The 225,440-nt window shown below is 73.2% G+C and carries 208 protein-coding genes, 3 tRNA genes and 1 pseudogene (1 of these 212 running past the window's edge); 79 read left to right on the top strand and 133 right to left on the bottom strand.

Annotated features, from left to right (window positions below; all coding sequences use genetic code 11):
- Together ACGFXC_RS23500 and ACGFXC_RS23495 are read right to left on the bottom strand one after the other, a co-directional pair.
- On the bottom strand, positions 1-346 hold the 5' end (the start) of the coding sequence (locus ACGFXC_RS23500) for an ABC transporter permease (RefSeq protein WP_393715734.1). The gene continues 2,240 nt to the left of window position 1, outside the view; 346 of the gene's 2,586 nt are visible here — the first part of the coding sequence; the start codon lies at positions 344-346; its stop codon lies off the left edge, out of view.
- Positions 343-1,119 (bottom strand): ABC transporter ATP-binding protein, encoded by a 777-nt coding sequence (locus ACGFXC_RS23495; RefSeq protein ID WP_393715732.1) that lies wholly within the window; start codon positions 1,117-1,119, stop codon positions 343-345. Before ACGFXC_RS23495 ends, ACGFXC_RS23500 begins: the two co-directional genes overlap by 4 nt.
- A gap of 336 nt (positions 1,120-1,455) precedes the next feature.
- Between ACGFXC_RS23495 and ACGFXC_RS23490 the strand changes: the two genes are divergently transcribed.
- On the top strand, positions 1,456-3,063 hold the full coding sequence (locus tag ACGFXC_RS23490; protein WP_393715730.1) for an MFS transporter: 1,608 nt from the start codon (positions 1,456-1,458) through the stop codon (positions 3,061-3,063).
- A gap of 81 nt (positions 3,064-3,144) precedes the next feature.
- On the top strand, positions 3,145-4,089 hold the full coding sequence (locus ACGFXC_RS23485; RefSeq protein ID WP_393715728.1) for a hypothetical protein: 945 nt from the start codon (positions 3,145-3,147) through the stop codon (positions 4,087-4,089).
- Here the strand turns inward: ACGFXC_RS23485 and ACGFXC_RS23480 are convergent.
- Positions 4,086-4,640, bottom strand: coding sequence for a CGNR zinc finger domain-containing protein (locus tag ACGFXC_RS23480; RefSeq protein ID WP_393715726.1), 555 nt, complete (start codon positions 4,638-4,640; stop codon positions 4,086-4,088). The genes ACGFXC_RS23485 and ACGFXC_RS23480 overlap by 4 nt on opposite strands.
- An 82-nt stretch (positions 4,641-4,722) precedes the next feature.
- On the opposite strand from ACGFXC_RS23480, the gene ACGFXC_RS23475 reads away from it, so the two are divergent.
- Positions 4,723-5,577 (top strand): alpha/beta fold hydrolase, encoded by an 855-nt coding sequence (locus tag ACGFXC_RS23475; RefSeq protein ID WP_393715724.1) that lies wholly within the window; start codon positions 4,723-4,725, stop codon positions 5,575-5,577.
- A 49-nt stretch (positions 5,578-5,626) separates the two neighbouring features.
- Here ACGFXC_RS23475 and ACGFXC_RS23470 read toward each other — a convergent pair whose 3' ends face one another.
- The 3 genes from ACGFXC_RS23470 to ACGFXC_RS23460 form a co-directional block, all read right to left on the bottom strand.
- Positions 5,627-6,511: a cellulose-binding protein gene (locus ACGFXC_RS23470; RefSeq protein WP_393715722.1), complete on the bottom strand. Its 885-nt coding sequence runs from the start codon at positions 6,509-6,511 to the stop codon at positions 5,627-5,629.
- Positions 6,512-6,646: 135 nt separating this feature from the next.
- Positions 6,647-8,941, bottom strand: a complete 2,295-nt coding sequence (locus ACGFXC_RS23465; protein WP_393715720.1) for an SUKH-4 family immunity protein — start codon at positions 8,939-8,941, stop codon at positions 6,647-6,649.
- 7 nt (positions 8,942-8,948) lie between these two features.
- Entirely contained in the window at positions 8,949-9,944 is a 996-nt protein-coding gene (locus ACGFXC_RS23460) for an SMI1/KNR4 family protein (protein WP_393715718.1), read from the bottom strand.
- 230 nt (positions 9,945-10,174) lie between these two features.
- On the opposite strand from ACGFXC_RS23460, the gene ACGFXC_RS23455 reads away from it, so the two are divergent.
- Both ACGFXC_RS23455 and ACGFXC_RS23450 read left to right on the top strand, forming a co-directional pair.
- Positions 10,175-10,732, top strand: a complete 558-nt coding sequence (locus tag ACGFXC_RS23455) for a YwqJ-related putative deaminase (protein ID WP_393715716.1) — start codon at positions 10,175-10,177, stop codon at positions 10,730-10,732.
- 5 nt (positions 10,733-10,737) lie between these two features.
- The gene (locus ACGFXC_RS23450; RefSeq protein ID WP_393715714.1) at positions 10,738-11,250 is read left to right on the top strand and encodes an SUKH-3 domain-containing protein; all 513 of its coding nucleotides are present in this window, start codon (positions 10,738-10,740) and stop codon (positions 11,248-11,250) included.
- A 17-nt stretch (positions 11,251-11,267) separates the two neighbouring features.
- Here the strand turns inward: ACGFXC_RS23450 and ACGFXC_RS23445 are convergent, their stop codons facing one another.
- A complete protein-coding gene (locus ACGFXC_RS23445; RefSeq protein WP_393715712.1) occupies positions 11,268-12,530 on the bottom strand; it encodes a histidine kinase in 1,263 nt (420 codons plus the stop codon).
- Between the two features lie 177 nt (positions 12,531-12,707).
- On the opposite strand from ACGFXC_RS23445, the gene ACGFXC_RS23440 reads away from it, so the two are divergent.
- The 5 genes from ACGFXC_RS23440 (at position 12,708) to pth (ending at position 16,907) form a co-directional block, all read left to right on the top strand.
- Positions 12,708-12,779, top strand: a tRNA-Gln gene (locus ACGFXC_RS23440).
- A 109-nt stretch (positions 12,780-12,888) separates the two neighbouring features.
- The gene (gene glmU / locus ACGFXC_RS23435; protein WP_393715710.1) at positions 12,889-14,337 is read left to right on the top strand and encodes a bifunctional UDP-N-acetylglucosamine diphosphorylase/glucosamine-1-phosphate N-acetyltransferase GlmU; all 1,449 of its coding nucleotides are present in this window, start codon (positions 12,889-12,891) and stop codon (positions 14,335-14,337) included.
- A 134-nt stretch (positions 14,338-14,471) separates the two neighbouring features.
- Positions 14,472-15,449, top strand: a complete 978-nt coding sequence (locus ACGFXC_RS23430) for a ribose-phosphate diphosphokinase (protein WP_351826252.1) — start codon at positions 14,472-14,474, stop codon at positions 15,447-15,449.
- A 185-nt stretch (positions 15,450-15,634) separates the two neighbouring features.
- Positions 15,635-16,216: a 50S ribosomal protein L25/general stress protein Ctc gene (locus ACGFXC_RS23425; protein ID WP_393715708.1), complete on the top strand. Its 582-nt coding sequence runs from the start codon at positions 15,635-15,637 to the stop codon at positions 16,214-16,216.
- Positions 16,217-16,316: 100 nt separating this feature from the next.
- On the top strand, positions 16,317-16,907 hold the full coding sequence (gene pth / locus ACGFXC_RS23420; protein WP_393715706.1) for an aminoacyl-tRNA hydrolase: 591 nt from the start codon (positions 16,317-16,319) through the stop codon (positions 16,905-16,907).
- A gap of 67 nt (positions 16,908-16,974) precedes the next feature.
- On the opposite strand, the gene ppc is transcribed toward pth, so the two are convergent.
- Positions 16,975-19,668 carry a phosphoenolpyruvate carboxylase gene (ppc, locus tag ACGFXC_RS23415; RefSeq protein ID WP_393715891.1) on the bottom strand — a complete coding sequence of 898 codons (2,694 nt, stop codon included), beginning with the start codon at positions 19,666-19,668 and terminating at the stop codon, positions 16,975-16,977.
- 395 nt (positions 19,669-20,063) lie between these two features.
- Here ppc and ACGFXC_RS23410 point away from each other — a divergent pair, with 395 nt between their 5' ends.
- Together ACGFXC_RS23410 and ACGFXC_RS23405 are read left to right on the top strand one after the other, a co-directional pair.
- Positions 20,064-21,053, top strand: coding sequence for an acyl-CoA desaturase (locus tag ACGFXC_RS23410; RefSeq protein ID WP_393715704.1), 990 nt, complete (start codon positions 20,064-20,066; stop codon positions 21,051-21,053).
- On the top strand, positions 21,050-21,724 hold the full coding sequence (locus ACGFXC_RS23405; protein WP_393715702.1) for a TetR family transcriptional regulator: 675 nt from the start codon (positions 21,050-21,052) through the stop codon (positions 21,722-21,724). The genes ACGFXC_RS23410 and ACGFXC_RS23405 overlap by 4 nt, the downstream gene beginning before the upstream one ends.
- An 87-nt stretch (positions 21,725-21,811) precedes the next feature.
- Here the strand turns inward: ACGFXC_RS23405 and ACGFXC_RS23400 are convergent, their stop codons facing one another.
- A complete protein-coding gene (locus ACGFXC_RS23400) occupies positions 21,812-22,183 on the bottom strand; it encodes a VOC family protein (protein ID WP_393715700.1) in 372 nt (123 codons plus the stop codon).
- Positions 22,177-23,019 carry a trans-aconitate 2-methyltransferase gene (locus ACGFXC_RS23395; protein ID WP_393715698.1) on the bottom strand — a complete coding sequence of 281 codons (843 nt, stop codon included), beginning with the start codon at positions 23,017-23,019 and terminating at the stop codon, positions 22,177-22,179. The genes ACGFXC_RS23400 and ACGFXC_RS23395 overlap by 7 nt, the downstream gene beginning before the upstream one ends.
- A 147-nt stretch (positions 23,020-23,166) precedes the next feature.
- Here ACGFXC_RS23395 and tamR point away from each other — a divergent pair, with 147 nt between their 5' ends.
- Positions 23,167-23,664: a MarR family transcriptional regulator TamR gene (gene tamR / locus ACGFXC_RS23390; protein WP_351826259.1), complete on the top strand. Its 498-nt coding sequence runs from the start codon at positions 23,167-23,169 to the stop codon at positions 23,662-23,664.
- Here tamR and ACGFXC_RS23385 read toward each other — a convergent pair.
- From ACGFXC_RS23385 to rsmI, 13 genes are all read right to left on the bottom strand, one after another.
- Positions 23,623-24,390, bottom strand: a complete 768-nt coding sequence (locus ACGFXC_RS23385; RefSeq protein ID WP_393715696.1) for a LuxR C-terminal-related transcriptional regulator — start codon at positions 24,388-24,390, stop codon at positions 23,623-23,625. The two genes, tamR and ACGFXC_RS23385, sit on opposite strands and share 42 nt — an antisense overlap.
- 494 nt (positions 24,391-24,884) lie before the next feature.
- A complete protein-coding gene (gene galE / locus ACGFXC_RS23380) occupies positions 24,885-25,844 on the bottom strand; it encodes a UDP-glucose 4-epimerase GalE (protein WP_393715694.1) in 960 nt (319 codons plus the stop codon).
- Positions 25,845-25,939: 95 nt separating this feature from the next.
- Positions 25,940-26,632, bottom strand: coding sequence for a response regulator transcription factor (locus ACGFXC_RS23375; protein WP_393715890.1), 693 nt, complete (start codon positions 26,630-26,632; stop codon positions 25,940-25,942).
- 131 nt (positions 26,633-26,763) lie between these two features.
- Positions 26,764-28,536 carry a PQQ-binding-like beta-propeller repeat protein gene (locus ACGFXC_RS23370; RefSeq protein ID WP_393715692.1) on the bottom strand — a complete coding sequence of 591 codons (1,773 nt, stop codon included), beginning with the start codon at positions 28,534-28,536 and terminating at the stop codon, positions 26,764-26,766.
- Positions 28,537-28,579: 43 nt separating this feature from the next.
- Positions 28,580-30,262 (bottom strand): PQQ-binding-like beta-propeller repeat protein, encoded by a 1,683-nt coding sequence (locus tag ACGFXC_RS23365; protein ID WP_393715690.1) that lies wholly within the window; start codon positions 30,260-30,262, stop codon positions 28,580-28,582.
- A 173-nt stretch (positions 30,263-30,435) separates the two neighbouring features.
- The gene (locus ACGFXC_RS23360; RefSeq protein WP_393715688.1) at positions 30,436-32,232 is read right to left on the bottom strand and encodes an ABC-F family ATP-binding cassette domain-containing protein; all 1,797 of its coding nucleotides are present in this window, start codon (positions 32,230-32,232) and stop codon (positions 30,436-30,438) included.
- A 28-nt stretch (positions 32,233-32,260) separates the two neighbouring features.
- Positions 32,261-33,604, bottom strand: a complete 1,344-nt coding sequence (locus ACGFXC_RS23355) for an acyltransferase family protein (RefSeq protein WP_393715686.1) — start codon at positions 33,602-33,604, stop codon at positions 32,261-32,263.
- A gap of 76 nt (positions 33,605-33,680) precedes the next feature.
- Complete coding sequence (locus tag ACGFXC_RS23350) at positions 33,681-34,598, bottom strand: 4-(cytidine 5'-diphospho)-2-C-methyl-D-erythritol kinase (RefSeq protein WP_393715684.1); 918 nt, start codon at positions 34,596-34,598, stop codon at positions 33,681-33,683.
- Entirely contained in the window at positions 34,595-35,497 is a 903-nt protein-coding gene (gene rsmA / locus ACGFXC_RS23345) for a 16S rRNA (adenine(1518)-N(6)/adenine(1519)-N(6))-dimethyltransferase RsmA (RefSeq protein ID WP_393715682.1), read from the bottom strand. The genes ACGFXC_RS23350 and rsmA overlap by 4 nt, the downstream gene beginning before the upstream one ends.
- Positions 35,494-37,212, bottom strand: coding sequence for a ubiquitin-like domain-containing protein (locus ACGFXC_RS23340; protein ID WP_393715680.1), 1,719 nt, complete (start codon positions 37,210-37,212; stop codon positions 35,494-35,496). The genes rsmA and ACGFXC_RS23340 overlap by 4 nt, the downstream gene beginning before the upstream one ends.
- A 122-nt stretch (positions 37,213-37,334) precedes the next feature.
- Positions 37,335-38,222: a TatD family hydrolase gene (locus ACGFXC_RS23335; RefSeq protein WP_393715678.1), complete on the bottom strand. Its 888-nt coding sequence runs from the start codon at positions 38,220-38,222 to the stop codon at positions 37,335-37,337.
- A 10-nt stretch (positions 38,223-38,232) separates the two neighbouring features.
- Entirely contained in the window at positions 38,233-38,724 is a 492-nt protein-coding gene (locus ACGFXC_RS23330) for a hypothetical protein (protein WP_393715676.1), read from the bottom strand.
- A 160-nt stretch (positions 38,725-38,884) separates the two neighbouring features.
- Positions 38,885-39,784, bottom strand: a complete 900-nt coding sequence (gene rsmI / locus ACGFXC_RS23325; RefSeq protein WP_393715674.1) for a 16S rRNA (cytidine(1402)-2'-O)-methyltransferase — start codon at positions 39,782-39,784, stop codon at positions 38,885-38,887.
- Between the two features lie 144 nt (positions 39,785-39,928).
- On the opposite strand from rsmI, the gene ACGFXC_RS23320 reads away from it, so the two are divergent.
- The 3 genes from ACGFXC_RS23320 to ACGFXC_RS23310 all read left to right on the top strand — a co-directional run bounded on the left by ACGFXC_RS23320 (position 39,929) and on the right by ACGFXC_RS23310 (position 44,105).
- A complete protein-coding gene (locus ACGFXC_RS23320; RefSeq protein ID WP_393715672.1) occupies positions 39,929-41,695 on the top strand; it encodes a dolichyl-phosphate-mannose--protein mannosyltransferase in 1,767 nt (588 codons plus the stop codon).
- Positions 41,696-41,830: 135 nt separating this feature from the next.
- Complete coding sequence (locus ACGFXC_RS23315; RefSeq protein WP_393715670.1) at positions 41,831-43,462, top strand: penicillin-binding transpeptidase domain-containing protein; 1,632 nt, start codon at positions 41,831-41,833, stop codon at positions 43,460-43,462.
- 175 nt (positions 43,463-43,637) lie between these two features.
- A complete protein-coding gene (locus ACGFXC_RS23310) occupies positions 43,638-44,105 on the top strand; it encodes a YbaK/EbsC family protein (RefSeq protein WP_393715668.1) in 468 nt (155 codons plus the stop codon).
- Between the two features lie 174 nt (positions 44,106-44,279).
- On the opposite strand, the gene ACGFXC_RS23305 is transcribed toward ACGFXC_RS23310, so the two are convergent.
- From ACGFXC_RS23305 to ACGFXC_RS23290, 4 genes are all read right to left on the bottom strand, one after another.
- Positions 44,280-45,449 carry a serine hydrolase domain-containing protein gene (locus ACGFXC_RS23305; protein WP_393715888.1) on the bottom strand — a complete coding sequence of 390 codons (1,170 nt, stop codon included), beginning with the start codon at positions 45,447-45,449 and terminating at the stop codon, positions 44,280-44,282.
- Positions 45,450-45,530: 81 nt separating this feature from the next.
- Entirely contained in the window at positions 45,531-46,334 is an 804-nt protein-coding gene (locus tag ACGFXC_RS23300; protein WP_393715666.1) for an energy-coupling factor ABC transporter ATP-binding protein, read from the bottom strand.
- The gene (cbiQ, locus tag ACGFXC_RS23295) at positions 46,322-47,083 is read right to left on the bottom strand and encodes a cobalt ECF transporter T component CbiQ (protein WP_393715664.1); all 762 of its coding nucleotides are present in this window, start codon (positions 47,081-47,083) and stop codon (positions 46,322-46,324) included. The genes ACGFXC_RS23300 and cbiQ overlap by 13 nt, the downstream gene beginning before the upstream one ends.
- A gap of 1 nt (position 47,084) precedes the next feature.
- On the bottom strand, positions 47,085-48,146 hold the full coding sequence (locus tag ACGFXC_RS23290; RefSeq protein ID WP_393715662.1) for an energy-coupling factor ABC transporter permease: 1,062 nt from the start codon (positions 48,144-48,146) through the stop codon (positions 47,085-47,087).
- Between the two features lie 176 nt (positions 48,147-48,322).
- Between ACGFXC_RS23290 and ACGFXC_RS23285 the strand changes: the two genes are divergently transcribed.
- Complete coding sequence (locus tag ACGFXC_RS23285) at positions 48,323-48,748, top strand: SsgA family sporulation/cell division regulator (RefSeq protein WP_393715660.1); 426 nt, start codon at positions 48,323-48,325, stop codon at positions 48,746-48,748.
- Positions 48,749-48,864: 116 nt separating this feature from the next.
- Here the strand turns inward: ACGFXC_RS23285 and ACGFXC_RS23280 are convergent, their stop codons facing one another.
- Together ACGFXC_RS23280 and ACGFXC_RS23275 are read right to left on the bottom strand one after the other, a co-directional pair.
- Complete coding sequence (locus tag ACGFXC_RS23280; protein ID WP_393715658.1) at positions 48,865-51,063, bottom strand: MMPL family transporter; 2,199 nt, start codon at positions 51,061-51,063, stop codon at positions 48,865-48,867.
- Positions 51,064-51,234: 171 nt separating this feature from the next.
- Positions 51,235-51,813: a TetR/AcrR family transcriptional regulator gene (locus ACGFXC_RS23275; protein WP_393715886.1), complete on the bottom strand. Its 579-nt coding sequence runs from the start codon at positions 51,811-51,813 to the stop codon at positions 51,235-51,237.
- A gap of 182 nt (positions 51,814-51,995) precedes the next feature.
- Between ACGFXC_RS23275 and ACGFXC_RS23270 the strand changes: the two genes are divergently transcribed.
- Positions 51,996-55,280 (top strand): S41 family peptidase, encoded by a 3,285-nt coding sequence (locus tag ACGFXC_RS23270; protein WP_393715656.1) that lies wholly within the window; start codon positions 51,996-51,998, stop codon positions 55,278-55,280.
- 99 nt (positions 55,281-55,379) lie between these two features.
- Here ACGFXC_RS23270 and ACGFXC_RS23265 read toward each other — a convergent pair whose 3' ends face one another.
- The 4 genes from ACGFXC_RS23265 to ACGFXC_RS23250 all read right to left on the bottom strand — a co-directional run bounded on the left by ACGFXC_RS23265 (position 55,380) and on the right by ACGFXC_RS23250 (position 59,162).
- Positions 55,380-55,559 (bottom strand): hypothetical protein, encoded by a 180-nt coding sequence (locus ACGFXC_RS23265; protein ID WP_393715654.1) that lies wholly within the window; start codon positions 55,557-55,559, stop codon positions 55,380-55,382.
- Positions 55,560-55,633: 74 nt separating this feature from the next.
- The gene (locus tag ACGFXC_RS23260) at positions 55,634-56,518 is read right to left on the bottom strand and encodes an SDR family oxidoreductase (protein ID WP_393715652.1); all 885 of its coding nucleotides are present in this window, start codon (positions 56,516-56,518) and stop codon (positions 55,634-55,636) included.
- Entirely contained in the window at positions 56,515-57,471 is a 957-nt protein-coding gene (locus tag ACGFXC_RS23255; protein WP_393715650.1) for an alpha/beta fold hydrolase, read from the bottom strand. Before ACGFXC_RS23255 ends, ACGFXC_RS23260 begins: the two co-directional genes overlap by 4 nt.
- Positions 57,468-59,162 (bottom strand): flavin-containing monooxygenase, encoded by a 1,695-nt coding sequence (locus ACGFXC_RS23250; RefSeq protein ID WP_393715884.1) that lies wholly within the window; start codon positions 59,160-59,162, stop codon positions 57,468-57,470. Before ACGFXC_RS23250 ends, ACGFXC_RS23255 begins: the two co-directional genes overlap by 4 nt.
- Before the next feature lie 191 nt (positions 59,163-59,353).
- On the opposite strand from ACGFXC_RS23250, the gene ACGFXC_RS23245 reads away from it, so the two are divergent.
- Positions 59,354-60,031 carry a MerR family transcriptional regulator gene (locus ACGFXC_RS23245; RefSeq protein WP_393715648.1) on the top strand — a complete coding sequence of 226 codons (678 nt, stop codon included), beginning with the start codon at positions 59,354-59,356 and terminating at the stop codon, positions 60,029-60,031.
- Here the strand turns inward: ACGFXC_RS23245 and ACGFXC_RS23240 are convergent.
- On the bottom strand, positions 60,013-60,816 hold the full coding sequence (locus ACGFXC_RS23240) for an exodeoxyribonuclease III (RefSeq protein ID WP_393715646.1): 804 nt from the start codon (positions 60,814-60,816) through the stop codon (positions 60,013-60,015). The genes ACGFXC_RS23245 and ACGFXC_RS23240 overlap by 19 nt on opposite strands.
- 38 nt (positions 60,817-60,854) lie before the next feature.
- Between ACGFXC_RS23240 and ACGFXC_RS23235 the strand changes: the two genes are divergently transcribed.
- Positions 60,855-61,349 carry a GNAT family N-acetyltransferase gene (locus ACGFXC_RS23235; RefSeq protein ID WP_393715644.1) on the top strand — a complete coding sequence of 165 codons (495 nt, stop codon included), beginning with the start codon at positions 60,855-60,857 and terminating at the stop codon, positions 61,347-61,349.
- A 26-nt stretch (positions 61,350-61,375) separates the two neighbouring features.
- On the opposite strand, the gene ACGFXC_RS23230 is transcribed toward ACGFXC_RS23235, so the two are convergent.
- Entirely contained in the window at positions 61,376-62,692 is a 1,317-nt protein-coding gene (locus ACGFXC_RS23230) for a CoA transferase (protein WP_393715642.1), read from the bottom strand.
- Positions 62,693-62,847: 155 nt separating this feature from the next.
- Here ACGFXC_RS23230 and ACGFXC_RS23225 point away from each other — a divergent pair.
- Positions 62,848-63,084, top strand: a pseudogene (locus tag ACGFXC_RS23225) (DUF4265 domain-containing protein); the annotation flags it as partial.
- Positions 63,085-63,226: 142 nt separating this feature from the next.
- Here the strand turns inward: ACGFXC_RS23225 and ACGFXC_RS23220 are convergent.
- From ACGFXC_RS23220 to galU, 7 genes are all read right to left on the bottom strand, one after another.
- A tRNA-Ala gene (locus ACGFXC_RS23220) sits at positions 63,227-63,300 on the bottom strand.
- Positions 63,301-63,386: 86 nt separating this feature from the next.
- Positions 63,387-64,439 carry a hypothetical protein gene (locus ACGFXC_RS23215; protein ID WP_393715640.1) on the bottom strand — a complete coding sequence of 351 codons (1,053 nt, stop codon included), beginning with the start codon at positions 64,437-64,439 and terminating at the stop codon, positions 63,387-63,389.
- Between the two features lie 156 nt (positions 64,440-64,595).
- The gene (locus ACGFXC_RS23210; RefSeq protein ID WP_393715638.1) at positions 64,596-65,192 is read right to left on the bottom strand and encodes a GNAT family N-acetyltransferase; all 597 of its coding nucleotides are present in this window, start codon (positions 65,190-65,192) and stop codon (positions 64,596-64,598) included.
- A 17-nt stretch (positions 65,193-65,209) separates the two neighbouring features.
- The gene (locus tag ACGFXC_RS23205) at positions 65,210-65,716 is read right to left on the bottom strand and encodes a molybdenum cofactor biosynthesis protein B (RefSeq protein ID WP_393715882.1); all 507 of its coding nucleotides are present in this window, start codon (positions 65,714-65,716) and stop codon (positions 65,210-65,212) included.
- Between the two features lie 110 nt (positions 65,717-65,826).
- Positions 65,827-66,309: a cyclic pyranopterin monophosphate synthase MoaC gene (gene moaC, locus ACGFXC_RS23200; RefSeq protein WP_351823824.1), complete on the bottom strand. Its 483-nt coding sequence runs from the start codon at positions 66,307-66,309 to the stop codon at positions 65,827-65,829.
- An 85-nt stretch (positions 66,310-66,394) separates the two neighbouring features.
- Entirely contained in the window at positions 66,395-67,735 is a 1,341-nt protein-coding gene (glp, locus tag ACGFXC_RS23195; protein WP_393715636.1) for a gephyrin-like molybdotransferase Glp, read from the bottom strand.
- 4 nt (positions 67,736-67,739) lie between these two features.
- Complete coding sequence (gene galU / locus ACGFXC_RS23190; protein WP_393715634.1) at positions 67,740-68,642, bottom strand: UTP--glucose-1-phosphate uridylyltransferase GalU; 903 nt, start codon at positions 68,640-68,642, stop codon at positions 67,740-67,742.
- A gap of 93 nt (positions 68,643-68,735) precedes the next feature.
- Here galU and ACGFXC_RS23185 point away from each other — a divergent pair, with 93 nt between their 5' ends.
- Positions 68,736-69,356 (top strand): 5-formyltetrahydrofolate cyclo-ligase, encoded by a 621-nt coding sequence (locus tag ACGFXC_RS23185; RefSeq protein ID WP_393715632.1) that lies wholly within the window; start codon positions 68,736-68,738, stop codon positions 69,354-69,356.
- A gap of 99 nt (positions 69,357-69,455) precedes the next feature.
- Here the strand turns inward: ACGFXC_RS23185 and ACGFXC_RS23180 are convergent, their stop codons facing one another.
- A complete protein-coding gene (locus ACGFXC_RS23180) occupies positions 69,456-72,413 on the bottom strand; it encodes a penicillin acylase family protein (RefSeq protein ID WP_393715630.1) in 2,958 nt (985 codons plus the stop codon).
- A gap of 289 nt (positions 72,414-72,702) precedes the next feature.
- Here ACGFXC_RS23180 and ACGFXC_RS23175 point away from each other — a divergent pair, with 289 nt between their 5' ends.
- The 6 genes from ACGFXC_RS23175 (at position 72,703) to mscL (ending at position 78,833) form a co-directional block, all read left to right on the top strand.
- Positions 72,703-74,163, top strand: a complete 1,461-nt coding sequence (locus ACGFXC_RS23175; RefSeq protein ID WP_393715628.1) for a potassium/proton antiporter — start codon at positions 72,703-72,705, stop codon at positions 74,161-74,163.
- A 639-nt stretch (positions 74,164-74,802) separates the two neighbouring features.
- Positions 74,803-76,146 carry an MFS transporter gene (locus ACGFXC_RS23170; RefSeq protein WP_393715626.1) on the top strand — a complete coding sequence of 448 codons (1,344 nt, stop codon included), beginning with the start codon at positions 74,803-74,805 and terminating at the stop codon, positions 76,144-76,146.
- 67 nt (positions 76,147-76,213) lie between these two features.
- The gene (locus ACGFXC_RS23165; protein ID WP_393715624.1) at positions 76,214-76,540 is read left to right on the top strand and encodes an FmdB family zinc ribbon protein; all 327 of its coding nucleotides are present in this window, start codon (positions 76,214-76,216) and stop codon (positions 76,538-76,540) included.
- A gap of 83 nt (positions 76,541-76,623) precedes the next feature.
- Entirely contained in the window at positions 76,624-77,457 is an 834-nt protein-coding gene (locus ACGFXC_RS23160; RefSeq protein WP_393715622.1) for an S-methyl-5'-thioadenosine phosphorylase, read from the top strand.
- A gap of 317 nt (positions 77,458-77,774) precedes the next feature.
- On the top strand, positions 77,775-78,209 hold the full coding sequence (locus tag ACGFXC_RS23155) for a hypothetical protein (RefSeq protein WP_393715621.1): 435 nt from the start codon (positions 77,775-77,777) through the stop codon (positions 78,207-78,209).
- Positions 78,210-78,332: 123 nt separating this feature from the next.
- Positions 78,333-78,833: a large conductance mechanosensitive channel protein MscL gene (gene mscL / locus ACGFXC_RS23150; protein WP_393715619.1), complete on the top strand. Its 501-nt coding sequence runs from the start codon at positions 78,333-78,335 to the stop codon at positions 78,831-78,833.
- A gap of 13 nt (positions 78,834-78,846) precedes the next feature.
- Here the strand turns inward: mscL and ACGFXC_RS23145 are convergent, their stop codons facing one another.
- The 12 genes from ACGFXC_RS23145 to nirB form a co-directional block, all read right to left on the bottom strand.
- A complete protein-coding gene (locus ACGFXC_RS23145; RefSeq protein WP_393715617.1) occupies positions 78,847-79,071 on the bottom strand; it encodes a hypothetical protein in 225 nt (74 codons plus the stop codon).
- A gap of 37 nt (positions 79,072-79,108) precedes the next feature.
- Positions 79,109-80,542 carry a NarK family nitrate/nitrite MFS transporter gene (locus tag ACGFXC_RS23140; protein ID WP_393715615.1) on the bottom strand — a complete coding sequence of 478 codons (1,434 nt, stop codon included), beginning with the start codon at positions 80,540-80,542 and terminating at the stop codon, positions 79,109-79,111.
- Positions 80,539-80,907, bottom strand: coding sequence for a DUF6755 family protein (locus ACGFXC_RS23135; RefSeq protein WP_393715613.1), 369 nt, complete (start codon positions 80,905-80,907; stop codon positions 80,539-80,541). Before ACGFXC_RS23135 ends, ACGFXC_RS23140 begins: the two co-directional genes overlap by 4 nt.
- Positions 80,904-81,602, bottom strand: a complete 699-nt coding sequence (locus ACGFXC_RS23130) for a ubiquinol-cytochrome c reductase iron-sulfur subunit (protein WP_393715612.1) — start codon at positions 81,600-81,602, stop codon at positions 80,904-80,906. The genes ACGFXC_RS23135 and ACGFXC_RS23130 overlap by 4 nt, the downstream gene beginning before the upstream one ends.
- Positions 81,599-82,198 carry a 4Fe-4S dicluster domain-containing protein gene (locus ACGFXC_RS23125; protein WP_393715610.1) on the bottom strand — a complete coding sequence of 200 codons (600 nt, stop codon included), beginning with the start codon at positions 82,196-82,198 and terminating at the stop codon, positions 81,599-81,601. Before ACGFXC_RS23125 ends, ACGFXC_RS23130 begins: the two co-directional genes overlap by 4 nt.
- A gap of 6 nt (positions 82,199-82,204) precedes the next feature.
- A complete protein-coding gene (locus ACGFXC_RS23120; protein ID WP_393715881.1) occupies positions 82,205-84,538 on the bottom strand; it encodes a molybdopterin oxidoreductase family protein in 2,334 nt (777 codons plus the stop codon).
- A 29-nt stretch (positions 84,539-84,567) separates the two neighbouring features.
- On the bottom strand, positions 84,568-85,665 hold the full coding sequence (locus ACGFXC_RS23115; protein ID WP_393715608.1) for an MFS transporter: 1,098 nt from the start codon (positions 85,663-85,665) through the stop codon (positions 84,568-84,570).
- A gap of 68 nt (positions 85,666-85,733) precedes the next feature.
- Positions 85,734-86,603, bottom strand: a complete 870-nt coding sequence (pflA, locus tag ACGFXC_RS23110; protein ID WP_393715607.1) for a pyruvate formate-lyase-activating protein — start codon at positions 86,601-86,603, stop codon at positions 85,734-85,736.
- Positions 86,604-86,801: 198 nt separating this feature from the next.
- Complete coding sequence (pflB, locus tag ACGFXC_RS23105) at positions 86,802-89,072, bottom strand: formate C-acetyltransferase (protein WP_393715605.1); 2,271 nt, start codon at positions 89,070-89,072, stop codon at positions 86,802-86,804.
- A gap of 216 nt (positions 89,073-89,288) precedes the next feature.
- Positions 89,289-90,599, bottom strand: coding sequence for an anaerobic C4-dicarboxylate transporter family protein (locus ACGFXC_RS23100; RefSeq protein ID WP_393715879.1), 1,311 nt, complete (start codon positions 90,597-90,599; stop codon positions 89,289-89,291).
- Positions 90,600-90,866: 267 nt separating this feature from the next.
- Positions 90,867-92,273, bottom strand: coding sequence for an MFS transporter (locus ACGFXC_RS23095; RefSeq protein ID WP_393715603.1), 1,407 nt, complete (start codon positions 92,271-92,273; stop codon positions 90,867-90,869).
- A 132-nt stretch (positions 92,274-92,405) separates the two neighbouring features.
- Positions 92,406-95,330, bottom strand: a complete 2,925-nt coding sequence (gene nirB / locus ACGFXC_RS23090; RefSeq protein WP_393715601.1) for a nitrite reductase large subunit NirB — start codon at positions 95,328-95,330, stop codon at positions 92,406-92,408.
- A 237-nt stretch (positions 95,331-95,567) separates the two neighbouring features.
- Between nirB and ACGFXC_RS23085 the strand changes: the two genes are divergently transcribed.
- The 3 genes from ACGFXC_RS23085 (at position 95,568) to ACGFXC_RS23075 (ending at position 98,836) form a co-directional block, all read left to right on the top strand.
- The gene (locus tag ACGFXC_RS23085) at positions 95,568-96,290 is read left to right on the top strand and encodes a sirohydrochlorin chelatase (protein WP_393715599.1); all 723 of its coding nucleotides are present in this window, start codon (positions 95,568-95,570) and stop codon (positions 96,288-96,290) included.
- Between the two features lie 28 nt (positions 96,291-96,318).
- Positions 96,319-97,485, top strand: a complete 1,167-nt coding sequence (locus ACGFXC_RS23080) for a low temperature requirement protein A (protein ID WP_393715597.1) — start codon at positions 96,319-96,321, stop codon at positions 97,483-97,485.
- Positions 97,486-97,576: 91 nt separating this feature from the next.
- On the top strand, positions 97,577-98,836 hold the full coding sequence (locus ACGFXC_RS23075; RefSeq protein WP_393715595.1) for a cytochrome P450: 1,260 nt from the start codon (positions 97,577-97,579) through the stop codon (positions 98,834-98,836).
- Between the two features lie 142 nt (positions 98,837-98,978).
- Here the strand turns inward: ACGFXC_RS23075 and ACGFXC_RS23070 are convergent, their stop codons facing one another.
- Positions 98,979-99,473: a DUF5949 family protein gene (locus ACGFXC_RS23070; protein WP_393715593.1), complete on the bottom strand. Its 495-nt coding sequence runs from the start codon at positions 99,471-99,473 to the stop codon at positions 98,979-98,981.
- 57 nt (positions 99,474-99,530) lie between these two features.
- The gene (locus ACGFXC_RS23065; RefSeq protein ID WP_393715591.1) at positions 99,531-100,142 is read right to left on the bottom strand and encodes a hypothetical protein; all 612 of its coding nucleotides are present in this window, start codon (positions 100,140-100,142) and stop codon (positions 99,531-99,533) included.
- A 169-nt stretch (positions 100,143-100,311) separates the two neighbouring features.
- Between ACGFXC_RS23065 and ACGFXC_RS23060 the strand changes: the two genes are divergently transcribed.
- Entirely contained in the window at positions 100,312-100,761 is a 450-nt protein-coding gene (locus ACGFXC_RS23060) for a DUF6299 family protein (RefSeq protein WP_393715589.1), read from the top strand.
- A 286-nt stretch (positions 100,762-101,047) separates the two neighbouring features.
- Here ACGFXC_RS23060 and ACGFXC_RS23055 read toward each other — a convergent pair whose 3' ends face one another.
- The 5 genes from ACGFXC_RS23055 to ACGFXC_RS23035 all read right to left on the bottom strand — a co-directional run bounded on the left by ACGFXC_RS23055 (position 101,048) and on the right by ACGFXC_RS23035 (position 107,025).
- Entirely contained in the window at positions 101,048-101,215 is a 168-nt protein-coding gene (locus ACGFXC_RS23055; protein ID WP_351831325.1) for a hypothetical protein, read from the bottom strand.
- Positions 101,216-101,345: 130 nt separating this feature from the next.
- Positions 101,346-103,349, bottom strand: coding sequence for a SpoIIE family protein phosphatase (locus ACGFXC_RS23050; RefSeq protein ID WP_393715877.1), 2,004 nt, complete (start codon positions 103,347-103,349; stop codon positions 101,346-101,348).
- 96 nt (positions 103,350-103,445) lie between these two features.
- A complete protein-coding gene (locus tag ACGFXC_RS23045; RefSeq protein ID WP_393715587.1) occupies positions 103,446-103,772 on the bottom strand; it encodes a hypothetical protein in 327 nt (108 codons plus the stop codon).
- A gap of 12 nt (positions 103,773-103,784) precedes the next feature.
- Positions 103,785-105,083 (bottom strand): NAD(P)-binding domain-containing protein, encoded by a 1,299-nt coding sequence (locus ACGFXC_RS23040; RefSeq protein WP_393715585.1) that lies wholly within the window; start codon positions 105,081-105,083, stop codon positions 103,785-103,787.
- 22 nt (positions 105,084-105,105) lie between these two features.
- On the bottom strand, positions 105,106-107,025 hold the full coding sequence (locus ACGFXC_RS23035; RefSeq protein ID WP_393715584.1) for a hypothetical protein: 1,920 nt from the start codon (positions 107,023-107,025) through the stop codon (positions 105,106-105,108).
- A 294-nt stretch (positions 107,026-107,319) separates the two neighbouring features.
- On the opposite strand from ACGFXC_RS23035, the gene ACGFXC_RS23030 reads away from it, so the two are divergent.
- Positions 107,320-108,918 carry a glycoside hydrolase family 26 protein gene (locus ACGFXC_RS23030; RefSeq protein WP_393715582.1) on the top strand — a complete coding sequence of 533 codons (1,599 nt, stop codon included), beginning with the start codon at positions 107,320-107,322 and terminating at the stop codon, positions 108,916-108,918.
- A gap of 5 nt (positions 108,919-108,923) precedes the next feature.
- Here the strand turns inward: ACGFXC_RS23030 and ACGFXC_RS23025 are convergent, their stop codons facing one another.
- The 9 genes from ACGFXC_RS23025 to ACGFXC_RS22985 form a co-directional block, all read right to left on the bottom strand.
- Entirely contained in the window at positions 108,924-110,066 is a 1,143-nt protein-coding gene (locus ACGFXC_RS23025; protein WP_393715581.1) for a GNAT family N-acetyltransferase, read from the bottom strand.
- Positions 110,063-110,785, bottom strand: a complete 723-nt coding sequence (locus ACGFXC_RS23020; protein WP_393715580.1) for a lipopolysaccharide biosynthesis protein — start codon at positions 110,783-110,785, stop codon at positions 110,063-110,065. Before ACGFXC_RS23020 ends, ACGFXC_RS23025 begins: the two co-directional genes overlap by 4 nt.
- Positions 110,786-110,895: 110 nt before the next feature.
- Positions 110,896-112,110, bottom strand: coding sequence for a glycosyltransferase (locus ACGFXC_RS23015; RefSeq protein ID WP_393715578.1), 1,215 nt, complete (start codon positions 112,108-112,110; stop codon positions 110,896-110,898).
- Positions 112,107-112,883 (bottom strand): polysaccharide deacetylase family protein, encoded by a 777-nt coding sequence (locus ACGFXC_RS23010; protein ID WP_393715577.1) that lies wholly within the window; start codon positions 112,881-112,883, stop codon positions 112,107-112,109. Before ACGFXC_RS23010 ends, ACGFXC_RS23015 begins: the two co-directional genes overlap by 4 nt.
- Complete coding sequence (murJ, locus tag ACGFXC_RS23005) at positions 112,873-114,930, bottom strand: murein biosynthesis integral membrane protein MurJ (RefSeq protein ID WP_393715575.1); 2,058 nt, start codon at positions 114,928-114,930, stop codon at positions 112,873-112,875. Before murJ ends, ACGFXC_RS23010 begins: the two co-directional genes overlap by 11 nt.
- The gene (locus tag ACGFXC_RS23000) at positions 114,927-116,306 is read right to left on the bottom strand and encodes an O-antigen ligase family protein (RefSeq protein ID WP_393715573.1); all 1,380 of its coding nucleotides are present in this window, start codon (positions 116,304-116,306) and stop codon (positions 114,927-114,929) included. The genes murJ and ACGFXC_RS23000 overlap by 4 nt, the downstream gene beginning before the upstream one ends.
- Positions 116,307-116,309: 3 nt before the next feature.
- Complete coding sequence (locus ACGFXC_RS22995; RefSeq protein ID WP_393715572.1) at positions 116,310-117,848, bottom strand: exopolysaccharide biosynthesis polyprenyl glycosylphosphotransferase; 1,539 nt, start codon at positions 117,846-117,848, stop codon at positions 116,310-116,312.
- Complete coding sequence (locus ACGFXC_RS22990; protein WP_393715570.1) at positions 117,845-118,990, bottom strand: glycosyltransferase family 4 protein; 1,146 nt, start codon at positions 118,988-118,990, stop codon at positions 117,845-117,847. The genes ACGFXC_RS22995 and ACGFXC_RS22990 overlap by 4 nt, the downstream gene beginning before the upstream one ends.
- A 121-nt stretch (positions 118,991-119,111) precedes the next feature.
- Positions 119,112-120,224, bottom strand: a complete 1,113-nt coding sequence (locus ACGFXC_RS22985) for a DUF3344 domain-containing protein (protein ID WP_393715568.1) — start codon at positions 120,222-120,224, stop codon at positions 119,112-119,114.
- A gap of 382 nt (positions 120,225-120,606) precedes the next feature.
- Here ACGFXC_RS22985 and ACGFXC_RS22980 point away from each other — a divergent pair, with 382 nt between their 5' ends.
- The 4 genes from ACGFXC_RS22980 to ACGFXC_RS22965 all read left to right on the top strand — a co-directional run bounded on the left by ACGFXC_RS22980 (position 120,607) and on the right by ACGFXC_RS22965 (position 123,330).
- Positions 120,607-121,017, top strand: coding sequence for a rodlin (locus ACGFXC_RS22980; protein WP_393715566.1), 411 nt, complete (start codon positions 120,607-120,609; stop codon positions 121,015-121,017).
- Between the two features lie 230 nt (positions 121,018-121,247).
- Positions 121,248-121,481 carry a chaplin gene (locus ACGFXC_RS22975; protein WP_393715564.1) on the top strand — a complete coding sequence of 78 codons (234 nt, stop codon included), beginning with the start codon at positions 121,248-121,250 and terminating at the stop codon, positions 121,479-121,481.
- 121 nt (positions 121,482-121,602) lie between these two features.
- The gene (locus ACGFXC_RS22970) at positions 121,603-122,805 is read left to right on the top strand and encodes a chaplin (protein WP_393715563.1); all 1,203 of its coding nucleotides are present in this window, start codon (positions 121,603-121,605) and stop codon (positions 122,803-122,805) included.
- A 180-nt stretch (positions 122,806-122,985) separates the two neighbouring features.
- The gene (locus ACGFXC_RS22965; RefSeq protein WP_393715561.1) at positions 122,986-123,330 is read left to right on the top strand and encodes a hypothetical protein; all 345 of its coding nucleotides are present in this window, start codon (positions 122,986-122,988) and stop codon (positions 123,328-123,330) included.
- 79 nt (positions 123,331-123,409) lie between these two features.
- Here ACGFXC_RS22965 and ACGFXC_RS22960 read toward each other — a convergent pair whose 3' ends face one another.
- A complete protein-coding gene (locus ACGFXC_RS22960) occupies positions 123,410-123,652 on the bottom strand; it encodes a chaplin (RefSeq protein ID WP_393715559.1) in 243 nt (80 codons plus the stop codon).
- A 156-nt stretch (positions 123,653-123,808) separates the two neighbouring features.
- Positions 123,809-124,333, bottom strand: coding sequence for a hypothetical protein (locus ACGFXC_RS22955; RefSeq protein WP_393715557.1), 525 nt, complete (start codon positions 124,331-124,333; stop codon positions 123,809-123,811).
- 280 nt (positions 124,334-124,613) lie between these two features.
- Between ACGFXC_RS22955 and ACGFXC_RS22950 the strand changes: the two genes are divergently transcribed.
- The gene (locus ACGFXC_RS22950) at positions 124,614-125,027 is read left to right on the top strand and encodes a rodlin (protein WP_393715556.1); all 414 of its coding nucleotides are present in this window, start codon (positions 124,614-124,616) and stop codon (positions 125,025-125,027) included.
- Positions 125,028-125,126: 99 nt separating this feature from the next.
- Here the strand turns inward: ACGFXC_RS22950 and ACGFXC_RS22945 are convergent, their stop codons facing one another.
- A complete protein-coding gene (locus ACGFXC_RS22945; RefSeq protein ID WP_393715554.1) occupies positions 125,127-125,768 on the bottom strand; it encodes a vitamin K epoxide reductase family protein in 642 nt (213 codons plus the stop codon).
- Between the two features lie 192 nt (positions 125,769-125,960).
- Here ACGFXC_RS22945 and ACGFXC_RS22940 point away from each other — a divergent pair, with 192 nt between their 5' ends.
- A complete protein-coding gene (locus ACGFXC_RS22940; RefSeq protein ID WP_393715552.1) occupies positions 125,961-126,743 on the top strand; it encodes a DUF6227 family protein in 783 nt (260 codons plus the stop codon).
- Between the two features lie 60 nt (positions 126,744-126,803).
- On the opposite strand, the gene pfkB is transcribed toward ACGFXC_RS22940, so the two are convergent.
- The 3 genes from pfkB to ACGFXC_RS22925 form a co-directional block, all read right to left on the bottom strand.
- Positions 126,804-127,742: a 1-phosphofructokinase gene (gene pfkB / locus ACGFXC_RS22935; RefSeq protein ID WP_393715550.1), complete on the bottom strand. Its 939-nt coding sequence runs from the start codon at positions 127,740-127,742 to the stop codon at positions 126,804-126,806.
- The gene (locus ACGFXC_RS22930) at positions 127,739-128,506 is read right to left on the bottom strand and encodes a DeoR/GlpR family DNA-binding transcription regulator (RefSeq protein ID WP_393715548.1); all 768 of its coding nucleotides are present in this window, start codon (positions 128,504-128,506) and stop codon (positions 127,739-127,741) included. Before ACGFXC_RS22930 ends, pfkB begins: the two co-directional genes overlap by 4 nt.
- A 151-nt stretch (positions 128,507-128,657) precedes the next feature.
- Positions 128,658-130,232, bottom strand: a complete 1,575-nt coding sequence (locus ACGFXC_RS22925) for an MFS transporter (RefSeq protein WP_393715547.1) — start codon at positions 130,230-130,232, stop codon at positions 128,658-128,660.
- Between the two features lie 62 nt (positions 130,233-130,294).
- Here ACGFXC_RS22925 and ACGFXC_RS22920 point away from each other — a divergent pair, with 62 nt between their 5' ends.
- Positions 130,295-131,245: a helix-turn-helix transcriptional regulator gene (locus ACGFXC_RS22920; RefSeq protein WP_393715545.1), complete on the top strand. Its 951-nt coding sequence runs from the start codon at positions 130,295-130,297 to the stop codon at positions 131,243-131,245.
- Between the two features lie 84 nt (positions 131,246-131,329).
- Here ACGFXC_RS22920 and ACGFXC_RS22915 read toward each other — a convergent pair whose 3' ends face one another.
- The 4 genes from ACGFXC_RS22915 to ACGFXC_RS22900 form a co-directional block, all read right to left on the bottom strand.
- Positions 131,330-132,307, bottom strand: coding sequence for an RNA polymerase sigma factor RpoD/SigA (locus ACGFXC_RS22915; protein ID WP_393715543.1), 978 nt, complete (start codon positions 132,305-132,307; stop codon positions 131,330-131,332).
- A gap of 424 nt (positions 132,308-132,731) precedes the next feature.
- Positions 132,732-133,514, bottom strand: coding sequence for a dioxygenase (locus ACGFXC_RS22910; RefSeq protein WP_393715541.1), 783 nt, complete (start codon positions 133,512-133,514; stop codon positions 132,732-132,734).
- 117 nt (positions 133,515-133,631) lie between these two features.
- Positions 133,632-135,176 (bottom strand): MFS transporter, encoded by a 1,545-nt coding sequence (locus ACGFXC_RS22905; RefSeq protein ID WP_393715539.1) that lies wholly within the window; start codon positions 135,174-135,176, stop codon positions 133,632-133,634.
- 98 nt (positions 135,177-135,274) lie between these two features.
- On the bottom strand, positions 135,275-136,000 hold the full coding sequence (locus ACGFXC_RS22900; protein WP_393715537.1) for a TetR/AcrR family transcriptional regulator: 726 nt from the start codon (positions 135,998-136,000) through the stop codon (positions 135,275-135,277).
- Positions 136,001-136,268: 268 nt separating this feature from the next.
- On the opposite strand from ACGFXC_RS22900, the gene ACGFXC_RS22895 reads away from it, so the two are divergent.
- The 4 genes from ACGFXC_RS22895 (at position 136,269) to ACGFXC_RS22880 (ending at position 140,137) form a co-directional block, all read left to right on the top strand.
- Complete coding sequence (locus ACGFXC_RS22895) at positions 136,269-137,546, top strand: M6 family metalloprotease domain-containing protein (RefSeq protein WP_393715535.1); 1,278 nt, start codon at positions 136,269-136,271, stop codon at positions 137,544-137,546.
- A gap of 139 nt (positions 137,547-137,685) precedes the next feature.
- Positions 137,686-138,558 carry a zinc-binding dehydrogenase gene (locus tag ACGFXC_RS22890; protein ID WP_393715533.1) on the top strand — a complete coding sequence of 291 codons (873 nt, stop codon included), beginning with the start codon at positions 137,686-137,688 and terminating at the stop codon, positions 138,556-138,558.
- Between the two features lie 28 nt (positions 138,559-138,586).
- Positions 138,587-139,075 (top strand): RidA family protein, encoded by a 489-nt coding sequence (locus tag ACGFXC_RS22885; RefSeq protein WP_393715531.1) that lies wholly within the window; start codon positions 138,587-138,589, stop codon positions 139,073-139,075.
- An 81-nt stretch (positions 139,076-139,156) separates the two neighbouring features.
- The gene (locus tag ACGFXC_RS22880) at positions 139,157-140,137 is read left to right on the top strand and encodes an endonuclease/exonuclease/phosphatase family protein (protein WP_393715529.1); all 981 of its coding nucleotides are present in this window, start codon (positions 139,157-139,159) and stop codon (positions 140,135-140,137) included.
- Positions 140,138-140,150: 13 nt separating this feature from the next.
- Here the strand turns inward: ACGFXC_RS22880 and ACGFXC_RS22875 are convergent, their stop codons facing one another.
- Both ACGFXC_RS22875 and ACGFXC_RS22870 read right to left on the bottom strand, forming a co-directional pair.
- Positions 140,151-140,426 (bottom strand): hypothetical protein, encoded by a 276-nt coding sequence (locus tag ACGFXC_RS22875; protein WP_393715527.1) that lies wholly within the window; start codon positions 140,424-140,426, stop codon positions 140,151-140,153.
- 216 nt (positions 140,427-140,642) lie between these two features.
- Positions 140,643-141,851, bottom strand: coding sequence for a cytochrome P450 (locus tag ACGFXC_RS22870; RefSeq protein ID WP_393715525.1), 1,209 nt, complete (start codon positions 141,849-141,851; stop codon positions 140,643-140,645).
- 249 nt (positions 141,852-142,100) lie between these two features.
- Here ACGFXC_RS22870 and ACGFXC_RS22865 point away from each other — a divergent pair.
- Positions 142,101-142,173, top strand: a tRNA-Arg gene (locus tag ACGFXC_RS22865).
- A gap of 16 nt (positions 142,174-142,189) precedes the next feature.
- Here the strand turns inward: ACGFXC_RS22865 and ACGFXC_RS22860 are convergent.
- The 3 genes from ACGFXC_RS22860 to ACGFXC_RS22850 form a co-directional block, all read right to left on the bottom strand.
- On the bottom strand, positions 142,190-142,468 hold the full coding sequence (locus ACGFXC_RS22860; protein WP_393715523.1) for a hypothetical protein: 279 nt from the start codon (positions 142,466-142,468) through the stop codon (positions 142,190-142,192).
- 99 nt (positions 142,469-142,567) lie between these two features.
- Complete coding sequence (locus ACGFXC_RS22855) at positions 142,568-144,406, bottom strand: MFS transporter (RefSeq protein ID WP_393715521.1); 1,839 nt, start codon at positions 144,404-144,406, stop codon at positions 142,568-142,570.
- 104 nt (positions 144,407-144,510) lie between these two features.
- The gene (locus ACGFXC_RS22850; RefSeq protein WP_393715519.1) at positions 144,511-147,204 is read right to left on the bottom strand and encodes a hypothetical protein; all 2,694 of its coding nucleotides are present in this window, start codon (positions 147,202-147,204) and stop codon (positions 144,511-144,513) included.
- A gap of 272 nt (positions 147,205-147,476) precedes the next feature.
- Between ACGFXC_RS22850 and ACGFXC_RS22845 the strand changes: the two genes are divergently transcribed.
- From ACGFXC_RS22845 to ACGFXC_RS22835, 3 genes are all read left to right on the top strand, one after another.
- Positions 147,477-148,217 carry a GPP34 family phosphoprotein gene (locus ACGFXC_RS22845; protein WP_393715517.1) on the top strand — a complete coding sequence of 247 codons (741 nt, stop codon included), beginning with the start codon at positions 147,477-147,479 and terminating at the stop codon, positions 148,215-148,217.
- Between the two features lie 277 nt (positions 148,218-148,494).
- A complete protein-coding gene (locus ACGFXC_RS22840) occupies positions 148,495-149,382 on the top strand; it encodes a helix-turn-helix domain-containing protein (protein ID WP_393715515.1) in 888 nt (295 codons plus the stop codon).
- A 214-nt stretch (positions 149,383-149,596) separates the two neighbouring features.
- Positions 149,597-149,809 carry a DUF397 domain-containing protein gene (locus ACGFXC_RS22835; protein ID WP_351817959.1) on the top strand — a complete coding sequence of 71 codons (213 nt, stop codon included), beginning with the start codon at positions 149,597-149,599 and terminating at the stop codon, positions 149,807-149,809.
- A 144-nt stretch (positions 149,810-149,953) separates the two neighbouring features.
- On the opposite strand, the gene ACGFXC_RS22830 is transcribed toward ACGFXC_RS22835, so the two are convergent.
- Complete coding sequence (locus tag ACGFXC_RS22830) at positions 149,954-150,814, bottom strand: hypothetical protein (RefSeq protein WP_393715513.1); 861 nt, start codon at positions 150,812-150,814, stop codon at positions 149,954-149,956.
- Positions 150,815-150,941: 127 nt separating this feature from the next.
- Between ACGFXC_RS22830 and ACGFXC_RS22825 the strand changes: the two genes are divergently transcribed.
- Positions 150,942-152,135 carry a PLP-dependent aminotransferase family protein gene (locus ACGFXC_RS22825; RefSeq protein WP_393715511.1) on the top strand — a complete coding sequence of 398 codons (1,194 nt, stop codon included), beginning with the start codon at positions 150,942-150,944 and terminating at the stop codon, positions 152,133-152,135.
- Between the two features lie 171 nt (positions 152,136-152,306).
- Here the strand turns inward: ACGFXC_RS22825 and ACGFXC_RS22820 are convergent, their stop codons facing one another.
- Positions 152,307-154,076: an AMP-dependent synthetase/ligase gene (locus ACGFXC_RS22820; protein ID WP_393715509.1), complete on the bottom strand. Its 1,770-nt coding sequence runs from the start codon at positions 154,074-154,076 to the stop codon at positions 152,307-152,309.
- 124 nt (positions 154,077-154,200) lie between these two features.
- Between ACGFXC_RS22820 and ACGFXC_RS22815 the strand changes: the two genes are divergently transcribed.
- Entirely contained in the window at positions 154,201-155,211 is a 1,011-nt protein-coding gene (locus ACGFXC_RS22815) for an AraC family transcriptional regulator (protein ID WP_393715507.1), read from the top strand.
- Positions 155,212-155,242: 31 nt separating this feature from the next.
- Here the strand turns inward: ACGFXC_RS22815 and ACGFXC_RS22810 are convergent, their stop codons facing one another.
- Positions 155,243-156,274 carry a saccharopine dehydrogenase NADP-binding domain-containing protein gene (locus ACGFXC_RS22810; protein ID WP_393715505.1) on the bottom strand — a complete coding sequence of 344 codons (1,032 nt, stop codon included), beginning with the start codon at positions 156,272-156,274 and terminating at the stop codon, positions 155,243-155,245.
- Positions 156,275-156,381: 107 nt separating this feature from the next.
- Between ACGFXC_RS22810 and ACGFXC_RS22805 the strand changes: the two genes are divergently transcribed.
- Positions 156,382-157,329: a GlxA family transcriptional regulator gene (locus ACGFXC_RS22805; protein WP_393715503.1), complete on the top strand. Its 948-nt coding sequence runs from the start codon at positions 156,382-156,384 to the stop codon at positions 157,327-157,329.
- A 169-nt stretch (positions 157,330-157,498) separates the two neighbouring features.
- Positions 157,499-158,662 (top strand): lipase family protein, encoded by a 1,164-nt coding sequence (locus tag ACGFXC_RS22800; RefSeq protein WP_393715501.1) that lies wholly within the window; start codon positions 157,499-157,501, stop codon positions 158,660-158,662.
- Between the two features lie 36 nt (positions 158,663-158,698).
- Here ACGFXC_RS22800 and ACGFXC_RS22795 read toward each other — a convergent pair whose 3' ends face one another.
- Both ACGFXC_RS22795 and ACGFXC_RS22790 read right to left on the bottom strand, forming a co-directional pair.
- Positions 158,699-160,309, bottom strand: a complete 1,611-nt coding sequence (locus tag ACGFXC_RS22795; RefSeq protein ID WP_393715499.1) for an alpha/beta hydrolase — start codon at positions 160,307-160,309, stop codon at positions 158,699-158,701.
- Positions 160,310-160,425: 116 nt separating this feature from the next.
- Entirely contained in the window at positions 160,426-162,288 is a 1,863-nt protein-coding gene (locus tag ACGFXC_RS22790; RefSeq protein ID WP_393715497.1) for an AMP-dependent synthetase/ligase, read from the bottom strand.
- A 267-nt stretch (positions 162,289-162,555) separates the two neighbouring features.
- Here ACGFXC_RS22790 and ACGFXC_RS22785 point away from each other — a divergent pair, with 267 nt between their 5' ends.
- On the top strand, positions 162,556-163,323 hold the full coding sequence (locus ACGFXC_RS22785) for a hypothetical protein (protein ID WP_393715495.1): 768 nt from the start codon (positions 162,556-162,558) through the stop codon (positions 163,321-163,323).
- Here the strand turns inward: ACGFXC_RS22785 and ACGFXC_RS22780 are convergent.
- Both ACGFXC_RS22780 and ACGFXC_RS22775 read right to left on the bottom strand, forming a co-directional pair.
- Positions 163,308-164,264: a DUF1648 domain-containing protein gene (locus ACGFXC_RS22780; RefSeq protein ID WP_393715493.1), complete on the bottom strand. Its 957-nt coding sequence runs from the start codon at positions 164,262-164,264 to the stop codon at positions 163,308-163,310. The genes ACGFXC_RS22785 and ACGFXC_RS22780 overlap by 16 nt on opposite strands.
- Positions 164,261-164,608, bottom strand: a complete 348-nt coding sequence (locus ACGFXC_RS22775; protein WP_393715491.1) for a GntR family transcriptional regulator — start codon at positions 164,606-164,608, stop codon at positions 164,261-164,263. Before ACGFXC_RS22775 ends, ACGFXC_RS22780 begins: the two co-directional genes overlap by 4 nt.
- Before the next feature lie 97 nt (positions 164,609-164,705).
- Between ACGFXC_RS22775 and ACGFXC_RS22770 the strand changes: the two genes are divergently transcribed.
- Positions 164,706-165,080: a VOC family protein gene (locus tag ACGFXC_RS22770; protein WP_393715489.1), complete on the top strand. Its 375-nt coding sequence runs from the start codon at positions 164,706-164,708 to the stop codon at positions 165,078-165,080.
- A gap of 33 nt (positions 165,081-165,113) precedes the next feature.
- Here the strand turns inward: ACGFXC_RS22770 and ACGFXC_RS22765 are convergent, their stop codons facing one another.
- Both ACGFXC_RS22765 and ACGFXC_RS22760 read right to left on the bottom strand, forming a co-directional pair.
- A complete protein-coding gene (locus ACGFXC_RS22765; protein ID WP_393715487.1) occupies positions 165,114-165,923 on the bottom strand; it encodes a helix-turn-helix domain-containing protein in 810 nt (269 codons plus the stop codon).
- Positions 165,924-166,250: 327 nt separating this feature from the next.
- Positions 166,251-166,673, bottom strand: a complete 423-nt coding sequence (locus ACGFXC_RS22760; protein WP_393715485.1) for an ATP-binding protein — start codon at positions 166,671-166,673, stop codon at positions 166,251-166,253.
- Positions 166,674-166,827: 154 nt separating this feature from the next.
- Here ACGFXC_RS22760 and ACGFXC_RS22755 point away from each other — a divergent pair, with 154 nt between their 5' ends.
- Both ACGFXC_RS22755 and ACGFXC_RS22750 read left to right on the top strand, forming a co-directional pair.
- A complete protein-coding gene (locus tag ACGFXC_RS22755) occupies positions 166,828-167,685 on the top strand; it encodes a helix-turn-helix domain-containing protein (RefSeq protein WP_393715483.1) in 858 nt (285 codons plus the stop codon).
- Positions 167,682-167,873: a DUF397 domain-containing protein gene (locus ACGFXC_RS22750; RefSeq protein WP_393715481.1), complete on the top strand. Its 192-nt coding sequence runs from the start codon at positions 167,682-167,684 to the stop codon at positions 167,871-167,873. Before ACGFXC_RS22755 ends, ACGFXC_RS22750 begins: the two co-directional genes overlap by 4 nt.
- Positions 167,874-167,972: 99 nt before the next feature.
- Here ACGFXC_RS22750 and ACGFXC_RS22745 read toward each other — a convergent pair whose 3' ends face one another.
- The 5 genes from ACGFXC_RS22745 to ACGFXC_RS22725 all read right to left on the bottom strand — a co-directional run bounded on the left by ACGFXC_RS22745 (position 167,973) and on the right by ACGFXC_RS22725 (position 172,455).
- Positions 167,973-169,313 (bottom strand): dicarboxylate/amino acid:cation symporter, encoded by a 1,341-nt coding sequence (locus ACGFXC_RS22745; protein WP_393715479.1) that lies wholly within the window; start codon positions 169,311-169,313, stop codon positions 167,973-167,975.
- 443 nt (positions 169,314-169,756) lie between these two features.
- The gene (locus tag ACGFXC_RS22740) at positions 169,757-170,065 is read right to left on the bottom strand and encodes a DUF4229 domain-containing protein (RefSeq protein ID WP_393715478.1); all 309 of its coding nucleotides are present in this window, start codon (positions 170,063-170,065) and stop codon (positions 169,757-169,759) included.
- Between the two features lie 83 nt (positions 170,066-170,148).
- On the bottom strand, positions 170,149-170,673 hold the full coding sequence (locus tag ACGFXC_RS22735) for a GNAT family N-acetyltransferase (protein WP_393715476.1): 525 nt from the start codon (positions 170,671-170,673) through the stop codon (positions 170,149-170,151).
- 107 nt (positions 170,674-170,780) lie between these two features.
- On the bottom strand, positions 170,781-171,944 hold the full coding sequence (mqnE, locus tag ACGFXC_RS22730) for an aminofutalosine synthase MqnE (RefSeq protein WP_393715474.1): 1,164 nt from the start codon (positions 171,942-171,944) through the stop codon (positions 170,781-170,783).
- Positions 171,945-171,999: 55 nt separating this feature from the next.
- Entirely contained in the window at positions 172,000-172,455 is a 456-nt protein-coding gene (locus ACGFXC_RS22725; RefSeq protein ID WP_351818016.1) for an Lrp/AsnC family transcriptional regulator, read from the bottom strand.
- Positions 172,456-172,576: 121 nt separating this feature from the next.
- Between ACGFXC_RS22725 and ACGFXC_RS22720 the strand changes: the two genes are divergently transcribed.
- On the top strand, positions 172,577-172,711 hold the full coding sequence (locus tag ACGFXC_RS22720; protein WP_351818019.1) for a hypothetical protein: 135 nt from the start codon (positions 172,577-172,579) through the stop codon (positions 172,709-172,711).
- On the opposite strand, the gene ACGFXC_RS22715 is transcribed toward ACGFXC_RS22720, so the two are convergent.
- Positions 172,708-173,391 (bottom strand): UbiX family flavin prenyltransferase, encoded by a 684-nt coding sequence (locus ACGFXC_RS22715; RefSeq protein ID WP_393715472.1) that lies wholly within the window; start codon positions 173,389-173,391, stop codon positions 172,708-172,710. The genes ACGFXC_RS22720 and ACGFXC_RS22715 overlap by 4 nt on opposite strands.
- 87 nt (positions 173,392-173,478) lie before the next feature.
- Here ACGFXC_RS22715 and ACGFXC_RS22710 point away from each other — a divergent pair, with 87 nt between their 5' ends.
- Positions 173,479-174,087, top strand: a complete 609-nt coding sequence (locus tag ACGFXC_RS22710; RefSeq protein ID WP_393715470.1) for a rhomboid family intramembrane serine protease — start codon at positions 173,479-173,481, stop codon at positions 174,085-174,087.
- 41 nt (positions 174,088-174,128) lie between these two features.
- Here the strand turns inward: ACGFXC_RS22710 and mqnP are convergent, their stop codons facing one another.
- The 3 genes from mqnP to ACGFXC_RS22695 are packed head-to-tail and all read right to left on the bottom strand — an operon-like array spanning position 174,129 to position 176,988.
- Entirely contained in the window at positions 174,129-175,052 is a 924-nt protein-coding gene (mqnP, locus tag ACGFXC_RS22705) for a menaquinone biosynthesis prenyltransferase MqnP (protein WP_393715468.1), read from the bottom strand.
- On the bottom strand, positions 175,049-175,534 hold the full coding sequence (locus ACGFXC_RS22700; RefSeq protein WP_393715466.1) for a hypothetical protein: 486 nt from the start codon (positions 175,532-175,534) through the stop codon (positions 175,049-175,051). Before ACGFXC_RS22700 ends, mqnP begins: the two co-directional genes overlap by 4 nt.
- The gene (locus tag ACGFXC_RS22695) at positions 175,531-176,988 is read right to left on the bottom strand and encodes a menaquinone biosynthesis decarboxylase (RefSeq protein WP_351818031.1); all 1,458 of its coding nucleotides are present in this window, start codon (positions 176,986-176,988) and stop codon (positions 175,531-175,533) included. Before ACGFXC_RS22695 ends, ACGFXC_RS22700 begins: the two co-directional genes overlap by 4 nt.
- Before the next feature lie 90 nt (positions 176,989-177,078).
- Between ACGFXC_RS22695 and ACGFXC_RS22690 the strand changes: the two genes are divergently transcribed.
- Together ACGFXC_RS22690 and ACGFXC_RS22685 are read left to right on the top strand one after the other, a co-directional pair.
- Entirely contained in the window at positions 177,079-177,414 is a 336-nt protein-coding gene (locus ACGFXC_RS22690; RefSeq protein ID WP_393715464.1) for a PLD nuclease N-terminal domain-containing protein, read from the top strand.
- Between the two features lie 105 nt (positions 177,415-177,519).
- Positions 177,520-178,077 (top strand): hypothetical protein, encoded by a 558-nt coding sequence (locus ACGFXC_RS22685; RefSeq protein ID WP_393715462.1) that lies wholly within the window; start codon positions 177,520-177,522, stop codon positions 178,075-178,077.
- Between the two features lie 40 nt (positions 178,078-178,117).
- Here the strand turns inward: ACGFXC_RS22685 and ccsB are convergent, their stop codons facing one another.
- The 7 genes from ccsB to hemL all read right to left on the bottom strand — a co-directional run bounded on the left by ccsB (position 178,118) and on the right by hemL (position 185,885).
- Positions 178,118-179,200 carry a c-type cytochrome biogenesis protein CcsB gene (gene ccsB / locus ACGFXC_RS22680; RefSeq protein WP_393715460.1) on the bottom strand — a complete coding sequence of 361 codons (1,083 nt, stop codon included), beginning with the start codon at positions 179,198-179,200 and terminating at the stop codon, positions 178,118-178,120.
- Entirely contained in the window at positions 179,197-180,927 is a 1,731-nt protein-coding gene (locus tag ACGFXC_RS22675) for a cytochrome c biogenesis protein ResB (protein ID WP_393715458.1), read from the bottom strand. The genes ccsB and ACGFXC_RS22675 overlap by 4 nt, the downstream gene beginning before the upstream one ends.
- A 14-nt stretch (positions 180,928-180,941) precedes the next feature.
- Positions 180,942-181,640 (bottom strand): cytochrome c biogenesis CcdA family protein, encoded by a 699-nt coding sequence (locus tag ACGFXC_RS22670; RefSeq protein ID WP_393715876.1) that lies wholly within the window; start codon positions 181,638-181,640, stop codon positions 180,942-180,944.
- 82 nt (positions 181,641-181,722) lie between these two features.
- Positions 181,723-182,355 (bottom strand): TlpA family protein disulfide reductase, encoded by a 633-nt coding sequence (locus ACGFXC_RS22665; RefSeq protein ID WP_393715456.1) that lies wholly within the window; start codon positions 182,353-182,355, stop codon positions 181,723-181,725.
- Between the two features lie 86 nt (positions 182,356-182,441).
- Positions 182,442-183,665 (bottom strand): hypothetical protein, encoded by a 1,224-nt coding sequence (locus tag ACGFXC_RS22660; RefSeq protein ID WP_393715874.1) that lies wholly within the window; start codon positions 183,663-183,665, stop codon positions 182,442-182,444.
- Positions 183,666-183,891: 226 nt separating this feature from the next.
- Complete coding sequence (locus ACGFXC_RS22655) at positions 183,892-184,566, bottom strand: histidine phosphatase family protein (protein WP_393715455.1); 675 nt, start codon at positions 184,564-184,566, stop codon at positions 183,892-183,894.
- A complete protein-coding gene (gene hemL / locus ACGFXC_RS22650; protein WP_393715453.1) occupies positions 184,563-185,885 on the bottom strand; it encodes a glutamate-1-semialdehyde 2,1-aminomutase in 1,323 nt (440 codons plus the stop codon). The genes ACGFXC_RS22655 and hemL overlap by 4 nt, the downstream gene beginning before the upstream one ends.
- A gap of 133 nt (positions 185,886-186,018) precedes the next feature.
- Here hemL and ACGFXC_RS22645 point away from each other — a divergent pair, with 133 nt between their 5' ends.
- The 4 genes from ACGFXC_RS22645 (at position 186,019) to ACGFXC_RS22630 (ending at position 189,615) form a co-directional block, all read left to right on the top strand.
- On the top strand, positions 186,019-186,639 hold the full coding sequence (locus tag ACGFXC_RS22645) for a hypothetical protein (protein ID WP_393715451.1): 621 nt from the start codon (positions 186,019-186,021) through the stop codon (positions 186,637-186,639).
- Entirely contained in the window at positions 186,630-187,139 is a 510-nt protein-coding gene (locus ACGFXC_RS22640) for a GNAT family N-acetyltransferase (protein ID WP_393715872.1), read from the top strand. The genes ACGFXC_RS22645 and ACGFXC_RS22640 overlap by 10 nt, the downstream gene beginning before the upstream one ends.
- Positions 187,140-187,227: 88 nt before the next feature.
- Positions 187,228-187,965, top strand: coding sequence for a Mut7-C RNAse domain-containing protein (locus ACGFXC_RS22635; RefSeq protein ID WP_393715449.1), 738 nt, complete (start codon positions 187,228-187,230; stop codon positions 187,963-187,965).
- Between the two features lie 39 nt (positions 187,966-188,004).
- Positions 188,005-189,615, top strand: coding sequence for an FAD-dependent monooxygenase (locus ACGFXC_RS22630; protein ID WP_393715447.1), 1,611 nt, complete (start codon positions 188,005-188,007; stop codon positions 189,613-189,615).
- Here the strand turns inward: ACGFXC_RS22630 and ACGFXC_RS22625 are convergent.
- On the bottom strand, positions 189,603-190,070 hold the full coding sequence (locus ACGFXC_RS22625) for a hypothetical protein (protein ID WP_393715445.1): 468 nt from the start codon (positions 190,068-190,070) through the stop codon (positions 189,603-189,605). The genes ACGFXC_RS22630 and ACGFXC_RS22625 overlap by 13 nt on opposite strands.
- A 108-nt stretch (positions 190,071-190,178) precedes the next feature.
- Between ACGFXC_RS22625 and ACGFXC_RS22620 the strand changes: the two genes are divergently transcribed.
- Both ACGFXC_RS22620 and ACGFXC_RS22615 read left to right on the top strand, forming a co-directional pair.
- On the top strand, positions 190,179-190,511 hold the full coding sequence (locus ACGFXC_RS22620) for a YnfA family protein (RefSeq protein WP_393715443.1): 333 nt from the start codon (positions 190,179-190,181) through the stop codon (positions 190,509-190,511).
- Between the two features lie 71 nt (positions 190,512-190,582).
- Positions 190,583-191,350 carry an SDR family NAD(P)-dependent oxidoreductase gene (locus ACGFXC_RS22615; protein ID WP_393715441.1) on the top strand — a complete coding sequence of 256 codons (768 nt, stop codon included), beginning with the start codon at positions 190,583-190,585 and terminating at the stop codon, positions 191,348-191,350.
- 27 nt (positions 191,351-191,377) lie between these two features.
- On the opposite strand, the gene ACGFXC_RS22610 is transcribed toward ACGFXC_RS22615, so the two are convergent.
- Positions 191,378-192,052 (bottom strand): polysaccharide deacetylase family protein, encoded by a 675-nt coding sequence (locus ACGFXC_RS22610; RefSeq protein ID WP_393715439.1) that lies wholly within the window; start codon positions 192,050-192,052, stop codon positions 191,378-191,380.
- 121 nt (positions 192,053-192,173) lie between these two features.
- On the bottom strand, positions 192,174-193,367 hold the full coding sequence (locus ACGFXC_RS22605; RefSeq protein WP_393715437.1) for an RtcB family protein: 1,194 nt from the start codon (positions 193,365-193,367) through the stop codon (positions 192,174-192,176).
- A gap of 187 nt (positions 193,368-193,554) precedes the next feature.
- Here ACGFXC_RS22605 and ACGFXC_RS22600 point away from each other — a divergent pair, with 187 nt between their 5' ends.
- From ACGFXC_RS22600 to ACGFXC_RS22590, 3 genes are all read left to right on the top strand, one after another.
- Positions 193,555-194,478: a DUF3558 domain-containing protein gene (locus tag ACGFXC_RS22600; protein ID WP_393715436.1), complete on the top strand. Its 924-nt coding sequence runs from the start codon at positions 193,555-193,557 to the stop codon at positions 194,476-194,478.
- A 124-nt stretch (positions 194,479-194,602) separates the two neighbouring features.
- The gene (locus ACGFXC_RS22595) at positions 194,603-195,418 is read left to right on the top strand and encodes a DUF3558 domain-containing protein (RefSeq protein WP_393715434.1); all 816 of its coding nucleotides are present in this window, start codon (positions 194,603-194,605) and stop codon (positions 195,416-195,418) included.
- A gap of 92 nt (positions 195,419-195,510) precedes the next feature.
- On the top strand, positions 195,511-196,875 hold the full coding sequence (locus ACGFXC_RS22590; RefSeq protein ID WP_393715432.1) for a DUF2637 domain-containing protein: 1,365 nt from the start codon (positions 195,511-195,513) through the stop codon (positions 196,873-196,875).
- Positions 196,876-196,963: 88 nt separating this feature from the next.
- Here the strand turns inward: ACGFXC_RS22590 and lysS are convergent, their stop codons facing one another.
- Both lysS and ACGFXC_RS22580 read right to left on the bottom strand, forming a co-directional pair.
- Positions 196,964-198,700: a lysine--tRNA ligase gene (gene lysS / locus ACGFXC_RS22585; RefSeq protein WP_393715430.1), complete on the bottom strand. Its 1,737-nt coding sequence runs from the start codon at positions 198,698-198,700 to the stop codon at positions 196,964-196,966.
- Between the two features lie 87 nt (positions 198,701-198,787).
- Positions 198,788-199,672: a hypothetical protein gene (locus ACGFXC_RS22580; RefSeq protein ID WP_393715429.1), complete on the bottom strand. Its 885-nt coding sequence runs from the start codon at positions 199,670-199,672 to the stop codon at positions 198,788-198,790.
- A gap of 199 nt (positions 199,673-199,871) precedes the next feature.
- Between ACGFXC_RS22580 and argS the strand changes: the two genes are divergently transcribed.
- The 5 genes from argS (at position 199,872) to ACGFXC_RS22555 (ending at position 204,141) form a co-directional block, all read left to right on the top strand.
- A complete protein-coding gene (gene argS, locus ACGFXC_RS22575) occupies positions 199,872-201,641 on the top strand; it encodes an arginine--tRNA ligase (protein ID WP_393715427.1) in 1,770 nt (589 codons plus the stop codon).
- A gap of 168 nt (positions 201,642-201,809) precedes the next feature.
- Positions 201,810-202,598 (top strand): VOC family protein, encoded by a 789-nt coding sequence (locus ACGFXC_RS22570; RefSeq protein ID WP_393715870.1) that lies wholly within the window; start codon positions 201,810-201,812, stop codon positions 202,596-202,598.
- 111 nt (positions 202,599-202,709) lie between these two features.
- Positions 202,710-203,168, top strand: coding sequence for a DUF3995 domain-containing protein (locus tag ACGFXC_RS22565; RefSeq protein WP_393715425.1), 459 nt, complete (start codon positions 202,710-202,712; stop codon positions 203,166-203,168).
- Complete coding sequence (locus tag ACGFXC_RS22560; protein ID WP_393715423.1) at positions 203,165-203,677, top strand: RNA polymerase sigma factor; 513 nt, start codon at positions 203,165-203,167, stop codon at positions 203,675-203,677. Before ACGFXC_RS22565 ends, ACGFXC_RS22560 begins: the two co-directional genes overlap by 4 nt.
- Positions 203,674-204,141: a hypothetical protein gene (locus ACGFXC_RS22555; protein ID WP_393715421.1), complete on the top strand. Its 468-nt coding sequence runs from the start codon at positions 203,674-203,676 to the stop codon at positions 204,139-204,141. The genes ACGFXC_RS22560 and ACGFXC_RS22555 overlap by 4 nt, the downstream gene beginning before the upstream one ends.
- Positions 204,142-204,200: 59 nt before the next feature.
- Here the strand turns inward: ACGFXC_RS22555 and ACGFXC_RS22550 are convergent, their stop codons facing one another.
- The 3 genes from ACGFXC_RS22550 to ACGFXC_RS22540 all read right to left on the bottom strand — a co-directional run bounded on the left by ACGFXC_RS22550 (position 204,201) and on the right by ACGFXC_RS22540 (position 206,114).
- On the bottom strand, positions 204,201-204,473 hold the full coding sequence (locus tag ACGFXC_RS22550) for a DUF1876 domain-containing protein (protein ID WP_393715419.1): 273 nt from the start codon (positions 204,471-204,473) through the stop codon (positions 204,201-204,203).
- 69 nt (positions 204,474-204,542) lie between these two features.
- Positions 204,543-205,544, bottom strand: a complete 1,002-nt coding sequence (gene hemB / locus ACGFXC_RS22545; RefSeq protein WP_393715417.1) for a porphobilinogen synthase — start codon at positions 205,542-205,544, stop codon at positions 204,543-204,545.
- A gap of 42 nt (positions 205,545-205,586) precedes the next feature.
- Positions 205,587-206,114, bottom strand: a complete 528-nt coding sequence (locus tag ACGFXC_RS22540) for an ATP-binding protein (protein WP_393715416.1) — start codon at positions 206,112-206,114, stop codon at positions 205,587-205,589.
- Between ACGFXC_RS22540 and ACGFXC_RS22535 the strand changes: the two genes are divergently transcribed.
- On the top strand, positions 206,113-206,937 hold the full coding sequence (locus ACGFXC_RS22535) for a Scr1 family TA system antitoxin-like transcriptional regulator (RefSeq protein WP_393715414.1): 825 nt from the start codon (positions 206,113-206,115) through the stop codon (positions 206,935-206,937). The genes ACGFXC_RS22540 and ACGFXC_RS22535 overlap by 2 nt on opposite strands.
- Positions 206,934-207,119, top strand: coding sequence for a DUF397 domain-containing protein (locus ACGFXC_RS22530; protein ID WP_393715412.1), 186 nt, complete (start codon positions 206,934-206,936; stop codon positions 207,117-207,119). The genes ACGFXC_RS22535 and ACGFXC_RS22530 overlap by 4 nt, the downstream gene beginning before the upstream one ends.
- Before the next feature lie 24 nt (positions 207,120-207,143).
- Here the strand turns inward: ACGFXC_RS22530 and proP are convergent, their stop codons facing one another.
- The 6 genes from proP to ACGFXC_RS22500 form a co-directional block, all read right to left on the bottom strand.
- Positions 207,144-208,640 carry a glycine betaine/L-proline transporter ProP gene (gene proP, locus ACGFXC_RS22525; RefSeq protein WP_393715410.1) on the bottom strand — a complete coding sequence of 499 codons (1,497 nt, stop codon included), beginning with the start codon at positions 208,638-208,640 and terminating at the stop codon, positions 207,144-207,146.
- Positions 208,641-208,870: 230 nt separating this feature from the next.
- Positions 208,871-210,538 carry a uroporphyrinogen-III synthase gene (locus ACGFXC_RS22520; RefSeq protein WP_393715408.1) on the bottom strand — a complete coding sequence of 556 codons (1,668 nt, stop codon included), beginning with the start codon at positions 210,536-210,538 and terminating at the stop codon, positions 208,871-208,873.
- On the bottom strand, positions 210,535-211,503 hold the full coding sequence (hemC, locus tag ACGFXC_RS22515) for a hydroxymethylbilane synthase (protein WP_393715406.1): 969 nt from the start codon (positions 211,501-211,503) through the stop codon (positions 210,535-210,537). Before hemC ends, ACGFXC_RS22520 begins: the two co-directional genes overlap by 4 nt.
- Positions 211,500-213,269: a glutamyl-tRNA reductase gene (locus ACGFXC_RS22510; RefSeq protein WP_393715404.1), complete on the bottom strand. Its 1,770-nt coding sequence runs from the start codon at positions 213,267-213,269 to the stop codon at positions 211,500-211,502. The genes hemC and ACGFXC_RS22510 overlap by 4 nt, the downstream gene beginning before the upstream one ends.
- Entirely contained in the window at positions 213,266-214,108 is an 843-nt protein-coding gene (locus ACGFXC_RS22505) for a redox-sensing transcriptional repressor Rex (protein ID WP_393715403.1), read from the bottom strand. Before ACGFXC_RS22505 ends, ACGFXC_RS22510 begins: the two co-directional genes overlap by 4 nt.
- Positions 214,109-214,381: 273 nt before the next feature.
- The gene (locus tag ACGFXC_RS22500; RefSeq protein WP_393715401.1) at positions 214,382-214,660 is read right to left on the bottom strand and encodes a glutaredoxin family protein; all 279 of its coding nucleotides are present in this window, start codon (positions 214,658-214,660) and stop codon (positions 214,382-214,384) included.
- Between the two features lie 99 nt (positions 214,661-214,759).
- Between ACGFXC_RS22500 and ACGFXC_RS22495 the strand changes: the two genes are divergently transcribed.
- The 3 genes from ACGFXC_RS22495 (at position 214,760) to ACGFXC_RS22485 (ending at position 218,425) form a co-directional block, all read left to right on the top strand.
- Positions 214,760-215,797: an HAD-IB family hydrolase gene (locus ACGFXC_RS22495; RefSeq protein ID WP_393715399.1), complete on the top strand. Its 1,038-nt coding sequence runs from the start codon at positions 214,760-214,762 to the stop codon at positions 215,795-215,797.
- Between the two features lie 340 nt (positions 215,798-216,137).
- A complete protein-coding gene (locus ACGFXC_RS22490; RefSeq protein ID WP_351818143.1) occupies positions 216,138-216,950 on the top strand; it encodes an ECF subfamily RNA polymerase sigma factor, BldN family in 813 nt (270 codons plus the stop codon).
- Between the two features lie 257 nt (positions 216,951-217,207).
- Positions 217,208-218,425, top strand: coding sequence for a DUF5667 domain-containing protein (locus tag ACGFXC_RS22485; protein ID WP_393715397.1), 1,218 nt, complete (start codon positions 217,208-217,210; stop codon positions 218,423-218,425).
- Between the two features lie 97 nt (positions 218,426-218,522).
- On the opposite strand, the gene ACGFXC_RS22480 is transcribed toward ACGFXC_RS22485, so the two are convergent.
- From ACGFXC_RS22480 to ACGFXC_RS22445, 8 genes are all read right to left on the bottom strand, one after another.
- Positions 218,523-219,524, bottom strand: a complete 1,002-nt coding sequence (locus ACGFXC_RS22480) for a lysophospholipid acyltransferase family protein (protein ID WP_393715395.1) — start codon at positions 219,522-219,524, stop codon at positions 218,523-218,525.
- Positions 219,524-220,621, bottom strand: coding sequence for an NAD-dependent epimerase/dehydratase family protein (locus ACGFXC_RS22475; RefSeq protein ID WP_393715393.1), 1,098 nt, complete (start codon positions 220,619-220,621; stop codon positions 219,524-219,526). Before ACGFXC_RS22475 ends, ACGFXC_RS22480 begins: the two co-directional genes overlap by 1 nt.
- A 95-nt stretch (positions 220,622-220,716) precedes the next feature.
- The gene (locus ACGFXC_RS22470) at positions 220,717-220,815 is read right to left on the bottom strand and encodes a 30S ribosomal protein bS22 (RefSeq protein ID WP_003948845.1); all 99 of its coding nucleotides are present in this window, start codon (positions 220,813-220,815) and stop codon (positions 220,717-220,719) included.
- 120 nt (positions 220,816-220,935) lie between these two features.
- Entirely contained in the window at positions 220,936-221,145 is a 210-nt protein-coding gene (locus ACGFXC_RS22465; RefSeq protein ID WP_008738568.1) for a helix-turn-helix domain-containing protein, read from the bottom strand.
- A gap of 115 nt (positions 221,146-221,260) precedes the next feature.
- Positions 221,261-222,091 carry a phosphatase gene (locus ACGFXC_RS22460; protein WP_393715391.1) on the bottom strand — a complete coding sequence of 277 codons (831 nt, stop codon included), beginning with the start codon at positions 222,089-222,091 and terminating at the stop codon, positions 221,261-221,263.
- Positions 222,092-222,169: 78 nt separating this feature from the next.
- A complete protein-coding gene (locus tag ACGFXC_RS22455) occupies positions 222,170-223,318 on the bottom strand; it encodes an acetoin utilization protein AcuC (protein WP_393715868.1) in 1,149 nt (382 codons plus the stop codon).
- On the bottom strand, positions 223,290-224,516 hold the full coding sequence (locus tag ACGFXC_RS22450; RefSeq protein WP_393715390.1) for an MFS transporter: 1,227 nt from the start codon (positions 224,514-224,516) through the stop codon (positions 223,290-223,292). Before ACGFXC_RS22450 ends, ACGFXC_RS22455 begins: the two co-directional genes overlap by 29 nt.
- Positions 224,517-224,559: 43 nt before the next feature.
- Positions 224,560-225,213 (bottom strand): HAD family hydrolase, encoded by a 654-nt coding sequence (locus ACGFXC_RS22445; protein WP_393715388.1) that lies wholly within the window; start codon positions 225,211-225,213, stop codon positions 224,560-224,562.
- Positions 225,214-225,440 lie beyond the last annotated feature (227 nt).

Here is a 225,440-nt window from a genome sequence, read left to right as displayed (position 1 = left end):
TCTCGGCGTTGACGACGGTGACGGCGGTCGAGAAGACGCCGCCCTCGGCGGCCTTGACGCCGTCGGCCCTGCGGACGCTTTCGAGGGCGGCGGCGGGCAGCACCCGCGGCTTGCCCCGCATCGCCTCGTCGCCGCCCTCGCCCTCGCCCCCGGCGGGCGCCTTCGGGCTGACGGTGACATCGGAGCTGGTGACCGCGAACAGCTTGTCGAAGGTCGTGTTCATCGTGTCCGTGAAGACGAGCGTCCCGCAGACGAAGGCGACGGAGAGCAGTACGGCGATGGCGGAGAGCGCCATCCGCCCCTTGTGCGCGAAGAAGTTGCGTCGCGCGGTCTTCATGACGGTCACGAGGTCCGCCCGCGCGCGTCGAAGTCCTTCATGCGGTCGAGGACCTGGTCCGCGGTCGGCGCGTGCATCTCGTCGACGATGCGTCCGTCGGCGAGGAAGACGACGCGGTCCGCGTAGGAGGCGGCGACCGGGTCGTGGGTGACCATGACGATGGTCTGGCCCAGTTCGTCCACCGAGCGGCGCAGGAATCCGAGGACCTCGGCGCCGGCCCTGGAGTCCAGGTTTCCGGTCGGCTCGTCGCCGAAGATGATCGCCGGGCGGGCGGCCAGGGCGCGGGCGACGGCCACGCGCTGCTGCTGGCCGCCGGAGAGTTCGGTCGGACGGTGCTTCAGGCGGCCGGCGAGGCCCACCGTCTCGACGACCCGCTCCAGCCACTGGGGCTCGGGCTTGCGGCCCGCGATGTCCATGGGGAGGGTGATGTTCTCCAGGGCGTTGAGCGTCGGCAGCAGGTTGAAGGCCTGGAAGATGAAGCCGATCTTGTCGCGGCGCAGCCGGGTGAGCTTCTTGTCCTTCAGACCGGTGATCTCGGTCTCGTCCAGGTGGATCGTGCCGCTGGTGACGGTGTCCAGTCCGGCCAGGCAGTGCATCAGGGTGGACTTGCCGGAACCGGAGGGGCCCATGATCGCGGTGAACTGGCCGCGCAGGATGTCCACGTCCACCTCGTCGAGGGCGACGACGCGGGTCTCGCCGGAGCCGTAGGCCTTGACGACCTTGCGCGCCCGGGCCGCGACGGCGCCCCGGCCGCCGGTCCCTTCGTGCCTGGTTTCGGTCATCGCCGTTGTCACGGTGTCCCCCATGTGGTTCGTCTGCCGGTGCGGCCGCCGCTGCGGCGTCCCGTCCGCCCGGCGCCCCGCGGGTGCGCGGCGCCGACGTGAAGTCTGTGGTGCGGGGGGTGTCCGGCGCCCTGGTGCCCTTCGCCGTATCCGCCGGGGGGTTAACCCCACCCCCCGGCGCCCTCCCGTAGGAACCAGTTAAGGACGCCCCGGGACTTCCGGCCTCCTCCGGCGGGACGAAAGACCCCTGGCCCCTTGTGCTGAGGAACCCCTAGGGGACGTGCGCCCTTCGGCGGACCCGGTGTAGGGGATACCGACGGCCGCACCCCCGGTGAGATGGTGTTCTCCGCAGACGAGGGGGACGTGGTGGGGTCAGGGGAGAACAGGACGGACGCGTCCGGGGGGCGGGCGGCCGCCGGGGACGCCGCGCACCGGGGGGCCGCCGGGCAGGTGCCGCGCGGGCGGCCGCCCGCCGCCGTGGTGCTCTCGCTGATGCTCGGCATGGCCCTGGTCGCCCTGGACAGCACCATCGTCTCCACCGCCGTCCCCCAGGTCGTCGGGGACCTCGGCGGCTTCTCCGTCTTCACCTGGCTCTTCTCCGGATACCTGCTCGCCGTCACCGTGACCCTGCCCGTGTACGGCAAGCTGAACGACACCCTCGGCCGCAAGCCCGTCCTCCTCTTCGGCACGGCCCTCTTCCTGCTCGGCTCCGTACTGTGCGCGTCCGCCTGGAACATGGCCGCCCTGATCGCGTTCCGGATCGTGCAGGGGCTGGGCGGCGGCGCCCTGCAGAGCACCGTTCAGACCCTGGCCGCCGACCTCTACCCGCTGCGCGACCGCCCGCGCATACAGGCCCGGATGACCACCGTGTGGGCGAGCTCCTCGCTGCTGGGCCCGGCCCTCGGCGGTCTGCTGACCACGTACGCGGGCTGGCGCTGGACGTTCCTGATCAACGTGCCGCTCGCCGGCCTCGCCCTGTGGCTGACCGCCCGTCACCTCGTGGAACCCGTCCGCTCCCCGGGCCGCCGGGGCCCGGTGGACTGGGCCGGAGCGCTCGGCGTGTTCGCCTGCGGCGGGCTGCTGCTGTGCGCGCTGGTGCAGGGCGGGGTGGCCTGGCCGTGGGTGTCGGCGCCCTCGCTCGCGCTGTTCGGCGCGAGCGCGGTGCTGGCCGCCGTGGTGGTGCGGGTGGAGCGCCGGGCGGCGCAGCCGATCCTGCCGGGCTGGGTGTGGCGCCGGCGCACCATCGCCGCCGTGAACCTGGCGCTGGGGGCCCTGGGGCTGCTGATGGTCGCCCCCATGGTGTTCATGCCGACCTACGCCCAGTCCGTACTCGGCCTCGGGCCCGTCGGAGCCGGGTTCGTGATGGCCCTGATGACCCTGAGCTGGCCGCTGTCGGCCGCCCTGTGCCAGCACGTGTACCGGCGCATCGGCTTCCGCGACACCGCCGTCCTCGGGATGTCCCTGGCCGCGGTGATCCTGTTCTCCTTCACCCTGCTCCCGCACCCCGCCCGGCCGTGGCAGCCCGCCCTGGTCATGCTGCTGCTGGGCGCCGCCCTCGGGCTGTTCCAGCTGCCGCTGATCGTCGGGGTGCAGTCCACGGTGGGCTGGGCCGAGCGGGGCACCACGACGGCCTCCGTGCTGTTCTGCCGCACCGTCGGGCAGAGCGTGGGGGCCGCGCTGCTGGGGGCGGTGGCCAACGCGACCGTCGCCGCCCGGCTGGCGGACGCACCGGTCGCGGGGCTCCCGGAGCGGCTCGACGACGTGTCGCGGGCCCTGGCCGAGCCCGCCGCCCTCTCGCCGGCCGCCGCCGCGCACCTGCGGGACGCGGTGGCGGCGGCCGTGGACCACATCTTCCTGGGCGCGACCGCCGCGGCGGTCGCGGCCCTGCTGGTCCTGCTGCTGGTCGCGCCCCGGCGGTTCCCGGTCCTGCCCGAGGCGGAGTAGCCGCCACGCCGCCGGAGCTGCTTGTCATGCTCGGGATCAGTGAGTGACCCTCTTCACCGGACACCGCACCCGGGGGGACCCATGGCTTCCGCACTCTGCGCACTGGCGTTGCTGGCCGCCCTGGCCGGTCCCGTCGCCCTGCGCCTGTACCGCAGTCCCGGCACGGTCACCGGCCGCGACGGCCGGCTCTCCACCTCGACCACCCTCGCCCTGGCCTGGACGGTGATCCTGGTCTGGCTGCTGCTCGCGATCCTCGCGTACGGGCTCACGGCGGGCGGCGGCATCGGCTACTTCCAGCGCCCCGACGGCCCCCTGTCCACCCTGACCACGGTGTACCTGCCGCTGCTCGGCGGCCCGTACGCGGCCCTGATCGCCGCGAAGACGGTCGTCGGCAAGCGCGTGGAGAGCGGCACCCTGGCCAAGCCGGCCCCGCGGCCCACCGCCACCGGCCGCCGCCCGCTGCGCGAACTGATCGCGAACGACAGCGGCCGCACCGACCTCGTCGACCTCCAGTACGTGGCCCTGAGCGCGGTCACGATGCTCTACGTCGTCCTCTTCTTCCTCTGCGACGTCGGCGCGGGGCTCCCCCGGCTGCCCGCCGAGATCTGGGCCCTGACCGGCGCTCCGGCGGGCGCCTACCTGCTCAACAAGCTGGCCACCCGCGCCAACCCGGTCATCACCGGCGTCCACGTCGCGGACGGGCTGCTCACGGTGGCGGGCGGCGGCTTCGCCGAACCCCGCCTCACGGTGGACGACACCGCCCTGGCGGCCGCCCCGGACCCGGTGACGGGAGACCTGACGGCCCTGCTGCCGGCCGCCGCGCGTCCCCCGTTCACCGTGGTGGTCACCTCCCGCGGACTGCGCAGCGACCCGTACCACTACGCGCCGGCCACCGCGCCCGCCACCGCAGCCGCGCCCACCGCGACCACCGCGACCGTGCCGATCGCGCCCATCGTCCCGGCCGCATCCGACGCCCCCGCCGCCCCCGACCGCGGGCCCGACGCGCCCGCGCCCCGGCCCGCCTAGGGGGTGTCCTCCCGCTCCTCCTTGTGCCGGGCGTAGTAGCGGGCCACCCGCGCCCGGTTGCCGCAGACCGCCGCCACGCACCAGCGGCGGCGCGGGTGCGCCGGGAGGAACAGCAGCACGCAGCCCTCCCCCTCGCAGCGGCGCACCTCGCCCACCCGGGGGTCCGTCAGCAGCTGCGCCACGGCCTCTGCCAGCTCCGCCGCCAGCCGCCGGGGCGGGTCGGCCGTCCGGTGCGGGGCCGCAGTCAGCCCGGCCCCCGCCGTCCAGGACAGCTCGTGGTGGGCCGGGGCGCCCGCGAGCGCGGCGTTCAGCGCGGCCAGCGGCCGCGCTGGGGGCCGGTCCCCGTGCCGGGCGGCCTCCAGCAGCGGCCCGGCGGCTTCCCGCACGGCCCGTACGGCGGCCACCTCGGCCGGCCCCACCGGTCCGGCCGGCGCCAGCCGTCCGTCCTGCGCCGCCAGCCAGGCACCGAGGCCGCCGGGGTCCGCGACACGGTCCCCCGCGTTGATCAGGTCCAGGGCGAGCGGCTCGCCGAGAAGAGGGAACGACGTCATATGACTAACTCTACAGAACCCCCTTGACCCATTAGCAGCAGCTCGGCAAGACTAATGCCAACAAACCCCAAGGAGGCATGTGATGGCGATTCACCACCGCACCGTCGACGTGGCCGGAGTGTCCGTGGCCTACCGCGAGAGCGGCCCCGCGGACGCGCCCGTGCTGCTGCTCCTGCACGGCTTCCCCACCGCCTCCCACCAGTTCACCCGCCTGATGGACGCGCTCGCGGGCACCCCGTACCGGCTGATCGCCCCCGACTACCCCGGCTTCGGGCGCACCACGGCCCCCGCCGGGTTCACGTACTCCTTCGACCGGCTCGCCGACATCGTGGAGGGCTTCACCGACGCCCTCGGCCTGGAGCGGTTCGCGCTGTACGCGTTCGACTTCGGCGCACCCGTCGGACTGCGGCTGGCCACCCGGCGGCCGGAGCGGATCACGGGCCTGGTCGTCCAGAACGGAAACGCCTACGACGAGGGACTCTCCGACGCGGCCCGGGAGTTCGCCGCCCTCGCCCGGGACGTCCCCGGTGACGAGGAGCGCGTGCGGGGGCTGTTCAGCGAAGAGGGCACCCGCTTCCAGTACGAGACCGGCGTCGCGGACACCTCTCTCCTCTCCCCCGACCACCAGATCCTGGACGTCCACTACCTCGGCCTGCCGGGCCGCGCCGACGCCCAGGCCGACCTGGCCTTCGACTACGCCTCCAACTTCGCCCACTACCCGCACTGGCAGACCTGGCTGCGCACGGCCCGCCCGCCCGTGCTGGTCGTCTGGGGCGCGGGCGACCCCTTCTTCACCCCGGCGGGCGCCAAGGCCTACCTCCGCGACGTCCCGGACGCCGAGGTCCACGTCTTCGACGGCGCGGGCCACTTCGCCCTGGAGACCCACCTCGACGCCATCGCCCCGCTGATCGCCGGCTTCCTGACGAAGCTCCCCTGACCGGCGGGCCCCCGGCCCCGGCCCCGCCCCCGCCCGGCTCCGGGGGCCGCTACCCCTCCGCCGGGGCCCGGCCCGTCAGCGCCGCCAGACTGGAGCGGACGTGGTCCATGTGCGCCCGCATCTCCTCCTGCGCCTCCGTGTGCTCGCGCAGGATCCGCTCCGTCTCCCGGCCGACCCGCTCCTCGCGCACCCGGGCCTCCGCCAGCACCTCCGACGCCCGCGCCTCCGCGTCCTCCTGGCCGTGCCGCGCCGACTCCTGCGCCTGCGCGAGCCCCCGGCGCGCCTCGGACAGCCGGGCCTCGGCGTACCGCTCCTGCTCCGCGTACCGGGCCTCCTGCTCGGCCTCCCGGGCCGCCTGCTCCCGCCCGGCCGCGTCCCAGCGCTCCGCGTGCTCCTTCTCCTGCTCGGCCAGCAGCGCCTCCCCCCGGCGCCGCGTCTCGGCGGCGGCCGCGACCGCCTCCGCCCGCCAGCCCTGCGCGTCCTCCCGCGCCTCCTCGCGGGCGCCGTCGGCCTCCCGCTGCGCCCGCATCAGCCCCTGGCGCGCCCGCACCTCGGTCTGCTCGCGCACCGCCTCCGCGTCGTGCCGGGCCAGCTCCTCGACCCGGGCGGCGTGCGCGTCGGCCGCGCCCATCGCCTCCGCCGCGTCGGCCCGCGCGTCGCCGCGCAGGACCTGCGCCTCCTCCTCGGCCAGCGCCAGGATCCGCCGGGCCCGCTCGCTCAGGTCGTCGTACGTCTGCGGGGCCAGCGAGGACACGGCCTCGCGCAGCCGCTCCGCCTCCGTCTCCATCCGGTTGGCCAGGACGGTCAGCCGCGCCACGCGTTCCCACGCCTCGTCCCGGCTCCCGGACAGCCGGCTCAGGTAGCGGTCGACCTCCTCGGTCCGGTAGCCGCGGCCCCGCACGGTCGAGAAACCCTGGGGTCCGTGAGGTGACATGGGTGCACTCATCCTGGAAGCGCCTCTCTCGCGGGGATTGCTGTCAAGGATGCGTCATTTGGTGACAGAAGCCGCAATGGCCGGGCCGGGACCCCCGTCGGGGACCCCGGCCCGGCCACACATCCGATCATCCGATCAGAGCAGGCCGTCCCACATCTGCTCCAGCAGCACCGACCACCAGCTCTCCGGAGAGGCCAGTGCCGCGCTGTCGAGACCGGCCAGATTCGCCTGGAAATCGACGGTCCAGCGGCCCGCCTGTTCCGGCGTCAGATGCTGGCGCAGGCGCCACATGTGCCCCAGCATCGCCAGTGACCGGGCGAACTGCGGCAGGCTGGAGTTGACGAACTGCGGGGGCACCGGCGCCCCGCCCGGTCCGGCCTCCACCGGCACCGCCACGATGTGCGCGGTGCCGTACTGCACGCAGAGCGCCTTGCCGAAGTCACTGCCGACGACCAGGTACGAGCCCGCGTCGGACGCCGGCTGCACCTGCCGCTGGGCCGCCAGTTCCGCCAGCGTCGGCACCGGCTGGCCGGGCACCGCCTGCGCCCAGAAGAAGGGCCCGAAGTCCACGGGCAGGCCCGCCCACATCAGGGTCTGCGCCACGATCTCCGGGACGCCCTGGCGGGACACTGCCCGCTGGTCGAACCGGAACACCCCCTGCGGCCCGAACGCCCCCATCAGCTCCTGCGCGATGGCGTCCATCGGGATGGCCGGCTGGAGCGGAACCTGCGGCAGCGGCGCGCGTACGGGCGCCGGGCGGGCCGGACCGTCCGCCACCTGGTGCAGCTCACCCTGATGGGTGAGCAGGTGCCGCATGCCCTGCTGACGTCCCGCGTGGTCGGTCCCGTACGGGGCCACGCTCGTGATCCGCACCTGCGGCCAGGTCTCCCGGATCATCCGGGCGCAGTAGCCGCCCGGCAGTTCGCACGAGGCCAGCTCCGTGTGCAGCTCCAGCACCTGCTGCGGCGGCACGTTCATCGCGCGGAGCTCGTAGAGGATCTGCCACTCGGGGTGCGGGGTGCCGGGCGCCGAGCGGCGGATGAGCTGCTGCTCGGAACCGTCGGGCGCGCGGTAGCGCAGTACGGCCTGGTAGCCGGGGCCGACCGTGGGCGCGCCGGAGGGCGCCGGGGGCTGCGGCGCGGGCGGCCGCCCGCCACCGGGGGCGCCGGGAGCGCCGGGCGGCGGCACGGCGGCGGGACCGGCGAGCATCGTCGCGGCATGGTCGATCCCCCCGCCGGGAGCCCCGGGCGGCCCCGGAGGCGTCGGCGCACCGGGAGCACCCGGCGGCCGCGGTGGCTGCACCACGGCGGGACCGGCCAGCATCGTCGCGGCATGGTCGATCCCCCCACCGGGAGCACCAGGAGCCCCGGGCGGACCGGGAGGCGTCGGCGCACCGGGAGCACCCGGCGGCCGCGGCGGCTGCACCACGGCAGGACCGGCCAGCATCGTCGCGGCATGGTCGATCCCCCCACCGGGAGCCCCGGGAGCACCAGGAGCCCCGGGCGGACCGGGAGGCGTCGGCGCGCCGGGCACACCCGGCGGCGGCGTCGGCGGACCGGGCGGCCGCGGCGGCTGCACCGCGCCGGGAGCGGCCAGCATCGTCGCGGCGTACTGCGGCGCACCCCCGGGCGCACCCGGAGCACCGGGCGGCGCGGGCGGCTGCGGAGCACCCTGCGCACCCGGCCGCGGGACGTGCGCCCTGCTCGTCGGCGCGTCGGCGATGTCGGCCGCCTCGGCCCCGAGCCCCAGCGCCGGCGCCACGGCCGTGTTCGGCAGCCGGCTGCCGCCCGCCATCAGCGTCGTCTTCGCCTCCGGGGCCACCCCCGGTCCCGCCGGGCGCTCCTCCAGGTCCGAACCGGACAGGGGCGGCGCGAACACCGTCGCGGGCAGCGGTACGGAGGCCTCGTCGGCACCGGAGTTCACATCGGTGCCGGCCCACGGCGTGGCCCCCGAGGGCACCCCGTCGTTGGCGGTCGGCTCGTGGGGGACCTCGGCGCCCCGGCGGGCCGGTACCGGCTCCGCCGCGGCCGGCCCGGCGGCGGACGGCACCGCCGGCGGGATCCCCGCCCGGTCCGCCGCCTCCTGGAGCCACTCCGGCGGGCTCAGCATGAAGGAGGTCTGCTCCGAGTCGATCCGCGGCTGCGGCACCGAGGCCTGCGCGGCCGTCGCGGCCGCCCCGTACTCCTCCTCGTAGCGCCGGATCACCTCACCGACCGGCAGCCCCGGCCACAGGGTCACCTCGCCGCTGTCCCGGGCGATGACCAGCCGCTGCCGGCCGCCGCCCGACACCGGCCCGGCGGACCGGTCCTCGGCCCACACCACGAAGCCCAGCCCGAACTCCCGTACCCGCACCTCACGGTGCTGGTACGCGGGCACGTCCCCGTTGATCCACTCCTCGGCGCGCTCCTGCGCCTGCGCGAACGTCACCATGGCGCGATCACCCCTCACCCAACGCGGCGTCGGTCACCGGAACCGAGCGTGCGAATCCGCCGTCCACCATCAGACCGGCCACCGTCTCCAGCTCCGGCGGGTTGCCCGCCAGCCCCTCCAGGAAGGCATCGAAATCGGCACCGCACGGCAGCAGCAGCCGCTCCACCCGCTCCTGGACCGACCAGCCGTCCCGGTCGCGGGCGTCGTCGTACGGGGAGAACCAGACGGACCCGACGCCCTCGCCCCGCACCTTGACCGCGAGCAGCCCGCCCTGCACGAAGGCCACGCACAGGTAGTCCTTCGTCAGGTGGTCCCGCAGGCACTTGTTGACGTAGACGAGGTCGTTGACCGCCGCCTCCTCGCGCACCGTCAGGAACGGCTGGTCCACCAGCATCCCCAGCTCCACGAAGAGCCCGGCACCGGACGGCGCGCAGCCGCCCGCCGCCTTCAGGAAGGAGCGGTACGCCTCCGGCAGCCGGTAGCCGAGGTCCTCCTCGACGCCCTGGACCTGCTGCTCGGACACCGACACCAGGGTCTTGGGCAGTCCCAGGTGCGCCGGACGGGACTCCTGGAGCGGCCGGGTGCCGCGCTTGCCGTGGTCCACCGGGGCCGTCGCCAGACCGGCGTGGTGCCGCAGCAGCGCCTTCACCTCGACCGGTACCAGCTCCATGCGGCGGGACCCCGCCACGTGGTGCCAGGTCCAGCCGTGCGGGGTCGCCACCGGGCCGACCGTGTCCCACAGGGCGTGCCCGGCCTCCCGCATCGCCGCGTTGGCGGACACGATGTCCGTCAGGCGCAGCTCGTCCACGCCGAAGCCCTCCGGCGGCTCGGCGATCTCCACCGCCGCGCGCGCGTACCGCGAGAAGTCGGGATGACCGTCCCCGTCCATCCGCACTCCGTGGGGATGGCGGGCGGCCCGGACCGGGTCCGGGAAGTGCACGACCTGCCCCGAGTAAGCGGCGTTGGGTGGCGCGGCCTGCTGCCCGAGCCGACCTGTCGTCATGGCGGTAGCCCCCTGCTGGATCTGGCTGGTTCACCACAGCCTATGTGGTCGGGCAAGGGCCCCGGCCGTCCGCGAGCCACCCGTGCGCGCACGGGGCGGGAACATCCGAATTGATACGAATATTCGACCCCGCTTCCACACCACAGGGGACATTTGACAGGCTGTCCCCGCGACACGGGGGCGTGCGCGACAGCGGCCACCACCGCGGCCACGGGAGGGAAGAAGCGACCATGCAGACGGCGACCACGCACAATCCGGCGAGCCGGGCGGACGGCACGGACCACGCCGAAGCGGCGGAGGCCGGCCCCGCCGGCGATCCCCGGCTGCGCTGGAGCAGCACCGACGGACCCACACCGGCGCCCGTCCTGCGCTTCCGCCGCGACGGGATCCTGCCGACCGTCGCCGCCGCCCTCTCCGTCCGCGGCGAGACCCTCACCGGCACCGCGGGCAAGGGCGACCGGCCGCCCGTCCTGCACCCGCTCGTCCAGGACTTCCTCGACACCCTGACCAGCGGCCAGCGGGAACGCTTCACCGGACGGTGTCCCGAGGCGCTCCTGCTCTCCCGCCACCTCGCCGCCGTCGAGGGCGCCCGCAGCCGGCGCGCCTCCCGCAAACCGCTGACGGCGAGCGAGGCCCGCCGTTCCCTGAAGCACTCCCGCATCACCGCCCGCCGCATCCGCGAGGACGGCGACCCGCTGCACGGCAGCTACGCCCCGCCCTGCCGCTCCTGCGACGCGCTCCTCACCCACTTCGGCGTACGCCCCGTCGACCTCACCCACCCCGAGTAGCAGCCATGACCGCCTCCTCCGCCTCCTACGACCGCTCCTCCGCGACCCGCTTCCCGGGCCCGGTGGACTCGGCCCTGCGCACCGCCGGCTGGGAGCCCGGCCGCTGGGACATCAAGCAGGCCGAATACTGGGCCGGCGCCCTGCGCGACCACACCACCCCCGCCGGGCACCGGCACGCCGTCTTCCCGGCGGCCGTCGAGGCCTGGGCCGAGTTCGGCGGGCTGACGGTGACCGGCCCCGGTCCGGGCCGCCAGACAGCGCCCGCCACCCTCCGCTTCGACCCGCTGTCCGGCCTGCACCTCGCCCGCACCTTCGCCGACCTGGGGCGGGCCCTGTCCACCCAGCTCTGCCCGCTCGGCACCGACGCCGACGGCGGCTCCCACCTCGCCATCGACCGCGAGGGCCGGGTCTACGGGATCGACCACACCGGCGACTGGTACCTGGGCTCCGGCCTCGACGAAGCCCTCACCCTCCTGCTCACCGGCCTCCAGCCGGCCCGCCTCACCACCGAACCCTGACCGCCGCCGCCGACGGCCTAGCGGGCCGCCGGCAGCACCGCCGACACCTTGAAGCCGCCCTCGTCCGTCGGCCCGGACACGAACACGCCCCCCAGCGCCAGCACCCGCTCGCGCATCCCGAGCAGGCCGTTCCCGCCGCTGGGCAGCCCGGGCTGCTCCACGTCCGCCCCGCAGGGCCCGTTCTGCACCTGCATGGCGACCTCCCCGTCCCGGTGCGCGAGCCGTACGACGACCCGCGCGCCCGGGGCGTGCTTGTGGCAGTTGGTCAGCGCCTCCTGCACCACCCGGTACGCCGTCTGCTCGACCTCCGCCGGATAGTGCGGCCGCTCGCCGTCCACGCACACCTCGACGGCCATCCCGGCCGCCCGCGACTGCCCGACCAGCGCCTCCAGCCCGTCCAGCGAGGGCCCGTCGTCGAAACTCCCCGCCAGCGCCACCGGCGCGGCCACCGCCGCCGCCGGCCTGGGCCTGGGCGCTCCGGCGCGCAGCACGCCGAGCATCTCCCGCAGCTCCGTCAGGGCCTGCCGGCCCATGTCGCCGACCAGCGCGGCGTTGCGCGCCGCCTTGACGGGGTCCTTCGCCGCCACCGCCTGGAGCGCGGCCGCGTGCACCACCATCAGGGACACCCGGTGCGCCACCACGTCGTGCATCTCGCGCGCGATCCGCGTGCGCTCCTCCGTACGGGCCCACTCGGCCCGCTCCTCCGCCCGGTCCGCGAGCAGCGACAGCTCCCGCTCCAGCGAGTCCGCCCGTTCCTGGAGGCTCTCCATCAGCCGCCGCCGCGCCCCTATGTACAGGCCGAGCAGGACGGGCGGCACGGTCAGCGCCACCGCCATGAACGCGGAGAGCACCAGCACCAGGGTGGTGTCCCCCTCCAGGTCCCCGCGGGTGCGCAGGTACATCACCACGAAGGTGCCGGCCAGCGACATCGAGGCCAGGGTGGCGGTGATCCGGCGGGGCACCTCGCAGGTGGCGAGGGTGTAGAGGCCGACCACCCCGAGCAGGAAGCCCATCGCGGCGGGCGCGACCGCGATGGAGACCAGCACCACGGCGATCGGCCACCGTCGCCGCAGCAGCAGCACGGACCCCACGGCGATCCCGAACAGCACCCCGAGCGGCACCGGGACGCCCGCCTCGCGGGCGAAGGCCACCCCTTCCACGCCGCACTCGACGGCGGACACCGCGGCGAGCCCCGCGTCCAGGAGCGCGGCCCGCCGCCGCTCCCACCACCAGGGCCCGTCCCGTCCCGCCCCATCACGCTCTTCCCCCGTACCGGTCATGCCGTCCAGCGTACGGGCGGCCCCCGCGGCGGCCCGGGGACGACCCGGGGGGCACCCGGGGTCACCGGGGGCACGACCGGCCGCGAGTACCGTCGCGGGGAAGGCGGGTGGTACGGCATAGTAGGGACGGCCTGCTTGATCGGTACCGCGCAACGCCCGATCCGGCTTGACCCACCATCCCCTGTGGTGTAATTGGCAGCACTGAGGCTTTTGGTGCCTTATGTCCGGGTTCGAGTCCTGGCGGGGGAGCCCTGCACGTACGGGTCCTGACCTTCACGGTCGGGACCCGCCTTCGTTTGCGGGTGCGGGCCCCCCGCTATCCTTCCTGGGTCCACCCCCGAAGCCGAAGGGCACACCCGTGAGCGCAACCCGCCCGGCAGCCGTCGTCGTACTCGCAGCGGGTGAAGGCACCCGCATGAAGTCGGCCACTCCCAAGGTCCTGCACGAGATCAGCGGGCGCTCGCTCGTCGGTCACGTCGTCGCCGCGTCCCGCGAGCTCGACCCCGCGCACCTGGTGGTCGTCGTCGGCCACGCGCGCGAGCAGGTCACCGCGCACCTCGCCGACGCGGACGCCGGTGTCCGCACCGCCGTGCAGCACGAGCAGAACGGCACCGGGCACGCCGTCCGGATGGCCCTCGAAGAGCTCGGCGGCCCGGTCGACGGCACCGTGATCGTGGTCTGCGGCGACACCCCGCTGCTCACCGGGCAGACGCTGCACGCCCTCGCGGCCACCCACGGGGCCGACGGCAACGCCGTCACCGTGCTCACCGCCGAGGTGCCCGACTCGACCGGCTACGGCCGCATCGTGCGCGACGGCGCGACCGGCGCCGTGACGGCCATCGTCGAGCACAAGGACGCCACCGAAGCCCAGCGCGCCATCCGCGAGATCAACTCCGGCGTCTTCGCCTTCGACGGCAGGCTCCTCGCGGACGCCCTCGGCAAGGTCCGCACCGACAACAGCCAGGGCGAGGAGTACCTCACCGACGTGCTCGGCATCCTGCGCGAGGCGGGCCACCGCGTCGGCGCCGCGGTCGGGCCGGACCACCGCGAGATCCTCGGGATCAACAACCGGGTGCAGCTGGCCGAGGCCCGCGCCCTGCTGAACGCGCGCCTGCTGGAGCGGGCGATGCTCGCGGGCGTGACGGTCGTGGACCCGGCGAGCACGTTCGTGGACGTGACGGTGACCTTCGGCCAGGACGCCCTGATCCACCCGGGCACCCAGCTGCTGGGCGCCACGCACGTCGCCGAGGGGGCCGAAGTCGGCCCGAACACCCGGCTGAAGGACACCCGGGTGGGCGCGGGCGCCCGCGTGGACAACACCGTGGCGGACGGCGCCGTGATCGGGGACCGGGCGAGCGTCGGCCCGTTCGCGTACCTGCGGCCCGGTACGAACCTCGGCCCGAAGGCGAAGGCCGGCACGTACGTCGAGATGAAGAACGCGACGATCGGCGAGGGCACCAAGGTGCCGCACCTGTCGTACGTGGGCGACGCGACGATCGGCGAGTACACGAACATCGGCGCGGCCAGCGTGTTCGTGAACTACGACGGCGAACACAAGCACCACACGACCGTCGGCTCACACTGCAAGACGGGTTCGGACAACATGTTTGTGGCGCCCGTCACCATCGGGGACGGGGCCTACACGGCCGCCGGGTCGGTCATCACGAAGGACGTGCCGGCCGGCGCCCTGGCCGTGGCCCGGGGCCAGCAGCGGAATATCGAGGGCTGGGTGGCCCGCAAGCGTCCCGGCAGCGCCGCCGCGACGGCGGCGCAGTCCGCGCCGGAGGGGGACTCCGGCCGCCCTTGAGGTGAACTGGCCGGAAACGGGTACGCCCGGGACGGCGTACCGTGATAGGTGCACGCAATTCGGCTGGCTCACCGTGTGCGGGACGGACGCACACGGGGGCGAGCAGCTTTCAACACGTCTGAGGAGACTGTGCTGTGACCGGGATCAAGACGACCGGCGAGAAGAAGCTCATGCTCTTCTCCGGCCGCGCCCACCCCGAGCTGGCCGAGGAGGTCGCACACCAGCTGGGGGTCAGCATCGTGCCGACCAAGGCTTTCGACTTCGCGAACGGCGAGATCTACGTCCGCTTCCAGGAGTCGGCCCGTGGCGCGGACTGCTTCCTGATCCAGAGCCACACGGCTCCGATCAACAAGTGGATCATGGAGCAGCTGATCATGATCGACGCGCTGAAGCGCGCGTCGGCCCGCTCCATCACCGTGATCATCCCCTCCTACGGCTACGCCCGTCAGGACAAGAAGCACAAGGGCCGCGAGCCGATCTCGGCCCGCCTGGTCGCGGACCTGCTGAAGACCTCGGGTGCGGACCGCATCCTCACGGTCGACCTGCACACCGACCAGATCCAGGGCTTCTTCGACGGCCCGGTCGACCACCTCTCCGCCCTGTCGGTCCTCGCGGACTACGTCGGCGCCAAGGTGGACCGCAGCAAGCTGACGATCGTCTCCCCGGACGCCGGCCGCGTGCGCGTCGCCGACCGCTGGTGCGACCGCCTGGACGCGCCGCTGGCCATCGTCCACAAGCGCCGCGACAAGGACGTCGCCAACCAGGTGACCGTCCACGAGGTCGTCGGTGAGGTCAAGGGCCGCGTCTGCGTCCTGGTCGACGACATGATCGACACCGGCGGCACCATCTGCGCCGCGGCCGACGCGCTCTTCGCGCACGGCGCCGAGGACGTCATCGTGACGGCCACGCACGGCATCCTGTCGGGCCCGGCCGCCGACCGCCTGAAGAACTCCAAGGTCAGCGAGTTCGTCTTCACGAACACCCTCCCGGACCCCTCGGACCTGGAGCTCGACAAGATCACAGTCCTGTCGATCGCCCCGATGGTCGCCCGCGCGGTGCGCGAGGTCTTCGAGGACGGCTCGGTCACCAGCCTCTTCGAGGAACAGCAGTAACCACTGCGCGGTAGATCCTTTTTGGTACGGCCTCCCTCCCCGGGTACACTCCACGAGTTGCTCGGCGAGGGAGGCCGTACCCGTATCGCGGGTCCGGACGCTCCGTTATCGACGCGCTCTTCGTAGCAGGCCGTTCCGGCCGGGTGACCGTCGTCCCAATTTCCGTCACCCCACGAGGAGTGAGCATGTCCGAGGTCAAGCTTTCCGCCAAGATCCGTGACACCTTCGGCAAGGGCTCCGCCCGCCAGGCCCGTCGCGACGCCCTGACCCCCGGTGTCATCTACGGCCACGGCACCGAGCCGAAGCACGTGAACGTCGACGCCCACGCCCTCCAGCTGGCGCTGCGCACCCCGAACGTCCTGCTCTCCCTGGACCTCGGCGACGCCGGCACCGAGCTGGTCATCCCGAAGGCCGTGCAGAAGCACCCGCTGAAGCGCTCGATCTCCCACGTCGACTTCCTGATCGTCAAGAAGGGCGAGAAGGTCACCGTCGACGTCGCGATCGTCACCGAGGGCGACCTGGCCGCCGGCGGCAACATGCTGGAGACCCTCCAGAACACCATCTCCGTCGAGGCCGAGGCCACCCACATCCCGACCGAGGTCACCGTCTCCATCGCGGGCCTGGAGGCCGGCGCCACCATCCACGCCAAGGACCTGGTCCTCCCGAAGGGCACCACCCTGGCCGTCGACGGTGACATCGCCGTCCTCCAGGTCGTCGCCCCGCAGGCCGAGGAGCCGGCCGCCGACGCCGAGGGCACCGAGGCCTGAGCCTCGCCCCACCCCCTCAGCAGTTGCTGACCGACCGCCGTCCGGCTCCACTGGAGCGGGACGGCGGTCGTCTTCGTTCCAGGCACGTAAGGAGCTATTGATGTCGGACGACGCGGCGCCCTGGCTGATCGTCGGTCTCGGGAACCCCGGACCGGAGTACGCCGGCAACCGCCACAACATCGGCTTCATGGTGGCCGACCTGCTGGCCGAACGGATCGGCGGCAAGTTCAAGGCGCACAAGGCCCGCGCCCAGGTCGTCGAGGGCCGCATCGGCCCGCCCGGCCCGGCGAACCGGCGCGTCGTCCTGGCCAAGCCCATGTCGTTCATGAACCTGTCGGGCGGTCCCGTCACGGCGCTGCGCGACTTCTACAAGGTGCCGCTGGAGCGGATCGTCGCCGTACACGACGAGCTGGACATCGACTACCCGACGCTGCGCCTGAAGCTGGGCGGCGGGGACAACGGGCACAACGGCCTGAAGTCGATGACCAAGGCGATGGGCCCGGACTACCACCGGGTGCGCTGCGGCATCGGGCGCCCGCCGGGCCGCATGCAGGTCGCCGACTTCGTCCTGAAGGACTTCTCGTCCACCGAGCGCAAGGAGCTGGACTGGTTCGTGGACCGGTCCGCCGACGCCGTGGAGTGCCTGGTCCAGGAGGGCCTGGAGCGGGCGCAGTCGACGTACAACTCGTAGGCCGTACGGGAAGGCCCCCGCCGCCGGAGGGATCCGGTGGCGGGGGCCTTCGCGCGTGCGGGACGGGTCAGCCGGTGTTGCGCAGGCCGGCGGCGACGCCGTTGACGGTGAGCAGCAGGGCGCGGGCCAGCAGCGGGTCCGCTTCCTCGCCGCGGGCGGCGGCGGCGCGCTGGCGGGCCAGCAGGGAGACCTGGAGGTAGGAGATCGGGTCCAGGTAGGCGTCGCGGACGCCGAAGGTCTGCTGGAGGACCGGGTTGGAGTCCAGCAGCTTCTCGCCGCCGGTGATGCGCAGCACCTCGCGGACGGTGAGCTCGTGTTCGGCCTCGATGCGGGCGAACACGTGCTTGAGCTCCCCGGGCACGAGGGTGTCGACGTAGTGGCGGGCGATCCGCAGGTCGGTCTTGGCCAGCGTCATCTCGACGTTGGACAGGAAGTTGCGGAAGAAGTGCCAGCGCTCGCCCATCTCGGCGAGGGAGGCGTCCTGGCCGGCCTCGCGCAGGGCCTTGAGGCCGGAACCGACGCCGTACCAGCCCGGGACGATCTGGCGGGACTGGGTCCAGCCGAACACCCACGGGATGGCCCGCAGCCCGTCGAGACCGGCACCGGAGTCGGGGCGGCGCGAGGGCCGCGAGCCCAGGTGCAGGTCGGCGAGCTGGTCGACGGGGGTGGCCGCGAAGAAGTACGCGGGCAGGTCCGGGTCCTCGACCAGCGCGCGGTAGGCGCCGTGCGCGGCGTCCGAGACGATGTCCATCGCCGCGTCCCAGCGGGCCAGGTCGTCGTCGGACTGGCGGGGGGCGGTGTGCAGGGCGGAGGCCTGGAGGGTGGCCGCGACGGTCAGCTCCAGGTTCTCGCGGGCCAGGGAGGGGACGAGGTACTTGTCGGAGATGACCTCGCCCTGCTCGGTGACCTTGATCTCGCCCTCCAGGGTGCCCCAGGGCTGCGCGAGGATCGCGTCGTGCGAGGGGCCGCCACCGCGGCCGACGGTGCCGCCGCGGCCGTGGAAGAGGCGCAGGCGCACCCCGTAGCGGTGGGCGACGTCGCGCAGCCGGCGCTGGGCGCGGTGGATCTCCCACTGGCTGGTGGTGATGCCGCCGAACTTGGAGGAGTCCGAGTAGCCCAGCATGACCTCCTGCACGTCGCCGCGCAGCGAGACCAGGCGCCGGTAGGAGGGGTCGGCGAGCATCTCGTCGAGGATGACGTCGGCGGCGCGCAGCTCGTCGGTGGTCTCCAGGAGCGGCACGATGCCGATCTTGGCCCAGCCGGCGTGCAGGTCGATCAGTCCGGCCTCGCGGGCGAGGACGGCGGCGGCGAAGACGTCGTCGGCGCCCTGGCACATCGAGATGATGTACGACTCGATGACCTCGGGGCCGAACTTCTCGAAGGCGTCCTTCACGGCCCGGAAGACGCCGAGCGTCTTGTGGCCCGCCGCGTCGAGGGGGGCGGGGGTGGGCGCGAGGGGGCGGCGCGAGCGCAGCTCCTTGGCGAGGAGCTTCTGCCGGTAGTCGCGCGGCATGTCGGCGTAGCGCCAGGACTCCTCGCCGAGCCGGTCGAAGAGCTGGCCCAGCGCGTGGTGGTGGGCGTCCGCGTGCTCGCGCACGTCCATGGTGGCGAGCTGGAGGCCGAAGGCGGCCAGGGTGCGGATGGTGCGGTCCATGCGGCCGTCGGCGAAGAGCGCGCCGCGGTGTTCGCGCAGGGAGGTCTGGATGAGGGTGAGGTCGGTGAGCAGCTCGGCGGTGCCGAGGTAGTCGCGGCCCTCTTCGTGGGCGGTGCCCTTGGCGAGGCGCGCGCGGGTGTTGACGAGCTTCTGGCGCACGCAGGTGGCCTTGAGCCGGTAGGGCTCCTCGGCGTTGAGGCGCTTGTAGCGGGGGCTGATCTCCGGGAGGCGCTCCAGGTCGGCCTGGAGGGAGGTCAGGAGCTCCTCGGTGGCACCGGTGTAGCGGATCGAGTTGGAGAGCAGTCCGCGCAGGAAGTCGACGAGTTCGAGGGCGTCGGTGATGCCGTGCTCGTGCTGGAGGATCAGCACGTCGCGGGTGACCTCGGGGGTGACGTTGGGGTTGCCGTCGCGGTCACCGCCGATCCAGGTGCCGAAGGTGAGCGGCCGGGTGCCGGCGGGCAGCTCGACGCCGACGCGCTGGAGCTCGGCGGCGAGGTCCTCCAGGACGTCGCCGACGGCTCCGGCGTGCAGCTCGTCGAGGTAGTAGATGGCGTTGCGGGCCTCGTCGGCGGGCTCCGGGCGCACGACGCGCAGTTCGTCGGTCTGCCAGACGAGGTCGATGTTCTCGGCCAGGCGCAGGTCGTGGCGGCGGCGCTCGCCGGCGCCGGAGACCGGCTCCTCCAGGAGGGCGGCGATGCGGCGCAGCTTGTTCAGGACGCTGCGGCGGGCCGCCTCGGTGGGGTGCGCGGTGAAGACGGGCCGCACGTTGAGGTTCTCGACCGTCGCGCGCAGGTGCTCGGGGTCGGCGTCCTTGAGCATGTCGGCGGTGCGGGCGAGGAGCCCGCCCTCGGCGGCACGGTGGGCGCGCAGCTCCTTGCCGCGGTGCACCTGCTCGGTGACGTTGGCGAGGTGGAAGTAGGTGGAGAAGGCGCGCACCAGCTTGGCGGCGGTCTCCAGGTCGGTGTCGCCGAGGAGGGCGGCGGCGGCTTCGCCGTCGGTCCGGGTCAGGGCGCGCACGCGTTCGACGAGGTCGAGGAGGTCCTGGCCCTCCTGTCGTACGAGGGTCTCCCCCAGGAGGTCGCCGAGGCGTCGGATGTCGGCGCGCAGCTCCGCGTTCGCCGTTTCGGCCGAGGTCGCGGAGGTGGGGGTGACGGGGGCCTGGGCGGCCTGGTCAGCACTGCTCACAGGTGCGGCTCCTTGCAGTGTTCGAGCGCTACTGGGCTGTGGGCTCCCGGGACGCGTGCGGCGGCGGTGCCTCCTGGTGCGCAGCCCGGGCTGCCCGTGCGGACCGCGCTGTCCGACGACACCAGGATAGGTGGCCCGTACTCGTGTCCCGGCAGCGCGGCCGACAGGTGGACAGCGGGCCCCCGCGGGCGGGGCGCCGCGGGCGTGCTCCTCTTGCCCCGCCGTTCACCTTTGCCATACTTACGATGCCGTAGGTTACGGATCCGTAGGGTCCGCTGCTGCGGTCCCCCCGACTCCTCACCCCCCAGGGGAAACCCATGACCATCGGTCCCGATCTGATCGAGGACGCCGCGGCGTCCTCCCCACGTCCGAGTGAGGCCGCGTCGTCCGCGACGCGCGGCGGTGAGCAGAAGCGGTCGGTGGAGCAGATCGCGCTGCTGCTCTTCATCACGGTGCCCTTCGTGGCCCTGCTGGCGGCGGTGCCGCTGGCCTGGGGCTGGGGAGTGAGCTGGCTGGACCTCGGCCTGATGGTGTTCATGTACTTCCTGGCCTGCCACGGCATCACCATCGGTTTCCACCGCTACTTCACGCACGGCTCCTTCAAGGCGAAGCGGCCGCTGCGGATCGTGCTGGCGGTCATGGGGTCGATGGCGGTGGAGGGGCCGCTGGTGCGCTGGGTGGCTGATCACCGCAAGCACCACAAGTACTCGGACCACGAGGGCGACCCGCATTCGCCGTGGCGGTTCGGCGAGACGGTGCCGGCGCTGATGAAGGGCCTGTGGTGGGCGCACATCGGCTGGCTCTTCGACGAGGAGCAGACCGACCAGCAGAAGTACGCCCCGGACCTGATCAAGGACCCGGCGATCCGGCGGATCTCCCGGGACTTCGTGCTGTGGACGATCGTCTCGCTGGCCATCCCGCCGCTGGTGGGCGGCCTGGTGACGATGTCCTGGTGGGGGGCGTTCACGGCGTTCTTCTGGGGTTCGCTGGTGCGCGTGGCGCTGCTGCACCACGTGACGTGGTCGATCAACTCGATCTGTCACGCGGTGGGCAAGCGGCCGTTCCGGTCCCGGGACCGCAGCGGCAACGTGTGGTGGCTGGCGGTGCTGTCGTGCGGGGAGTCCTGGCACAACCTGCACCACGCCGACCCGACGTCGGCGCGGCACGGCGTCCTGCGCGGCCAGGTGGACTCCAGCGCGCGCCTGATCCGCTGGTTCGAGCAGCTCGGCTGGGCCTCGGACGTGCGCTGGCCGTCCGCGGACCGCATCGACGCCCGGCGCAAGGAAAAGACGTCGAACGCGGCATGATGGGGGACGTGGCGATCGACGGCAGCAGTTCCAGCAGCGACAAGCCCCGGCGCGGTCGCCGGGTCCGGATGACGGGCGCCGAACGGCGTCAGCAACTGCTGGACATCGGCCGCACGCTCTTCGCGGCAAAGGGTTTCGAGGGCACGTCGGTGGAGGAGATCGCGGCCAAGGCCGGGGTGTCCAAGCCGGTGGTCTACGAGCACTTCGGCGGCAAGGAGGGCCTGTACGCGGTGGTCGTCGACCGCGAGATGCGCCAGCTGCTGGACGGGGTGACCGGGGCGCTGACGGCCGGGCACCCGCGCGAGCTCCTGGAGCAGGCGGCGTTCGCGCTCCTGGACTACATCGAGAACTACACGGACGGCTTCCGGATCCTGGTGCGGGACTCCCCGGTGGCCCAGTCGACGGGTACGTTCGCCTCGCTGATCAGCGACATCGCCACGCAGGTGGAGGACATCCTCGGCCTGGAGTTCAAGGCCCGGGGCTTCGATCCGAAGCTGGCGCCGCTGTACGCGCAGGCGCTGGTCGGCATGGTGGCGCTGACGGGCCAGTGGTGGCTGGAGACCCGCCGGCCGAAGAAGGCGGAGGTCGCGGCGCACCTGGTGAACCTGGCCTGGCACGGGCTGGAGAACCTGGAGGCCAGACCGCGCCTGGTGGGCCACCGCAAGAGCTGAGGGCCTGCGCGCCCGCGAGGACGGCGCCCCGTCCCGGGATTCCCGGGACGGGGCGCCGTCGTCCGTGCGGGGCGCGCCCGGGGCCGCTCAGGGCGTCGGGGCGTGCGGCTCCAGGAACTCCAGCCGGTTGCCGACGGGGTCCTCGGAGTAGAACCGGCGGTGGCCCGGGAGGTTCTCGTCCCAGACCACCTCGGCCCCGCCCGCGCGGAGCCGGCGGGCGTACTCCGCGATGCCGGTGACCCGCAGTCCGGGGTGCGCCTTGCGGGCGGGCCTGAAGTCCGCTTCCGTCCCGAGGTGCAGCCGGACGGTGCCGGCGGCGAACCAGCAGCCGCCCCGCGCGGCGAGGACGGCGGGCTTGGGGACCTCCGTCATGCCGAGGACGTCGACGTAGTAGGCGCGCAGGGCCGGCTCGGAGCCGGGGGGCGCGGCGAGCTGGACGTGGTCGAGGGAGATCAGCACGCGGGGGCCTCCTTGCGGGCGACGGCGAAGATGCGGCGGAAGGGGAAGACGGTGCCGCGGGGACCGGCCGGGTAGGCCTCGCGCAGCACCTCGCGGTAGGCGGCGAGGAACTCCTCGACGGCGGCCCGGTCGTCGCCCAGCGCCGTGAGGACGGGCCGCAGGGCGGTCCCCTTGACCCAGTCGAGTACGGGGTCGGGGCCCTGGAGGAGCTGGTGGTAGGTGGTCTCCCACACGTCCGCGGCGCAGCCGAGTCCGCTGAGGCGGTCCAGGTACGCGCCGGGGTCCAGGACGGGGGCGTGGCGGACGGCCCCGTGGCCGCCGAGGCGTTCGCGCCACCGGGCGCTCCCGCAGAGCTCGGCGAGCAGCCGGTGGCTGGGGGCGTCGAAGTTGCCGGGGACCTGGAAGGCGAAGGTGCCGCCGGGGCGCAGGCCGCCGATCCAGCGCGCGAAGGAGTCGGGGTGGCCGGGCACCCACTGGAGGGCGGCGTTGGAGACGATCAGGTCGTAGGTCTCCCCGGGCGTCCAGTCGGCCAGGTCGCCGTGGCGGAAGCCGAGGCTGCCGCCGCCGGGGGTGGGTCCGGCGTACTCGTCCTCGGCGCGCCGGAGCATCTCCGGGGACAGGTCGTAGCCGGTCACGCGGGCGTCGGGCCAGCGCTCGGCGAGCAGCGCGGTGACGTTGCCGGGGCCGCAGCCGAGGTCCGCGATGCGGGCGGGGGCGGAGGGCGGCTCGGGCAGGCGGGCCAGCAGGTCGAGGAAGGGGCGCGCGCGGTGCCCGGCGTGGCGGAGGTACTGCTGTGGGTCCCAGGTGGGCACCGGAGCCGCGGTGTCGGAATGCATGGTCGAGCCTCCCTGCTCGGGGGACGGTTGGAAGCGGAAGCCGCTGTGACGGCCCCTCCGCGCCCATGCTCCACCCCATTATCTCTCGATGTCAAGATTCTTGATTTGAAGAGACTTCATGTCGACAGACCCCTTACACTGATCCGCATGGAGGACGAGGTCGACCGACTGGTCGCGGCATGGCGGCGAGAGCGCCCTGACCTCGACGTGGAACCGCTCGAGGTGCTCAGCCGGGTCAGCCGGCTCGCGCGCCACCTCGACCGCGCCCGCAGGCTGGCCTTCTCCGAGCACGGCCTGGAGCCGTGGGAGTTCGACGTCCTCACCTCGCTGCGGCGCGCGGGCGCGCCCTACCAGCTCTCCCCCGGCCAGCTCCTGACGCAGACGCTCGTCACCTCGGGCACCATGACGAACCGCATCGACCGGCTCGCCAAGAAGGGCCTGGTCGAGCGGCTTCCGGACCCCAGCGACCGGCGCGGGGTGCTGGTGCGGCTCACCCCCGAGGGGCGCGACCGCGCCGACCAGTCGCTCGCCGGGCTGCTGGCCCAGGAACGCGCGATCCTGGCCCAGCTCTCCACGGCCCAGCGCGGCGACCTCGCGGCGCTGCTACGCCAGCTGACCGCTCCGTTCGACAACATCCCCGGCTAGTTCCGCGGGACGTACGCCGGCCCGCCGGGCCAGTGCCACGGCGGCCAGGGTGGAGTGCACGCCGAGCTTGCCCAGCACGTTCTGCATGTGGGTGCGGACGGTGTGCGGGGACAGGAACAGCCGTGCGGCCACGTCCTTGCGGCCCAGTCCCGCCACCATGCAGCGCAGCACCTCGTGCTCGCGCGGGGTCAGGGACTCCACGAGCCGTTCGCTGTCGCTGCGGTGCTTGCGCGCGGCCGTCAGCTCCCGCAGTACGCCGGTGAGCAGCGCGGGCGGCAGGTGGGTCTCCTCGCGCAGCACGCCCCGTACGACGGCCAGCAGGCGCGAGAGGGAGCAGTCCTTCGCCACCCAGCCGGAGGCCCCGGCCTGGAGGGCGAGCGCCGCGCGGCGGGGGTCGTCGCGCTCGGCGAGGACCACGGTGCGCACCCCGGGGTGGGCGACGCGCACCCCGGCGACCAGCGCAATCCCGTCCGACACGGGGGGCGGCGGCCCGGCGCCCGGCGCCCGCGGGGCGGGCACGGCACCGGTCGCGCCGCCGAGGTCGGCGTCGACGAGCAGCACGTCGAAGCGGCGGCCCTCGGCCGCCGCGCGGTCGAGGCAGCGCGTGGCGGCGGGGCCGCTGCCGGCCGCGGACACGTCCACGTCCGGCTCGGCCGCGAGCGCGGCTGCCAGAGACTCGGCGAAGATGCGGTGGTCGTCGACCACCAGAACCCGGATACGGACCACAAAACCCCCAAGGGTCGGGGAACGGACGACTACGGGTACGACGCCCGAGCCGGGTGGCCCACGGCCGCCACGGCCGCCGCCGCGACATCTGTGCACTACCCCGGACCGGACGCCGCACCCGGCGTGTCTCGACCCCTGAATCAACACCGGCCCCCACCGGTGTCACGCATCAGCGTAGAGCGGGTGGGGTCTCGCGGTTGGCCGAATAGCAGAAGTTTTTCCAGGGATTTTCCCGTGGGAGGGTCCGCAACGGGCGATCAGGTGGCTTGATTTCACCTGTCCTGAAGACCGGTGGGGCCGATTCCGGACGGGCCCGTGCCACGGGCAGTTGCACGGGGGGCATGTCACCCGGTGCACGCGCGCCGGGCGCCCGCGCGCAGGGCCCGTGGACCGCGCCCGCACGGCGCACGCGCGCCCCCCGCCGGACGTCGGTCCGTACGGGGGGCGCGGGGTGCGACGGGCTGCGCGGGGCGCGACGGGCCGTGCCGCCCGGGTCAGGAGCGCTGCGCGCGGGCGAAGTTCCAGGCGTCGGTCACGATGCGGGTGAGGTCCGAGCGGGTCGGGACCCAGCCCAGGCGCTCCCGCGCGGTCTGCGCCGAGGCGACCAGCACGGCGGGGTCGCCGGCCCGGCGCGGGGCGACCGTCTCGGGGATCTCCCGGCCGGTGACCTTGCGGACCGTCTCGATCACCTCGCGGACGGAGAAGCCGCTGCCGTTGCCGAGGTTGCAGATCAGGTGCTCGCCCGGGGCCGCGACGCGCAGCGCCGAGAGGTGGGCCTCCGCGAGGTCGGCCACGTGGATGTAGTCGCGCACGCAGGTCCCGTCCGGGGTCGGGTAGTCCTCGCCGAACACCGAGATGGACTCCCGCTCGCCGAGGGCCACCTGGAGGACCAGCGGGATCAGGTGCGTCTCGGGGTCGTGCCGCTCGCCGAACTCGCCGTGGGCGCCGGCCACGTTGAAGTAGCGCAGCGAGACGGCGGCCAGGCCGTGCGCCGCGCACTCCCCCGCGATCATGTGGTCGACGGCCAGCTTCGAGGCCCCGTACGGGTTGGTGGGGGCGGTCGCGGATTCCTCCGTCAGCAGCCCGCCCGCGGGCTCCCCGTAGGTGGCCGCGGTGGAGGAGAAGATCAGCGTGCGCACGCCCGCCTCCCGCATCGCGGTGAGCAGGGCGAGGGTGCCGCCGACGTTGTTGTCCCAGTACTTGCCCGGGTCGGCCACGGACTCGCCGACCTGCGAGGAGGCCGCGAAGTGCAGCACCGCGTCGAAGGAGGGGTCGAGGTGTTCGGCGGCGTCCTGGATGCGGCCCCGCACCAGGGTCGCACCGGCCGGGACGCCCTCGGCGTAGCCGGTGGTGAGGTTGTCGAGGACGCTCACCTCGTGGCCCTCCGCCAGGAGATGGGCCGTCACGACGCTGCCCACATATCCGGCACCGCCGGTGACCAGGTACTTGCTCACTCGCACTCCAACCTCTCGCGGACGCGCACGGGCGCGCGTGCACTGACCGGCATACCGGATTACGCGCTTCCGGGGAAATCGCCGGCCGCCCCGTCTCATCCCGCCGGCGGCCGCGCCGCCGCGGGCGGTGCCGCGCGGTCCAGGAGCCCGGTACGGGCGGCCAGCGCGGCCGCCTCCAGCCGGGAGCCGACGCCCAGCTTCATCAGCACCCGCTGCACGTGCGTACGGGCGGTGCTCGGCGCGATGTCCATCCCGGCGGCGATCAGCCGGGTGTCCTCGCCCTCCGCGACCCGTACGAGCACCTCCACCTCCCTCGGGGTCAGCAGCCGCAGCAGCCGGCCGCCCTCGTCGTCGGGCTGCGCGGCGGGGTTGAGCAGTTCCGCGAAGGCCGCCTGCAGCAGCTGCGGGGAGACGGCCGCCTCCCCCGCCCGCGCCTTGGCCAGGGCCCGCTCGACGCCCTCGATGCGCTCGTCGTGGCGGACGTAACCCCCGGCGCCCGCGGCGAACGCGGCCGCGATGCCCCGCGGGTTGGGCACGGGCCCGAGCACCACGACGGCGATCTGCGGGCGTTCCCGCCGGATCCGGGCGACGGGTTCGAAGACCCCCGGCTCGGCGGGGGTGGCGGTGCCGAACAGGCACACCTCCGGCGCCCGGCCGATCACCAGCTCGGCGGCACCGGCCGTGGGCGCGGCGGCCGCGAGCACCCGGTGCCCCCGCAGTTTCAGGGCAGAGGCGAGCGCCTCGGCCAGCAGCCGGTGCTCGTCGACCACCACGACCCGTACGCCCATCAAGGCTCCCACCCCAGATCCATCTGACCCGGCAAGCTACACGCTTGTTCGACGGAGCGCGGCGGTTACCGCGAGAAGCCCCCGGAAGGGCTGACCTTCCGGGGGCTTCGGTACGGATCGCGGCGTCTGCGTCAGTTCGCGATGAAGGAGGCGAAGAGGTACTCCGGGTCGCCCTTGTCGGAGTACGGCTTGCGCACCATCGTGCGGGAGATGAAGAGGCGGCCGTTGTGGTAGCGGAACTCCGAGTAGTCGCGCGAGAAGCCCGTCTCGGTGCGCTGGCTGGTCTTCTCCGCCGGGTTCTGCATCAGCAGGGTCTCCTTCATCGTCTTGCCGTCGATGCTGACGACCTGACCGCCCCCGTCGTACGGGGGGACCTTGTAGGCGATGATGTTCGACCCGTCCATGCGCAGCGGGTACATGGTGTACCGCTCGCCGGCGTCGGCGCGGTCCGAGGTGGCCTTGCCGGTCTCCAGGTCGAAGGAGACGATCTCGTTGGTGCGGCCGACGGAGGCCGAGCCCTGGTGCTCGTAGGAGGGCAGGTAGACCTTGCCGTTGCCCACGACCATGTTCGAGCACTGCTCGACCTCGGTGGCCGGGCACTTGGGCGCGTAGTTGCCGCCCGAGAGCGCGATGTGGGACTTGAGCTGGCCCGCGTCGTCGACCACGAACAGGTCGCTGACGTTGGTGGCGTTCTTCGCCGTGTTGCCGACGTTGGCGGCGACGATGAGCGGCTTCGTGGAGATGATGCCGGCCCACTCGATGCCGGGCGAGAGCTTGTACGAGGCCTTCGGCGCGCCGGTCACGGGGTCGAGGGACTGCGCGAGCAGGGTCTGGTTCGGGATCCGGCCGCACTTGCGCAGGACGGCGAGGGCCTCGCCGCCGGCGTAGCCGAGGTCGTAGCAGCCTTCGCCGTCGGTCTTCGGCGTCCACAGGGGCTTGCCGTCGGCGAGGTTCCAGGCGGCGCCGCCGCTGAGGCCGCCCGCGGCGACGGTCTGGCCGCTGATGGTGACCTCGGTGAAGGCCACGGGCTTGTCGCCGCCGGTGGAGGACTTGGCGGTGGCGGACCACAGGAGCTTTCCGGTGTTCAGGTCGATGACGCCGACCTGGGTGCACTGGGGGTACTTGTTGGCGTCGCTCGCCATGGCCTCCTGGAAGAGGACGGCCGACTTGTCGGCGCTGACGTGCTTGGTCGCGCCGCAGACGTTGCCGGGGAGCGGGAGCTCCCACTTCTTGCCTCCGTCGACCACGTTGTAGCCGACGACCTTGCCGACGTCGGACTTGACGTACGTGCTGTCGGTGAGCCAGGAACCGTCCACGGAGACCACGTCCGCCGGGGCCGGGCTCGCGACGTTGACCAGCGTCCGCGACTTGGGGTTGGCCGGGGGCTTCTCCGTGCCGCCCGGCGCGGCCGGCTTGTCGCCGTCGGGGGAGCCGCTGGCGCCGCCGCCGTCGGCGGCGGGGCGGGGGGTTCCGGTGCTGTTGCCGTCGTCGGAGACGTACCAGAAGCCGCCGCCGATGATGAGGACCATCGCCAGCAGCGCCGCGCCGACGATCATCAGCTGGGTGCGCTTGTCACCGCCGCCGCCGTCACCGCCCGCCGGGCTCTGGGCCGGAGCCTGGACCGTGGCCGGCTGCTGCTGGGGGTAGCCGTAGCCGGGCTGGGCCGGCGGGAAGCCGTAGCCCTGCGGGGCCTGCTGGGCCTGCGGGTAGCCGTAGCCGGGCTGCTGCGGAGCGGCGGCCGGGGGCCGGCCGGACGGCTGGGACGGCTGCTGCGACGGCGGCTGCCCCGGGGGCTGCGCGGGCGGCTGGGGGGCGCCCGGCGGGACCGGGGGGAGCGGCGGGGGCGCGCCGAAACCGCCGGAGGGCGGCTGCTGGGGCGGCGGCGGGGTGCTCGGGGTGCTCATCGGGGGTACTACTGCCTCTCGGTGGGCGGCTCGGTGGACTCGTTCACTTGCCGAAGACCATCAGGAGCTTCTCGTCCTTGCCGTCCCCGCTCAGCGAGGTCACGGACAGGAAGAAACGACCGCCCTCGTAGGACCTCTTCGCGAACATGAAGGAGTTCTCGATCTCCGCGGCGGGGCCCGAGGGCAGCCGCAGGAGCACCTTGGGTTCGCCGCCGCCGGCCGCCAGCGAGACGATCTCGCCGGGCGCGTCCCCGGCGCCGGTCCGGTAGGCCGTCAGCTGCCCGCCCGCCGCCTTGACGGGGGTGTAGGTCCGCTTGTCCCCGGCCGCGGCGCGCCACTTGGCCTTGCCGCTGGCGAGGTCGAAGGCGACGATCTCGTTGCCGGTGCCCGCGTCGGTGCCCGTGCTCAGGTACAGGGTGTCGCCGTCGACGGCCCGGCCCGCGCAGTTCTGCAGTCCCTCGGTGCCGCTGCTGCCGCCGCAGTTGACCGCGAAGCTGCCCTCGGCGGTCATGGTGGCGCGCTTTTGCCCGTCGGGGCCCAGCGAGATGATGGCGCGCTGCTTGGTGTCGCGGTTCGAGGCGTCGATGACGGTCGGGTTGACCGAGTAGACGGCGCTCACCTGGTAGCCCTTGGGCAGCCGGTAGGACCAGGTCTTCTTGCCGGTCAGCGGGTCGGCGTCCTGGACTTCGACGGTGTGGTCGTCGTCCAGGCAGGTGGCGATGCCGATCAGCTTGCCGTTGCCCGCGGCGTACGCGCCGGGCTGGCAGCCCTCGGGGCCGGTCCCGGAGAAGATCCGCTCACCGGTGGCGAGCCGGTAGGCGCCGGTGCCGCCCGTCCGGTTGACGATGACGGTCTCGCCGGTGAAGGCGACGGAGGCGTCGATGGCGCTGGCGAAGAGACCCTCCTTCGGGACCTCCTTCGACCAGACCTCCTTGCCCGCCGACAGGTCGACCAGCTTCATCTGGTTGCAGTTCGCGCCGGAGCCGTCGCCGTCCTTGACGAGGACGACGGTCTTGCCGTCGGGGGTGGTCTGGTCGGTGAATCCGCAGATCTCGGTGCGGACGTCGAGCTTCCACTTCTCTTTGCCGTCGGCCACCGCGTAGCCGACGAAGCCCTTGTCGAGGGTCTTGACGACGGTGTCGGCGACCACCCACTGGCCCTTGGCGGGAATTCCCGCGCCCGGCCCCTGGAGCTTGGCGGTCTTGAACCACTGGACCTTGTCCTCGCCCGGCTTGCGGCCCGCGTTGAGGTCGCCCTGGTCGGGGCCGCCGTTGCCGGAGCCGTCGCCGTCGTCCACCGACGGGGAGCCGGAGGGCTTGGGGTCGGCGGCCGTGGAGCCCTGCGCGACCGGGGGCTTCGGGTCGGAGCCGCCGTCCGTGCCGAAGGCGAACCAGGCGCCCGTACCGAGGACGAGCACGCCCGCGACGGCGGCGGCGATCACGACGGCCGTCCTGCGGCGGCCCCCCGCCGGGCCCCCGGGGACGGGCGGGACGGGCACGGTCGGCGGCATGCCGGGCGGCGGAAAACCGTAGCCGCCCTGCTGGGGGTACGGGGGCTGCTGCGGCGGCTGCTGCTGGTGCGGCGGCTGCTGGTGCTGCTGCGGCGGCTGCTGCGCGTACGGGTTGGCGCCCTGCGGCGGGTACCCGTACCCCTGCGGCGGCGGCCCCGGCAGGTGGCCGTAACCGGACGGCGGCGGCTGGTTCGGCGGCTGGGGCGGCTCGGTCATCAGCGCATACCTTCGGCGTCGGGCGGTGGGGGGTCGGGGAGGTCGGGAAGAACCGACCCTTTCTATCACCCGTGGCCGACAAGCGACGGGCCGGTCCGACCCCTGTTCCCAAGGGAGGACCGGCCCGTGACACCGCCGTTATCCGGCCAGTTGGCGCCGTTGCGGCGCCCCGCTCACGCGTCCTCGGCCAGTTCCAGCCAGCGCATCTCCAAGTCGTCGCGCTCGGAGATGAGTTCCCTCAGCTCCGCGTCGAGCTTGGCGACCTTGTCGTAGTCGGTGGAGTGCTCGGCGATCTGCGCGTGCAGGTTCGACTCGCGGTCCGACATCTTGTTGAGCTGCCGCTCGATCTTCTGCAGCTCCTTCTTCGCGGCGCGCGAGTCCCCCGAGGCGGAGGACTTCGCGGCGGCGGCGGGCGCCGCCGGGGCGGCCGCCTCGATCATCCGCTGCCGGCGCTCCAGGTACTCGTCGAGGCCGCGCGGCAGCATCCGCAGACTGGCGTCGCCGAGCAGCGCCATCACCGTGTCGGTGGTGCGCTCGATGAAGAACCGGTCGTGGGAGATCACGATCATCGAGCCGGGCCAGCCGTCGAGGAGGTCCTCCAGCTGGGTCAGGGTCTCGATGTCGAGGTCGTTGGTGGGCTCGTCGAGGAAGAGGACGTTGGGCTCGTCCATCAGCAGCCGCAGGATCTGCAGCCGGCGGCGCTCGCCACCGGAGAGGTCGCCGACCGGCGTCCACTGCTTCTCCTTGGTGAAGCCGAACTGCTCGCACAGCTGGCCCGCCGTCATCTCGCGGCCCTTGCCGAGGTCGACGCGGTCACGGACGCGCTGGACGGCCTCCAGGACGCGCAGCGACGGGTCGAGCTCGCCGACCTCCTGGGACAGGTAGGCCAGCTTCACGGTCTTGCCGACGGTGACCGTGCCCGCCGCGGGCTGGACGTCGCCCTGGGTGCGGGCGGCCTCGGCGAGGGCGCGCAGCAGGGAGGTCTTGCCGGCGCCGTTCACGCCGACGAGGCCGACGCGGTCACCGGGGCCCAGGTGCCAGGTGAGGTGCTTGAGCAGGGTCTTGGGACCGGCCTGGACGGTCACGTCCTCCAGGTCGAAGACGGTCTTGCCGAGCCGGGCGTTGGCGAACTTCATCAGCTCGGAGGTGTCGCGCGGCGGCGGCACGTCGGCGATCAGCTCGTTGGCGGCCTCGATGCGGTAGCGGGGCTTCGAGGTGCGCGCGGGGGCGCCGCGGCGCAGCCAGGCCAGCTCCTTGCGCATCAGGTTCTGCCGCTTGGACTCCTCGGTGGCGGCGATGCGGTCGCGCTCGGCGCGGGCGAAGACGTAGTCGCTGTAACCGCCCTCGTACTCGTGGACGTCACCGCGCTGCACGTCCCACATGCGGGTGCAGACCTGGTCCAGGAACCAGCGGTCGTGGGTGACGCAGACGAGCGCCGAGCGGCGCGCCTGCAGGTGTGCGGCCAGCCAGGAGATGCCCTCGACGTCGAGGTGGTTGGTGGGCTCGTCGAGGACGAGGAGGTCCTGGTCGGCGATGAGCAGCTGGGCCAGCGCGATGCGCCGGCGCTCGCCGCCGGAGAGCGGGCCGATGACGGTGTCGAGGCCCTGCCCGAAGCCGGGCAGGTCGAGGCCGCCGAAGAGTCCGGTCAGCACGTCACGGATCTTGGCGTTGCCGGCCCACTCGTGGTCGGCCATGTCCCCGATGATCTCGCGGCGGATGGTGGCCGAGGGGTCGAGGGAGTCGTGCTGGGTGAGCACGCCCATCTGGAGGCTGCTGTTCTGGGTGACCCGGCCGGTGTCGGGTTCCTCCAGTTTGGCGAGCATCCTGATGAGGGTGGTCTTGCCGTCGCCGTTGCGGCCGACGACACCGATCCGGTCCCCCTCGGATACGCCGAGGGAGATGCCGTCGAGCAGGGTACGGGTGCCGTACACCTTGCTGACTGCCTCGACATTGACCAGATTGACGGCCATCAGACGCGCTCCAGGGAAGGGGTGTGGATCAGCCCCTCAGCCTAACCCTCCGGGCCGACCCCGACCGTTCCACCAGGAACGCACCCGCCAGCACCATGCCGATGGCGGCGGGAGCGGTGACCGGAAGGGCGATCAGGACGGCGCTGTGGCCCTCCAGGAGACCGCCGAGGCCGGTCGTGGACAGGCCGAGGATCCCCAGCAGGCACAGCGTGATCCCGGCGGCGGCGGGCGGCCCGCCGCCGCGACGAGCCACGACGGCAGCGCCGGAGGCGGCCCGCGCGGCGGGGGCCTCGAAGCGGCGCAAGCACCGCACCAGCAGGGCGGTCAGGGCGGCCGCGAGCAGGATCCGCACGGGCACCTGCGCCCACCAGCCGGCCGTGGCGGGCTCGGGCAGGGCGATGCCGAGGGCGAGCTGGGCCGCGTACACGCCGAACATGGCCGTCAGGTGCCACAGGAAGGCGGTCATGGCGATGCCGTTGGCGGCGACGACCCCCTGCCAGACGCGGGGCCGCGCGAGCAGGCCGGCGGCCGGACGGGCGAGCAGCTGGACCGCGCCGACCAGCCACGCGCCGTGGCAGAGCAGGGCCAGGGTGGGCGGGGCCATGTTGGACACCTTCTCGCCGGGCATCCCGACCATCGACAGCGGGTACGGGCCGCACGCCACGAGCAGCACGGCCCCGGCCGCTCCGGCGGCCGCGAGGACGGCGGGCCGGGTGATGCGGCCGTCGGCGCGCAGGAAGCCCAGCTGGTGCACGGCGAGCCAGACGAACGCGAAGTTCAGGAACTGCGCGTACGGGACCCCGAGCGCGAAGCGCAGGACGTCGACCAGCGCGGCGGCCCCCGCCAGCGCGGCGAAGACGGCCCAGCCGTGGCGGCCGTGCAGCTTCAGCAGGGGCGGGGTGAGGGCCACCATGGCGAGGTAGATCCCGATGAACCACAGCGGCTGCGTCACCATCCGCAGCGCGGCGCCGGTCAGCCGGCCGCCGCCGTGCCCGGTGAGCTGCACGGCCAGCGCGAGGGCGGCCCAGAGCAGGACGAACACCAGGGTGGGGCGCAGCAGTCGGCGCAGGCGGGCGCGCAGGAAGTCCGCGTAGACGGGCCGCCCCCCGGCCCGGCGTTCGAGCGAGCGGTACGACAGGGCGTGCGAGAAACCGCCGACGAAGAAGAAGACCGGCATGACCTGGAGGAGCCAGGTCAGCCCCTGGAGCGGGGGGACCAGGGCGAGCAGGTTGCCCATGCCGTCCCCGCTGACCGCGGCCATCAGCCAGTGGCCGAGCACGACCGTGGCGAGGGACGCGACCCGGAGCAGGTCGACGTAGCGGTCCCGGTCGGCGGGGGTGGCTGCGGCCGCATCGCGCGCGCTGACTGTCATGCCCACACGGTCCCGCGGCCGGGCGGTCCCCCGACAGGGCGCGGATACTCATCCGCGCCCTGGGTACGCCGACGCGTCAGGCGGCGCTGACCACCGTCGCGCCGGGGGCCGGGGAGGTGGTGACGCGGGTCGCCCGGCAGGTGCCCGACGCCTCCAGGGCGGCGGCCACCTTCTCGGCGGATTCGGGATCGCGGACCAGGAAGGCCGTGGTGGGGCCGGAGCCGGAGACCAGCGCGGCCAGCGCGCCCGCGTCGGTGCCCGCCGCGAGCGTGGCCGCCAACTGCGGCCGCAGGGACAGCGCGGACGGCTGGAGGTCGTTCGCCAGGGTGTCGGCCAGCGCCTGCGGATCGCCGGAGGCCAGCGCGGCGAGCAGCGCCGGGGAGGCCTGCGGCGCCGGTACGTCGACGCCCTCGGTCAGCCGGTCGAACTCGCGGAACACCGCCGGGGTGGACAGTCCCCCGTCGGCGACGGCGAACACCCAGTGGAAGGCGCCCGCCGCGACGGGGGTCAGCAGCTCGCCCCGCCCGGTGCCGAGCGCCGCGCCGCCGGTGAGGCTGAAGGGGACGTCGCTGCCCAGCTCCGCGCACAGGCCGAGGAGTTCCGCGCGCGGGGTGTGCAGTCCCCACAGCGCGTCGCAGGCCAGCAGGGCCGCCGCGCCGTCCGCGCTGCCGCCCGCCATGCCGCCCGCGACGGGGATGTTCTTCGCGATGTGCAGGTGGACGGCGGGCTCTACGCCTGCCCGGGCGGCGAGCAGCTCGGCGGCCCGCGCGGCGAGGTTCGTACGGTCCAGGGGCACCTGGCCGGCGTCGGGGCCCGCGCAGGTGACGGTCAGCGCGCCGGCGGGGGTCGCCGTCACCTCGTCGAACAGGGACACGGCCAGGAAGACGGTGGCCAGGTCGTGGAAGCCGTCGGGGCGCGCCGCGCCCACCGCGAGCTGGACGTTGACCTTCGCGGGGACCCGTACGGTCACGCCCGCGGCCGGGGCGGCGCTCACAGGGCGGGCCGCTCGGCGGCGGGCTTGTGCTCGGCGATGGCCGCGAACTCCTCCACCGTCAGCGACTCCCCGCGCGCCAGCGGCGCGACCCCGGCGGCCACCAGCGCCGCCTCGGCGGCGGCCGCGGAACCCGCCCAGCCGGCGAGCGCCGCGCGCAGGCCCTTGCGGCGCTGCGCGAAGGCCGCGTCGACGACCGCGAAGACCTCCGCCTTGGTGGCCGTGGTCTTGACCGGCTCACTGCGGCGCACCAGGGAGACGAGTCCGGAGTCGACGTTCGGGGCGGGCCAGAAGACGTTGCGGCCGATGGACCCGGCGCGCTTGACGTCCGCGTACCAGTTGGCCTTGACGGAGGGGACCCCGTACACCTTGTTGCCGGGGCGGGCGGCGAGCCGGTCGGCGACCTCGGCCTGGACCATGACGAGGGTCCGCTCGATGGTGGGGAAACGGTCGAGCATGGTGAGCAGCACCGGCACGGCCACGTTGTAGGGCAGGTTCGCGACGAGCGCGGTCGGCGCCGGGCCGGGCAGTTCGCTGACGAGCATCGCGTCGGAGTGGACCAGCGCGAAGCGGTCCTTCCTGGCGGGCATCCGCGCCTCGATGGTGGCGGGCAGCGCGGCGGCGAGGACGTCGTCGATCTCGACGGCGACCACCCGGTCCGCGGCCTCCAGCAGGGCCAGCGTCAGCGAGCCGAGCCCCGGGCCGACCTCGACGACCACGTCGTCCGGCCGCACCTCGGCGGTCCGCACGATCCGGCGCACCGTGTTGGCGTCGATGACGAAGTTCTGGCCCTTCTGCTTCGTCGGGCGCACGCCGAGTACCTCGGCCAGTTCTCGGATGTCGGCCGGGCCGAGGAGGGCGTCGGAAGGGGTCGCGGGGGGCTGCTGCTCTGCGGTGCTCACCGGTAAAGCCTACGGCCGCAGTGGGGCCAGGGGCTCGCCCCCCGTTGCACGTAGAGCTTCTTCGCCCGGAAGGTCTGCTCCGCGCCCGTGGCGTCCTGCGCGCGGCCGCTGCCGCCGAGGGCCTGCCAGGTCTGGACGTCGAACTGGTAGAGGCCGCCGTAGGTGCCCGAGGCGTCGGTGGCGGCGGCGCGGCCGCCGGACTCGCAGTGGGCGAGGGCGGCCCAGTCGAGGCCGTCGGCGCCCGCGACGGAGCTCGGCAGGGGCTTCGTGCCGACCTTGACGAGCTGGCCGACGGGCTCCCGCACCACTTCTTCGGCGATCTTGCGCGGCTCCTGGCGGACCCCGTTGACGGTACGGAGCCCGTACGTGACCCGGCGCGCTCCGGGCCGCCCGACGCGTTCGACGACCTCGGTGCCGGCGAAGAGGGTGGCGTCCTCGACCCGCTCGGTCACGTACGGGATCCGCTCCTCGCGGACCTCGCGGGTGCCGGTGATGCGCAGCACGGTGACGGTCTGGCCGTCGCGGGGGAAGGAGCCGGGGGGCACGGAGGTGGTGTCCTCGCCCCGCAGGGTGATGCCGGCCTGGTCCAGGGCCTCCTGGACGGTGGCGGCGTTGGTGCGGATGGTGCGCTCGCGGCCGTCGGCCATGAAGGTGATCCCGCGTTCGGTGCGCACCCCGAGGGTGAGGCCGGAGCGGGGGACGGGGGCGGTGCGGGGGGCGGAGAGGTGGGCGCCCTCGACGCGGACGCCGAGCTGGCGCAGGGCGCCCTCGACGGTGCGGGAGGTGGTCCACACCTCGCGGCTGTGGCCGTCGAGGGTGAGGTGCAGGGGTCTGCCGTAGCGGACGACGACCTCCTCGCCGTCGTCGAGGGCGGACGCCCGGGCGGGGGCGACGAGGTCGTGGGGGCCGACGCCGAGGCCTTCGGCGGCGAGGAGGTCGTCGACGCTCCCGGCGAAGGTGTGCAGGGTGCGGGGAACTCCGTCGACGGTGATGCGGACGGCCTTGTCGGCGGCGACGAAGGCGGTGGTCCCGCCCGCGAGGAAGGCCACGACCAGGGCCTGGGGCACGATGCGCCGCCAGCTGTCGCGGGGGGCGGGGCCGCCCGCCGTCCCGCGCCGGCGCCGGCCGGGGGCGGCGGCCTCCCCGGCGGCGGCGGGTACGGGGGCGGCGCGGCGGCGGCCGGTCCCGCCGGGGGCGGGGACGGCGGGAGCGGGGGCGGGGGCGGCGGGGCCGGGGACGGCGGCGCGGCGGCGGCCGGAGCCGGCGCCCCCGCCGTCGGTGTCCGGGGTCCGCGGCGCGGGGGCGGCGGCCCGGCGCCGTCCCGCGGGCGGGGCCGCGGGGGCGGGGGCCGGGGCGGCGGCCCGCGCGGGTTCGCGGTCGGCGCCCTTGCGGCGGCGGCCGGGGCGCCGGCCCTCGCCCCGGGGCGAGGGAACTCCGGGGCCGGGAGCGACGGCGGGCTCCGGGGCGGGGGCCGCGGCGGGAGCGGGAGCGGGCCCCGCACCCGGCGCGGGCCCGAACGCGGCTTCGAGGTCGGCCGCGAGGCCGGTCCCGAAGCGCCCGGAGCCGGAGTCGGCGGAGAAGCCGGCCACCGCCCCGGAGCCCGGACCGGGGTCCGCCCCGGGGTCCGGCCCGCCGCCCGCGCCGGGGTCCGCGCCGGGCTCCGGGGCCGGGTCCGGCCAGGGGGCACGGCGGTGACTGCCCTGGGTATCGCTCACGTCGCTCGCTCCACTGGTCCGGCCCCGGCTGGTTCGGGCACGGCACCCTAGCGGGAGCGGCCGTCACGCACCAAAGCCGTTCGACTACCCAGCGTGTCGGGCGAACGGGTGTGCCAGGGACGTCAGTAGCCGAAGGCGCGCGCCGTGTTGGCGGCCAGCGCCGTGGCCATGGCGTCCTCGTCGATGCCGCGGACAGCCGCCATCGCCCGCACGGTCAGCGGAATGAGGTACGGCGCGTTGGGCCGTCCGCGGTACGGCGCGGGAGTGAGGTACGGGGCGTCCGTCTCGACCAGCACCAGCTCCAGCGGGGCCACGGCCAGGGCCTCCCGCAGCGGGGCGGCGTTCTTGAAGGTGACGGTCCCCGCGAACGACATGTAGTACCCGGCGGCCGCGCACGCGCGGGCCATCTCGGCGTCGCCCGAGTAGCAGTGGAAGACGGTCCGCTCGGGCGCCCCCTCCTCCCGCAGTACGCGCAGCACGTCCGCGTGGGCGTCGCGGTCGTGGATGACCAGCGCCTTGCCCCGCCGCTTCGCGATCTCGATGTGGGCCCGGAAGGAACGCTCCTGCGCGGCCATGCCCTCCGGTCCGGTGCGGAAGTGGTCGAGCCCCGTTTCGCCGACCGCCTTGACGTGGTCCAGCGCGGCCAGCGCCTCGATCTCGGCCAGGGCCTCGTCGAGCGCCGCGTCGCCGCCGCCGGCCCGCGCGCCCTGCCGGGACCAGCCGTCGGGGTCGCCGTGCACGATCCGGGGGGCTTCGTTCGGGTGCAGGGCCACCGCCGCGTGGACGTTGTCGTACGCGGCGGCCGTCTCGGCCGCCCACCGGGAGCCCTTCACGTCACAGCCGACCTGGACGACCGTGGTCACGCCCACCGACGCGGCCTTGGCGAGGCTCTCCGCCACGGTGGCGGACTGCATGTCGAGGTGGGTGTGCGAATCCGCCACCGCCACCCGCAGGGCTTCGGGCAGCGGCGGCGGAGCGTCCTTCGCCCCCGGCTTGTCTTCGCGTGTCATACGGCCGATCTTATGACCGGCCGCGCCGCCCCAGCAGACGGGCGAACCAGCCCCGGCGCTGCTGGGACGCGTCGACCGCGACCGGCCCGGGGGAGTCGTGCGAGGCGGCGCCCCGGCGCGGCTTCGGGGTGCGCGGGGCGTTCACGCCGGCCGGCGGCGGACCGGCGATGCCGGGGACGACCGGGTGGTAGAGCTGGTCGAGCATGTCGAGCGCCGAGGACACCTGGCCGGCCCGCATGATCCGTACGACGTGGCCGCCGCAGTTCAGGCAGGTCGGGTTGGACAGCGGGGAGGGCACCCGCTCGCCCTTCACCGTGTACATGATGAACGGCTGACCCTGACCGTCGACGTGGTGTTCTATCGCGTAGGCCTGCTCCCACCCGTAGCCGCACTTCATGCACGCGAAGGAGTACGCCTCGTGCACGGTCCGTACGGCAGGTGTGGATACGGCGTCCGATACGGCGACGGGTGCGGGTACCGGGGTGTCTGCGATCTCACTCATGCCAGCTCCTCTTGTTCCACTGGTGCCATTGCCAGTGGACGCCTCTTCGGGCGGGAGCGCATCAGGTCCTGTCCAGTGTTGGACGGCCTTTGGCCCAGTCATGCCCAAAGGGGCCGGTGCGCGGTCTGAGCTTTGCTTTTCAGGTTAGCTCTTTACCGATTTACGGCACCTTTTGTGCCGCGTTCTTTGCCGCCACGACCGCGTCGAACACCTCGCGCTTGGGTAGGCCTGCCTCTGCCGCGACCGCCGCGATGGCCTCCTTGCGGCGCTCCCCCGCCTCCTCGCGCACCCGCACCCGGCGCACCAGCTCCTCGGCGTCGACGTCGCCGGGCGCCGCGGCCGGGGCGCCCTCGACGACGATGGTGATCTCGCCGCGCACTCCGTCGGCGGCCCACAGCGCGAGGGCGCCGAGGCCGCCGCGCTTGACCTCCTCGTACGTCTTGGTCAGTTCCCGGCACACGGCGGCCCGCCGGTCCGCGCCGAACACCTCGGCCATCGCGGCGAGGGTGTCGTCCAGCCGGTGCGGCGCCTCGAAGTAGACGAGCGTGCGCCGCTCGCCCTCGACGTCGCGCAGCCGGCCCAGGCGCTCGCCCGCCTTGCGGGGCAGGAACCCCTCGAAGCAGAAGCGGTCCACCGGGAGCCCCGACAGCGCGAGCGCGGTGAGCACGGCGGAGGGCCCGGGCACGGCGGTGACCTTGATGTCCTTCTCCACCGCCGCGGCGACCAGCCGGTAGCCCGGGTCGGACACCGACGGCATGCCCGCGTCCGTCACCAGCAGCACCCGCTTGCCGGCCTCCAGGGCCTCGACCAGCTCCGGGGTGCGGGCGGACTCGTTGCCCTCGAAGTACGAGAGCACCCGGCCGGTGGTGTGCACGCCCAGCCCCTGCGTCAGACGGCGCAGCCGCCGGGTGTCCTCGGCGGCGATCACGTCGGCCCGCTCCAGTTCGGCGCCGAGCCGGGGCGGGGCGTCGGCGAGGTCCCCGATGGGGGTTCCGGCCAGGACGAGCACGCCGTCGGTCGGGGAGGTGGCTTCGGTACCGCGGGGCTGTTCGGCTGTCACCCGGACATCCTCTCATCGGCGGCGGCCCGCGCCCCTGCCGCGGGCTCCCGGCTCCGTCCCCGGGGGCCGCGCGCGGGCGGCGGGAAAGGAGACGACTCACGTGGGGACTGGGGCTCCCGCAGACGCGTTCCCTACGATGACCCGGTGACCAGTACCGCGACGCCGCCGCCCAGCCCCGCGGGGGCCCCGCCCGTTCCGACGGGCGCGGGCGACTCCGAGCCCGAGCCGTCCGCCTGGCTGCGCCGCCTGCGGGGCTTCGGCTACGCGCCGGCCGGGCCGGCGGGCGATGTCCGCACCCGCCTCGTACCCCCGTACGCACGGCCGTCCGAGCAGCTCTGGACGGCGCTGGGGGTGCCGCTTGCGAGCCGGGCGGCCTGGCAGCGCGTCCTGGCGTGGGCGGGTCCGCTGCTGGTCACACTGGTCGCGGGGGTGCTGCGGTTCACGCACCTCGGCAGCCCCAAGGCGGTGATATTCGACGAGACGTACTACGCCAAGGACGCCTGGGCCACGATCCGGCAGGGCTACGAAGCCAGCTGGCCCAAAGATATCGACAAGTCGATCCTCTCGAATCCCGACGGCGTACCGCTCCCCCTGGACCCCGGCTACGTCGTCCACCCGCCGGTCGGCAAATGGGTGATCGGGCTCGGCGAGTGGATGTTCGGCTTCGACCCCTTCGGCTGGCGGTTCATGACCGCTCTGCTCGGCACCCTGTCCGTACTGATGCTGTGCCGGATCGGCCGGCGGCTCTTCCGGTCCACCTTCCTGGGCTGCCTGGCGGGCGCGCTGCTGGCGGTGGACGGCCTGCACCTGGTGATGAGCCGCACCGCCCTGCTCGACCTCGTCCTCATGTTCTTCGTCCTGGCGGCCTTCGGGGCGCTGCTCATCGACCGCGACCGGGCCAGAGCCCGGCTCGCCGCCGCACTGCCGGTCGACGAGGACGGCCGCACCCGCCCCGACCTGCGCGTCGCCGAGACCCTGCGGCTGGGCTGGCGCCCGTACCGGCTGCTGGCCGGCGTCTGCCTCGGGCTGGCCTTCGGCACCAAGTGGAACGGCCTCGTGGTGCTGGCCTTCTTCGGCGTGCTGACCGTGCTGTGGGACGCGGCCGCCCGCCGCACCGCCGGCGCGGGCGCCCCGTACGCGGCGATGCTGCGCCGCGACGCCCTGCCGGCGTTCCTCTCGACGGTCCCGGTCGCCCTCGGGGTGTACCTCGCGTCCTGGCTGGGCTGGATCCTGAGCCCGGACAACGGCAAGGGCGGCTACTTCCGCGACTGGGCCGCCAAGAACGACCAGCACAGCTCGCTGTCCTTCCTCCCCGAGTGGCTGCGCAGCCTGTGGCACTACGAGACGACGGTCTACGACTTCCACGTCGGCCTGACCTCCGGCCACACCTACCAGTCCAACCCGTGGAGCTGGCTGGTCCTCGGCCGCCCCGTCTCCTACTTCTACGAGTCCCCCGCGCCCGGCACCGACGGCTGCCCGGCGACCGAGGCCGGCAAGTGCGCCCGCGAGGTCCTGGCCCTGGGCACCCCGCTGCTGTGGTGGGCGGGCTGCTTCGCACTGCTCTACGTACTGTGGCGGTGGATCTTCCGCCGCGACTGGCGGGCGGGCGCCATCGCGTGCGCGCTGGGCGCCGGGCTGCTGCCCTGGTTCAACTACCAGGAGCGCACCATCTTCTACTTCTACGCGGTGGTTTTCGTCCCGTACCTGTGCCTGGCGGTGGCGATGATGATCGGCGCCCTGCTGGGCCCGGCCGGCTCCACGGAGCGCCGGCGCGCGGTGGGCGCGATCACGGCGGGGGTCCTGGTCCTGCTCATCATCTGGAACTTCATCTACTTCTGGCCGATCTACACGGGCGGCACCCTCCCGATGGACTCCTGGCGCGGCCGCATGTGGCTGGACACCTGGATCTAGCGCTGTTCGGTGTGTGACGCGTGCGACATCCCGTTCCGGTAACAACAGCGTGGTGCCGTGCTCGCGCAGCGTAAGGTCCGCACCAGGAGTTCTTTGAACATGTTCAGAGAGCGGGGGTCCCTGGGGAGGGAACGCATGAACGGGGCGGCGAAGGGTGCCATCGTCGGCGGGGTGTTTCTCGCGATGGTCGGCGGGGCCGGATACGGGGTCTACAGCCTCGTCGGGGACGACGGCGGCGGGGCGGGCGAACCGGCCGGCAGCGCCCGGCCGGCCCGCCAGACGAGCGGGCCCGTCACCGACGGGGAGACCGCCGACACCGCGCGGGCCTTCCTGGCCGCGTGGGCATCCGGCGACGCGGGCGCGGCGGCGGAGCTGACGAACAACGAGCAGGCCGCCCGGACGGCGGTGGCGGACTACACGAGCGCGGCGTACGTGTCGAAGGCCGTCATCACCCCCGGCACGCCGGAGGGCACCACCGTCCCCTTCAAGGTCGAGGCCGAGATCTCCTACCAGGGAACGGTCAAGCCCCTCGTCTACGACTCCCGGCTGACCGTCGTACGCGGCGTCAGCACCGGCAAGGCCCTCGTCGACTGGCAGCCCTCGGTGATCCACCCGCAGCTCCAGCAGGGCGACCGGCTGCGCGCGGGCACCCCGGCGAGCCCGCCGGTGAAGGCCGTCGACCGGCACGGCAAGGAGCTGACCGCCGAGCTGTACCCCTCGCTGGGGCCGGTGCTGGAGGCGCTGCGCAAGACGTACGGGGAGAAGACCGGCGGCACGCCGGGCGTCGAGCTGTGGGTCGAACCCGCCACCGCCGACGCCCCCAAGCGGACGCTGATGACCCTGGTCGAGGGCAAGGCGGGCCAACTGGAGACCGTCCTCGACGCCGACGTGCAGGCGGCCGCCGAGAAGGCGGTGGCCGGGCGCGCCGAAGCCTCCGTCGTCGCCGTCCAGCCGAGCACCGGCAACATCCTCGCGGTGGCCAACCACCGCCGCGACGGCTTCAACGCGGCGATGCAGGGCGGCCGGGCGCCCGGCTCGACGATGAAGATCGTGACGGCGGCGATGCTGCTGGAGAAGGGCCTCGTCGCGGCGGACCGCCCGGCGCAGTGTCCGGCGAGCGCCACCTGGGAGGGCAAGGCCTTCCGCAACCAGGACGGTTTCTCCTCGCAGGGACAGCCCTTCTCGAACAGCTTCGCCAAGTCCTGCAACACCGCCTTCATCAGCCTCATCGACGACGTGAAGGACAACGGCGCGCTGCCGGCGACGGCGAAGGACGCCTTCGGCATCGGGCTGGACTGGAAGACCGGCATCCCCTCGCAGGACGGCTCGGTGCCGGTGACCTCGGGCCCGGCGGCGGCCGCGGAGTACATCGGGCAGGGCGCGATCCGGATGAACCCGCTGAACATCGCCTCCATCACGGCGACGGCCCGCTCGGGGGTGTTCCGCCAGCCGGTGCTGGTGAAGGCCTCCCTGGACGGACGTCCGCTGGCCACGGCCGCCCGCTCACTGGCGCCGGGGGTGTCGGCGCAGCTGGTCAAGATGATGCGGCAGACCGCCACGAGCGGTACGGCGGCTTCGGCGATGGCCTCGGTGGGCGGCTCCGACAAGGGCGCGAAGACCGGCTCGGCGGAGGTCGACGGCGCGGCCAGCCCGGACAGCTGGTTCACCGGCTTCAGCGGCGACGTCGCGGCCGCCGCGATGGTCGAGGGCGGCGGGCACGGCGCGGACGCGGCGGGCCCGATCGTCGCCCAGGTCCTGAACTCCTGACGCGCCCGGCGCACGCCGGGCCGACGGTCCGGGCGCACGCCGCGGGCGCCGCGGCCCGGGCACCGGAATCGGGGCACCGGAATCGGGGCACCGGAGTCCCGGCCCCGGAATCGGGCGCCCCGGCTCCGGGCAATCCGCTCGCCCCCCGCAGCACCCCGGCGCTAGCGTCGACCGTATGACGACCAGCACCCTCTTCACCCGGGCCACCGCCGAACTCGGCATCGAGGTCACCGTCCGCACCTTCCCCGAAGGGACCCGCACCGCCGCCGACGCTGCCGCCGCGATCGGCTGCGAGCTCGGCCAGATAGTCAAGTCGCTGGTCTTCGCCGCCGACGGCGTCCCGGTCCTGGTGCTCATGGACGGCGCCTCCCGCGTCGACGTCGAGGCCGTCCGCCGTCAACTCGGCGCCGCGGAAGTCACCCGCGCCGACGCCGCGCTGGTCCGGGAGACCACCGGCTACGCCATCGGCGGCGTCCCGCCGTTCGGCCACCGCACCCGGACCCGGGTGCTGGCCGACCGGGGCCTGCTGGAGCACGAGGTCGTGTGGGCCGCGGCCGGCACCCCCCACACGGTGTTCCCGATGCCCCCGCGCGAGCTGATCGGATACGCCGCCGCCGCACTGGCCGACGTACGGGAGTCCTAGGGTCCGGGCCCTAGGCCGTCTCTTACGGATCTTGCCTGACCCGCGCCGCCCGGCACCGCACCTCGCCGCGTTGTCGAGGCACCCGAGTACGTCCAGTACGCGGGAGCCTCTCCGCCTTGCGATGCACGGCACCGGACGACGCGGGCTTGACCGGCAAGATCCGAAAGAGACGGCCTAGCCCGCCAGGCAGCCGCGCAGGGCGCGGACCAGGGACTGGGCGCGGGGGTCGGCGGTGACCGACTTGGCGTGGGCGTTGGTGACGTAGCCGAAGCCGACGCCGGCCTCCGGGTCCGCGAAGGCCAGCGAGCCGCCGCGCCCCGGATGCCCGAAGGAGGCCGGGGAGAGCAGCGGGGAGGCGGGGCCGTGCAGCATGTAGCCGGGGCCGAAGCGGGTGCCCACCACCAGCACCCGGTCGGGGCCGGCCGCGAACTCCGTGCCCGCCAGCGCGGTCGTCGCCGGGGTGAAGATCCGGGCCCCGTCCTCGACCACCCCGATCGTGGCCGCGTAGAAGCGGGCCAGCGCCCGGGCGGTGCCGATGCCCGCGGAGGCGGGCAGCTCGGCGGCCCGGTAGGCGGGGTCGTTCTCGTCGGGCAGCGGATCGATGGCGGCGAACGCGCGGCGGGTGAGGGACTCCGGGTCGGCGTAGGCCTCCGAAACGTTTCTCCTGGGCCGGGTCTTCAGCACTCCCGCCCCCGCCGGCGGCTCGACCGGCGCCACCCGGCCGACCCGGTGCTCCTCGCCCTCCGGGAGGCCGATCCAGAAGTCCAGCCCCAGCGGCTCGGCGATCTCCTCGGCCAGGATCCCGCCGACGGTGCGGCCGGTCGCCCGCAGGACCAGCTCGGACAGCAGCCAGCTGAAGGTCTGGGCGTGATAGCCGTGGGCGGTGCCGGGCTCCCAGAAGGCCCGCTGCGCGGCCACCGCGCGGGCCCCGGAGACTCCGTCGGCGGCCTGCGCCACGGTCAGGCCCCGGTCCAGGGCGGGCACGCCCGCCTGGTGGGCGAGCAGGTGCCGGACCAGGGTCCGGTCCTTGCCGCCCGCCTTGAACTCCGGCCAGTACGAGGCCACGGGCGCGTCCAGGTCCAGCAGCCCCCGCTGCTGCAGCAGCAGCGCCACGGCGGCGGCCACGCCCTTGGTGGCGGAGCGCACGATCTGCGCGGTGTCCGCGGTCCAGGGCTCGGAGCCGTTCGCGTCCTTCGTGCCGGCCCACAGGTCGACGACCTTGCGGCCGTCCCGGTACACGGCCACGGCCGCTCCCCGGTCGCCGAGCACCTCGAAGTTCCGCGCGAAGGCGTCCCTGACGGGCTCGTAGCCCTCGTTCACCGCACCCTGGATGTCCACGACCAGGCCAACAACCCCTGACCGGCGCTTATGCCGCCCGCCCGCCCGGCCCGCACCGGTGCGCCCCGCGGCCCCGCGGCCCCGCCGCTACGCCGGGTGCCGCTGCGCGACCGAGCGCGGGTCGAAGCCGTAGGGCAGTTCCAGGCGGTGGGCGCCCATCAGGGCCTCGTCGCACAGCAGGTCGCGGGTGGGCCCGTCGGCGGCGATGACGCCCTCGCTGAGGATGACCGCGCGCGGGCAGAGCTCCAGCGCGTACGGCAGGTCGTGGGTGACCATCAGCACGGTGACCTCCAGCGAGCGCAGGATGTCGGCGAGCTCGCGCCGGGAGGCGGGGTCCAGGTTGGAGGAGGGCTCGTCGAGGACGAGGATCTCGGGCCGCATCGCGAGGACGGTGGCCACCGCGACCCGGCGCCGCTGCCCGAACGACAGGTGGTGCGGCGGCCGGTCGGCGAAGGCTTCCATGCCGACCTGTTCGAGGGCTTCGCGGACCCGCGCCTCCAGTTCGGCGCCGCGCAGCCCGGCGGCGGCCGGGCCGAAGGCGACGTCCTCGCGGACGGTGGGCATGAAGAGCTGGTCGTCGGGGTCCTGGAAGACGATGCCGACGCGGCGGCGGATCTCGGCGAGGTTCCGCTTCGCCACGGGCAGTCCGGCGACGGTCACGGTGCCGACGCCGCCGCCGAGGATGCCGTTGAGGTGGAGGACGAGGGTGGTCTTGCCGGCGCCGTTGGGGCCGAGCAGGGCGACCCGTTCGCCCGCACCGACGGTGAGGTCGACGCCGAAGAGCGCCTGGTGCCCGTCGGGGTAGGCGTAGGCGACGCCGGACACCTCCAGGGAGGGGACGGCGGAGCGGTCGCGGGGGGCGGGGGCGGAGGGAGCGGTCACAGCGTCCATCCCATCAGACAGACGGCGAGGGCCGTCACCGGGAGCACGGCCGCGTACGCCCACTGGGCGCGGCTGGCCGTGACGTGGTCGATCACCGGCATGGAGCCGGCGTAGCCGCGGCTGACCATCGCGAGGTAGACGCGTTCGCCGCGCTCGTAGGAGCGGATGAAGAGGGCTCCGGCGGTTTTGGCGAGGACGCCCCAGTGGCGCACGCCCCGGGCCTCGAACCCGCGCGAGCGGCGGGCGATGGACATCCGGCGCAGCTCGTCGGTGATCACGTCCCCGTAGCGGATCATGAAGGAGGCGATCTGGACCAGCAGCGGCGGGAGCCGCAGCCGCTGGAGTCCCAGGAGCAGGGCGCGCAGTTCGGTGGTGGAGGCGAGCAGGACGGAGGCGGCCACGCCGAGGGTGCCCTTGGCCAGCACGTTCCAGGCGCCCCACAGGCCCGGGACGCTCAGGGACAGCCCGAGGACCTGTACGTGCTCGCCCTCGGCCACGAAGGGCATGAGGACGGCGAAGGCGACGAACGGGACCTCGATCAGCAGCCGGCGCAGCAGGAAGGCGGCCGGGACGCGGGCGGCGAAGGCGACGGCCCCGATGAGGACGGCGTACAGGCCGAAGGCCCACATCGCCTCGCGCGGGGTGGAGACGACGACGACCACGAACGCGAACGTCGCGGCGATCTTGCAGTGCGGCGGCAGCTCGTGGACGGGCGAGTGCCCGTGCCGGTAGAGCTTGTGCGCGTGGCCGGCTCCCATGTCAGCGGGCCGTGGGGGCGGCCGTCGAGGTGGCGGTCAGGTCCTGCGCGCGGCGACGGCGCACGGTCCAGAAGATCCCGGTGCCGACGAGGACGGTCGCGCCGACGCCGATGACGCCGGCGAGGCCGCCGGAGAGGCGGGCGTCGGAGACGTCCTTGACGCTGTAGTCGGCGAGCGGGGAGTCGGCGGCGGCGTGCTCCTCGGCCTTGGAGTCGATGCCCTTGTCGGCGGCGACCTTCTCCAGGCCGTCGGGGCTGGAGGAGGCGTAGTAGGAGACGAAGCCGGCCAGGACGAGGGCGGTGACCAGGCCGGTCACCCACACGGGGCGGGTGGAGCGGGCGGCGGCGGGCACGGCGGCCGGGGCGGCGGCGGGGGCGTCGACGAGCTCGCCGTCCACGCGCAGCTTCAGCGGGACGGCGAGGCCGCGCGCGCCGTGCACCAGGTCGGGCCGGACGGCGATGACGGCGCCGACGGTCGCGGCGGTGATGACGGCCTCGCCGATGCCGATGAGGACGTGGACGCCGACCATCGCCGTGAACACCTTGCCGAGGGAGACGTCGGTGGTCCCGCCGAGGGCGTAGAAGAGGGTGAACATGACGGCCGCGCCGGGCACCGAGAGCAGGGCTCCGGCGAAGGCGGCGACGGTCACCGAGCGGCGGCCGGCGGGCAGCAGCCGCAGGAGCCCGCGGAAGACGGCGTAGGCGACGACGACCGTGACGACGGCCATGTTGGTGATGTTGACGCCGAGGGCGGTCAGGCCGCCGTCGGCGAAGAGGATGCCCTGCATGAGCAGGACGACCGAGACGCAGAGCACGCCGGTGTAGGGGCCGACGAGTATGGCGGCGAGCGCGCCGCCGAGGAGGTGGCCGCTGGTACCGGCGGCCACCGGGAAGTTCAGCATCTGCACCGCGAAGATGAAGGCGGCGACGAGGCCGGCCAGCGGGGCGGTGCGTTCGTCGAGCTCGCGGCGGGCGCCGCGCAGGCTGACGGCGACGGCGGTGGCGGCCACTGCTCCGGCGGCCACCGAGACGGGTGCGTTGATGAATCCGTCGGGCACATGCATGGAGCGGCTCCGCTTCCTCTTCCTCACTAAGTCTTTAACCGTTCAAGAATAGTGCCCAGCTGCAAACGGTTGGCAAGAGCGGTCGCGTCACAAATAGTGCCTCGCGCTTTCGTCGGAATGTGCGAGGCTGGACGGACAAACGGACTCATATATTCCGAATTCGAGGAGTCTGGTCGATGTCAGCCACCGCCGAGAATCCCCCAGCGACCGTGACCGCGACCGCCGTCGAGGAGCGCGTGCGCGCCCGCGTGATCAGCGACGATCCTCTCTACCGGGCCATCCCGGTCGCGCTGCGCTTCACTCCCGAGGAGCCGCTCGCCGTCCGCGTCGTCTTCCCGGCGGAGCTCTCGCCCGAGGACACCGACAACGAGTGGGTCTTCCCCCGCGCCCTCCTCGAGGCCGGGCTGTCGGCGCCGACGGGGACCGGGGACGTACGCGTCTGGCCGTGCGGCCGGGTGCAGGCGGTCGTCGAGTTCCACTCCCCCGACGGCGTCGCCGTCATCCAGTTCGACATCGCCGCGCTGCGCCGCTTCCTGCGCCGTACGTACGCCACGGCCACGGCCACCGCCACCACCGCGGCCGCCGCCACCCGTTCGGCCTAGCGACGCCCGGCCCGGTCGCCGGACGGCCCCCGGCCCCGCACCTGGGGTTCCAGGTGCGGGGCCGGGGGCCGTACCGTGCCCCGGATCCCCCCGCGGGGGGATCCGGGGCTCCGGGGTCAGGCGTTGACCAGCTCGCGGTCCTTGTCCGGGCCCTCGGCGGAGCCGGAGTCGCCGAGGTGCTTGCGCAGGCTCTCGCCCTCCACGTCCACGTTCGGCAGGATCCGGTCGAGCCACTTCGGCAGCCACCAGGCCTTGTGCCCGAGCAGCGCCAGCACCGCCGGAACGATGGCCATGCGGACCACGAAGGCGTCGAAGAGGACGGCGACGGCCAGGCCGAAGCCGATCATCTTCACCATCGCGTCGCTGGCCCCGAGGAAGCCGGAGAAGACGGCGATCATGATCACGGCGGCGGCCACGACCACGCGGGCGCTGTACTGGAAGCCGGTCACCACGGCCTGGCCCGGGCGCTCACCGTGTACGTACGCCTCGCGCATCCGGGTGACCAGGAAGACCTCGTAGTCCATGGCCAGGCCGAAGACCACGCCGACCATGAAGATCGGCATCATCGACATGATCGGACCGGTCTGCTCCACACCGAAGAGCGAGCCGAGCCAGCCCCACTGGAAGACCGCGACGACCGCGCCGAGGGCGGCGACCACGGAGAGCAGGAAGCCGAGCGCCGCCTTGAGCGGGACCAGGATCGAGCGGAAGACCAGCATCAGCAGCAGGAAGGCGAGGCCGACCACGAGCGCCAGGTAGGGCAGCAGCGCGTCGTTCATCTTCTGCGAGAAGTCGATGTTCATCGCGGTCTGGCCGCTGACGTACACGCCGTCGGGGTTGCCCGCGCGGATCGAGTGGACGAGGTCCTCGGTCTTCACGGAGGACGGACGGTCCTTCGGGATGACGCTGACGATCGCGGCGTCCTTGGCCTGGTTCTGGGCCGGCGGCATCACCATCGCCACCCCGTCCAGGCCCTTGATCCGCTCGGCGGTCTTGTCGGCCAGCGCCTTGTCGCCGTCGACGACCACCATCAGCGGGCCGTTGAAGCCGGGGCCGAAGCCGTCGGACAGCAGGTCGTACGCCTTGCGCTGGCTGGTGGAGACGGGCTTGGAGCCGTCGTCCGGCAGGCCCATCTCCAGCTTGCTCGCCGGGATCGCGATGGCGCCGAGGCCGATGACGCCGGCCAGCAGGACCGTGACGGGACGGCGCAGCACGAAGCGGGCCCAGCGGGTGCCGCCGTTGGCCTTGGGCTCGGCGCCGGCCGGCTTGCCCTTGCCGAACAGCTTGCTCTTCGTACCGGCGGGCAGCACCTTCTTGCCCGCGAAGCCGAGGATGGCCGGGACCAGGGTGAGGGCGACGAGTACCGCGATGACCACCGTTCCGGCGGCCGCGACACCCATCTTGGTCAGCATCGGGATGTTGACGACGGCCAGGCCCACCAGGGCGATGACCACGGTCAGACCGGCGAAGACCACGGCGGAACCAGCGGTTCCGGCAGCCCGGCCGGCGGCCTCGTCCCGTTCGCGGCCCTCGGCGAGCTCCGCGCGGTAGCGGGAGACGATGAAGAGCGCGTAGTCGATGCCGACCGCGAGGCCGATCATCATCGCGAGGGTGGAGGTGGTGGAGCCGAGGTCCAGCACGTTGGCGAGCGCGGTGATGGAGGAGACTCCGATGCCCACGCCGATCAGCGCGGTCAGCAGCGGCAGCCCGGCCGCGATCAGCGAACCGAAGGTGATGACGAGGACGATCGCCGCGATCAGGATGCCGATGACCTCGCCGGAGCCGGTCTCGGGGGCCTCCATCAGCGCGTCGCCGCCGATCTCGACCTGGAGTCCGGCGCGCTGCGCGTCGTGGCCGGATTCCTTCAGCGCCTCGCGGGTGTCGTCCTTCAGCTCCATCCCGCTGACGTTGTACTTCACGCTGACGTAGGTGATGGAGCCGTCCTGGCTCACCGCCTTCGTCTCGTACGGGTCGTCGACGCTGGCGATCTGGGCCGCGCCCGCGCCGCCCTTCAGGCCGGATATGAGCTTCTCGACCTCGGCCTTGGGCGCCGGGTCGGTGACCTTGGCGCCCGCCGGGGCCTTGACGACGATGCGGGCGGTCGCGCCGTCGGCGGCCATGCCCGGGAACTTCTTGTCCAGCAGGTCGAAGGCCTTCTGGGCCTCCGTGCCGGGTATCGAGAACGAGCCGGAGGTGGGCGCCGAGGCGGTCGCGGCGCCGAAGCCCGCGGCGAACAGCAGCGCCACCCAGACGAGGGCGACGAGGCCTCGGCGCCTGAAGGCACCTCGGCCGAGCCGGTAGAGGAAGGTGGCCACGTCGTGGTTCTCCCGTTTCAGGTCGTGGGATGGATCCGGGACGGATCAGGGCGTCAAAAGCCGGCCCGACGACGAGAGCGGCGTGTCAGGAACAGCGGGAAGGCAACTGCGGGAAGGCAACTGCGGGGAGAGGTGGTGCGGGCAGAGCTGGTGCGTGCGGTACGGAACGGATCAGACGCCGAGGGCGGGGAACACCACGGCATCGACGAACTGGCCGAGGAAGGCCTGGTCCACTGACCTGTCCTCGATCAGCGGGAGCGCGATGAACGCCCCGATGAGCATGTGCGGCACGAACTCCAGCGCCGGGCAGTCCGGCCGGATCTCGCCCCGCTCCACCGCTCGCCCGAGCATCTCCTGGAGACCGTTGAGCTCGGGGTCCACCAGCAGGTCGCGCAGTGCCCGGTGCAGTTCCGGGCTCTCGTGGACGGCATGGGCCAGACCCCGCATCAGCGCGGTGTCCTTGGCCATCTGCGCGTCGTCGGAACGCTCGACCATGAGGGCGAAGTCCCCGCGCAGGGTGCCCGTGTCGATCTCCCTCAGGGAGACCGGCTGGGTACATCGCAGGGCCTGGGCGACCAGCTCCGGCTTGCTCCCCCACTGGCGGTAGAGGGTGGCCTTGCTGGACTTCGTCCGGGCGGCGACCGCGTCCATGGTCAGCGCCTCGTAGCCGACCTCGCGCAGGAGGTCGAGGACCGCCCCGTGCAGTTCGGCCTCGCGTTCGGGGGTGATCCGGCTGCGCCGGGCCGACATCGCGTCGGTCACCCGGCAGCTTCCCTTCATCACGAGCACCCCCATCGGAACGAAACCGTTTCGTACTCCTCAGACCATACCGTGCCCGACTAGCGAAACGAAACCGTTCCGTTTCGATGGGGCAGTGGCATGGATCACGTGTACGAGTTGCCGCGCCCCTCCGCCGCGGAAAGCATTGGGGGGTGAGTCACGACGTCGCGTACCTCCGTTTCCCGCACCTGCACGACGACCTGCTGTGTTTCGCCACCGAGGACGACCTCTGGGTCGCCCCGCTGGTCCCCGACGGCCGCGACCCCGGCCGCGCCTGGCGGATCACCGTCGACCGGACCAGGGTCGGCCACCCCCGCTTCTCGCCCGACGGGCGGCACATCGCCTTCACCACCTGGCGCAGCCTCGACCCCGAGATCCACCTCGCCCCCGTCGACGGCGGCCCCGCCCGCCGCCTCACCTACTGGGGCGCCACCGACACCCGCGTCTGCGGCTGGACCCCGCCCGACGAGGAGGGCCGCAGCGACATCCTGGCCGTGTCCTCGCACGGCCAGCCCTTCTCCTACTTCGCCTGGGCCTACAGCCTGCCCACCGACGGCAGCCCCGGCGGCCGGCTCCCCTGGGGCCCGGTCTCCGACATCGCCGTCCACTCCCCCGAAGGCCCCGGCGGCGAACGCCGCAGCCTGCTGCTCACCGGCAAGCCCCCGCACGAACCCGCCGCCTGGAAGCGCTACCGCGGCGGCGCCACCGGCCGCCTCTGGCTGCACGGGCAGCGGCTGCTGGAGCACCTGGAGGGCCACCTCGACTCACCCATGTTCGTGGACGGCCGGATCGCCTTCCTCTCCGACCACGAGGGCACCGGCAACCTCTACTCCTGCCTCCCCGACGGCTCCGACCTGCGCCGGCACACCGACCACGACGAGTTCTACGCCCGGCACGCCTCCAGCGACGGCGCCCGCGTCGTCTACCAGTGCGCCGGCGACCTCTGGCTGGTGGACTCCCTCGCCCCGGACGCCGCCCCCCGCAAGCTGGAGGTCCGCCTCGGCGGCCCCCGCGCGGGACGGCGTACGTACCAGGTGCCGGCCGCCAGCAACGTCGACTCCCTCTCCGTCGACTCCACCGGACGCGCCAGCGCCGTCGTCGTGCGCGGAAGCCTGTACTGGCTCACCCACCGCGACGGCCCGGCCCGCACCATCGCCGACACCCCCGGCGTACGGGTGCGGCTGCCCGAGATGCTCGGCAGCGGCGGCCAGGTCGCCTACGTCACCGACGCCGAGGGCGAGGACGCGATCGAGATCGCCTACCTGCCCCGGGCCTCCGGCGACCGCGAGCCGCGCCGGCTGGCCTCCGGCGAGCTGGGCCGCGTACTGGAACTGCTGTCCGACCCGGACGGCGAACGCCTCGCCGTCGCCTCCAACGACGGGCGGCTGCTCCTCCTCGACGCGACGGAGGAGTCCAACGGGGAGGTCAGCGAGCTGATCCGGTCCGTCAACGGGCCCGTCACCGACCTCGCGTTCTCCCCCGACGGCTGCTGGCTGACCTGGTCGCACCCCGGCATCGGACGCTCCCTGCGGCAGATCAAGATGGCCCGCATCTCCGGCCCCGGCGCCCGCGTCGTCGTCGACGTCACCAACGGCCGCTTCGAGGACGAGAACCCCGTCTTCACCCGCGACGGCCGCTACCTCGCCTTCCTGTCCTGGCGCGGTTTCGACCCCGTCTACGACGTCCACACCGGCGACCTGTCCTTCCCCCTCGGCTGCCGCCCCTACCTGGTGCCGCTCTCCTCGGCCACCCCCTCCCCCTTCGCCCTCTCCCCCGACGGCCGGCCGGCGGCGGGCGGACTCGACCCCGTCGAGGGGGAATCCGGCGAGGGCGACGGATCGGTCACCGTCGAGGTCGAGGGCCTGGAGAGCCGGGTCACCCCCTTCCCCGTCTCCGCCTCCAAGTACTCCGCCCTCCACCCGGTGCACGGCGGCGGCCTGGTCTGGCTGCGCTGGCCCATCTCCGGCGCCCTCGGCGAGACGTTCGCCAACCCCGCCGACACCAGCGGCAAGCCCACGCTGGAACACTTCGACATCACCAAGGCCCGCAAGAGCGAACTGGCCTCCGGCCTCGACTGGTTCGCGGCCAGCGGCGACGGCACCCGGCTCGTCCTCAACGACGACGGCGACCTGCGCGCGGTCCCCGCCACCGAATCCGGCGACAGCGACTCCACCGTCTACCTCGACCTGCGGCGCATCCTGCACGAGGTCGATCCGGCCGCCGAATGGCGCCAGGCCTTCGAGGAGGCCGGACGCATCATCCGCGCCTACTTCTGGGAACCGGACATGTGCGGCATCGACTGGGACGGCGTACTGCGCCAGTACCGCTCCCTCGTCGAACGCGTCGCCTCCCCCGACGAGTTCGCCGACCTGCTGCGCGAGGTCCTCGGCGAGCTCGGCACCTCCCACGCCTACGTCTCCCCCGCCCGCCGCAACGAGGGCCCGCCCCACTACCAGCGGGCCATCGGCCTCCTCGGCGCCAACCTCGTCCACCGCGACGGCGACTGGGCCCTCTCGCGGATCCTGCCCGGCGAGTCCTCCGACTCCAAGGCCCGCTCCCCGCTCGCCGGCACCGGCATCCGCGAGGGCGCCGTCCTCACCCACGTCGACGGCCGGCCCGTCGACCCGGTCACCGGCCCCTACCCCCTGCTCGCGGCGGCCGGGGGCACGACCGTCGAGCTGACCTTCCGGCCCGCCGAGGGCGAGGGCCGGGCCCGGCGCGTCGCCGTCGTCCCCCTCGTCGACGAACGGCCGCTGCGCTACCAGGACTGGGTCTCCAAGCGCCGCGCGGTGGTCCGCGAGATCAGCGGCGGCCGCTGCGGCTACCTGCACATCCCCGACATGGGCGGCTCCGGCTGGGCCCAGTTCAACCGCGACCTGCGCCTGGAGGTCTCCCGGCCCGCCCTGATCGTCGACGTACGCGGCAACGCCGGCGGGCACATCAGCGAACTGGTCATCGAGAAGCTCACCCGCTCGATCCTCGGCTGGGACCTGACCCGCAACGCCCAGCCCGTCTCCTACGCCTCCAACGCCCCGCGCGGTCCGATCGTCGCACTGGCCGACGAGGCGACCTCCTCCGACGGCGACATGATCACCGCCGCGTTCAAGCTGCTCGGCCTGGGGCCGGTGGTGGGCCAGCGCACCTGGGGCGGGGTGGTCGGGATGACCGGCCGCCACACCCTCGGCGACGGCACCGTCATCACCGTGCCGATGAACGCCGCCTGGTTCCCCGAGTACGGCTGGTCGGTGGAGAACCACGGCGTGGAACCGGACCTGGCGATCCTGCGCACCCCGCTCGACTGGGCGGAGGGCCGGCACGCCCAGCTGGACGACGCCGTGCACCTGGCGCTGGAGCTGCTGGAGCAGGACCCGGCCGCCGTGCCGCCCGGCTATACGGATGTGCCGGACCGCCGCCGCCCGAAACTGCCGCCGCGCTAGCGCGGGCGGAACGCGTGAGGGGCCCGGTCCACCGACCGGGCCCCTCACATCGATATGTCGATCCGCACGCGTCACACCACGTGCGTCACACCACGTGCGTCACTTCTCGAAACCGTCGTCGAACACCTCGCGGACCGGCTGCGGGGGCTGCGGGCGCGCGCCGGCCGGCTCGGCCTGCGCCGTCCGCCCGGACACCTCGTCCCGCTCGCCCCGCGCGGCGGTCTCGGCCCGCTCCGCCAGCTGTTTCGCCTTCGCCTGGAACTGATCCTTCAGACCCATGCTGTGCCTCCTGGAAAGGGGTGTGGGGCTTGGCCCGATCAGCCTGGCACGCATGGACATTCCTCGCATTCCGACTAGACGCGCCGGGACCGCTCCTGCTCGTCCGCCGCCCCGCCCGCGCCCACGAGTCCCGTGGAGACGCTCCCCAGTCGCGGCTCGAAGCGCTTCATCTCCCGCTGCCCGACGGTCGCGATGATCCCGGGCAGGTAGCCCCGCATGCCCTGCATCCCGCGCAGCCACCACTGCGCGTACACGTGCGGCGAGCGGCGTTCGACGCCGGCCACGATCCGGTCGACGGCGGGCCCGAGCGGGTAGGTCCGGTTCGAGGGCCACGGCAGCCTCCGGCGCAGTTCCCGCATGACCTCGTTCTCGTCGGCGCCGCGCACCATGTCGGTGTCCGTCCAGGACAGGTAGCCGACGCCCACCTTGACGCCCTTGTAACCGACCTCGGCGCGCAGGCAGTGCGCGAACGCCTCGACGCCCGACTTCGAGGCGCAGTACGCCGTCATCATCGGCGCGGGGGTGATCGCGGCGAGCGAGGCGATCTGGAGGAAGTAGCCCCGGCTCTCGGTCAGGACGGGCAGGAAGGCGCGGGCGGTGACCGCCCCGCCGATCAGGTTGACCTCGATCACCCGGCGCCAGGCCTCGGGGTCGGAGTCGGCGAACGGCCCGCCGGCGGCGACGCCCGCGTTGGCGACGACGACGTCGACCTTCCCGAAGCGCTCCTTGACCTCCCGGGCGACCCGGGCCATCGCCTCGTGGTCGGTGACGTCGGCGTACCAGTGGGCGCTGTCGGTGTGCAGCCGCTCGGAGACCTCCTTGAGGGCTTCGGGCTCCAGGCCCACGAGCGCCACCTTCGCGCCGCGCGCGGAGAGCTTGCGGGCGAGCAGTTCGCCGACCCCGCGGGCGGCGCCGGTGACGACGGCGACCTGGCCGTCCAGATTCCTGTGAGCACTCACGCGGTCTTCTCCTTCTCGTTCCCGGTCCCGGACTGCCCGCTCTTGTCGACTTGTAGATAGCGTGATGTGAGTTCGCGGATGGCGCGCGTGACGGCCTCGGGAGCCTCCACCGGGGTCATGTGACCCGCGCCGGTGAGTTCGGTGAGCCCCACGCAGTGCGGCAGCGCGGCCGCGAGCCGGCGGGCGTGCGCGAGTGGGGTCAGCCGGTCGTCGCGGCCGCCGATCACGGCGGTGGGTATCGTCAGCCGGCCCAGTTCGGCGTCCAGGTCCAGCCCGGCCAGCACCTTCGACCAGGCGTGGCGCACCGGCGCCGGGCAGCCGTGGACGATCCGGGCGCAGGCCTCGACCCGGTCCGGCGCGGAGCCGGGGCCCATCGTCGCGTACCGGAGCACGGCGCGCGCCGCAGGCGTGACCGGCCCGAGGGGGGCGCGCGCCCCGAGTACCGCGCGGGTCATACGGGTCCGTGCGCGCCCGGCGCGCATCGGCAGTACGGTCGCCCCCGCGACCAGCCCCGAGCTGCCGGTGCTGCACAGCAGGGCGGCCGCGGCGTGCTCGGCGAACTCGGGACGTCCGGCGGCGGCCATCACCGTCATGCCGCCCATGGAGTGCCCGGCGACGACCGCACGCTCGCCGGGGGCGAGGGTGGCCCCCAGCACGGCGACCAGGTCGTCGGCGAGCCCGGCGGTGCTGTAGTCGCGGCCGCCGGCCGGGCTGCGGCCGTGGCCGCGCTGGTCGTAGGCGACGACCCGGTGGTCCCGGGCCAGTTCCCGGATCTGGGCCGCCCAGAAGGCGGTGGAGCAGGTCCAGCCGTGGGACAGCACCACGGCCGGCGCCCCTTCGGCGCCGTGCACCTCCACGTACAGCCGGGAGCCGTCGGCGGAGACCGCGTGCAGCGTGCGGGCCGGGGCGGGGGGTGCGTACCGCCCGCTGGTGACGTGTGCGGGCCCGCTCACGCCGCCGCCCCCCGCCCGGCACCCCGGTCCGCCCCTGCCGGAGCCGCCGCACCCCGGTCCGCCCCGGCCGGAGCCGCCGCCTCCGCCGCCTCCGCCGCCATCGGCTCGCGGTCCTTCTCCCGGACGCGCACGACCTCGTACTCGGACAGGTCGACGGTCCGCGTCTCCTTGCGGAACTCGCCGGTCGTGCCCGGCCAGACGGTGGTGTTGCGGCCCTGGGCGTCCAGGTACCAGCTCGTGCAGCCGCCGGTGTTCCACACGGTCCGCTCCATCCGCGCCTGGACGTGCCGGTTCCACCGGTTGACCGCGGAGGGCCGGGCCGCGAGCGCCGCGCGCCCGCCCAGGACGCCGAGCTGGCGCATGTAGTCGGCCATGTAGTTCAGCTGCGACTCGATCATCAGGATCATCGAGCTGTTCCCGAGGCCGGTGTTGGGCCCGATGATCGTCATCCAGTTGGGGAAGCCGGCGGCCGTCGCCCCGCGCAGTGCCTGCATCCCGTCCTTCCAGGCGTCGGCCAGCGTCTTGCCGTCGGCGCCCACGACCCGGTCGGCGATCGGCATGTCCGTGACGTGGAAGCCGGTGCCGAAGATGATCGCGTCCACCTCGGTCTCGGTGCCGTCGGCGGCGACGAGCACCGAGCCGCGGATCTCCTTGAGGCCGGAGGCGACCAGGTCCACGTCCGGCCGGGCGAGCGCCGGGTAGTACTCGCTGGAGAGCAGGATCCGCTTGCAGCCGATCCGGTAGGAGGGGGTCAGCTTGGCCCGCAGCGCCGGGTCCTTGATCGAGCGCGCCATGTTGGCCTTGGCGAGGGACTCCACCAGCCCGAGCTGGTTCGGCCGCTTGGTGAAGGCGCTGACCTGGAGCTCGCGGATCCCCCAGAGCAGCCCGCGCCGCGCCGCCCGGGTGAAGGGCAGCTGTCGGTGGAGCCAGCGCTCGGCGGTGCTGATGGCCCGGTCGGTGCGCGGCATGACCCACGGCGGGGTGCGCTGGAACAGCGTGAGCCGTTCCACCTCGGGCGCGATGGCGGGCACGATCTGGATGGCGGAGGCGCCGGTCCCGATCATGGCGACGCGCTTGCCGCGCAGGTCGTAGTCGTGGTCCCAGCGCGCCGAGTGGAAGACCTTGCCGGGAAATTCCGCGAGCCCGGGGATCTCGGGCATCTTCGGGTCGGAGAGCGGTCCGGTGGCGGAGACGACGACGTCGGCGGTGAGGTGGCCGGCGGACGTCTCGATCTCCCAGCGCAGCTCGTCCGCGTCCCAGCGCATCACCTCGACCTCGTGGCCGAGCCGGATGTGCCGGCGCAGCCCGAAGGTGTCGGCGACGTGTTCGAGGTACTCCCGGATGGCGGGCTGCCCGGAGAAGGTGCGCGGCCAGTCGGGGTTCGGCGCGAAGGAGAAGGAGTACAGGTGGGACGGCACGTCGCAGGCGCATCCCGGATAGCTGTTGTCCCGCCAGGTGCCGCCGACCGAGTCGGCACGTTCCAGGACCACGAAGTCCGTGATGCCCTCGCGCCGCAGCCGGACGGCCGCCCCGAGCCCGCCGAACCCGGACCCGATCACCGCCACCCGTACGTGCTCGCGCCCGCCCGGTGCGCCCTTGCCGCCCGGTGCGCCCGTACCCGCGCGCCCGCCACCACCCGCGCGCCCACCGCCCGCGCGCCCGCCGCCGCCCTTGCCGTCGATGCCGCCCATGCCCGCCGCCGCCTTCCGCTTCCGCAGTCCCAGCCACCACACCGCAACACTGCCAGCAATCACTGGCACAATCGGGAGGGTAGAGCAGCTCCGTACCCATGGGTAGGGGTCGCGGCCGGAAAGTTACCGCGAGTACGCCCTAGGCTGCGGGTGTGGCGGAAAAAACACGGACGACGGAGGCCGGAAGCACAGTGCGCGAGTACCGGACGGACGAACTGGCCGAGGCGGCCGGCATACCCGTCCGCACCCTGCGCTTCTACCGCGAACGCAAACTCCTGCCTCCCCCGCGCCGCGAGGGCCGCATCGCCTGGTACGACGACCAGCACCTGGCCCGGCTGCGCACCATCGCCGCCCTCCTCGAACGCGGCCACACCCTCGGCGGCATCGCCGAACTGACCGCCGCCTTCGAACAGGGCCGCGACGTCGGCCAGCTCGGCGAGCTGCTCGGCATCGGCTGGTCGGAGGAGACCCCCGTCCGGCTGTCCCCCGAGGCCCTGGCCGACTACTTCGAGGGCGAGGTCACCCCGGAGAACCTCGCGGCCTCCCTGGACCTCGGCTACCTCGCCACCGACGGCGAGGAGATCGTCCACGTCAGCCGCCGCCTGCTCGACGTCTCCTCGGCCCTGGTCCGCGAGGGCGTGCCGCTGGCGGCGGTCCTGGAGACGGGCCGCCTGGTCCGCGAGCACGCGGACGCCCTGGCGGCCCTGTTCAGCGAGCTGCTCACCACGCACCTGACCGGCGACGAGGACGCCGTCACCCGCCTGCGCCCGCTCGCCAAGAGCGTGGTCGAGGCGGAGCTCACCATGGCGATGGACCGCCTGCACCAGCAGCGGCCCCCGTCCACCGGCCCTCAGACCCCGAGCTCGTAGACGACGGTCACCGGCGCGTGATCGGACCAGCGCTCAGGGTGCGTCTCGGCGCGCTCGACGAAGGCCTTGGCTGCCCGGCCGGCCAGCCCCGGGGTCGCGACCTGGAGGTCGATGCGCCAGCCGGCGTCGTTGTCGAAGGCCCGCCCGCGGTAGGACCACCAGGAGTACGGCCCCTCGGCGTCCGGGTGCAGCTCCCGCACCACGTCCACGTAGCCGCCCTCCTCGTACACCTTCCCGAGCCACTCGCGCTCCTCGGGCAGGAAGCCGGCGTTCTTCCGGTTGGTCTTCCAGTTCTTGAGGTCGGCCTCGCGGTGGCAGATGTTCCAGTCGCCGCACACCACGACCTCGCGCCCGTCGGCGGCGGCCCGCTGCCGCAGCCCCTGGAGGTAGGGCAGGAACTCGGCCATGAAGCGGTACTTCTCGTCCTGCTTCTCGGTCCCGGCCTCCCCGGACGGCAGGTACAGGCTCGCGACGGTCACCCCGGGCAGGTCCGCCTCGACGTAGCGCCCGCTCGCGTCGAACTCCTCGCTCCCGAACCCGACCCGCACCCGCTCCGGCTCCCGCCGCGTGTACAGCGCGACCCCGGCCCGCCCCTTGGCGGCGGCGGGCGCGAACACGGTGTGCCAGCCCGCGGGCCGACGGGCCTCCGCCGGAATCTGCTCCTCCTCGGCCCGCACCTCCTGCAGGCAGACGACGTCGGCGTCGGATCCGGCGAGCCACTCCACGAAGCCCTTCTTGGCGGCGGCGCGGATCCCATTCACATTCACGGAGGTCACAGTGAGCATCCCTGCACCATAGCGGGAGGCTTCCGTACGATATTCGAATGTCTCACGGTATAAACCTCCGCTCCGTACCGTACGACCACCCGGACGCGGCCGAGCTCGAAGCCCAGGTCCAGGTCGAGTACCAGAAGCGCTACGACGGCGAGGGCGACGCGACCGCCCTCGACCCGGCGATGTTCCTCCCGCCGAACGGCCTCTACCTCCTGGCCTACGACGCCACCGACGCCGCCGTGGCCAGCGGGGCCTGGCGCCGCCAGGACCACAGCGAAGAGGGCTACTCGGACGGAGACGCCGAGGTCAAGCGCATGTACGTGGTCCCCCAGGCCCGCGGGACCGGCCTGGCCCGCCGCATCCTCGCGGAACTGGAGGCCGACGCCCGCGCGGCGGGCCGCACCCGCATGGTCCTGGAGACGGGCGACCAGCAGCCGGAAGCGATCGCCCTCTACCTTTCCTCGGGCTACGCCCTGTCGGAGAAGTTCGGCTACTACCGCCACCACGCGTCGAGCCGCTGCATGACCAAACCCCTCCACCCCTGAGGCACCGGCCGGCCCCCGCCGGCCCGCTACGGACGGAGCCAGCGGGCCCGGTCGGATCCCCACCGCGACGGCCCGCGCCGCCACTCCCCCAGGGGGCTGGCGGCGTACCGCAGCTCCCCGTACCCCGACGTCGCCACCCGGCGCAGCCACGGCCGCGCCGAGTACCCCGCCACCCCGGGCCCGGCCGCCGGCACGTCCCGCACCAGCCACGACGCCGTCCCCGCGAGGGAGAACCGCAGCAGGCACCCGCCCCCATCCGCGAGCCCCCGCAGCACCCCCGCCGCCACCAGGTACCCCGTACCGTGGTCCAGCGCCTGCGCCGGCAGCACCCCCGGCCGGCCGTCCTCACCGCACGCGGCGGCGATCCCGTACCCCGCCTGCACCAGCGAGTCGAAGCCCCGGCGCCCCGCCCACGGCCCGTGCCGGCCCCACGCGCACAGCTCGGCCACCACCAGCCCCGGCCACCGTTCGAGCAGCTCGCGCCCGCCCAGCCCGAACCGCTCCAGGGCCCCGGGCCGGTACCCCGACACCACCACGTCGGCCTCGTCGAGCAGCCCCTCCAGCACCGCCCGGCCCCGCGGCTCCGCCAGGTCCAGCAGCGCCGACCGCTTGCCGAACCCGGTGTCGGCATGGGCGTCGTCCGCCTCCGGCAGGCCCGGCGGGTCGATCCGCAGCACGTCCGCGCCCAGCACCCCGAGGGTCCGGGTGGCGACCGGCCCGGCGATGACCCGGGTCAGGTCCAGCACCCGCACCCCCGCCGCGGGCAGCCCGGCCGGCCCCAGCCGCCGCCCCCGCCCGGGCCCCCGTACCACTTCCACCAGCGGCTGCGGTTCCCCGTACGTACGGGTCACCGCCACCGCGAGCCCGCCCCGCGCGTAGACCCGCTCCTGCGCCTCCACCGCGCCGAGCCCCGCGAGGGCATCCCCCACGGCCTCCGGGGTCGCCGGCACGCCGAGCGCGCTCACCAGGGCCGCTTCGTGGTGGGGGTAGTTGGCGTGGGTCCGCACCCACCCGTCGGCGGCCGGCCAGAAGCCGGACAGCGGCGCGAAGGAGACCGGCGCCCGGCCCTCCACCCGAAGGTGCTGCTCGCTCACGAACGCGGTCGCCACGGCCCCCTCGTCGACGACCACCGGCCCCACGTCCCGCAGCCCGCCCCCGGCCCGCACGGCTCCCAGCTCCGCAGCGGCGAGCGCGCACACCCCCACGCTGGCCCGCGCCAGCTCCCGCACCGGCAGCGGCCCGGCCAGCCCCCCGGCCCCCTGGTACCGCACCCGCTCCGCGTCCCCGGCCACCCCACCGAGCGCCACCCACGCCTGCCCGGCCGCCCCGCCACCACTGCCCATCCCCCCATTATGTGACGGAACGTCACCCACCGCTCCTCACGTGCGACCCGGACGGAGATGAGTCAGCCCTGCCACCTCCGGACCCGGATGCGGCATGGCTGATGGCGCGGTGACGAACATCGGCGACGGCCACGTCAAAGTCCACTTCCGTTGAGGTGGGGCTCGATGACGATGGGGTCTTCTGGGCCGGGGAGACGGTCCTGCCGTCTCAGAACTGCACGATCCGGCTGATCGTGTGGAAGGACGACGGCTCGGCCGCTGCCCGGCAGAGCGTGCTGGAGGCCTTCCACCAGCGCCTCGGCGCCACCGGCGAGGGAGGAATCGAGCGGTACCGGATGGCGGCCTTGGACGTCCCGCCTGAGGCTGACCTGCCGCAGATCCGCAGGCTCTTGGAACCCGGCGAGGCAAGAGCGCCCCCGCCCACGTTCGGACATCACCTTGGACGCACCCCACAAACGCCGAGATCCCGCCCCGCCTTTCGGCGGAACGGGATCTCGTCACCGTTCTCGGGAGCAACCCGTGAACTGTCGTTTGTGGACCTGTGGGGATTTGAACCCCAGACCCCCTCGATGCGAACGAGGTGCGCTACCAGACTGCGCCACAGGCCCTTGCGACGTGTGAAACATTAGCATCCCCGCGCGGGTGCTCCAAAACGCGTTCCGCGCAGGTCACCCCGTCCCCCCGTGACCGTCGCTCACTCGTTCGCGGCGCGGGGCCGGTCCTCGCCCTCGTACTGGTCGAAGAGCGGAGTGCGGCCCCGGCCCTGGCCGCGGGGACGGGGGGCGGTGGGGGTCTTCGCACCGTCCTGGCCGGGAGCCGGCTTCGGGACGGCCGGCTGGGCGCGCAGGCGCGGGTCCGTCGGCTCGGCGGTGCTGGAGCGGGTCGCGCTCCAGCCGTCCGGGGCGGCCGGGCCGGTGGCGCGGGGGGCGACGGGGGCCGTCACGTACGTCGGCAGCGGGACCGGTACGGGCTCCCAGCTGTCGCCGCGCGCCGGTCCGCGCTCCCGCTCGCGCTGCTGGTCCACCCACTCGGCATGGTCGGTCTGCTCGACGAGCGCGCGACGCCCGGCCTCCTGCGGGGAGACCGGCGGCGCGGGATCCGGTTCGCCCGAACCGGATCCGGAGCCGGGCCCGGCCTCGGTGTCCGGGGCGGGTTCGCGGCGGCGCGGGCGGTTCTCGCGGAGCTGGCGGGCGGCCGCCTCGGCGCGCCGCCGGTCCATCGTGAACTCGTAGCGGCGCCGTTCCTGCACCCGCAGATGGACGATGTACGTACTCAGCAGCAGCGCCGGCACGGCGGGCACCCACAAGTACTGCAGACCGCCGACGGCGGCCGCGATAGCCCCGGCGCTGAAGGCGAGGAAGAGCAGCGCGGTGGTGCGGCGGCGGCGCGCGAGGACCTGGAGGCGCTGCTGGCGGCGGGCCCGCTCGGCCTCGCTCGCCCTCGGCTCGGCCCTGGTCGGGGGCACGCCGAAGGCCCGGTCGTCGGCGTCCACGGAATTCACCGTTTCCGTCGCCGCTTCCGGGTCCGCGTGGGGCTGGGGCTCCGCCTGTTCCTCACCGCGCTCACGCAGCCCCTTGGCGTAACGGCGCTCCATTCCCGCCCGGCCGGAAAGAAGCCGGATGGCAGTGGAGAAGCGTTCCGTCGGACGGGCTTCGTTCAGCTCGTCCTGCCTCCGGAGCCACATGGGCACCAAGTAGGCGGCCCAGGCCCCCACGATGACTGCGTAGATGAGGCCGCTGCTGCTCACACCCCACACCGTAGAGGGGCGCGGCATGGGGGATCAGCCAATTGAGCCGGTGTGTCGCACGATCCGGCTGATATCACGGACTTTTTTTGTGATTCTTCGGATCAGGTTATGGGCGAATCGGCCAGAAATTCGAACGCTTTTGCGACTGTCCGATTTTCAGGCCGGTTTCCGGGTTCGGTGCCAGCGGCGCACCAGCCCCTCCGGCACCTCCTCCGCCGTGAGCGCGAACACCAGGTGGTCGCGCCACGCCCCGTCGATGTGCAGGTAGCGCGGACGCACCCCCTCCTCGCGGAACCCGAGCTTCTCCACGACCCGCCGGCTCGGCACGTTCTCCGGGCGGATGCACACCTCGATCCGGTGCAGCCCGACCTTCCCGAAGCAGTGGTCCACGGCGAGCGCGACCGCCGTCGGCATGACGCCGCGGCCCGCCACGTCCCGGTCGACCCAGTAACCGACGTGCGCGGCGCACATCGAGCCCCAGGTGATCCCGGCGACCGTCAGCTGACCGACCAGCCGCCCCTCGTACTCGATGACGAACGGCAGCATCCGGCCCGCGTTCGCCTCCGCGCGCAGGTGGCGGACCATCTGCCGGTACGTCGGACGGTGGACGACCGGCCCCCACGGCGCGGGCGGCGGGATCGTGGCCTCCCAGGGACGCAGCCAGTCGCGGTTGCGCCGGTTGACCTCCCGCCAGGCCTTCTGGTCGCGCAGCTTTATCGGCCGGAGGGTGACGTCGCCGTCCGCCAGCGCCACCGGCCAGGAGGGGCCGTTCAGCTCGGGCTCCCGGGGGCGGGCGCGGGTCTGGGGTGGTCGCCGCCCCGGAGCTGGTCGACCGCGTGCGGCAGGATCCGGGCCAGGACGGCGAGGCCGTCGCGGACCCCGCCCGTGGAGCCGGGCAGGTTGACGATCAGGGTGTGGCCCGCCACGCCCGCCAGCCCCCGCGAGAGCGCGGCGGTCGGCACCTTGTCCAGGGCCTCGGCGCGGATGGCCTGCGGGATGCCGGGGATCTCGTAGTCCAGCACCCGGGCGGTGGCGTCGGGGGTGCGGTCGGTCGGGGAGATGCCGGTGCCGCCGGTGGTCAGGATGACCTCGTACCCGGCGGCCACGCCCTCGCGCAGGGCGAGCTCGACGGGGTCGCCGTCCGGGACGACGCGGGGGCCGTCCACCGTGAAGCCGAGCCTCTCCAGCGCCTCGGCGAGCAGCGGGCCGCCCCGGTCCGCGTACACGCCGCGCGAGGCGCGGTTCGAGGCGGTGACGACGAGTGCGCGCGCCGGCAGCGCCGGGCCGGGACCCGGCTCGCCGGCACCCTGGTCCGGGGCGTGGCCCTGGTCCTGGTCGTCGCCGTGGCCATGACTGTGGCTGTGGACCTCGCCGCCGCGCGGGAGGATCACGCGCGGGTCCAGTCGCCGGACTTGCCGCCGGTCTTCTCCTCCACCCGGACGTCGGTGATGACCGCGCCCTTGTCGACCGCCTTCACCATGTCGATCACGGTGAGTCCGGCGACCGCGACCGCGGTCAGGGCCTCCATCTCGACGCCCGTGCGGTCGGTGGTCTTGACGGTGGCGAGGATCTCCACGGCGTCATCGACTACCGACAAGTCGACTTTCACACCGGACACCGCGAGCGGGTGACAGAGCGGGATCAGGTCGGGGGTCCGCTTCGCCCCCATGATCCCGGCGATCCGCGCGGTGGCGAGGGCGTCGCCCTTGGGCACGCCCTCACCCCGCAGCAGCTCGATCACCCGGGGCGACACCAGGACGCGCCCGCTGGCCCGCGCCGTGCGGGTGGTCACGTCCTTCGCCGAGACGTCGACCATCCGGGCCGCGCCGGCCTCGTCGATGTGGGTCAGCCTGCTGCTCTGCGTACTCATATCTCCGTGCCGCTCCCGCTCCGGGCCCCTTGAGCCGTGGCATGGGGCCTGTGTGGTGCAACACGCTACCCGCACCGGACCCCGCTCAGCCGAGCAGGATCACTTCCAGTTCGCTCCCGGGCTCCACCGAAGTGACGTCCTCCGGTACGACCATCAGCGAGTCGGCGTGCGCCAGCGCGGCGATCAGGTGCGAGCCCGATCCGCCGACCGGGCCGACCGTCCCGCTCTCGGCGTCGTACGCCCCGCGCAGGAACTGGCGGCGGCCGGCCGGCGAGCCGATCGGCCGGTCCGCCTTGAGGACGGCCCGCACGCTCGGCCGGCTGACCTGGGACTGCGGCAGGCCCATCAGCGCCCGGATCGCGGGACGCACGAACAGCTCGAAGGAGACGTAGGAGGAGACGGGGTTGCCGGGCAGCGCCAGCAGCGGGGTGTGGTCGGGGCCTACCGTGCCGAAGCCCTGCGGCTTGCCCGGCTGCATGGCGAGCTTGCGGAAGTCGACATTTCCCGCCTCGACGGCCTCGTCGCCGGCCGACACGGAGGTCAACGCCTCCTTGACCACGTCGTACGCGCCGACGCTGACCCCGCCGGTGGTGACGAGGAGGTCGGCCCGGATCAGCTGGTCCTCGATGACGGAGCGCAGCGTCTCGGCGTCGTCGGCGACCGCGCCGACCCGGTAGGCGATGGCTCCGGCGTCCCGCGCGGCAGCGGCCAGCGCGAAGCTGTTGGAGTCGTAGATGGTGCCGGCGGCCAGCGCCTCGCCCGGCTGGACCAGCTCGCTGCCGGTGGACAGGACGACCACCCGGGGACGCGGCCGGACCCGGACCGCGCCGCGGCCGATGGCGGCCAGCAGCGCGATCTGCGGCGGGCCGAGAACGGTGCCGGCGGCCAGCGCCAGGTCACCGGCCTGTACGTCGCTGCCGCGCGAGCGCACGTGCGCCCGGGCCTCGGCGGCGCGGTGCACCCGCACCTCGCCGCCCGCGCCCTCGGGTGCGGCGCTGGCCGGCGTCATCCCGGAGGCGGCGCCGCCGCCCGTACCGCCGTCGGTCCACTCGACCGGCACGACGGCCTCGGCGCCGGGCGGCAGCGGCGCTCCGGTCATGATGCGGGCGGCCTGGCCGGGGCCGACGGTCGGCAGTTCGCCGCTGCCCGCCGCGACGTCGCCGATGACGGCGAGCACCGCGGGGAACTCCTCGCTCGCTCCCTGGACGTCGGCCACCCGGACGGCGTAACCGTCCATGGAGCTGTTGTCGAAGGGCGGGAGGGCGACGGGCACGGTGACGTCCTCGACCAGGACGCAGCCCTGGGCGTCGAGCAGCTGGAGCTCGATGGGCTCCAGCGGCCGGACGGCGGCGAGGATGTCCGCGAGGTGCTCGTCCACCGACCACAGACGGTGCGGTGCGGTGTCCTGCGGTGCGGAACTGCTCAAGGTCCTACATCTCCTCCGTGACGTAACGGTGAAGCCAGGTGCGGAACTCCGGGCCCAGGTCCTCACGTTCGCACGCGAGTCGGACGATGGCCCGCAGGTAGTCCCCGCGGTCCCCGGTGTCGTAGCGGCGGCCGCGGAAGACCACGCCGTGCACCGGGCCGCCCACGCTCTCGTCGGCGGCCAGCTTCTGCAGGGCGTCGGTGAGCTGGATCTCCCCGCCGCGGCCCGGCTCGGTCTCCCGCAGTATGCCGAAGATCGCGGGGTTGAGGACATACCGTCCGATGACCGCGAAATTGCTGGGGGCCTCGGAGGCGTCGGGCTTCTCGACGAGTCCGGTGACGCGGACGATGCCGTCCTCGTCGGTCGGCTCGACGGCGGCGCAGCCGTAGAGGTGCACGCTGGCCGGGTCGACCTCCATCAGCGCGACCACGGTGCCGCCGGTGCGGGCGTGGACGTCGACCATCTGCCGCAGCAGCGGGTCGCGCGGGTCGATGAGGTCGTCGCCGAGCAGGACGGCGAAGGGCTCGCTGCCGACGTGCGGCTCGGCGCAGAGCACGGCGTGGCCGAGACCGCGCGGGTCGCCCTGGCGGACGTAGTGCATGGTGGCGAGGTCGCTGGACTCCTGGACCTTCTTCAGCCGGTCGTCGTCACCCTTGGCGATCAGGGCCGATTCCAGCTCGTAGTTCCGGTCGAAGTGGTCTTCGAGAGCCCGCTTGTTACGCCCCGTGATCATCAGTACGTCGTCCAGGCCGGCCGAGACGGCCTCCTCCACCACGTACTGGATGGCCGGTTTGTCCACGACCGGGAGCATTTCCTTGGGGGTCGCCTTGGTCGCCGGAAGGAACCGAGTGCCGAGGCCCGCGGCCGGAATGACGGCCTTCTTGATCACGGGGTGCGACTGAGTCATGGGCAGAACGATAGTGGGTCACGCCGAACGCTCAGCCAGATTCCGGTAATTATGTCCGGTTATGAATCAATAGGAAAGGTATGTGAGTTGCCTGTGACGGACATTCCGTCCGGGAAGTCCCCCTTCCCGCCCGAAAAGGCCGCGCTGCGCCGGGACCTCCTCGCAGCCCGTCGCGTCCGCTCCCCCGAGGCGCGCGCCGCGGCGGCCGGCGCGCTCTCCCGCTCCGCGCTCTCCCTGCCCGAACTGGCCGGGGCGCGCACGGTGGCCGCGTACGTCTCCGTCGGCGCCGAACCCGGCACCCGCGAACTGCTCGACGCGCTGCTGGCGGCGGGCAAGCGGGTGCTGCTGCCCCTGCTGCTGCCCGACAACGACCTCGACTGGGCGGCCTACGAGGGCCCCGCCGGCCTCGCCGAGACCGCGCACCCGGGGAAGATGCTGCTGCTGGAACCCACGGGGCCGGCGCTCGGCCCGGACGCCGTCACCGGCGCCGACGCCGTCCTGCTGCCCGGACTGGCCGTGGACCGGCGCGGGATGCGGCTCGGCCGCGGCGGCGGCTCGTACGACCGGGTGCTGGCCCGGCTGGAGCGGGCGGGGGCGCACCCCGCGCTGGTGGTGCTCCTCTACGACGAAGAGGTGGTCGCGCGGGTCCCGGAGGAACCGCACGACCACCCCGTCCGGGCGGTCGCCACCCCGTCGGGGGTGATGCGCTTCTGAAGCGGCCCGGCCGTCGCCGCGGCCGCCTGGTGCGGCGACCGCGGCGACGGCCGGGCTTCGGCTTCGCCAGGGCTTCGGCGTCGCCAGGGTGCAGCGTCGCTAGGGCTTCAGCGTCAAGGTGTCCACCGTCGACTTGTCGACAGCCTCCTTGCCGAAGGCCCAGTCCAGCAGTTCACCCTTGGCCCACATCGTCGTCTGGTCCGTGTACGTGGAGTCGTACGCGTGCCCCGAGGCGCCGGTCAGGTTGATCCAGCGGGACTTGTCCAGGTCGTTGAGGTTCACGACCATCCGCATCGACGGCACCCAGGTGACCTCGTACCCGCTGGCGGCGTTCCAGCCGGTCGCGTTGACGGTGGCCTCGCCGCCGCCCAGGTTCCACGGGCCGCGGTTGAGGAGCCAGCGCATGGCGGTCGGACCCTCGGTGCCGATCGTCTGGTTCTTCAGGTTCAGCTGGTGCAGCCGGCCCCAGCTCCAGGTCGACTGGTCCTTGCCGAGCTTGGCCGTCAGCTCCCAGCGGGCGTCGTTCATGGCCCGGGCGAAGAGCTGGTCACGGGTGGTCGTCGCCGGCTTGGTGAGCGTCTTCGGCGAGGACCACCAGGGCGACTTCTCGTCCTTGACCAGACGGCGGACCACCTCGAACCAGCGGTCACCGCCGTCCGGCTGCGCGGAGTCGGGACCGCGGGTGCCGCACTCGCGGACGGTCTTGGCGAGGTCGTCGTCCGGGCCGTCGCTCTCCTGGACGTTGAAGCAGCTGCCCTCGATCCGCAGCTCCTTGGGCATCTTGTCGCCGAAGGCCAGCTTGAGGACGTTGCGCCAGACCGCGTTGAAGTACGCGGCCGCCGCGGAGTCGTTCTCCTGCGTGTAGTTCCAGCCCTCCAGCAGCTTCTGCGCCGAGCGCACGTCCGGGTCCGAGACCTGGATCTTGGCCAGCATCGGGGTCAGCAGCGCGGCGATCTCGCTGCTGTTGTCCATCTGCATGGTGCGCATGTCATCGGTCGAGATCTTGCCGCTGTCCTTGATCTTCGCCTCGATGAGGTCGTTGATCCGCTGGCTGCGGGCGCCGTAACCCCAGTCCGTGGTCAGCACGTACGGGTACTTGCCGGCCCCGCTCTCGGTGACCGCCTGGTTGGCGGTGACGACGTAGCCGCGGGCCGGGTTGAGCTCCCAGGGCATCTCGTTCTGCGGGATGTACCCCGCGTTCCCGTCCTTGCCGCCCTTCCAGGCGTACTTCGGGTCCCAGCCGGGCGCCGGCATGCGGCCGTCGCCCTGAGTGCGGATCGGGATGCGGCCGGGGGCCTGGTAACCGATGTTGCCGCTGGCGCCCTTGTTGTCGGCGTAGATCAGGTTCTGGGACGGGACCTCGAAGTCGGCCGCGGCCGCCCGGAAGCTGGTGAAGTCCTTGGCCCGGTCGAGCTTGAAGACCGCGTCCATCGACTTGCCCGGATCCAGCGCGGTCCAGCGCAGGGCGACGGCGTAGCCGTCACCGCGGTCGGGGGCGGAACTGGGAACGGGGGCGCGGACGCCCACGGACTCCAGTTCGTCGCTGCGGTCCGAGATCAGCGGTCCGTTGTTGGTGGTGCGGACGGTGATCTTCTTGCTCTTGCCGCCGGCGACCTTGATGACCTCTTCACGGGTGGTGAAGGGGAGCACCTTGCCGTCGTAGACGTAGCCCTCGGGCTTGACCTGCTCCAGGTAGAGGTCGGTCACGTCGGCGCCGAGGTTGGTCATGCCCCAGGCGATGTCGGCGTTGTGGCCGATGACCACGCCGGGCATGCCCGAGAAGGTGAAGCCGGCCACGTCGTACTGGCACTGGGGCGAGACGGCACGGCAGTGCAGGCCCATCTGGTACCAGACCGAGGGCAGCTGGGGCGAGAGGTGCGGGTCGTTCGCGAGGAGCGGCTTGCCGGTGGTCGTGTACTTGCCGCCGATGACCCAGGAGTTCGAGCCGATGCCGCTGCCGTTGGGGCCGAGGATGGCCGGGATCTCGTCCAGGGTCTTGGCGAGGGAGGTCAGCTGCGTGCGCAGCCCCACCGTCGCGCCCTGGGCGGAGACGTTGTCGGCGAGGCCGGTCCGGCCGCCGTTGGGGGCGGCCTGCGACCCGGTGCCGGTGCCGGAGCCGGTTCCCGTGCCGGTGCCGGTGCCGGTTCCCGTGCCAGTACCCGTTCCCGTGCCGGTGCCGGTGCCGGAGCTGCTGCCCGAGCCCGTGCCGGTGCCGGTGCCCGAGCCCGTACCCGTACCGGAGCTCGAACCCGAGCCCGTGCCGGTGCCCGTGCCGGAGCCCGAGGCGCCCTGCGGGGCGTACTTGCCGCCCGCGACCGTGCCGCCCTCGACGATCGGCTTGTTCCGGTCGAAGGGGTACGGCGGGTACAGCTCGTCGATCTGGGCCTGCGAGAGCGAGTTCGCCATCAGCGAGCGGTCGATCTCGTCCTGCATGTTGCCGCGCAGGTCCCAGGCCATGGCCTTGAGCCAGGCCACCGAGTCGACCGGCGTCCACTGCTCCGGCTTGTAGTCGCCGGTCAGCTTGAGGGCGGCGTGCTCGACGGAGAGGTCCTTGCCGGACTTCCCCTTCAGGTACGCGTTGACCCCGTCGGCGTAGGCCTGGAGGTACTTCTTCGTCTCCGGCGAGAGCTTGGTGTCGTACTCGGCCTGCGCGACCTGGCGCCAGCCCAGCGTGCGCAGGAAGGCGTCGGTCTCCACCTGGCCGGACCCGAACATCTCGGAGAGCCGGCCGGAGGTCATGTGGCGGCGTACGTCCATCTCCCAGAACCGGTCCTGCGCGTGCACGAAGCCCTGCGCGCGGAAGAGGTCCTCGTCGTTGTCGGCGTAGAGCTGGGGGATCCCGTGCTCGTCGCGCTTGACGTCCACGGTTCCGGTCAGGCCGGGGACCTTGAGGGAACCGGTGGTCTGCGGGAAGGAGGCGCGCACGGTGTCCACGCTCCAGTACGCGCCGTAGCCGATGACCGCCAAGAGCGCCAGGACCATCACGAGCACGAGCAGGCGTGCGCGTGCGCGTCGTCCCTTCTTCTTGACGGAAGGTCCGGATTCATTGGCGGGCATCGCTGTCCTTAGAGGGGCAGGGTGGTCCTGGGAGTGCTGGGAGCAACCATAGGCGCAGGACCGTGTGCGGTGATCCGCCAGGGGTCGAGGTCATGAGGACAGGGCCGAACAGGCGTTTCACAATGTGACTATCGCGTCAAGGAATCGTCAAAGATTAGGTAAGGTAACGAAGTAACTTGCCGGACGCGCCGCCGGAAGGAACGATCCGCCGATCCGTCAGGCGCTCTGAGGAAAGGGCCGCCCGCTGACTGTCCACACGCTCAACGAGCTTCTGCTGGTCTGTTCGCTCGTGCTGCTCGTCGCGGTCGCCGCGGTGCGCATCTCCTCACGCAGCGGCCTCCCCAGCCTGCTCATCTACCTCGGCATAGGCATAGCGATAGGCCAGGACGGCATCGGCAACGTCGTATTCGACAATGCCGAGCTGACGCAGGTCATCGGTTATGCCGCGCTCGTCGTGATCCTCGCCGAGGGCGGTCTGGGCACCAAGTGGAAAGAGATCAAACCGGCGCTGCCGGCCGCGATCGTGCTGTCGCTGGTGGGGGTGGCGGTCAGCGTGGGCGTCACGGCCGCCGGCGCGCACTACCTGGTCGGACTGGAATGGCGGCAGGCCCTGCTGATCGGTGCGGTCGTCTCCTCGACCGACGCCGCGGCCGTCTTCTCGGTGCTGCGCAAGGTCCCGCTGCCCGCGCGGGTGACGGGCGTGCTGGAGGCCGAGTCCGGCTTCAACGACGCCCCCGTCGTCATCCTGGTGGTCGCCTTCGCGACGGTCGGTCCGGTGGACGACTGGTACGTACTGCTCGGCAAGATCGCACTCGAGCTGGCCATCGGCGCGGCGATAGGCCTGACGGTGGGCTTCCTGGGGGCGTACGGACTGCGTCACGTGGCCCTGCCCGCCTCGGGCCTGTACCCGATCGCGGTGATGGCGATAGCCGTGGCGGCGTACGCGGCCGGCGCGATGGCGCACGGCTCCGGATTCCTCGCGGTGTACCTGGCGGCGATGGTCCTCGGCAACGCGAAGCTGCCGCACTGGCCCGCCACGCGCGGGTTCGCCGACGGGCTGGGCTGGATCGCGCAGATCGGCATGTTCGTGCTGCTGGGTCTGCTGGTCACCCCGCACGAGCTGGTGCACGACTTCTGGCCCGCCGTGATCATCGGACTGGTGCTCACGATGGTGGCGCGGCCGCTGGAGGTGTTCGTCAGCCTCCTGCCCTTCCGGGTCCCCTGGCAGGAACAGGCCCTGATGTCGTGGGCGGGGCTGCGCGGCGCCGTCCCCATCATCCTGGCGACCATTCCGATGGTGACCGGGATCGAGGGCAGCGACCGCGTCTTCAACATCGTCTTCGTGCTGGTCGTCGTCTACACGCTGGTGCAGGGGCCGACGCTGCCTTGGCTGGCCCGCAAGCTGGAGCTGGGCGACACGGACGAGGGCGCGGCCGACCTCGGGATCGAATCGGCGCCGCTGGAGAAGCTCCGCGGCCACCTGCTCTCCTTCTCCATCCCGCCAGCCTCGCGCATGCACGGCGTGGAGGTCAGCGAGCTGCGCCTGCCGGCGGGGGCGTCGGTGACGCTGGTGGTCCGGGACGCGAAGAGCTTCGTGCCGGCGCCGTCGACGGTGCTGCGCCGGGGGGACGAGCTGCTGGTGGTGGCCACCGACCCGGTACGCGACGCGGCCGAGGCCCGGCTGCGGGCGGTGGCGCGCGGCGGCAAGCTGGCGGGGTGGCTGGGCACGGGTGGCGGAACGTCACTGTGACGGGCCCCGGCGGTCGGCGGCGCGGCGGCACCCGCCGCCGGCGCGCTGCCGGTCCGCGGCTGGTGCGCTGCCGGTCCGCGGCTGGTGCGTTGCCGGTCCGCGGCCGGCGCGTTGCTGGTCCGCGGCTGGTCCGGCCCCGTCGTCCCGAATCGGAACGGGCCGTCGGCGGGCGGGCCGGAGGCATTCCGGTCGTGTCAGGCGGGAGAACGCGGCGGCCGCTCGCGGTTGCGGAGGGTGACGTATTTGTCGACTTTCGCGACCGTCGCGATTTAGAGCACCGTTCTAATTCGGCCAATTTCGGTGGTGTGTGACCTTCTTTGAGCCCATTTCTGGGGTCTGGAATGCGAAGCTCCAGTTAATCGCAGGTGAAGACATGAGTTGTCACCGTAATCACAGGGCGTGCTACGGGATTCCCCTGTACGATGAAGGCACACCAGATCGAACCAACTCTGCCTGACGCAGAGCTGGCGCGACCGCAAAGCGGCCGTGGCACCCTCCCGCAGTGGGCGCCCAGGTATCACTCGGTTCTGCGCAAGAGGACAGCTCTCGGGGCTCCCACATGTACGGGTGCGGTCGCTCACAAGGCGGCGCATCGTCCGCAGACGGGGACGCTCTACCAGGCAGCGGAAAGGCCAGGCCGTGACATCCGCGGTCACGACCGACAAGTCCGCCCCGACCACCCGGCCCGGCTACGGGCAGCTGCTGCGCACGCCCGGCGCCCTGGGCTTCGTCCTCCCCGGCTTCGCCGCCCGCCTGCCGTTCGGCATGCTGACCATCAGCATCCTGCTGCTCGTGCAGCACGCCACCGGCTCCTACGGCGACGCCGGCATCGTCGCCGCCGTCACCGGCGTCTCCATGGCCCTCTCCGCCCCGGTCATGGGCAAGTTCACCGACCGCCGCGGCCAGAGCGCCGTCCTCGTACCGGTCGTCCTCGTACACGCCACCGCGGTCGTCGCACTGACCGCGCTGGCCCTGCTCGGCGCCCCGCTGTGGGCGCTCGCGCTGGCCGCCGTCCCGGCCGGCGCATCCGTCCCGCAGGTCGGGCCCATGGTCCGGTCCCGCTGGGCGGCCAAGCTGGAGGGCTCCCCGCTGCTGCCGACCGCGGCCGCGTTCGAGTCTGTCACCGACGAGTTCACCTTCGTCGTCGGCCCCGTGCTCGCCACCGCCCTGTGCACCGGCATCCACCCGGCGGCCGGCCTGGCCACCGAAGCGGCCCTGACCCTGCTCGGCGGCCTCTTCTTCGCCGCGCAGCGCTCCAGCGAGCCGAAGCCCGCCGCGGCCCTGGCCGGCGGCGAGAAGCACGCCTCCGCGCTGTCCTTCCCGGGACTGCGCGTCCTGATCGTCGCCTTCATCGGCATCGGCGCCGTCTTCGGCGGCATGCAGGTCTCGCTCGCCGCCTTCTCCAACGAGATCGGCAACCCGGGCGCCAACGGCCTGCTGTACGGCGTCTTCGCCGCCGGCAACATGACCGCGGGCATCGCCATGGGTGCCATCGCCTGGAAGATCGGCCCCCGTCGCCGCCTGATCGCGGGCTACGTCGGCCTCACCGCCGCCGCGTCCGTGCTGTGGGCCGCGCACTCGATGATCCTGCTGGGCGCGCTCGGCCTGGTCGTCGGCCTGTGCATCGCCCCCGCCCTGATCACCGGCTACACGATGATCGAGCAGCTCATCCCGGCCGCCTCGCGCACCGAAGCCTTCACCTGGCTGACCGGCGCGGTCGCCTTCGGACAGGCCGGCGCCGTGACCCTGGCCGGCCGTCTGACGGACGCGCACGGGTCCTCGTACGGCTTCCTCGTGCCCCTGGTCGCCACGGCGCTCGCCCTCGTCACCCTGCTGGCCCTGCGCTCGAAGCTGACCCCGACGGCGCCGAGCCGGATCGTGAACGCGTCCGCTCCGGTGGCCGCGCCGGCCCCCGCCCAGAGCACCCGTAACCGGGTGAACGAGCGTGGCATCGGTCACCGCCAGCCTGTGACGGTGGACTGATCCGCCGGAATACGTCACCATGGAGCGTCGTTAGCACTCATTGAGTCAGAGTGCCAGGAGGAAATTCGTGCCGACCTACCAGTACCAGTGCACCGAGTGCGGTGAGGGCCTTGAGGCCGTGCAGAAGTTCACCGATGACGCACTGACCGTGTGCCCGAACTGCGACGGACGCCTGAAGAAGGTGTTCTCCGCCGTCGGCATCGTCTTCAAGGGATCCGGTTTCTACCGGAACGACAGCCGTGGCGCTTCGTCGAGCAGCACGCCTGCCTCGAAGCCGTCGTCTTCGTCCTCGACGTCGACCGCCGCCGCGCCTGCCGCCGCGTCCTCCTCGACGTCGTCGTCCGGCACGGGCGGCAGCAGCAGCGCCGGCGCCGGCTCGACGTCCGCCGCCTGACCCGTACGTCTTCCGTTTTCCGTAAGGCCCCGCACGCCCTCCTGGGCTGCGGGGCCTTGCGCGTGCCCGGTTAGGGTGGCGCCATGGTGAACGCAGAGATCGGTGTCATCGGCGGCTCGGGCTTCTACTCCTTCCTTGAGGACGTCTCCGAGATTCAGGTGGAGACCCCGTACGGGCCCCCGAGCGACTGCCTGTACGTCGGCGAGCTGGCCGGGCGCAAGATCGCCTTCCTGCCACGGCACGGGCGCAGTCACACCGTGCCCCCGCACAAGATCAATTACCGGGCGAACCTGTGGGCGCTGCGCTCGGTCGGCGTGCGCCAGGTGCTTGGCCCGTGTGCGGTGGGTGGTCTGCGCGCCGAGTACGGACCGGGCACGCTGCTGGTCCCGGACCAGCTGGTCGACCGTACGAAGTCCCGTGCGCAGACCTACTTCGACGGGGAGCCGCTGCCGGACGGCACCGTCCCCAACGTCGTGCACACCACCTTCGCCGATCCGTACTGCCCCGTCGGGCGCTCCGTGGCGCTCGCGGCGGCGCGGGAACGCGGCTGGGAACCGGTGGACGGCGGCACGATGGTCGTCGTGGAGGGACCCCGGTTCTCCACGAGGGCCGAGTCGCGGTGGCACGCGGCGGCCGGCTGGTCGGTGGTCGGCATGACCGGACACCCGGAGGCGGTCCTCGCACGCGAGCTGGGCCTCTGCTACACCTCGATGGCCCTGGTCACGGACCTGGACGCGGGCGCCGAGACGGGCGAGGGCGTGTCCCACACGGAGGTTCTGAAGGTGTTCGGCGAGAACGTGGGCCGGCTGCGCGAGGTGCTCTTCGACGCGGTCGCGGCACTTCCCCCGACGGAATCCCGCGCCTGCCTGTGCACCCACGCCCACGACGGCTGGGACCTGGGCATCGAACTGCCGTAGCGGAGCGCGGGACGCAGGGCGCCGGGGCACGGGGCCGACGGGATTCCGCGCACCGCACGCGTCCCACGTGAGGGTGACGGAGTTGTCCACAGGCTGGGGATCGTCCACAGGTTCGAGCACGATCCGGCCGGGCGGTCGATGGTGAAGGGTGTCCGGGCGCTGGGTCCGGACTCCGGAACTCGACCAGTTCGGCGGTGCTCACCATGTCCAGGGCCTCCTCGTGCTCACCCTGCACACCCTCTTCGCCCGGCTCCTCCACTCCTTCGTCTTCGACGTGCCCGCCCGGGCACACCGTCCCGGCCTTCGCTCCCGTGCGCGTGAGCCGGGCCGGTGGCCGGCTGCGCCGTGCGGTGCGCCGCAAGAGGCGACTCACGGCGGCCGGACTGGCCGTGGTGGCGGCCGCCCTGGCGGTGGGCGGTACGGAGGCCCGCGCCTCCCGGATCGCGGCGCCGCCCGCGGTGAAGCCGCCGCCGGCCGTCGTACGCATGGTGTCGGCCCCGGTACGCATCGCCGACGCGGCCACCGTGCGGTTGCTGCGTCCCGGCGACCGGGTGGACGTGGTCGCCGCCGAGCGCAGCGGGCCGCACCGCGTGGTGGCGGAGGGTGCCCGGGTCTCCGAGGTGCCCGCACCGGACGTGAACCAGGGCATCGGGGACGGTGGCGCCCTGGTGGTGCTGTCCGTCCCCCGGGACACCGCACGGGCTCTCGTGGGAGCGGGTGCGGCGGCTCGGCTGGCGGTGACGTTGTGCTGATTCGCACGTACGCCCAGTCGAATCACCTTGAGGTGGGCATCGATTGGACAGGACGGGCCCAAACTGCCGTAGTTTTCGGAACCGTTGGCTCCGTGTTCGGCAGTTCCGAAGAAAGGCTCAGTGGTGAGCGAGAAGAAGAAGGAGAGCGTCCTGGCGGGCTTCAAGGCCTTCCTGATGCGCGGCAACGTGGTCGACCTGGCGGTGGCCGTGGTCATCGGCGCCGCGTTCACGAACATCGTGAACTCGATCGTGAAGGGGATCATCGCCCCGATCGTGGGCGCCATCGGCACCAAAAGTCTGGATGCCTACACCTCGTGTCTGAAGGATCCCTGTGGGGTCGACGCGGCGGGCGAGCCGACCGGCGTCCGCATCCTGTGGGGGTCGGTGCTCAACGCCACGCTGACCTTCCTGATCACCGCCGCGGTCGTCTACTTCCTGATGGTCCTGCCCATGGCGAAGTACCTCGCCCGGCAGGAGGCGCGCCGCAAGGCCAAGGAGGGCGTGAAGGAGACCATGGAGATCACCGAGCTGGAGGTCCTCAAGGAGATCCGCGACGCCCTGGTGGCGCAGCGGGGTCCGAACGGCGGCGGCGGAGCGGCTTCGGGCACGCGCGACGCGTTCTGACCGGTCCGCCGGATCAGATGTGGTGCGGGGGCTTCTCGTCGAGGAAGCGGGCCAGGTCGGCCGCGCTGCCGCCGGCGGCCGGCCGCTCGCCCCAGCCCCGGTCGGTGTCGTCCGAGGACTGCTGGTCCAGCGGGTCGTCGAAGACCAGCTTCGGCCTGGGCTTCGGGTCCGGCTTCGGCGCCGGATGCGGGGTCGCGGCGGGTTCGGGACGCGGGTCGGGGGCGGCGGAGGTGCTCATGCCTCCAGAGTACGGCCGCCCCCGCCGCCCGCTCCGGTCAGCTGGGGGCTTCCGCGCCCTTGCGCGCGTAGAACCACCAGCACACGACGAGGCAGGTCGCGTAGAAGCCGATGAACAGCCACAGCGCGTTGGTGACGGCCATGGCCGCGAACATCGCCGGGATGAAGAAGAAGCCGTAGGCGGCGATGGCGGAGGAGAAGCCCGTGACGGCGCCCGACTCCATCTCCGACTGCTTCAGCGCGGCCGCCTGCCCCTCGGGGCCCTGGCCCTCGGCCTGGCGCATGTGCTGGTCCCGGAAGATGACCGGGATCTGGCGGAAGGTCGAGCCGTTGCCCAGCCCGGAGAAGGCGAAGGCCGCCAGGAAGCCGATGAAGAACGCCCAGAAGCTGCCCTGGTCGCTGCCCGCGGGAAGCGCGAAGATCACGACCACCAGGGAGGCCGCCATGCCGACGAAGGACAGCATGGTCACTCTGGCGCCGCCGATCTTGTCGGAGAGCCAGCCTCCGGCCCAGCGCATGAGGGCGCCGATGAATGGGCCGATCCAGGCGTAGGTGGTGGCCTGGTAACCCTGCGCCTCGAAGTTGTTCTTGATCAGGAGGGGCAGGCCGGCGGCGAAGCCGATGAAGGACCCGAAGGTGCCGACGTAGAGCCAGGTCATCAGCCAGTTGTGCTTGCGCTTGAAGATGATCTTCTGCTCGCTGAAGGGGGCCGCTGCCACCTTGAGGTCGTTCATCAGGAACCAGGCCAGCAGCGCCATGATCACCAGCAGCGGGACCCACAGGAACGCGCCGTTCTGCAGCCAGATGTCCGTGTTCTTCTTCGCGTCGTGCTGCGGTCCGCCCGCGGGGGCGCCCAGGACGGCGGCGGTGACCACCAGGGGCGCGACCAGCTGGACCACGCTCACACCGAGGTTGCCGAGACCTCCGTTGAGGCCGTTGGCGCTGCCCTTCTCCCGTTTGGGGAAGAAGAAGCCGATGTTGGCCATGGAGGAGGCGAAGTTGGCGCCGCCGATCCCGCAGACGGCCGCGATGAGCGCCAGCTCCCAGTAGGGCGTGGAGTTGTCCTGGAGCGCGAAGCCCAGCCACAGCATGGGGGCGACCAGGATGATCGTGCTGAAGGCCGTGAACTTCCGCTCGCCGAAGATCGGCCCGATGAAGGTGTACAGGATCCGGAAGGTGCCGCCGGTGATGCCGGGGATGGCGGTCAGCCAGAACAGCTGCGACTTGGAGAAGCCGAAGCCGACGTCGTTCAGCTTGACGACGGTGACCGACCAGACCTGCCAGACCACGAAGCCGAGCATCAGGGCCGGAATGGAGACCCAGAGGTTGCGCTGGGCGACCCGCCGGCCGGTGGACTGCCAGAAGCCGTCGTCCTCGGGACGCCAGTCCCCGATGGTGGCGCCGGGCTTGTAGGTCTCGGCTCGGTGCGAGCGCACCGAGGAGCCGCCGTTGGTGCGGATGGACATGGTCATCGGTCCTTCGGGTCGAGGAGCCAGAGGCCGATCACGGCGAGGAAGGACAGGATCAGGAATCCCGCCCCCCACCAGGCCGTGGCGGTGTTGCCCTCCATCCACTCGTTGACGGTCACGGTCAGCGCCCAGAGCTGTCCGATCACGACGGTGAGGGCCAGGGCCAGTCGGGCGTTGAGCTTGGAGGAGCGTTCCGGCTCCTGTTCCGTGCCGGCACCCGGGCCGGGGCCGGTGTGCCGGACGCGCGGGTCGCCGTAGCCGCTGGTGGGGCGGATCTGCGGGTACCGCTCGCGTACGGGCCGGTTCAGGCGGGCGTCGGCGCTGCCCGGGCGGTAGTCGGGGCGGGGAGGGGGCTGGGCTTCGCTCATGTCCGCCCGCTTTCGGTGGCGCCGGTGGTGCGCGCGGTGCCGGTAGTGCGCGCGGTGCCGGCGGTGCGGGCCGCTCCGGGGCAGCCCAGCTGGCGCGAGGCGTCGGGGTGGGAGTCGCCGAACTGCCGGCACAGGGCGTCCTTGAGCGGCTCTCCCGACCGGGCGGTGGCCGTGGCCCAGACGCTGCCGTCCGCCAGCTCGGTCAGCAGGATCCGGGGCAGCGGGCGAGGTGGCGGGCCGGCCGTCACCTCGCCGGTGCGTGCGCTGAAGACGCCTTCGTGGCAGGGGCAGTAGAGCTCCCCCTCGGGGCCCCGGTCCTCGCGCCAGAGGACGGCGCAGGCCAGGTGGGTGCAGACCGCCGAGTAGCCGAAGAGGCTGCCGTCGCCGAGCCGGACCGCGAGGGCCCGGTCCTCTTCGCCGGGATACCGAAAGGCGATGGACTGACCCGGTGCCAGCCGGTCGGTGACCTTTTTCGGTGCGGGCAGCGTCTCGCTGTCGCCGTGCCGGTGCAGGATGCCGGCGGCGACGCCGACTCCGCCGATGGCGAGGCCACCGGAGACGGTGGCGACGATGCGCAGGTAGTCGCGGCGGGTGGTGAGGGAATCGGCGCTGATCCGGTCGCGCAGCTGCTCGGCGGCGGCGTCGCCGCCGGGATCCTGGCCCGGCGCGGGAGCGGGCTGTTCGGTGACGCTCATCGGACGTCCACTCCGTTCACCTCGACGATGGGCAGCCCGCCGGGTACGGGCCACTGGACCTTGTCGGCGGGTACGACCATCGCCACGCCGGTGCTGACCATGACGTCGCCGAAGACGAAGGAGTCGGCGACCTGGACGCCGGGCCGTTCGGCCTGGAGCTCTTCGAGGGTTCCGTAGAAGAGGGCCCCGGTCGGGCAGACGGTGGCACACATGGGAGCCAGGCCGTAGGCGGTGCGGTCGTAGCAGAGGTTGCACTTCATCTGGAGCTTCGCCTGGAGGTCGATCTTCGGGACCCCGAAGGGGCAGGCGTTGACGCAGTTGGCGCAGCCGATGCAGCGGGTGGTGTCGGCCTGCTGGACCACTCCGTCGGCGGTCACGAGGATCGCGTCGGCGGGGCAGACCTCGGCGCAGGGCGCGACCGGGTCCTCGCAGTGCATGCACACGGTCGGCAGCGAGGCCACGGACTGGCCGTGGTCGGTGTAGTCCAGGTGGATCATCGACTTGCCGCGGTGCGAGTCGCATTCGCGGCAGGCGGAGACGCAGGCCTGGCAGCCGATGCACCGGCCCGGGTCGATGAAGATCGTGCGGCCCATCATGGCGCGTCAGCTCCTCTCCGCCGTGCCACGCCCCTGGGAGGACGTGGGCGGCAGGGGGTCGGTGCGGGAGCCCTGGGCCTCGGGGTAGGCCTGCTGTCCGGGCGGCATGGGCGGCGCCGGCACCTCGTCGACCTGCCCGGCGGCCTCGATCCTGGCGGCGCAGACCTTGTACTCGGGGATCTTCGAGCGGGGGTCGAGGGCGTCGACGGTCAGGGCGTTCGCGGCCGTCGGGTAGGGCCAGTGGTACGGGATGAAGACGGTGTCGGGCCGGATGGCCTCGGTGACCAGCGCGGGGAACACCTCGCTGCCGCGACGGGTGACGACGCGGACGGGGTCTCCGTCGCGGAACCCGTGCGAGGGGTGGACCTCCACCCAGGGGCGCGGGGTCTGCTCGACGAGTGCGCCCAGGCGGCGCGTCTGGTTCCCGGACAGGAAGTGCGCGACGGTCCGCCCGGTGGTGAGCGAGAGCGGGTACTCCTCGGTGTACGGGTCCATCGGCGCGTGCCACTCGACGACCTGCAGGTGGATCTTCCCGTCGGGGTGGTACGTCTTGCCGCCCTCGAACAGCCGCGGAGTACCGGGGTGGTCGGTGGAGGGGCAGGGCCACATGATCCCGCCGGTCTCCTCCAGGCGCTCGTACGTGATCCCGTAGTAGTCGTTCACGGTGCCGGCGGAGGCGATCCGCAGCTCCTCGAACACCTCGCGGGAGCCGGCGAAGTCGAACTTGTCCCCGGCGCCGAGGCGGCGGGCGAGTTCGCACATCACCCAGGTGTCGGTGCGGACGCCGGCGGGCGGCTCCTGCGCCTTGTTGTGCTTGACGACGCGCGCCTCGGTGTTGGCCATGACGCCCTCGTCCTCCGCCCAGACGGTGACCGGAAAGACGACATGTGCGTTGTTGGCGGTCTCTGAGAGGAAGAAGTCGAACTGCGCATGGAATTCGAGCGTGTCGTACCCCTCCTTGACCACCTGGTAGTTGGGCAGGGAGACGAAGGGGTTGTTGCAGATGCCGATGAGGCCGCGGATCTCCTGGCGCTGCATCTGCCAGACCATCTCCATCATGGAGGTTCCGGCCACCGGGAGTTCGGACTCCTCGATGCCCCAGATGCGGCAGATCTGGCGTCGGTGCTCCTCGTTCATGATGGAACGCCCGCCGGGCAGCAGGTCGGACTTCTGTCCGTGTTCGCGGCCGCCCTGACCGTTGCCCTGGCCGGTGATGGTGCCGTAGCCGGCTCCCGGTTTGCCGAGGTTCCCGGTGGCCACGCACATGTTGATGATCGAGAGGCAGTTCTCGACGCCCTGCGAGTGGTGCTCGACGCCGCGGGCGTGGAAGGCCATGGCCCGGCCGGCCCGGCCGAACATCCGGGCCACCTGGACGATCTGTTCCTCCGGGATCCCGCAGATCGCGGCCGACCGTGCGGGCGGGTAGTCCTGCACCGTCCGGCGGACCTCTTCCCAGCCGGTGGTGTGCGCCGCGAGGTAGGCCTCGTCCGTGAGGCCCTCGGCGACGATCACGTGGAGGACCGAGTTGAAGAAGGCCGAGTCGGTACCGGGTTTGAGGGCGACGTGTACGTCGGCCGTGCGGGCGACCGCGGTCTCGCGCGGGTCGACCACGATCAGCGAGGCGCCGCGGTCGCGGGCGCCCCACACGTACTGGGTCATGACGGGGAAGCACTCGCCGACGTTGGACCCGGCGATCAGCAGGCAGTCGGTGAGCAGGATGTCGGAGAAGGGGTTGGCGGCGCGGTCGATGCCGAAGGCCAGTTTGTTGGCTCCGGCGGCGCTCACCATGCACAGGCGCCCGTTGTAGTCGACGTGCCGGGTCTTCAGGGCGACCCGGCCGAACTTCCCCACGAGGTAGGTCTTCTCCGAGTACAGGCTGGCACCGCCGAGCAGTCCGAAGGCGTCGTTGCCGTGGGCCTGCTGGATGCGCCGTACTTCGGAGACGGTGAAGTCGAGGGCCTCGTCCCAGGAGACCTCCTGGAACTCCTCGTCGCGCGAGCGGCGCATCAGCGGTGCGGTCAGCCGGTCGGGATGGTTGACCTGTTGGTAGGCGTTGATGCCCTTGGGGCACAGCCGCATGCGGTTGATGTCGTGGTTGCGGGGTTCGACGCCGAAGACCTTGCCGCCCTTGTCCACCCGCAGGTACATGCCGCACTGCACGCCGCAGAAGCAGCAGTGGGTGGGGACGAGGGTCTCGCCGTTCTGGTCGGCGTGCCACTGGTCCGCGGGGATGCCGCCGGCGTCGCGGAAGTTGCGGGTGCCGGGCGGGGCGATCGACGGGTCGAGGGGAAGGGGCTGGGACTGGGACTGGGACTGGGACTGGGACTGGGACTGGGGCAGGGTGGCCGGCTGGGCCGGATCCGTCGCGGTCACTTGAACCCCTTCTTGACGTGGCTCAGATAGGCGTTGCCGCGCAGGACCCGCTTGCAGCGCGGGCAGTACTCGGCCCAGGCGTCGAAGCCGAGCTTCAGGTCCTTCATCGTCCCGCGCAGGTTCTCGACGTAGGGGGCGGTGTCGACGGGCTCGCCGCAGCGCTTGCAGGCGAAGATCTCGTCGTCCTGGCGGGCGGTGTACTTGAAGAGCTGCATGCCGACGGCGGCCGGGCGCTGGACGATGTGGAAGAACTTCCCGAAGGGGATGTAGATGAGGGTGAACACCACCGACACCATGTGCAGGATGGCCAGGAACTCGTAGCCGCCGCCGTGCAGGAAGATCGACGAGAAGGTCAGCAGCAGGCCGGTCACCGCGATCACGATGAGGCAGATCAGCGGGAGCAGGTCGTAGGCGAAGCGCTGGCCGGTGATGGCTCCGCGGTCCTTCATGCGGCGCCACAGGAAGTAGCAGGCGCCGGGGATGACGAGGACGGCGGCGATGTCCAGGCCGTGGAACATCAGCCAGCCGACGATGTTGAGCGAGTCGAATCCGATGATCTTGAAGCCCCAGATCCGCATCTCGTAACCGGGACCCGAGCCGCTGTCCGAGGTGAAGGTGAACCAGCCCCAGGTGAGCGGGAAGGTGATCGCGGCGGCCAGCAGGCAGCCCCAGAAGATGAGCTGGTGGGCGGCCCAGCGGGCGCGCGAGCGGGCGCCGAGGAACTTCTGGAAGCCGAGGTAGGTAGCGATCATCTTCGGCAGGGCGGTGGGTGCCTTCTTGAAGTTCTCCACCGAGAAGAAGCTGCCGAAGCCCTTCTTGAAGAGGCGGCGGGCGCCGGGCGCGGAGACCCACACCGTGTAGCGGTAGGCGACGCCGAAGGCCAGGAAGACGGTGGCGACGGCGTACGGCAGCAGCGCGGAGTCGAAGTCGCGCAGCAGGCGGCTGCCCAGCACGATCGCGACGACGAGCAGGAGCGAAACGAGGGTGCCGGCCAGGGTGGCCCGTGCGGCGACGGACCGCCGTGCCGGCGGTGTGGTCTCGGGGTCCCCGGGCGGTGGCGGGGCTGCGGCGAGGACTTCTGTGGGCTCGGACACAGCACCACGCTAGGTGGTATGTACCGTTTCAGCCCGTTCTGGGGAGTCTCCGGTTACGCCGAACGGGATCAGACGGCGTTCAGCCCGTGCCCGGCGAAGAGCGCCTTGGCCTCCGCGACCTGCCCGGCGGTGGGCGACGGGGTGTCGTGCAGCGTGAAGGGCATGTCCAGGGCCTGCCACTTGCTCTCACCCAGCTTGTGGAAGGGCAGTACGTCGACCCGCGAGACGTTGCCGAGGGTGGCGGCGAAGGACGCGACGCCCTCGATGTTCTCGCGCGCGTCGGTGAGACCGGGCACCAGCACGAACCGCAGGTGCACCTCCTTGCCCAGGCCGGCGAGGCGGCGGGCGAAGTCCAGCGTGGGCTCCAGCGGCCGGCCGGTGACCTTCTTGTACGTCTCCCGGTCCCAGGACTTGATGTCGAGCAGCACCAGGTCGACATCGCGCAACAGGGCGTCGGTGGCCCGGGCTCCGAGGAAACCGGAGGTGTCGAGGGCGGTGTGCAGGCCGAGGTCGTTCTTCATCCGGTGCAGCAGTTCGCCGGCGAAGACGGGCTGGAGCAGGGGCTCGCCGCCGGAGATGGTGGCGCCGCCGCCGGACGCGGAGATGAACCGCGTGTACTTGCCCGCCTCGGCGATGACGTCGTCGGCGGAGGTGCGCTTGCCGTTGCGCATCCGCATGGTGTCGGGGTTGTGGCAGTACAGGCAGGTCAGCGGGCAGCCGGCGAGGAAGGTGACGAAGCGGGTGCCGGGGCCGTCCACGCCGGTGGAGAGGTCCCAGGAGTGCACCGAGCCCTCGCTCGGCCGCTGGGTCGCGGCGGCGGCCGGGGTCTGGCAGGCGCTGGCGGTGGCGTCGGTGCGGCGGGCGGCACCCTCACCGGGGCCGGTGAGGGTGGCGTTGGCCTGGCCGACGGGGATGCTCGTACCGAAGAGGACGGTCATGGCAGGTGCTCCAGAGGTGATCTGGTGTCCGTGGGGCGTGTGCGGTGCACGGCGTGCGGTGCACGGCGTGCGGTGCACGGCGGGCGGTGCGCGGTGCGCGGTGTGCGCGGTCCCGGGGCCGGGGTGAGGGCCCGGCCCCGGGCCGCGCGGCTTCGTGGGCCGTACGGGCACGGGGCCCGTGGGCCCCCGGGGGCTCGGTCAGAGCGAGCCGTGGAACGTGCGGTTCAGCACGTCGAGCTGCTGCGCCCGGGTGAGGCGTACGAAGTTCACCGCGTATCCGCTGACGCGGATGGTGAGCTGCGGGTAGTTCTCCGGGTGCTCCATGGCGTCCATGAGCGTGTCGCGATTGAGGACGTTCACGTTCATGTGGAAGCCGTCGCTGGCCATGTAGCCGTCCAGGACGCCCGCGAGGTTCTTGATGCGCTCCTCGGGGGTGCGGCCCAGGCCGTCGGGGGTGACGGTGTTGGTCAGCGAGATGCCGTCCTCGGCGTCCTCGTAGGGCAGCTTCGCGACCGACAGCGCCGAGGTGACGTAGCCGTGGGTGTCGCGTCCGTTCATCGGGTTGGCGCCGGGGGAGAACGGCTCGCCGGCGCGGCGTCCGTCCGGCGTGTTGCCGGTCTTCTTGCCGTAGACGACGTTCGAGGTGATGGTCAGGACGGACTGGGTGTGCTCGGCGCCGCGGTAGGTCTCGTGCTTGCGGACCTTCTTCATGAACTCCTCGACGAGCCAGACGGCGATGTCGTCGACGCGGTCGTCGTTGTTGCCGAAGGCCGGGTAGGCGCCGTCGACGGTGTAGTCGGTGGCGAGGCCCGTCTCGTCGCGCAGGGCGGTGACCTTGGCGTGCTTGATGGCGGAGAGGGAGTCGGCGGCGACGGACAGGCCGGCGATGCCGCAGGCCATCGTGCGGCGCACGTCGCGGTCGTGCAGTGCCATCTCGATGCGCTCGTAGGCGTACCTGTCGTGCATGTAGTGGATGACGTTGAGGGCGTGGACGTAGGTCGCGGCGAGCCATTCCATCTGCTCGTCGAACTTGGCCATGACCTCGTCGTAGTCGAGGACCTCGGAGGTGAGCGCCCCGGTCTCGGGCCCGACCTGGTCGCCGGACTTCTCGTCGCGGCCGCCGTTGATCGCGTAGAGGAGGGTCTTGGCGAGGTTCACGCGGGCGCCGAAGAACTGCATCTGCTTGCCGACGGGCATCGCCGACACGCAGCAGGCGATGGCGGTGTCGTCGCCGAAGCGCGGGCGCATCAGCTCGTCGGATTCGTACTGCACCGAGGAGGTGTCGATCGAGACGCGGGCACAGAACTCCTTGAAGCCCTGGGGCAGCTGGGGCGACCAGAAGACCGTCATGTTCGGCTCGGGCGCGGGGCCGAGGTTGTAGAGGGTCTGGAGGTAGCGGAAGGAGGTCCTGGTGACCAGCGGCCGGCCGTCTTCGCCCATGCCGGCGATGGATTCGGTGACCCAGGTGGGGTCGCCGGAGAACAGCTCGTCGTAGTCCGGGGTGCGCAGGAAGCGGACGATGCGCAGCTTGATGATGAAGTCGTCGACCAGTTCCTGGGCCTGCTCCTCGGTGAGGAGGCCGGCTTCGATGTCGCGCTGGAGGTAGACGTCGATGAAGGTGGAGGTGCGGCCGAGGGACATCGCGGCGCCGTTCTGCTCCTTCACGGCGGCGAGGTAGGCGAAGTACAGCCACTGGATGGCCTCGCGGCCGGTGGTGGCCGGGGCGGAGATGTCGTGGCCGTAGGAGGCGGCCATCGTCTTGAGTTCGGCCAGGGCGCGGATCTGCTCCGAGAGTTCCTCGCGCAGGCGGATCGTCTCCTCCAGCGGGCGGTTGCCGGCGGGGAGGGCGTTGAGTTCCTCCTTCTCCTCCTTCTTGAAGGCGATGAGGCGGTCGACGCCGTAGAGGGCGACGCGACGGTAGTCGCCGATGATGCGGCCGCGGCCGTAGGCGTCCGGGAGGCCGGTGACGATGCCGGCCTTGCGGGCGGCGCGGATCTCGGGGGTGTAGGCGTCGAAGACGCCGGCGTTGTGGGTCTTGCGGTACTCGGTGAAGACCTTCTCCAGGTCCTGGGATACGGGGTACCCGTAGGTCTCCAGGGCGCCGGCGACCATGCGCCAGCCGCCGTACGGCATGATCGCGCGCTTGAGCGGGGCGTCGGTCTGGAGGCCGACGATGAGGTCCTTGTCGCGGTCGATCCAGCCGGGGGCGTGGGCGGTGATCGTCGAGGGGATGTCGTGGGCGACGTCGTAGACGCCCTTCTCCCGCTCCTCGGGGAACTTGTCCGTGATCGCCTTCCACACGGCGGTCGTGCGCTCGGTGGGGCCGGCGAGGAAGGAGTCGTCACCCTCGTACGGCGTGTAGTTCTGCTGGATGAAGTCGCGGACGTCGATGGCATCGCGCCACAGACCGCCCTTGAAGCCCTCCCAGGCCTCGCCGTTCTTCGTGGTTTCCGCAGGGGTGGCAGTCATGGCCGGCACCTTCCGAGTCGCCTCATTGCTTGTCTCCATTGCACGCCTTTTGATCGATCATTTGGGGCCGCGTTGGTCCTGAGGTGACGGCCGAAGGTCCCGCCGGTTTGATCGACTTGTCGACTGTCTCCTTGTTGACCTGCGGGTTCGCGGGGGTCGAAGGTCCATCGTGCGCTTGTGAATGTATTCACAAGAATGTCGGCAGAAGCGGACCGGTCAGATGATCTGCACCATCGCGAAGCCTGTGGACACCGCGACGCACGTCGTGACGAGCCCCGGCAGCATGAAGGAGTGGTTGACGACGAGCCGGCCGACCCGGGTGGTGCCGGTCCGGTCGAAGTTGATCGCCGCGATGAAGGTTCCGTAGGTCGGCAGCAGGAAGTAGCCGTTCACCGCGGGCCACATCGCGATCAGGAGCGGGGCCGGTATGCCGAGCGCGAGCCCGAGCGGCATCAGCGCCTTGGTGGTGGTGGCCTGGCTGAACAGCAGAGCGGAGAGGAGCAGCAGCATGATCGCGAAGAACCAGGGGTGGGATCGTGCGATGCCGCCGAGCGCGCTGGTGATCCGGGCCTCGTTGGCGCCGATGAAGGAGAGGCCCAGCCAGGACAGCCCGAAGACGCCGATGACGGCGACCAGGCCCGAGCGGGCCACTTCGGTGCCGGGGATCCGCTTGGCGTCGACGTCGCAGCACAGCAGGATCAGTGCGGCCACGGCCATCATCAGGATCTCGATGGTGGCCGGCATGGACAGCGGCCCCTTGCCCGCCGTGGGGCGCAGGGAGGGGAAGAGACCGCTGACGACCACGGCGACGGTCCCGGCCAGGAAGAGGTACGCGGACCAGCGCGCCCGCGGTCGCGGCGGCGGGCGCGAGCCCGCTTCGGCGGGGGCGGGGGCCTCGATCTCACCGGCGGCCAGCCTGCGCAGGTACTCGGTGTCCTGGTGCAGCTCCTTGCCGACCCTGGACTGCACGGTCGCGGCGACGAGGACGCCCAGCAGGGTGGCCGGCACCGCGACGGCCATGATGCGGGGCAGGTTCCAGCCGTCCCCGTCGAACATCACGATCATGGCCGCCATGGCGGCGGAGACCGGGGAGGCGGTGATGCCGAAGGTGGCGGCGATGGAGGAGACGGCGATGGGCCGCTCGGGGCGTACCCCGCCCTCGCGGGCGACGTCGTGGATGACGGGCAGGAGGGGGTAGAAGACATGCGCCGTACCGGCCCCGAGGGTGAAGGCCCAGGACACCAGGGGCGCCACGAACACGACCCGCCGGGGGTTGCGCCGGATCGCGCGCTCGGCCTGGCCCACCAGGTGGTCGATGCCGCCCGCCGCTTCCATCGCGGCCGCGGCCATGATCACCGCGAGGATGATCAGCATCACGTCCACGATGCCGGAGATGTCGGCGGGCGCCACCCCGAAGACGGTGGCCAGCACGAACACCCCGACCGCTCCCCACAGGCCCATGGCCACGCCTCCCTTGCGGGAGCCGAGCCAGATGGCCGCGACCATGACGGCGAGCTGGAGGAACATGCCGAGCACGGGGGCGCCTTTCGCGGGGAGGGGGACGGGCGTGGCGACGGCGCGCGGCGCCGGCGTACGGCCGCCGCGGGCAGGCGTCCGTACGCCCGCCCGACAGGCCTGCGCCCGCGGCTCGCCCTCGCGGGCGCCTGCCCGGTCCTGCGGGAGCTTGCCGGGGCGGCCCGTGAGGACGGCGGCCCGGCCCGGGGACCGCGGGCCCGCGCCGAGCGTGCCCGGCGGGGTGACCGGGCGTGGGGGCCGGGCGGGCTCGCGGGACGGTTAGCTCGGTGCTTCCGCGCCCTTGCGGGCGTAGAACCACCAGGCCACGACCACACAGCTGGCGTAGAAGCCCACGAAGCCCCACATGGCGCTGGTCACCGCGAAGTTGGCGAACATCGCCGGGATGAAGAAGAAGCCGTACGCGGCGATGGCGGCCGTGAAGCCCGTCACCGCACCCGACTCGATCTCCGCCTGCTTGAGCGCTGCCGCGTACTGCGGCGTGCCTTCGGTCAGGCCCTTCAGGTGCTGGGCCCGGAAGATGACCGGGATCTGCCGGAAGGTGGAGCCGTTGCCGATGCCCGAGAAGAAGAACGCGGCGAGGAAGCAGAAGAAGAAGCCGTAGAAGGAGCCGGCGTCGTTGCCGCCCGGCAGGAAGTTGATGACGCCGATGATCGAGGCGGCCATGCCCACGAAGGACAGGATGGTCACCCGGGCCCCGCCCAGCTTGTCGGCGATCCAGCCGCCCGCCCAGCGGGCCAGTGCGCCCAGCGCAGGTCCCATCCAGGCGTACGTCGCGACCGAGTACGCCGGGAAGGTCGTCTTGATCAGCAGCGGAAGCGCGGCGGCGAAGCCGATGAAGGAGCCGAAGGTTCCGACGTAGAGCCAGGTCATCAGCCAGTTGTGCTTGCGCTTGAAGATGATCTTCTGCTGGCTGAAGGGGGTGGAGGCGACCTTGAGGTCGTTCTGGCCGAACCAGGCCACGGCCGCGAGCACGATCAGGACCGGAACCCACACGAAGGCGGCGTTCTGGAGGTAGATCTCCGTGCCGTTCGCCTTCTTCTGGCCCGCGCCGATCGCCAGCACCGAGGAGGTGATCAGGATGGGGGTCAGCAGCTGGACCACGGAGACGCCGAGGTTGCCCAGGCCGCCGTTGATCCCGGTTGCGTTGCCCTTCTCCTGCTTGGGGTAGAAGAAGCCGATGTTGGCCAGCGAGGAGGAGAAGTTCGCTCCGCCGATGCCGCACAGCGCGGCGATGGCGATCATCGTTCCGTAGGACGTGTCGGTGTTCTGCACCGCGAAGCCCAGCCACAGCAGCGGAACGATCAGCACCACCGTCGAAAGCGCTGTGAAGCGGCGCTGCCCGATCATCGGGCCGAGGAAGGTGTAGAAGATCCGCGCGGTGCCTCCGGTGATGCCCGGAACGGCGGTCAGCCAGAACAGCTGCGACTGCGAAAAGCCGAAGCCGACGTCCTTGAGGTTGGTCGCCGTGATGCTCCAGACCTGCCAGACCACGAAGGCCACCAGAAGTGCCGGCACCGCGATCCACAGATTTCGGGTGGCGACCCTCTTGCCGGTGGAGCGCCAGAAGGACGGATCCTCCGGCGTCCAGTCGGTAATGGTGCGGCCCGGGCGGTACTGCGCCGGATCGGCGAGCACCCCTGGCGCTTGCTGCGTGGCGGAACTCATGGCGTGGTCCTGAACGTTGAGATTTGTCCTGACCTATCCAGACTCCGCCTCCTGGGGGTCCTCGCGGCAGGGGCGAACGTCGTGTGGGCGACAGGACAAGGTCCCATCGCCCACGGTCCGTTGGTCAGCCCGTCAGGGGACGTCGACCAGCGGCAGGGAAACCTCGGGGTCGTCCAGGCAGATGCCGGTGCGCAGGTCGAAGACCTGCTTGTGCATCGGCGAGGTGACGACGGGCACCCCGTCGCGGGTACCCATGATGCCGTTGGCGATCACGTCGGCGCCGGAGAAGGGGTCCCGGTTGCCGACGGCGTAGACGGTGCCCGCACGGTCCTTGAAGAGGGCGGCCTGCGTCCCGTCGGGGAGGACCGCGGTGCGGCCCCGGCCGGGCTCCAGGACGGGGCCCGGTGTGACCGTACCCGTGTCCCCGTCCGGGCCCACACCCGTGCCCGTCCCCGTGCCCGTACCCGTCGCCGGGGCCGAGCCGGCACCCATGCCGATGGCCGTGTCCGTACCCGTACCGGCGGCAGCAGCGGCGAGGGCGGTCCCGCCGAAGTCGACGGTGGGCAGGCCGGTGGCGGAGAGGTCGACCGCGGCGAAGCGCTCCAGCGCCGCGGGGTCCTCCAGTACCGCCTGCCACTCGTCCTGGTAGGCCGCCACGTGACGCTCCATCTGCGCCTCGAGTTCCCCGCAGATGCCGAGGGAGTCCTCGATGAGGACCTCGCGCAGGTGGCCGATGCCTCCCTCCAGGCGTTCGATCCAGGCGGCGGTCCGCTCCAGCCGTTCGCCGGTGCGGATGTAGTACATGAGGAACCGGTCGACGAGCGCGAACAGTTCGGCGGTGGTGAGGTCGGAGGCCAGCAGGTCGGCGTGGCGCGGGGTGGCGCCGCCGTTGCCGCTCACGTAGAGGTTCCAGCCGTTGGCGGTGGCGATCACGCCGATGTCCTTGCCGCGGGCCTCGGCGCACTCGCGCAGGCAGCCCGAGACCCCGCCCTTGAACTTGTGGGGGGTCCGCAGGCCCCGGTAGCGCAGCTCCAGATCGATGGCGAGCTGGATGGAATCGCCCTGGCCGAAGCGGCAGAAACGGGCCCCGACGCAGGACTTCACGGCGCGCAGGGACTTGCCGTAGGCCTGGCCGGACTCGAAGCCGGCTCCGCCCAGGCGGCGCCAGATGTCGGGGAGCTGCTCCCTGCGGACCCCGAAGAGTCCGATCCGCTGCGCGCCGGTGATCTTGGTGTAGAGGCCGTAGTCCCGGGCGATCTCGCCCAGGGCGATGACCTGCTCGGCGGTGATCTCGCCGCCGGCCACGCGCGGGACAACGGAGTAACTGCCGTCCTTCTGGAGGTTGGCGAGGAAGAGGTCGTTGGAGTCCTGGAGCGAGGCCTGTTCTCCGTCCAGGATGTGGCCGAGTCCGAGGTCGGGGGCGAGGGTGCCCAGGACGTTCGCGACGACCGGCTTGCAGACGGCGCAGCCTTCGCCGCCCTCGCCGTAGGCCTCCAGCAGTTCGCTGAAGCTGCGGATCCGCTCGGCGTGGACCTTCCCGTAGATCTCGGCGCGGGTGAGGGTGAAGTGCTCGCACAGCCCGCGCGGCTTCTCGATGCCCGCGGCCGCGAGCTCGGCGTCCAGGACGGCCTGGAGGGTGCCGACGCAGCCTCCGCAGCCGGAGCCCGCCTTGGTGCACTTCTTGATCCCGCCGACGTCGGTGAGGGACTCGGCGGCCACGGCGGCCCGGACGTGGCCCTTGGTGACGTTGTGGCAGGAGCACACCACGGCGTCGTCGGGCAGTGCGTCCGCGCCGGGCGGGGGTGTGCCCTCGGACACGGGCAGGATGAAGGCTTCGGGCGGGGCGGGCAGCTGTCGGCCGGCGTGCGGCTTGAGCGAGCCGTAGGCCTGCGCGTCGCCGACGAGGATCCCGCCGAGCAGGGCGCCGTCCGGGCCGAGCAGGAGCTTCTTGTAGACGCCCTCGCGGGCGTCGGAGAAGACGACGGAGACGGCCCCGTCACGGCCTTCGGGGGCGAAGGGGTCACCGAAGGAGGCCACGTCGGCTCCCATCAGCTTCAGCTTGGTCGAGGTGTCCGCGCCGGTGAAGACCGCCTCGCCCGGGCCCGCCAGTGCGTCGGCCACGGCCTCCGCCATCTGGTAGCCCGGTGCCACCAGGCCGTACACCTTGCCGTCCGCGGTCTGCGCGCACTCGCCGAGCGCGTACACGTACGGGTCGCTCGTGCGGCAGTGCGCGTCCACGACCACGCCGCCCCGGTCGCCGACCGCCAGTCCGCACTCGCGGGCCAGCCGGTCGCGGGGGCGGACCCCGGCCGAGAAGACCACGACGTCGGCGCCGATCTCCTCGCCGCTGGTCAGTCGCAGGGCCTGCGCGCGGCCGTCGGTGCGGACCTGGACGCCGGCCGCGCCGACGCCGGTGTGCACGGCCACGCCCATCGACTCGATGGTGGCGCGCAGCGCGGCGGATCCGCCGTCGTCGACCTGGAGGGGCATCAGGCGGGGTGCGAACTCCACCACGTGCGTGGCGAGCCCGAGGGTGCGCAGGGCGCCCGCCGCCTCCAGTCCGAGCAGGCCGCCGCCGATGACGACGCCGCTGCGGACGCGGTCGGCGCCGGCATAGGCGGTCAGGGCCTCGACGTCGTCGAGGGTGCGGTAGGTGAAGCAGCCCTCGGCGTCGGCGCCGTCGATGGGCGGGACGAAGGGGTAGGAGCCGGTGGCCAGGACGAGGGCGTCGTAGGTGAGGACTGAGCCGGCGGCGCTGGTGACGGTGCGGGCCTCGGTGTCGATGCTCAGGGCCGGATCCCCGAGCCGCAGGTCGATGCCGTGCCGCTCGAAGAAGTCCGGGTCGCCGAGCGCCAGGTCGGTGGCGGTCGCGCCGGTGAACGCGGCGGAGAGGTGGACGCGGTCGTATGCGGGGCGGTGCTCTTCGGCGAGGACGGTCACCTGCCAGCCGGCGCCCGGCCGCGCCGCCGGTCCGGCGAGCGCGTCGCGCTCGGCGAGGGCCTCCAGCAGGCGGTGTCCCACCATGCCGTGGCCGATGACAACCAGCGTCTGCGCCATGGGTCTCACTCCGGGTGCGTGCGATGTTCCGACCCTTTCGACGGTAGGTCCGCGCCGCGGGCCGCGGGGGCCGAAAAGGGCCCCACGGCGGGGGCCCGCGGTCCTGTCCCGCACGGGACCTGTGGCCCGGGGTGCGGGCCCTTGGGCGGGGGCCGGGAGGGCGGGGCCGGGCCTAGCTTGGAGAAGGGGGGAGACCCGGGTCCGTGAGGGCCCCGCCGTCGGAGGAAGCCGGAAGCCATGCTCGTACTCGCCGTCCACGGAAGCGCGGACCCGGCCGCGGCTGCGACCATCGGGCGGCTCACCTCCGCCGTCGAGGCGATGAGCGGCGTCCGCGCCGCCGTCGGCCACCTCGATGTGCAGCGCCCGTCCCTCGCCGAGGTCGTACGGGAGCACCCGCGGGCGGTGGTGGTGCCGCTGCTGCTCGGTGACGGCTATCACCGGCGGGTCGATGTCCCGGCGGTCCTGGCAGGCACGGGCTGCGTGCTGACCGAGGGGCTCGGCGGGGAGCCGGAGGTGGCCCTGGCGTTGCACGGCCGGCTGCGCGAGGCGGAGCGGCGCCGTGGCCCGTACGCGCGGGCCGACGCGGTGGTGGTGGCCGGGGCGGGATCGTCGCGGCCCGGCGGCAACGACGGCACGGCCGACTGTGCCGCGCGGCTGGCGGCGCTGCTGGCCGGCGAGGGCGGGCTCCGGCCGGTCCCGGTGATCGGGGCGTACCTGACCTCGGCGGGGCCGACGGTGCCCGGGGCGGTGGCGGCGCTGCGGGAGGCCGGGTACGGGCGGATCGCGGTGGCGGCGCACCTGCTGGCTCCGGGCCGGTTCGCGCGGGCGCTGGCCGGGGCGGGGGCCTGGACGGTGTCCGAGCCGCTGGCCGACCACCCGAGGATCGCCCGTCTGGTGCTGGCGCGCTACGAGTCCGCCCGGGGTACCCGGGTGCTGCGGGCCGCGCGCCTCGCCTGTTAGGAGGGCGCGCGCTGGTGTGCTGGGCGGTATGACGTACGTACCGATGACCGCCCGCAGCCGCGACGAGGACCACCGGGCGGCGACCCCGCTGGAGCTGTTCTTCGACCTCTGTTTCGTCGTCGCGATCGCGCAGGCGGGCCAGCGCCTGGTGCACGCGCTGGCGGAGGGCCATCCGGGGACCGGGGTGATCGGCTATTTCTTCGTCTTCTTCGGGGTGTGGTGGGCGTGGATGAACTTCACGTGGTTCGCCTCGGCCTACGACTGCGATGACGTGCCGTACCGGATCGCGACGCTCGTGCAGATCGCCGGTGTGCTCGTGTACGCGGCGGGGGTGAGCCGGGCCTTCGACGCGAACGACTGGACGGTGGCCGTCATCGGCTACCTGATCATGCGGGTGGCGCTGACGGCGCAGTGGCTGCGGGCGGCGGCCGGCGAGAGCGGCCAGGCCCGGGCGGCGGCGCTGAAGTACGCGGCGGGGCTGGTGATCTGCCAGGCCGGCTGGGTGGCGCTGCTGTTCGCTCCGGACGGGCTCAAGAAGTGGCTGTTCCTGGTGTTGGTGGCCGCCGAGCTGATGGTGCCGGTGCTGGCGGAGCGGGGCCACCAGACGCCGTGGCACGCGCACCACATCGCCGAGCGGTACGGGCTGTTCACCATCATCGTGCTCGGCGAGACCATCGCGGCGAGCACGGTGGCGGTGAAGTCGGCGCTGGACGAGCACGAAGCACTGGGCGAGCTGCTGCCCATCGCCGCGGGCGGTCTGCTGATCGTTTTCGCCGCCTGGTGGATCTATTTCGCGGTGCCGATGCACGAACGGCTGACCTCCAACCGGCAGGCCATTCCGTGGGGTTACGGCCACCTCCTGATCTTCGCCTCGGGGGCGGCGATCGGTGCGGGCATCGAGGTCGCGGTGGAGCACGCGGTCGGCAAGGCCCACATTTCGCAGCTGGCCGCGAACGCCGCCGTCACCGTGCCGACCGCCCTGTTCCTGCTGATGGTGTGGCTGCTGCACTCGCGCCACTTCAAGCGGGGCCCCGCCCAGCAGCTGGTGCTGCCGCTGTCCGCCCTCGCGATCCTCGCCTGCACCTGGACGGGCGCCTACGCGGTGCTCTACGCGGGCCTCGTGGCGACGGCCACCGTGGTCGTGGGCATGACCCTCTCGGTCCGGGCCCAGGGCCGGGCCGCCGTCGGCGCCTGAGCCCGGCCCGCGGCCGTCACCCGCGTGCCCCCGTCGCCGTTCTGCAGCACGGCGCACGACGCGCGACGGCGACAAGGAAGAGACGGCCCCCATGACACTCCCCCCGCAAAGGCACGGCAGCAGCAGCACGGACGGTCCCGGAGCGGAGCTGGCCGAGCCGGGCTTCTGGCAGCTCCCGCCGGAGCGCCGGCTCGCCGCGTTCGCCCGCCTGCGCGCCCTGCCCTCGCCGGTGTTCGTCCCCGAGGGGCCGGGCCACTGGGCCCTGGTGCGGCACGCGGACGTGCAGGAGGCCAGCCGGCTGCCCAAGGTGTTCGCGAGCGCGCCGGGCGTCACGACGCCGGAGCCGGCCCGGTGGGTGCGGGCGCTGTTCGGTGACTCGATGGTGAACCTGGACGGCCCGGACCACGCGCAGCTGCGCAAGATCGTGCAGCGGGCGTTCACTCCGCGCCTGCTGGCGGCCGCGGAGGAGGACATCCACGCGGTCGCGGCCCGGATCGTGGACGACGTACTGGAGGAACGGCCGCAGGAGTTCGTCTCGGCGGTGGCCTCCCGGCTGCCCCTGGAGGTCATCTGCAACATGATGGGGATCCCGGAGCGCTACCGGGCGGAGATCGCCGACCGGGTCAACCACGCCTCCGAGAACATCGGGGTCGAGCGCGGCCTGGCGTCCCGGCTGCGGATGCCCGGGCGCGGGCTGCGGGCGCTGGCCCGGATGCAGCGCATGGTCGCGGGCATCGGCCGGGAGCGGCGCAAGAACCCCACCGACGATCTGATCTCGGCGCTGGTCTGCGCGAACGTCGACGGCCAGGCGCTCGGGGCCCGGCAACTGGGCGCGTTCTTCAGCCTCTTGATGGTGGCGGGGGTGGAGACCACCCGCAACGCCATCACGCACGGGCTGACGCTGCTGACCGATTTCCCGGACCAGCGCGACCTGTTGCTGTCGGACTTCGAGAAGTACGCGGACGGCGCGGTGGACGAGATGATCCGCCACTCGACGCCGATCATCCAGTTCCGCCGGACGGTGACCTGCGAACACTCCCTGGGCGGACTGGTGCTGCGGCCCGGCGAGAAGGTGGTGCTGTACTACGCGTCGGCCAACCGGGACGAGGACGTCTTCCCCGACCCCGACGCGTTCGACATCACCCGCTCCCCCAACCCCCACCTGGGCTTCGGGGGCGGCGGCCCGCACTTCTGCCTGGGCGCGCACCTGGCCCGGGTGGAGATGAAGGCCCTGTTCCGCGAGTTGCTGACGCGGCCGGTGGGGCTGCGCGCGGTGGGCCGGCCCGATCTGGCGGGTTCCAGTTTCGACAACCGGGTGCGTTCGCTGCGGTTCGCCTTCGAGCGCCCCTGAACCGGATGAAACGGATGAACCGCGTCGAACCCGTACGGGAGACCGGGCGGGTACCGGCCACCGGGCAGGCTGGGAGCCCGGCGGCCGGAGTGCGGTGCGGCGGCGCTGACGCCGGCGCCGGCGCCGGCGCCGGCGGACCCGCCTACTTCTGCAGGCTCTGCACGGTCAGGACGCAGTGGGCGCTGCTGGTGAGGACTTCCTCGTCACCGGCGAAGCCCTGGAGGATCTCCGGGGTCACGGGCTTGCCGGGGAGGGCCTCGGGCCAGGCGCGCGTGGCGAACAGGAAGTACGCCTGGCCGCTCTCGTTGGCCGCGGCGACCCACTCGTCCGGGGCGGTGCAGGTCGCGTTCAGGCCCGGCAGGGTCAGCGCGACCTGGTTGCCCGCGAGGACGATCTGCACGGCGAAGGTGCGCGGGCTGCGGGTGCCGTCCATGACCACGTCGCCGATCGGCAGGCCGATCTCCTCCAGCAGGCCGCGCGCGGCCTTCTCGCCGGCCTCGCGGCCCTGCGGGCCGTCGCCGAGCGTGTAGGCGAGGAGGTACGGGATGTCGTGGCCTTCGGAGGGGTCACCGATCCAGGCGAGCACGGAAAGGGTGCCGAGCTGGGTCCGGTCGATTTCGGCTTGCGTTGAAGTCATGCGCCGCACCTTAGTGCTCCGCCGCCGGGCCCTTTCACGGCCTTTCACCCGGGCGGGCTACACGGCCCAGAATCCACCTCCGGAATTCGCCCGCATGTTCGCGTCCTGGTACTGGAGACGCACAATGCGCACCTTTTCCGGGATTTCGAACACCACCCACCCCTCGGCCCGCTCGCCGACGGCGAGGGAATCGAAGACGAGCGGTTTGCCGGTGGTGAGTTCGCCGGTGCGCACCACCGGGTGGCGCTTTCCGGCGCTGTCGTACGCCCACATGCGCCCGAGGGCCCCGTACGAGGCTCCGCCGACGTTGACGAACGACATCGAGGCGGCCACCCAGCGCTTCCCGGCGGGCGGCCCGTAGTTCGGCTCGACGCTGACCGCGGGGTCCACGTAGGCGGCGAGCACCGCCTGGAGGTGCCGTCCCACCTCCAGCCCTTGCACCCGTACGGAGTCACCCACATGGGCATCCTTCGCGGCGGTGCGCTGCGCCCCGCCGGCCGGCGCGGCCGGGTCCTCGTCGGCGCCGGGCGCCCCGTCGTCGACCGGGACGGCGGGTGCGGCGGCGGGGGCGAGGGCGGCTCCCTCGGGCGCGCTCTGGCAGGCGGTGGCACCGAGCAGCAGGGCGGGAAGGAGAGCGGCGGCGGCGAGGACGGACGCGGGCGGGCGCATACGGGGCCCCTTCGGGGGTTTTCGGTGCGGGGAAGTATTCCGGCCAGTCTCACGCGCCCGAGCGGGCAATTGCACACACCGACACGGGGATGCGGTGCGCGTCGCCCGCCAACTGCCAGCACAATGCGTTCCGGCGGAATCCCGTCATCCACACCCCTTGGAGGAAGAAATGCGCACGCCCGGCCGCCGAATTGCCCTCTCGGCCTTCTCCGCACTGGCCGCCACCGCCCTGTTCACGGCCCCCGCCGCGGCCACGGTGTACCACCAGCACATTTCCCTCCGTCCGCACGCCGACATCGAGCGGGACGGAACAATCACCCTTTCCGGGACCTACAGCTGCGAGGCGTCGTCACCCGCGGGGGCGGTTCAGGTGAAGGTGACGCTCGTGCAGGACGACCGCTACCGCCTCGGTCTCGGCGCGGGCGACGCCCACTGCGACGGCATGGAGCACCGCTGGGAGGCGCGGAGCGGGCTGGCCGTGACCCCGGGGATCCACGAGGGGACCGCGCGGGCGACGGCGGAGATCCAGGAGATCCACTTCGGCGGCGGGCTGATGCCGCGGGCGATCGACGTCGTCGCCGCGGACGAGCAGGAGGTCCGGGTGGCCCACCGCCGCTAGGCCGTCTCTTTCGGATCTTGCCGGTCGAGTCCGCGTCGTCCGGTGCCGTGCAGCGCGAGGCGGAGAGGCTCCCCGGTACTGGCCTCGACAACGCGGCGAGGTGCGGGGCCGGGCGGCGCGGGCCAGGCAAGGTCCGGAGGAGACGGCCTAGCGGCCGAAGCCGGACGCACCGGCCGGGCCGGGACCCGCCCGGGCCCCGGCCCGGCCGGCGGGTCCCAGCCCGCCCGGCGGGTCCCAGCCCGCCCGGCGGCTCCCGGCCGGGCGGTCGTCGGTGGCCGTCAGCCGGTCAGTGGCAGTCGGGCGCGACGCCCGTCATCGACATGAACGCGACCGTCTGGCACCCCGGGTCCGCGTGCGGGCGACCCGTCGTCCAGTCCACCACCTTCGGCGCCCCGGCCGCCAGCAGCAGCACCGCCAGGATGCCCGTGACCGCGCCGCGGCTCAGGCGGCGCACGGCACGCGCCCCGTCGACCGCGCGGCTCCCGGCGCCGTCCCCGTCGGCGCCGTCTTCGTCATTGCCTTCCGTTCCATGGCCGCATCATCACCCCGCGCCCCGCCCGCCACAACTCGGAGTGACCATCCGGTCACTCCGGGACACGGGGGGCGGCGCCCAGGGCGAACTCGCACCAGACGGCCTTCCCGTCCCCTCGGGACTCCACCCCCCAGTGCGTGGCCAGGGCGTCGACGAGCAGCAGTCCGCGTCCCGTCGTGGCCGCCTCGCCCGGGGTGCGCCGGCGCGGCCAGACGCTGGAGCGGTCCTTGACCCACAGCCGGATCCGCCGTACGGGTTCGGGCAGCACCTCCATGGTCAGCACCGCCCCGCCGTCGGTGTGCAGCAGGGCGTTGACCAGCAGTTCCCCCGCCGCCAGCTCGACGTCGTCGGCGAGCTCGGCCATGCCCCAGTCGCGCAGGGCCTGCCGCAGGGCGTAGCGGGCGTCGGAGAGCCCCTCCGGGTCGGCCTGGTGGACGTACTGGTGGATGCGCGGGGCGCGGTGGGTGCCCGGGTCCGGGGCGCGGCGCAGCACGAGCAGGGCCACGTCGTCGCCGGAGCCCCAGCGTTCCCAGAGCCGGTCGGAGAGGTGGTCGGCGAGCGCACCGGCTTCCTGGGGGCCGCCGCGCACGGCGTGGGCGAGGGCGTCCATGCCCTGGGTGATGGCGGTGCCGGGTTCTTCGACGAGCCCGTCGGTGCACAGGACGAGGGTTTCGCCGGGCACCAGGTCCAGGCGGGTCTCGGGGAACTCCTCCTGCGCGAAGACGGACGCGAGGCCCAGCGGCAGGCCGCCGCGCACGTTGGGCCAGCCGGTTCGGCCGTCCGTGTGCCGGATGAGCGGGCCGAGGTGGCCCGCGCGGGCGGCGCGTACGCCTCCGGTCTCCAGGTCCACCTGGGCGTACATGCAGGTGGCGAAGCGTTCGGTGTCGAGTTCGGCGAGGAAGCGGGAGGCCCGGGCGAGGACGGTGGACGGGGAGTGCCCTTCGCCCGCGTAGGCCCGCAGGGCGATGCGCAGCTGGCCCATGATGGCGGCGGCGTGGGTGTCGTGGCCCTGGACGTCGCCGACGACGATGCCGACGCGGTCGCGGGGCAGGGCGATGACGTCGTACCAGTCCCCGCCGACCTCCCGGCCGCTCCAGGCGGAGTGGTAGCGCACGGCGATCTCGCCGCCGGTGATCTCGGGGATCCTGCGGGGCAGCATGGCGGCCTGGAGTCCGGTGGCGAACTCGCGCTCCTGGTCGAACAGGAGGGCCCGCTGGAGGGACTGGGCGACGATGCCGGCCAGGCCGAGGCACAGGTTGCGTTCCTCGGGGCTGAAGTCGCTGCGCCGCCGGTAGAAGAGCACGAGCCCGCCGATGGCCTTGGCCTGGGCGATGAGCGGGAGGTAGGCGGCGGCGTCGTAGCGGATTCGGTTCAGGTAGTCGGCGAGCAGCGGGAACTCCGCGGCGAGTTCCGTGAGGGAGGTGACGAAACGTGCCTTCCTGCTGAGGACGGCCTGGGAGAGCGGCAGCGATCCGTCCAGCCGGGTGAACTGGCGCTCGCTGAGGATCTCCAGGGACTCCCCGCTCAACGCGATGATCTTGATGGTGCCGTTCTCGACGAGGCCCAGGGCGAGGCCGTCGGCCCCGAGGCGTTCCAGGGCGCCCGCGCCGGTCAGGGTGGCGGTCACGTCGTCCACCGTCACCGCCCGCGACAGGGCCTCGGTGGTGCGCTGCACGATGGCGGCCTGCTGGGTGCGGGCCGTCTCCAGTTTGCGCAGCACGGTGGCGTGGGCGAGCTCGGCGGTGGCGTCGCGGACGATCCCGACGATCCGCAGCGCCGTGCCGCCGGGGTCCCGCAGCACCCGGCCCTGGGTGTGCGTCCACTGGTCGCGGCCGTCGCGCCGGTGCACGGTGAAGTACGCGCCGTACGTCTCCCCGCCGCCGTCCAGGACGCCGACCACGGTGTCCGCGAGGCGGGCCGCGTCGTCGGCGGGGATGCGCAGGCCGAGGCCTTCGGGGGTGTCGTCGAACTCCTCCGCCTCCAGGTCGAAGACGGTCAGGCCGGACTCGTCCAGGAGGAGGGTGCCGGCGATGAGGTCCCATTCGAAACTGCCCATGCCGTTGAGCGCGAGGCGCTCTCCGGGCCCCGTCACGGGGCCGGGGGCACCCTGCCCGGGTCTGTCGCGCTCCGCCGCTGCCACGCGTCACACCACCTAACGGCCGGGCCAGCACGGCTGGGAGATGAGCCGCTCCCACTCCTCGTCAGGATGCCCCGGAAGGGTGCGTCCGGCCTCCCGCCAGCGCTTGAGGAGGGAGAGGTAGATGGCGGCCGGATCGCGGGGGGCGAACGCCCCGGCGGCCGCGCCGGCCCCGGCGGCGGCCGCGGACCGCGGCGCGTACGGGGTGCCCGCGTACGGCGTCCCCGCGTACGGCGTCCCCGCGTACGGGGTGCCTCCCGCCGCCCCGGCCGGGGCCTGCTCCCCGCGGCTGGCGGGGATGCGCACCCAGCCACGGCCGCCCTGTGCTCGCTCCGCGCCCATCGCGGACCCCTCTCAGGTGGATCTCAGCGGAGATGTGTCGTCGCAATGCCCGGCACCGGCCCGGTCGGGGCCGGCACCGTCGGTGGTGCCGGTCAGCGGGCCCCGTGCGCCGAGGCGCGCCAGGACTCCCCTCACCAGTCTCCCCGCCGTGAAGCCCGCGCCGTGTACGAATCGCATGGAAGGTCCGAACGAGGGAGCGGTCAGCAGCCCCGCGAAGAAGAGTCCGGGCCAGGAGGACTCGAACCGGGGGCTCAGTTCCGGCGTCCCGCCGCCGCCGACGGTGGCCAGCGCGTCCCGCAGCCCCGCGTCCAGGAGGGCCAGCCGGGCCAGGTCGGGGGCGAAGCCGGTGGCCGCGATGACGTGCGCGGTGTCCAGGACGACGGGTTCCCCGGCCGGGGTGGTCAGCGCGAGGCGGGTGCGGTCGCCCGCCGCCACCGCCCGGTGCAGGCGGTGTCCGAGCAGCGTCGGCACCCGCTGTTCGAAGCGCTCCCGCAGCCACCAGGCGCCGGCGGGCCCCAGCGCGGTGGCGGCGATCCGTTCCCGGGTCGGCGCGGGCAGCCGCCGCACCGCCCAGGGCAGCTCCGACCACACCCAGCTGCGCCAGCCGGTGCCGAGTCCGCTGTGCGGTTCGCGCAGGGCGCGCAGCCGGGGGCGTTCCAGCGGCTGCGGGACGGTGTTCCAGTTCAGCCGGGGCCGCCGGGCCACCAGGCACGGCCGGGCCCCGGCCTCGGCGAGCAGCGCGGCCGTCTCCAGTGCGGCCTGTCCGGCGCCGAGGACGGCCACCTCGCGGTCCGCGAACCGGGACAGGTCCCGGTGGCCGCTGCTGTGCGAGTAGTGGCCGCCGGGCAGGTCGCGCAGTGCGTCGGGGTACCGGGTGAAGGGCATGACCCCGACCGCCAGGGCCACCGTCCGGGCGGGCCGGGGCGGGCCGTCCGCGGTGCGGACGAGGAAGCCGTCCCCGTACGGGGCGACCTCGGTGACCACGGCCTCCTCCACCTCGGGCAGGCCGGCGTGCCGGGCGAACCAGAGCCCGTACGCGCTGAAGGTGCCGATGGGCAGCGGGCTGCCGTGCTCGGCGGGCAGGCCCAGGGTGGCGCAGTAGTCGGCGAGGGTGTGGCGGCCGCCGGGCGCGGAGAGGTTGGAGGACCAGGGCTCCGACTTGAGGTACATGCCTTCGGGCATGTGGTCCCGCCAGGACGCCATGGGGCGCCCCAGGACCCGTACGGCGAGCCCGGCCGCCGCCGCGTGCGCGGCGATCGACAGGCCGTACGGGCCCGCGCCGATCACCACGAGATCGTCCGTCCGCCTCACGGCAGCTCCTCCAGCTCCTCGGTCACCGGGTCACCAGTTCGTCCGGCTCCGCCGGGGCCTCCGGCGGGAGCGTGCGGGCCGGCGGCTGCGGCTGTTCGCCGCCGCGCTGGCGGGGGGCCCGCGCGGTGCGCCGGCCCTGTTCGGGTACGCCGCGCAGGGCGCGGGCCCCCTTGCCGAGGCCGCGCCCCAGGAAGGCGGCGATCATCGCGAGGAACGGCCCGGGGTCGTCGGCGGCGAACCAGGCCGCCTCCACCCTCCCCCGTGCCGCGCCGGGCCCGCGGGCCCCCGCGCCCCGGGCGGCCGGACGCCCCGGCGACGCCCCGGGGGGCCGGGCGCCGGGGACGCCCGTACGCGGGCCCCCCGCGGCCCCGGATCCGGCCCCGGGCCCGTCCGCCGGGCCGCCGGACGCCGCACGCCCCGGATCCGGCCGATCCGCACCCCCGGGCCGGTCCGCACCCCCGGGCCGGTCCGGCCCCGCCGGGCCCCCTCGCTCCCCGGGGCCGGAGGCTCCCTCCCGGCCGGGCTCCGCCGGGCGCCCCGGCTCCGGCCGCGCCGCCGGGCCGCAGCCCGAACCCGGAGCCACCGGCCGCTCCCGCTCCGCCGGGCCGGGGGCGGCGGCGGAGGGGTCGCGGGACGGGCCCGGGGAGTCCGGCGCGGGCTGCGGGCGGCGGCCGGCCGGCAGGACGGGGCCCGCCTCCCCGCCGCCCCCGGCCCCAGCCGCAACCCCGGCTCCCACCCCGGGCACCGCCGCCCCGGGCACCGCCGAGCCGGACCCCGCACCCCCCGCCCGGGGTGGCGCGACGGCGGGGCCCGCGAGCTCCGCCCGGGGCGGCGCCGGGGACGGCCCGCCCGTACCCTCCGCCCGGGGCGGCGCCACGGACGGGCCTCCCGTACCGCCCGCCCGGGGCGGCGGCGGGCCCGCTTCGGCCGGCCGGCCGTCGCGCGCCGGCACCGGGGCGGGCACGCGCGCCCCGCCACGGCGCACGGGCTCCCCGCGCACGGCGGCGCCGACCCCGGCGCCCCGGCCGCGTACCGCCGCGAGCAGCGCGTAGTTCTCGGCGACGAACACCCGCCCCGGGCCGCCCGCCGGCTCCGGGACCCGTTGCCCCGTCAGGTCCAGGTACATCGCCTGGACCACGTCCAGCCCGAAGTCGTCGGTGAACAGCCGGAACTGCGCCCCGGGCCGCGGGTTGAAGTCCACCAGCCGGAAGGTGCCCCGCTCGTCGCGGCGGAAGTCGAGGTCCAGGATCCCCTGGTAGCGCAGCCGTTCGGCGAGTCGCAGCCCGGCCTCTTCCACGGCCGGGTCCGGCAGCCACCGCCCCACCGCCGTCAGGCCCGTCCGCACCGGCCAGGACAGCTCCTTGCGGCCCGACCCGGCAAGCAGCGGACGCCCGTCCCGGCCGAACGCCCCGTGGAAGAACCAGTCGGTGTCCGGCCCGGCGGGCAGGAACCGCTGGAGCAGCAGCCGGCTCCCGGCTTCGGCGGAGCGTTCGTACAGCCGCCGCGCTTCGGCGGCGCTGTGCACCAGGGTGGTGCTGCGCAGTCCCGCGCCGGCCGGCAGCAGCCACGGCCGGCTCCACTTCGCCACCACCGGCAGGCCCAGCCGCCAGGCGGCCTCGGCCGCTTCGGCGGCGCCCGCCGGGATCACGGTCTCCGGGTGCGGCACGTCCCAGCGCGCGCACAGCCGCGAGAGCTCCGCCTTGTCGGCCACCCGCGCCGGCAGGTCGTCGGGCTGATGGGGGATCCGGAAACGGTCCGTCAGCATCGGTGCGACCCGGGACACCGCGATGGCGCTGAGGTCGTCCATGGCGATGAGCACCGCCGGACGGCCGATCCGCTCGGACACCCCGGTCAGACACTCCAGCAGCACTTCGGGGGCCTCGGGGTCGAGCCCCCCGGCCGGCCCCGGGTGCGCGGCGCGCAGGTACCGCGAACGCCCCACGGGACCTCCCCCGGCTTCGACGACGGCGTGGACCTCCACGCCCCCGCGCCCCAGGGATCTGACGGCGCCGAGGGTTCCGTGGTGGAACGGATTCCGATCGAGTCTGAGCAGAACGGCGGGCACATGGTTGGCGAACGCGTGCATGGAAACGGTGTCTTTCACCTAGTCGGACCAAGCGGGCGGGATGCGCAGCTGCGAATGGCCTAGGCAAAGGCCATCGGACAGGCCATTCGTCAGATGTGATGTCTAACGTCGTTGGCAAGCACACCGGTTCAGGAAAGCTCGGGAGACGCCATGCCCAGACCACGCCGCCGACTGGCGAGCACCTGCATCGGTACGGTCACGGCCGGGCTGCTCGCCTCCGGCGCCGCCCTCGCGGCACCGGAGGAGGAGCCCGGGGGCTCCGACATCGCCATGGGCGCCTATCTCGACTACGGGCCGTCCGGGATCGCCCGGATCCCCCACCTGTCGCGCTGGCTGGGCGGCAAGGAGATCCGGGTCGGGCACACGTATCTGCCCGGGGACCAGTGGGCCGGCATCGAGGGGAACGTGTCCTTCCTCGCGGACTGGGCCAAGTGGCGCCGGGCCGAGGACGACCGGATGTTCGTCCTCAACGTGCCCATGCAGGCCCGCAACGAGGCCCGGGTGCCGGACTGGCAGGTGGCCCAGCTGATCCGGGCGGGCGCGGAGGGCCAGTACGACCGGCACTTCACGAAGCTGGCCGAGCGGCTGGTGGCGCTGGGCGTGCCCGACACGGTGATCGTGCTCGGCTGGGAGATGAACGGCACCACGTACACGCACCGCTGCGGGCCCGATCCGGAGAACTGGAAGGCGTACTGGAAGCGTGTCGTCCAGGCGATGCGGGCCGTGCCGGGGCAGCGGTTCAAGTTCGACTTCGCCCCCAACCGGGGGACCGACGCGATCGGCTGGACCAGGTGCTACCCGGGTGACGACGTCGTCGACATCGTCGGCATGGACTCGTACGACCAGGGTCCGGGCCGGACGTTCGACGACCAGATCACCCAGCCCTACGGACTCCAGCAGCACGTCGACTTCGCGAAGGCACACGGCAAGGAGATCTCGTACCCGGAGTGGGGGCTGTTCCGCAACGGGGACAACGCGGAGTACATGCGGCGCATGCTGAAGTGGATCGAGCAGCACAAGCCGCTCTACCACACCATCACCGACTACTGCCCGCACGGCGTCTGGCAGTGCGGCAAGCACCCCGAGTCCTCGAAGGTCTTCCGCGACGCGCTGACCCCGAAGGCTCCGGTCGAGCCGACTCCCCCGGTGGTCCCGAGCCCGCCCGTGGTCCCGAGCCCGCCCGTGGTCCCCAGTCCTCCGGTGGTCCCCAGTCCGCCCGTGATGCCGAGCCCGGACGTCCCGGCCCCGCAGGTCCCCTCGCCGCCCGTGCCGAAGCCCGAGCTGCCGAAGCCCGAGCTGCCGAAGCCCGAGCTGCCGAGCCCCGTCGCACCCTCGCCGGCCGTCCCGGCACCCGCTCCGACCCCGACCCCGACCCCGACACCCACGCCCACCCCCACCCCCGAGGTCTCCGAGCCGCCGGTCGTCCCGACACCGGCACCGACGCCGACGCCGACGCCGGTCCCGGAGCCCGCAGAGACCCCCGCCCCCGAGGTCCCCGAGGTCTCCGTCCCGCCGGTGTTCCCGCCGGCCCCGTCCCCCGAAGTCACGGTCCCCGCGGTGCCGAGCCCGGCCGGCCCGTCGCCGCAGCCCCCGCCCGTGCCGAAGCCCACCCCCGTGCCGCCGGCCAACAACAGCAAGCAGTGGTGCGTGCCGCTCAACTTCGGCCAGTGGCTGTCCAAGCTGGTCGGCGACCAGGCGGTCTGCGTGAAGCTCGACTGGGGCAAGGACTCCGGCTTCTGGCCCTTCTAGAGGGGTCATCGCACCCGCAGTCCGCCCAGCCGCGCCCGCCAGTCCCGGGCGCCCGGCAGCGCCTCGCGCAGCGCGTCCACCGCCCGCTCGCGCCCCGTGACCTGCGACTCGTACAGCCGCAGCAGGGGCGCGAGCGCGCTCGTGGCCAGCAGGAAGCGCTGGCTGACCACCGTCTCGGGGCGCCAGTGGTTCTTGTACGGTTCGCTGCCGCGCAGGAAGCTCACCACCGGGCGCCCGTCGGCGAGGGCCCGGCCGGCCTCGTAGCGCAGCAGCAGCGTCGACACGTCCACCTTGCGGTCGCGCAATTCGGGGTCGGCCCCGTACAGGTAGCCGCCGCTCAGTCCGGCGCAGAGCAGGGTGACGTTGGCGGCGACCACCTTCCCGTCGAGCCGGAACTCCGTGAGGCGGCCCTCCCCGGCGCGCACCATCCGCCGGGTGGCCCGGGTCAGGTGCTCGGCGAAGCGGGGCCGCAGGTGTTCGGGGGTGACCCCGCGGCCGCGCCACTGCTTCTCGTGGAGCCGCAGCAGGGTGCGCACGGCCTGCGGCACCTCGTCCTCGGTGACCTCGTGCTCCTCGATCCCGGCCGCGTCGGTCTTGCGCAGCTTGGCCCGCACGCGCTGCGCGCCGGAGGCGGGCATCCGCTTGACGAGCTCCTCGAAGGGCAGCGCGGGCAGCTCCATGCAGGTGGAGTCGGCCAGCTTGCTGGACACGCCCGGCCACGCCTCGTACAGCGCTTCGGCGGCCGCGCCCGGCCGGACCTCGCGCAGGTCGACCACCGCGCTGCGGGCGGCCCGGTGCAGTCCGCGGGCCAGGGCGGGCACGACCCGGCCGGCCTGGCCGGCGGCGACGAGCACGTCGAAGTAGTCGGTGATCGGCCCGCCGAGCGGTACGAGCCGCGGCAGCGGCCGGTGGACGAGCATCAGCGGCGCCACGCCGACCAGTTCCGCGCCGCGCCGCACCAGCAGGAGCCGCAGCCGGCCCTCCCTGCCGTACGACAGCCACCACGAGTGCAGCCAGGCGTGGCTCTGGAAGGGGGTGGCGGTGGGGCAGTCCCGGAAGAGCCGGTTCCAGGACTCCTCCAGGGCGGCGAACTGCCGGGGGTCGCGGCACATCGTCACCGTCAGGGCCCCGGCGGAGCCCCGCGTCATCGCACGGACTCCTTCTCCTTGGTCTCGGAGTGCTCGCCCTGGGCGGGCAGCGAGGCGTACTCCTCCACGCCCGGCTCCGGCTGCGCCGCCCCGTCCCGCGCCGCCCCTTCCTGCTGCTCCTGCGGCCTGCGCCGGCCGGGCCTGGCCAGCAGCCACAGCCCGCCGAGCAGGCCGCCGGCGCACAGGCCGACGGCGCCGCTGATGGCGGCCGAGGGGGAGGCCGGCTCGCCGGGCGCGACGGCCTGGTTGAACAGCAGCAGCTGCACGCCGGTGTTCTTGGCGGCCTGGTTGCTGCTGAGGGTGAGCGCGTCGGCGACCGCGTTGGCGATGTCGGCGGCCTCGGCGGGGCTCTTGGACATCCCGGTGACGGCGATCATCGGGGAGTCGGGGGAGGTCTCGGTACGGACCTGGGTGCGCAGCCGGCGGGCGTCGATCCCGGCGCGGGGCTGGGCGTAGGCGAGGGTGGAGCTGCTGGTGGCGATCCGGCCGTAGGCCTGGGCGAAGCCGAGGGCGGTGGCGGGTTCGGTGGTCTCGTTGGGTACGGCGACGACGTAGCTGGTGGCGGCGTAGTCGGGGGCCTTGAGGAGCCCGTACGCCCCGCCCGCGGCGAGTCCGAGGAGGGCGCAGGCGGGCAGCGGCCACCACGCGGGGGGCGGCAGCAGCCGGCGGCCCCGGTGCGAACGGTGGGCGGGCTTCTTCGGGTCGGCGGTGTCGGCCATGTGCGGTGCTCACTTCCTGGTGGAGGGGAGTTCGTTCGCCCCCGGCCGGGTCCGGGCGGGGGGCGGGTGCGATCGGGGGTACGGATGCGGACGCGGTGCGAAGGGGGTGCTCAGCCGTTCCCGGCGCCCCCGGGGACGCCCGGCGCGGGCGCGGGCGCGGGGTCGGGCGCAGGCGCAGGCGCGGGCAGCGGCGCCCGCGTCCCCCGCGTCCCGGCCTGCGCGAGGGCGTAGACGTCGAGGAGCCGGCGGGCGCTGTGGGCGATGTCGTAGCGGCGCACCACGGGCGGCGGCGGCAGGCGGCGCGCGCCCGCTTCCATGTGCCCGCGCAGGGCCGCGACCAGTTCCTCGGTGCCCGCCCCGATGCGCCGCGCGCCCGGCGCCTGCGCGGCGGGGAGGTCGTCGATGGCCGGGCAGGTCACGTGCAGGACGGGCAGCCCGGCGGCCAGTGCCTCGACGACGGCGAGCCCGAACGCCTCCTCCTTCGAGGGGGACACGAAGACGTCCATGGCGGCCAGCAGCGCCGGGATGCCGGGGGTGCGCCCGTCGGGGCTCTCGCCCAGCGGGTCGCGCTCCCCGAGGAGGTGGATGCGGCCCTGTGCGCCCAGTTCGGCGGCGAGCGCCCGCAGCGCGGCCCGCTCGGGGCCGTCCCCGGCCAGCAGCAGGTGCGCGCCGGGCAGGGCGGCGACGGCGCGCACCAGTACGTCGAACCGTTTGCCGGGGACGAGCCTGCCGACGCCGCCCACCACGAAGGCCCGTTCGGGCAGCCCGGTCCGGGCCCGGGTCGCGCGGCGCACGCCTTCCTCGAAGCGGAAGCGGACGGCCTCGATCCCGTTCGGCACGACGTGGACCCGGGCGGCGGGCACGCCCCAGCCCTCCAGCCGGGCCGCGACGGTGTCGGACACGGCGACCGTCGCCGAGCCGAGCCGTTCGCCGGCCAGGTAGAGGGCCCGGACCCCGCCGGTCAGCGGCCGGCCCTCGATCTCGTGCTCGCCGAGGGAGTGCTCGGTGGCGACGACGGCCCGGACGCCCGCGAGCCGGGCGGCGAGGCGCCCGTAGAGGCAGGCCCGGTAGAGGTGGGTGTGGACCAGGTCGTAGCGGCCGGCGCGGATGAACCGCGCCAGCCGCGGCAGCGTGCCGAGGTCGCGGTTGCCGCGCATGCCGAGGTGGACGACGCGGACGCCGTCGGCCCGCAGCCCCTCGGCGACCGCCCCGGGGTTGGTGAGGGTCAGTACGTCGCAGGGCATCGGCATGTGCCGCAGCAGGAGCCGCAGTTGCTGTTCGGCGCCGCCGACGCCGAGTCCGGTGATGACGTGCAGGACCTTCACGGCAGGACCACCCGTCGCAGCTCGCGCGCCCGGTGCCGGAGCCGCTTGATCCGCAGCCGTGCGCCGCCGTCGGCCTGGCTGATGTGCGTACGGGGCAGGGCGTGCGGGCCGGTGAGCCGTCCGGGGACGATGGCGCAGGCGTACGCGTAGCCGGCGGCCCGGGTGGCGTCGACGACCCGGGCGTCGAGGTGCCCGTAGGGGTAGCAGAAGCCGTCGGGCGGGGTGCCGGTGAGCTCGCCCAGCAGCTCGCGGCTGCCGCGCAGTTCGTGGGTGAGGACGTCGTCGGGGGCGGCGGTGAGGTCCTGGTGGAGCAGCCCGTGCGAGCCGACCTCCTGCCCGGCGGCGGCGACTTCGCGGAGGTCGTCGGCGGTGAGGAGCGGCTTGCGCGGCCCGAGCGGGTCCCAGGCGTTGTCGACGCCGAGCCGCCCGGGCAGCGCGAACAGCGTGGCCGTGCAGCCGTGGCGGCGCAGCAGCGGCAGGGCGCGGGTCAGGAAGTCGGTGTAGCCGTCGTCGAAGGTGAGGCCGACGAGGCCGCGGCCGCGTCCGGCGGCGCGGGCGCGCAGCAGTTCGCCGACGGACACCCCGCGCAGTCCGCGGGCGCGCAGCCACCGCAGCTGGCCCTCCAGGGCGGCGGGGGTGACGGTGATCCCGTACGGGTCCTCGGCGGGGTCGGTGAACTCGGCGACCGAGTGGTACATCAGCACCCACGGCGCTGCGGACCGGCGGGCGGGGCCCGCCACGGCGGCGGACGCCGTATCGGTGTCAGCGGACATTGCGGAACCTCTGGGTGAGCTGGGTCAGCCGGTTGGTGAGCTGAGAGGTGAGCTGGGCGATCTGGTCGGGCAGCGCGGTGACTTCGATGGCCCGCATGGCCATGCCGGTGGCACCGAACATGGCGGGGACGAGCAGGCAGCCGAGGGCGGCGCTGAGCAGGGGGTCGGGGATCATCGGCCCGGCGAGCCAGCCGGTGCCGCAGGCGGCGACGGCGGCGACGGCGAGGCGGCCGATGCTGACGGCGACCCGGCGGACCTGGATGGCGACGATGCGCGAGCCGAGTCCGGTGAGCAGGAGGGCCGCGGTGGTGGTGATCCCGGCGGCGTTGGCGGCGGCGATGCCGTAGGTGCCCCACCAGGAGACGGCGAGGGCTCCGGCCACGATGTTGACGAGCAGCCCGGCGCCCATCGCGAGCGCCGGGAACCAGGTGGGCCGGGCGGTCGAGAAGAAGGGCCGGGAGAGCGCCCCGACGAGGCAGTGGCCGAGGAGGCCGAGTCCGTAGACGCGCATGACGTCGGCGGTGGCGAGGGTGTCGCGGTGGGTGAAGGCGCCGCGTTCGAAGAGGACCTGGATGATCTGCGGTGCGTAGCCGATGACGAGGGCGCTGCCCATGAGGACGGCGAGGGAGGCGAGGGCGAGGTCGCGTTCCACCCGGCGGCGGGCCTTCTCGCGTTCGCCGCCGGCCATGGCCTGGGCGACCACCGGGAAGGTGACGGTGCAGATCATCAGGGAGAGCACCATCGGCATCTGCGCGACCTTCTGCGCGTAGTTGAGGTGCGAGATGGCGCCGGGGGGCAGCGAGGCGGCGAGGAACCGCTCGACGAGGACCTGTGACTGGCGGAAGACGGCGAAGAAGATGACGGGGGCGATGAGCCCGAAGGCGATGAGGGTGGGCCGGTCCCGGTCGCGCTGGCTGCGGGGGGCGCCCTTGGCGCGGGAGGGTCCGAAGCCGACGTTGCGGATGAAGGCGGGGAGCTGGACGAGGGCCATCAGCAGCCCGCCGACGGCGACTCCGGCGGCGGCGGCGCGCACGCCCCACAGGGTGTGGAGGGCGACCATCGTGCCGATGATGCCGACGTTGTACGCGACGTAGATCGCGGCGGGCGGCAGGAAGGAGCGGTGGGCGCGCAGGGCGGCGCTGAAGTATCCGGCGACGCCGAAGGTGAGCACGGTGAGGGCGGTCAGCCGGGTGCACTGGACGGCCAGTTCCGGGTCGGGCAGGCCGGGTGCGAGCACGCCGACGACGAGCGGGGCGGCGACGATCAGTACGGAGGCGACGGCGGCGAGGAGCACCGCGAGGCGCGGCAGGGTCGCGGCGACGAGCATGCGTACGGGATCGGCGGCGCGGGCCGCCTTGCGGGTGAGGCCGGCCCGGCTGGCCGCGCGGCGGGCGAGGGCGTGGCTGAAGGCGGGCACCATCAGCAGGGCCATGGCGTCCTCGATCAGCAGCGTGGAGGCCATCTCGGGGACGGTCCAGGCGATGAGGAAGGCGTCGCTGTCGTGGCCGGCGCCGAAGAGGTGGGCGATGGTCTGGTCGCGGACGAGGCCGAAGACGGCTCCGGCGGCGGTGAGTCCGGCGGTGACGGCGGCGGCCTTGGCGAGGAACCGCCCGAGCGGGGCGGGTGCGGAGCTTCCGACACAGCCGCCGTCCCCGGCCGTCCGGCCGGCTCCGGCCCTGCTCCGTGCCCCGGGCCCGCCGGCCCCGGGTCCGCCCGGACCGGGCGCGCCCACGCCGGGTCCGCCGAGGACGCGGCCCCCCGCGGCGGGGCGGCCGGCCGCGGCCGCGCCCACGGCGGGAGCGCCGGGCGCGGCGGGCCCGGCCGGCGGTGGCGCCTGACCGGGGCCGACGCCGTCGGGGGCGGCGGGCCCCGCCGACGCGGCGGGCGCGGCCGGAGCGGCGGGCCCCGGGGGGCCGCCCCCCGCGACGACGCCACCGGCCGGACCGGGGTGCGCCGTGCCCGGCCCCGGGTGCGGCGGACGGCCCGCGGGCGCGGCGACCTCGGTCGCCGCGGCCGCGGGCCGTCGCCAGGGAGTCGTATCGGTCACCGCGCGGCCGGCCCGTCGAGGGCCCGGCCGGCGGCGCGGAGCCCCGGCGGCGCGCCCTCGGGCGAGGGCAGCGCCCACCAGGCCGCCAGGCCGATGATCACTCCGGTGAGGACGGTGGACGGGCCGCCGATGTCCGCGTAGAGGAAGTCGGTCAGCTGCCACACGAGCAGGCCGAGGGCGATCAGTCCGCAGTCCCGGATGCCCCGGGCGGCGCGGTCGGCCGCGTACCGGCGCAGGCCCGCGACGAGCAGCGCCGCCCAGCCGCCGGCCAGCGCGAGGAGTCCGGTCAGGCCCTGCTCGCCGAGGACGAGGAGGTACATGTTGTGCGGGGACAGCAGGGGCTGCTTGATGAACGCCTGGCCCGCCCCGGCGGTGTCGCTGCCGGAGGACAGGCCCAGCGAGGAGTGCCCGTCCCGGTGCGCGGGGAAGCCCTTGAGCCCCACCCCCACCACGGGCCGCTCCCGCCACATGGACTCGGCGGCGGCCCACATCGTGTAGCGGTCGGTCACCGACTGGTCCGGGGCGCTGGACACCTGGGTGATGGAGGTCAGCCGTTCGGCGACCATCTCGGAGCCGACGCCGAGTCCGCCGACCAGCACCACGCCGACGGCGGCGAGCGCCGCCACCACCGCCAGGGCCCGCCGGATCCCGGCCAGCACCATCACCAGCAGGGCGGCGCCGAGGGTGGCGATCCAGGCGCCGCGGCTGAAGGACAGCACCAGCGGCACCACCAGTACCAGCGCGCAGCCGGCGGCGATCCGCCGGATCCGGGCCGGCCGGCCCGGCGCGAGCGCCGTGGCGGCCGCCGCGATGAGTCCGTAGGCGACGACGGTGGCCATGCCCATCACGTCACCGGGGCCGAAGGTGCCCACGGCCCGGATGTCCGCGCCCTGGTAAGAGGCCCCGGTGTGGGTCGCGTACTGCACGACCCCGACCGCGCCCTGGACGAGTCCGAGCACCACGAAGCACCCCGCGGCCAGCCTGAACTCGCGGGCGTCGCGCACCAGCAGCACCACGGCCGCCGGGACGAGGACGAAGACCTGGAGGTAGCGCACGAACCCGGGCAGCGCCGCGTACGGGTCCCCGGCGGTCACGGTGGCGACGGCGAGCCCGGCGGCGGGCGCGCCGAGGACCAGCACGCCCAGCGGGGTCAGCGTCCGCACCCGGCCCCGCAGCGCCTGGACGGCGCAGACGAGGGCGAGCAGCAGCGAGGCGGCGTCGGCGGGGCCGACCTTCCCGGAGGCGCTCGCGTCCCCGGCCGGGAGCGGGGCGAGGAGGAACAGGACGGTCGCGGCGAGCGGCAGCAGCGGCCAGTGACGGCGCAGCGGGCCGGTCGCGTCGGGGAACCGGGCGGGCCCGGTCGCGGCGAGGCTCATGGGTCAGCTGCCTCCCAGCCGGAAGCGGAAGAAGGAGGCCGCGGTGCGGGCCAGGATCCACAGGTCCTGCCACAGCGACCAGGTGTCGATGTAGTGGTTGTCGAAGCGGGCCCGGTCCTCGATGGAGGTGTCCCCGCGCAGTCCGTTGATCTGGGCGAGTCCGGTGATCCCGACGGGCATCCGGTGGCGGGCCTCGTAGCCGGGGTGGACGCTGCTGAACTTGGCGACGAAGAAGGGCCGTTCGGGGCGGGGTCCGACCAGGCTCATGTCACCCCGTACGACGTTCCACAGCTGGGGCAGCTCGTCCAGGGAGGACTTGCGCAGGAAGGAGCCGACCGGGCTCATCCGGTGGTCGCCGGCCACCGTCCAGCGGGTGGCGGACTCGTGGGCGTCGGCGCGCAGGGTGCGGAACTTCAGCAGGGTGAAGGGCCGTCCGTACAGCCCGGCGCGCTCCTGACGGAAGATCACCCCGGGGCCGTCGGAGAGGCGTACGGCGAGCGCACAGGCTCCCATCACGGGGGCGGCGGCGAGCAGGGCCAGGGCGGCGAGCAGGGAGTCGATGGCCCGCTTCGCGGTGCGCTCCAGGGTGCGGGCGGGACGCGGCAGCAGGGGCTGTACGGCGTACCCCCACAGCTGGTCGGCGGGCTGCGCCACCCGCATGCCGGTGACCTTGGCGGTCCCGGCGGGGTCGGCGAGCCAGAGCCGGCAGCCGTGGTCGTGGAAGAGCCGGACCAGGGAGGCGGTCCGCTCGTCGGCCTCGGGGGGCCGGGTGAAGACGGCGTGCCGGACGGAGTTCTGGATGACGGCGCGCCGGACGTCCTCGTGGGTGACGAGGACGGGCAGCGCCCCGCGCTCGCCGTCGGCGGGGGCCGCCGGGTCGGCGATCCCCACGGGCCGCAATCCGTACTCGGGGCGTCCGTGGAGTGCGGCGGCGACCGCGCCGGCGCCGTCCCCGGAGCCGACGACGAGGGTGGAGAGCGGCCGCCGCAGGGCGGAGCGGCGGCGCAGGGTGTGCACGGCCCCGCGTCCGGCGCAGACGAGCGCGGCCTGGAGGCAGACGGCGCCGAGGAGGGCGGTCCAGCCGAGGGCGTGCTCGGGCCGGGCGGCGCCGAGACCGGCGGCGGCCCCGCACCACAGCACGGCGGACCGGCCGGCCAGCGAGGGCAGTTCGAGGAGCGCGGAGGGGGTGAGCCGGGGCCGGTAGAGGCCGCCCTGCGCGTGCAGGGCGGCGAGCAGGAGCAGCAGCAGGACGACACAGGGGCCCACGGCCTGCGGCGGCAGGGCGGTGGCGGGCAGGGTGGCCGCGGTGACGACGGCGGCCAGCGCGTCGGCGGCCAGCAGCGCGCCGGCGCCGTCGCGGCGGCGGACCCGCTGCGGCCGCACGGCGGGACGGGCCCGGTCGGCGCGCGGCCCGCGCGGGGGGTGGATCGCGGTCGCGGCCCGGCGGGGCTCCGCGGGGGGCGCGGGTGCGAAGGCGCTGCCGCCGGCGGGCCCCGTGCCGCCCTGCCCGGTGTGCCGGGCGGGTGCGCTGTCCATCGTCATCGGCTGATGCGCTCCTGGTTCAAGGGCCGGGGCCTGCCCAGCAGTTCGTGGTACAGGCCGGTGACCGCGTCCGTGGTCCGCCGCACGTCGCATTCGGTCCGGGCGTGCTGCCGGGCCTGCTCCCCGAGTTCGGTGAGCAGCCGCGGTTCGGCGAGGAGCCGGGCCAGGGCCTTGGCCAGGGCCGTCGGGTCCTCCGGCGGCACCAGGCACAGCCGTCCCTGGCCGGAGGGCAGGCTCTCCCGGGCACCGCTGACGTCGGAGACCAGCACCGGGCGACCGCAGGCCATGGCTTCGAGCGGGGCGAGCGCCATGCCTTCCCACCGCGACGGCAGTACAACGAGATCGGCGGCCCGAAGCCACGGTCGGATGTCGGCGACGGCCCCCGCGAAGAGCACGCCGCCGGGCGCGGTGCGGCGCAGCCGTTCGGTGTCGGGGCCGTCGCCGACGAGGGCGAGGCGGGCGCCGGGGACGGTGGCGAGCAGCTCCGGCCAGGCGCGCAGCAGGATGTCCTGGCCCTTCTGCGGGCAGAGCCGGCCGACGCAGACGGCGAGCGGTCCGCCCGCCGCGTCGCGGAAGGCGGCGGGCAGCGGGAGCGCGGCCAGGGCCTCGGCACGGTCGCGGCCGGGGTCGGGGTGGCCTGGCCGGAAGTGGCCGAGGTCGACGCCGTTGCGGATGACGGACCAGCGGGCGGTGATGCCCTCGGACTCCCCGGCCCGGCGTTCGGATTCGCTGACGCAGAGCACCCGGTCGGCCCAGCGGGCCCCGGCCCGCTCCCAGCGCAGCGCGAGGGCGGCGGTGGCTCCGCCGACGGCGTCGAAGGACCAGGCGTGCGGCTGGAACACGGTGGGTACGCGGCCCCGTACGGCGATCCGTCCGGCCAGTCCGGCCTTGGCGCTGTGCAGGTGCAGGAGGTCGGGGCGGGCGCGGCGGACCAGCCGGGCGGCGCCGAGGACCTCGGCGGGCAGGCCCGGGCCCGGGGCGCGCCCGGCCCGCCAGGTCAGCACCTCGGCTCCGGCGGCGCGGGCGTCGTCGGCGAGCCGGCCGCCGCTCGGGCAGCCGACGAGGACGCGCAGCCCGGCGGCGGCCTGCGCGCGCACGAGGTCGGTGACGACCCGGGCGACGCCGCCGTCGACGGGCTGCACGAGGTGCAGGACGGTGAAGCCCGCCGGGAGGTCCGGGGAGGGCGGGGCTGGGTGGGCTGGGTGGGCTGCCGGAAGGGGATCCGACGAGGACTGTTTCCGCACGTGGAGTGGTCTCCTGCGTTCAGCGGCGCGCGTCTGTCTGAACGAAGAGCACGCCGAGGAATTGACCCTGGCTTTCGCCGGTGAACTTGAAGTTCAGGTTGTGGGCGCCACCGGACAGGGCGGGACTCAGGTCGAACACGTCCGCGTCATATCCGAGATTATTCATATGTTCGGGCTGTCGCACGAACGAGGGACGTCCGAATTCTGTGATCGTAGAATTCATCACATCATTGAAAGGGTTTTCAGCATCGCTGATGCTGATCCGGCGACCGCTGTCGGCGGTCACCGTGAGTGAGTCCCCCAGGGTCCCGCGGTCCCCGTCGTACGCGACGACCCCGGCCCGCCCCGACGCCCCGGGCGGCGCGTCCAGGCCCGCGAGCTCCACGGTCTCCCCGGCCGCCTCGCCGGCCCCCGCGGCCAGCGACTCGAAGCCGTCCCACAGGGAGATCCGGCGCAGCGGCTCCTGCGGGTGCTCGTAGGCGACGACGAGGGTCCAGCCGCCCCACGCCCCCACCGGCGAGTTGCCCATGGCGATGTTGAGCTGGGCGACCGTCCACATCCCCGCACCGCCCCTGCGCACCAGCGGGGTGACGTCGGCGGAGGCCTGGTAGGCGTCGCTGCCCTCGTCGTCGTGGTGCCCGACGACCGTGTCGGCCAGCACCGCCTTGTACGCGCCGCCGGGCTCGGCGACCAGCACGCGCCCGTTGTCCTCGGGCGGCTTCTGCTCGCCCACCCGCAGGTTCCCGCCCCAGTACAGCCGGGCGTACGAGACCTTCGCGCCCCGGGGGACCCTGAGCTCGGCGCGGGTGGAGTTGTAGGTGTCGGGGTCCTTGTCCACCTCGTCGTAGAACATCTCGAAGTCGCCGTTGACCCCGGCCGCCCCCTTGTTCACCTCCGCGCAGGGCTCGGCCTGCGCGGAGACCGCCGAGCGGCAGCCGATCGAGGAGTTCGACGCCCGGACCAGGCCGCCGTGCTGGACGGCCTGGTAACGCTGGGTGAAGGGGATCCGGGGAGATTCGCGCACCGCCGCCGGGGCGGCGGCACCGGCGGCGTCGGCCGCGGGGACGTGGGCGGAAAGCGTGAGGCAGGACAGCAGACCGAGTGTGCCGAGGATTCTGCGGGAGGAACCCATGACCCTGTCTCCATTTTCGATCAACGGGACAAAACAGGAGTGCACTTTGTCAGAAATCAGGCTGGAAATCACGCCGGACTCGCTCGTACGGCCTTTTGGGCGATGACACGCACCCTCGACGCGGGCGGGTCGTTATGGCCTGCACCATTGTTCGATCCGAATGGGAAATCGGAGAGGGTGGCGGCAGCCCCCTTCCGCGCACGCCGGGGCGGCGCGAACGCCCAGCTCAACCCCGCGTCCGGCGCCGCCCGTGTGAACGCCTGAACGTCAACCGGACCCCCCGAAACGTCGGCATCCGAGTGAAGTCACGCAACCCGAGGGCGGGCCGTGCCGTTGATCCGGGTGCTCCAGTACCGGGCAATCCTGCAAAAAAGGGACGATAATGATCAAGAAGCTTGTGGCCGGCGCAGCGGTTGCCGCCTCCGTCGTGGGTCTGGGTGCCGCCATGGCCCCGCAGGCGATGGCCATCGGGAACGACAACGGCATCAACACCGTCAACGGAAACAACTCGGCGCAGATCTACGGCAACCAGGCCACCTACGGCAACATGAGCCCGCAGATGGCGCTGATCCAGGGCTCCCTCAACAAGCCCTGCATCGCCCTGCCGGCCAAGGCCAACGTGCAGTCGGTCCTCGCCCTGGTCAACGTCGGCGTCCAGGACATCCCGGTCCTGTCCAGCCCGCAGAACCAGCAGTGCACCGAGAACTCCACCCAGGCCAAGGGCGACGAGGCCCTGTCGCACATCCTGGACAACATCCCGGTCCTCTCCGGCAACGCCTCCGCCGGCAGCTGAGCGCACCCCGCGTCCGCGAGGCCGTCGCACCTTCGGGTCGCGGCGGCCTCGCCGCATGTGGAGTCCGCCCGAATTACACCCGATAAACCGTGCCCAGAATTAGGGCGAGGCACCTCCGAATCATCGGAGTGAATTGACCCAGAGCCCTCCCAAAACCCGGTTTCTTTTCCCCCGGCCGCTCGTTGTTAGGGGTGCAGCGGATACGCCTCTGCGGGAAGGATTGAAATCAAATGACGTACAAGAAGGCAGTCGTGCTGGCCGCGGGCATCCTGATGGCCGCCGGTGCCGCCGCCCCCGCCATGGCCGACGCCGGTGCCGCGGGCCAGGCCGTGGGCTCCCCCGGCGTCCTGTCCGGCAACCTCATCCAGGTTCCGGTGCACGTCCCGGTGAACGTCTGCGGCAACACCGTCAACGTCATCGCGCTGCTGAACCCCGCGTTCGGCAACACCTGCGTCAACGCCTGACGAAGCGCCTGCGCCCGCCAGGGCAGACCTCCTCGGGGTGGCCCCGGAGTGCACGGCGGTGCACTCCGGGGCCATCTTCGATTCAGCACCGGCCCGCGCGCCGGTAGACAGGGAAGGACCCATGCGACAGGTACTGAGCCGACAGGTACTGGGCAAGGGGATGCTCACGGCGGCGGCCGCCTCCAGCCTGCTGTCGATCGCGGCCGGCGCGGCCCACGCGCATCCCGCGGCGATGTCCGAGGCCTCGCATTCGCCGGGCGTGCTGTCCGGCAACAGCGTCTCGGTACCGATCACCTTCGCGCCGAACGTGTGCGGCAACAGCGTGGACGGAGGTGCCGGACTCAACCCCGCGTTCGGCAACACCTGCGTCAACACCACCGGCGCCGGCGCCGGGCACGACGTCGACTACGCCCGCTACCTGAGCCCCGAGCACGCCGAGGCCTTCGAGCGCTACCTCGAGGAGCGGGACGAGCCCCGGGGCGGGCGCCACGCGCTGCCCGCACAGCGTCAGGAGCAGGAGCGGCGCTACGAGGAGCCGCGCGGGCACGCCCCCAAGCACGCGGCACCCCGCCCGGAGCGGGAGCACCCCGAGGACGGCGGCGGCTACGGCGGCTCCGGGGACGAGGACCGCGGCCCGCAGGGCGAGGAGGAGTGCGACGACCACCCCGCGCACCCCGCGCCCCACGCCGGCCACCCCGTACCGCACCCCGCTCCCCCGGCTCCCGCCCCGCACCACCCGACGCCCGCGCCCCCGCCGCACCCCGCGCCCCAGCCGGTCCCCGCGCCCCAGCCGGTCCCCGTGGCGGAGCACCCGGCCCCCGCGCCGGTCCCCGCGCCCGGGCCGATGCCGCAGCCGGTGCCGCAGCCGCAGCCGCTGCCCGCACCCGTCCCGGCCCCGCACCAGGACGTTCCGCAGCCCGGAGAGCAGCCGCAGGAGCAGCCCCACACGCTCCCCGCGCCCGTCCCCGCACCGCCCGCCGAGGAGGCCCCCGCCCCCCGGCCGCCGCACGGCAGCCAGCCCGTGGAGCGCCCGGCGCCCCTGCCCGTACCGGAAGCCCTCCCGCCGGCCGACCAGCCCCCGGCCGCCCCCGCCGGTGACGCCCCGGTGCACCTGCCCCCGGCGCCGGCCCCCGCCCCCGCGGCGGCTCCCCCGGTGAGCGCCCCACCGGCCCCCGCCCCCGCGCCGGCCCCCGCCGCCGTCGTGACGGCGCCCGCGCCGGAGCTGGCCGCGACCGGAGCGGGCCCGGCCGGGGCCGCGGCGGCCCTCGCCACGGCCCTCGTCCTCGGTGGCGCGATCCTCTACCGGAGGTCCGCCGCAGCCTGACCGGGAATACCGGTAATCGGAAGAAATATCGGCCGGAGAATCCCTTGTCGGATTCTCCGGCCGCTGTCGTGCCCGGCCGCAGCGCGTTTCCGTAGCGGCCGGTAATCGTTACCCAGGTCGAAAGCGGCGCGACGGTCGTCGCAGCCATCTCCGCCCTCGAAAAGAATGAGGATTTCGAAAATGAAGCTCTCCCAGGTCGCCGCTGTCGTCGTCGGATCCGTCGCGGCGCTCGGTGCGGCGGCTCCCGCCTTCGCCGCCGACACCCCGGCCTCGATGCCCCCCATGAGCGCGACGGGCGGCCTGACCGAGGTGATGAACGCGACGGGTCCCGTCACCGAGGCGCTCCCCCAGACGGTGGGCAACGGGCTGGCCGAGCAGGGCCAGACGGTCGACAAGGCCCTCGGCGCCGTGCAGAAGGTCAACGAGGTCCGCAACAACGCCCCCGGCGAGGTGCTGGGCCTGGCGAACGGAGCCACCAAGGCCTCCCCGCTGCTCGGCGGGGTGAAGCTCAACGGCGGCCGGTGAACCGGTCCCGGACATGACTGTGGGCGCCACCGGCGAGGCCGGGGCGCCCACAGTCACGTGGTGCCGACTGCGACGTACGTCAGTCGTTGACGCAGGTGTTGCCGAACGCGGGGTTCAGCAGGCCGATCACGTTCACGGAGTTGCCGCAGACGTTGACCGGGACGTGGACCGGGACCTGGGCCAGGTTGCCCGAGAGAACACCGGGGGAACCCACGGCCGCGCCCTCGGCCGAGGAGTCGGCGGAGGCGGCGCCCGCGGCACCGGCCACAGCGAGACCAGCGGAGGCCAGGGCCACAGCGGCCTTCTTGGCAGCAGAGTTCATGGGAAGTGCACCTTCTCTTCGATGTCCTGCCCCGATCCCGGGGCTCACATCGAGCGAAACGGTCCATCTTCCCCCGACGACACGGTTCGGCGCCCGATCAGACCTGTTCAGCCCAATAGTCGTAACCATCCGGGCCGATTCCGCCGCCGCCGGTGACTAGTTCTGGACGGGAATGTCGGGAATGGACGGGATCGCGGGCAGCAGACCGTCCGCCGGCGGCACGGCCGGGGTGGCCGGCAGCGCCGGAGTGGCGGGCAGGGCCGGGGTGGCGGGCAGGGCCGGGGTGGCGGGCAGGGCCGGAACCGTCACGGGGAGCTTGGGGATCTCCACCGGCGGCAGCTTGATGTCCGGCATGCCGGGGATGGCCGGCAGGTCGGGCAGCTTCGGCAGCTGGATCGGCGGCAGGGTCACCCCGGCGGGCAGCAGGCCCGTGATGGTTTTGAGGAGGTCGTCCAGCGTCTTGGTGAGCGAGGCGAGCAGGTCGTCGATCGGACCGGCCGCGGCCTGCGCCTCGATGCGCTCCACCTGCCGCTGCACGGCCGCGGCCTTCTCCGTGACGGCCGCCGCACCGGAACCGGCGGCGTCCGAGGCGACCGCGGGAGCGGCCGCGCCGGACAGTATGACGACGGCGAGGGCCGACGGGACGAGGACGCGGAAACGGGACGGCTTGGTGCGGTGCATGGAGATTCCTTCTGTGGTCGCACGAAAGCGGACCCGAGCGATCCGCCTCCTTACCCACCGTGCGAACACCTTCTACGGAGCGCAACAGGAGCGCGGCCGGCCCGTGCGCGCCAGGGGCTGCGTACGGGCTTCGCGCAGGCGTCCGGGGCCGTCTCACCCGCCCCGGGGAAAAGCGCCGCGCGAACGGGCCGTTTGAGTGAAGGGGCGGAACCAACCCCCCGGCACGCCGGTTGATCAGGGCGCTCCACTAGCGGGCACTCGTGCGACAAAAGGACCAATGATGCTCAAGAAGATCATGACCGCCGCCGCGGTCTCCGCCGTTGCCGTCGGCGCGGGCGCGGCCATCGCGACCCCGGCCATGGCCATCGGCAACGACCGCGGTGTCAACACCGTCAACGGCAACGGCGCCCAGCAGGTCTACGGCAACCAGAAGACCGCCGGCGACCAGAGCCCGCAGCTCGGCCTGGTCCAGGGCACCCTGAACAAGCCCTGCATCGGCCTGCCGGCCAAGGTCAACGCCCAGTCGCTGGTGGCGGTCCTCGCCAACGTCGGCGTCCAGGACGTCAACGTCCTGTCGAACCCGCAGAACCAGCAGTGCACCGAGAACTCCACCCAGGCCAAGGGCGACGAGCCGCTCTCGCACATCCTGGACAACATCCCGGTCCTCTCCGGCAACGCCTCCGCCGGCAGCTGAACCTCCGCCGGAGCGGATGACGCCTGACGAGTGGGAGGGCCCCGGCGGCCAGCGGCTGCCGGGGCCCTCGCGCGCGTACGGGCGGTGCGGGCGGGCTCGTCAGCCCGTCCAGAAGTCCCACCACCGGGTCAGCACCAGCATGCCGATCACCCCGGCGTGCAGGGCGGGCGGGGCCCAGCCGAAATCGGTGAAGAAGGACCGCAGCGGGCCGGGGGCGGGCAGGATCCCGGTGCGGACGTTGTGCGCCGTGACCGCCCAGAACATGAGCAGCGTCGCCAGCCAGGCCAGACTGCACCACAGGCACAGGGCGTTGATCTCGTAGAGCGACTGGACCATCAGCCAGGCGCAGAAGCCGGTGCCGAAGAGGGTGCCGGCGTTCAGTCCCAGCCAGAACCAGCCCCGGTACCGGGCCCCGGCCAGCAGGCCCGCGCCGACGCACAGGACGACGGCGTACGCCGCCAGCCCGAGCATGGGGTTGGGGAAGCCGAAGACGGCGGCCTGATCGCTCTTCATGACGCTGCCGCAGGAGACAACGGGGTTCAGGCTGCAGGCGGGTTTGAAGTCCGGGTCCTCCAGCAGGAGGAACTTGTCGAGGGTGATCACCCAGGAGGCCAGCAGTCCGGCGGCGGCGGTGACCACCAGCAGCCAGGCCAACCCCCTGCGGGCGGCGGGCGGTTCGTCCTCGGCCGGGGTGCGGGGGCCGCCCTGCTGGCGGGGGACGCCCACCGTGTTCGTTGCCATGCGGCCCATACTCCCCCGCACCGCCACAGACCCGGGCCAACCCTGACCGGTCCTCGGCAAGTTGACCTGAAGGGGTGGCGGGAACCCCTGATACTTCCCGGACGTTTTACCGAACCCCGGACGTGATGTCAGCGCCAGGAGCTACGTTGAGCGTCCGTGAAGTGACTAGCTGCGACGGCCTGGAGACCCACCTTGAGCGATCCGTACGAGACAACCGAGGCGCACCTCGAGCGACTCCTGGGCCGCGCCCTCAACTCCTTCGACCTTTCGGACGACTTGGTGGAGCGCCTCGGTACGGCGCTCGCCCACAGCTCTTCGCTGTACACGACGCACCACAGTCCGTCGGCGGGGCTGTGGCGCGAGACCCACCGGCACACCTACCTGCTGCCGGACGGCGGCTCGGCCTCCCTGTGGGAGCTGGCCTACCGGCTGCGGGGCGACCGGAACACCCGGTGCGAGGTCTACACGGGCAAGGACGAGCTGCGGCTGGCGGTGGCCCGGATCTTCGGCGAGGTGCCGGGGGACGCCGCGACGGACCCGCTGTCGGCGCTCGGGGACACCGAGGGCGAGGGCGGCGCCGACGGTGATCTGGCCGTGCTCGGGGCCCTGTTCAGCGCCTCGGCGCCCGAGCGGCGCCACCGCGAGTACACCGTGGAGCAGTCCGCCGACCACGCCCGGCGGGTGCTGCGCCGCGCGGAGAACGCCGACCGGCCCGGGCAGGCGGTGGCGGAGCTGCTGCGCTCGGCGTACGCGCACCAGATCACCCAGGCGTTCGGCGGGCGGCAGTGCCTGGCCGACGGCCGGGACGCCGGATTCAGCCTGTACGAGCACGCCTTCGTGCTGCTGGACGGCAGCGAGTTCAGTCTGTGGGAGGTCGAGCACACGGCGACGCCGGACGGGCGCCACATGTGCGAGGTGTACGAGAGCGAGGCCGCCGCGCGCGGGGCGATGGAGCTGCGCACCCGGGTCCGCTGACCGCCGTCCCGGCCCGCCCGGCGGCGGCCCCCGGGAGGGCCGGGGCGGCGGTCCGGCCGGTCAGGCCGGGGTCAGGGGCAGATCCAGCGGCGGGGCGTCGGTGACCCGGACCGCGGCCGGGCGCAGGTCCGCCGGGGTCGGCATGACGCTGCCGGGCAGCTGGACGGCGGCCGCGCCGTGGGCCAGGGCGCTGGCGAGGGCGGCGGGGCCGGTGCCGCCCGCGATCAGGAAGCCCGCCAGGGAGGCGTCGCCCGCGCCGACGTCGCTGCGGACGGCGGTGACGGGGGCGGTGCCGTGGAAGGCGCCCTCGGGACCGACCAGCAGCTGGCCGTGGGCCCCGAGGGAGGCGAGTACCGCGCCCGCGCCCAGGCCGATGAGGTCCTCGGCGGCCTTGACCGCGTCCCCGAGGGTGGCCAGGGGACGGCCCACCGCCTCGGCGAGCTCCGCCACGTTCGGCTTGACGACGTCCGGGCGGGCGGGCAGGGCGGCCAGCAGTGCGGCGCCGGAGGTGTCCACCGCGATGCGGGCGCCGCCCTCGTGGGCCCGGGCGACGATCTCCGCGTACCACTCGGGCGCCAGGCCGCGCGGGAGGCTGCCGCAGCAGGCGATCCAGGCGGCGCCCGAGCAGGTGCGGACGGTGTCGAGGAGCAGGGCGGACTCGGCCGCGGAAAGCTCCGGACCGGCGGTGTTGATCTTGGTGACGGTGCCGCCCGGTTCGGTGACGGTGACGTTGGATCGGGTCAGTCCCGCGATGGAGACGGCGGTGACGTCCACGCCCTGCGCGCCCAGCAGTTCGGCGAGGAGCGTGCCGGGGGGTCCGCCGAGTGGGAGCACGGCGGTGGTGCGCACTCCGGCCGCGGCGGCGGCCCGCGAGACGTTGACCCCCTTGCCGCCGGGGTCGACCCGGTCCCCGGTGGCGCGGAGCACCTCGCCGCGGTCCAGCGAGGGGACCTCGTAGGTCCGGTCGAGGGAGGGGTTGGGGGTGACGGTCAGGATCATGCGAGCACGACTTCCGTACCGGCGGCCTCGATGGCCGCCCTGTGGGCCGGGTCGAGCCCGGTATCGGTGATGAGCAGGTCGACGTCGGCGAAGGAGCCGAAGCGGGCGAAGCGTTCCTGGCCGGCCTTGGCCGAGTCGGCGAGGAGGACCACGCGGCGGGCCGCGGCGATGGCGGCGCGCTTGACGGCGGCCTCGGCGAGGTCGGGGGTGGTCAGGCCGGCTTCGGCGGTGAAGCCGTTGGTGGCGAGGAAGAGGACGTCGGCGCGGACCTCGGCGTAGGCGCGCAGCGCCCAGGCGTCGACGGCGGCCCGGGTGCGGTGGCGGACCCGGCCGCCGACGAGGTGGAGGTCGACGCCGGGGTGGTCGGCGAGACCGGCGGCCGCGGGCAGGGCGTGGGTGACCACGGTGAGGCCGAGGCCCTCCAGGCGGGACATTCCGGCGGCGAGGCGGGCGACGGTGCTGCCCGCGTCGAGGATGACGCTGCCCGCGGCGGGGAGGTGGGCGAGGGCGGCGGCCGCGATGCGGTCCTTCTCGGTGGCGGCGGTGGTCTCGCGGGCGGTGAGGTCGGGCTCGAAGCCGGTCCGGGCGACCGGGAGGGCTCCGCCGTGCACCCGGCGCAGGAGCCCGGCGCGGTCGAGGGCGGTCAGGTCGCGGCGCACGGTCTCGGCGGTGACCTGGAAGCGTTCGGCGAGGGACAGCACGTCGACCCGGCCGGCCTCGCCGGCCAGACGCAGGATCTCCTGCTGGCGTTCGGGTGCGTACATGTGGCTTTACGTCCGTTCCGTGCCCGGGTCTGTGGACTCCTCCTCACCATAACCCGACAATCGGGTTTAACCCAAGAAAAACGGACATGCCCACCCCGAGGGGCGGGCATGTCCGGGAACGAACGGGCCCGGCGGACGGGACCCCGGCCGCCTAGCCGGCCGGGGCGGGCTCCGGGGCGGGGGCGGCCGCGTCGGCCTGCGCGCCGGCTTCCGCGGCGAAGGCCTCCGCGCGCTCGGCCTCCGGGGCCTGCTTGCGGGGCAGCAGGAACATCACGGCGAAGATCAGGACGAGCACGGCCACCACCCACCACAGGGCGCTGCGGAAGGCCTCGACGTAGGGCGGTCCGAAGACCATGTCGTCGTCGAGCACGCCGAAGAAGACCACGGAGGTCAGGCCCAGGCCGAGGGCGTTGCCCATCTGGCCGGTGGTGTTGATCAGGCCGGAGGCCGATCCGGCGTGCTCGCGCGGCACCTGGGAGAGGATCGTGTCGGTCAGCGGCGCCACGATCAGGCCCATGCCGAGGCCCATGACGATCAGCGGGGCGGCCATCTGCCAGGAGGCGATGGTCATGCCGTAGTGGTCGGACTCCCAGATGTAGAGGAGCAGGCCCGCGGCCATGAACAGCGCGCCCGCCTGGAGCACCTTGCGGCCGAAGCGCGGGACGAGCTTCTGCACCGAGATGCCCGCGGCGACCGAGACGGCGATGGAGAACGGGATGCCGGTGCTGCCGGCGCGCAGGGCGCTCCAGCCGAGGCCCATCTGCATGTAGAGCGTCCAGACCAGGAAGAAGATGCCGGTCGCGATGCCGAAGGTCAGCTGGACGGCGATGCCGCCGGCGAAGCTCTTGACCTTGAAGAGGGACAGCTCGACGAGCGGGGAGCCGTCCTTCTTGATCTTGTACCGCTCGTAGAGGACGAACGCGGCGAAGACGACGGGCGCCAGGCCCATGCAGACGAAGCCCCACACCGGCCAGTCGTTCTCCCGGCCGTTGGTGAGCGGGAAGATCAGCATGACCAGGGCGAGGGTGGCGAGCACGACGCCGACCAGGTCCAGGCGCAGGGCCCTGGGGGCCTTGGACTCGGTGATGAACTTGCGGCCCAGGAGGATGGCGGCGATGCCCACCGGCAGGTTGATCAGGAAGATCGGACGCCATTCGAGACCGAAGAGGTTCCACTCGGTGAGCAGCGCGCCGAGCATCGGGCCCGAGACGGCACCGAGGCCGACGATCGCACCGAACATGCCGAAGGCCTTGCCGCGCTCGTGGGGCGGGAAGGTCACGTGGACGATCGCCAGGACCTGCGGGACCATCAGGGCCGCCATGCCGCCCTGGAGGATGCGGGAGGCGACGAGCATGGCCGGGTCGGCGGCGATGCCGCAGAGCAGCGAGGCCGCCGTGAAGCCGGCGACGCCGAGGAGGAAGAGGCGCTTGCGCCCGTAGATGTCACCGAGGCGGCCGCCCGTGATCAGGCCGGCGGCGAAGGCCAGGGCGTATCCGGCGGTGATCCACTGGATCGCGCTGGTGGAGGCGCCGAAGTCCTGGCGCATGCTGGGTATCGCGATGTTGACGATGGTGACGTCGACCAGGTCCATGAAGGCCGCGGTCATGACGATGGCCAGCGCCAGCCAGCGACGGCGGTCGGCCGGGGCGGCGGCTCCCTCGCCGGGGGCTTCTCGTACGGGCCCGTTCTCTCTTTCGGGCGATGTCTTGGACGTCTCGGTGCTCATGGAGAGAAACCTAGACGGGATGTAGGTCAGATGGTGTCCTCATTGGCTGGCAATGTGGACCCATGAACGACACCCCCGGCCGGCTCCTCACCCTGCTGTCCCTCCTCCAGACCCCCCGCGAATGGCCCGGCAGCGAACTGGCGGCCCGGCTGCGGGTGAGCCCCCGCACGATCCGGCGGGACATCGAGCGGCTGCGCGAGCTGGGGTACCCGGTGGAGGCCTCGCTGGGCGCGGTGGGCGGGTACCGGCTGGTGGCGGGCGCGGCGATGCCCCCGCTGCTGCTCGACGACGAGGAGGCGGTGGCGATCGCCGTGGGGCTGCGGGCGGGGGCAGGCCATGCGATCGAGGGGGTCGAGGAGGCCTCCGTACGGGCCCTCGCCAAGCTGGAGCAGGTGCTCCCGTCCCGGCTGCGGCACCGGGTGGGCGCCCTGCAGTCGGCCACCGTCGCGGTGACGCGGGGGGACGGGCCGAGCGTGGACCCGCGCACGCTGACGACGATGGCCTCGGCGGTGGCGGGCCCGGAGCGGCTGCGGTTCGCCTACCGGGCGCGGGACGGGGCGGACTCGCGGCGGCTGGTGGAGCCGTACCGGCTGGTGAGCACCGGGAGCCGCTGGTACCTGGTCGCCTTCGACCTGGAGCGGGAGGACTGGCGCACCTTCCGGGTGGACCGGGTGAGCGAGCCCCTCGCGACGGGGGCCCGGTTCGCGCCGCGCGAGCTGCCGATGGAGGCGGCCGAATTCGTCCGGCACGGGCTGCGGGGCGGGGAGACGTACCCGGTCGACGTGTCCTTCGCCGCCCCGCCCCGGGAGCTGCCGGGGTGGCTGCGGGGGGCGGCCGTGGCGGAGGGCGACGGGGCGCGGGTGCGGTTCGAGAGCGGGGACGCCCCGGAGTGGCTGGCGGCGCGCCTCGCGCTGACGGGGGTGCCGTTCACGGTGCGCGGGCCGGATTTCCTGGTGTCCGGGGCGCGGGCGCTCGCCGGACGGCTGACGGCCGGGGCGGGGGCCGGGGGGTAGTCCGGGCGCCGGGGCACCGCGGGACGCGGGGAGCTCCGGCACCCGGGCGGGGGTACCGGAGCTCGCGGGGGGGCGGCGGGCCGGTCAGGCCACGGCGTCGAAGCCGGTGTCGCGCGCCATGCGCTTGAGTTCGAGCAGCGCGTGCTTCTCGATCTGCCGGATCCGCTCCCGGGTCAGGCCGTGCTGCTTGCCGACCTCGGTGAGGGTCCGCTCGCGGCCGTCCTCGATGCCGTAGCGCATCTTGATGATGGAGGCGGTGCGCTGGTCCAGCTTGCCGAGCAGGTCCTCCAGCTCCTCGCTGCGCAGCAGGGAGAGGACGGACTGCTCGGGGGAGATCGCGGAGGTGTCCTCCAGCAGGTCGCCGAACTGGGTGTCGCCCTCGTCGTCCACCGACATGTTGAGGCTGACCGGATCGCGCGCCCAGTCGAGCACGTCGCCGACGCGCTTCTGCGTGGATTCGAGCTCGGCGGCGATCTCGGCGTGCTCCGGGTCGCGGCCGTTCTCGCGGTTGAACTCGCGCTGCACCCGGCGGATCCGGCCGAGCTCCTCGACCAGGTGCACGGGGAGGCGGATGGTGCGGGACTGGTCGGCGATGGAGCGGGTGATGGCCTGGCGGATCCACCACGTGGCGTACGTGGAGAACTTGAAGCCCTTGGCGTAGTCGAACTTCTCGACGGCGCGGACGAGGCCGGCGTTGCCCTCCTGGATGAGGTCGAGCAGGGGCAGCCCGCTGCGCGGGTAGCGGCGGGCGACGGCGACGACCAGGCGGAGGTTGGAGCGGATGAAGACTTCCTTGGCGCGCTCGCCCTCGGCGGCCAGGGCTTCCAGCTCCTCGCGCGCGGGGGCGTCCCCGGCGCGTTCTATCGCGTCGTCGAGGATCTGCCGGGCGTAGACGCCCGCCTCGATGATCTGCGAGAGCTCGACTTCCCTGGCGGCGTCGAGCAGCGGGGTGCGCGCGATCTCGTCCAGGTACATGCCCACCAGGTCGCGGTCTGCGATTTCCCCGCCGACGGCACGGGCGTTGCTCGTGGACTGACGACGGGCGACGGCGCGGGTTGCCATGCGTGCTCCCTTGCGATGCGATGAATCGGTCGCGGTACGTCTTCGGACACTCTCCCGAGTGCCCAGCTTCCGAAGGAAACAACGACTGGAATCGGGACAGAATTCCCACGTTGCCCCCTGCTTTCCGAGATCTTGCAGTATCCTGCCCCGCCGCCCCCGGGAAACGGAGGCGGCGGCATACCGCGAGAACGCGAAGAGGTGCAGGTCAGGACCTGGGTGAAGGCCGGTCCCGACGTACGGGCGGAAGCGGACGCGGCCCCGGCCGGTGAGACCACCGTCACAGGCGGTGCGGCCCCTTTCGGCCCGGAAACGTGCTCGCCGCGACCGCGCTCCCACCCTGAAGACGGGGAGTGCCGCCGCCCGGTTGCCTGGACCGGCGATCGAATGTCCGGATACTCCGGATACGGGAGGAAACCGGGATGGATCAGCCGAACTGGAGCGAGCGCTTGGAGAGGCCCATCCAGAATCCGTCCACGGGCGTGCGCTGCGCGGACAGGTCCGCCCCGGCCGCGCCGAGGGTGACGAAGAGCGGGGCGAAGTGCTCGGTGCGGGGGTGGGCGAGGCGGCCCGCCGGGGACTTGGCCTCGAAGTCGAGCAGGGCGTCCACGTCGGAGCCGGCCAGGGCCTCGCGGCCCCAGGCGTCGAACTCCGCGGACCAGCCGGGGACGCCGGGCCCGGGGTGCCGCAGGGCGGCGAGGTTGTGGGTGAAGAAGCCGCTGCCGACGATCAGGACGCCCTCGTCGCGCAGCGGGGCGAGCCTGCGGCCGATGTCCAGCAGCCGGGCCGGGTCGAGGGTCGGCAGGGATATCTGGAGCACCGGTACGTCCGCGTCCGGGTACATCTCCACCAGCGGGACGTACGCGCCGTGGTCCAGGCCGCGGTCCGGGACGTCCTGGACGGGCGTGCCGGGGGCCCGCAGCAGCTTGCGCACCGAGGCGGCGAGCTCGGGGGCGCCGGGGGCGGCGTAGCGGACGGCGTAGTAGTGCTCGGGGAAGCCCCAGAAGTCGTAGACGAGCGGGAGGGTCCGCACGGCGCCGATGGCGAGCGGGGCCTCCTCCCAGTGGGCGGAGACCATCAGGATCGCGCGCGGCCGGGGCAGGTCCGCGGACCAGGCGGCGAGTTCGGCCGGCCAGAGCGGGTCGTCGGCGAGCGGCGGGGCGCCGTGGCTGAGGTACAGCGCCGGCATGCGGGTGGCTTCGGGACTCATGGGGGCGCTCCTCGGTCATCGGTACGGGGCCACGGGGCCGCTCCAGACAGACTAACCCCGCTTCGTTCAAATTTGAACGAAGCGGGGTGATCAGTCATTCCCGTACCGGCGCCGCCGTCAGTGGGCGATCACCGGGACCTTGAACTCGGCGTCCTCGGAGCCGGCGCCCGCGCCGGAGGCCACCGGGCCGCCGGAGCCGGGACGGCCGGTGTTGATGAGGGTGAACGCGATGGTCGCGCTGACCACCAGGATCCCGACGGCCCACCAGATCGCGGCGGAGTAGCCCTCGACCATGGCCTGCGCCTGGATCAGCCGCCCGGCCGGGCCGCCCGCCGCGGCCTGGGCCGCGTGGTCGGTCAGGTACGCGGTGGTCGCCGAGGCGGCGATGGTGTTGAGCAGGGCGGTGCCGATCGCGCCGCCCACCTGCTGCGAGGTGTTGACCATGGCCGAGGCCACACCCGCGTCGGCCGGGTTCACCCCGTACGTGGCCAGGGACATCGCGGGCATGAAGGCCGTGCCCATGCCGAGGCCCAGCAGCAGCTGCGCCGGCAGGATCAGCGCCGGGTAGGAGGAGCCGACCTCCAGCTGGGTCAGCAGCAGCATGCCGGTGGCGGCGAGCAGGAAGCCCGGGCCCATCAGCAGCCGCGGCGGGACGCGGGTCATCAGGCGGGCCCCGATCTGGGTGGAGCCCGTGATCATGCCCGCGATCATCGGCAGGAAGGCGAAGCCGGTCTTGACGGGCGAGAAGCCCTTCACGACCTGGAGGTAGTAGGTGAGGAAGAGGAACAGGCCGAACATCGAGATGACGGCGAGTCCGAGCGAGAGGTAGACGCCGCCGCGGTTGCGCTCCAGCAGCACGCGCAGCGGCAGCAGCGGGGACTTCACCTTGGACTCGACGGCCACGAAGGCCAGCAGCAGCACCGCGGCCGCGATGAACAGGCCCACGGTGAGCGCGTCCGACCAGCCGGCGGACTCGGCGCGGGTGAAGCCGTAGACGAGGGAGACCAGACCCAGGGTCGAGAGGATCACGCCCGGGATGTCCAGGCGGGCACCGTTGCGGGCGCCGGCGGGCTCGCGGATGACCAGCCAGGCACCCACGGCCGCGACGATCGCGAAGGGGATGTTGACGAAGAAGGTCCAGCGCCAGTTGAGGTACTCGGTCAGGAAGCCGCCGAGGATCAGGCCGACGGCGCCGCCGCCGCCCGCGATCGCGCCGTAGATGCCGAAGGCCTTGGCGCGCTCCTTGGCGTCGGTGAAGCTGACGGCCAGCAGGGAGAGCGCGGCCGGGGCGAGCAGCGCGCCGAAGGCGCCCTGCAGGGCGCGGGCGCCCAGCATCATCGCCTCGCCGTTCGCGGCGCCGCCCAGCGCGGACGCCAGGGCGAAGCCGGCCAGGCCGACGATGAAGGCGTTCTTACGGCCCCACTTGTCGGCGATGCGCCCGCCGAAGAGCAGGAGTCCGCCGAAGGCCAGCGCGTACGCGGTGATGACCCACTGGCGGTTGCCGTCCGAGATGCCGAGGTCGGTCTGGGCGGAGGGGAGCGCGATGTTCACGATGGTCGCGTCGAGCACGACCATCAGCTGCGCCAGGGCTATGAAGACCAGGGCCTTCCAGCGACTGGGATCGGCGGCAGCCGGCGCGGGGGCCGCGGCTGTTTTGGACATGGGGGTACCCACTTCACTGTGCGGAACGACTGAAATGAAATGACTGAAAAGAACAGAAATGTTCGGTTGTAGAAGCTAGGGGGTGCGCGGTGCCCGCGTCACATGGTTTTACGCCGCAGGTCCTGCAACGTGGCGGCCGCGCCGGGCAGTTCGGAGCGGGCCGGAGCCCGCAGCCCGTCGAGGAAGAGCTGGAGGTGGCGGTGGACGAAGCGGTCCGCGCCCAGGCAGTCCGTTCCCGGCAGGGGGCGGCTGAGCTGGGACAGCGCGACCATCAGGTCGCCCACGCCGATGTCGGTGCGCACCAGCCCGGCGCGCTGGCCGGTGGCGACCAGCGCCTCCACGGCCGCCTCCAGCGCGCTCCGGGCGGCGAGCAGTTCGGGGTGCTCTCGGTCGAAGTCGCCGGAGAGCATGGGGCACAGGGCGCCGATCCGTTCGTCGGCCGCCGCGTGCGTGAAGCGGCAGAGCGCGGCGAAGGCGTCCGGTTCGGCGGCCAGGGAGTCCTCGGCCTCGGCGGTGACCCGGTCCATCACGTAGAGCACCACGTGGTGGACGAGGGCGGCCCGGTCGGGGAAGTGCCGGTAGAGGGTGGCGTTGCCGACGCCGGCCCGGCGGGCGATCTCGTCGAGCGGAGCCTCCGCTCCCGACTCGACCAGCATCTCGCGGGCCGCGACCAGGATGCGCTCCCGGTTGCGCACGGCGTCGGCGCGCGGCTTGGGGACCCGGGTGGGGGTCACGATGCGGGCGGCGGCTCCGGCCCGGGCCGGGGCCGCGATGTCCACGGACGCCGCGGGGGCGGCCGCCGGGGTGCTGGCGGGGCTCTTCATCCGGGGCCTCCCTGGGCTGGGACTCGTACGGCTCATCCGGCGCCCACCAAACGGGGAGCCGGTCCCCGCTTTGCGGGACTCACGTACAAACGGGGATTGCCTCCCCGGTTATTTCACTCTTGAGTGTGACCCGCGTCACAGGGGAATACGGGCCGCTCCGTCCCGTTTGGACGTCTTCGGCGCGCGGGTGCGCCGCAGCCGTCGGAGGGTGAGCGCACAGAGCGCAGTCCGGACCCGGCCGGCTGCCGCGGACCCGAAGGCGATCTCCATGCCGCAGACCCGCCACCGGATACGCAGACCCTGCCGCACCAGTGCGTACATCGGCCTGACCGCACTGGCCCTGGGCGTCACCGCCACCGCCAGCACCGGCATATCCGGGCGCGGCCACTCCGCCGCCGGGCCGGTCGCGACCAGCGCGGAATCCGTACTGGCACCCTGCCGGATCGCCGGGACGATGGGCGTCCAGATGTCCGAGGGGCTGCCGACGCCTCCCGGGTACTCGCGCTCGACCGGCGAGGTCCGCGCGCTCAACCTGATGATCGACTTCCCCGACGCCAAGGGCGAGGGCTCCGCGCTGGACCGGCTGGCGGAGTTCTTCCCCCAGACCTCCGAGTGGTTCCGCACCAGCTCCTACGGGCGGCTCACCTACCGGGCCGAGGCCCCCATACGGAACTGGCTGCGGATGCCGATGCCCTTCGCGGCGTACGGGATCGAGCGCGGCTCCCCCTACGAGCCGGGCTACCGCCAGCTCGTCGAGCACATCGCGAAGGCCGCCGACCCCGAGGTGGACTTCAGCCGGTACGACCTGATCAACATCCTGGTCACGCCGAACGCCGGGCCGTCCGCGCTGGACACCGTCCTGTCGGTGACCTTCTCCGGGAACGGCGAGGCTCCGGTGGCCGACGGCGTGCCGCTCGCGAACACGTCCTTCGTCTACAGCCGGCAGGACGACGGCTCCGGCTCCTACCGGGAGACCGGCTACCGGGTGCTCCCGCACGAGAACGGGCACGTCTTCGGGCTGCCCGACCTCTACACCTCCGACGGGGGCGGCACGGTCGGCCACTGGGACATCATGAGCGAGGACTGGGGGGCCAACAACGACCTCCTCGGCTGGCACAAGTGGAAGCTGGGCTGGCTCGACGGCTCGCAGATCAGCTGCGCGGCGAAGTCCGGCGTCAGCGACCACGTGCTGTCCCCGCTGGCCGTGGAGGGCGGCACGAAGCTGGCCTTCATCCCCCTCACGGAGAGCGCCGGGTACGCGGTGGAGGTCCGCACCCGGGCCGGCAACGACGAGGCCGTCTGCAAGCCCGGGGTGCTGATCTACAAGGTGGACTCGGACGTGGACACCGGACGCGGGCCGGTGACGGTCGCGGACAGCCTCGGCGGGAGCGGCGGCTGCACCCGGCGGCCGAACGTGCACGCGGAGCTGTCCGACGCGCCGTACCGGCCGGGCGAGACCTTCACCGACGAGAAGGCGGGGATCAGCGTGTCGGTGGTGGGCGAGCTGCGCAACGGCAGCTATCAGGTGCGGGTGACGCGGCCCTGAGGGCCCCGGCCGGGGGCGGCCGGGGCCGGTCGGGGCCGGTCGGCCCGGGATGTCCGGACCTCCGGCCCCCGTGGGCCGCGCCGCGAGCGGGGAGGCTGGAGGACGTACCCCGTACGCCCGCCACCCCGAGGAGAGAGCCGTGAAGGCCTTCGTGCTGTGCCCGGACGGCCGGCCCGCCGTCCTCGACCGGCCCGTGCCCCGGCCGCGCCCCGGGGAGGTCCTCGTACGGACCACCGCGGCCCTGGTCTGCGCCTGGGACGGGCACCTCCCGGCCGCCCCGGGCGTCCCGGCCGGGCTGGGCCACGAGGCGGTGGGGGTGGTGCGCGCGGTCGGGCCGGGGGTGTCCCGGGCGTACCTCGGGCGGCGGGTGGCCGCCGAGGGGCAGGGCCGGCTCGCGGAGTACTTCCGGATACCGGCGGGCGGCGGGGCCGGGCCGGTCCCGCTGCCGGACACGATCACCGACCACCAGGCCCTGTACGCGGCCGGGGCGCTGGCCACCGGCTTCGCCGCGGCCGAGGAGGCGGGGGTGCGGGCGGGCGCCAGCGTCGTCGTGTTCGGACAGGGCGCGGTCGGGCTGAGCGCGACGGTGGCCGCCGGGCGGCTGCGGGGCGCGCGGGTCATCGCCGTGGAGCCCGAGCCGAAGCGGCAGCTGCTGGCGCTGCGGTTCGGGGCGGACGTGGTGGTGGACCCGGCCTACGAGGACGCGGCCGAGCGGGTGCGGGAGCTGACCGGCGGGGCGGGCGCCGACCGCGCGATCCTGGCCACCGCCGCACCGGGCGCGGCCGCGGCGGCCCGGGCGGGCACCGCGGCGGGGCACCGCGTCACGCGGGCCCGCTGCCGGGCGGCCGGTAGCGGCGGGCTCGGGCGGATGCTGGGGCTGATCGGGGACGGGCTGCTGGATCCGACCGTGATGACCACCCACGCGTTCCCCTTCACCCGGGTGGAGGAGGCCTTTCGGCGGCTTTCGGCGCGGGAGCCGGGCATGGTCAAACCATTGATCCATTTCCCGTGACCGTCGACCGTCTCCCGAGGAGCCCGCCGTGACCGCGCACCCCACCACTCCCGAAGAGCGCCTGGCCGCGGCCGGGCTGACGCTGCCCCCGGCCCCGGCCCCCGTCGCCGTGTACGTACCGGCGGTCGTGAGCGGCCACTACGTGTACACCTCCGGCCAGCTGCCCATGGTGGACGGTGAGCTGACCGTCACCGGGAAGGTCGGCGCCGAGGTCGAGGCCGAGCAGGCCGGGGAGCTGGCGCGGCGGTGCGCGCTGAACGCGCTGGCGGCGGTCGCGTCGGTGGCCGGGGACCTGTCCGCCGTGAAGCGGGTGGTGAAGGTGGTCGGCTTCGTCGCGAGCGCCCCCGGCTTCACCGGCCAGCCGGGCGTGGTCAACGGGGCGAGCGAGCTGCTCGGTACGGCCTTCGGCGACGCCGGCATCCACGCGCGGAGCGCGGTCGGGGTGGCGGTGCTGCCGCTGGACGCGCCGGTGGAGATCGAGATCACCGTGGAACTGCACACCCCGATGGGGGTGTGAGGGCGGGGGGCCCGAGGGGGCCCGGGGGGCCCTCGGGGGGCTCGGCAGAACCTCGGCGGGGTGCCGCGCGTCCTCGGGTGCATGACCCCGCGTTCCCCTCTCCGTCTCCGCCCGCGTCCGCCGCGGCCCGTGGCCGGCCGGTGGCCGCGCGGCGCGGTCACCGCCGGCCTCGCCCTGCTCGCCGCCTCGGTGATGCTGCTGCACCGGTGGATCCCGGACGGGGCCGGGGCCGGGCACGCCCGCAGCCTCGTACAGACCTTCCTGCCCTGGACCGGCCTCGCGGTGCCGCTGCTGCTGGTGGTCGCGCTGGTGCGGCGGTCCCGGCCCGCCGCGGCGGCCGTCGCCGTGCCCGCGCTCGTGTGGGGCCTGCTGTACGGGCCCGTCCTGGCCGGGGGCGGCGGGCCCGGCGGCCCGGCCGACCTGAGCGTCGTCACCCACAACGTGGACGACGCCAACCCCGACCCGGCGGCCACCGCCCGCGCCCTCGCCGCGTCGGGCGCGCAGCTGATCGCGCTGGAGGAGCTGACGCAGCCCGCGACGGGCGCGTACGAGCGGACTCTGGCCGCCGGCCACCCGTACCACGCGGTGCGCGGCACGGTGGGGCTCTGGAGCACCTTCCCGCTGCGCGAGGTGCGGGCGGAGCCCGTCGTGCCGTGGCGGCTGGTGCTGCGCGCCACGGCCGACACCCCGCGCGGGCCCGTCACCGTCTACGTCGCCCACCTGCCCTCCGTCCGGCTGGGCGCGGCGGGCTTCACCACGGGCCGGCGGGACACGGCCGCCCGTGCCCTCGCCGCCGTGCTGCGGGCCGGTCCGGACCGCCCGGCCCTGCTGCTCGGGGACTTCAACGGCACCACGGACGACACCGCGCTGGCCGGGGTGACGGATCGTTTCACCTCGGCCCGGACGGCGCCGGGCGCGGGCTTCGGCTTCAGCTGGCCGGCGGCGTTCCCGGTGGCCCGGATCGACCAGATCCTGGTCCGCGGGCTGACCCCGGTCTCGGCGCGGACGCTCCCGCGCACCGGCAGCGACCACCTGCCGATCGCCGCTTCGCTGCGGTTCTGAGGGCGCCCCGGCCTCAGGGGCCCGTCGTGGGCGGCGGCAGGGGCGGCCAGTGCGAGGGGGTGGGCGGGGCGGGGTACGGCGGCCAGGACGAACCGTACGAGTGCTGCGGCCGCGGCGCGGGCGTGCTCGGGGCGAAGGGCCCCAGCCGGTTGGTCACGAGGATCATCAGGGTGCCGGTGAGCAGCAGGCTGACGATGATCAGCGTGAGCCCGACGGGGTTGCGCGGGTTGTAGTAGTAGCGGTTCGTGCCCCACTGGCTGCGCTTGAAGACCGGCTCGTCGTCGCGCACGCCCCCGCCTCCCCGCCCCCGTCGGTACGACCGCCACCGCCCCGGGAGCCGTCCGCGTGTCCCCCCACCACGGCGCCCGGGCGGCGGCGAACCCCCCTGCGCCCCGATCCTCCCCCGCGCGGCCGGGCCCGCGCACTGCCGGAGCCCGGCAGAGTTGCGCGCTCCTCGGTGCCGGTCGGTGCCGGTCGGAGGCCGGTCGGACGCCGGTCGACGCGGTCAGGCCGTGACCGGCAGCTCCCGCAGGGCATGGAACCGGAAGGTCGTCGTCCAGCGCAGGTCCCCGGCCGGGGCCGCGAGCCGGAGCCCGGGAAACCGGTGCAGCAGGGTGGTGAGGGCGAGGGTGATCTGCGTCCGGGCCAGGGCGGCGCCGAGGCAGTGGTGGAGGCCGTGCCCGAGGGCGAGGTGCCCCTGGTCGGCGCGTGCGATGTCGAAGCGGTCGGGCCCGGCGTACCGGGCGGGGTCGCGGTGGGCGGAGGCCAGCGCGAACAGCACGGTGTCGCCGGCGGGGATCCGTACGCCCCCGATCTCGACCGGCTCGGTCGCGAAGCGGCGGATGGCGGTGTGGTTGGGGTGGGAGTGGCGCAGGAGTTCCTCCACTGCCGCGGGCATCAGCCCGGGATCCGCGCGGAGGGCGGCGAGTTGGCCGGGGTGGTTGAGGAGGGTGAGCAGCCCGCCGCCGATGAGGTGCTGCACGTTCTCGCTGCCCGCCATGAGGATGAGGAAGGCGAGGGAGACGAGTTCGTCCTCGGACAGGCGGTCGTCCTCGTCTCGGGCGGCGATCAGGCCGGAGAAGACGTCCTCGCCCGGGTCCGCGCGGCGCGCGGCGACGAGGCCGACGAGGTAGCGGTGGATCTCCCCGATGGCGGCGGCGAGTTCCGCACGGCCGGGGGGCGCGAGCATGGTGGCGACCCACCCGGAGAACCGCCCCCGCTCCGGCTCCGGCACGGCGAGCAGGTCCCCGATGACCTTCAGGGGCAGCGGTGTGGCGAACTCCGCGAGCAGGTCGGCCGATCCGTCGGCGCCGATCCGCCGCTCCAGCCGTCCGGCGAGGCCGTCGACCGCCTCCTGCACGCGGGCGCGCAGCCCTTCGACGTGCCGGGGCGTGAACCCCCGGGACACCAGGCGCCGCAGCCTCAGGTGGTCCTCGGCATCGAGGTTGAGCAGGTTGGCGTCCAGCGCGGGCGGCAGCGAGAACCCCTTGAAGCCGGTCCCGGAGTGCCGCTTGTCGACGGAGAGCCGCGCATCGGCCAACCCCCGCCGCACATCGGCCTCATGGGTCACCAGCCACACGGGCGCCCCGTCGGGCAGCGCCACCCGGTGCACGGACCCCGCGGCGCGCAGCCGTGCGTAGACGGCGTACGGATCGGTCCGGAACTCCTCCCCGAACGGCTGGGACAGGACGTCCGCCTGGGCGGTATGACTCACGGTTTCCCCCACATGCTCCACTGCCCCGGCCGGCCCGGACCGGCCCACCGGCTCCCCGGCCCCACGCTACGCCCCGCCCGGCGCACCCCGGGCCCCGTTCCGCCGCACCTCCGCCGGGCCGAGAACTCCGCCGCGGAGCTCCGCCCCGATCCGCTACCCTGTCCCTGGGCTGCCCCCGTGGCGGCCCAGGACCTCGCAGAGACCGACCGGACGGCCCACAACGCCCCCGGCCCACTCCCCGCGGGGCCCGCCTTCGTAGCTCAGGGGATAGAGCACCGCTCTCCTAAAGCGGGTGTCGCAGGTTCGAATCCTGCCGGGGGCACAAGGGCAAAGGGCACCTACTGATTCAGTAGGTGCCCTTTGACGTCCACAGCTGACGGCAACGGCGGCGGGCGGGGCGGCTGGCGCGGGGCGTCAGCTGAGGCCGCGGGTGCGTTCGCCGATGCGGTCGCCCTGGGGGTGCCGGAGCGCTTGAGGGCGGCCTTGGTGTGGGCCCCGCCCTTCACCTTGCTCCGGACCGGACCCTCGAAGCCGTGACCCGGCGTGTGCGGCAGCTGGAGCTGCTCCGTGGCCTTCGCGATCGCCCCGTGGACGTCGTGCTTCTGCTCTTTGCTCATCCCGTCGTCAACTCCCTCGGGAAGCACCCAATCGGACTACTCGGATCGTATGCAGATATACCGGGCACTGCACCCGGGCGGCGGGCAAAGAATCCGGGATCAAGGGCGCGGCGGAGCGGGCCGGTCCCGGGGGCCCTGGGCCGTGCGGACCAGTTCCTCCGGGCAGGGCGTGCCCCGCGGGAGCTGGTACTTCGCCGCCACCCGGTACTCCCCCGGCGCCGGGGCCAGCAGCTCCGTCCAGACGTCCCCGGCGGCGTCGGGGGCCGCCTTGAAGAGGCACCCGGAGGTGTTGGCGTACACCTTGGGGGTCGTCGGCCCGGACGTGCCCCGCGCCTTCGAGGCGGGGGTCTCCTGCGGGGGCTCGACGGCCTTGCCCGCCGCGTCGACCAGGCCCAGCCACGGCGAGTGCGGGATCCGCACCAGCACCCGGCCCGGTGCCCTGACGTCGATGACCAGCTGGTCGGCGCCGGCCCGGAGCACGGTCGCGGGGCCGGCCACCAGGTTGGTCGGGTCGACCACCCGCAGCAGCCGCCAGTTGGCGTCGCTCCACACCTCGCTGAGGTACGGGAGCCCCGCGCCCACCAGCTTCGCCTCGGCCTCGCCGCCCGAATCGGGCTTGTCGGCGGGCAGCACCACGTAGTGCACGGCCCAGCGCTCCAGCCAGGCCCGGTAGCCGTCGGCGGTGAGGGTGCCGTCGTAGAAGAGCGGGTTGCGCTCCAGGTCGGCCTGCCGGTTCCAGCCGCGCGCGAGGTTCACGTACGCCGGGAACGCGGAGGACTCGCGGTGGCTGCTGGCGGGGACCACCTCGACCCGGCCCCGGTCGGCCCCCGCCCTCTGGAGCTGGTCGACCAGCGGGGCCAGCTCCCGGTTCCAGGCGGCCACCGGGGTGGTGCGGACGATGTCGGTGACGCTGTTGGTGGTGATCCAGGCGGTCAGCCCCGCGAAGGCCAGCAGCAGCGCGTACCGGTGCCGCGAGCGCGGGACGGCGTACGGGAGGGCCGCGAGCAGCACGGCCCCGCCGAACAGCATGACGAGGCGGGTGACGTTCGAGCCGACCTGGGAGTCGATCGCCCAGGTCAGGAAGACCCCGAAGGCGTAGACGGCCGAGGCGATCCGCACCGTCTTCCACCCCTTGGGCACCAGGAAGACGATGGCCAGGCCGAACACGAACGGCAGCCAGGCCGAGCCCAGCTTCATCGGCTGCGTCCCCGAGAAGGGGAACAGCCAGGCCGAGAGCCCCACGACGGCCACCGGAGCCAGCCCGAGGGCGTACGCGCCCGGCCGGCGGCCGCTCAGGAACAGGGCGGCCGCGATCACTCCGAGGAAGAGCCCCGCCACCGGACTGGCGAGGGTGGCCAGCCCGGCGAGCGGCGCGGCGACGGCGGCCTTGGCCCAGCGCCGCCGGGCCCATTTGCGGGGCCAGCAGAACACCGCGGCGACGGCCCCGAGCGCGAAGAGGACGCCGAGCCCGAAGGTGACGCGGCCCGACAGCGCGTTGCAGAGCAGGCCGTACACCCCGGCCAGGGCGGGCCACAGGGGCCGCCGGACGGCGCCGCGACAGCGGGTGAGGATCAGGGCGAGGAGGCCGGCCGAGGCGGTCCCGGCGATCATCATCGTGGTCCGCACGCCGATCATGTGCATGACGTACGGGGACACGACGCTGTACGAGACGGGGTGCATCCCCCCGTACCAGGCGAGGTTGTACGCCGTGTCGGGGTGGCGCCCGACGAACTCCGCCCACGCGTCCTGCGCGGCCAGGTCGCCGCCGCTGTTGGCGAAGCTGAAGAACCACACCACGTGCAGGACGGCCGCCACCGCCGTGGCGACGGCCACGGGGTGCCGGTGCGCCAGGGCGAGCGCCCGCGCGGGCGCGCCGTACGGCCCCGGGGACGCCCCGGCCGGGCCCTGCCCCTGCTCATCCCGCTCAGCGGTGGTCACAACCGACGCTCTCTCCCGACCGACCCGACCCGATACCCCGGCACCCTAGACGTGCCGCGGCGCCCCGGGGTTGCCCGGGGCGCCGCGGAGCACCTGCGGCCGGATCAGCCGATGCGGGTCAGCTTGCTGCCCACGCCCGGTGCGGCCAGCTCCCGCTGGAGCGCCACGGGGACCTTCACCTGGCTGGCCCCCTCGCCCACGGTCAGCACGCCGACCCGGGTTCCCGCCTTGGCCGTCTCCGGGATCTTGGTGCCGCCGTCGCCGAGCTTGAGGGCGACGCTCAGCGAGGACCAGCCGACCGCCTGGACGTCGGCGGTGGCGACGACCGGGGTCCGGCCGCCGAGGCCGTCGTCCACGTAGCCGACCACATCGCCCTTCTTCACGACCGTCGCGCCCTCGATGGACTTCTGGGTGGCCACCAGCAGCGTCTTGCTCGCCGCGATGACGCTGTCGATGATCGGCGGCTTGTGCTGGCCGAGGACCGCGCCGACGATCAGCTGGTTGGTGTCGCCGACCTTCTTCTGGGCGGCGAAGAGCAGGTTTCCGCCCGCCTTGGTCGTCGTACCGGTCTTGATGCCGAGCGAGTCGTTGTACGGGACCAGGCGGTTCCAGTTCGGCCAGGTCTTGCCCGACGGGTCGACCCAGCTGGGCATGCGCGTGATGTCCACCAGCGCCGGGATCTCGACGATCTTCAGACCCAGCTTCACCTGGTCCTCGGCGGTGCTGACCGTGGTCGCGTCCAGGCCGGAGGGGTCGGTGTAGGTCGTGTTCGTCATGCCGAGTTCCTTGGCGGTGTCGTTCATCTTCTTGACGAACGCCTCCTGGGAACCGGCGTCCCAGCGCGCGAGCAGCCGGGCGATGTTGTTGGCCGACGGGATCATGAGGGCGGCGACCGCGTCGTACGCGGAGATCTTGTCGCCCTCCTTGACCGTGTTGAGGGTGGACTCGTTGTCCGACTTGTCCTTCTGCCCCTCGGTCTCCGCGGTCTTGTCGACGTCGATCATCGCGCCCTTCTCACCCTTCTTGAAGGGGTGGTCGCGCAGGATGATGTACGCCGTCATCGACTTGGTGACGCTCGCGATCGGCACGGGCTTCTGCTCGCCGGAGGAGCCGATCGTGCCGAGACCGGCGGCGGCCATGGAGGCCTGGCCCTCGGTGGGCCAGGGCAGCTCGGGCGCCCCGCCGGGGAAGGCGTACGTCGACTTCGCGGTCATCGCCAGCTTCGGCGCGGGCAGCGGGCGCACCAGCTGCACGACGGCGAGCACGATCGCCAGGAGCAGCACGATCGGCGCGTAGATCTTGAACCGCCGGACCGCGGTGCGCAGGGGGCTGGGCGGCGGGGGCGGGTTGTTGGTCAGGTCCGCCAGCATGTCGAGCGGCGGCCTGGGGGGCAGCGGCTGCTGCGTGGTGCGCTCGCTGGAATCCAGCCGGGCGGCGGCCGGCGGGGGCGGCGGGGTCGCTGCCGCGGGCTTGGGGGCCGGCCCCGGGGTGGCGGGCTTCGGCGGGGCCGCCGGGGCGTCGCCGCGCAGCGGCACGAAGGTGCTGGACCGGGCGTCGCCCTTCCCGGCCCCGGCCGCCTTCTCGTCCGCGGCGGGGGCGGAGCCCGGCTTCACCGCGCGGAAGACGGCCGTGCGCTCGCCGTCGGCGGGCCCGGCGTCCTGCTCCGCACCGGCGGGCTCGCCCGTACGCGGGTCCCGCGCGGGCTTCCCGGCGGCGGCGGGGGCGGAGCCCGGCTTCACCGCGCGGAAGACGGCCGTGCGCTCGCCGTCGGCGGGCCCGGCGTCCTGCTCCGCGTCGGCGGGCTTGCGGTCTCCGGCCGGACGTGTGCCCGGCTTCACCGTACGGAAGACGGCCGTGCGCTCGTCGGCGGCCGCCGGCTCCCCGTCACCCTCCGGAGCGGAAGCGGAATCCGGTACGGCGACCCCGAACGCGGTCGTGCGGACATCGGCGGCCGGCTTCCGCGGCGCCTTCGGGGCGTCCGCGTCCGGCTTCACGGCGCGGAAGACCGCCGTGCGCTCGCTGTCGGCCGACTCCGGCTCCTGCGGGGCCGTACGCGGGTCCCGCGCGGGCCCCTCGTCCCCGTCGGAGGCCGAAGCGGAATCCGGAACGACGACCCCGAACGCGGTCGTGCGGACATCGGCGGCCGGCTTCGGCGCGGCCGCATCGGCCTCCGGGGCCTGCGGACCGGGCTCGGGCTCGGACTCAGCGGCGGCGGCCTTCGGCTCGGCCGCGGGCTCCTCGCCCTCGGGCTTCGCGGCCTCGGGCTTCGCCGTCTCGGGCCGCTCGGACGCGGCGGGAGCCGGGCCCGGCTTCAGCGCGCGGAAGACGGCCGTGCGCTCGTCGGCGGCCGCCGGCTCACCGGCGCCCTCCGGAGCGGAGGCGGAAGCGGAGTCGGAGGCGGAAGGGGAATCGGAATCCGGTACGACGACGCCGAACGCGGTCGTACGAACGTCGGCGGCCGGCTTCCGCGCGGCCGCATCGGCCTCCGGGACCGCCGGGACCGCCGGGGCCTCCGGCTCGGCCACATCGGGCTCCGCCGGCTGCTCCGGCTCCTCGGGACGCTCTGCCTCCGGCGCCGAAGCGGAATCCTCGGCGGGCTGCTCCGCCGCCGCGGTCCGGGCATCCTCGGAGGAGGCCTGGCGGACCACCGCGGGGGACGACGGCTCCGGGACCTCGTCACCGTCGGCCGCGTCCTCGGACCGCGCCGACGGCCCGGAGGACCCGCCGGACTCGGTGGTCGCGACCCACGCGGCCACCGCCTCCTTCAGCGGGTCGCGCCGCGCCGGCGGCTGGAACACCGAGAGCCTCGGATCCCGATCCGAGGAGGACTCCGACGCCCCCGACGCTCCTTCATCTACCGACTTGTCGGGGGACTCGCCCGCCACCGTTCCTCCTCGATCGCCGTCCGGTCGCTGTCCGAACCGTCTAACAGTGTCCCGTCTAGGGGGCATCGCCCCCGTGCTAGACGAGAACGACATAGCTGCAGGTTCCCCCGCAAAGCGGCCAGGCGCTCTCGACAGATGAATGTGAGAGGCGTCACCCTGTCACTCATCCACGCGGGGAGGCATGGATGGGCAGGAGCCGCAGAACAATTCCAGAGGAGCTTTTGCTGCTCGCCTTGGACCCGGCCACGGGAACCACGGCGCAGCCGCAGTCGCTCGACCTCGGCCTGGCCGGGGCACAGCTAGTGGAGCTGGCTCTGGCAGGACGGATAGCCCCTGACGGGGATCGTATCGCCGTGGTGATGCCACGGCCGACAGGAGATCCGACTTTGGACTCCGCACTGGAACTGCTGCGCAGACGCGGCAGCCCGGTACGGGCCGTCCACTGGATCGGCGGACCCCGGCTGGGGCTCCGCCAGATTTACCTCGCTCACCTGGAGCGCTGCGGCATGGTGCACGCCGTCGCGGGACAGATGTGCGGGGTGCTGCCGACGGTTCGCTACCAGGCGACCGACACGGCGATCAGCCGGGAGATCCGTGCCCGGCTCGACAGTGCGATCCGCACCGGCGTACCGCCGGACCCGCGGACCGCGGCGCTCGCCGCGCTGGCCCACGCGGTCGGACTCGGCAAGCACCTGTACCCCGGCAACGAGGGGCGCTCGTCCAGATCCCGGCTGCGGGACCTGATCCGGCACGACCCGATGGGCGGTCTCGTGGCGCACGCCGTCATGGACGTCCAGAACGGCGTGGCCGCCCAGCCGCGCCGCGACAGGGCTCCGGCCCAGCCGGCCGCCCGGGCCGCGACGAGCGGCGGGGTTCCGCTGCAGCCGCGCCGGACGGGTGCGATGGCCCGCGCGGTGGCCCACTGATCCGCGCACCGGTCCGCCCGCAGCACACGTACGACCCGTACGACCCGCGACACCCCTGATCCACCAGCGGGGTACAGATCACCGTGACCGGACGTCCCCCAAAGACCCGGCACGGAAGCCGCCCGCACGCGGGGTGGCGGACCGGTGAGCCGGTTCCGCCACCCCGCGTGCTGGTTTCCCGGCCGTTCCCCAGCGCCGTCACACCCTTCGGTGGCAGTCTGCTGAACATCAGACACGCAGCGAGACAGCGACAGAAGAAGGCGGAGGTGCCGTCCCCGTGGCGTCCAATGTCAATCCCACCGTCCGACGCCGCCGACTGGGCATGGAGTTGCGCAAGCTCCGTGAGGACAAGGGCATGACGGCCGAACAGGTCGCCGAGCGCCTCCTCGTCTCCCAGTCGAAGATCAGCCGGCTGGAGAACGGCCGCCGGTCCATCAGCCAGCGCGACGTGCGCGACCTGTGCGAGGTCTACGAGGTGGAGGACCCCCGGCTCGTGGACTCGCTCATGCAGATGGCCAAGGACTCCCGCCAGCAGGGCTGGTGGCACGCCTTCGGGGACATCCCGTACAGCGTCTACATCGGGCTGGAGACCGACGCCGCCAGCCTGCGCACCTACGAACCGCAGATGGTCCCCGGCCTGCTCCAGACCCCCGAGTACGCCCAGGCCCTGATCCGCGGCGCGCTGCCGGAGACGGCCCCCGTCGACGTGGACAAGCGCGTCCAGGTCCGCATGCACCGCCAGAAGCGGCTCTCGGAGACGGACAACAACAACCCGGACGTCGGGCCGCTGCGCCTGTGGGCGGTGATCGACGAGGCGGCGCTGCGCCGGCACGTGGGCGATCCCCAGTTGATGATCCGGCAGCTGGAGTTCCTGATAGAGCAGTCGCAGCAGCCGTACATCACGGTGCAGGTGATGCCCTTCTCGATGGGCGCGCATCCGGGGGTGAACGGCCAGTACGCGATCCTGGAGTTCCCGGACGCCTCCGACTCGACGGTCGTGTACATCGAGGGCGTCACGAGCGACCTGTACCTGGAGAAGGCCAACGACGTCCAGAAGTACTCGGTGATGTACGAGCACCTGCGCGCCCAGGCGCTCAACGTCGACCAGACCAGGCAGTTCATCTCGGAGATCATCGACAACTACGCGGGCAAGACGGCGAAGTGACGGCGGTGGCCGTGCCGTCCGCAGCGGCCCTTCGGGCCGAGGAGGCCGGTACGGTACACCGTCGGTCCCCGGCCGCAGAAGGCCTGAATGGAATATGCCACCCGGTCGAGTGAATGCCTCCTTCAGCCCTCGGGAGGTGCCGGTAGCGTCGATCACGTCGGTCAGGCAAGGGGCCGGCAGGAACCCGGAACTACTCGCTGAACCGGAGAACATCATGGCTATTCGTCAGGGCGCCACGGAAATCTGGACCAAGTCCTCCTACTCCGGCGGGAACGGCGCCTGCGTCGAGGTCAAGTCCCCCGTCATGGCGGCCATCGCGGTCCGCGACTCCAAGGTGCAGGACGGTCCGTCCCTCACCTTCGCGCCGGCCTCCTGGACCTCCTTCGTCGCCGACGTCACCGAGGGCCGGTCGGGGCGCCTCGCCTGAACGTTTCATCCCCCCACCCGACAGCATGTCCGGCACCACTGATCAAAGCCCTCTCGACCGGTCCGCCGTCCTGGCCGAGGGGGCTCGGTCATGCCCGCCCCCGGCCTGCGGAAGCGGCCGGCGGAAGCGGCCGGCGGGCCGCCGTCAGCGCAGCCGGTCCACGTACAGGTCGGTCCCCGGCACGGTCGGGACGAACGGCGCGACCAGTTCCACCCGCCCCAGCCCGGACTCCGCGACCTCCGTGTCGAGCCCCTGGAACCGGTCCCAGCAGCTACGCGGATCGGCCTGGAGGAACCACAGCAGGGTGAGCCGGGTGTCGACCCCCTCGACCTGTTTGACGTAGGTCATCCGGTCACCGGGCAGCGGCGTCGGCCGGAAGACGGTGACCATGGCCGCCGGTGAGCCGGCCAGCCGGCGCGGCAGGATCCGCGAACGCAGCAGCTCCAGCAGCTCCGCCCGCCGTGCGGGGTCCTCGGCGTCGACGACCTGGAGGACGAGCCCCTCGTACGGGTGGTCCAGGGCGTGGAAGTCGCGGGGTCCGGCGGCCCCGTCGCGGTAGACGGTCGCCTCGTGGTCCTGGAAGGCCGTGAAGACGTGCGTCCGCTCCTGGTAGACGCGGCCGTCCCGGCCCAGCCGCTTGTTGATGCCGACGGTCCACTTCATGTGCTCGTCGTAGCGGCCCTCGGTCACCCAGTACGTGGACAGGTAGCAGCCCGCGGTGACGGGCTGGGCGACCGCCGACTTCTCGGGGTAGCGCAGTTCCCGGAGGTCGCGGGTGGCGACCCAGCGGCGGCCCGCGTACATCCAGGGCATGGCCATGGCGCCCGCGTAGTAGTGGTCGTCCTCGTACCAGCGGTTGTACGCGTACTCGTGGCCCGGGTGCGGTTCCACCATGGTGATGAGGGCGTGGCCGGGGCGGACCCCGTACGGGCCGACGGCCGCCAGCTCCGCGTAGTCCCCGGCGCGGGTGTCCTGCGGGGCGCTCTCCCGCTCGTCTGTCGTCATGACACCGGTCTATCTGATGCGGCGTCAGTTGTGGAGGGGGCGGGCGCCGCTCACTCCGTGGACAGTAGGTGCCATCTACATCTTTCGCCGCTAGGCTGCGCCGCACCCGTCTCCCGGAGGAGCCCCCGTGCCCATCGCCGACCCGCCGCCCCTCGCCGCCCGCGCGACCTCGGTGGGCGGCTCGCCCGTACGGGAGATCCTCGCGCTCACCGAACGCCCCGGGGTGATCTCCTTCGCCGGCGGCCTGCCCGCCCCCGAACTCTTCGACGCCCCCGGGCTGCGCGCCGCCTACGACGCCACCCTCGGCGGGCCCGGCGCCGCCCGCGCGCTCCAGTACTCCACCACCGAGGGCGTCCCCGAACTGCGCCGGGCGGTCGCCGCCCGGCTGAGCGCCCGCGGCCTGGCCACCACCGCGGACGACCTCCTCGTCACCACCGGCTCCCAGCAGGGCCTCGGCCTGCTCGCCACGGCGCTGCTGGAGCCCGGCGACACGGTGCTCGTCGAGAACCCCACCTACCTGGCGGCGCTCCAGTGCTTCGGGCTGGCCGGAGTCCGCGTCGTGCCCGTGCCCTGCGACGCAGAGGGGCTGCTGCCCGACGCCCTCGCCCGGATCACCGCCCGCGAGCGGCCGAAGCTGCTCTACACCGTCCCCACCTTCCAGAACCCGACCGGCCGCACCCTGCCCGCCGGGCGCCGGGCCGAAGTGGCCCGGACCGCGGCCCGGCTCGGTCTGTGGCTGGTCGAGGACGATCCGTACGGGGAACTCCGCTACGAGGGCACCGCCGCGCCCTGGATCGCCGCCCACCCGGGCGCCGAGGACCGCACCGCCCTGCTCGGCAGCCTCTCCAAGGTGATGGCCCCGGGGCTGCGCCTGGGCTGGCTGCGCGCCCCGGCGGCCCTGCGCCGGGCGGCGGTGGTCGCCAAGCAGGCGGCCGACCTGCACACCTCGACGGTGGACCAGCTGGCCGCCGCCCACTACCTCGGCGCCACCGGACTCGACGCGCACGTCGCCCGGGTCCGGGAGGCCTACCGGGAGCGCCGCGACGCCCTCCTGGCGGGGCTGGGCGGGGCGCTCCCGGCGGGCTCCGAGTGGAACCGTCCGGAGGGCGGCATGTTCGTGTGGGCGCGGCTTCCGGCGGGCCACGACGCCGCGGCGCTGCTGGGGCGGGCCGTCGCGCACGAGGTGGCGTACGTCCCGGGGGCCCCGTTCTTCGCCGAGTCCCCCGATTCCCGCACGCTGCGGCTCTCGTTCACCGCCCACACCCCGGCGGAGATCACCGAGGGCCTCGGCCGGCTGCGCCGCGCCCTGCAACACCCTTAGGGGCTGTCGTCGAAGTCGTGTCGTAGCCCGGAGGGCGGCCCCGCGGCGTCCGGTGCGTGCTCTCGGCGTGCCGGGCGGAAGCCCTCGTACCGGACGTACTCGGGATTTCGCCCGGTGCGGCGAGAGTGCGTGCCGGGCGTCGCGGGGCAGACACGACTTCGACGACAGCCCCTAGGGGCCGCCGTCCGCGTACAGGGCCTCGATCTCGGCGGCGTAGCGGTCGGCGACGGCGGCGCGGCGGAGCTTCAGGGTCGGGGTCAGGGTCCCGGCGGCGATGGAGAACTCCTCGTCCAGCACCCGGAACGCGCGGATCCGGGCCGGCCGGGAGACGGCCGCGTTGGCGGTGGCCACGGCCTCGGCGACCAGGGCCCGCACCGCCGGATGGGCACCGGGGGCGGTGCCGAGGTCGAGGGATTCCCGGGTCGCCCAGGCGGCGACCTCCGGCGCGTCCAGGGTGATCAGGGCCACCGGGTGGGGCCGCCGGTCGCCGATGAGGACCGCCCGCGAGACGTAGCGGGAGGCGGCCTGGACGGCGAACTCCACCTCGGTCGGGGTGATGTTCTTGCCGGCCGAGGTGATGATCAGCTCCTTCTTGCGGCCGGTGATGGACAGGAAGCCGTCGGCGTCGAGTGCGCCCAGGTCCCCGGTGTGCAGCCAGCCGTCGGGGTCGAGCACCCTTGCCGTCGCGGCCGGGTTCGCGTGGTAGCCGGGGAAGACCATCGGGCCCCGGGCCAGCACCTCCCCATCGGCGGCGATGCGCACCTCGCAGCCCGCGACGGGGCGGCCGACGGTGCCGGGGCGGTCGGCGCCGGGGTGGCCCATGCTGATCACCCCGCCGGACTCGGTCATGCCGTAGCCCTCGAAGAGCCGGATGCCGCAGGCGCGCAGGAAGTCCAGCGTGGCCGGGGCGATCGGGGCGCCGCCGGTCAGGGCCCACTTCAGGCGGCCTCCGAAGGCGGCGCGGACGGGACCGTAGAGGCTCTCCTCCGCCGCCTCGTACGCGGCCCGGTCCGCCTCCGGAAGGCGGCCCCGCGCCGCGAGCAGGCCCAGCCGTACGGCCTCCTCGAACCGCTCCGGTCCGCCGCCGGCCCCCTCGGCCAGGGCCTGCACCACGGCGTGCACCTTCTCGAACAGCCGCGGTACGGAGGGCAGGTGGGTGGGCCGGGCCTCGGCCAGCTCGCCGACCACGTCCTCGACGCGGCCGCCGAAGTAGCAGAGCTCCCCGCCCTCCAGAAGGGTGGTGAACTGGATGAGCTGCGCCAGCAGGTGCGCGAGCGGGAGGTACAGGTACGTGGAGTCGCCCGGGCCGCCCCGGACCAGCGGGAGCGTGGCGTCCTGGACGGCCCCGAAGTTGCCGTGGGTGAGCCGGCAGCCCTTGGGCGGGCCGGTGGTGCCGGAGGTGTAGACGAGGGAGGCGTCGTCGCCGGGGGCCACGGCGGCGGCCCGCTCGGCGAGTTCGGCGTCGAAAGCACCGTCCGGGGCGGCGGGCCGCGCGGCGGCCGGCGCCCCGGGCAGCGGCGCGTCCATGCGCAGGACCTGCCGCAGCGCGGGGAGTCCGGGGCGCAGCGCCTCGACGCGGGCCGCCTGGGCGGCGTCCTCGCAGACGGCCACCACCGCCCCGGAGTCCGACAGCACCCAGGCCAGCTCCCCCTCCCCCGCCGTCGGGTACACGGGCACGAGCACCGCGCCCACCGCGAGGATCCCGAAGTGGGTGTACGTCCACTCGGGCCGGGTCTCCGCGAGCACCGCGACCCGCTCCCCGGCCGCGACCCCCAGCCCGAGCAGCGTGCGGCCCACCTCCCGGACCGAACCGGCGAGTTCGGTGTAGGTCCGGGTCCGCCAGCCGCCGTCCGGCGTCCGGAAGCGGAGCGCGGGCGCGGGCCCGTACCTCTTCTCGGCCCACTGGGTGAACTCCGCCAGCGTGCCCGGCCGACCGTTCATCGCATGCCCTCCCGAGACAGGTGATCCCCGTCCCCCGACGCTAGGCACCCCTGCGGCCGCTCCGGCATGACCGGGGGCGTCAGCACCGCTGACCCCAGCGCTCATTGGGGCTACCGTCGAAGCCATGGGGAGGCGGACGATCACCGTGCACCACGTGCGCGCCGTGCTCGCGGGGGCGCGGCGCGGTGGCTTCGACCTGGTGCCCCTGCTCCAGGAGGCGCAGATCCCGCCGCTGCTGCTGGGCGACGACCGGGCCCGGATCACGCCCGCGCAGTTCGCGCGCCTGTTCCGGGCGCTGTACCGGACCACGCAGGACGAGTTCCTCGGGCTGTCGGCCGTGCCGAGCCGGCCGGGCACCTTCGCGATGATGGGCCACGCCTGCCTCGGCTGCCGTGACCTGGGGGCGGCGGTGCGGCGGGCCGCGGCCTTCTACGGGCTGTTCGCGGACGGTCCGGAGCTGGCGCTGGACGTCTGCGACGGCCGGGCGCGGTTCACGGTGCGCAACGCCTTCGACGGGGACGAGGAACGGTTCCTCAGCGAGTGCGTGCTGGCGATCTGGCACCGGCTGAGCAGCTGGCTGATCGGCAGCCGCATCCCGCTGCTCCAGGCCTCCTTCGCGTATCCCCCGCCGCCGCACGCCGACGAGTACGCCACCCTGTTCGCCTGCCCCGTCCGGTTCGGTGCGGAGCTGACGGGCGCGGCCTTCGACGCGCACTGGCTGGCCGCCCCGCTGGTGCGCGACGAGGCGGAGCTCGACGCGATGCTCCGCCGGGCCCCCTTCGACCTGCTCTCGCGGCCCGAGTACGGCACGACCGTCGCACAGCAGGTCCGCCGGAGCCTGACGCAGCGGCTGCGGGAGTCGCCGAGGCTGCCGGAGCTGGGCGAGGTCGCGGCCCGGCTGGCGGTGTCCCCGGCGACGCTGCGGCGCCGGCTGCGCGAGGAGGGCACCTCCTTCCAGCAGCTGAAGGACCACGTACGGCGGGACGCGGCCATCGCGGGGCTGGCGGAGAGCGGGGAGCCGATCGCCGAACTGGCCGCCCGGCTCGGTTTCTCGGAGGACACCGCCTTCCACCGCGCGTTCCGCCGCTGGACGGGCACCACCCCGGGCGCGTACCGGATCGCCTCGGGCGGCTGACACCGGGCGGCGGGGACGGCCGGGGCGGCGCTCAGGCCGGGAGGTCGACCGTCACGTGCGGGGCCAGCGCCCGCAGGAACTCCGCCGCGCCGAACATCGCACCGGCCGAGGCCACGCCCGTGGTCCGGGTCCGCCCGGCCAGGACCCGCTGGACGGCCTCCACCACCAGCGGTGCGGTGACCGCGTAGATGTCCTGCCCGCGCGCCGTGGCCCGGCGCTCTACGCCGCCCGCGCGGACGCGGACGTCGACGACGAAGGTCTGGGCCGAACGGCCGAGGCCGTCGACCGCCTCCGGCGCCGGGGTGTCCGCCCCCGCCAGGTCCCGGGCCGCCTCGACGGCCATGTGGGTGCGGACTTCGGGCACGGCGAGGTGGCTGGGGACGGTGACGACGTCGGCCATCGTGAACTCCGCGACCACCGCCCGCCGCCCCAGCGGCTCCGGGAAGTCCCACTGCGCCTGGCGCACCGCGTCGTCGTGGTAGCGCAGCGCCCCGTCGGCGTACCGCACGCGGCGGCCCCCGCGCCGCTCGTGCGAGACCCGCCCGGCCGCGCGGGTGCCCTCCGTGGGGTGCCAGTCGCTCAGGCCGTAGGCGACGTCGACGGTGTCCGCCGCCGTCCAGTCCCCCATCGCGGCCGTCACCAGCAGGTCGCCCAGGCCCCCGTAGAAGGCCATCGCCGGGACCACGGGCACCCCCGCCGCCCGGGCCGCCTGCGCGTGGTCGGCGAACATCGCGGCGTTCGCCTCGATCTCCGCCGCGACGTCGAGGTACGGGATCCCCGCCCGCAGGGCCGCTTCGACGAGCGGGCCCGCCGTCACCGCGAAGGGGCCCGCGCAGTTGATGACGGCCGCCGCTCCGGCGAGGGCCCGGTCCAGCGCGTCCGGGTCGTCGACGGCGGCCGGCCGTACGGCCACCCCGGGCCACTCGGCCGCCAGCGCCGCCAGCCGCTCCGCGTCCCGGCCGGAGGCGACGGCCGTCAGACCGCGCCCGCGGAGCTCGGCCAGGACGAACCGCCCGGTGTGTCCCGTCGCCCCGTACACCACGACTGCCGCCCGCTCGTTCATCGTTGCCCCGTCCCGCCGTTCTCGTCCGTCCCTGTCGCCCCTACTCTCGCCCCCGGCCGCACCCGGACGTGAGGGTCCGGAACGACGACACCCGTACAGTTCCGGACATGCCCACGATCGCCCTGCCCGCCGTCGGGAACCTGCTGCACTTCGAACTGGCGGTGGCCCACGAGATCTTCGGCAACCCCCCGCGCGAGGCCACGGACGGCTGGTACGACGTACGGCTCTACGGGCCCGGCCCGGTGCGCGTCGGGCCGTTCACGGTCGAGCCCGAGCACGGGCTGGAGCGGCTGGCCGAGGCCGGCACGGTGATCGTGCCCGCGTGCGCGGACGTGGACGTTGCGCCGCCGCCCGAGCTGGTCGACGCCGTACGGGCGGCGCACGCGGCCGGGGCCCGGGTCGCCTCCCTGTGCACGGGGGCGTTCGTGCTCGGCGCCGCGGGCCTGCTGGACGGGCGGCGGGCCACCACCCACTGGGCGCACACCGCGGAACTGGCCGCGCGCCATCCGCGGGCACTGGTCGACCCGGACGTGCTGTACACCGACAACGGCAGCGTGCTCACGGCCGCGGGCAAGGCGGCCGCGGTGGACCTGTGCCTGCACCTGATCCACCTCGACCACGGCGCCGCCGTCGCCAACGCGGTCGCCCGCCGGCTGGTCATGCCGCTGCACCGGCCGGGCGGCCAGGCGCAGTTCGTCGCCACGCCGGTGCGGACCTCGGGCGACCACGGGCTGGCCCGGCTGCTCGCCTGGGCCGGGCAGCGCCTGGACCGGCCGCTGACGGTGACCGACCTGGCCCGCGAGGCCCGCACCAGCCCCCGCCACCTCGGGCGGCAGTTCCGGGCGGCGGTCGGACAGACCCCGCTCCAGTGGCTGCTGACGCAACGCGTGCGCCGTGCGCAGGAGTTGCTGGAGTCCACCGACGAGAGCGTGGAGGCGGTCGCCCGCGCCACCGGCATGGGCACCGCCACGACGCTGCGGCGCCAGTTCAAGCGGACCGTCGGGGTGTCCCCGAGCGCCTACCGGCGCTCCTTCCGCGCCGAGTTCCCGGCCTGAACCTCCCCCGGCCCGGCGGCGGGCGGACGGCCGGTCGGTCGGCGGCGCGTCAGGGGGCGGATGGGTGGCCGGGTCAGGAAAGGTGAGCTGCCCGGTCAGCCACATTCCGACTGGTCGGTCACTACCTTCGCTTCACCCACCCCCACACGGACCCTCGGGAGAGCCGCCCATGCGCATCCGAAGCACCGGCACCGCCCTGGCCGCCGTGGCCGCCCTGGCCGTCACGGCCTGGATCCCCGCGAGCGCCGCCCGGGCCGCCGACGGACCGGCCGCCGCCCGCCCCGGCGACGTCGTCGCCAGCGCCCCCTCCGCCTTCCACCCGCTGCCCGGCCAGCCCACCGGCACCAAGGCCTGGAAGGTGCACTACCGCTCGACCACCGCCGACGGCGCGCCGAACGTCGTCTCGGGCACCGTCATCGTCCCGCAGGACGGCCGCACCGGCCCGCGCCCGCTGATCACGTACGCCGTCGGCACCGTCGGCATGGGCGACTCCTGCGCCCCGAGCAACAACTTCCCGTACGGCACCGCCATGGAGGCCAACCTGATCCAGCAGTACACGCTGCGCGGCTGGGCCGTGGTCGTCACGGACTACGAGGGGCTCGGCACCCCGGGCGTCCACACGTACACCGTCGGCCCCTCGGCGGGCCACGCCGTGCTCGACGCCGCCCGGGCCGCGATCCGGCTGCCCGAGGCGGGGCTGGGCCCGGACACCCCGGTCGGGATCATGGGCTACTCGCAGGGCGGGCAGGCCAGCAGCTGGGCGGCCGAGCTGCAGGGCTCCTACGCCCCGGAGCTGAAGGTGAAGGGCACGGCGACCGGCGGGGTCCCGGCGGACCTGTTGAAGGTGGCCGCCTTCAACAACGGCTCGTACGGCTCCGGGCTCATCTTCATGGCGGCGGCCGGGCAGGACGCGGCCTACCCGGAGCTGCGGCTCGACTCCTACCTGAACCCGGCGGGCAAGGCCCTCGTCGCCGGGATGAAGGAGAACTGCGTGGCCATCGACGCCATCGCGGGCTCCTTCAAGCGGATCTCCGACCTGACCACGCGCGACCCGCTGGCGCAGCCGGACTGGCAGGACCGGCTGAACCGCAGCCGGCTCGGCGGGACGGCCCCGGCCGCGCCGGTGTACCAGTACCACGCCCTCGGCGACGAGCTCATCCCGTACGCGGTGGGGCGGCAGTTGCGCTCCGAGTGGTGCGCGAAGGGCGCGGACGTGCAGTGGGACACCATCTGGGTGGGTGAGCACGTCAGCGGGGTCATCACGCACTCCCTGGAGGTCGGGAACTGGATGGCGGACCGCTTCGCGGGGCGTCCCTCGCACCCGAACTGCTAGCCCCTCCCGCGCCCCCTCCCCCGCCCCGCCGGGCCGTCAGTGCCCGGCGGGGCAGGTGCGCGCGCCGGGGGCCGGCAGCCGGCCGCCGGTGAGGAAGCCGTCCACGGCGGCGCGCACGCAGGCGGAGGCCGCGTATCCGGTGTGCCCGTCGCCCTGGTGGTCCAGGACCACGGCGGCGCCCAGCCGGCGGGCCGTCTCCCGGGTCCACTCGTACGGGGTCGCCGGGTCGCCGCGGGTGCCGACGAGCAGCACGGGCGGGGCGCCCGGGTGGTCGATGCGGCGGATGAAGCCGGTGCCCGCGGGGCGTCCGTAGCAGGACAGTACGGTCCCCAGCCGGCCCGGGCCGAAGATCTTCGAGGCCCTGCGGAACCGCGGTTCCAGTTCCTTGAGTTCCCGGGCGACCGCCGCCGGGCCCGCCTGGTCGTAGCCGCGGTCGGGGTCGTCGGCGCAGTTCACGGCGGTGAGGGCGGCCTCGGGGTTGTCGGCGGGGATCCGGGCGGGCCCGGCGCCGGCTTGCGTTCGCGGTTCCGGGGCGGCGGCGGTGGGGCCGCCGAGCTGCATCAGCCCGGTGGGGTCGTGGCGCTGCTCGACGAGGGCGAGGGCGTCGGCGAGGGCGGGCCAGCCGGCCGGCGCGTACAGGGCGGTGGCGAGTGCGGCGACGACGTCCTGGCCGGTGAACCAGGAGCCGTCGTCCCCGACGAGCGGTTCCCGGTCGAGCCGCTCGACGAGCCCCTCGACCGCCTTCCCGGCGGCGCGCGGGTCCGTGCCGTAGACGCAGCCGGCCGGGCCGGGGCGGCGCGCGCACCAGGAGAGGAAGTCGTCCAGGGCGCGCTGGCGGCCGCGCGCGGAGACCAGGGCCTGTTCGGCGAGGGGTTCGGTGAGGGTGTCGACGCCGTCGAGGGCCATCCTGCCGGTGCGCCCCGGGAAGAGGGCGGCGTAGACGGCGCCGAGCCGGGTGCCGTAGGAGAAGCCCAGGTAGTTGAGCTTCTCGTCGCCGAGCGCGCCGCGGATGACGTCGAGGTCGCGGGCGACGTTGACCGTGCCGACGTACGGCAGGACGGGCCCGGAGTGCAGGGCGCAGCCCCGGGCGACGGCGCGCAGCGCGGCCAGCTGGGAGGCGGCGTCGGCCGGGACCAGGTCACCGACCTGCTGGGAGCCGCCGCAGGAGACGGGGGCGCTGAGGCCGACGCCACGGGGGTCGAAGGAGACGAGGTCGTAGCGCTCGCCGAGCTTCGCGAAGGTCGCGGCGTCGGCGGCCAGGGCGGTGGTGCCGCGGCCGCCGGGGCCGCCGAAGTTCAGCAGCAGGGAGCCCAGGGGCCGCCGGCCGGGGGCGGACGCGGGTACCCGGGCGAGCGCCACCCGGATGGTCCCCTTGGCGGGGTCGTCGTGGTCGAGGGGGACGGTCACCGTCGCGCACCGCATCCGCTCGGGCACGGGCCGGTCGGGGCACGCGCCCCACCGGACGGTCCCGGCGGGCGCGGCGGCCGGGCCGGGGGCGGGGGCCGTGGCGGGGGCGGCCCCGAGCCCGGCGGCCAGTACGGCCGCGCAGGCCGCGGCGGCGCTGCGGGCCCGGCGCCCGCGCCCGCCGGTACGGGAGCCGCGGAGGACGGCGCCGCGGGTACGGGTACGGCCTCGGGAACGGTGCACGCCACCCTCCTCAGGTGACCCCCCGGACCGATCGGCCCAGCCCACGATAAGCGCCCCCCACCGCGGCCGCCCGCCGGGCGGCGGGGCCCGCGTCGGTGGTCGCGTCCGTGGTCGCGTCAGTGGTCGCGGCGGCGGTAGAGCTCCTCGATCTCCCGCTCGTGGTCCCGGGCGACGGCGCCCCTGCGCAGCTTCATCGACGGCGTCAGGTGCCCGCGCCCCTCCGTGAACTCCCCCGGCAGCACGGCGAAGCGGCGGATCGACTCCGCGCGCGAGACCAGCGCGTTCGCCTCGTCGACGGCCCGCTGGAGCTCCGCCAGCAGCGCCTCGTCGGTGATCAGCTCGCGGATCGGGACGCCCTGGCGCTTGTTCATCTGCCGCCAGTGGGACAGCCCGTCCGGCTCCAGGGTGATCAGGGCGGTGACGTACGGCCGGTTGTCGCCGACCACCATGCACTGGCCGACCAGGGGGTGGGCGCGCAGCCAGTCCTCCAGGGGCGCGGGGGCGACGTTCTTGCCGCCGGAGGTGATGATCATGTCCTTCTTGCGGCCGGTGATGGTGAGGTAGCCGTCGGCGTCGAGCTCGCCGATGTCCCCGGTGGGCAGCCAGCCGCCGGGCTGCTGCGCGGCGACGTTCCAGTAGCCCGCGAAGACGTGCGCCCCGCGCAGCAGCACCTCCCCGTCGTCGGCGATGCGCACCGCCGTTCCGGGCAGCGGCCAGCCGACCGTGCCGAGGCGGGGCCGCAGGGGCGGGGTGACGGTCGAGGCGGCGGTCGTCTCGGTGAGCCCGTAGCCCTCGAACACCTCGATCCCGGCGCCCGTGTAGAAGGCGGCGAGGCGCCGCCCGAGCGGCGAGCCCCCGCTCAGCACGTACCGCACGCGCCCGCCCAGGGCCGCCCGGATCCGCCGGTAGACGAGCGGGTCGTACAGGGCGTGCGCGGCCCGTAGCCCGATCGACGGCCGCCGGCCGCGGCTGCGCTCCTCGCCGACGCTCTGGGCGATGCGGGCGGCGCGGTCGAAGGAGGCGGCCCGTCCCATGCTCTCGGCGGTGGCGCGGGCGGTGTTGTGGACCTTCTCCAGGACGTAGGGGATGGCCAGCAGGAAGGTCGGCCGGAAGCCGGCGAGGTCGGCGAGCAGGTCCTCGGTGGCGATGCTCGGCGCGTGGCCCAGCTTGACGCGGGCGCGCATGCAGCCGACGGCGACCATGCGCCCGAAGACGTGGGACAGGGGCAGGAAGAGCAGGGTGGAGGCCGGGTCGTCGGTGGCCGACCTGAACACCGGGTGGAGCAGCTCCACCGCGTTGTCGACCTCGGCGTAGAAGTTCCCGTGGGTCAGCACGCACCCCTTGGGCTGCCCGGTGGTGCCGGAGGTGTAGACGAGCGTGGCGACGGACTGCGGCGTACGGGTGGATCTGCGCGCGTGCACGATCGCGTCGGGCAGGTGCTCACCGGCCTTGACGAGCCGGGCGACGGCGCCCGTGTCGAACTCCCACAGGTGCGCGAGCCCGGGCAGGTTGCCGCGCTCGGCGCTGATCAGGCGGGCCTGCACGGTGTCCTCGACGGCGCAGGCCACGGCCCCGGAGTCGTGCAGGATCCAGCGCGCCTGGTGGGCGGAGGAGGTGGGGTAGACCGGTACGGTGACCAGCCCGGCGGCCCAGCCCGCGAAGTCCAGCAGCGTCCACTCGTAGGTGGTCCGGGCCATGATGGCCAGCCGGTCGCCCTCCTGGAGCCCTTCGGCGATGAGCCCCTTGGCGACGGCGAGCACCTCGTGGGCGAACTCGGCGGCGGTGACGTCCCGCCAGCCGCCGTCACGCTCCTTGCGGGCGAGCACGGGCTCGTGCGGGGCCTGGCGGGCGTTCTCGAAGGGGAGGTCCCCGAGCGAGCCGCTCACCGGTGTCCGGGCGAGGGCGGGCACCGACACCTCGCGCACCACCCCGGCGACGGTCGTCTTGAGGGGCTCGACCAGCTTGGGCTCGGCTTCCACGGCTTTCTCCTCGGTCGGGATGGAGTTACCGCCGGTAATTTACGCACGGGTAACCCACTCCGACCAGCCCCCGGACCGCTTCTTCACCCACCTCCCACCCCCCGCCCACACACCCCCGGCACCCGCGGCCCCGCTCTCCGGGCCGCCGGGTAACCGCCCCGCAACAACGCCCCGGAATGCCTGCGCCCGCCACCGGCAGCCGGGCACAATCCCCCCGGGGGTCCGTCCGGCGGCTTCCGCACACCCGTCCACCGTGAGGAGCGTCCGGTGTCGTCGCAGCAGGAAATACAGTTACCGCTCACTCCGCAGCAGGCCGCCGAGGGCACCATCGTCACCGTCCCCCTGCCCAACGGCACGGCCCGCCTGCGCATCCCGCCCTCCCGGGACGGCGACCTCGTCCGGGCCCGCTTCGGGGACAACGAGGTCCTGCTCCGCGTCCGCGTCAGCGCGCCGGGAGCGGCGCCGGGAGCGGCGCCGGGAGCGGTTCCGGGAGCGGTTCCGGGAGCGGCGCCGAAGAAGTCCGGCCCCCTGGGCTGCCTGCTGGCCCTGGGCGCGGCGGCGGCCGTGATCATCGCGGTGGTCGTGGCGAGCAACGGCGACGACGACTCCCGCACCACGGCCTCGGCGAGCCCGACGTACTCCAGCCCGGCCACGACCCCGTACCAAACCCCCACCTACACCTACGAGCCGACCACCCGGGCGACCCTCCCGGCCCTCCCCACCCTCCCGGCCCTCCCGGATCCCACCCCCACGAGCGCCGCCCCGACCCCCTTCGACAAGGGCACCTGCCTCAACGGCCGACTGCCGGACTCCGAGACGGCCCAGCGCGTCGACAACGTGGACGAGGTCTCCTGTTCGGCCTCCGACGCGCACTACAAGGTGATCGAGAGGTTCCCCTTCTCCTCCGACATGGAGCAGTGCAAGAGCAACCCGGACACCGAGTACGCCTTCTCGTACCGCTACACCCTGGGCAGCAGCGTCATCAACCAGTACGTGTACTGCCTGATCGGCCTCGGCTCCTACTCCCGCTCCTGACCGGACGCCCCACGGGTGGCCAGGGTGTTCAGGAGGGCCGCGCCGCGGGCGGCGTCGGGGACGGAGACGGCGAAGTCGCGGCCCTTCGCGCGGATGACCAGGCATTCGCCGCCGCGGAGCATCACCGTCGTGCCCAGGCCGTTGATGCGGTAGCCCCAGCCGCCCGCCTCCAGGGGGGTGCGGTGTTCGGTGCGGGCCGACTCGATGGCCCGCGCGGGCCAGCGGCGCACCGGCAGCCCCAGCGGGCCCAGGGCCACCTCCAGGCCCCGTACCGTCACCCGCGCCCGGACCGAGGAGCAGCCCAGCAGCGCCAGGGAGGCGAGGCCGGCCGGCAGCGCCACCCACCAGGCCGCGCCCGTCAGGCCGGCCAGCACCGCCAGTCCCGCCCCCACCGCCACCAGCCCGAAGACGGCGCCGGACAGCCTGAGCCACGGGTTGCTCTCACGCGAGAGCCACACGAGCCGTTCGCCGTCCGGGATCCGCAGCACGGGCCCCTCGGGGACCGGCTCCGCGGCGTCCCGGCGGCCCGCCAGCACACTGCCGAGCGCGATCAGTACGGCCACCACCGCGACCGCCACGGCCCACCCCGTCACCGAACCGGCCTGCCGCCAGTCCGCCCGGTCGAGGTTGGCCCGTACGATCGCCGCCTGCCCTCCGGCCAGCCCGATCCCGGCGCCGGCCAGCGTCCCCGCGACCCAGGTGCCCGGCCCCGCGAGCCGCCGCCCGAGGACGACGCCCCCGACCACCAGCAGCCACACCCCCGCCGGGACGACGACCGCCGCCCACAGCGGCAGCGACCCGTCCGGGGCGCCGGAGCCCCCCGACCAGTGCGTGGCCAGCCGCTCCGGCAGCCTCCCGCTCGCCGCCCACGGCAGCACCACCAGCAGCACCAGGATCCCGGCCGTCCAGCCGGCCACGCCCCACCCCGTACGGTCCCTCACGGCAACTCCCTGATCATCTCGATGAGATCGGCCTTGCTGTAGCCGAGCCGCGCCCCGTCCGCCACCAGGGCGCGTACCCGTTCCAGCAGCCCGGACCGCCCGTCCGCCGCCTCGGCGACGGTCACCCCGCGGCCCCGCCGGAACTCCAGCAGCCCTTCGTCGCGCAGCGCCCGCAGGGCGCGCAGCACGGTGTTGGCGTTGACCCCCAATGCCCCCGCGAGGTCCCGCGCGGGCGGGATCCGGTCGCCGGGCGCGCATTCGCCCTCGGCGATGGCGCGCCGGAGCGCGCCCGCCACCTGCTCGTGGAGCGGACTCTGGTCCGCGGTGTTCAGCTTCAGCAACATGATGCTAGTGAAACTAGCATCATGCGCAGCACCTGGCCAGAGCCCGCCGCCCGGAACCCGGTGGACAACTCCCTTGCGGGCGGCCGATAGTGCCGCCATGACCTCTCTCGTACGGCACGTGACCTTCGACTGTTCCGACGCCTACGCCCTGGCCGGGTTCTGGGCCGCGGCCCTGGACGGGACCGTCGCCGACGACGACTTCCCGGGCGACCCGGAGGCCCTGGTGACCTCGGCCGGCGCGGCCCTCCTGTTCGTCACGGTCCCCGACGCGAAGGCGGCCAAGAACCGCGTGCACCTGGACCTCCAGCCGCAGGACCGCACCCGCGACGAGGAGGTCGAACGCCTCCTCGGGCTCGGCGCCACCGTCCTCGGCGACCACCGCAGGCCCGACGGCGCCGGCTGGGTGACGATGGCCGACCCCGAGGGCAACGAGTTCTGCGTCGAGCGCAGCGCGGCCGAGCGGAAGGCCTGAACGGCCACTGCGGGCGGCTCCCCGCGCGGGCCGCTACGCCGCGTTCGCGGCCGTCGACCCGCCGGGCGGCGGGCAGTCGCGGCAGCGGCCGGGGGCGGGTGCGCGGAAGGCGCGTTCGCAGCCGTCGCAGGTGTGGAACGGATCGGGCCGCCGGGCCTGCGGCGCGGGGGCCGCGGGCGCGGGCATCCGCGGCGGGATCCCGGCCCGCAGCCGGTACCCGATCACCGCGGCCGGGCTGCGCAGGTCCGCGGGCAGGTTCCCGGTGAGGGCGCGCCGCACCGCTTCCGGATCGGCGCCCCGGTCCAGCCAGGCGGACACCCCGGGCGCGAGGCGCCGCACGTCGCGTTCCGCGAGCAGCAGCCGGGGGTCGTCGGCGCGCAGCCGGGCGAGGAGGTCGGCGGCGTCCTGCCGGGCGGGGGCCGGGTCCGGCGGCGGCGGAGCGGGTACGGGGCGCGGCGCCGCGACCGGCGCGGGCACCGGCTCCCGCCCGGACACCGGGACCGGCTCCGGTACGGGCGCGCGGCCCGGCGGCGGCGGATCCGGCGGACCGGGGCACTCGCCGGGCGTCCGGGGCCGGTTGTAGGACACGGTCCGGGTCACCAGCCGCCCTTCCCCGGTCCGCACCCGGCTGCGCTCCAGGTAGCCGTGCGCCTCCAGCTCCCGCAGGGCGGAGGCGATCCGGACCTCCCCCTCGGGGAACCGCTCGGCGAGCACCTTGACGCCGACCTTGGAACCGGCGGGCAGCGACTGGATGTGCAGCGCGAGGCCGATGGCGACCAGCGACAACACCCGGTGCTGGGCGAGGTGGTTGCCCACCACGGTGTAGTGATCGGTGTGCGGCACGTTGACGTGGACGACACCGGATGGGGCGGTTCCGGCGCGATGCCGGGACGCGGCGCGCGAGCGCGCGCTAGGGTGCTCAAGAGCCATTGGGAAGCTGTTCTCTTCCTGTTTGGTCAGGCCCTCGCCCGGGATGCCAGTCCCGGCGGGGGCCGTCTCAGTTCTGATGTTGTGGGGCGAGCATATGCCCGCCAACCCGCCGGAAATCCAGCCGAGTTGGCACAGTTCACCCGTGTGAGTGAGCGGGGAGCCGGAGGGGTGGGTGGGTGGGATTTACCCCGGTACTTGAGTAGGTAGACGTCGGGGAACGCCGGGTCCCGTCCCCCCGCGTCACGGCTCCCGCCCCGCACCGGGCAGGTCCAGCTCCGCCCACACGGTCTTGCGGGGCGCCACCCCCTCCTCGGTCCCCCACCGGTCGGCGACGGCCGCCACCAGCGCCAGCCCCCGCCCGCCCTCCGAGCCGGGTTCCGCGTCGCGGGGGCACGGGATCCGGTCGCGGCGGGCGTCGGCGACCTCGATCCGCAGCACCCGCCCGGCCAGCTCCAGCACCACCTGGAAGCCCCGCCCGGGAATCCGGCCGTGGGTCACCGCGTTGGCCGCGAGCTCCCCCACGACCAGCCCGGCCCGCTCACCGTCGAGCCCCCAGGCGAGCACCTGCCCGACGGCGAGCCGCCGCGCCTGACGGGCTCCCAGGGGCGTGGCGGGCAGGAGGACGGCGAACCGGGTCGCGGAGCAAGCGATATGAGTATTCACGTCACTCAGCGTGGGCGGCCGTGCGTACGGTGTGAAGCGCAAGCGCCCTCGCGTCGGGAGTCTGTCCCGTGCTTGTCCGGCGCCGTCCCGGCTGTCCGCGAAGGCCCGCGGGGAGGGGCGTTGAGGAATTCGGCACGTCCTGAGGAGGGCCCGCATGAGCGTGGACGGTGACGGCACGGAAGACGCCGGCTGGGAGGTCGACCCCGAGGACGAGCAGGGCGCGGCGGTGCTCGCCGCGCTCGGCCGCCAGCTGAGGGCGTGGCGCGAGGAGGCGGGCATGCGGGCCGCCGACTTCGGCGTGGCGATCGGGTACGGGGAGGACCTGGTCCGCAAGGTCGAGTCGGGCAAGCGGATCCCGCGCCCGGAGTACCTGGACAGGACGGACGAGGCCCTGAACGCGGGCGGCAAGATCTCCGCGATGAAGGCGGACACGGAACAGGTCCGCTACCCGAAGCAGGTACGGGACCTCGCGAAATTGGAGCAGAAGACCGTCGAGCTGTCGGCGTACCGCAACCACAACATCCACGGCCTGTTGCAGACGGAGGGCTACGCGCGTGCGCTCTTCGAGATGTGGCAGCCTCCGCAGACCGCACAGGAGGTGGAACGCGGGCTGGCCGCCCGCACCGCTCGCCGATCGATCTTCGAGCGGAGTCCCGCGCCCACCCTCTGCTTCGTCCAGGAAGAGGTGACCCTGAGGCGACGCATCGGAGGGACAATGGTGATGCGAACGCAACTCGCTCACCTTCTGGAGGTGGCCGAAATGCGCCAGGTGACACTCCAGATCATGCCCACCGACCTCGAAGAGCACGCAGGGATGGGCGGGTTGATGCAGATCCTCAAGTTCGCCGACGGGTCGGCGGTTGCGCGCTCCGAAGGCGCCTTCGGCGGCCGCCCCGTCTCCGATCCCAGGCGGCTCAGGATCCTGGAGCATCGCCATGCCATGATCCGATCCCAGGCTCTCACTCCACGGGAGTCCGTAGCATTCATCGAGCAAGTGCTGGGAGAGACATGACCGAGACGCCCAAGCTGGCTTGGTTCAAGAGCAGTTACAGCGACAGCGGGGACATCAACGACTGCGTCGAGGTGGCGCAGGGCCCGGCCGTGATCCGTGTCCGGGACTCCAAGGACACGTCCCTCCCCCACCTCGCCTTCACCCCGACCGCCTGGGCGGGCTTCGTTTCGGACGCCTCCGGGCGCTGACGCGCGGGGGCCGCACCGTCCCGGGTACCCGCCGCACACGCGCCGCAGCCCCCGCCCGGACGGGGGCGGGGGCTGCGGCGCGTACGGTGCCTCGGTGCGTCAGGCGGCGACGGGGACCTTCGCCGGCTCCGCGGCGGCCGGCTCGGCGGCCGGGCCGTCGAGCGGGGAGGACGAGGCGGTGGCGTACGCCTCCTTGTTCAGGATCCCCTCGCGGGCGGAGACGAGGACCGGGACGACGGCCTGGCCGGCCACGTTGGTGGCGGTGCGCATCATGTCCAGGATCGGGTCGATCGCCATCAGCAGGCCGACGCCGGCCAGCGGCAGGCCCAGCGTGGAGAGGGTCAGGGTGAGCATCACGGTCGCGCCGGTCAGACCGGCCGTGGCGGCCGAGCCGACGACCGAGACGAACGCGATGAGCAGGTACTCCTTGATGCCCAGCTGCACGTCGAAGATGTTCGCGATGAAGATCGCGGCGAGCGCCGGGTAGATGGCGGCGCAGCCGTCCATCTTGGTGGTGGCGCCGAACGGGACGGCGAAGGAGGCGTACTCCTTCGGGACGCCGAGGCGCTCGGTGACCTTCTGGGTGACCGGCATGGTGCCGACCGAGGAGCGGGAGACGAAGGCCAGCTGGATCGCGGGCCAGGCGCCCTTGAAGAACTGGACCGGGTTGACCTTGGCGACCGTCGCGAGCAGCAGCGGGTACACGCCGAACATCACGAGCGCGCAGCCGATGTAGACGTCGGCGGTGAAGGTGGCGTACTTGCCGATCAGGTCCCAGCCGTAGCTGGCGATGGCGGTGCCGATCAGGCCGACGGTGCCGATGGGCGCGAGGCGGATGACCCACCACAGGGCCTTCTGGAGGAGTTCCAGCACCGACTCGGCGAGGTTCAGGACGGGCTGGGCCTTGGATCCGAGCTGGAGGGCGGCGATGCCCGCGACGGCGGCGAGGAAGACGATCTGCAGGACGTTCAGCTCGGTGAACGGCGTGATGATGTCCTTCGGCACGATGCCGGTCAGGAAGTCGATCCAGGAGCCGTGCCGCTTGGGCTCCTTGCCGTCGGCCGGGGTGAGGCCGGTGCCCGCGCCCGGGTCGGTCAGCAGGCCGATGGCGAGGCCGATGGCCACCGCGATCAGCGAGGTGATCATGAACCAGAGCAGCGTGCGGGTGGCGAGCCGCGCGGCGTTGTTGACCTTGCGCAGGTTGGTGATGGACACCAGGATCGCGAAGAAGACCAGGGGCGCGACGGCCAGCTTCAGGAGCTGGATGAAGATGTCGCCGACCTGTTCGAGGGTGGTCTTGAGCCAGCTGACGTCCTGGCTGCGGGCGAGCCAGCCGAACAGGACGCCGAGCGCGAGGCCGGCGACTATCTGGGCCCAGAACGGGAACTTGAACGAGGCCTTGGCGGGAGCCTGGGCCTGGGGGGACGCGGACACGGACACTCTCCGGGGGACGCACGACGGCGGAAGGTTTCTGCAAGGGATGCGGTGCGGCGGCAGCCGGAAAAGGGGCCGGGCCGGCCGGGGACCGCTGCTGAAGCGGTCAGCTCAACAGCAACAGGCCGCGGACACGCGGCGGCAGAGGTCGACGTGCAGACGCGCCACGAGCGGGACGCTCGCGGTGATCTGGGGCACGGCTGGGGTCGACATGTTGAATACGCTAACACTTCCACTTTGAGAAACTCAAAGGCGTTCTTTGGGTCGAGGGGGTGCGGGGACGCCGCGCGGGCCGCACGGACGCCCCGGAACGCCGAAGCCCCGGCGTGGCGGGTGGTGTTCCCGGCGCCGGGGCGGTGCGTCGTGGGTGATGCGGGGTCAGCCGTGTGAGGAAGCTAACCGGAGGAAACGGCTCCGGCGGCCGAGCAGACCCGCGGGCGGGCCGGCGGTCAGCTCACGCGGGCGGCGTCGTCGGCCGCGTCCTCCTGGCTGCGGTTCTCGGCGAGCTTCTCCTTCGCGCCCGCGACGCGGCCGGAGATCTGCGCCGACATCTCGTCGCGCTGCTTGCGCAGCAGGATGAAGGAGAGCGGGGCGGAGAGCACCAGGGCCAGCAGGACGATCCAGGCGGGGTTGGCGTCGCCCAGCCCGGAGGGCACGGCCCCCAGCTTGACCAGGAGGGCCACCAGCACCAGGCATCCGACGAAGATGCCCAGGCGCATCGCGGTGTAGCGGATCGTCGCGCTCGGCTTGAGGGACACGGTGACCCCTTCTCTCTCGTCGTGTACGTCGGCACGTGCCCGTCCAGTGAAGCACGCCGGGCCCCCGCTCCGGCCCGCCGGGGTCAGTGCAGCGGCAGCAGCATCGTGATGTCGTCGCGGTCGTCGCCCGGGGCCACGCGGATGGCGTCGGGCACCCGGCCGACTTCCTTGTACCCGCACGCCGCGTAGAAGTGCTCCAGCCCGAGCCCGCCCCGGCAGCTGAGCCGGACGGCCTCGATGCCCTCCAGCGAGCGCGCCGCGTCGGCGAGGGCGGCCATCAGCTCCCGGCCGGCCCCCCGGCCCTGGAGGGCGGGGGCGACCATGACGGTGTAGGCCCAGACCCAGTGCCGCTGCAGCCGGTGGGTGTTGAGGGCGAGGAAGGCGACGGCGGCGACCTCGCCGCGCCCGCCCCGGCCGACCAGCAGCCGGTTGCGCCCCTCGGCCAGGGCGACCAGGTGCTTGACCAGCTCGGGCCGGACGTCGTCACGGGTGACGGGCGGCACGAAGCCGACCGCCCCGCCCGCGTTGGAGACCTCGGTCCACAGGTCCGCGATGCCGTCGCGCAGGGCGGGGTCGATCACCGGATCGAAGGTAAACGTAAGGGTCATTCCTGAATGTTATCTATTACCAGCACCCATGGCCACCGGTTGGGGCGACGAAAAACCCCGGTCCGCGGGGGACCGGGGTTCCGTCACGCTCGCCGCACGGGCGGGCGTCAGACGCGCATCGCCTGCGGCGACTCGCGCAGGCCCGCCTCGGGACCGGGGTACTCGCGGATGATCTCGTAGCGCGTGTTCCGCTCGACCGGGCGGAAGCCCGCCTCGCGGATCAGCTCCAGCAGGTCCTCGCGGCCCAGCTTGTTCGGCGTGCCGTAGTTGTCGGCGTCGTGCGTGATCTTGTACTCGACGACCGAGCCGTCCATGTCGTCCGCGCCGTGCTGGAGCGCGAGCTGGGCGGTCTGCACGCCGTGCATCACCCAGAAGACCTTGACGTGCGGGACGTTGTCGAAGAGCAGGCGCGAGACCGCGAAGGTCTTGAGGGCCTCCGCGCCGGTCGCCATCGTCGTGCGCGCCTGGAGCTTGTTGCGGACCTTGCCGTCCTGCATGTCCACGAAGTCGTGCTGGTAGCGCAGCGGGATGAAGACCTGGAAACCGCCGGTCTCGTCCTGGAGCTCGCGCAGCCGCAGGACGTGGTCCACGCGGTGGCGCGGCTCCTCGATGTGCCCGTAGAGCATCGTCGAGGGGGTCTTGAGGCCCTTCTCGTGCGCCAGGCGGTGGATGCGCGACCAGTCTTCCCAGTGCGTGCGGTGGTCCACGATGTGCTGGCGGACCTCCCAGTCGAAGATCTCCGCGCCGCCGCCGGTGAGGGACTCCAGACCGGCGTCGATCAGCTCGTCGAGGATCTCGGAGGCCGAGAGGCCGGAGATCGTCTCGAAGTGGTGGATCTCGGTGGCCGTGAACGCCTTCAGCGAGACGTTCGGCAGCGCCTCCTTGAGGGCGGACAGGGAGCGCGGGTAGTACCGCCACGGCAGGGTGGGGTGCAGCCCGTTGACGATGTGCAGCTCGGTGAGGTTCTCGTTCTCCATGGCCTTGGCCAGGCGGACGGCTTCCTCGATGCGCATCGTGTACGCGTCCTTCTCGCCCGGCTTGCGCTGGAACGAGCAGTACGCGCAGGAGGCGGTGCACACGTTCGTCATGTTGAGGTGGCGGTTGACGTTGAAGTGGACGACGTCGCCGTTCTTGCGCGTGCGCACCTCGTGGGCGAGCCCGCCCAGCCAGGCCAGGTCGTCCGACTCGTAGAGGGCGATGCCGTCCTCACGCGTCAGCCGCTCGCCGGAGCGGACCTTCTCCTCCAGCTCGCGCTTGAGCCCAGCGTCCATGCCGGTGTCTCCTCTATGTGTCCCGTCCTGCGTGCAACCGCCACCCACCGTACTCTCAGCCCTCCTCGGGCAGCTCCCCGACCCGGTTCTCCCACTTGGTGGAGAGCACGATCGTGGTGCGGGTGCGCGAGACGCCCTTGGTGCCGGAGAGCCTGCGGATGATCTTCTCCAGGCCGTCGACGTCGCTGGCGCGGACCTTCAGCATGAAGGAGTCGTCACCGGCGATGAACCAGCAGTCCTCGATCTCGGCCAGGTCCCGCAGCCGGCGCGCCACGTCCTCGTGGTCCGCCGCGTCGGAGAGGGAGATGCCGATCAGCGCGGTGACGCCGAGACCGAGCGAGGCCGAGTCCACGGTCGCCCGGTAGCCGGTGATCACGCCCGCCGTCTCCAGGCGGTTGATCCGGTCGGTGACGCTGGGGCCGGAGAGGCCCACGAGACGGCCCAGCTCCGCGTACGAGGCACGACCGTTCTCACGAAGTGCCTGGATGAGCTGCCTGTCCACCGTGTCCATTACGTGGAGCCTTCCATTATTCGGCGATCCTGCAAGTCTAGGTATAGAATCTAAGGCACACAGGGTCAACACCCTGTGAATCTTTCAACAGATCAATGACGATCTTCAGGAGTGGTTCACCGTGTACACGATCGAGATGGCCTACGCGCACATGCGACAGCTCCAGGAGCTGGCCAACCGATCCCGCACCGACCAGCCGTCCGCCGCGCACCGGGTCGACAAGACCCGCAAGCCGAGCGGCGCCAAGAAGCGCTAGTCACCGGACTGGCCACGGGGGCGGGCGCTGCCAAGCGCCCCCTCCCACCTGCGGTACAGCTCGTGCGGCACCCCTGCCGCGTCGAGCACCCGCCCCGCGACGAAATCAACCAGGTCCTGGATGTGCGTCGCACCCGCGTAGAACGCCGGAGAGGCGGGCAGCACGATCGCGCCCGCCTCGTCCAGCGCCACCAGATGCTTGAGCGTCTGCCCGTTCAGCGGGGTCTCCCGCACCGCGACCACCAGCCGGCGCCGCTCCTTGAGCGTCACGCTCGCGACGCGCTGGAGCAGGTCCTTCGACAGTCCCAGCGCCACGCCGGCCACGCACGCCGTCGAAGCCGGGACGATCAGCATCCCCTTCACGGGGTACGAGCCCGAGCTCGGACCGGCCGCCAGGTCGCCCGCCCCCCAGTACCGGACGTCGTCCAGAACCGGTGCCCCGAAGGTGCCCGGCTTCCCGTCGGCCCCCCGGCCCAGCCACTCGGCGAGGTCCTCCCGCCAGTGCGCGTCCCGGAAGGCGATCCCCGTCTCGTCCAGCAGGGTCAGCCGCGAGGCGCGGCTGACCACCAGGTCCACGCCCTCGCCCGCCGCCAGCAGTCCGCGGACCACCGCCGCCGCGTACGGCGTCCCGGAGGCCCCGGAAACCCCGACCACCCACGGGGTGCGCTTGCGCTCAGTCATACCTCCGAGACTATCCGGCCACGCAGCGTCGGCACTCGGTAAGGTGACCGCACGTCCCAGGGGGTGGGACGGAGCGAGGGGGCGGGCATGGATACGGCGCGCGGAAACACCGGGACGTGGACGGCGCGGGCCAGGAACGCCGCTCTGGTGGTGCTGGGCTGGGTGGCGCTGCTGTGGGTGCTGGAGGCGGTGGACACGGCCACCGGGCACGCCCTGGACGACTACGGGGTCGTCGGCCGCGACCCCGAGACGCTGCCGGGCGTCGTCACCGGGTCCTTCCTGCACTTCGGCTTCGACCACGTCGCCTCCAACAGCGTTCCGCTGCTGGTGCTGGGCTTCGTGATCGCGCTGTCCGGCATCCGGCACTTCCTCGCGGTGAGCGCGCTGGTCATCCTGGCCGACGGACTCGGCACCTGGCTGGTCTCCCCGTCCGACTCGATGACCCTGGGCGCCTCGGGCGTCGTGTACGGCTTCTTCGGCTACCTGCTCGTGCGGGGGTTCGTCGAACGCAAGGTGCTGGGCGTCCTGGTGGCCGTGGCCGTCGGCGCCTACTGGGGCGGAACGTTCCTGCTCGGTCTGCTGCCGCTGGACCCCACCATCAGCTGGCAGGGCCACCTGTGCGGCATGGTGGGCGGGGTGGCGACCGGCCTGCTGTTCCGCCGCCCGGACCACCGCCGCCCGGCGCTCGCCGCGTAGAGCGCCGGTGCCGGGGCGGTGCCGGGCTCGCAGCCGTCCCGTCAGGCCGTCAGGCCCCGCGTCACCAGGTCCAGCAGCGCGCACACGAACAGCGCGATGCCGATGAAGCCGTTCACCGTGAAGAAGGCCCGGTTCAGCCGGGACAGGTCGTGCGGCTTGACGATGGTGTGCTCGTAGAGGAAGGCCCCCACCACCACCAGCAGTCCGAACCAGAACAACGGGCCCGCGTCGGTGGCGACGGCGTACCAGGCCAGGAGCGCGGTGGTCACCACGTGCGCCCCGCGCGCGCCCCACAGGGCGGCCGGGATTCCGAAGCGCGCCGGGACCGAACGCACGCCCTCCGCGCGGTCGGCCGCCACGTCCTGGCAGCCGAAGATCAGGTCGAAGCCGCCGATCCACACGCCGACGGCCAGGCCCAGGATGACCGCGTCCCAGGACCACTCCCCGGTGACGGCCAGCCAGGCGCCGATGGGGCCCATCGCCTGGGCCAGGCCCAGGATGGCGTGCGGGAAGTCCGTGAACCGCTTGCCGTACGGGTAGACGACCATCGGCACGACGGCGATCGGCGCCAGCATCAGACAGAGCGGGTTGAGCAGGGCCGCCGAGCCGAGGAAGACCACGAGCGCGACCCCGGCCCCCGTCCACGCCGTCCGCACGGACACCGCGCCGGTGACCAGCTCGCGCCCGGCGGTGCGGGGGTTGCGGGAGTCGATCTCCCGGTCGATGATCCGGTTCGCGGCCATGGCGAAGGTCCGCAGGCCCACCATGCACACCGTGACGAGCAGCAGCGTGCCCCAGTGGACCGTCCCGTCCAGCCGGAACATGGCGGTGAGCGCGGCGATGTAGGCGAACGGCAGCGCGAAGACCGAGTGCTCGATCATCACGAGCCGCAGGAACGCCTTCACCTTGCCGCCGGTCTGCGGGGCCGGTCCGGATCCGAGGACTCCCTCGGCGGCCGATGTCATCCGAGGGACCTCCGGAACTGTTCGAGTTCGGCGCGCAGGTCCGTGACGGACTGCGGGCCGATCTCCACCTCCAGCAGGGGCGTTCCCTCGGAGGGCGGCGGGACGACGCCCGCCAGGAAGGCGAAGCCCTCGCCGGCCGGGCGGCCGTCCAGCCGCAGCACGTCGTGTGCGGCGACGGTCAGCACGAGCGAGAACTCGGCCTCCGGATCGCCGATGGCGGCGAGCAGCCGGTCGGCGAAGTCGGCGGCGTCGGCGGTGGAGAGGTCGTTCAGGGCGATCTCGCGGCCCTCTCCGTCGGTGCGGTCGGCGATCAGCTGCCACAGGTCCGAAGGTCCGGCGAACTCCTCGGGGGTGACTCCGGCACGCTCGGCGGCCTCGCGGACCGCCGGCTGGGCCGGGTCGATCTCGGGACGCACCAGCGCGACGCACGGGGTGTCGCTGCCGATGAAGAGGGCGGGACCGCCCACGGCGATGGGGCTCACAGGCCGTACTCCTTCCAGCGGCGGTCCACGAGGGCCGCCGTCGCGGGATCGGACTCCACCATGTCGGGCCAGCCGCCGTCGCGCGTGTAACCCTCCTCCGGCAGTTTCTTCGTGGCGTCGATGCCCGCCTTGCCGCCCCAGAACTGCTGGTACGAGGCGTGGTCCAGATGGTCCACCGGCCCCTCGACGACGGTGAGGTCGCGGGAGTAGTCGGTGTTGCCCAGGGCCCGCCAGGACACCTCGTGCAGGTCGTGGACGTCGCAGTCCTTGTCCACCACGATGATCAGCTTGGTCAGCGACATCATGTGGGCGCCCCAGATGGCGTGCATGACCTTCTGCGCGTGCTTGGGGTACTTCTTGTCGATCGAGACGATCGCGCAGTTGTGGAAGCCGCCCGATTCGGGCAGGTGGTAGTCCACGATGTCCGGGACGATGATCTTGAGCAGGGGCAGGAAGAAGCGTTCCGTCGCGCGGCCCAGCGGCCCGTCCTCGGTCGGCGGACGGCCGACGACGATGGACTGGAGCAGCGGGCGCTTGCGCATCGTCACGCAGTCGATCTTCAGCGCGGGGAAGGGCTCCTGCGGGGTGTAGAAGCCGGTGTGGTCGCCGAAGGGGCCTTCGGGAAGCATCTCGCCGGGCTCCAGCCAGCCCTCGATGACGACCTCGGCGTTGGCCGGGACCTGGAGCGGGACCGTCTTGCAGTCGACCATCTCGATGCGCTTGCCCGCGACGAACCCGGCGAAGAGGTACTCGTCGATGTCGCCCGGCAGCGGCGCCGTGGAGGCGTAGGTCACGGCGGGCGGGCAGCCGAAGGCGATCGCGACCGGCAGCCGCTCGCCGCGCGCGGCGGCGACCGCGTAGTGGTTGCGGCTGTCCTTGTGGATCTGCCAGTGCATGCCGATCGTGCGCTTGTCGTGGCGCTGGAGGCGGTAGAGGCCGAGGTTGCGCACGCCCGTCTCGGGGTGCTTGGTGTGCGTGAGGCCCAGGTTGAAGAAGTCGCCGCCGTCCTTGGGCCAGGTGAAGAGGGCCGGCAGCTGGTCCAGGTCCACGTCGTCGCCGGTGAGGACGACCTCCTGGACGGGCGCGGACTCGCCCTTCACCTTCTTCGGCGGCACGTGCACCATCGAGCCGAGCTTGCCGAAGGCCTCGCGGACGCCGATGAAGCCCTGGGGCAGCTCCGGCTTCAGCAGCCCGCCGATCTTCTCGCTGATCTCGGCGTAGGACTTCAGGCCGAGGGCCTTCAGGAGGCGGCGGTCGGTCCCGAAGACGTTCATGGCCAGCGGCATCGCCGCGCCCCTGACGTTCTCGAAGAGCAGGGCCGGGCCGCCGGCCTTGTTCACTCTGTCGACGATCTCCCCGATCTCCAGGTACGGGTCGACTTCGGCCTTGATGCGCTTGAGGTCGCCCTCCCGCTCCAGAGCCCGGAGCAGCGAGCGGAGATCGTCGTAAGCCATGGGGCCCAGTATCCGTCACCAACTACCCTGGGGACGTCACCGGGGCCCCGCGCGGGCCCGCCGCCACTGCCTGGGAGTCGGTCCCGCACCGTGCTGCGCTATCTGCCGTTCCTGCTCATCCTCGCGCTGACCATCTACACCTTCATCGACTGTCTGAACACCCCGGAGGAGGAGGTCAAGCACCTCCCGAAGGTGGTGTGGGTGATGGTCATCCTGCTGTTCTCGATCGTCGGGCCCGTGGTGTGGCTGTTCGCGGGCAAGAAGCGCACCGGCGTCGGCGGCGGACGCGCCGGCCGCGCCCAGTGGGTGGCCCCGGACGACAACCCGGAGTTCTTGAAGTCGCTGCGCGAGGAGCGCGAGCGGCGCGACGGCGAGAAGGACGGGGAGAAGGACGACGAGAAGGACGGGGACCGGGACAAGGACTGAGGCCCCGCTCCCGCTCCTCCTCCCCCTCGCCCCTTTCCCGCAACGCGGCAAAATGTGACGCAAAAGCCGATTGAACGCGTTCAAGTCGGCTGTCAGAATGTGCCCATGCGACTGTCACGGGCACCGTCACGGACACCCGCGCGGAGCGGGCCGCGGATCGTCGACACGATCCTGCGCAATCTCCTCGCCTACGGGGTGCTCGCCTGCGCCCTGCTCGCGATGACCGGCGGGAGCCCGCGGCACTACGCCGCTCCCCCCGTGCCCGCCGTCTACGACGCCGACCTCCACGAGATCGTCGGCACCTGGCGCTGCGTCGACGGCACCGCGATCGTCTTCCGCGCCGACGGCAGCGCCTCCGTCACCCTCCTCGACGGCCAGGAGGGCGACTACGCCGCCGGCTGGCGGCTCAGTGGCCCCGCCCGCTGGCGGCTCACCGACGACGGGGCCGCGGGCCGCAACTTCGGCCAGCACCTGCGCCTGGTCCTGCCCGCCGCGACCGGCACCGCCACCCGCGCCGGGACCGTCACCAAGGCGCCCGGCCGCTACTCCTGGACCTTCGAACTGCGCCGCGACTCCCGCAAGTCGCTGGAGCTGTACTTCTTCCTCGACAACGGGACCGGCCCCGGCCGGCGCACCGCCTACGTCCTGGAGAAGGACGCGTAGGCCGCGCGCCGGCCGGGGCCGGCCGGGTGTGGTCCCGCGGTCAGACGCCCGCGTACGAGTGCTTGCCGCTGAGCAGGATGTTCACGCCGTAGTAGTTCCAGATCCAGCAGGCGAAGGCGAACAGCGCCAGGTACGCCGCCTTGCGCCCCTTCCAGCCCGCCGTGGCCCGCGCGTGCAGGTAGCAGGCGTACGCCACCCACGTCACGAACGACCAGACCTCCTTGGGGTCCCAGCCCCAGTAGCGGCCCCAGGCGTCGCCCGCCCAGATCGCGCCCGCGACGATGGTGAACGTCCACAGCGGGAACACCGCCGCGTTGATGCGGTACGAGAACTTGTCGAGCGAGGCCGCCGAGGGCAGCCGCTCCATCACCGAGGAACGGAAGCGGCCCACGGTGCGGCCGGCCTCCAGGTGGCTCTCGTAGCTGTCGCGGAAGAGGTAGAGCACCGCGCCCGCCGCGCCGATGTAGAAGACCGCGCCGCAGAAGATGGCGGTGGAGACGTGGATCCACAGCCAGTACGAGTGCAGGGCCGGGACCAGCTGGTCACTGGCGGTGTAGAGCCAGGTCGTGGCGATGCCGAGGTCCAGCAGGACCGTCGTGATCAGGATCAGGCCGAGCCAGCGGACGTTCTTCTTCAGCGCCAGCAGGGCCAGGTACGCGCCGACCGCCACCGTCGAGAAGGTCACCGAGAACTCGTACATGTTGCCCCAGGGGGCCCGCTGCACCGACATGGCGCGGGAGACCACGCCCGCCGCCTCGATGAGGAACCCGAGGACCGTCAGCGAGACCGCGATGCGCCCGTACAGGTCGCCCTTCTCGGTGCCGCCCGCGGCTCCCGGGCCGTCCGGGACGTCCCGGGTGCCCGCGGCGGAGCGGGTGATGACCTGCGGCTTGTCCAGGACGGCCGTGCCGCCTCCCTTGGTCCGCACCTGCACGGCGGGCGCCGCGCCGGCCCGGCCCGCCGTCAGCGCGGCGGCCGTGCGGCCCACCTTGCTGCGGCTGCCGAAGACCCATTCGGTGATGTGCGCGAAGAAGGCGAGCGTGTAGACCGCCATCGACGCGTACACCAGCTTGTTGCTGAGATCAGCCAGGCTCTCGTTGGTCGCGGCCGCGAGCAGCGTCATGCGCGCTCTCCTTCGTGGGCTTCATCTTCGGAATCTTCGGATGCGGACTCGGGTACGGCGGCGGGCGCGGCGGGCGCCCGCTCGAACAGGGCGGCCGAGAGCGCCGACAGCTCCTGCGGCAGCTTCGCGGACTCGCTGCGGCCCAGGCCCGCCATCTCGACGACGGTCACGCCGTCCGCGCCGCGCACCGCGCGGACCCAGACCCGGCGGCGCTGGATGAACAGGGACGCGGCCAGACCGCCGATGGCGGCCACCGCGCCCGCCAGGGCCAGCCCGCTGGCGGGCTGGCGGGTGACGGAGAAGGTCGCCCAGCGCTCGATGCCCTCGAACTTGACGGTGCCCTCGCCGCCGGGCAGCTCCATGGCCTCGCCGGGCAGCAGCCGCTTCTTGAACAGCTGCCCGTCGGCGTCCTTGAACTCCTGGAGCTTGCTGGTGTTCAGCTGGTACACGTTCTGCGGCAGGCCCGAGTCGACGCCCAGGCTGCCGTGGTAGGCGCTCAGCGCGAGGACGGGGAAGTCCAGCGCCGGGAACTGCGAGAGCATCGTGCCCTTGCCCTCGCCCGCGAAGGTCGGCACGAACATGGCGTTGAAGCCGAGCTGTTCCTTGTCGCCGTTCTTGTTGCGGTAGCCGTCCGGGACCTTGACCGCGCCGGAGGAGCTGAGGTTCGCGTCGAAGGGCAGCATCGGCACGGCGTCCTTGAAGATCACCTTGCCGGCCGGGTCGGTCACCGAGATGACCGGCGCGTAGCCGTGGCCCAGCAGGAAGATCTTCGAGCCGTCGATCTCCAGCGGCTTGTTGACCTCGATCTCCGACTTGCGCGGCGCGCCGTGGGCGCCCTCGCTGTAGGTCACGTAGGCCTTGAAGTCGCGGGCGGTGCCCTTCTGCGGGCCGTTCTTCTCGTACGTCGCGTCGAACTTGTCCAGCGTGAACGAGAACGGCGGCAGGTCGTCCGGGGAGAAGAGGCTCCCGTACTTGAAGTCGTCGTACTGGGTGAGCGTGTTGGCGAAGCCCTTGCCGCGCAGGACGAGCTTGCCGCCCTCGGACTTGAAGAGCTGTCCGGCCGCGAAGGCCACCAGCATCACGATCAGGGCGATGTGGAAGGCCAGGTTCCCGGCCTCGCGCAGGTAGCCCTTCTCGGCGGCCACGGCGTTGCCGGAGGCCTCCGTACGGAAGCGGCGTCCGCGCAGCAGCGACTTCGCCGAGGCGAGCACCGCGTCGGGTTCCTCCGCCGTGCGCCACGTCGCGTACGCGGGCAGCCGGTCCAGGCGCCGGGGCGCACCCGGCGGGCGGCCGGTGAGCTGGCCGACGAACTGCCAGGTGCGCGGGACGATGCAGCCGATCAGCGACACGAAGAGCAGGATGTAGATCGCGGAGAACCACACCGAGCTGTAGACGTCGAAGAGCTGGAGCTTCTCGGCGACGGGGACCCAGAACTCGTGGGTCTTCTTCCAGTCCGCGACCTTCATCGCGTCGACCTGGTTCTGCGGGATGAGGGAGCCGGGGATGGATCCCAGGGAGAGCAGGAAGAGGAGGATCAGCGCCACCCGCATGGAGGTGAGCTGCCGCCAGAACCAGCGCGCCCAGCCGATCACCCCGATGCCGACGGGGGCGGTGGGCGAGTCCTCCACGGGAGCCGTGGAGAGCTGCGCGCCCGCCGCGGCGTCGGCCGCGTCGGCGGGATCGGGCTCGTGCGGCGCCTCGGTGGACGCCTTGTCGGTCGTACTCATGTGCCTGTAGTCCCTCAGATCCCCACCGTGAAGCCGTCGGTCCAGCTCTGCATGTCGGTGACGATGCTGGCCCACATTCCTGTGACGAGCAGCAGACCCGTCACGATCAGCATGCCGCCGCCGATGCGCATCACCCACGCATAGTGCTTCTTCACCCAGCCGAAAGCGCCGAGCGCCTTGCGGAACGCGATCGCGGCGAGGACGAACGGTACGCCGAGACCGAGGCAGTAGACGACGGTCAGCAGCGCGCCCCGGCCCGCGCTGGCCTGGTCGATGGACAGCGTCTGGACGGCGGCCAGCGTCGGACCCATGCAGGGGGTCCAGCCGACGCCGAACAGCGCGCCGAGCAGGGGCGCGCCGACCAGGCCGGCCGCGGGCTTCTTGTGGAAGCGCAGCTCGCGCATGGTCAGGCCCGGGATCAGCCCCATGAAGAAGAAGCCCATGACGATCACGAGACCGCCGAGGACGCGGGAGATGATCTCCTTGTTGTCCTGGAGCGAGGAGCCGAAGTAGCCGAACAGCGCGCCGGTGGAGACGAAGACCGCGGTGAAGCCGAGGATGAACAGGCCCGCGCCCGCCACCATCCGGCCGCGGCGCGCCTCGGCGAGGTCGGCCCCGCCGACTCCGGTCACGTAGGACAGGTAGCCGGGGACCAGCGGAAGCACGCAGGGCGAGAAGAACGAGACCAGTCCGGCGAGCAGGGCGATCGGCATGGCCAGCAGGAGTCCGCCGCTCAGGACGGTGCTGTTCACACCGGTCACTTCGGCGGCCAGGAGGTACGGGGCGACCACGAGGTCACTTCTCCGCGAGGAGCGGGTCGATCATCGAGCGCAGCTGTTCCTCGTTGACCGCGACGAGGGTGCGGGCGGCGATCTTGCCCTCCTTGTCGAGGACGATCGTGGAGGGGATGGACTGCGGGTTGAGCGTGCCCTTGGGGAAGCGGAGCATCAGCTTCCCGTCCGGGTCGAAGAGGCTCGGGTAGGTGATCCCGAAGTTCTCCTCGAAGCCGGCGGCGTTCTGCTTGCTGGTGTCGCGGGTGTTGAGACCGACGAAGGCGACGTCCTTGCCGCCGTCGGCCAGTTCCTTGGAGACCTTCGCGAAGTACGGCGCCTCGGCCCGGCACGGCGGGCACCAGGAGCCCCACACGTTGAGGACGACGACCTTGCCCTTGAGGGTGGTGGTGTCGAGGGTCTTGCCGTCGACGGTCTCGCCGTCCAGCTTGGGGGCGTCCGTGCGCTCGCCCCTGGCCACCGTGGAGATGCCGTTGGGGCCGGTCACGTAGCCGCCGGCGGACCCGGAGGCTTTGCTGCCGCTGTCCCCGTCGCCGCACGCCGAGAGGGTCAGGGCGCTCGCGAGGGTCACCGCGGTCAGCAGGATGGCGCGGCCGCTGGTCGAGCGGCGGCGTCGGGGGGCGCGGCTAAGGCTCATGTGAAAAGTTTCGCATGACCGATTTGCGGATCTTCCGCGCCCCCCGGAGGGCTGTTAAGGCGCTGGTCAGTACCGGTCGGCCGGGCTCAGGCCGCCGAGAGGTACGCCGCCCAGCCGCCGGCCGGGGCCTGACCGGGGGCCAGGGACCGCAGCCTGGCCAGCAGTTTCTGGTCCTGGACGTCCATCCAGTCGGTGAACTGACGGAAGGATACGAGGCGTACGTCCTTTTTGTCCGCCATGCCCTTGAGGGCCTCCTCGACGGCGTCCATGTAGATGCCGCCGTTCCAGTCCTCGAAGTGGTTGCCGATGAACAGGGGCGCCCGGTTGGTCTCGTAGGCGCGGCGGAAGCCGCCCAGGTAGGTGGCCGTGGCCTGCGAGCGCCAGGACGGGTAGTTGGCGGGCACGCCCCGGGTGGTGTTCTGCGACTGGTTGGCGAGGATGTTGTAGTCCATGCTCAGCACCTCGAACGAGTGCCCCGGGAAGGGCAGTGACTGGAGCGGCAGGTCCCAGACGCCCTCCTTCTTCACCGGCCACTGCTGCAGCCCGCCGGGCGAGCTGGAGTCGTAGCGCCAGCCGAGGCGGGCGGCGGCCGGCAGCAGGTTCTCCTGGCCGAGCAGACAGGGGGTGCGGGCCCCGGTCAGCTCCTTGCGGTAGTCGAAGGGGAGCGGTTCGAGGTCGGTGAAGCCGGTGTTGGTGCGCCACTCGGTGACGAACGACACGGCCTGGTCGATCTCGGACCGCCAGTCGGCCGCGCTCCAGTGGGCGACGGAACCGGAGCCGCCGCAGAAGTGGCCGTTGAAGTGGGTGCCCACCTCGTGGCCGTCGAGCCAGGCCTGCCGCACGAAGTGCAGCGTGTTGCGGACGTTCTCGTCCTTCAGGTACCCGATGTCGGAGGCTCCGACGGGATTGTTGGGCGGGTGGTAGAGGTCCCGCTTCGACTCCGGGAGCAGGTAGAGCCCGGAGAGGAAGAAGGTCATCGCCGCGCCGTGGTCCTTGGCCAGCTTGAGGAAGCGGGGGAAGAGGCCGTTGCCGATCTCCCCGGCGCCGTCCCAGCTGAAGACGACGAACTGCGGCGGTGTCTGACCGGGCTCCAGGGGCACGGGCCGGGGCGGCTGGTGCGGCTGGGGTCCGGTGTCGGAGGTGGAGCCGTCGCCGATCACGCGCGCCGGGGGTGGCGCGGTGGCGCCGCCATCGGTTATCGGACCGTGCTTGCCCGGCCCGGAACCGCCTCCGCCGGTACTGCAGCCCGCGATCCCCATCGCGGCGGCGGCACCGAGTCCGAGCACTCCCCTTCGACTGAAGTCGCGCACATCGCTCATGAAGCGTCATATAAACGGACAATCAGGCGGGATCGAACCGTCGACACGGCCGGAAGTGCACAACTTGTATGAAAAAAAGCCAATCCATGACCGGCCTTTGCCCCGGGACGGAGCGGGCCGGCCGGGCCGGGCTGGCCGGGCCGGGCGCTGGACAGGCCGCGGGCCCGGCCCCCCGGCGGGGGTCGGGCCCGTGCGCTGCCGGACGGGCCGGCGCGTCCTACGCCCCGAAGGCCTTCGACTTGCCCTTCACCGGCTTCGCCCCGGCCAGCAGGTGCGCCGGGACCAGGTCCCGGGCCGGCTCGCTGTAGCCCACCGACACCAGCTTGTCGCCCTGGTACGTGAACGACGTCAGCGAGGCCAGCGTGCACTGGCGGCGCCGCGGGTCGTGCCACAGCCGCCGCTTCTCCGCGAAGCTCCGCACGATCCAGATCGGCAGCTGGTGGCTGACCGCCACCGCCTCGTGCCCGCGCGCCGCGTCCCGCGCCGTCTCGATCGCGCTCATCATCCGTACGACCTGCTCGACGTACGGCTCGCCCCACGACGGCTTGAACGGGTTCGTCAGGTGCTTCCAGTTCGCGGGCTTGCGCAGCGCGCCGTCGCCGACGCCGAAGGTCTTGCCCTCGAAGACGTTGCCCGCCTCGATCAGCCGGCCGTCGGTCGCCAGCTCCAGGCCGTGCACCTTCGCGATCGGCGCGGCCGTCTCCTGCGCCCGCTCCAGCGGGGAGGCCACCACCTGCGTGACGTCGCGGTCCTGGAGGTGCTCGGCGACCCGGTCGGCCATCTGCCGGCCCAGCTCCGAGAGGTGGTATCCGGCCCGGCGCCCGTACAGCACCCCGTCCGGGTTGTGCACCTCTCCGTGCCGCATCAGGTGGACGACGGTGATGTCGCTCATGCGGTCGCCTCCGCGGCGGCTCGGGCGGCGGCGGGCAGCGCGGCCGCGACGCGCTCGACGGCGCGCTCGTCGTGGGCGGTGGACACGAACCAGGACTCGAACGCCGAAGGCGGCAGGTAGACGCCCTGCGCCAGCATCGAGTGGAAGAAGCCGTTGAAGCGGAAGGCTTCCTGCTTCTTCGCGTCGTCGTAGGTACGGACCTCGTCCTCGGTGAAGAACACCGAGAACATGTTGGAGGCGGTCTGCACCCGGTGCGCCACGCCCTCCTTGCTCAGCGCCGCCGTCACCAGGCCCTGGATCTCCCGCGAGACCGCGTCGACCTTCTCGTACGCCGCGTCGTCCAGCAGCCGCAGCTGCGCGAGACCGGCCGCGGTGGCGATCGGGTTCCCGGAGAGCGTGCCCGCCTGGTAGACCGGACCGGCCGGGGCCAGGTGGCCCATGACGTCCGCGCGGCCGCCGAAGGCCGCCGCCGGGAAGCCGCCGCCCATGACCTTGCCGAAGGTCATCAGGTCGGGCCTGACCCCGTCCACGCCGTACCAGCCGGCGCGGGAGGTACGGAATCCGGTCATCACCTCGTCGGAGATGTACAGCGCGCCGTTCTCCCGGCACACATCGGCCAGCCCCTGGTTGAAGCCCTCGCCCGGGGTGACCACGCCCATGTTTCCGGGGGCCGCCTCGGTGATGACGCAGGCGATCTCGCCGGGGTGCGCGGCGAACGCCGCCCGCACCGCTTCGAGGTCGTTGTAGGGGAGCACGATGGTGTCGGCGGCCGTCGCGCCGGTCACACCGGGGGTGTCCGGCAGGGCGAAGGTCGCCAGACCGGAACCGGCGGCGGCCAGCAGCGCGTCGACGTGACCGTGGTAGCAGCCGGCGAACTTGACGACCTTGGCACGGCCGGTGAAGCCGCGGGCCAGCCGGATCGCCGACATGGTCGCCTCGGTGCCCGAGGACACCAGGCGCACCTGCTCGACCGGCGCGACGCGGGCCACGATCTCCTCGGCGAGCGCGACCTCGCCCTCGCCGGGCGTGCCGAAGGACGTGCCGCGGGCGACCGCGGCCTGGACGGCCTCGATCACCTCGGGGTGGGAGTGGCCGAGAATCATCGGCCCCCACGAGCAGACGAGGTCGACGTACTCGCGCCCGTCGGCATCGGTCAGATAGGGACCGGTACCGGACACCATGAACCGGGGCGTACCGCCCACGGCACGGAAGGCGCGCACGGGAGAGTTCACGCCGCCGGGGGTCACGAGGGACGCGCGCTCGAAGAGCGTCTGCGAAACTGGGGCTTCATACGGGTACGGGTAGCTCACACCAGCCATGGTCTCAGAGGCCGCGACAGACTTGCGGACGGGCGTTTCACCGCGCCGCCGCGGGGGAGGTCACTGCCATGATGATCAGGCTGCGTGGCGGGGGCCGCGGGGCCGGGGCAGGCAATACCAGTCGGGTGGAGATATGCAACGCGGTGGTGGACCGGGCGAGGGCACGGACGGCCTGGACCCGCAGCGCGCCCGTGATGCCCGCGCCCGCCGCGGCAAGCACCGCCGCCGCGGAGCCGAGGCCGCCGATCCCGTACCGGGCCCGACCCGGACGCCCGACGGCAAGGACGGTGAGGACGGCCTCCCCAAGGGCCGCGGCATGGGAGTGACGTACAAGTACTTCGGCGCCCCCGACGGCGCCACGGCCGCGCGGGTCCCGCAGACCATGCGGCCGGAGGAGCTGGGCGGCGACGAGCTCGGCATGGGCGGCATGTTCACCAAGATCAAGCCGGAGACGGTCGCCGCGATGGTCCTGACCGGCATCGAGGGCATACCCCTGCACAAGGTGCCCCCGCTGGAACTGGTCGTGCTGCACCCCGACTACGCGGTGGTCAAGCTGCCGATGACGGTGGTCGACCCGCTGCGGGGCGTCGGCGAGGAGTCCGTCGGCGCGGCCGCCTTCATCTGGTCGACGGTCCCCGACCGCGGCGGACCCCGCGACGCCTTCAACGTCTACCAGCTGCTGCACGAGTGGCAGGACTTCTCCCACCGCCTCCACGAGGCCGGCCACCAGCCGTACTGTCTGGTCTGGCCGTGACCGGCGTACGCCTGTACCCCTGGTCCGCGGACGACTTCCCGGTGCTGCGGCGGTGCAACGCGCCGGAGATGACCACGCACCTCGGCGGGCCGGAGTCCGAGGAGAAGCTCGCCGCCCGCCAGCTGCGGTACGAGGCCCTGAGCGCGCGGGAGCCCGCCGCCGGACGGATGTTCCGGGTGGACCTGGGCCCGGAGACGGTCGGCTCGATCGGGTTCTGGGAACGGGAGTGGCGCGGCGGGCCGGTGTACGAGACCGGCTGGGCGGTGCTCCCGGAGTTCCAGGGCCGGGGCCTGGCGGCGGCCGCGCTGGCGGAACTCGTGGACCACGTCCGCGCCCACGGATCCCGCCGGTCCCTGCACGCCTTCCCGGGCACCGACCACCCGGCCTCGAACGCCGTCTGCCGCCGGGCCGGCTTCACCTGCCTGGGCCCGGTCGACTTCGAGTACCCCCCGGGCACGCCCCACCCCAGCAACGACTGGCACCTCCCCCTGACGCCCTGACCCGGCCCCGCCCGCCCAGCGGCAGCGCGGCCGCCGCGAGCGTCTAAATCGGCCGCGCCGGGCCGCCCCGCGATGGCATGCTGGGGCCGTGAACGGTCCCGGCATTCAGCTCACCCTCGCCCCCGAACTGCGCCTCTTCGCACCGCCCAGCCGGCGCGCGGACCGCGTACCGACCGCCACCGACGGCGCGTCCAGCATCGGCCACGTCGTCGAATCGGCCGGCGTCCCGCTCACCGAGGTCGGCCGCCTCCTCGTCGACGGCCACGAAGTGCCCGTGTCCTACGTGCCCCGAGCCGGCGAGTGCGTCGAGGTGTTCGGCGTGGACCGCCCCCAGCGCGTCCCCGAAGCGCCGCTGCGCTTCCTCCTCGACGTCCACCTCGGCACCCTCGCCCGCCGCCTGCGCCTCCTCGGCGTCGACGCCGCCTACGAGAACGAGGACATCGGCGACCCCGCCCTCGCCACCCGCTCCGCCGCCGAGCGCCGCGTCCTGCTCTCCCGCGACCGCGGCCTGCTGCGCCGCCGCGAGCTCTTCGCCGGCGCCTACGTCTACAGCGACAACCCCGACGAGCAACTCCGCGACGTGCTGGGCCGGTTCGCGCCCGCCCTCGCGCCCTGGACCCGCTGCACCGCCTGCAACGGCTCCTTGCGCGCCGCCGACAAGGACAGCGTCGGCGACCACCTCGAACACGGCACGCAGCGCTCCTACGACGTCTTCGCGCAGTGCGCCGACTGCGAGCGCGTCTACTGGCGGGGCGCCCACCACGCCCGCCTGGAGCGGATCGTGGACGAGGCCATGGCCGAATTCGGCGACGGCGCCGCCGCGTAACCCGCCCCCGGCGGGCCCCTGCTGGCAGACTCTGCCGACATGAGCGCCGCCGACGACACCAGGCCCGCACCAACGGCAGCAGCAACGGCATCAGCAACGGCATCAGCGACAGCGAGAACGGCAAGGGCGACCGGGGCGGACCGCGACGCCCAGGGCCTCCAGGACGTCGTCGACGTCGCGGTCGTCGGCGCGGGGCCCACCGGGCTCCTGCTCGCCGGTGACCTCGCCGCCGCCGGTCTCTCCGTCACCCTCGTCGAACGGCGCCCGCGGACGGCCGCCAACCTCACCCGCGCCTTCGCCGTGCACGCCCGCACCCTCGAACTGCTCGACGCCCGCGGCCTCGCCGACGAACTCGTCACCACCGGCCGCCGACTCGACCGCCTACGCCCCTTCGGTTCCACCGCTCTCAGCCTCCAACGCCTGCGCTCGCGCTATCCGTTCGTGCTCATCACCCCTCAATATGAGACAGAGAAACTCCTGGAGCGCCGCGCGCTGTCCACAGGTGTGCACATCCGGTACGACTGTCAGGTGACCGGCCTGCTCCAGGACCAGGACACCGTCACCCTCGACGTCCGCCCGGACGGCGCCGGAGCCGTCCGCCGCATCCACGCCCGCCACGTCGTCGGCGCCGACGGCGTCCGCTCCACCGTCCGCCAGACCCTCGGCCTGCCCTTCCCCGGCCAGGCCGTCGTCCGCTCCATGGTCCTCGCCGACGTCCGCCTCACCGACCCGCCCGAAGACCTCCTCGCCGTCGACGGCAACGCCGACGCCTTCGGCTTCCTCGTCCCCTTCGGCGACGGCTGGTACCGCGCCATCGGCTGGCGCCGCGACGGCCGCGCCGCCGACACCGACCCCGTCGCCCTCGACGAGCTGCGCGCCATCCTCCGCGACGCCCTCGGCACCGACCACGGCATGCACGACGCCCGCTGGATGTCCCGCTTCCACAGCGACGAGCGCCAGGTCCCCCACTACCGGGCGGGCCGCGTCTTCCTCGCGGGCGACGCCGCCCACGTCCACTCCCCCGCCGGCGGCCTCGGCATGAACACCGGCATCCAGGACGCCGCCAACCTCTCCTGGAAGCTCGCCGCCGTCCTGCACGGCCGCACTCCCGACCCCGAGGCCCTCCTCGACAGCTACCACCGCGAACGCCACCCCGTCGGGCGCACCGTCCTGCGCGTCAGCGGCGCCCTCGTGCGCGCCGTCATGGCCGACGGCCCCGCCCGCCGCGCCGCCCGCGGACTCGGCGCGAGCCTGCTGGCCCGCGTCGGCCCCGCCCAGGACCGCGCCCTCGGCATCGTCTCCGGCATCGGCCTCGCCTACCCGCCGCCGCCCGGCACCCACCGGCCGAGCCCCGCCGGCCGCCGCGCCCCCGACCTCGCCCTCGCCGGCGGGGAGCGGCTCTACGAGGCCCTGCGCACCGGCGGCTTCGTCCTCGTCACCCCGCGCGGCACGGCCGCCCCGCCCGGAGCCCCCCTCGCCCACCGGCACTGGGCCGCGGACACCCGTACCGCCTGCGTCCTCGTACGCCCCGACGGCTACATCGCCTGGAGCGCCCCGCGGGTCACCGACTCCGAGCTCGCCTCGGCCGTCTACGGCTGGCTGCTGCCCGCGGCCGGCCGCGACCCGGGGGCGCGGCCTCAGAAGGCGTAACCGTCACCCGTGTCCAGGGCCAGCACCACGTGCTCGTTGTTGCCGTGGTTGCGGTCGGTCGCGCCGCCGTTCCACCAGGTGTCGATGCGCACCACCGCCTCGGCCGGCCGCTCCCGCAGCGCCAGCGCCAGCCCGATGTGCCGCCCCCTGCCGTGTTCCGGCAGGGGGCCCGTCTCGCACACCACCTCGCGCTGCCCCGCCCGCGCGCAGCCCCGCGCCAGCTCCTGGCGGTCCGCGAGGTCCACGGACAGGCGCACCCGCACCGTGGCGTTCGCCAGCGCGGCCGGTCCCTCGTTCTCCGGCACCATCCACACCCTCAGCTGCCCGTGCCCCAAGGACACCCGCCCGTGGTAGGCCACGTCCGCCTCCGGACCGGCCCACGCCCCCGCCGGACCCGCCCCGGCCAGCACCAACAAGCCCGCCACCACCACACTGCGTACGGCACCACGGCGCACCGCCACCACCTCCTCGCGCGGACGCTAGGCCCCCCTCCCGCCCCCCGGTCGGACCATCACACGAAAGAGGGCGAGCCCGCCTCCATTCGCCTGCGTACGCTTTCGGCCATGCTCATCGCACGCTCCGCCGCCCTGTTCCTGCTCGCCGCCGTCCTGGAGATCGGCGGTGCCTGGCTGGTCTGGCAGGGCGTGCGCGAACACAAGGGCTGGGCCTGGATCGGCGCGGGCGTCATCGCCCTCGGCCTCTACGGATTCGTCGCCACCCTCCAGCCCCAGGGCGATTTCGCCCGCGTGCTGGCGGCCTACGGCGGTGTCTTCGTCGCCGGGTCCCTCGTCTGGGGCGCCGTCGCCGACGGCTACCGGCCCGACCGCTGGGACGTCACCGGCGCCCTCGTCTGCCTCGCCGGCATGGCCGTGATCATGTACGCGCCGCGCCGCTGACCGCACCTATGCTGGCGAGCATTCGCCCGTACGAACGAACGAGCCCCACGACCGAACGAGGAGCCCCGCCCATGAGCACGCGCCCGGCCACCCCCACCGCCGTAGTCACCGGCGCGAGCAGCGGAATCGGCGCGGCCACCGCCCGGCAGCTCGCCGCGGCCGGCTACCACGTCGTCCTCACCGCCCGCCGCAAGGACCGCATCGAGGCCTTGGCCGGCGACCTGACCGAAGCCGGTTACGAGGCCACCGCCCACGCCCTCGACGTCACCGACCGCGCCGCCGTGGACGCCTTCGCCGCGTCCCTCGAACGCTGTGACGTGCTGGTCAACAACGCCGGCGGGGCCATCGGCGCCGAGCCCGTCGCCACCGGCGACCCGGCCGACTGGCGCACGATGTACGAGGTCAACGTCATCGGCACCCTGCACGTCACCCAGGCGCTCCTGCCCGCCCTCACCGCGAGCGGCGACGGCACGGTGGTCGTCCTGTCCTCCACCGCCGGGCACTCCACCTACGAGGGGGGTGCCGGCTACGTCGCCGCCAAGAACGGCGCGCGCGTCCTCGCCGAGACCCTGCGCCTGGAGATCGTCGGCCAGCCCGTCCGCGTCATCGAGATCGCGCCCGGCATGGTCAAGACCGAGGAGTTCGCGAAGACCCGCTTCCGCGGCGACGCCGCCAAGGCCGAGAAGGTCTACGAGGGCGTCGCGGATCCCCTCTCCGCCGACGACGTGGCCGACACCATCACCTGGGCGGTCACCCGGCCCAGCCACGTCAACATCGACCTGCTCGTCGTCCGCCCCCGCGCCCAGGCCTCGAACACCAAGGTCCACCGCGAGGCGTAGCCCGGCCGGGCCCGCGCCCACGGGCTCCTACGGGACCAGCCCCGCCGCCTTCAGCTGCGGCATGAGGGCCGCCGGCTTCAGCCCGGCGGCCTTCGCCGCGTCCAGGGCGCGCCGGAGGTCCGCCGCCAGCGTCGGGGTGAAGTGCAGCAGCACGATGTCGCCGGGCTTCAGCTGCGGCGTCGGCGGCGGCTCGGTCCAGGTGGTGAAGTCGTACGTCCAGGTCACCAGCGCCTTCACCCCGCACGCCTTGGCCGCCGCCCGCACGGCGTCGTCGACGGCCCCGTACGGCGGCCGCAGCAGCCTCGGCTCCTTGCCGAAGACCGCGGCGAGCTGCTCCCCGGCCCCGCACACCTCGGCGTCCTTCCCGGCGGCGTCCAGGGTGGTCAGGTCCGGGTGGCTGACGGTGTGGTTCTCCACCGTCGCCCGGCCCGCTCCGGTCAGCTCGGTGAAGTACGGGGCGTCGTACGAGGTCGCGCCGGGCAGCAGGAACAGCGACGCCGGCACCCGCTTGTCGAGCAGGATCCGGGCGGCCTCGGGGTCGTGGTTCCAGCCGTCGTCGATGGTGATGAAGACGACCTTGTCCTGGGTCGGCACGTGCGACACGACGGGCGGCAGCCCCACCCCGGCCCGGGCCGGACCGGCGACCCCGAAGGCGAGCGACAGCGACGCGAGCGCGGCGAGGGCCACGCGAGATCTCCTCATGGCGCCACCCTGGTCTAGACCAACTCCGCACGTCAACCCCCGTACGGGAAAGCCCTGTTGGCCACCAAGCACGGGGGCCCGGACCGCGCCCGACGCGCGCGGTCCGGGCCCCTCCCCCGGCTCAGCCCTTGACGCAGATGACCTGCTTCAGCTTCGCCACGACCTTGACGAGGTCGGTCTGCTGGTCGATGACCTGCTCGATCGACTTGTAGGCGGCCGGGATCTCGTCCACGACACCGGCGTCCTTGCGGCACTCCACGCCCTGCGTCTGCTCCGCCAGATCGCGCGCCGAGAAGCGCTTCTTCGCCGCCGTGCGGCTCATCTTGCGGCCCGCGCCGTGCGAGGCGGAGTTGAAGGACTTCTCGTTGCCGAGGCCCTTGACGATGTACGACCCGGTCCCCATCGATCCGGGGATGATCCCGTAGTCACCGCTGCCGGCGCGGATCGCGCCCTTCCTGGTGACCAGCAGGTCCATCCCGTCGTACCGCTCCTGCGCCACGTAGTTGTGGTGACAGCTGATCTCCCGCTCGAAGGAGACCTTGGCCTTGCGGAACTCCTTGCGGACGACCTCCTTGAAGAGGCTCATCATCGCCGCGCGGTTGAACTTCGCGTACTCCTGCGCCCAGAAGAGGTCGTTGCGGTAGGCGTCCATCTCCGGCGTCGCGGCGAGGAACACCGCCAGGTCACGGTCGACCAGGTCCTGGTTGTGCGCCAGCCCCCGGGCCACGCCGATGTGGTGCGCGGCGAGCTCGTTGCCGATGTTGCGGGAGCCGGAGTGCAGCATCAGCCAGACCGCGCCCGCCTCGTCGAGACAGAACTCGATGAAGTGGTTGCCCGAACCGAGCGTTCCGATCTGCTTGGTGGCCCGCTCCTGCCGGAACTTGACCGCGTCCGTGAGGTGGTCGAAGCGCTTCCAGAGGTCCTCGTACCCCTGCACCGAGAACCCGTACAGCCGTGCCGGATCCACCGCCTCCTTGTGCAGGCCGGCCCCCACCGGGATGGCCTGCTCGATGCGGGAGCGGAGCTTCGAGAGGTCGCCCGGGAGGTCGTTCGCCGTCAGGGAGGTCTTCACCGCCGACATGCCGCAGCCGATGTCGACCCCGACCGCCGCCGGGCAGACGGCGTCCTTCATCGCGATCACCGAGCCGACCGTGGCGCCCTTGCCGTAGTGGACGTCCGGCATGACGGCAAGACCCTTGATCCACGGCAGGCCCGCCGTGTTCTGCAACTGCCGCATCGCGCTGTCCTCGACCGACGCCGGATCGGTCCACATCCGGATCGGGACCTTGGCCCCGGGTACCTCGATATACGACATATGGTGTCAATCCCCCGGAAACCAAAGAAAGTCAGAGAAAACTCGGAATACGCAAAAAGCCTCGCTCATCGCCCCAAAGCAGTCAGGGAACCGGCGCCGGCACCAGCGTGTGCGATAGACATTGTGTCCATCCCTGCCCAAGTCGCGGCAACGGATTTTCCCAAGGGAACCAAGGGAGCCAGTGGACGTGGAGCGCAAGGCGGTACGCCGACGGGTCCTGCCCGGCATCGCGATGGTCACCGCCCTCGCGGCCGCGGTGACCGGCCTCGCCGGGTGCACCGACGGCGGCGGCATCGGGATGACCAGCGACCAGAAGGGCGGCGGGAGCAGCCCCGCCCCCGCCCAGCCGGGCAAGTACCGCAGCCTGCCCCAGGCCTGCAAGGCCGCCGACCCCAAGCGGCTCAAGGCCATGCTCCCGGCGGCCGACTCCCTCACCACCGAACAGCGCGAGCAGCTCTACGCCGGGACCGCGGACCCCTCCTTCGACGGTGACCGGCACGTCGGCTGCCACTGGAGCGCGCAGGCGCCCGAGGGGACCCTGCTGCTGTCGGTCGTCTTCGAGCGCGTGGTCTCCTACGACCGGGGCGCCGCGAGCGACGACGACAAGGCGCACAAGGTGTTCGTGCGCCGCCTGACGGACGCCCACCTGCCCTTCCCCGGGCCGGCGAGCACCCCGAGCGGCTCCCCGGCCGGCTCCCCCGGCGGCGCCCCGGCGGCGCCGTCCGCCCCGTCGGCCACCCCGTCGGCCACCCCGTCGAACGCCGCGAACCCGGCGAGCCCGGCCGCGAACCCGGCCGCCAGCCCTGCCACCGAGAACCCCGCGGCGCCGTCCGCATCCGCCTCCCCCTCCCCCAGCACCCCGCCCGAGCTCGGCTCGCGCGTGCTGGAGGGGCTCGGCAACGAGGCGTACCTCGACGACAAGCTGAGCGCGGCCGGGGCGACCGCCGCCCAGTCGCGCACGGTGCGGATCGTCTTCCGCACCTCGAACGTCCTCGTCACCGTCGAGTACAGCGTCCAGCCCTCCGCGCCCGGAACAGTCCCCTCAAGTGCGCAAACGCAGGAAGAGGCGAACCAGTTGGCGGAGGCCCTGGCCGAGCGCTTCAACGAGTGAGCGCCCCCGTCGCGAGGGGGCCCGCGGGCCCTCCGTGACGGCGCGCACAGCAGCGGGGCGCCCTGTCGGGCTACCGTTGCCCGGGTCCCGCGCCCGCAAGAAGATCCCTACGTCTGAAGGAACCATGCACCGATCAGCCTCGCGTCTCACCCGTGTCCTCGCCTGCGCAGCCGTCGTCCCGGTGGTCCTCGCCGCCGCCGGCTGCTCGTCCGACTCGGAGAAGTCCTCGGGCTCGGCCTCCGGCAAGAAGCCCTCGGCGTCCGCCTCGGCCAAGACGAACCAGAAGGCCCCGGCCGAGCTGGAGAAGGTGGCGTTCGCGAAGCTGCCCGACCCCTGCAAGGCGATCGCGGCGAAGTCCATAGAATCCTTCGTCCCCGAGGCGAAGGAGAAGAACGGCACCGCCGCGAAGTCCAACGACCTCGCCAACCGCGCCAGCTGCTCCTGGAACGGCCTGCAGACGGACGGCACCAAGGGCTCGCAGTACCGCTGGCTGTCCGTCTCCCTGGTGCGCTACGACTCGCACGCCACGCTCGGCAGCGGCGACAAGCGCGCGCAGGAGCAGTACACGAAGCAGATCGAGGCGGCGAAGTCCGCCGAGGGCGCGCACGACGTCAAGGTGGAGCAGGCCGGCGGGATCGGCGACCAGGGCTCCTCGGTCGTCTACGGCGTGAAGAAGGACGTGGACTTCTTCAACACCACCGTGGTGGTCCGCACCCACAACGTGGTCATCACGCTCGACTACAACGGCGCGGCGTACGAGGGCGCCGGCGCCCCCGACCAGGCCAAGCTGCTCCAGGACGCCGTCGCGGCGGCCCGGGAGACCGTGACCTCGGTCGACTCCGCCAACAAGGGGGACGCCGCCCCCGAGCAGGCCCCCTCCGCTTCCGCTTCGCCTTCCGGTTCGGCCTCGCCCTCGGGTTCCGCTTCCCCGCAGCAGTAGGCAACGGTCGGTAAGGGGCCCTACGGAACGGGTGACGCGCTGTCACCCGTACTCTGTGCCTGCCGTAGCTCGACAAGGGGAGGGGACCGCCAGTGGCCGCGATGCAGCTGACTCGTACGCACCGGATACTCATCGGTGTCGTGGTCGCCGGTGCCGTGGTCATCGCGGGCATCGGCTTCGCGGGATCGTACGCCGCGGTGCGGGCACTGGCGCTGAAGAAGGGCTTCGGCAGCTTCTCTCTGGTGTTCCCCATCGGCATCGACATGGGCATCTGCGTGCTGCTGGCGCTGGACCTGCTGCTCACGTGGATCCGGATCCCCTTCCCCCTGCTGCGCCAGACGGCCTGGCTGCTGACCGCGGCCACGATCGCGTTCAACGGCGCGGCCGCGTGGCCGGACCCGCTGGGCGTGGGCATGCACGCCGTGATCCCGGTCCTGTTCGTGGTCACGGTCGAGGCGGCCCGGCACGCGGTCGGCCGGATCGCGGACATCACCGCGGACCGGCACATGGAGGGCGTGCGCATCACGCGCTGGCTGCTCTCGCCCGTACCCACCTTCAAGCTGTGGCGCCGGATGAAGCTGTGGGAGCTGCGCTCGTACGAGCAGGCGGTCGGCATGGAGCAGGACCGGCTGATCTACCAGGCGCGGCTCCAGGCGCGCTTCGGGCGGGCGTGGCGGCGCAAGGCCCCGGTGGAGGCGCTGATGCCGCTGCGGCTGGCGCGGATCGGCGTCCCGCTGTCCCAGACGGCCCCCGAGGGGCTGGCGGCGGCGGGCATCGACCCGGTGCTGCTGCCCCCGGCGGCCGCGACGGCCCCCGCCCTGGAGGCGGCGGCCGCCGTCCCCGGGGACCCCGCGGCGCAGCCCGCCCGCGCGGCCGGGGACGCGGCGGCCACGCTCCCCGCCCCGGGTCCGGTGACGGTCCCGGTTCCGGTGACGCACGCCCCGCCGCCCTTCGCGGTGGATCCGACGGCGATGCCCGCGGCGCACGACAGCGCCTGGTTCGCGGCGCCGCTGGCCCCGCAGGCGGCGTACGAGGGCGGCTACAACCCGCAGTACGTGGAGGGTCTGGAGCCGACCCCGGTCATGGCCCCGGCCGGCCCCGAGCAGGACCCGCAGCAGCAGCCGCAGCCCGGCCCGCAGCCGGTGCAGGAGCAGCTCCCGGCCCCCCGCGACGGGGCGGACGCCCGGTCCGAACCCCAGCCACGGCCCGAGGCCCAGCCCGAGGCCGCCGGCGTCGTGTCCGACATCGACGAGGCGAAGTTCACGGAAGCGGCGTACGAGGTCTTCCGGACCTACATCGAGGAGAACGGCAAGGTGCCGAGCCCCGAGCAGGTCGACATATACCTCTCGGACCGGCACGGGATCACGCACCCGCTCGCCTTCCGGACGATCAGCCGGCTGATGCCCGAGCTGAAGCAGCGCTACCAGCGCGACCTGGAGAACGAGCACATCTCGTAACCGGCCGCCCGCCCCGCACGGCGGAAGGGCCCGCACCCCCGAGGGGTGCGGGCCCTTCCGCACAGGCTCGGGCGTACCCGCGGGCGGCTCAGACGGCGAGCAGCGCGCGCACCCGGTCCGCGCCCACGGCGAGGAGCAGGGTGGGCAGGCGCGGGCCGGTCTCCCGGGTCACGAGCAGGCGGTAGAGCAGGGCGAAGAACTCGCGCTGGGCGACCTTCAGCTCCGGCGTCGGCTTGGCGTCCGGCTCCAGGCCCGCCATCACCTTCGGCACGCCGTAGACGAGGGTGGTCAGCCCGTCGAGGGACCAGTGCGAGTCGAGACCCTCCAGGAGCAGCCGCAGGGACTCGCGGCCGGACTCGTCGAGGGAGGACAGCAGCTCGGTGTCGGCGTCCTCGCGCACGAGGGTGCGCTGGTCGGCCGGTACCTGACTGGTGATCCAGTTCTCGGCGCGGTCCAGGCGCGGGCGGACCTCGTCGAGGGAGGTCAGCGGCTGCGTCGGGTCCAGGTCGGCCAGGATGCGCAGGGTCTGCTCGTCGTGCCCGGCGGTGATGTCGACGACCGACGCGAGCGTGCGGTAGGGCAGCGGACGCGGGGTGCGCGGGAGTTCGTGCGAGGCGACGCGGACGGCGCGGGCGTGCGCGGCGGCGTCGGCCGGCAGCACGGAGCCGTCGGCGACCTTGCCCTCCAGCTTGTCCCACTCGTCGTACAGCCGCTGGATCTCCTGGTCGAAGGCGATCTTGAAGGACTGGTTGGGGCGGCGGCGGGCGTAGAGCCAGCGCAGCAGCTGAGGCTCCATGATCTTCAGCGCGTCGGAGGGGGTGGGCACCCCGCCCTTGCTGGAGGACATCTTGGCCATGCCGCTGATGCCGACGAACGCGTACATCGGGCCGATCGGCTGCTCGCCGCCGAAGATGTGCACGATCTGGCCGCCGACCTGGAAGGACGAGCCGGGCGAGGAGTGGTCGACGCCGGAAGGCTCGAAGACCACGCCCTCGAAGGCCCAGCGCATCGGCCAGTCGACCTTCCAGACCAGCTTGCCGCGGTTGAACTCGGAGAGCTTGACCGTCTCGGTGAACTCGTCCTCGGCGCAGACGTAGGTCAGCTCGGTGGTCTCGTCGTCGTACGCGGTGACCTTGGTGAAGTCCTTGCCGCACCGGCCGCAGTACGGCTTGTACGGGAAGTACCCGCCCTCGGCGCTGCTGCCGTCGTCCTCGGCGGCCGCCCCGGAGCCCTCGGCGGCCTCCAGCTCGGCCTCGTCGACCTGCTTCTGCTGGGGCTTCTTGCCGCCCGGCTTCTGCTTGGTGCGGTACTGGTCCAGGACGGCGTCGATGTCACCGCGGTGCTTCATCGCGTGCAGGACCTGCTCGCGGTAGACGCCGGAGGTGTACTGCTCGGTCTGGCTGATGGGGTCGTAGTCGACGCCCATCTCGGCCAGCGCCTCGACCATGGCGGCCTTGAAGTGCTCGGCCCAGTTCGGGTACGCGGACCCGGCCGGGGCGGGCACCGAGGTCAGCGGCTTGCCGATGTGCTCCGCCCAGGACCCGTCGATCCCGGGGACGCCGGCCGGGACCTTGCGGTAGCGGTCGTAGTCGTCCCAGGAGATGAGGTGGCGGACCTCGATGCCCCGGCGGCGGATCTCGTCCGCGACCAGGTGCGGGGTCATGACCTCGCGCAGGTTGCCGAGGTGGATGGGGCCGGACGGGGAGAGTCCGGACGCGACGACGACGGCTTTGCCCGGGGCTCGGCGCTCCGCCTCGGCGATGACCTCGTCCGCGAAACGGGAGACCCAGTCGGTCTCTGTGCTGCTCTGGGCGCTCTGAGCCACGACACGTCCTTCTATCTCGAATGCTGGCTTGGGCCATTCTCCCAGACGGAAGGAGGCCCTCCGGGGTTGCCCGGGCGCCGGCACCCGTCAGCTGTTCTGGTAGTTCTCGAAGTGCGCGTGGGTCAGCCGGTACTCGCCGCCCTCACGGGTCATGCCGATGGTCCACTGGCGGCCGGCGGCGTCCGGCACCCGGCAGTTCTGCCCGAAGACCGCCGTGCGCGCCGCGTACATGTCGATCGCCGCGTCGCAGGCGGCCTGGAGCGTCTGGAGGTATTCCAGCGGGGTGTAGCGGCGGACGTTCGAGAAGAAGACCGCCGTCTGTTCCTTGCGGGAGCGCTGGTACTCGAAGAAGTGCCGCACCGCGCTGTCGCCCTGGTCGCTGAAGTAGCAGGACCGCCCGCGCGGCGTCGAGAACCGCAGCCCGCGGGCCATGCGCGCGGCCACCTCGTCCGCCGTCGGCTCCTCCGGGTCGGCGGGGCGCTGCGGCGCGGAGCCGGCCGCCGGGCGCGCGGTCTGGGCCGGCACGCGGGCGGGCTCGTCCTCGTCGGACTCCTCCCAGCGGCCGGTCGCCGGCTCCTCCATGTCGGCGTCCTCAGCCTCCGCCGACGAGGAGGACGCGGACGGGGCGGTGGTGGTGGTGACGGTGGTCGTGACGACGGGCACGGCCGGGCGGGCGGCCCCGGCGGCGGCGCGCACCTCCCGGGCGATCTCCACCACGGCGAGCAGGACGGGCCTGCCGCCGATCCGGACGGCGAGGACCATCCGGCCGCGCTGCCGCAGGCCGCAGAGCCGGCCCGCGTCGATGTGCTCCGGCCCGCCGGAGCCCACCGACACGGCCAGCGGGACGTGCAGCGTGGGGTCCACGCCGTGGATGACGGTGTCCAGGAGTTCCCCGGAGGGCGTCGCGTAGTAGGTCCGCAGCTGTTCGCCCGAGAGGTCCACGTAACTGCCGCCCACCGACATCTCCGCCATGTCCCCCACCCTTCGACCGGCCGTCACATCGCGGCGGAGCCTATCCGCCGGACACCGGCCGCGGCGGCCGAACCGGGAATCCGGCGCGGGCCCGCGGTCCGGGCGGCGGCGGGCCGCCGACGCCGGAAATCCCGGAATGCGGACAGGCCCACCGTGGGATACTCGACGGGCATCAACCGACTCACAGGAACGGCAGCTCATGGCCTCGGTCCCTTCCCTCGCTTCCTCCGTCGAACAGCGCGTCTCGGACGCCCTCGCCTCCGCCCTGCCGGAGGCCGGTGCGACCGACCCGCTGCTGCGACGAAGCGACCGGGCCGACTTCCAGGCCAACGGCATCCTGGCGCTCGCGAAGAAGGCGAAGGCGAACCCGCGCGAGCTGGCGACGACCGTGGTCGAGGGCATCCCGACCGGTGACCTGATCCAGGAGATCGAGGTCTCCGGCCCCGGCTTCCTCAACATCACGGTCACCGACCGGGCGATCATCGAGACCCTGGCCGCCCGCGCCGGGGACGACCGCCTCGGCGTCGCGCTGTCGCCGTCGGCCGGCACCACGGTGATCGACTACGCGCAGCCGAACGTCGCCAAGGAGATGCACGTCGGCCACCTGCGGTCCGCCGTCATCGGCGCGGCGATGGTGGAGATCCTGGAGTTCACGGGCGAGAAGGTGGTCCGCCGCCACCACATCGGCGACTGGGGCACCCAGTTCGGCATGCTGATCCAGTACCTGCTGGAGCACCCGCACGAGCTGGACCACAAGGGCGCCTCCGCCGACGGGGAGGTCTCCGGCGAGGAGGCCATGTCGAACCTGAACCGGCTCTACAAGGCCTCGCGCGCGCTCTTCGACTCCGACGAGGAGTTCAAGACGCGGGCCCGGGCCCGGGTGGTGGACCTCCAGGCGGGCGAGCCGGAGACCCTCGCGCTGTGGCAGCGGTTCGTGGACGAGTCGAAGATCTACTTCTACTCCGTCTTCAACAAGCTGGACATGGACATCCAGGACCCGGACGTGGTCGGCGAGTCCGGCTACAACGACATGCTGACGGAGACCTGCAAGCTGCTGGAGGACTCGGGCGTCGCCGTCCGCTCCAACGGCGCGCTGTGCGTGTTCTTCGACGAGTACAAGGGCCCGGACGGCAACCCGACCCCGCTGATCGTGCAGAAGTCGGACGGCGGCTTCGGCTACGCGGCCACCGACCTGTCCGCGATCCGCGACCGCGTCGGCAATCTGCAGGCCGACACCCTCATCTACGTGGTGGACGCGCGGCAGGCGCTGCACTTCAAGATGGTCTTCGAGACGGCCCGCCGGGCCGGCTGGCTGAACGAGGACGTCAAGGCCGTCCAGCTGGCCTTCGGCACGGTCCTCGGCAAGGACGGCAAGCCGTTCAAGACCCGTGAGGGCGAGACGGTCCGGCTGGTGGACCTGCTGGACGAGGCGATCGAGCGTGCGGCGGCCGTCGTGCGAGAGAAGGCACAGGACCTGTCCGAGGCCGAGATCGGCGAGCGCGCGGTGCAGGTCGGCATCGGCGCGGTGAAGTACGCCGACCTGTCGACCTCGGCCGCGCGCGACTACAAGTTCGACCTGGACCAGATGGTCTCGCTGACCGGCGACACCTCCGTGTACCTCCAGTACGCGTACGCCCGGATCCAGTCGATCCTGCGCAAGGCCGGTTCCGCGAAGCCCGTCGCCCACCCGGAACTGGCCCTCGCGCCCGCCGAACGCGCGCTGGGTCTGCACCTGGACCACTTCGGCGAGCTCGTGACGGAGGCGGCGGCGGAGTACGCGCCGCACAAGCTGGCGGCGTACCTCTACCAGGTGGCGTCGCTGTACACGACCTTCTACTCGGAGTGCCCGGTCCTCAAGGCCGAGACCCCCGCCCAGGTCGAGAACCGCCTGTTCCTGTGCGAGCTCACCGCCCGCACCCTCTCCAAGGGCATGTCCCTCCTCGGCATCCGCACCCCCGAGAAGCTCTGACGGCGTCACGACGGCGTCACGACGGCCCCCGGCGCACCCGCGCGCCGGGGGCCGCCGCCTTGTCCACCCCCGGAGTTCACCCGTACGGGCGGATTCCGGGGGTGGGGGCCGGGTAGGGGACGGCCCGTCCTTCCCCCAGCGTCACCGACGGAGGCATCCGTGCCCGACATGAACGGCCCCTACAAGCCCGGCACCCCGTGCTGGATCGACCTGATGGTCCCCGACCAGCAGGCCGCGCTCGACTTCTACCGCGACCTCTTCGGCTGGCAGGGCGAGGTCGGGCCCGCCGAGCAGGGCGGGTACGCCGTCTGCACCCTCAAGGGCAAGCCGGTCGCCGGGATCATGAAGGCGATGAACCCGGACGGCAGCGTCCCCGACCCGCTGCCGCCGACGGTGTGGACCACCTACCTGTCCACCGACAACATCGACGGCACCCTCAAGTCCGTCACCGACGCCGGCGGCACGGTGATGATGGGCCCGATGGACGTCATGGACCTCGGCCGGATGGCCGTCCTCGCCGATCCGACGGGCGCCGTCGTCGGTCTCTGGCAGGCCGGCACCTTCGACGGCGCGGGCATCGTCAACGAGCACGGCGCGCTGATCTGGAACGAGCTGACCACCGCCGACCTCCCGGCCGCCGCCGCGTTCTACTCCTCCGTACTGCCCGTCACCACGGCCCGCTCCGAGATGCCCGGCGCCGAGGGGTACGTCGAGTTCAAGGTCGACGACCGTGCGGTCGGCGGGATGATGGACCTGTCCCAGCTGCCTCCCGGCGTCCCCCCGCACTGGCAGCCGTACTTCCACGCGGACGACGTCGACGAGGTCCAGGCAGCGGCCGTCCGCGCCGGCGGCAGCGTCCTCGCCCCGGCCTTCGACATGGCGGCCGGCCGGATGGCCGTCCTCGCCGACCCGCAGGGCGGCGCCTTCTCGGTGATCACCGCCGCCACCCCGGAGTAGCCCGCCCACCGCCGCCCGGCCGGTGTGACGCGTCCCACAGGGAACGTTCCCGGCCCGCGGCCCCTCCTCGGGGTGCCGGTTCCTTCGCCACCACACCCCGGGGAGCACCCCATGGCCGTCCTCACCGCCCGCCGCGCCGGGCGGGCCCTCGCCGCCGTCCTCGCCGCGGACGCCCTCGCGCACCTGTACTGGGCCACGGGCGCCACCTGGCCCGCCCCCGACGCCCGGGCCCTGTCCCTGGGCGTGCTCGGCACGGAAGTGCCCTTCACCCCGCCCGTCGTCCTGCCCCTCGCGGCCGCCCTGGCGGTGGCGTCGGTGGCCGTCGCGGCCCGCGCGGACGGCCGGGGCGGCCGGGCGGCCGCGCTGGTCACCGGGGCCGTCGCCGCGGGGCTGGGCGTACGGGCCCTGGCCGGGGCCGGCTGGGCCCTCGGCCTGGACGCCGGAATCGCGGCGGCGGGCCCGGCCTTCCACCGGCTGAACCTGCTGCTCTACACGCCGCTGTGCCTGGCCGGTGGCGGGGCGGCCCTGCGCGTCCTCGCGGCCGGCCGGCCCGGCAGGATCACCCCGTGAGCACCGAACGCCGGGAGCGGGGCGTGACCCTGGCGCGGGCGGCCCGCGCCGGGAACACCCTCGCCCTGCACGAGCTGCTCGACCACCTCACCCCCTACGTGGCCCGGATCTGCGAGCCGATCGCGCTGGCCGACGGGCCCGACGCCACGCAGGAGGCCCTCGTCGCCGTCTTCACCTCCCTGCGCTCGCTCAAGGACCCCCAGGCGCTGTACGGGTGGGTGCGGGCGATCGCCGTGCGCGAGGCCGTCCGCACCGCCCGCCGGACGGCCCGGACGCGGCCCGCCGACGCGCTGGCCGACGTACCGCAGCGCGGGGACCCGCAGTTGGCGGCCGACATCGCCGACGTCCTGGCGCGGCTGACGCCCGATCACCGGGCCGTCCTGGTGCTGCGGGACGTGGAGGGCCTGGACGAGGAGTCCGCCGCGGCCCTGCTCGCCATCGCGCCCGGCACCGCCAAATCCCGGCTCAGCCGGGCCCGTTCGAGTTTCCGGAAGGCGTGGTCGGCATGACGTACGCAGTGGATGCGGTGGACGCCGTGGACCCGGTCGCCCGGCTGCGCATCATGGCCGCCGGCGTCCCGGGCGCCCGCGTGGTCGAGCGGGTCCTGGCCGCCCCCGTGGAGGCCGTCTGGGCCGTGATGGGCGATCTGGAGGGCGGCTTCGGGGAGTTCCAGCCGGACATGCGCCGGGTGCGGGTGCTGCGGGTGTCGGGCGACCGGGTGGAGGCGCTGGCCCGCAGCCGCCACGGCTTCCGCGCGCGGCTGCGCGGTCACGTCCGGCCCGGCTGGTGCTGGCTCCAGAGCCGGTTCCTGATCATCGGCATGGCGGCCTCGCCCGAGCCGGACGGCGGGACCCGGGTGGCCCTGACGGGGGGCGTACGGGTACCCGCCCGCGCGGCGATCGTCCCGCTGGGCGCCCGCCGCGAACTGGAACGCGCCGCGGCCCGCCTGGAGGCCCTGGTCACGGCCCCGTGAAGCCCCGGCCCCGGGACGGGCCGGGGCCGGGGGCCGGACCGGGGCCGGTCAGCCGTTGATCAGCCGATCAGCGGGTACGAGTTCCTCCCGGCGGCCTCGTCGATCTCCCCGTGGGCCTTCTGCAGGAGCTGGCCCGCGAGGTCCATCAGGGCCCGCGCCCCGGCGATCTCCTCGCCGACCCTGAGCTGCTCCGGGTCGGACGGGTGCCGCATCGCGTAGCCGCGCGCCCTGACCTCGGAACCGTCGGCGAGCCTGAGCAGCGCCGCCGCGTTGGTCCGGTGGCCGTCTTCGGTGAACTCCATCTCGACGTGCCAGCCTGCGAGTGTGGGCATGGCGGATCACCTCCACAGTGCCGTGTCGCCACTCCCTACAGCCTGCTCCCCCCGCCCCGCCGGGGCCAGTCAGCGGGCCTCGCGCAGCCAGCCCGCGACCTCGGTCGCCCAGTAGGTGAGGATCGTGTCGGCGCCCGCCCGCTTGATGCCGAGCAGGGTCTCCAGGATCGCCCGGTCCCGCTCGATCCAGCCCTTCTCCGCCGCCGCCTCGACCATCGCGTACTCGCCGCTGATCTGGTACGCCGCCACCGGCACGTCCACGGCCTCCGCGACCCGGTGGAGGATGTCCAGGTACGGGCCCGCCGGCTTCACCATCACCATGTCGGCGCCCTCCTCCAGGTCCAGCGCCAGCTCGCGCAGCGACTCCCGCGCGTTCGCCGGGTCCTGCTGGTAGGTCTTGCGGTCGCCCTGGAGGGAGGAGGCGACGGCCTCGCGGAAGGGGCCGTAGAAGGCCGAGGAGTACTTGGCGGTGTACGCGAGGATCGACACGTCCTCGTGGCCCGTCTCGTCGAGCGCGTCGCGGATCACCCCGACCTGGCCGTCCATCATCCCGCTCGGGCCCACCACGTGGACGCCCGCGTCGGCCTGGACCTGCGCCATCTCGGCGTACCGCTCCAGCGTGGCGTCGTTGTCGACGCGGCCGTGCTCGTCGAGGACCCCGCAGTGGCCGTGGTCCGTGTACTCGTCCAGGCACAGGTCCGACATGATGACCAGGTCGTCGCCGACCTCCGCCTTCACGTCGCGGATGGCGACCTGGAGGACGCCGTCCGGCTCGGTGCCCGCCGTGCCGAGCGCGTCCTTGTTCTCGTCCGCCGGGACACCGAACAGCATGATCCCCGAGACGCCCGCCTCGACCGCCTCGACGGCCGCCTTGCGCAGCGTGTCCCGCGAGTGCTGGACCACGCCCGGCATCGCCGAGATCGGCAGCGGCTCGGAGATCCCCTCCCGGACGAACGCGGGCAGGATCAGGTCCGAGGGGTGCAGCCGGTACTCCGCCACCATGCGCCGCATGGCGGGGGTGGTGCGCAGCCGGCGGGGCCGCGAGCCGGGGAAGGATCCGTACGCGCTCATACTCAGTCGCCTCTTCGAGCCTGGACAGCAGTCCCCCCAAGCCTAGGGGCCCGCCACCTCCACCCCGAACTCGCACCACACGGCCTTGCCGGGCGTGCGCGGCGTCACCCCCCACCGATCCGCGACCCCGGCCACCAGCAGCAGCCCCCGCCCGCCCTCGGCCCCGACATCCCGGTCGGCGATCCGCGGCCGCCCACCCCCGCTGTCGGCCACCTCGGCCCGGACGGATCCATCGAAGAGCATCAGCCGCACCCGGTAGTACCGCCCGGGCGGCACCCCGTGCAGCAGGGCGTTGGTCGCCAGCTCGCTCACGCAGAGCAACAGGTCGTCCCGACGGTGTGTGACACCCCACGCGTGAAGTGTCTCCGCCGCAAACTCCCTGGCAGGACGGACGGATCGAGGGCTGCGAGGGAAGTACCGCTCACGCAGCAAGGCCGGATGGATTTCCACGTTCACGGGGCGATCGTCGCGTTGCGTGACTAGCGTGAGCCAGACCGGTAACCCGTACTCCCTCAGGAGTACGGGTTGGTACCGGTATCTCTCGTGCGTACTCGGGGAGTTCACAGGCATGCCACCACGCAAGAGGCCCCGGCCCAACGAAACCGCGATGAAGATGGTCGGCGCCCTGGTCGCCGCCGCCCGTGTCGACAAGGGAATGACACAGCGCACCTTCGCGGAAGCGCTGCACATGGACATCGAGACCGTCGCCTCGATCGAACAGGGCCGACGGACCCTCATGCCCAACGTCGCCGAGAAAATGGACCGGGTCCTCGGTCTGCCGGGGCTGCTGACGGTCGCGGCGAACAAGATGCCGGAGGTGGACATGGTCCCGGCCTGGGCGGAGGAGTACATGGAACGGGAGCGGGAGGCCCTCGCCCTGTCCTGGTACGACACCCTGACCGTGCCCGGTCTTCTCCAGACGGAGAACTACGCCCGCGCGGTGCTCGGCTGCCGCGTCCCCTTCGTGGGCGAGGAAAAGATAGAGCGCCAGACCGCCCACCGCATCAATCGTCAGCAGATCTTGACCCGGTTGGTCCCTCCCACACTCAGCTTCATCGTGTGGGAGGCGCCCCTCCGGGACCGGATCGGCGGCACCGATGTCTACCGCGAGCAACTGCGTCATCTGCGCGCCTGCGCAGCCCGGCCGACCGTCTCGCTCCAGGTACTGCCCCTGGGCGTCACCGCCCACGCGGGTCTCGACGGCCCCTTCATCCTGCTGGAAACCCCCGAGTTCCAGCACCTCGCCTACTCGGAAACGCAGCGCCGAAGCTTCCTCGTGCGCGACCCAAACGAGGTCAGCATCCTTACTCAGAAGTATGCGATGCTGCGGTCACAGGCCCTCAACTTCGCGGAGACGCAGGACCTGTTGGACCGGTTGCTAGGAGAGTCATGAGCACCCCACTGAAGTGGTTCAAGTCCAGCTACAGCGGCAGCGAAGGCGGCGCCTGCGTCGAAGTCGCCACCTGCGTCCGCGCCGGCACCGTCCACGTCCGCGACTCCAAGGTCACCGACGGCCCGGCCCTGGCCCTCGCCCCCGCCGCCTGGGCCGGACTCACCGGCTGGGTGCGTTCCTAGAGTGACGGGGGTGGGCCGGCTCGCTCAGAACCGCGGGCCCGGGGACTGGGCCGCGCACAGTTCGGCCGCTTCCTCGTGGGTCTCGACCGCCGGCGGCGACCCGTCGAGGGGCAGGCGGGCGGTCTCCTTCATGCACGCCACCGCGACGAGGCCGACCAGGGCCGCGCCCATCGCGTAGTAGGCGGGCATCAGGCTCGACCCGGTCCAGCCGATCAGGGCGGTGATCACCAGCGGGGTCGTCCCGCCGAAGAGCGACGTCGCGAGGTTGTAGCCCACGGACAGCGAGCCGTAGCGGACCTCGGTGGGGAAGAGGGCCGGGAGCGCGGCCGACATCGTGCCGAGCAGGCAGAGCAGCGACAGGCCGAGCATCAGCACCCCGGCGGTGACCGCCGCGATGCTGCCCTGCCCGATCAGCAGGAACGCCGGGAGCGAGAGCACGAGGAACCCCGCCATGCCCGCCATCAGCACGGGCTTGCGGCCGAAGCGGTCGGACAGCGCCCCGACCCGGCTGATGAGCAGCATCAGGAACACCATCACCGCGAGCAGGATGAGCAGGCCGTGCGTCTCGCTGTAGCCCAGCTCGTCCGAGAGGTAGGTCGGCAGGTACGAGAGCACCATGTAGTCGGTGATGCCGTAGGCGCCGACGAGGCAGCTGCACAGGAGCAGCGCCGGCCACTGCTCGCGGAAGATCCGGGCGAGGTCGCCCTTGCGGATCGTCTCCACGCCGTCGGCCGCCTCGGAGGCCTGGGCGGTGCCGCCCTCCAGCTTCTGGAAGGCCGGCGTCTCGTCCAGCCGCAACCGCAGGTACAGGCCCACCAGGCCGAGTGGCCCGGCGATGAGGAAGGGGACCCGCCAGCCCCAGGCCTCCATCTGGCCGTCGTCGAGCACCGCGTACAGCGCGGTCACCAGCCCGGCCGCGCCCACGTAGCCCGCCAGGGTGCCGAATTCGAGGAAGCTCCCGAAGAACCCCCGCCGCCGGTCGGGCGCGTACTCGGCGATGAAGGTGGAGGCGCCGCCGTACTCCCCGCCGGTCGAGAAGCCCTGGAGCATCCGGAAGAAGATCAGCAGGGCGGGCGCCCACAGGCCGATCGTGGCGTGCGAGGGGATCAGGCCGATCGCGAAGGTGCCCACCGCCATCAGGATCATGGTGAGGGCCAGCACCTTCTTGCGGCCCAGCCGGTCCCCGAGGGGGCCGAAGAACATCCCGCCGAGCGGCCGCACCAGGAAGGCAACGGCGAACGTCGCGAACGAGGACAGCAGCTGGGTGCTCTCGCTGCCCGACGGGAAGAAGACGTGCCCCAGGGTGACGGCCAGGTAGGAGTAGATGCCGAAGTCGAACCACTCCATGGCGTTGCCGAGCGAGGCCGCCTTGACGGCCCGCTTGACCGCGCGGTCGTCCGTGACGGTGATGTCCGTCCGGCGCAGCCGCGGGCTCTGCCGTCGTCTGACCGCGCGGAAGAGCCCGGGGTGACGCTTCACCGCTTCCGGGTCGGCCGTCTTCGGGGGGCGCAGAGCCGCCATGGACGGTCCTTTCCTCGGGGGTGTTCCAGCCCTCACGCCTGCGCGGTCACAGCGCCCCCAAACGGGCCGGACCCCCTGATGAGACGCTGATCACAACGCGGAGGAACCCCCCGGCGGGCGGCCGGCTCCGTCCCCGACCCACCGAAAAAAGGGGAAGGGCCCGGGTGCGCTGTGCACCCGGGCCCTTTCCCGTACGCGTACCCGGCCCCCGGCCGGTCCGGCTAACCCGCTCACGTCGTACGACGCCGCCGCGCCCCCGGACGGCGCTCGCTCGGCCGGGCGACGGTCTCGCCCGCGGCCTTCGCCGCGTCCCGGCGGGCCTCGCCGTAGGCGGCCAGCGCCTCCGCCAGCTTGCCCACGCTCGGCTCCGGCGACAGCACGTCGACCCGCAGTCCGTGCTCCTCGGCCGTCTTGGCCGTGGCCGGGCCGATGCAGGCGATGACGGTCACGTTGTGCGGCTTGCCCGCGATGCCGACCAGGTTGCGCACCGTGCTCGACGACGTGAACAGCACGGCGTCGAAGCCACCGCCCTTGATCGCCTCACGGGTGTCGGCCGGCGGCGGCGACGCGCGCACGGTCCGGTAGGCCGTGACGTCGTCGACCTCCCAGCCCAGCTCGATCAGCCCGGCCACCAGCGTCTCGGTGGCGATGTCGGCGCGCGGCAGGAAGACGCGGTCGATCGGGTCGAAGACCGGGTCGTAGGGCGGCCAGTCCTCCAGCAGCCCGGCGGCCGACTGCTCGCCGCTCGGCACCAGGTCCGGCTTCACGCCGAACTCGACCAGCGCGGCCGCGGTCTGCTCGCCGACCGCGGCGACCTTGATGCCCGCGAAGGCGCGCGCGTCGAGCCCGTACTCCTCGAACTTCTCCCGCACCGCCTTGACCGCGTTGACCGAGGTGAAGGCGATCCACTCGTAGCGGCCCGTGACCAGGCCCTTGACCGCCCGCTCCATCTGCTGCGGGGTGCGCGGCGGCTCCACGGCGATGGTCGGCACCTCGTGCGGCACCGCGCCGTACGAGCGCAGCTGGTCGGAGAGCGAGGCGGCCTGCTCCTTCGTACGCGGTACGAGGACCCGCCAGCCGAACAGCGGCTTCGACTCGAACCAGGCCATCTCCTCGCGCCGCGCGGCGGCGCCCTGCTCACCGACCACGGCTATGACGGGCCGCGCGCCCTCGGGCGAGGGGAGCACCTTGCCCTGCTTGAACACCTGGGCGATGGTGCCCAGGGTCGCGGTCCAGGTGCGCTGGCGGGTCGTCGTGCCGCCGACGGTCACCGACAGCGGGGTCTCCGGCTTGCGGCCCGCCGAGACCAGCTCGGCGGCCGCGGCCGCGACGGTCTCCAGGGTCGCGGAGACGACGACGCTGCCGTCACTGGCACCGACCTCGCTCCAGCAGCGCTGCGAGGCGTGCCGGGCGTCCACGAAGCGGACGTCCGCGCCCTGCTCGCCGCGCAGCGGCACACCGGCGTACGCGGGCACGCCGACGGCGGTCGCGACACCGGGCACCACCTCGAAGGGGACCCCCGCGCGGGCGCAGGCCAGCATCTCGGCGGCCGCGTTCCCGTCGAGCCCCGGGTCGCCGGTGACGGCACGCACGACCCGCCTGCCGGTGCGCGCGGCCTCCATGACAAGATTGGCGGCGTCGCGGATCACCGGGACCCCGGCGGCGGCTGACAGTTCGTCAGCGACCGTCAGCTGCGGCGTGTCGACGCCCGCGCGCGCGTGGGTCCGTACGACGTCGAGCACTTCCGGCTCGGCGATCAGTACGTCCGCGCCGGCGAGCGCCTCCACGGCGCGCAGCGTCAGCAGACCCGGATCGCCGGGGCCGGCACCGAGGAAGGTGACGAGCCCCTGGGCGGCGACGACCGGAAAAGCGGAGGTGGTGGGGCTTGAGGGGTTCAAAGGGATCGCTCCCCCATCAGACCGGCCGCGCCCTTGGCCAGCATCTCGTCCGCGAGTTCACGGCCGAGCGCCATGGCCTCGTCGTACGACTGGGGCACGGGACCGGTGGTGGACAGCTGTACCAGCGTGGTTCCGTCGAGGGTTCCGACGACACCGCGCAGGCGCATTTCATTGACAATCTGCCCGTCGGCCAGAAGGTCGGCGAGCGCGCCCACGGGCGCACTGCAGCCGGCCTCCAGGGCGGCGAGCAGGGCTCGTTCCGCGGTCACGGCGGACCGCGTGTGCGGGTCGTCGAGCTCACCGAGTGCGGCGGCGAGTTCCACGTTCGAGGCGAGGCACTCCACGGCCAGGGCTCCCTGGCCGGGCGCGGGCAGCACGCTGTCGACCGACAGCAGCTCGGTCGCCTCGTCGCCGCGGCCGATCCGGTTCAGCCCGGCGGCGGCCAGCACGACCGCGTCCAGCTCCCCGTCGCGCACGAACCCGATGCGCGTGTCGACGTTGCCGCGGATCGCGACGGTCTCGATCCGCTTGCCCAGGTTGCGGGCGTAGGCGTGCAGCTGCGCCGTGCGGCGCGGCGAACCGGTGCCGACGCGGGCGCCGTCGGGCAGCTGCTCGAAGGTCAGCCCGTCGCGGGCGACGAGCGCGTCGCGCGGGTCCTCCCGCTTCGGCATGGCCGCGATGACCAGCTCGTCGGGCTGCGCGGTCGGCAGGTCCTTCAGCGAGTGCACGGCGAAGTCGACCTCGCCGCGCACCAGCGCGTCGCGCAGCGCGGTGACGAACACCCCGGTGCCGCCGATCTGCGCGAGGTGCTCGCGGGAGACGTCACCGTAGGTCGTGATCTCCACGAGCTCCACCGGCCGGCCGGTGATCGCCCGTACGGCCTCGGCGACGTGCCCGGACTGGGACATGGCCAGCTTGCTGCGCCGCGTGCCGAGCCTGAGGGGCTGGTCGGGACGTGTGTTCATGATGCCCGTCCTGGGTCGTCATCGTTCTTCGGATCGGCCGCGTCCGCCCGGCTGACGGATGCCACCGTCTGAGGGTCGAGGTCGAAGAGTTCGCGCAGCGCCTCCGCGTACCCGGCGCCGCCGGGCTCGCTCGCGAGCTGCTTGACGCGCACGGTCGGCGCGTGGAGGAGCTTGTCGACGACGCGGCGCACGGTCTGGGTGACCTCGGCCCGCTGCCGCTCGTCGAGGTCGGGTACCCGCCCGTCGAGCCGTGCCACCTCCATGGCGACGACCTCGGCGGCCATCGCCCGCAGGGCGATGACGGTGGGGGTGATGTGCGCGGCCCGCTGCGCGGCGCCGAAGGCGGCCACCTCGTCGGCGACGATGCCGCGCACGGCGTCGACGTCGGCGGCCATCGGGGCGTCGGCGGAGGCTTCCGCGAGGCTCTCGATGTCGACGAGCCGCACCCCGGGGATGCGGTGCACGGCGCCGTCGATGTCACGGGGCATGGCCAGGTCGAGCAGGGCCAGGCGGACCGCGGCGGCGTCGACGCTGCTGCGGTGCGCCCGCCGCGGCTGGCGCTGCGCGGCGGCTTCGCCCTGGTCGGCCCAGGTCCCGTGCAGTTCGAGCGATCCGGCGTCGACCCCGGCCAGCGCGGAGCGGCCGTCCCCGGCCGGCGCGTCCAGCCCGAGCGGGCAGCCGTCCGGTTCGGCGAGGGCCCGCGCGGTTGCGGCCTCGGCGGGCGCGATGGTCCGCACCGCCCCGGCGTCGGCCAGCCGCCGCCCGGCCTCGGCGGCGGCCACCAGCCGCGCCACGACCTCCGCGTCGGCGGTGGGCACCCGCGCCCCGCCCGTGACGGACGGGGCCCGCCCGGCCGGGACGGCCGGGGCCTGCGGCGCCGGACCGGCGGGGGCCGGGAGCGGGGTGGCGCCGGGCCCGTCGTGGCCGCCGTCGGACAGCGCGGCGGCGACGTCGTCGCCGGTCAGCACCAGCCCCGTCGCCCCCGTACAGGAGACGACCACGTCAACACGTGTCAGTTCGGCGGTGACGGCGGACATGCCGACGGCCCGCGCCAGCACACCGGTGCCCGAGGCAACCAGAATCTCGGCAAGGCGCTCCGCCCGCTCCGCGGTCCGGTTCGCGACCACGATCTCGGCGACGCCCACCCGCGCCAGCGTCGCCGCGGCGAGCGAGGACATCGATCCGGCCCCGATCACCAGCGCCCGCTTGCCCGCGGCCCACCGCGCGACCGGCGTCCCGTGCCCGGCGAGCTGCTCCAGCCCGAAGGTCACCAGCGACTGCCCGGCCCGGTCGATCCCGGTCTCGGAGTGCGCCCGCTTGCCGACCCGCAGCGCCTGCTGGAAGAGGTCGTTGATCAGCCGCCCGGCGGTGTGGAGCTCCTGCCCCAGCGCGAGCGCGTCCTTGATCTGCCCGAGGATCTGGCCCTCGCCGACGACCATCGAGTCCAGCCCGCACGCCACCGAGAACAGGTGGTGCACCGCCCGGTCCTCGTAGTGCACGTACAGGTACGGGGTGAGCTCCTCCAGCGCGACGCCGCTGTGCTGGGCCAGCAGCGTGGACAGCTCGGCGACACCGGCGTGGAACTTGTCCACGTCGGCGTACAGCTCGATCCGGTTGCAGGTGGCCAGCACGGCCGCCTCGGCCGCCGGCTCGGCGGCGAGCGTGTCGTGCAGCAGCTTGACCTTGGCGTCGGCGGACAGCGAGGCCCGCTCCAGCACGCTCACCGGCGCGCTGCGGTGACTGAGGCCAACGACGAGCAGGCTCATGCCGGCATCACCGCCGGGGCCTCACCCTCGGGCCCGCCCTTGCGCGCGGCGGCGGCCGCCGGGACGGTCCGCCCGGCCGGCGACGGGGCGGCGGCAACGGGCACGGAGCCCGTACCGGCGGCCGGCTCCGGCACGACCCCCGCGCCGCCCGCGGCCGCACCGGCGGCGGCGGCTTCCTCGCCCGCCTTGCGCTGCTCGTGGAAGGCCAGGATCTGGAGCTCGATGGACAGGTCGACCTTGCGCACGTCGACGCCGTCCGGCACCTGCAGCACGGTCGGCGCGAAGTTCAGGATGGAGGTGACACCGGCGGCGATGAGCCGCTCGCTCACCTGCTGCGCGGCGCCGGCCGGGGTCGCGATGACCCCGATCGAGACGCCGTTCTCCTCGATGATCTTCTCCAGGTCATCGGTGTGCTGCACCGGCATCCCGGCGACCGGCTTGCCGGCCATCGCGGGGTCGGCGTCGATCAGCGCGGCCACCCGGAACCCGCGGGAGGCGAAGCCGCCGTAGTTGGCGAGCGCGGCGCCGAGGTTGCCGATGCCGACGATGACGACCGGCCAGTCCTGGGTGAGGCCGAGTTCGCGGGAGATCTGGTAGACGAGGTACTCGACGTCGTAACCGACGCCGCGGGTCCCGTAGGAACCGAGGTACGAGAAGTCCTTGCGCAGCTTCGCCGAGTTGACCCCGGCGGCGGTCGCGAGCTCCTCGGAGGACACCGTGGGCACCGATCGCTCGGAGAGCGCGGTGAGGGCGCGCAGGTACAGCGGAAGCCGGGCGACAGTGGCCTCGGGAATACCTCGGCTGCGGGTCGCCGGTCGGTGAGTTCGGCCAGTTGCCACGATGCTCCTGCGGGATGAGCGGGGCTGCAGGCGGCCACTTGTCCCAGGACCGCCCCGTCGAATGCAGGCTATGTCTTTGTGAACGCGTGCACAAAGATTGTGTCCGCTTTGTCCGAGCAAAGTGACCGGGGTCACGCGGGGTGGGCAGGCAGGGCCCGGGCCGGGAACGGGCCGAACCCGTTCAAATCCCGAGGGGGGCAAAGCGGTACACACTCCTCATCGATACGCCCCCGAGTCCCCATAAATCGCCCATGATGGTAACGGGCGAATCGGTCAGGCTCCCAATGCGCGGCGCAACCGGTCCGGGTTCACCCTCCAGAAGGTGTGCTGTTCACCGTCGACGAGCACCACCGGAATCTGCTCCCAGTGCAGCCGATGGAGCTCCTCGTCCTGCGAAATGTCCTTCTTCTCCCACTGTGCCCCTGTTTCGGCACAGACCGTTTCGACGACCGCCTGGGCGTCGTCGCACAGGTGGCACCCCGGCTTCCCGATGAGCGTGACCATCCGCTCCCCCGGACTCTTCTTTTCCTTACGGCGCAGCAAAGGACTCATGACCTCATTGTCCCGCGCGAGACGGGCGCGCCCGAAGAGTTAACCGCTCCGCCTCCCTGCGGTTCGGGAAGTCCCGAACACAATGGCTATGCTCGCGTCATGGCCGCTCTGGGATGGCTCACCCCCCGTAGGCGCTCCGCCACCGCGCGGAGCGTGCTGGCAGGCGAGGCCTCGGCCGAGGCCGCCCGCAAGAGCGCGCAGGCCGAAGCCCCACCTCACACCGCCCCGCCGCAGGACGCGGCCGTGCCCGAGACGGCCCCGCTCGACCTCGCGTCCGCCGCCGGCGGCGCCGGACGCCCCGTGCGGCCCGCCGAGCCCGCCGAGGTCCCAGAGGACTCCCCCGAGCCGGAGTTCCCCGTCCCCGGGGACGACCTCGCCGCCGCGTTCTTCGATCTCGACAACACCGTCATGCAGGGCGCCGCGATCTTCCACTTCGGCCGCGGCCTCTACAAGCGCGAGTTCTTCCGGCGCCGCGAACTGGCCCGCTTCGCCTGGCAGCAGGCCTGGTTCCGGCTCGCCGGCGTCGAGGACCCCGAGCACATGCAGGACGCCCGCGACAGCGCCCTGTCCATCGTCAAGGGCCACAAGGTCTCCGAGCTGATGTCCATCGGCGAGGAGATCTACGACGAGTACATGGCCGAGCGCATCTGGCCGGGCACCCGCGCGCTCGCCCAGGCCCACCTCGACGCCGGCCAGAAGGTGTGGCTGGTCACCGCCGCCCCCGTCGAGACGGCCACGATCATCGCCCGCCGCCTCGGCCTCACCGGGGCCCTCGGCACCGTCGCCGAGTCCGTGGACGGGATCTACACCGGCCGCCTGGTCGGCGAACCCCTGCACGGCCCCGCCAAGGCGGAGGCGGTGCGCGCGCTGGCCGCCGCCGAGGACCTCGACCTGGAACGCTGCGCCGCGTACAGCGATTCGCACAACGACATCCCGATGCTGTCGCTGGTCGGACATCCGTACGCGATCAATCCCGATACGAAACTGCGCAAGCATGCGCGGGCCAACGACTGGCGGCTGCGCGACTATCGGACCGGCCGCAAGGCCGTGAAGGTCGGCGTCCCGGCCGCCGCCGGAGTCGGCGCCCTGGCGGGCGGCGCGGCCGCCGCGATCGCCCTGCACCGGCGCCGCAAGTAGGAACGCCGGGCCGCGGCCCCGCGACGGGCCCCCCGGCGCACATTCCCCCACCCTTACCCGCGCCGTCGGCGCGGCACTCCGGCCTGCCCGACTCGGTCGCGAGCCACCGTGGAAGCGTCCATTCCGTGCACCCATGTGATCAGGAAGCGATCACCAACTGGGCCTGAATATGCCCTCGACACGCAACAGAAGTGTCGGAACCGGTGATTTCAGCAACTGGGTGTAGCGCTGCCTGTACGAAGCGTTATTCTCCTCAAACGCATGCCACCGCCCATCTGTCGCCACGACGGGTGAACGGTCCCGCACTGCACGTGATGGAAGCTCTGCCTCTGGGAGTCCCGTGTACCCACCTGTCGGGGTTGACGCCTCGGGCCTGGCTACGCTGCGCGCAACGGTCCTCGACCTCCTGCGCGGCTTCGTCCCCACCGCGTACGCCGTCCCCGCCCTCGCCGCCGCGGTCCCCGCCGGACTCGGCCCGGCCGGCCCTTGCTATGCCCTGACCGACGGCGGAGCGACGGTGGGCAGACGCGGTCGATCGGGCGCGAGCCCGGCCGCCACCGCCGGCACCACCACGCCCGCGGCCCGCCGCCCCACCGCGGACAGCGACCAGGCCCGCATGATGGACCTGGTCGAACGAGCCCAGGCCGGCGAGGCCGAGGCCTTCGGCCGCCTCTACGACCAGTACAGCGACACGGTGTACCGCTACATCTACTACCGCGTCGGCGGCAAGGCGACCGCGGAGGACCTCACCAGTGAGACCTTCCTGCGCGCGCTGCGCCGCATCTCCACCTTCACCTGGCAGGGCCGTGACTTCGGCGCCTGGCTGGTGACCATCGCGCGGAACCTGGTGGCGGACCACTTCAAGTCCAGCCGCTTCCGCCTGGAGGTCACCACCGGCGAGATGCTCGACGCCAACGAGGTGGAGCGCAGCCCCGAGGACTCCGTCCTGGAGTCGCTCTCCAACGCGGCGCTGCTCGAAGCCGTACGCAAACTCAACCCGCAGCAGCAGGAGTGCGTCACCCTGCGCTTCCTCCAGGGCCTGTCGGTCGCCGAGACCGCCCGGGTCATGGGGAAGAACGAGGGGGCCATCAAAACCCTCCAGTACCGGGCCGTCCGCACCCTGGCCCGCCTGCTGCCGGACGACGCCCGCTGACCGCCTCCACCGGACAGCCCGGCCCCGACCCGACAACACGACCCCACACCCACGACCGGTGACCCCTCGATGACGCTGTGGTCCGATCATCCTTCGTCCGTAACCCAAGTGCCGCGCCGCTCGTTGTGCGGGATGCAGGCTCCCTTTGGACACGCCCTGCCCGAAGCCGCTCACTCGAAAGTGTGGATGTGCTCAAGGAAGGCAACCTTCCGGACACCGTGGGGAGTCGATCGTCATGACGAGAGGAGGTGCCGCCAGTGATCGCGAACGTTACTCCGCACCGGCGGGCGAACGCCTTCGCCCAGGCCCTGGAGGATCGGACCCTGTCCGACCTTTCGGAACCGGACCCGGCGGCCGAGCAGTCCGAGGCACCTGCCGAACCTGCCGACCACGACCGGTTGTTGGCCCTGGCGAGCGTACTCGGCGAAAGAATGCCGCGCCCGGTGCTGGACCCCGAGGTCAAAGTGGTGCAAAGAGCCCAGCTCATTGCCGCCATGGAGGCCATGGTGATGGAGGAGAGGGCCGGGGGCGGTGCCGCCTCGGACCCTCTGGTGCCCGAACAGCGGACCGGCCGCGGCGCCCACCGGGCGACCTCGCTCCGGAAATTGCGGCCCCGCTCCCGCTGGTCCAAGGGCATCGCAGCGGGGGGCCTCACCGTGGGTGTGGCCGCAGGGGCCTTCAGCGGAGTGGCCGCTGCCAGCACCGACGCCCTGCCGGGTGACTCCCTCTACCCCATCAAGCGGGGCATGGAGGACCTGAAGCTGGGCATGGCCGACGAGGACGCGGACCGGGGCGAGCTCTACCTGGACCAGGCCTCGAACCGGCTGTCGGAGGCGCGCAGGCTCATGGAGCGCGGCCGTACGGGCGTACTGGACCACGAGTCCCTGGGCGCGATCCGCCGCGCCCTCGCGGGCATGAAGCACGACGCCGCGGAGGGCCACCGGCTGCTCCAGGCGGCGTACGAACGGGACGGATCGCTCGGCCCGATCCAGACGCTGTCCTCGTTCTCCCGCTCCCACCGCGACGCGTGGGGCCGCCTCCGGGAGAAGCTCCCGGCGCAGCTCACCGACGTCGGGGGCGAGGTCGAGTCGGTGTTCCAGGCCATAGACGATGACGTGGCGCCGCTCCAGGGCCTGCTGCCCAAACCCCCGGAGCAGACGCGCGGCTCGGGCGCCCCCGCCAAGCCCAGCACCCCGGCGACGGGCAAGCACCAGCCCTCGGCGCAGCCGGGCGCGCCCTCCCAGGCCGCTCCCCCGGCCGCCCCCAGCCCCTCCGGCAGCCGCCCCACGGCTCCCGGTACGGGCGGCGGGCTCCTCGGCGGAGCCGGCGACCTGCTCCACCCCCCGGCCCCGGGCCAGTCCGCACCGCCGTCCGCGGCGACCCCGGACTTCCCGCAGCCGGACATCACCCTCCCGCCGCTCCTCCCGGGTCTCCTCCCGGGCCTGGGCCTCAACGCGGAGGACGCCGGCCAGTAGCCGACGCACAGCGGGGGCCGCGCACCGCGCGGCCCCCGCTCACGTCTGCGCACGTCCGCCCACGCTCGCTTCCGCCCGGACGCCACGGGGCGCCCCGTCAGAAGAAGACCGACCGCCGCTGCACCAGCAGCTTGTACAGCGTGTGCTGGATCTGCTCCCGGACCTGGTCCGTGAGGTTGAACATCAGCATCGGGTCCTCCGCCGCCTCCGGCGCGTAGCCGTCCGTCGGGATCGGCTCCCCGAACTGGATCGTCCACTTCGTCGGCAGCGGCACCGCCCCCAGCGGACCCAGCCACGGGAACGTCGGCGTCACCGGGAAGTACGGCAACCCCAGCAACCGCGCCAGGGTCTTCGCGTTCCCGATCATCGGGTAGATCTCCTCCGCCCCCACGATCGAACACGGCACGATCGGAGTTCCCGCCCGCAGCGCCGTCGAGACGAACCCGCCCCGCCCGAACCGCTGGAGCTTGTACCGCTCGCCGAACGGCTTCCCTATCCCCTTGAAGCCCTCCGGCATCACCCCGACGAGCTCGCCCGCCTCCAGCAGCCGCTGCGCGTCCTCCGCGCACGCCAGGGTGTGCCCGGCCTTGCGGGCGATCTCGTTCACCACCGGCAGCATGAACACCAGGTCCGCCGCCAGCAGCCGCAGGTGCCGCTCCGCCGGGTGCTGGTCGTGGACGGCCACCTGGAGCATCAGCCCGTCCAGCGGGAGCGTCCCCGAGTGGTTCGCCACGATCAGCGCGCCGCCCTCCTTGGGGATGTTCTCGATCCCCTTGACCTCCACCCGGAAGTATTTGTCGTACACCGGCCGCAGCAGCGACATCAGGACCTGGTCCGTCAGCTCCTTGTCGTAGCCGAAGTCGTCGACCTCGTACTCCCCGGTGATCCGCCGCCGCAGGAACGCCAGCCCGCCCGCGATCCGCCGGTCCCAGCCGTCACCCGGCGGCGCCGGCGCGGGAACGGGAACGGGCACCGGCCCGTCCACGGGACCCGCCGGCTCAACGGCCTCCGCGGGCGCCGGCACCGCGCGCACCTTCCGGGGCGCGCCCCGCCGGCGCGGCCGGTCCTCGTCGAACGGAATGACCTTGGCGTCCGCCACTATCGCTGCGCTCCCTCGTCCACACCGGCGCCCGCACCGGCGACCGGCCCGTTCACCTTCGGGTCCTCCACCCCCAGCACGGAGGCCACCCGCCGCACGGCCCGGTCGACCCGGTCCGCCGGCAGCAGCCCCTCCCCGCGGCTCCGCGCGAAATCGGCGAAGGTCTCCACGGTCGTGTACATCGGCCGGAACCCCAGGGTGTCCCGCATCTGCGCGGTCTCCACGACCCGCCCGTGCGTCAGCAGCCTGATCTGCTCCGGCGAGAAGTCCGTCACCCCGACGGTGCGCAACGCCGAGCCCACCCACGTCACCGCGGGCAGCAGCAGCGGCACCGTCGGCCGGCCCAGCCTGCGCGAGCACTGCGACAGCAGCAGCACCCCGTCCCCCGCGATGTTGAACGTCCCGCTGTTCAGCGTCCCCCGCCGCGGCTCCCCGGCCGCCAGCCGGAGCACGTCCACCACGTCGTCCTCGTGGACGAACTGCAGCCGGGGGTCGTACCCGAGCACCGTGGGGATCACCGGCATCGAGAAGTACTCCGCCAACGCCGAATCCGCGTACGGCCCCAGGATGTTCGCGAAGCGCAGCACGCACACCGCCACGTCCGGCCGCCTGCGCGCGAAGCCCCGTACGTAGCCCTCGACCTCCGCGGCGTCCTTCGCGAAGCCGGCGGCCGGCAGCGACTTCGGCTGGGTCGTCTCCGTGAACACGGCGGGGTCCCGCGAGGTGCCCCCGTACACGCTCGTGCTCGACTTCACGACGACCCGGCGCACCGTCGGCGACTTCTGGCAGGCCCCGAGGAGCTGCATCGTCCCGATGACGTTCGTTTCCTTGACGGTGCTGCGCCCGCCGGGCGCTCCCGCGGCGCCGCCCGTCACGGCCAGGTGGACCACCGTGTCCACGGCGTGCTCCGCGAGCACGCGCACGATGCCCGACTGCCTGATGTCCGCGCGCACGAACTCCGCCGAACCGAGCCGGTGCGGCGGGCTCACCGCGTCGACCGCGATCACCCGCTCCACGTCCGGGTCGCGCTGGATGCGGCGCACGAAGCGGCCCCCCAGCTGCCGGGCAGCCCCGGTGACGAGCACGACCTTCCCCACGAGCTCAGCGCCTCCCTCGAAGAAGTACCCCGGCTGCACCGCAGCCCCTCCACCAGGATGGTGGAGGGGCTGCGGAGAACACGTACAGCTGCCGTTTACTTCTTGTTACGGCGCTGGACGCGGGTGCGCTTGAGCAGCTTGCGGTGCTTCTTCTTAGCCATCCGCTTGCGCCGCTTCTTGATAACAGAGCCCACGACTACCCTCGCTCACTTCTCTTCATTCGGTGCGGGGCGTCGGGGCCCACACGACCTACGTCGGCCTAGCCTACCGTCCCGAGCTCTGAGCTTGTAATCCGAGGGCCCGCAGGGTCAGTCTCAGGCCGATTCCACCCCCACATACGACTCGCGGAGGTACTCGTGGACCGCGTTTTCGGGGACCCGGAAGGACCGGCCCACCCGGATCGCGGGCAGATGACCGTTGTGCACCAGGCGGTACACGGTCATCTTCGACACTCGCATCACCGAGGCGACCTCCGCCACGGTCAGGAACTGAACCTCGCTGAGAGGCCTCTCGCCAGCAGCCATGACACCCACCTTGACCTTCCGCGCCTGACGGGCACCGGCTTCCCCTCCGGTTACTCCTCGTCGTCGCACGCTCACTCCCAGAGTAGGGGCGTGTGATACGAGTGGGGAAGAGGAGCTACGGCCACTCCTGACGCCCCGGCAGCCGCGCACGGTGCAACACGTACCGGATCAGCGGTCTGTAGTAATCCGAGCGCACCCCGTCATCAAGCGGAACCGTCACCGCGACCCGCCCCTCGGCCTCGCCGACGAACAGCGCGGGATCGTCCGTATCCGCCAGCCCGATGGCCTCCACACCCAGCTGACCTGCACCGCAGACCCATCCGTGGTCCCCCACCACCAATTCCGGCAGCGGGTCGCCGGCCTCCGCCAGTGCCCCGAGCGCCATCCGAACCGGCAGGGGCGAATGGGAGTGTGCGCCGGGGGCACACGCGGCCGACCGCGCGCCGCCCTCCCGCACCAGTGCGACTCCCCGTACGTAATCGATGCGGTGCGGCCGTACGCCGAACCGGGTCGCCATGTCGACACCGACCCCCTGCGCCGGAGTGAGGACAACACATCCCGCCGCCGACAGCGCCCGGGCCAAAGAGGCGTAGAACTCCAGGAGACGGTGCGGATGACCCGTGCCGAACAACACGGGCGACCGCGCCCCGGCCGCCGCCCCCAGCCGCTCCGCGAACGCCCCCAGGGCCGCCACCGTCCGCTCCGGGTCGATCACATCCGGACCCCTGACGTGCGCCGGATCCGCCGAGACACCGCACTTGGACGCCATCAGCCCCAGCAGTTCACCCTCGCCCCACCCCCGCTCCGGGTCCAGCCCCAGCAGCAGCCGCGGGTCCCGCGCCGCGAACAGCCGGTAACTGCGCAGGCTCGACTCCCTCGACGTGGCGACGGGCCCGGCCAACCGGGCGGCCAGCAGATGCGCACGCAGCGCGCCGGTGGTCAACACCCTCCGATGCTGCCGCACCGGACCTGGCGCCTCATCACATCCGGGAAACAGCCCCACCGTTGGCGTAATGATGCATCGTCACACCAGCATCCCCCGCAACGGGAACACCGCCCGCCGGGTCGCCAGAACGGCCTGATCCGTACGGTCCGCCGGATCGTACCCGGCCTCCCATTCCCGCCACCGCGCGTCACGCCCGTCCGTCATCCGCGCCGGCCCCGGCTGCCGCGTCCGCGCGTACACCAGGTCGAGCCACTCCCGCGGCACCGCCGCCGCCGGATCCACCGGCCGGTGCGCCGCGATGCCCACCAGGTGCGTCCACGAGCGCGGTACGACGTCCACCACCGCGTACCCGCCACCGCCCAGCGCGAGCCACCGCCCGTCCGCGTACGTGTGCGCCAGCCGGTGGCAGGCCTCCTGGACCGCCCGCTGCGCGTCCAGCGACACCGCCAGGTGCGCGAGGGGGTCCTCGAAGTGCGTGTCCGCCCCGTGCTGGGTGACCAGCACCTGTGGCCGGAAGTCCGCCAGCAGCTCCGGCACCGTCGCGTGGAAGGCCCGCAGCCAGCCCTCGTCACCCGTCCCGGCGGGCAGCGCCACGTTCACCGCCGAGCCCTCCGCCCCGGGCCCGCCCGTCTCCTCCGGCCAGCCCGTCTGCGGGAACAGCGTCCGCGGGTGCTCGTGCAGCGACACCGTCAGGACGCGCGGATCGTCCCAGAACGCCGCCTGCACGCCGTCCCCGTGGTGGACGTCCACGTCCACGTACGCGACCCGCTCGGCCCCCAGCTCCAGCAGCCGGGCGACGGCCAGCGCCGCGTCGTTGTACACGCAGAACCCGGCCGCGCCGCCCGGCATCGCGTGGTGCAGCCCGCCCGCGAAGTTCACCGCGTGTTCCGCCTCACCGCGCCAGACGGCCTCCGCCCCGGCCACCGACTGCCCCGCGATCAGCGCCGAGGCCTCGTGCATCCCGTGGAAGGCCGGATCGTCGACGGTCCCGAGCCCGTACGAGCCGTCGGCGGCCCCCGGATCGGCCGACACCTCGCGCACGGCCGCCACGTAGTCCTCGCGGTGCACCAGCCGCAGCGTCGAATCGCCGGCCGCGCGCCCCGCCCGCACCTCCATCGCCCGGTCCAGCCCGAAGGCCCGGACCAGCCCCATGGTCAGCGCCAGGCGCACCGGGTCCATCGGATGGCTCGGTCCGAAGTCATACCCCGTTACCGCCTCGTCCCACATCAACAACCCGGTCACCGGCTCGCCGCTCATGCCCGACACCGTATCGGGCCCGGTCCGCGCCGAACGAGCGGGCCTGGAAGAGCGTCACCAGCACGAGCACCATCGGCACGAGCATCGCACCCCGGTAGCTCCAGGCGTCCCCGATGCCCCCGACGAGCGGCGAACCGATCAGGAACCCGACGTAGTTGAAGATGTTCAGCCGTGCCACCGCCGTGTCCGAGGCCCCGGGGAACAGCCTCCCCGCGGCGGCGAAGGTCTGCGGCACGATCACGCACAGCCCGATCCCCAGCAGCGTGAAGCCCAGCATCCCCGTCCACGCCCCCGGCGCGGAGGCCACCACCGCGAACCCGCCGGCCGCCACCACCGTCCCGGTCCGCACCACGGCCACCGCACCGAACCGGCGCACCCCGAGGTCCCCCACGGCCCGCCCGATCAGGGTCGTCACCATGTAGACGTTGTACGGGACGGTCGCCAGCTGCTCGGAGCTGCCCAGCACGTCCTGGAGGTACTTGGCACTCCAGTTCGCCACCGTCGAGTCCCCGATGTACGCGCACGCCATCACCACGCACAGCGGCAGCAGCAGCTTCCCGCCCTTCGCCGGCCAGCCCCCGGCCTCCTCCCCGGCACCGCCGGGCTCGGAGTCCGCGTAGAACCGGCTGCCCACCAGCGCCACCGGCAACAGCACCACCACGGCGGGCAGGTAGCCGGTGAACAGCGAGAGGTGCCAGTGCGCCCCCACCCAGGCCGCCGAGGCCCCCAGGATCCCGCCGAGGCTGTAGGCGGCGTGGAAGCCGAGCATGATGCTCCGCCCGTACGCCCGCTGGAGGCTGACCCCCAGCATGTTCATCGAGGCGTCCAGCGCCCCCACCGCCAGCCCGAACACCCCGAGCGCCACCGCGACGTGCCACATCCGGCTGCCCGCCCCGACACCGAGGAGGGCCAGCAGGACGACGGGCTGCGCCCACCGCAGCACCGTGCTCGGCGCGATCCGCTTCACGAGGTGCTCGGTGGCGACGCTCGACACCCCTGCGAGGACCGGCACGGCGGCGAGGAAGGCGGGCAGCAGCCCGTCGGATATCCCGTACTGGTCCTGGATGGCCGGGATCCGGGTCACCAGCAGGGCGAAGGCGACGCCCTGCGCGAAGAAGCTGAACCCGAGGGCACCACGCCCGCGCCGCAGCCGCACGTCAACTGTCATGGCGGCACAGCGTAGGCCCCCCGGCTACCGGTGGGTAGAGCGATCACACACCCAATCCGAGCAGGGGGAACAGCTCCTTCATCTCCCCGAAGTAGGAGGTGGCTCCGGCAAGCGCGTCGGCCGAAGACATGGAGGTGTACGCGAACACGTCCATCCCAGCGGCCCGGGCCGCCTCCACCCCGAGCCGGCTGTCCTCGATGACGACGCACCGCGCGGGCGCGACGCCCATCATGTCGGCCGCGTGCAGGAACAGGTCCGGCGCCGGCTTGCCCCGGCCGACGTCCTCGGCACTGAAGATCCACTCCTCCTCGAACCACTCCCCCAGCCCCGCGCTGCGGTGCCCGACGCGGATCCGTTCGTGGGTGCCGGAGGAGGCCAGGCAGTACGGCACCCCCTGCGCGGACAGCTCGGCGAGTACCTCGGTCACCCCGGGGACCGGCTTCAGCTCCCGGGCGAAGGCGGCGGAGACCCGCTCCTGGAGGGTGTGGTCGAACTCCTCGGGCAGCCGCTGCCCGCTCCGCTCGAAGACCAGATCGTGCACCCGGTGCACCGCGGCCCCCATGTAGTCCCGCAGTGACTCCTCATAGGAGGTGGGATGCCCCAGCTCCGTCAGGTACCCGGAGAGGATCGTGTTGGAGAGCGGCTCGCTGTCCACGAGGACGCCGTCGTTGTCGAAGATGACCAGCTCATAGCCCATCCACCCAGCCTACGAGCGACCGGCGCGGGTTCCCGGCAGGTTCGTACGGGTAAACGGTGGAACCCTGTCCGGCCCCACCCCGGCCCCCGGCTCCGGCCGGCGGCTGCGAGAAAGGCCCGTAAACGGCCCGTAAACGCAGAAAAGCCCCGCACCAGTTACCTGGTGCGGGGCTTTCCCACAATGATTGTTCGGCGGCGTCCTACTCTCCCACAGGGTCCCCCCTGCAG

This window comes from Streptomyces sp. NPDC048507, from assembly GCF_043199995.1.
Lineage (GTDB): Bacteria > Actinomycetota > Actinomycetes > Streptomycetales > Streptomycetaceae > Streptomyces.
Note: the sequence above shows the minus strand (reverse complement) of the source record. Positions and strands in the feature narration are given on the sequence as shown.

Coding starts and splice junctions, on each gene's coding strand:
- ACGFXC_RS23495 (WP_393715732.1), bottom strand. CDS start 1,119: ATGACCGAAACCAGGCACGAAGGGACCGGCGGCCGGGGCGCCGTCGCG.
- ACGFXC_RS23490 (WP_393715730.1), top strand. CDS start 1,456: ATGGTGTTCTCCGCAGACGAGGGGGACGTGGTGGGGTCAGGGGAGAAC.
- ACGFXC_RS23485 (WP_393715728.1), top strand. CDS start 3,145: ATGGCTTCCGCACTCTGCGCACTGGCGTTGCTGGCCGCCCTGGCCGGT.
- ACGFXC_RS23480 (WP_393715726.1), bottom strand. CDS start 4,640: ATGACGTCGTTCCCTCTTCTCGGCGAGCCGCTCGCCCTGGACCTGATC.
- ACGFXC_RS23475 (WP_393715724.1), top strand. CDS start 4,723: ATGGCGATTCACCACCGCACCGTCGACGTGGCCGGAGTGTCCGTGGCC.
- ACGFXC_RS23470 (WP_393715722.1), bottom strand. CDS start 6,511: ATGTCACCTCACGGACCCCAGGGTTTCTCGACCGTGCGGGGCCGCGGC.
- ACGFXC_RS23465 (WP_393715720.1), bottom strand. CDS start 8,941: ATGGTGACGTTCGCGCAGGCGCAGGAGCGCGCCGAGGAGTGGATCAAC.
- ACGFXC_RS23460 (WP_393715718.1), bottom strand. CDS start 9,944: ATGACGACAGGTCGGCTCGGGCAGCAGGCCGCGCCACCCAACGCCGCT.
- ACGFXC_RS23455 (WP_393715716.1), top strand. CDS start 10,175: ATGCAGACGGCGACCACGCACAATCCGGCGAGCCGGGCGGACGGCACG.
- ACGFXC_RS23450 (WP_393715714.1), top strand. CDS start 10,738: ATGACCGCCTCCTCCGCCTCCTACGACCGCTCCTCCGCGACCCGCTTC.
- ACGFXC_RS23445 (WP_393715712.1), bottom strand. CDS start 12,530: ATGACCGGTACGGGGGAAGAGCGTGATGGGGCGGGACGGGACGGGCCC.
- ACGFXC_RS23425 (WP_393715708.1), top strand. CDS start 15,635: ATGTCCGAGGTCAAGCTTTCCGCCAAGATCCGTGACACCTTCGGCAAG.
- pth (WP_393715706.1), top strand. CDS start 16,317: ATGTCGGACGACGCGGCGCCCTGGCTGATCGTCGGTCTCGGGAACCCC.
- ACGFXC_RS23410 (WP_393715704.1), top strand. CDS start 20,064: ATGACCATCGGTCCCGATCTGATCGAGGACGCCGCGGCGTCCTCCCCA.
- ACGFXC_RS23405 (WP_393715702.1), top strand. CDS start 21,050: ATGATGGGGGACGTGGCGATCGACGGCAGCAGTTCCAGCAGCGACAAG.
- ACGFXC_RS23395 (WP_393715698.1), bottom strand. CDS start 23,019: ATGCATTCCGACACCGCGGCTCCGGTGCCCACCTGGGACCCACAGCAG.
- tamR (WP_351826259.1), top strand. CDS start 23,167: ATGGAGGACGAGGTCGACCGACTGGTCGCGGCATGGCGGCGAGAGCGC.
- ACGFXC_RS23375 (WP_393715890.1), bottom strand. CDS start 26,632: ATGGGCGTACGGGTCGTGGTGGTCGACGAGCACCGGCTGCTGGCCGAG.
- ACGFXC_RS23370 (WP_393715692.1), bottom strand. CDS start 28,536: ATGAGCACCCCGAGCACCCCGCCGCCGCCCCAGCAGCCGCCCTCCGGC.
- ACGFXC_RS23365 (WP_393715690.1), bottom strand. CDS start 30,262: ATGACCGAGCCGCCCCAGCCGCCGAACCAGCCGCCGCCGTCCGGTTAC.
- ACGFXC_RS23360 (WP_393715688.1), bottom strand. CDS start 32,232: ATGGCCGTCAATCTGGTCAATGTCGAGGCAGTCAGCAAGGTGTACGGC.
- ACGFXC_RS23355 (WP_393715686.1), bottom strand. CDS start 33,604: ATGACAGTCAGCGCGCGCGATGCGGCCGCAGCCACCCCCGCCGACCGG.
- ACGFXC_RS23335 (WP_393715678.1), bottom strand. CDS start 38,222: ATGACACGCGAAGACAAGCCGGGGGCGAAGGACGCTCCGCCGCCGCTG.
- ACGFXC_RS23330 (WP_393715676.1), bottom strand. CDS start 38,724: ATGAGTGAGATCGCAGACACCCCGGTACCCGCACCCGTCGCCGTATCG.
- ACGFXC_RS23315 (WP_393715670.1), top strand. CDS start 41,831: ATGAACGGGGCGGCGAAGGGTGCCATCGTCGGCGGGGTGTTTCTCGCG.
- ACGFXC_RS23310 (WP_393715668.1), top strand. CDS start 43,638: ATGACGACCAGCACCCTCTTCACCCGGGCCACCGCCGAACTCGGCATC.
- ACGFXC_RS23300 (WP_393715666.1), bottom strand. CDS start 46,334: ATGGACGCTGTGACCGCTCCCTCCGCCCCCGCCCCCCGCGACCGCTCC.
- cbiQ (WP_393715664.1), bottom strand. CDS start 47,083: ATGGGAGCCGGCCACGCGCACAAGCTCTACCGGCACGGGCACTCGCCC.
- ACGFXC_RS23290 (WP_393715662.1), bottom strand. CDS start 48,146: ATGCATGTGCCCGACGGATTCATCAACGCACCCGTCTCGGTGGCCGCC.
- ACGFXC_RS23285 (WP_393715660.1), top strand. CDS start 48,323: ATGTCAGCCACCGCCGAGAATCCCCCAGCGACCGTGACCGCGACCGCC.
- ACGFXC_RS23275 (WP_393715886.1), bottom strand. CDS start 51,813: ATGTCGGCCCGGCGCAGCCGGATCACCCCCGAACGCGAGGCCGAACTG.
- ACGFXC_RS23265 (WP_393715654.1), bottom strand. CDS start 55,559: ATGGGTCTGAAGGATCAGTTCCAGGCGAAGGCGAAACAGCTGGCGGAG.
- ACGFXC_RS23250 (WP_393715884.1), bottom strand. CDS start 59,162: ATGGGCGGCATCGACGGCAAGGGCGGCGGCGGGCGCGCGGGCGGTGGG.
- ACGFXC_RS23240 (WP_393715646.1), bottom strand. CDS start 60,816: ATGCTCACTGTGACCTCCGTGAATGTGAATGGGATCCGCGCCGCCGCC.
- ACGFXC_RS23235 (WP_393715644.1), top strand. CDS start 60,855: ATGTCTCACGGTATAAACCTCCGCTCCGTACCGTACGACCACCCGGAC.
- ACGFXC_RS23230 (WP_393715642.1), bottom strand. CDS start 62,692: ATGGGCAGTGGTGGCGGGGCGGCCGGGCAGGCGTGGGTGGCGCTCGGT.
- moaC (WP_351823824.1), bottom strand. CDS start 66,309: ATGAGTACGCAGAGCAGCAGGCTGACCCACATCGACGAGGCCGGCGCG.
- galU (WP_393715634.1), bottom strand. CDS start 68,642: ATGACTCAGTCGCACCCCGTGATCAAGAAGGCCGTCATTCCGGCCGCG.
- ACGFXC_RS23180 (WP_393715630.1), bottom strand. CDS start 72,413: ATGCCCGCCAATGAATCCGGACCTTCCGTCAAGAAGAAGGGACGACGC.
- ACGFXC_RS23160 (WP_393715622.1), top strand. CDS start 76,624: ATGGTGAACGCAGAGATCGGTGTCATCGGCGGCTCGGGCTTCTACTCC.
- ACGFXC_RS23145 (WP_393715617.1), bottom strand. CDS start 79,071: ATGAGCACCTCCGCCGCCCCCGACCCGCGTCCCGAACCCGCCGCGACC.
- ACGFXC_RS23140 (WP_393715615.1), bottom strand. CDS start 80,542: ATGACCATGTCCATCCGCACCAACGGCGGCTCCTCGGTGCGCTCGCAC.
- ACGFXC_RS23135 (WP_393715613.1), bottom strand. CDS start 80,907: ATGAGCGAAGCCCAGCCCCCTCCCCGCCCCGACTACCGCCCGGGCAGC.
- ACGFXC_RS23130 (WP_393715612.1), bottom strand. CDS start 81,602: ATGAGCGTCACCGAACAGCCCGCTCCCGCGCCGGGCCAGGATCCCGGC.
- ACGFXC_RS23125 (WP_393715610.1), bottom strand. CDS start 82,198: ATGATGGGCCGCACGATCTTCATCGACCCGGGCCGGTGCATCGGCTGC.
- pflA (WP_393715607.1), bottom strand. CDS start 86,603: ATGACCGTCCTCTTCGGTACGAGCATCCCCGTCGGCCAGGCCAACGCC.
- pflB (WP_393715605.1), bottom strand. CDS start 89,072: ATGACTGCCACCCCTGCGGAAACCACGAAGAACGGCGAGGCCTGGGAG.
- ACGFXC_RS23100 (WP_393715879.1), bottom strand. CDS start 90,599: ATGTTCCTCCAGCTCGCCGTCATGGTCGCGGCCATCTGGCTCGGCTCC.
- ACGFXC_RS23095 (WP_393715603.1), bottom strand. CDS start 92,273: ATGAGTTCCGCCACGCAGCAAGCGCCAGGGGTGCTCGCCGATCCGGCG.
- nirB (WP_393715601.1), bottom strand. CDS start 95,330: ATGGCGCAGACGCTGGTTGTCATCGGCCACGGCATGGTGGGACACCGC.
- ACGFXC_RS23085 (WP_393715599.1), top strand. CDS start 95,568: ATGCTCGTACTCGCCGTCCACGGAAGCGCGGACCCGGCCGCGGCTGCG.
- ACGFXC_RS23080 (WP_393715597.1), top strand. CDS start 96,319: ATGACGTACGTACCGATGACCGCCCGCAGCCGCGACGAGGACCACCGG.
- ACGFXC_RS23075 (WP_393715595.1), top strand. CDS start 97,577: ATGACACTCCCCCCGCAAAGGCACGGCAGCAGCAGCACGGACGGTCCC.
- ACGFXC_RS23070 (WP_393715593.1), bottom strand. CDS start 99,473: ATGACTTCAACGCAAGCCGAAATCGACCGGACCCAGCTCGGCACCCTT.
- ACGFXC_RS23065 (WP_393715591.1), bottom strand. CDS start 100,142: ATGCGCCCGCCCGCGTCCGTCCTCGCCGCCGCCGCTCTCCTTCCCGCC.
- ACGFXC_RS23060 (WP_393715589.1), top strand. CDS start 100,312: ATGCGCACGCCCGGCCGCCGAATTGCCCTCTCGGCCTTCTCCGCACTG.
- ACGFXC_RS23050 (WP_393715877.1), bottom strand. CDS start 103,349: ATGGGCAGTTTCGAATGGGACCTCATCGCCGGCACCCTCCTCCTGGAC.
- ACGFXC_RS23045 (WP_393715587.1), bottom strand. CDS start 103,772: ATGGGCGCGGAGCGAGCACAGGGCGGCCGTGGCTGGGTGCGCATCCCC.
- ACGFXC_RS23030 (WP_393715582.1), top strand. CDS start 107,320: ATGCCCAGACCACGCCGCCGACTGGCGAGCACCTGCATCGGTACGGTC.
- ACGFXC_RS23025 (WP_393715581.1), bottom strand. CDS start 110,066: ATGACGCGGGGCTCCGCCGGGGCCCTGACGGTGACGATGTGCCGCGAC.
- ACGFXC_RS23020 (WP_393715580.1), bottom strand. CDS start 110,785: ATGGCCGACACCGCCGACCCGAAGAAGCCCGCCCACCGTTCGCACCGG.
- ACGFXC_RS23010 (WP_393715577.1), bottom strand. CDS start 112,883: ATGTCCGCTGACACCGATACGGCGTCCGCCGCCGTGGCGGGCCCCGCC.
- ACGFXC_RS23000 (WP_393715573.1), bottom strand. CDS start 116,306: ATGAGCCTCGCCGCGACCGGGCCCGCCCGGTTCCCCGACGCGACCGGC.
- ACGFXC_RS22995 (WP_393715572.1), bottom strand. CDS start 117,848: ATGACGATGGACAGCGCACCCGCCCGGCACACCGGGCAGGGCGGCACG.
- ACGFXC_RS22985 (WP_393715568.1), bottom strand. CDS start 120,224: ATGGGTTCCTCCCGCAGAATCCTCGGCACACTCGGTCTGCTGTCCTGC.
- ACGFXC_RS22980 (WP_393715566.1), top strand. CDS start 120,607: ATGATCAAGAAGCTTGTGGCCGGCGCAGCGGTTGCCGCCTCCGTCGTG.
- ACGFXC_RS22975 (WP_393715564.1), top strand. CDS start 121,248: ATGACGTACAAGAAGGCAGTCGTGCTGGCCGCGGGCATCCTGATGGCC.
- ACGFXC_RS22970 (WP_393715563.1), top strand. CDS start 121,603: ATGCGACAGGTACTGAGCCGACAGGTACTGGGCAAGGGGATGCTCACG.
- ACGFXC_RS22965 (WP_393715561.1), top strand. CDS start 122,986: ATGAAGCTCTCCCAGGTCGCCGCTGTCGTCGTCGGATCCGTCGCGGCG.
- ACGFXC_RS22960 (WP_393715559.1), bottom strand. CDS start 123,652: ATGAACTCTGCTGCCAAGAAGGCCGCTGTGGCCCTGGCCTCCGCTGGT.
- ACGFXC_RS22955 (WP_393715557.1), bottom strand. CDS start 124,333: ATGCACCGCACCAAGCCGTCCCGTTTCCGCGTCCTCGTCCCGTCGGCC.
- ACGFXC_RS22950 (WP_393715556.1), top strand. CDS start 124,614: ATGCTCAAGAAGATCATGACCGCCGCCGCGGTCTCCGCCGTTGCCGTC.
- ACGFXC_RS22945 (WP_393715554.1), bottom strand. CDS start 125,768: ATGGCAACGAACACGGTGGGCGTCCCCCGCCAGCAGGGCGGCCCCCGC.
- pfkB (WP_393715550.1), bottom strand. CDS start 127,742: ATGATCCTGACCGTCACCCCCAACCCCTCCCTCGACCGGACCTACGAG.
- ACGFXC_RS22930 (WP_393715548.1), bottom strand. CDS start 128,506: ATGTACGCACCCGAACGCCAGCAGGAGATCCTGCGTCTGGCCGGCGAG.
- ACGFXC_RS22925 (WP_393715547.1), bottom strand. CDS start 130,232: ATGAGCACCGAGACGTCCAAGACATCGCCCGAAAGAGAGAACGGGCCC.
- ACGFXC_RS22920 (WP_393715545.1), top strand. CDS start 130,295: ATGAACGACACCCCCGGCCGGCTCCTCACCCTGCTGTCCCTCCTCCAG.
- ACGFXC_RS22915 (WP_393715543.1), bottom strand. CDS start 132,307: ATGGCAACCCGCGCCGTCGCCCGTCGTCAGTCCACGAGCAACGCCCGT.
- ACGFXC_RS22910 (WP_393715541.1), bottom strand. CDS start 133,514: ATGAGTCCCGAAGCCACCCGCATGCCGGCGCTGTACCTCAGCCACGGC.
- ACGFXC_RS22905 (WP_393715539.1), bottom strand. CDS start 135,176: ATGTCCAAAACAGCCGCGGCCCCCGCGCCGGCTGCCGCCGATCCCAGT.
- ACGFXC_RS22900 (WP_393715537.1), bottom strand. CDS start 136,000: ATGAAGAGCCCCGCCAGCACCCCGGCGGCCGCCCCCGCGGCGTCCGTG.
- ACGFXC_RS22895 (WP_393715535.1), top strand. CDS start 136,269: ATGCCGCAGACCCGCCACCGGATACGCAGACCCTGCCGCACCAGTGCG.
- ACGFXC_RS22880 (WP_393715529.1), top strand. CDS start 139,157: ATGACCCCGCGTTCCCCTCTCCGTCTCCGCCCGCGTCCGCCGCGGCCC.
- ACGFXC_RS22860 (WP_393715523.1), bottom strand. CDS start 142,468: ATGAGCAAAGAGCAGAAGCACGACGTCCACGGGGCGATCGCGAAGGCC.
- ACGFXC_RS22845 (WP_393715517.1), top strand. CDS start 147,477: ATGGGCAGGAGCCGCAGAACAATTCCAGAGGAGCTTTTGCTGCTCGCC.
- ACGFXC_RS22835 (WP_351817959.1), top strand. CDS start 149,597: ATGGCTATTCGTCAGGGCGCCACGGAAATCTGGACCAAGTCCTCCTAC.
- ACGFXC_RS22830 (WP_393715513.1), bottom strand. CDS start 150,814: ATGACGACAGACGAGCGGGAGAGCGCCCCGCAGGACACCCGCGCCGGG.
- ACGFXC_RS22820 (WP_393715509.1), bottom strand. CDS start 154,076: ATGAACGGTCGGCCGGGCACGCTGGCGGAGTTCACCCAGTGGGCCGAG.
- ACGFXC_RS22815 (WP_393715507.1), top strand. CDS start 154,201: ATGGGGAGGCGGACGATCACCGTGCACCACGTGCGCGCCGTGCTCGCG.
- ACGFXC_RS22810 (WP_393715505.1), bottom strand. CDS start 156,274: ATGAACGAGCGGGCGGCAGTCGTGGTGTACGGGGCGACGGGACACACC.
- ACGFXC_RS22805 (WP_393715503.1), top strand. CDS start 156,382: ATGCCCACGATCGCCCTGCCCGCCGTCGGGAACCTGCTGCACTTCGAA.
- ACGFXC_RS22800 (WP_393715501.1), top strand. CDS start 157,499: ATGCGCATCCGAAGCACCGGCACCGCCCTGGCCGCCGTGGCCGCCCTG.
- ACGFXC_RS22775 (WP_393715491.1), bottom strand. CDS start 164,608: ATGTTGCTGAAGCTGAACACCGCGGACCAGAGTCCGCTCCACGAGCAG.
- ACGFXC_RS22770 (WP_393715489.1), top strand. CDS start 164,706: ATGACCTCTCTCGTACGGCACGTGACCTTCGACTGTTCCGACGCCTAC.
- ACGFXC_RS22755 (WP_393715483.1), top strand. CDS start 166,828: ATGAGCGTGGACGGTGACGGCACGGAAGACGCCGGCTGGGAGGTCGAC.
- ACGFXC_RS22750 (WP_393715481.1), top strand. CDS start 167,682: ATGACCGAGACGCCCAAGCTGGCTTGGTTCAAGAGCAGTTACAGCGAC.
- ACGFXC_RS22735 (WP_393715476.1), bottom strand. CDS start 170,673: ATGACCCTTACGTTTACCTTCGATCCGGTGATCGACCCCGCCCTGCGC.
- mqnE (WP_393715474.1), bottom strand. CDS start 171,944: ATGGACGCTGGGCTCAAGCGCGAGCTGGAGGAGAAGGTCCGCTCCGGC.
- ACGFXC_RS22725 (WP_351818016.1), bottom strand. CDS start 172,455: ATGGACACGGTGGACAGGCAGCTCATCCAGGCACTTCGTGAGAACGGT.
- ACGFXC_RS22715 (WP_393715472.1), bottom strand. CDS start 173,391: ATGACTGAGCGCAAGCGCACCCCGTGGGTGGTCGGGGTTTCCGGGGCC.
- ACGFXC_RS22710 (WP_393715470.1), top strand. CDS start 173,479: ATGGATACGGCGCGCGGAAACACCGGGACGTGGACGGCGCGGGCCAGG.
- mqnP (WP_393715468.1), bottom strand. CDS start 175,052: ATGACATCGGCCGCCGAGGGAGTCCTCGGATCCGGACCGGCCCCGCAG.
- ACGFXC_RS22695 (WP_351818031.1), bottom strand. CDS start 176,988: ATGGCTTACGACGATCTCCGCTCGCTGCTCCGGGCTCTGGAGCGGGAG.
- ACGFXC_RS22685 (WP_393715462.1), top strand. CDS start 177,520: ATGCGACTGTCACGGGCACCGTCACGGACACCCGCGCGGAGCGGGCCG.
- ccsB (WP_393715460.1), bottom strand. CDS start 179,200: ATGACGCTGCTCGCGGCCGCGACCAACGAGAGCCTGGCTGATCTCAGC.
- ACGFXC_RS22675 (WP_393715458.1), bottom strand. CDS start 180,927: ATGAGTACGACCGACAAGGCGTCCACCGAGGCGCCGCACGAGCCCGAT.
- ACGFXC_RS22670 (WP_393715876.1), bottom strand. CDS start 181,640: ATGCCGATCGCCCTGCTCGCCGGACTGGTCTCGTTCTTCTCGCCCTGC.
- ACGFXC_RS22665 (WP_393715456.1), bottom strand. CDS start 182,355: ATGAGCCTTAGCCGCGCCCCCCGACGCCGCCGCTCGACCAGCGGCCGC.
- ACGFXC_RS22655 (WP_393715455.1), bottom strand. CDS start 184,566: ATGAGCGACATCACCGTCGTCCACCTGATGCGGCACGGAGAGGTGCAC.
- hemL (WP_393715453.1), bottom strand. CDS start 185,885: ATGGCTGGTGTGAGCTACCCGTACCCGTATGAAGCCCCAGTTTCGCAG.
- ACGFXC_RS22645 (WP_393715451.1), top strand. CDS start 186,019: ATGCAACGCGGTGGTGGACCGGGCGAGGGCACGGACGGCCTGGACCCG.
- ACGFXC_RS22630 (WP_393715447.1), top strand. CDS start 188,005: ATGAGCGCCGCCGACGACACCAGGCCCGCACCAACGGCAGCAGCAACG.
- ACGFXC_RS22620 (WP_393715443.1), top strand. CDS start 190,179: ATGCTCATCGCACGCTCCGCCGCCCTGTTCCTGCTCGCCGCCGTCCTG.
- ACGFXC_RS22615 (WP_393715441.1), top strand. CDS start 190,583: ATGAGCACGCGCCCGGCCACCCCCACCGCCGTAGTCACCGGCGCGAGC.
- ACGFXC_RS22610 (WP_393715439.1), bottom strand. CDS start 192,052: ATGAGGAGATCTCGCGTGGCCCTCGCCGCGCTCGCGTCGCTGTCGCTC.
- ACGFXC_RS22605 (WP_393715437.1), bottom strand. CDS start 193,367: ATGTCGTATATCGAGGTACCCGGGGCCAAGGTCCCGATCCGGATGTGG.
- ACGFXC_RS22595 (WP_393715434.1), top strand. CDS start 194,603: ATGCACCGATCAGCCTCGCGTCTCACCCGTGTCCTCGCCTGCGCAGCC.
- ACGFXC_RS22580 (WP_393715429.1), bottom strand. CDS start 199,672: ATGGCGGAGATGTCGGTGGGCGGCAGTTACGTGGACCTCTCGGGCGAA.
- argS (WP_393715427.1), top strand. CDS start 199,872: ATGGCCTCGGTCCCTTCCCTCGCTTCCTCCGTCGAACAGCGCGTCTCG.
- ACGFXC_RS22570 (WP_393715870.1), top strand. CDS start 201,810: ATGAACGGCCCCTACAAGCCCGGCACCCCGTGCTGGATCGACCTGATG.
- ACGFXC_RS22565 (WP_393715425.1), top strand. CDS start 202,710: ATGGCCGTCCTCACCGCCCGCCGCGCCGGGCGGGCCCTCGCCGCCGTC.
- ACGFXC_RS22555 (WP_393715421.1), top strand. CDS start 203,674: ATGACGTACGCAGTGGATGCGGTGGACGCCGTGGACCCGGTCGCCCGG.
- ACGFXC_RS22550 (WP_393715419.1), bottom strand. CDS start 204,473: ATGCCCACACTCGCAGGCTGGCACGTCGAGATGGAGTTCACCGAAGAC.
- hemB (WP_393715417.1), bottom strand. CDS start 205,544: ATGAGCGCGTACGGATCCTTCCCCGGCTCGCGGCCCCGCCGGCTGCGC.
- ACGFXC_RS22535 (WP_393715414.1), top strand. CDS start 206,113: ATGCCACCACGCAAGAGGCCCCGGCCCAACGAAACCGCGATGAAGATG.
- ACGFXC_RS22540 (WP_393715416.1), bottom strand. CDS start 206,114: ATGCCTGTGAACTCCCCGAGTACGCACGAGAGATACCGGTACCAACCC.
- ACGFXC_RS22530 (WP_393715412.1), top strand. CDS start 206,934: ATGAGCACCCCACTGAAGTGGTTCAAGTCCAGCTACAGCGGCAGCGAA.
- proP (WP_393715410.1), bottom strand. CDS start 208,640: ATGGCGGCTCTGCGCCCCCCGAAGACGGCCGACCCGGAAGCGGTGAAG.
- hemC (WP_393715406.1), bottom strand. CDS start 211,503: ATGAACACACGTCCCGACCAGCCCCTCAGGCTCGGCACGCGGCGCAGC.
- ACGFXC_RS22510 (WP_393715404.1), bottom strand. CDS start 213,269: ATGAGCCTGCTCGTCGTTGGCCTCAGTCACCGCAGCGCGCCGGTGAGC.
- ACGFXC_RS22500 (WP_393715401.1), bottom strand. CDS start 214,660: ATGAGTCCTTTGCTGCGCCGTAAGGAAAAGAAGAGTCCGGGGGAGCGG.
- ACGFXC_RS22495 (WP_393715399.1), top strand. CDS start 214,760: ATGGCCGCTCTGGGATGGCTCACCCCCCGTAGGCGCTCCGCCACCGCG.
- ACGFXC_RS22465 (WP_008738568.1), bottom strand. CDS start 221,145: ATGGCTGCTGGCGAGAGGCCTCTCAGCGAGGTTCAGTTCCTGACCGTG.
- ACGFXC_RS22455 (WP_393715868.1), bottom strand. CDS start 223,318: ATGTGGGACGAGGCGGTAACGGGGTATGACTTCGGACCGAGCCATCCG.
- ACGFXC_RS22450 (WP_393715390.1), bottom strand. CDS start 224,516: ATGACAGTTGACGTGCGGCTGCGGCGCGGGCGTGGTGCCCTCGGGTTC.
- ACGFXC_RS22445 (WP_393715388.1), bottom strand. CDS start 225,213: ATGGGCTATGAGCTGGTCATCTTCGACAACGACGGCGTCCTCGTGGAC.